Genomic DNA, 201901 nt, shown 5'->3' on the forward strand with positions numbered 1-201901 from the left:
CCGCCCGCGCCTGCGTGGCCGCCTCCTCAGCCTGCGCCGCCGCCGACGTCATCCACGCGATATACGGCTGCACCGCTTGGGCCATCGTCGCCGACGCCGCCCCCAACCACTCCTCACTACTGAGCGCGGTCACCACCTTCTCGTAAGAAAGCGCCGCCGAATTCAACTCCGCCGCCAACGCACTCCACGCCGACGCCGCAGACACCAACGAACCCGACCCCGGACCCGAATAAATCCGCGCCGAATTGAACTCCGGCGGAAAAGCCCCGTAATCCAACATCATTGACTCCTTAACCCGTCGCGGCCGCGTTGGCCGTCTCAGTCACCGCGTACGACCCGGAGCCGGTGCTCAGGGTGTTGACGAACGTTTCGTGGATCGCCGCCGCGGGTGCGCTGACGGCCTGATAAATCTGTGCGTGCGCGGCGGCCTGCGCCGCAGGCACCTCCGGGATGAGGTGGGTCATGGGGCATCGCCTCCGTCTGTCGAGGTATCCATGGGAGTCATCCGGCCGAGGGTGGGCGCGTCAGCACGCTGTAGCGGAAGCCGTATTTGTTGACGTAGCCGGCGGCGGCGCCCCGGCGCCCCAGCGACCCGGCGGGCATGCCCCGCAACAGCCCGTTGGCCGGACCGGTGGTTCCCGTCGCGGCGGCCTGGACGGGGGTGGCCTCCATCTCCGAGATCGTCGCCTGGTTGACGGCCGAGGTCAGCGTCGCCCAATGCTGGGGCACCGACAACGCCCCGACCCGCGCGGCCTGCCCGGCACCCGCGGTCACCCCGCTGAGGTGGGCGGCTCCGCCCCCCAGGTTGCCCAGACCAAGGTTGGCGAACTGCGGTGTGGGGAACCATGCACCACCGGCACCCGCCGTGCTACCACCGGGACCAAACGTCAACTGCTGGGCGATCGACGACGCGAACTGCCCTATGCCGTTCGAGAAGTACGCCAGACCCGTCGTCCGCTTCAGGATCGTGTCGTAGACCGTGGGATTGAGCCCCAGGAGGTCCTGGAGTGAGGTCGAGACCCCGGTCGTCGACCCCTGGGCCGACGCGTTGGTCGCCGTGGCCTGCACCTGCATGGCTTGAGATGCATTCAGCGACAACGCTTGTGGCGAGGCCAGCTGTGACGTGCTTTGCGCGGTGTTGCCCGCCGGCTCGGCGACGGCCTTCGCCACCGCGGCGGCCTGGTTGCTTGCCGCGTCCGGCGTCGAGGTTTTCGGCGGCGGCGCGAACGGGGCCAACTCCGAGGCCATCGCCGACGATGCGGCGTAGCCGTACATCGCCACGGCGTCCTGGGCCCACATCTCCATGTACTGCGCCTCGGTGGCCGCGATCGCAGGCGTGTTCTGCCCGAAGAAGTTCGTCGCGATCAGATTCGCCAGCAACACCCGATTGGCCGCGATCACCGGCGGCGGCACCGTCATCGCAAACGCCGCCTCGAACGCCGCCGCGGCCACCCGGCCCTGACTGGCGGCCTCTTCGGCCTGCGCGGCCACCGCGCTGAGCCAGCTGATGAACGGGGTGATCGCCGAGATCATCGAGATCGACGCCGGCCCCACCCATGGCCCACTGATGAGCTCCGTGACCACCGAGTTGTACCCGTTGGCCGCCACGCCCACCTCCGCCGCGATCTCGTCCCACGCGGCGGCCGCGGCCATCATCGGCCCCGAGCCCGGACCCGCATACATGCGACCTGAATTGATTTCGGGCGGTAACGCACCGAAGTCAAGCACCTATCCTCCTCAGTCGGCCGAGCCCGCAGGCGATTTCGGCTGTCACTTGGGAATCAGTGGTGGCGGTAATCACGGCTCTGTAAACGACCCCACCGGTCGATGGCTGCGTCCGCGGGAGCCCGTCAGCGGCCGTTCGGTCCGCGACTCGGCCGGCCGGGCGGGCCGGTGCATGCTGACCAAGGGGCTGCGTCCGGAAAGGTGATCTGCCACCACGCTTCTCGGACTTCTGGTCAAAAACGACATGCACCTTCTGCCTCGGCCAATCCCGTTTTCAGCAACCGGGCGACAGCTCCATGTCTCCGAACTGCCGCCCGGCACTGAGATTAGTTCGTTATGGGGCAAACGCCGACACGCAAAGGCCGCTGTTTATCAATGGCCAACCACTGTTCATTCCCGGTCGGCAGCAGTTCATATAGGGCAACGGTTTGTTCATTCACCGTTTGCTTGCACGGCGCGGTACCGCGGCCGTCCGGCGGCGTCGTTGCGCCGTCAGTCCTCGTCGAGGATCAGCGCCATCTCGGGGCAGGATGCGACGCCATCGCGAGTCACCTGCTCGTCTTCGGGCCGGACGTCGCGCTCCTGAAGAATTGAATAGCCGGACTCGTCAATGGGAAAAAGGTCGGGGTCGACGGCGTAACACTGGGCGTGGCCCACGCATTTCGACTGCTCCAGGCGAACCCTCACGAAGTTTCCTCCCTAGGCGGCCCGATACGGCGCTTCACGGTCCGATACCCAGATTAGTCGGTCGGTAAAGTATCGAGGATGTTCGCCATCAAGGACGGGCGCTCAATGGCTCGAATGGGCTCGGGTGTTCGGATCCTTGTTCCTTTGCCCCCCATGCAATATTGATGCGCCCCCAGATGTTGGTGCCGGCATGAGCGACGGCCAATACGGCTCGTTTCACTTACCCCGGCTGGATGTCGACAAGTTGCCGATGAGCGCCGACCGCGGGCTGGGGTGGAAGACGCTGCGCGACGCGGGGCCGGTGGTGTTCATGAACGGCCACTACTACCTCACCCGCCGCGAAGACGTGCTGGCCGCGCTGCGCAACCCCAAGGTCTTCTCCTCGACGGTGCTGCAGCCACCCGGCCACCCGCTGCCGGTGCTGCCGCTGGCTTTCGACCCACCGCAACACACCCGCTACCGCAAAATCCTGCAGCCGTATTTCAGTCCGCACGCGCTGAGCAAGTCTCGTCCCGCGCTGGAGCGTCACGCCCGCGACATGATCGGCGCGCTGGTCGGTCGGGGCGAGTGCGAGGTGATGGCGGATCTCGCGAGCCTGTACCCGTTTCAGGTGTTCCTGGACCTCTACGGCCTGCCCCTCGAGGATCGTGATCGCCTGATCGATTGGAAAGATTCCGTCATCGCCGACAAGCCGTTCCTCACCCAGGCCGATATGGCGAAGGGCCAGCAGCTGCTGCAATACCTGGTCGACGCCATCGCGCAGCGCCGGCAAAACCCCGGCTCGGACATGTTGTCGCAGGTGATGACCGGCGGCGGCGACTTCAGTGACATCGAGCTGCTCGGCATGAGCCACCTGTTGATCCTCGCCGGCCTGGACACGGTCACCGCGGCGATCGGATTCTCGCTCTTCGAATTGGCGCGGCGGCCGCAGCTGCGCGCGGAGCTTCGCGACAACCCCAAGCAGATCAGGGTTTTCATCGAAGAGATCGTCCGGCTGGAACCGTCGGCGCCGGTGGCTCCGCGGATCACCACCGAGTTCGTCGAAATCGGCGGCATGACGTTGCCGCCGGGCACCTCGGTGCGGCTCTGCATGGCGGCCGTCAACCGCGACGACAGCGACCCGATGTCCACCAACGAGCTCAACATGGACGGGAAAGTCCATCGGCACTGGGGTTTTGGCGGCGGTCCGCACCGGTGCCTGGGCTCGCACCTGGCGCGCATCGAGCTGACGGTGATCGTCGCGGAGTGGCTCAACCGGATCCCGGATTTCGAGCTGCCCGCGGACTACTCCCCCGTGATCAATTACCCGTCAAAGAGTTTCGCGCTCAAGGAACTGCCGCTGCGCTGGGGCTGAGCCCGGGGTATTTCCCGGGCCGCCCCGGCGCGGCGGCCGGCTCCTACTTGCGTATCTCCGTCGCGGCGACCTGAACGAACACGCCGGTGTCCTCAGCCATCAGCAGGCCGCGGCCGCGAGGCAGCGGACCGCCCTTCATCTTGCCGCGAATGAATCCCTCGTCGGGGTCGGCGTCCATCACCAGCAGGGGCGCGTTCGCCTGGGCCAGCGCCCGCAACATCGGGTCGCTGCCCGCCGACGACCAACCACCGAACGTCCGGGTGACGATCACGTGCAGGCCGACGTCGGCGGCCCGGGTCACCCACGGTGCGGCCTTGTGCAGCGGCGAATCGAAACCGGCTGGCAGCTGCTGGATGTCGTCGACGATCAAGAAGATCTCCGGTCCGCTCCACCACGACCGCGACAGCAACTCTTCGGCGGACAGACCCGGCGGTGGCTCGCGGCCGGCCAGGACCGCGGCCAGTTCGCCCATCATCGCCTGCACGCCGTCGAGGTTGTAGGCGAACTTCTCCACGTAGTCCGAACCCAGCGTGGTCAGCAGCTGACGCCGCGGGTCCACCAGCCACACCTGCGCCGAGGGTTGCCCCGCCGGCGGCTGCGGGGCGCTGGTGGCTCCCGGCGCGTACAGCCGCCCGATCTCGGACATGATGGTGGCCAGCGTCGTGGTGCGCCCACATTCGCGGCGGCCGGTGACCATCAGGTGCGCGTTCTCGGCGAAGTTGAGGTAGACCGGCGACAGGTCCAATTCCGAGATGGCCCAGGCGATTCCGCCCGCACCGACGCCCTGGCGGGTGTCCTGGGCGGCAATCTCGCGAAGCTGATCGATGCCGAACGTCGCCGGCAGCCGGCGCACCGGCGGGGCCTGGCCGCTCGCGACCCGGCTGACGGCTTCGACGATGCTGTCGGACTCGAACCGGTTGTCCGGCGTGCTCGCCAGCGCGGGCCGGGCCACGAGCGTGTGCAGACCGGACTGCGGGTCGGCGTCGAGGCGGACGTAGTTGACCGCGACCATGCCGCGACCCGGCTTGACCGGAACATCCTTGGCGAACCGGGACCGCACCAGCTTGGCGTCTTCGACGGCGGCCAGCCGCAACTCGACCCGGGAGCCGAAGCCGCTGCGCACCGGCGGCCGCAGCTCGGATTCGCGATCGGCGGTGACCACCACGTGCACCCCGAACGAGGGGCCCTGGTTGATGATCACGTTCACCTGCTCGATCAGCACCTCGTTCTCTTCGGCCAGCGCCCGGTAGTTGTCCACCACCAGGTAGACGTCGCCGAACCCGTCATTGGGGACCGGCCCGGGCTCGCCGCCGAACCTGCGCCGGCGGAACACCTCCATCGAGGCGATCCCGTACTCGAGGAAGGTGCGCTTGCGCTCCCGCACCAAGGCGAGCAGCTCGGCCACCGTGCGGCGCACGCCGTACGGGTCGGTCGGACCGGCCACCTCGCCGACGTGGGGCAGCCCGGCGACCGTGGTCAGGGCGGTGCTGCTGTAGGCCAAGCAGTAGAACTGGATCTGCTCGGGCGTGTGGGTCAGCGCCGCCGCGCAGATCAGGGTCTGCAGCGCGGTGGTTTTGCCCGAGCCGCCGGCCCCCAGGATCAGGACGTTGGCACCGGGACCGGACGTGTCGACGGTCCACGGCGGCTGGTCGTGCTTGAACGGGCGGTCGATGATCCCGATCGGGAAGACCAGATCCTGCGCGGTGCCGTAATCCTGCTGCCACGGGCGGCCGAGGAACCGGTTCACCAGCTCGTCGATGGCGACGGGCTGGTTCAGCGGCGGCTGCCACAGCCGGTAGGGCTGGAAGTCGATCTTGCGCAGCTGATCGATGATGACCGTACCGACCTTCGGCGTCCGGATCCCTTCGACGTCGTCGTCCGGTCCCTCGATCTCCGGCAGGTCGCCGTCGGTGGGGATGGTCGGGGTGTTGACCTCGGGCCCCCCGACGCTCACCTCCAGCGGGGTGAACGAGTTGGTGAACAGCTGCGGGCGGACGTAGTCGATGCTGTGCACCAACGCCGGCGCCTCGTCCCCGTCGTCGGTGAGGCCGCGCGGAAAGTAGTCCCGCCAGAGGAATTCGGCCTGGAACCGGACGATGTCCTCCAAGCTGCGGCGGAAGTACCCCAGGCCGGCCTGGGCGGGCAGGTTGACCGCGTTCGGCACGCCGGCCGCCTGCGCCGCGCCGGCGGTACGCGCCTTGAGTACCAGCCGGTAACCCATGTTCTCCATGAGCTTTTCGGCGCGGCTCTCGATGGTCTGCGACGCCATCATCAGGTGGATCCAGTAGGCGCGGCCCTGACGGCCGATCGAGTCGAGGACGTCGACCGCCGTCGGCATGATGCGGAACCATTCGTAGAACTCGTCGATGACGACCACGAGCATCGGCAGCGGCGCCATGTCCTGGCCACGCGCCCGCATCCGGCTGCGCACCGAGTTGTATTCCTTGGCGTCGTCGACACCCGCGCTGTCGCAGATCGCCTTACGACGCGCGATCTCCCCCCACAGCGCGTCGAGGAAGCGCTCCATCAACGCCTGGTCCTCTTCCAGGTCGGTGATGATCCGGGACACGTGCGGCACCCCGGCGAACGGCTTGACCGCCGACCCACCCTTGAGGTCGGCCAGCACGAACTGCAGCTCCTCCGGCGGGTGGCTGAGCATCAGCGATTCGATCACCGTCCGCACCAGGGTCGACTTCCCCGAACCCGTCGTCCCGGACATCACGCCGTGGGGGCCGTCGCCGCCTTCGTCGAGCGACTTCATGTCCAGGAACAACAGCTCGCCGTTGTCGGAACGCACACCGAACGGGGCCCGCAACCGCGACCGGCCCATCGAGTCGTTGCGGCTGCCCCACAACGCCTCGAAGTCGATGTGGCCGGGATCGTCAATTCCGTAGTAGGACATGATGTCTCGGGCGCCGATGTGCGCCACCCGCTGGCCGATCTCCTCGTACGCCTCGGCGAGCCGCCAGCGCGCCAGCTTCTGCGCGAACTCCTCCGCCTCGGCGACGCTGATGTGGTCGGTGAGGGCGAAGAACCACGGCTTCTCGTCGATCACCATCCAGGTGTCGCGGTCGCGGGGCAGCGCCTCGATCACACCCATCTTGTCGAACCGCAGGGTCCGCTCCGGCACGGCGCTCCACATCGGCGAGCCGGTGAGATCGAAGAACGTCACCCCGTCGACGCCCTCGCCGCTGATCACGTACTCCCATTGGGGGTCAACAGCGTCGGCGATGATCACCGTGTGCGGCGTCGGGGTCTGGGCGGCGGAGCTGGCGTGGCGGGGGGTGAAAGACCCACGGCCGGCGAACAATTCGGCCTGCTCGGCGGCGAACTCGCGCACCGAGCTGTACACCATCCGCGCGTTGCCCGCCGCGTCCTGGCGGCGCGGATCACCGAAGTGGGGCAGCCATTTCACCCAGTCCCATTCGTCCACATCCGAACTGACCACGATCATCCGTACATGGTCGGGGCCGTGGGAGAACGCCAGCTGGCAGACGATCGCCCGCATCAAACCCAGGACCTGCTCGCGGTCCCCGGCCAGCGAGTACCAGGGTTCGACCAGCACCGAGATCATCTTGGGCAGGTTGTAGACCACGCTCTGATAGCGCCCGAACTCCTGAAGCGCCTTACCGGTCACCGGCTCGAGCTCGATGTCGGTCGGCATGTTCTGGGGCTCACCCCAGGTCACCTCGGGACGTGTCATGCCGACGCCGACACGGACGACGCCGAAGTTGAGGTCCTTGCCGTCGGGCTTGCGTTCCCACATGCGCGAGGATCCGACCGCGGCGGCCAGCGTGGTGGGCGCGGGGTGGAACCACCGGTAGTTGGCGTCCATGCTGTCGGCCGACTCGTGGGCGGTCTCGCGCAGCATGTCGAGCATCAACATGAACTGGGCGCGCATCGAGTCCAGCTTCGGCCGGCTCATCTGCTGCTGGCCGCCGAACCGGCCGCCGAACATCATCATCGCGACGCCGCCGATCATGAAGATCGGGAAGATGGCGCCCGCGCCACCGAACACGTGCGAGCCGCTGGCGAACGTCATGCCGACCATGCCGATCAGCAGGCCGACCACCAGCACACCGACCACCACCAGCCACCAGGGCTTGCCCTCCGGCGGCGGAATGCTCAGCGGGGTCGGAAGGACGATGTTCTCCGGCTTGATGACCGGGGGCTTCTCCGGTGTCGGCCGGGCAAATCCACGTTTCACTTCGGTACCGTCAACTCTCCTGGGGACATATCCATCGGCAGCGTGTCGTGCTGCACCAGCGCATCCGAGCGCGACAACGTCGGCCCCTGCGGCAGCAGCCGCAGCGCCACCCACGGCGCCAGGGCCGGTTTCGTCTTCAGGCCCAACGCTTCTCGGACTTCACGGGTGTCGTCGACCCCGAACCGGGCGCCCGCGTCCGTGAGCCACCACAGCGATTCGGTGGTCTTGGCACCGGGATCGTTTCCGGTGACGGCGACGAAGTTCGCGTAGTCGGGCCCGAAGAACACCTGGTCGGCTTCGCGGCCGGTGGTGTCGGCCTTGACCAGCGACACCACCCGGTTGACGTCCTTTTGCTCGACCGGGATGGTCGCGCCGGAGATGACCTGCACGCGGGCCCGGTTTTCACCGGAGGTCTTCTGCCACCACCAGCAGGTCGCCGGGTTCTCGCGGATGTCCATCACGTTCAGGGGCGCATCCGGGTAGGACGACAGGTCCAGCTTGTTGACCACCGGCATCTTCGCCAACGCGGACGGTTCCACCGTCACGGGTTTGGTGTTGCCCGGTCCGGCGTTCTGCAGGATCTGGGCCACCAACGGCGGCAGCGTCTGCACACCGTCGGCCAACACCAGCGAATACTGTTGCGGCCCACTGATTTGCGGGGTGACGATCACCGTTCCGATCGGTCCGGGCGCCCCCGGGAACGACGCGCCGGCGCCCGCGTTCTGAATCTGGGGCACCGTCAGTTCCGGACCCACCGGCAACGCGTCGTAGAGGGCGCGGCTCATCGGCTTGGCCATGCTGACCTGCTCGGGGGTCAGGCCCAGCGGCAGCAGCACCGACCGGTTCGCGGCGTCGATGCGCGAGCGGCGTCCGTCGCGGATCACCCAGGCGTCGCCGCCGTAGTTCAGCACCACCGCGTCCGTCCCGGTCAGCACCCGCCGGTGGTGGCTCAGATCGGGATTGCCGTCGATGACCGTGACCGTCACGCCGGACGGGGCGCCCGCGCCGGTCGAGTTCGCCACGGTGTCGCAGACCAACCACGACGAGGCGCCCGGGCTGGTGGGGTGGAAACTCGACGGCGCACCGGGGATGCCCACCATCGGGCCGCGCGGCAGGCTGGCGACCTGGCTCGACCGAACCAGGTGCGGATTGTCCGGGCGGCCGGTGATCAGCCGCGCCGACGCCAGGTTCAGCGCGGGATACAGCCGGTCCCCCACCCGGACGTACAGGGCGCCGGAGTCGCGGTCGGCGATGATCGGCGACTCGTTGATCTGGCCGGCCGGGCTGATGAAGGAATAGAGCAGCGCGCCCAGGCAGATCACCAGCGCGGCCGAAATCGATGCCACCACGGCGAGGTTCTGTCGCCGGCCGGGCTCGACCTCCATGCGCACGCGCCACCGGGTCAGCGCTATCGCGGTCCGGCGGGCAAGGAACTGATAGCCGGTGACCTGGGTCCGCGTCGACAGCCCAAGGCCGTACCCCGACCCGCGCTGCCCGCGACTCTCTTCCGCCACTAATTCACCATCCGGGTTGCTCGAACGCCTGGATTCGGCCCCTCCGAACCGATCCAGCGCGAATTACATGACAACGGTAAGGCACCTGCACGGACCTCGCCATGCGGCGCCGACGCGCATTCACTTCTGCCTCTGCTCACCGCGCCCGGATCCGGCCCGTTCACCGCGCCGGCGCCCCCGCGCGGACGGCCCCGACCGGCGCGGTTGAGCTGGCAGTTTCTGTTCCCCCACGATCAGCCACCGAATCCCCTCACGGCATCGTAGTGGCCCATCGCGCCTGCGTCCTGTCGAGCGCGCGGGGCGGGCCACCGACGGGCGGGGCAGATGAACGGAAGGCGACCGTCCAGCAAAGAAAACGCCAACTTGCGTCGGGTCCGGGTCGCCGGTCGGCGAATCCTGGCAGCAAGATGGCCCTATGACCGAACTCGCACCGTCGCTGATCGAACTCGCCCGGAGGTACGGCATCGCGACGGAGTACGAGGACTGGAGCGGCAGGCGGGTGCGGGTGTCCGAGACGACACTCAAGGCCGTGCTGGCCGCGCTCGGCGTCGCGGCCGGCGACGAACAGGAACGCAACGTCGCGCTCACCGCCAAGCTGCGGTCGCACTGGGCGCGGCGGCTGCCGGCGACCATCGTCGGGCGCACCGGTGAGCAGATTCGGTTTTGGGCCCACGTCACCCACGGTGCTCCCGCCGAGGTGTGGTTGGCGCTCGAGGACGGCACGGTGCGCGGCGACGTCGCGCAGATCGACAACTTCACCCCGCCGTTCGACCTGGACGGACGCTGGGTCGGCGAGGCCAGCTTCCTGCTGCCCACCGATCTGCCGCTGGGGTATCACCGGGTGCACCTGCGCTCCGGGGACTCCGAGACCAGCACCGCGCTGATCGTGACGCCGGATTGGCTCGGGCTGCCGGAGCGGCTCGGCAACCGTCGCGCCTGGGGCCTGGCCGTTCAGCTCTACAGCGTGCGGTCCCGGCAGTCCTGGGGCGTCGGGGATCTCACCGATCTGACCGACCTCGCGGTGTGGTCGGCGTCGCGCCACGGCGCCGATTACCTCCTGGTCAATCCGTTGCATGCGGCGGCGCCTCCGGGTCCGAAGGGCCGGATGGAGCCGTCGCCGTACCTGCCGACGTCGCGGCGCTTCGTCAATCCGATTTATCTTCGCGTCGAGGCGATCCCCGAATTCGCCGACCTGGGCAAGCGCAGCCGGGTCCGCCGGCTGCGCGCGGACGTCCAGGAGCGCGCCGGCCGCGTCGACACCATCGACCGCGACAGCTCGTGGGCGGCCAAACGGGCCGCCCTCAAGCTGCTGCACGACCAACCGCGGTCGGCGGGGCGGGAGCTGTCCTACGCGGCGTTCCGCGACCGGGAGGGCCGCGCGCTCGACGACTTCGCGACCTGGTGCGCGCTGGCCGAAAAATACGGCGATGACTGGCATTGTTGGCCCGAAGCGCTACAACATCCCGACGCGTCCGGGGTCGCAGACTTTGTCGAAAAACATTCCGACACCGTCGATTTCCACCGCTGGTTGCAATGGCAGATCGACGAGCAGCTCGCCGCGGCCCAGTCCCAGGCGATCCGGGCCGGAATGTCGTTGGGCATCATGGGAGACCTGGCCGTCGGCGTGCACCCCAACGGCGCCGACACCTGGGCGCTGCAGGATGTGATGGCGCTGGGCGTGACCGCCGGGGCGCCACCGGACGAGTTCAATCAGCTCGGCCAGGACTGGTCGCAGCCGCCGTGGCGGCCGGACCGACTGGACGAGCACGAGTACCGGCCCTTTCGCGCGTTGATCCGCGCGGTGCTGCGGCATGCCGGCGGGGTGCGCATCGACCACATCATCGGGTTGTTCCGGCTCTGGTGGATCCCGCGGGGTGCACCACCCACCGAGGGCACCTACGTCCGCTACGACCACGAAGCCATGATCGGCATCGTCGCTCTGGAGGCGCACCGGGCCGGCGCGGTGGTGGTGGGCGAGGACCTCGGCACGGTCGAGCCGTGGGTGCGTGACTACCTGTTGTTGCGCGGGCTGCTGGGCACGTCGATTCTCTGGTTCGAGCTGGACCGCGACGGGAACGGCGGACCACTGCCGGCCGAGCGCTGGCGGGAGTACTGCCTGTCCTCGGTCACCACCCACGACCTGCCGCCGACGGCCGGCTACCTGGCGGGCGACCATGTGCGGCTGCGTGACGAGCTGGGTTTGCTGACCCGGCCCGTCGCCGAGGAGCTCGAGTCCGACCGTGCCGAGTTGGCGGCGTGGCTGGCCGAGTTGCGCCGGGTGGGGCTGCTCGATGAAGGCGAAGACGACCCGGAGCGGGTCATCCTGGCGCTGTACAAGTACCTGGGCCGGACGCCGTCGCGGCTGCTGGGGCTGGCGCTCACCGACGCCGTCGGTGACCGCCGCACCCAGAACCAGCCCGGCACCACGGACGAATACCCCAACTGGCGGGTCCCGCTGACCGGCCCGGACGGGCGCGACGTCCTGCTCGAAGACGTGTTCACCGATCCCCGGGCCGCCACGCTGGCCGAGGCCGTGCGCGCCGCGATCGCCCCGGCCGCCTCGGAAAGCTCGGCCAGCGTTCAAAGCGCGGCCCGCTGAGCGCGCGACCGGCCGGCTTGTTAGCTTCACCAACCATGAAGGTCTCAGTGGTGGCCCCGGTCGCCGACGGCGTCACCGCGGACCCCGAGTGGATGGTGGCCTTCGCGCGCCACCTCGAAGCCTGCGGATTCGAATCGATCGTCGCCGTCGAGCACACGGTCCTGCTCACGCGCTACGACAGCGTCTATCCCTACGACAGTTCCGGGCGGGTCGGGCTGGCCCCCGACTGCCCCATCCCGGACCCGCTGGACCTGCTGGCGTTTCTGGCCGGCCACACCACCAGCCTCGGGCTGGCCACCGGGGTGCTGGTGCTGCCCAACCACCACCCGGTGGTGCTCGCCAAGCGGGTCGCCACCGTCGACGCCCTGTCCGGTGGAAGGCTGCGGCTGTGTGTGGGCGTGGGCTGGCTCAAGGAGGAGCTGCAGGCGTGCGGCGCGGATTTCGACAATCGGGGCAGGCGGGCCGACGAGCAGCTGGCGGTGCTGCGCGCGCTGTGGGCCGACCGACCTCAGGGGGCGTCCTTCCACGGTGAATTCTTCAGCTTCGACAATGTGATGAGCTATCCCAAACCCGTTGCCGAGGAACGGTTTCCGGTGCACATCGGCGGCCACAGCCGAGCGGCCGCACGCCGTGCGGGGCGCTTAGGCGACGGCTTCCAGCCCCTTGGCGTCACCGGTCCGGCGCTGGCGTCGCTGATCGGGCTCATGCGCGAGGAGGCATCGGCGGCAGGCCGCGATCCCGCGGCACTGGAGGTGTCGCTGGGCCACAGTGTCACCAAAATCGACGCCGAGCGCGCCGCGGGCCTGGTCGACCAGGGCGCCGACCGGCTGGTGCTGGCCATGCCGCCGACCGCCGACCTCGAGGAGGCCAAGGACGCCCTGTCGGCGTGCGCGCAGCGGCTGTCGCTGGTTTCGTGAACCGATGACGCTTTCCGCCGACGAGCGAATGGCGCTCAGCGATGTGGTTCACCGGTACGCCGCCCACGTCGATGACCGCGAATTCGGCGCCGTCGCAGAACTTTTCACCACCGAGGCCGAGTTGGTCGTGCCCTCGCCACCGGCCGATCTGTTGCCGACACATGCGCATCGCGGCCGCGACGCCATCGCGAGGGCCGTCGGGGCCGTGGCCGCGGTCGCGCGCACCGAGCACGCGATCGTCGGCGAGGTCTACGAGGCGGCCGGGCGGCGGGGGTCCGCGCGCGGGCGCGTCGCGTGCGTCGCCCACCACTGGAACCCGCGCGGCGACGAGGTGGTCGATGTGGTGTGGCACCTGCGCTACGACGACGCATACGAGCTGACGGCCGCCGGCTGGCGGATCGCCCGCCGCGCGCTGACGATCAACGCCCTCGAGACGCGCCCGGTGCGCCGGCTGTTACCGCGCGACACCGCCTAGCCTCGTCTGCTAGGAGGTTGGGAGAGAATTCACAGCAATCGCCAAGGCGCCGTGTTTGCGGAAAGAATTGAGCGTTCCGTAGGCAGTTGCGGCAACCGCCGTCCGAGGCGGAGCGGATTCCGCCCCCTAGCAACTGTTGCCGACGATCACACGACGGGACACGCGGCGCCACGACGGATTTTTTCCAATCAAACTTGGATTTATCCAGGTGTTTTGGTGTATTTTCAACCCCGTGACGCATGCCGAAAGCAAACGTATTGACCCGGTGGGGAACGGCTCAGTCTCGACGTTGGCGGTAGGCACGCCGCTGACATCCGATCCTGGTTATCGGCACGAGATCCATACCGCCCACGACACCATCGATGTCGAGGAATACGGCGGCGGGTTCGATCTGACCAGGCGGGCGACCGCCCCGAAGTTGCGCGTCGGCCGTGACCGGTGGTTCAACCTTCTGTGGTTGATCCCGATCGGCTTTGGGCTGCTGATCGCGTCGGTGGCGATCGGCAAGGGCCTGCACAACGTGCCGGCCATTCAGTCGTTCATCGCGCGCTACCCCGGGACCGACCCGCACAGCGGCGCCCCCACCGGCCTGCCCGCGTGGATCGGTTGGACGCACTTCTTCAACCTGTTCATGATGATGTTCATCATCAGGACCGGAATCCAGATCCTCTGTGACCATCCCCGGCTCTATTTCAGCCGCAACGCCACCCCCGGCAAGGACGAGTGGCTGCGGGTCGGGCCGCCGGTTCCCGACGACGAACTGTGGACCGCCAACGCCGACACCGTCGCCCTGCCGCCGCAGCTCGGGCTGCCCGGATTCCGGCACTCCATCGGGCTGGCCCGGTGGTGGCATCTCGGCGTCGACGTGTTGTGGCTCCTCAACGGGGCGGTCTTCTACGTGTTGCTGTTCACCACCGGACAGTGGCGTCACATCGTGCCGACCAGCTGGGACGTCTTCCCCAACGCCGCATCGGTCGCGATTCAGTACATGTCCCTGGACTGGCCGACCGACAACGGCTGGGTCGCCTACAACGGCCTGCAGCTGCTGTCGTACTTCACCACCGTCTTCATCGCCGCCCCGGCCGCGTTGATCACCGGCCTGGGGATGTCGCCGGCGCTGTCGCAGCGGGTCCACTGGCTGAGCAAGCGCCTGAGCATCCAGCACGCGCGCTCGCTGCATTTCGTGGTGCTGGTGTACTTCCTGTTCTTCATCCTGGTGCACGTGACGATGGTGTTGACCACCGAGGCACTGCGGAATCTCAACCACATGTTCGCCGCCCGCGACGACAACAGCTGGATCGGATTCGGGATCTTCTCCCTGGCGATGGTCGTCACGGCCGTGGCCTGGGTGTGGGCCACCCCGTTCACCATCAAGCACCCGCGGGTGGTGCAGCGCGTGGGTTACGCGCTGGTGGGTCCCTTCCAGCGGATGCTCGAGCAGCTGGACCCCAAGCCCGGCGCGTTCACCGAAAAGGACATCTCGCCGCACCACTGGCGCAACGGCCGCCTGCCCGAGACCGTCGAGTACAAGGAGCTCGAGCGCGACGACTTCAAGAACTGGCGGCTGAAGGTCTACGGCCTGGTCGAGCACCCGATGGAGTTCTCGCTCGACGACTTGATGGCGCTGCCCTACCACGAGCAGATCAGCCAGCACTTCTGCATCCAGGCGTGGTCGGGCGTCGCCAAATGGGGTGGCGTGCAAATGAAGACGATCATGGACATCGTCAAGCCGCTGCCCGAGGCGAAGTGGGCGGTGTTCTATTCGATGGGTCTGGGCGCCACGGGGGGCATCTACTACAACGCCCATCACATCGGTCAGATGGACCACCACATGACGATGCTGGCCTACAACATGAACGACCAGCAGCTGCCGTACATGCACGGCAGGCCGCTGCGGCTGCGCAATGAGCTGCAGCACGGATTCAAATTGGTGAAGTGGATCAAGGGAATCGAATTCGTCGCCGACTACCGTGACATCGGAAGCGGGTATGGCGGCTACAGCGAGGACCACAAGTACTTCGGGCGGCACCAGACCCTGTAGCGGCCGTCAACTCCGCCAAGTCGTTTGTCCAGCCGGTGTTTTGGGTAGCTCCACTGCATCGGCCGGACGGAAGCGACAGCAGAGGAGACGCCCATGAGGCACAGCCCTGTCGATGATGATCGGACCGTTGCCCGGCGCGGCGACGACTCGATGCGTGATGCGGCGCAGACGCCCGGATTGGTCGTGGTCTGTGCGGCCGCGCTGGCTTTCGTGGTGTGCGTGGCGAACTTTGCCTTGGGACAGGCCCACGCGGGCGTCGTCGCGGCGATCGTCGCGATGCTCGCGTTCGGGGCGGGCCTGGCGTGGCTTGCGATGGACCGCAGGCGGATTCGCCAGGCGCAGCGCGAATGGGTGATCGGTCACCCGGGCCGATAGGCCCCTACCGCAACGACGCGAGGTTGTTCACGGACTTTTGCACGTCCGATCGCAGCACCCTGGCGACCAGTCCCCCGATCGGCCCGCTGAGCAGGCCGCCTTTGAGGTCGGCGGTGAGGTGAAAGGTCGATCCCGGGTCGTTCGCCGACACGGTCATCTCCACATTGAGCCGGATTCCACCACGGCCGCGGCCTTGCAGCTCAATCGATTTCGGCTCGTCGTACCGGGTGACGGTCCAATGGATGACGTTGCGGAAACCCTTGACCTTCACGCACGACGAGACACAGGTGCCTTCCTCGATCGTGTCGGGAACGGGGCTTCGCCACCCGGCGAAGATCGTCATCCACTCGTCGAACCGGTCCAGGTCCGACGCCAGCTTCCAGGCCGCTTCCGGCTCCACCTTCGAGGACACCGAAACATCTACTCGAGCCAAGGCGTTCCTCCGCTCCTCCCCGATCCCAAGCGCCGCCACCCACGTGGTGGCAAACGCACAACCACGGGTGGGTACCCCAACACCGCCGGCGCTATTCGTGGGGCAGCCTCAGGGCCACGCCTGTTCGAGTTGCGCAGCGACGTCGATGATCTGTGCCGCCTGCGACGCCGGCGCGTCGATCTCGGCCGCGACGTACTGCGCGATGAATCGCCGGATCTCGCCGTCCACCCCCGCCAGGATCCGCAGCACCTCGCCGCGGATGGAATTCGACGAGACGTTGACGGTGATGTCGGAAGGCCTCGGCTTGGCGACGTCGACGATCAGCAGCAGCGGTTCGGCCGCGCGCGCGGTCGCTCGCAGGGCGATGTCACCCGAGACCACGAAGCGCTGCTTGTCGAGCCACAGGTCCACGAGCAGGTCGATCGACAGCGGTATGTGGATGACGAAGGTGATGCTGTCGCCCAGCCGGCGGGTGACGCGGGGCTCCTGGATCGAGACATTCGCACTGACTTTGGCGATCTTGCCCGGTCCCTGCGCGATCGGTTCCATGGCGAACTCGCTGCCGGCGATGTCGGCGAACGCGGCGGCGACACGCTCGGGGGTGACGGCGACCTCGAAGAACCTGCGACCGAATTCCTCGTAGGTGACAAAATCGTGTTTCGACATAGGCTTATACCGTCTCACGTCACCTGCCCGAACGGCCGCTGATCCGCTCGCGTCGCAGGAATTACGCGTCCGTTCCCGTCCCGTCGCACCGGGCCCGCCCGGCCGACGCCCGGCTGGTGATCTGTGTCCATCCCGCGGGGCTGTGAGGCCCGCCACACGTGGCGGCTTCGATTCGATGCGTCGGCCCCGGGCCTGGGAGGCTTGATCGCGGAGGTGTTTTCAGTCTCATGCCCCAGGAAGTAATCGACCGCCGCCCGGGCCTGGCCAGGGTCGCGGAAGCGCTCATCTGGCTCGGCGGCGGACATGGCCGTGAGGCCGGCGAACGCCACGAGCGGTCCGCCCACGCGGTGGCCGGCGCCGTCGTGATGCTGGGAGCCGCGCTGGCCTGGCTGGTCGCGGCGCTGGCAGTGGGCGGGTCGGCCCGCGCGACGAGCGTTGCCGTCGTGCCGCTGACGGTCGTCTTCGGCCTGCTGGCCGGCGCGGTAACCCGCGCCACCGTGCCGGGTCCCCACCGGAGCCGCCCGGGCCTCGTGGGACGCGCCGCGATGGCGGCCGCGGTCGGCGTCATCGTCGGCGAACTCGCCACGTCGGTGATCCTGTCCGGCTCGATCGACCAGCGCCTCGACGAACGCGCCGCGCGCGCCGCGGAATCGGCGCCTGCGGTCGCGCAGGCATCGGCATCGCTACAGCGCACCGAGGAGGCGCGCGCCGCACTCGAGCGCGCCGTCACGCAGGCCCGCGATCGGCAGGACAGGGCCCTGGTCGTCGCCCGCTGTGAATATCACCCCACCCCCGGTTGCCCGCAGACCCGGATCACCGGCGTTCCCGGCCCCGGACCCGAAACCCGCACGGGCAACGAGCTTCTCAACGACGCACAGCATGAACTCGACGCCGCGCTGTCTGCGCGGGACAGCCGCGCGCCGGCGTTGGATGCCACGATCTCGCGACAGGAGCAAGACCTGCAGGATGCGCGGCGCGGCGTCATCGCCGACGCCGGCCGGGGCCTGGGTGCACGGTGGGTCGCGATGAATGACCTCGCCTCCGACACCGCGGGGGCCCAAGCCCTGCGTGTGCTGACCATCGGGGCGTGCGTGCTGCTGTACCTGACACCACTGATCCTGGGGTTGTGGCGCGGGCAGACAACGTACGATCGCCACGCCGCCGCGCGCGCGGAGCGCGACCGCGCCGAACTCGACGCGGAGACCGCCATCGCGATCAAGCGGGCCGAGGTCCGCCGCGACGCCGAGATCATGTGGGCCGAGCACCAATTGACCCAGGCCCGGCTCGCCATCGAGGCGCAGACCGAGATCGACCGCGAGCATCAGCGTCGCCGTGTCCTGCAGGCCCTCGAGAGCCCGGTGCACGCGCCGTCGCAGCGGGCCGTCGAACCGGTCGAGGACGGCGGGTATCTGCCGATCGCCGCCGAAGCGGAGGCGGCCAGCCGGGCGATCGCCCAGCGGCCCGCGCCGGAGGAGGGCGACGAGATCGCGCGCCCCAACGCGCGAAACGCGCCGTTGATCCCGTCGCTCCCAGAGGCGACCAGGGCGGCCGCCCGCTGGATCAGGCCGCTGGTACCGCCGTTCGTGGCGCGGGTGATCGACACCACGACCCAGCCGCTACGCACCGCGCGCCACGTGTTCGAAGGGGTACTCGAAGAGACCGAAGAGATCACGTTCGCGCTCAAGCGAACCCGCACGGTGACCGTCAACTCCGAGGCGTCGAGCGCCGAACTGCCCGCGGGCGAAGGTGGTGCCGAAACGCCGTCTGCCCGGGCGGAATTCGTCACCTCATCGCGCTACACACCCGGCGAGGATCGCCTGCCGGCCGCCGGACACGCACCGGAGTTGACGACGCGCGGAGCACCGCGGGATTTGGGTGCGTCGGAAGGCCCGCCCCGACTGCCGCCACCAAAATAGCCTGGCGCTATTGCGAACCGAAGCTAGGCCTTGACCGCCTCGACGAAGTAGCCGCGCGGTATTCCGGGCACGTCGAGCGGGACCACCGGGTGGTCCCAGCGATTCCACTTCGTTCCAGGCTCGGCGACATCGGTGACGTGGGCCGTCCAGCCGTGCCGCTCGACGAGGGACGCCGGTGCGTCGGTACCGAACGTCCATGGCGCACCGAGGCGCCGCATGAACTCCAGGGTGGGCTGCAGGAATTCGGCTTCCAGCAACGTCGCCCCGACCAGGTCATAGAGCACCCGCGAACCCGGCGCGGACAACGCGTCGATTCTGGCGAACAAGGCGTCGACATCCGATGCCTCGAGGTACTGCAGCAGACCCTCGACTAGCCACACCGCTGGCGCGGACGATGAAAACCCCTGGGAACGCAGGGCCTTCGGCCAATCGTCGGCCAGATCGATGCCCACCGTAACCCGCTGGCACCGGGGTTGCTCGCCGGCGAGCCGTTCGTCCTTGATGGCGGTCACCCGCGGCTGGTCGACTTCGTAAACGGTGACGCCCGGCTGCCACGGCAGACGGTATGCACGGGCGTCCATGCCTGCGGCGAGGATCACCACCTGCGAAATGCCGTCCGATTGAGCCCGCAGCAGGCGCTCATCCCAGAAGCGCGTCCGGATGGCGATCTGCGGTGACGCCGCGCCCGTCTTCGCCACGGCTTGGGCAAGCAATTCGCGACCCTCGTTGCCGGCGAGCCGTTCGGCGAACGGATCGGTGAACAGTCGGTCCCGGCGGGCGGATTCCTCGGCGCGCATCGCCGCAACCAACAGGCCGGTGTGAGCGACGGCTAGTCTGGTGTCTTCCATGTCGCAATCATGAGCACGCACGAACGAATGGTCTTGGATATTTGTGCCGCTCGAGCGGGACGTGGCTGGGCAACAGGATGCGCTGCCGCCGGTAGCAGGTCGGCGTCGTCCCGCTGAAAGCCCGGAATTCCCGCACGAAATGGGACTGGTCGAAATACCCTAGGTCGGCGGCGACGCGGGCACCGGGCGTGCCGTCACCAAGGCGCTTCAGCGCGGCTTGGAAGCGCCGGGCACGGGCAAATTCCTTTGGGGGCAAGCCAACTTCGGCGCGGAACAGGGCGATGAGCCGCTTGGTGGACAGTCCGGTCATCCGGCGGACGTCAGCCAGTCGAATCGAGGGATCAGCCTCGATCGCGGCCATCGCGGCGGCGACGCCGGGATGCCGATGCACCGACGAGCGCGCCTGCGCGAGCAAGAACTGCTCCAGCAGACGAAACCTGGCCGGGACGGACGGTGCCTCGATCAGGCGCTCGTGCAGGTCGCGTCCTTGCCGTCCCCAGATCTCACCGACGCCCACGGGTCGATCCGCCAGGTCGCCCAACGGTATGCCCAGAAACGGAAATGCGCCCGCGGGCCGGAAATGGATGGCCATGACGGGCTCGTCGGCCGCGATGTCCGAGACGTAGGGCGTGTTCTGCGATCCCGTGATGAAGGCAGGCGGAACGCTCATCTCGGTGGTGCCGTCGGCGGCATAGAGGTCCAGTTGCTGGCGGTGGCCGACGTCGACGACGATCGTCACCGCGCCGCGCGGCAGCGCCCGGCTTCGGTAGGTCGCCCCGCGATGGAGCCAATGCCCGAAGAATTCGATATGGTCCGCCAGCTCAGAGCGCGGGCGGTACAGCTGGGGCCCCGAGCCCATCAGCAGACCCGGTTCACATCGCGTTGGACACCGGCCACAGATGACATTCTCGCACTTCGCTCGACGCCCACGACTTTGGCTTCGGTGTGCGCCCGTCAGCGGAACAGGCTTATGCCGTAGTCGGTTTCAAACATCGGTCGACGGGCCGCCCGATTTTTCCGCCAGCGCCTGCTGCCGCGCCCGCGAGCCGGCCAATAGAGCTCGAGCCCGAAGGCGCGACCCGCGGAACGGTCGGGTGCTTCATCGAAAGAGCTATCGAAAGAGTTGGAGACGGCCGGGTTACCCCTCGAAAGCTCGGCCGTCCCAACGTCTTGGTGCCCGCTCAACAGGGGACTGCGGCGGACTCGAACAACCGACCCCATTCGTGCCGCGCCGCGGACTGGGCGTCGGCGAAACTGGGTGTCTGTTGACCGTCGCCGGCCAGGTGCACCAGCGCCCACGCCATCGCGAACACCGGAACCTTGTGCCGCAACGCCGCACTGTGCAATTCGTCCAGGGCGGCCTCCGAAGGGCACCGGCGCAGGCCGATGAGGATGCCCCGCGCGGTGTCAAGGATGCGACCGGAGTGCGGGCCGCACGAAGTCTGGGCTGGAACCCAGTTCGATGTCATGCTGTGGATACCTCCTGCGGCGCCGTCAATGAATCCGCCACTCACGTACCGGACGAGGAATTCGTGTGTGCTACGCATCGTCGCGGCCGCATATCTCAAAAGCGCCCTGTGCCATGATTTGTCGACGGCCTGCGTTCTGCCAGACCGCGGGAGACATTGATATCCGCCCGTGACCCTTTCGGAATCGGCTGCTAACCACGGAATCCGCGACGCGTGGTATCGAAACGGGTTGCGAATCCCGCGATTAGGTCGCTCCCCCGTCGCCCCCTAGAGAGCCCTAGAGAATCGCCCCGAGCTCCTTGGCCTTGGCGATGTCGCCCCAATCGACGTCGAGCTCCAGCAGGATCTCCTCGGTGTGCTGGCCGTGCTCGGGCGCACGCGCGGGCGCCGGCGGGGTTTCGTCGAATTGCACCGGGGCGGCGACGATCCGGTACTTCTCGCCGTGGTCGTCCACGTTGGTCACCACGTATCCGTTGGGCTCGACCTGCGGGTCGTTGAGGGTCTCCCGCGGCGTCGCCAGGGCGCCCCACACGCCGGGTTCGTCCGCAAGCACACGTTGCCAGTGCGCGAGGTCGTGGCGGGCGAACGCATCCGCGAAGAGTTCGGTCGCCGCGGCCGCGTTGGCGATCAGGTTGCTCGACGGGACGAAGCGCTCGTCGTCGGCCAGCTCGGCCAGGCCCATGCGCCGGCAGAAGCCCAACCAAAACTTGTCCGGCTGCAGGAATACCAGTTGGATCCACCTGCCGTCCTTGGTCTTGTAGCGGTTGACGAGCGGGTTGATGGCCAGCCCCGGCGGGGCGCCCGGAATCCCGTCGATGTCGAAGAAATCGGCGGCCGAAATGGACGGCGCTATCGACCACATCGCCTGGGCCAGCAGCGAGGAGTCGACGATCGTGGGCTCGCCGGTGCGTTCGCGGTGGAACAGGGCGGCGCAGACACCGCCGGCCAGTGTCGCCCCACCCTGCAGGTCACCGAAACCCGGCCCCTGAACCGCCGGGGTCTCGCTGCCGAACGGTGTGAGCGTGTACGCGACCCCGCCCCGCGCGAGGTACGTCGCGGCGTCGAACCCGCCCCTGTCCCGGTCCGGTCCCCGCACACCCAGCCCGGTGCCGCGCGCGATGATGATCTTCGGGTTGAACGAGCGGATGTCGTCGACGGTCAGGCGGGCTCGTTCGAGCGCGCCCGGAAGCCAATTGGTCAAGAAGACGTCCGCGCTGGCCAGCAGCCGGCCGAACAGCTCACGGCCGGTCGCCGATTTGATGTCGATCCCGATGCTGCGCTTCCCGCGGTTGCCCAACTCGAGGATGAAGTCGGCGTCGGGGCGGGCGGCTTGCCTGGTGAAACCGCCGACGACCAGCGCGCGGCCCGGGTCGCCCGAGGTGACACCCTCCACCTTGATGACGTCGGCGCCCCAGTCCGACAGGGCCGCACCGGCCGACGGCACGTACGTCCACGACGCCAATTCCACCACCCGCACGCCGCGCAGTACCCCGTCGGACATCGCCAATCCCCTCGCTCGCCGCCATTCCTTGCTATTTTAGATATTCTAGCTAGTCTTGGGCGTAGTGATAGCCCATCCGCAGGTCAGCGCAGTTTTTCGGGGAAGAGATGCGATGGAGCCGGCCGAAGGTCTCGTTTCGCCCACCGTCGCGGTGATCGCGCGCCCCGCCACCGCCCAGACGGGTGACCGGCCCCCTCGTCCTCGCCCGGGCCCACTGCCGTCACACCGAATACCGTTGGGCCCCAACGTGAATCGCGACGTAACCGGACAGACGAAGGGCGGCCGATGGGCAGAGTAGCGGGCAAGGTGGCCGTCATCAGCGGCGCCGCACGCGGCCAGGGCCGCTCGCACGCGCGGATGCTGGCCGCCGAGGGCGCCGACATCATCGCGGTGGACCTGTGCGCGGACATCGAAACCAACGAATACCCCCTGGCCCGTCCGGAGGACCTCGACGAGACGGCGCGGCTGGTCGAAAAGGAGGGGCAACGCGCATACACCGCGGTCGCGGACGTTCGCGACCGCGTGGCCTTGTCCGCGGCCATCGATGCCGGCGTCGCCGAGTTCGGGCATCTGGACGTCGTGGTCGCCAACGCGGGCATCTGCCCCCTGACCGCGGGTCTGCCGCCGCAAGCTTTCGCCGACGCCGTCGACGTGGATCTCATCGGCGTGCTGAACCTGGTGCACGCGAGCCTCAAACACCTGGGGCCTGGTGCCTCGATCATCGTGATCGGTTCCAACGCGGCCTTCATGTCGTCGATGAACACCAGCGGGATCGACGGCGGCCCCGGCGGGGCCGGGTACGCCTTCGCGAAACTGGCTGCCGCACACTACGTCAACGACTTCGCGTTGGCGCTGGCCCGGTTTTCCATCCGGATGAACGCGGTGCATCCGACGAACGTCAACACCGACATGCTGCACAGCCCACCGATGTATCGCGCCTTCCGGCCCGATCTGACGGAGCCGACCCGCGAGGACGCCGAGCCGGTGTTCCCGCTCGTGCAGGCGATGCCGGTCCCCTACGTCGAGCCCGAAGACATCAGCGAGGCGGTGCTGTTCCTCGCCTCGGACGCGGCGCGCTACATCACCGGACAGCAGTTGCGCGTCGACGCCGGGGGCTTCCTCAAGGTCAAACCCTGGTCGGGAGCGTGATGACCGCCGAACACGATGCACCGCAATCGGTCTCGCAGGGCGTCGAGCGTCGCCTGTACGAATTGATGGTGCTGATGAAGGCGGCCGACGATCGATTGTCCAAGGGCATCGGCACCGGCGAGTTCATGTGCGTGTACTGGCCCTCGCGGGGCCAGGAGGCGATCGCCGCCGCGATGGGCGTGGCGCTGCGGCCCGACGACCAGCTGGTGACGACCTACCGCGGCCTGCACGACCTGATCGGCAAGGGCGTCCCGCTCGAGGAGATCTACGGCGAGATGATGGGCCGCACGGTCGGCGCCGGCCGGGGCAAGGGCGGCACCATGCACATCGCCAATCCCGCCAAGGGCGTAATGCTTTCGACGGGCATCGTCGGCGCCGGGCCACCCGTGGCCGTCGGGCTGGCAATGGCCGCCAAACGCAAGGGCATCGACCGCGTCACGGTGGTCAGCTTCGGCGACGGCGCCACGAACACCGGCTCGTTTCACGAGGCCGCCAACATGGCCGCGCTGTGGGACCTGCCGCTCGTCTTCGTCTGCCAGAACAACCTCTACGCCGAGATGACACCGACATCGGACACCATGAAGCTCGAACACGTCGCCGACCGGGCCGCCGGCTACGGCATGCCGGGCGTGCGCGTCGACGGCAACGACCCGCTCGCGGTGAAAGCGGTGCTCGACGACGCGCTGCGGCGGGCGCGCGACGGAGGCGGCCCCACCTTCATCGAGTGCGTCACGTTCCGCTTCCGCGGCCATTACTTCGGCGACCGGACGCCCTACATCCCCTCCGAACAACTCGAGGCGGCGCTGGCCGCCGACCCGGTGCCCCGGTTCCGCAGCCACCTGGAAGCGACCGGCGTCTGCGATCACGACGATCTCGTCCGCATCGACAGCGACGCGGCGGCCGCGGTGGAGGCCGCCCTGCGGACCGTGCTGGGCGCGGACTCCCCGTCGATCGACGAACTCGACCGCGACGTGTACGCCACCCCGATCGCGTTCCCGGTGTAAGCGCATGGACGACAAGGAGATGACCATGCGCGAGGCGCTCAACCTCGCGCTGGACCAGGCGCTCGCGGCCGACGAACGGGTGTTCCTGCTCGGGGAGGACATCGCCGATCCCGGCGCCTCCGGGCCGACGGCGGGCTTGTCGACGAAGTACGGCCACGACCGCGTCCTCGACACGCCGATCTCGGAGGCCGCGATCGTGGGCGCGGCCATCGGCGCGGCGATCGACGGGCTGCTGCCCGTCGCCGAGATCATGATCATGGATTTCATCGGGATCGCCGCCGATCAGCTGATCAACAACGCCGCCAAGCTGAGGTTCATGACCGCCGGGCGCACGTCGGCGCCCATCACCGTCCGCACCCAGGTATATGCCGGATTGGCTACGGGCGCAACGCATTCGCAGAGTCTCGAGGGCTGGTTCATGCACATCCCCGGGATGAAGGTGATCGTGCCCTCCACACCACGCGACGGCAAGGGGCTGCTGACCGCGGCGATCTTCGACCCCGATCCGTGCCTGTTCGTCGAAACGATTCGGTTGCAGAGCAAGAAGGGCCCCGTCCCCACCGAGCCCGGGTTCTCCATTCCGCTCGGGCAGGCCGACATCAAGCGGCCGGGCACCGACGTCAGCGTGATCGCCTACGGCCGCTGCGTGCACGACGCGCTGAGCGCCGCGGACACGCTGGGCGAGCGGGGCGTCAGCGCCGAGGTGATCGACCTGCGCACCCTGGTGCCGCTCGACGTCGACACCATCGTGGGGTCCGTGCGCCGCACGCGCCGAGCCGTGATCGTCCATGACGCCGTGCAATTCGCGGGCCCCGGGGCGGAGATCGCCGCGATCCTGCACACACAGCTCTTCGGGGAGCTCGCCGCGCCGGTCGAGCGGGTCGCCGCGCGATTCGTCCCCAACCCGGCGGCGGCGGTGCTCGAGGCCCAGGTGTATCCGTCGCCGGCGCGGATCGTCGAAGCGGCCCTGCGCGCGTGCGAGAGGGCGAAGGTGCATGGCTGACTTCATCATTCGCATCCCCCGGGTCTCAGTGGCGGTCTCGGAGGCCGAACTGACCGGGCTGCTCGTCGGCGCCGGCGAACACGTCGAGGCGGGCACGCCGATCTACGTCATCGCCACCGAGAAGGTCGAGCAGGAGATCGAAGCGGGGGCGACGGGGACCGTGCGGTGGACGGGCCAGGTCGGGACCACCTACGACATCGGCGCCGAAATCGGAGTCATCTCGTCATAACGAAGAAAGGTAAGTCCCAATGGATCTCCACGAGACCCGCGAGAGAATCATCTACGAAAAGGACGGCCCCATCGCCCGCGTCACGCTGAACTGGCCGGAGAAGGCCAACGCGCAGGACCAGAAGCTGGCCGAGGAGGTCGACGCGGCGCTGGCCGACGCCGACCGCGACTACGACATCAAGGTGCTCATCCTCAAGGCCAACGGCAAGGGCTTCTGCTCGGGCCACGCGATCGGCAACAACGCCGTGGATTACCCGTCGTTCGTCGAGAACGCCATGGTCACCGGCCATCCGTGGAAAGCCCAGAGCGACTTGTTCGTCAAGCCGACATTGAACCTGTGGGAATTCTCCAAACCCACCATCGCCCAGGTGCACGGCTACTGCGTGGGCGGCGGCACGCACATGGGCCTGACCACCGACATCGTCATCGCCTCCGAGGACGCCTACTTCTCCTACCCGCCGCTGCAGGGGTTCGGCATGCCGTCGGGCGAATGTTCCATCGAGCCATGGGTTTTCATGAACTGGCGGCGCGCCGCCTACTACCTGTTCACCGCCGAGGTGATCGACGCCAGGAAGGCGCTGGAAGTCGGCCTCGTCAACGAGGTGGTCAAGCGTGAGGACCTCGACGATCGGGTCGACGCGATCGCCCGCCACATCGCCCAGGCGCCGCTCACGACGCTGATGCTCACCAAGGCCAACCTCAAACGGGCCTGGGAGCTGATGGGCATGCGGGTGCACTGGCAGAGCTCTAACGACCTCGTCGCGCTCGCCTCGATCAGCAAGGACGTGCAGCAGCTGATTCAGACCGTCTTCAAGGACAAGGTGTTGCCCTCCGAGCACGCCCGCCGCCAGGCCGCCGCGGCCGCCCAGACCGACGGCGCCGCAACCACTTAAGGCTCGCCGGTGAACATCGCCGACCACGCCCGCAGTGCCGCTCAGTCGCCGGCACTCATCGTCGCGGACGGTGACGCGATCTCGTACGCCCAGCTGCATGCCCGCAGCCGGCGGGTCGCCGCGCTGCTGCACGACGCCGGCCTGCGTCGCGGCGACGGCATCGCGCTGGTTCTGCCGAACAGAGCCGAATTCCTCGAAATCACCTGGGGCGCTCAGCTTTCCGGCCTCTACTACACCCCCGTCAACACCCATTTCATCCCCGACGAGGTCGCCTACGTCATCGACGACTCCGACGCGAAAGCGGTCTTTGTCGACGCCTCGATGCCCGAACTGGCCGCGCACCTCCGTTCCGCCAACGCCGCGCCGATCACCCACATCGCCGTCGGGGGGCCGATGGCCGGCTGGCAGTCCTATGAGGACGCGCTGGCCGCGGCCGGCGAAGCGCCGCCGGTGTCGGACGGCTCGGAGATGCTGTATTCGTCGGGCACCACGGGGCGCCCCAAGGCGGTGCGGCGGCCGCTGCCCGAGGACGGCAACGGGTCCTGGGCGCAGGCGGTGCTGGAGCTGGCGCTGATCCACAAATACGGGATGAGCCCCTCGAGTGTGTACCTGTCCCCCGCGCCGCTGTATCACGCGGCCGGAGTGAACTACACCATGGCGGCCAACCGCGTCGGCGCCGCGTCGATCCTGCTGCGCAGGTTCGACGCCGAGGCCGTGCTGCGTCTGATCGAGACGCACCGGGTGACCCACGCCCAGTTCGTGCCGACGATGTTCGTGCGCATGCTCAAGCTGCCCGCGAAAGTCCGGGACAGGTATGACGTTTCGAGCCTGCGGTGCGTCATCCACGCCGCCGCGCCCTGTCCCGTCGAGGTCAAACGCCGCATGATGGAGTGGTTCGGACCGATCATCCACGAATACTACGGAGGCACCGAAGGATTCGCCGGAACGACGATCGGACCACGGGAATGGCTCGCCCACCCCGGCTCGGTGGGCATCCCGATGGCCCCGGTGCACGTGCTCGACGAGGACGGGCGGGAGCTCCCCGTCGGCGAATCGGGCGAGCTGTATTTCGAAGGTGGACCGGACTTCGCGTACTTCAAGGACCCCGCCAAGACCGCGTCGGTGTGCAACGACCGCGGCTGGCGCTCGCTCGGCGACATGGGATACGTCGACCGAGACGGCTACCTGTACCTCACCGACCGGTCGACGTTCACGATCGTCTCCGGCGGGGTCAACATCTACCCGCAAGAGGCGGAGAACCTGCTCGTCATGCATCCGAAGCTGGTCGACGCGGCCGTGTTCGGGGTCCCCAACGAGGAATTCGGCGAAGAGGTCAAGGCGGTCGTGCAGCCCGCCGACGGCGTGGTTGCGGGGCCGGAGCTCGAAGCCGAACTCATCGACTACTGCCGGGCCCACCTGGCCGGCTACAAGTGCCCGCGCAGCGTGGAATTCGACGCGGAGCTGCCGCGGGACCCGAACGGAAAGCTCTACAAGAGGCGCATCCGCGAGCGGTACTGGCAGGGACGGGTATCGCGGATCGTGTGAACGAGGATGGCTATGAACGCTAGCAACGTACCGTGGGCGGTTCGGACCGCCGATCGGATCCCCAAACAGCGCTACTACGACCCCGAGTTCTACGCGCTGGAAGCCGAGATGTTGTGGCCCCGCGTGTGGCAAATGGCGTGCCGGCTCGAGGAGATCCCCAAGCCCGGCGACTTCGTCGAATACGAAATCCTCGACCAGTCCGTCATCGTGGCGCGGGTGGACAACCACACCGTGCGCGCCTATCACAACGCCTGCCGGCATCGCGGCGTGAAGCTGGTGGAGGGCAACGGGAATCGGCGCACCTTCGTGTGCCCGTTCCACGGCTGGTGCTGGGGCCTCGACGGCCACAACACGTTCGTGCTGCGTCCCGAAGCGTTCGCCGAGGAAAACCTGAGCGCCGACGACCTTCGGCTCGTGCCGGTGCGATGCGAGCTCTGGGGCGGTTGCGCGTGGATCAACCTCGACGACGACGCGCCGGCGCTGCGGGACTGGATGGAGCCGTTCGCGTCGGTCTACGACGCCTGGCAGGTCGACTCGCTGCGCGTCGAGTGGTGGCAATCGTGCCGGCTGCCCGTGAACTGGAAGCTGGCCGCGGCGGCGTTCATGGAGGGCTATCACGTCCCGCAGACCCACCCACAGTTGCTGCCGTCCGCGCAGCCGGGCGAAGTCGCCGCGACGGTGCATCCGGTCGTCGCGAGCAGCCTGTATTTCATGCGCACCCTCGGCGACGGCATGGGCGGGATGACGCACGAAAACGACATCCGGATCGCCGAAGGGCTGCAGAACATCGAGCTGCCGCCCGACCCGGCGGCGGCAATGGCCGCCTGGCGCAGCGCCCTCAACGACGCCGTCGTCGCCTGGCATCGGGCGCGCGGCAGCGGCATGCCCGACCTCAACGAGCTGGCCCGCCGCGGCATCACCGACGCGATCGGCTTCGCCTTCCCGCACTACTTCATCCTGCCGACCTACAGCAGCGCGTCGTCGTACCGGATCCGGCCGCTGGGACAGGAGGACACCTTGTTCGAGATCTGGTCCCTCACCCGGTTTCCCAACGACGCATCGGCGGGCAAACCGACGCCCCCGGTACCGATGGCGCCCGACGACCCGCGCTGGCCGCCGATTCCCGCCCAGGACTTCTCCAACCTGCCGAGGCAACAAAAGGGGCTGCATTCCAAGGGCTTTGACTTCATGCGGCTGTCCAACCAGATCGAAGGATTGATCTCCAACTTCGAGCGTGTCATCGACGGCTTCCTGGCCGGGCTGCCGTACGACGCGCTGGTGCCCGCGATCCAGAAGACCAACACGACCATCGACGTGCCGATCGCCGATCTCGGCTTCACGACGAGCCCCGTGGAGGCGCGATGAGCCCGCAGTGGGACCGCTCCGTGGACCTGCTCATCGCGGGCAGCGGCGGGGGCGGTATGGTCGCCGGCCTGGCCGCCCTGGACTGCGGGCTCGAACCCCTCATCATCGAAAAGCAGTCACTGGTGGGCGGTTCGACGGGGCTGTCCGGCGGCATCGTCTGGCTGCCGAACAACCCATTGATGCGGGCCGACGGCATCGCCGACTCGCACGAGGACGGTTTGGCCTACCTGGCCGACGTGGTCGGCGACATCGGTGCGGCGTCCTCGCCCGAGCGTCGCGAAACGTTCCTGCGGGCCGGCCACGAGATGATCAACTTCCTCACCCGCAAGGGTGTGCGACTGATCCGATGTGCGGGCTGGAGCGACTACTACCCGAACCACAAGGGCGGCAACGCGTCCGGCCGCGCGGTCGAGGGCATCCCGTTCGACGCCGCGCAGTTGGGTGATTGGCGCGACAAGGTGCAGCCGCCGCTGGCCAAGAATTACGGATACGTGGTGCTGACCAACGAATTGCGGTCGGTTCAATACTTCAACCGCTCACCGCGCGCCTTCGCGGTGGCGGCCCGGGTGTTCCTGCGCACCGCGGCCGCCCGTGCCCGGCGGCGCCAGATCCTCACCAACGGCGCTTCGCTGATCGGTCAAATGCTCAAGGCGCTGATGGATCTCAGCGACGGGCATCCCCCGTTGTGGACCAACGCCGCGATGGCCGACCTCGTCGTCGAGGACGGCCGGGTGGTGGGCGCGCGGATCGTGCGCGACGGCACGCCGTTGCACGTCGAGGCGCGCAAGGGAGTCCTGCTGGCCGCGGGCGGATTCGGCCACAACAAGGAGATGCGCCGCCGCTACAGCGGCGACCAGCCCAACGAGGGGCAGTGGTCGATCGCCAACGCCGGGGACACCGGTGAGGCGCTCGAGGCGGCGATGCGTTTGGGCGCCAAGACCGATCTGCTCGACGAAGCCTGGTGGCTGCCTTCGGTTTTCATCGCCAACGGCGGCGCGGTCGCCGCCTCGCTGGGTTCGGGCCGCCAGCGACCCGGCGCCATCTACGTCGACCCGAGCGGCCGCAGGTTCTGCAACGAGTCGAACTCCTACGTCGAGGTCGGCAAAGCGATGTACGCCAACAAGGCCGTGCCCTGCTGGATGATCTTCGACGAGGGATACGTCCGCAGATACGTCACCAGCGCCAACCCGCTCAAGCGCAACCAGCCGTTGCCGCCGGAACTGATCGAGTCCGGCGCCGTGAAGCGCGCGGCGACCATCGCGGAGCTGGCCGGCGAAATCGGCCTTCCCGCCGACGAATTGGCCCGCACGATCCAGCGGTTCAACCGGTACGCGGCCAAGGGGCTGGATCCGGACTTCGGCCGCGGCCAATCGGCCTACAACGACTGCCTCGGCGATCCGGGGTATCGGCCGAACGCCGCGATCGGGCCGCTCGACACCGCGCCGTACTACGCGACCCGCGTACTCCCGTCCGACGTCGGGACGTGCGGGGGCGTGATCACCAACGAGCACGCGCAGGTCCTCGACCAACGGGATCGGGTGATCGAGGGCTTGTATGCCACCGGCAACACCACGGCCACGGTGATGGGGCGGACCTATCCGGGTGCCGGGGCGAGCATCGCCAGCTCGATGGTGTTCGGGTACGTCGCCGCCCGCCACGCCGCCGGCAAGTAACGGCGAGCAGACGCAAAAGCACCCCATTCTTCGGCGTGTCGAGTGCTTTTACGTCTGCTCGCGGGGAGACCGCTCGTCGCGGTCGACGAATTCGCGGGGCTTCATGCCCGACCGCATGAGCTCGGCTCGCCGCGCCTGCACATCGGAGGCGGCGCCGACCATATTCGTCAGGATGTGGCTGACCTGCAGGTGCACCCGCATGCCCATCAATTCCCAGGCGCGCTTGACGTTGTTCTTGACCGCCATCAGTGTGGTCAGCGGGATTTGGGCGATCCTGCGTGCCATCTCCTCGACGGTGTCCTCGAGCTGATCGCGTGGCACCACCCGATTGAGCAGTCCCCAGTCCAGGGCCTGCTGCGCGGACAGGGTCGGCGCCAGCAGCAGCCAGTCCATGGTGCGGTGCCAGTTCATCAGCAGCCACGGCTCGATCATGGTGTGCCCGCCTGGCTCGCCGAGGCTTTGGGCTAGGGGCATCTGGAAATACGCGTCCTCGGACGCCACGCAGAAGTCGGTCAGCAACCCGAGATAGATGCCCCCGCCCATGCAATAACCATGGATCTGCGAGATGGTCGGCTTGGGAAATTCCCAGAGGTACAACGTCGGCCACAGGAACAGGTCGGCGGTGCCCTTGTAGAGATCCTCGAACGTCTCGCCGAAATCCGGATATGGGTTTTCGTCGGGGCCCCAACGGGCCACGTGCCCACCGCAGAATCCCTTGCCGTTGGCTTTGAGGATGACGACCTTGATGTCCTTGTCGCGGTCGGCCTCGTGCAGGCAGTCGTCGACCTCGGTGACCAGGATCGCGTCTTTGGTGTTGGCCTTGTCCGCCCGGTTCAGGATGATCCGCGCAATCGGCGGTTCGCGTTCATAGATGACCGCTTCGAGCTCGCGACGCTCCATGGTCGGACCATACCCTCCTGCGCCCCGCGCGCCGCTGATTTGACGGTTGCGCGATCGCGACGCGAGGAGTGAGCTGTACTGGGGCGCAGTGACGACGGATGGGGCTGGTATGGCGACTCCTCGCGACCGGGTGCAGCAGCTGGATCTGGTGGCCCGGCTCAAATCCGCCTATCCCGAACTTCCGGACGCTCCCACACCGGATCTCATCGACCACGAGCGATTCGCCGCCTACGTCAAGACCCCGCACGACGTCGGTGGCGAGCCGGACGCCCCGATCGAGTTCGAGAACAAGCAGTACGAGATCTGGGAGCACAACACGTACGTCCTGTGCGAGGTGCTCGGCTGGCGTGGGATCTGGCTGTCCGAGGAACGGCGCCGGATGGGCAACGTCGATCTCGGCCGCACCATCTATCTCGGCCTGCCCCATTACGGGCGCTGGCTGCTGGCGGTGGCACGCGTACTCACCGAAAAGCACCACATCGGCCTGAGTGAATTGGCCGAACGCATGGCCGAAGTCAAGGCACGCTACGCCGACGGCCTGCGCGGAAAGCCCTTGGCGGCGACGCCGAAGTTCGAGGGCGATCCCGCGCCCGTCCACCGCAACCGGCACCATGTCCATGCCGTGGGCAAGGGCGACCCGCAGGTGTATGCCGGGCAGGCCGGGGCGCCGAAGTTCAGCGTCGGCGACAGGGTCGTGGTGCGCGACCTCCCCGTGCTGCTCTACACCCGCACCCAGGAGTATGTGCGCGGCGCGACGGGCGAGATCGCAGTCGTGTCCTACGAAAGCCCCGCCGCCGAGGACGAGACGTGGGACGGCCCGGACCAACGGCCCGAGTGGTTCTACATCGTCCGGTTCAACCTCTCCCAGTTGTGGCACGGCTACACCGGGCCCGGCAACGACACCCTGCAGACCGAGATCCCGGAACGGTGGCTCGAATCGGCCTAGCCACGGCTGCGGCTTCGGAAGAAAGGACCACGGCATGAGCGTCGACGAACACGATCACGAGCGCACCGCAGCGCCCATGGTGGACGAGATCACCGACTTCGAAGTCCTCGAGATCGCGCTGCGCGAATTGTGCATCGAGAAGGGCCTTTTCACCGCGGAGGAGCATCGACGCTTCACCGAGTTCGCCGAACAGATCGGCCCGACCCCCGCGGCGCACCTGGTGGCGCGGGCCTGGCTCGACCCCGACTACAAGGAGCTGGCCCGGTCGGACCCCCTCGCCGCGAGCAAGGAGGTGGGGGTCGACTGGCTGGAACCGACCGGCTTCGGGACGCCCAGCGACTTCACGGCTTTGCACGTCCTCGAGGACACCCCGACGCTGCACCACGTGATCGTCTGCACGCTGTGTTCGTGCTATCCGCGGCCGATTCTGGGCAACTCCCCCGAGTGGTATCGGACGCCCAACTATCGCCGCCGCATCGTCCGCTGGCCCCGCCAGGTGCTCGCGGAGTTCGGCCTGATCCTGCCGGAGGACGTCGAGATCCGGGTGGAGGACTCCAACCAGAAGCACCGTTTCATGGTGATGCCCGTCCGCCCCGACGGAACGCAGGGCTGGACCGAGGACCAACTCGCCGAGATCGTCACCCGCGACTGCCTGATCGGTGTCGCGCTGCCCAAGCCGGGCGTGACGACCAACGCCGTCACCCGGACCCGTGCCGCCGTCCATCCCGCAGCGCCCTGAGCTTCCGATGAGCACCGCGAACACCCCACGTCCCACCGAGGACTCCACCGTCGCACCGCTGACGAAAATCGTTGCGCGCAACCAGGTCTGGAGTCGCATGGCGGCGAAGTACGGGGTCGACAACCCGGTGCCGCCCTGGCAGACGAGTCTCGACGGCATTTGTGATGCGATCGACCAAAGTCATTGCGGCGCACGGCTGCTCGGCTTTGTCGAGCGGCGCGACGACGAAGACGCGCTATCGGCGACCCTCTACGCCGACCTGCCCTACCCGGAGAACCGGCTGGTTGCGTTGGCCCACTCGCTCGTCGCGCGCGGCGTCATCGACGAATCCGAACTCGAGGCAAGGCTGGCCGCCGTGCGCGCCAGGCTGGAATCCTGAGCGACGTCATCGCAAATAGTGAGTTGCAGCACAACAGCGCGAGTTTTTCGCTGCTGATGAGAGGCTTCGGTCGGCGATGCGCTACGCTGGCGGCAACGTTGGCTTCACAACACTGCATGCCAACACCGTCGTGGAACGCTTCCTCATCCCACTGGTGCCAGCGAAGAAGATCGCGCTTGACACCTCGATGACCGTGCATCGCGCACTAGCTGGTCTCGCGGCGATCGATTTTGCCACCCGGCAATCTCGCCACCTTCGTGCCGATGCCCGCGTGACCTCCTTGTCTCCGGCGCGGCACCACCGATGCCTGAAAGGCACCGAAAAGTGACTACCGACAAGACTTTCGCCGATCTCGGCGTGGGCAAACACATCGTCAGTGCGCTCGCAGCGCGCGGCATAACACACCCATTCCCGATTCAGGTGGAAACCCTGCCCGACACACTCGCCGGCCGAGATGTCCTCGGCCGCGGGAAAACCGGCAGCGGAAAGACCCTCGCATTCTCGATTCCCCTCGTCAGCCGCCTCTCCCACGGAAACCGGCGCCCCGCACGGCCCTCGGGGTTGGTGCTCGCACCCACCCGCGAGCTCGCGACGCAGATCACCGCGACGCTCGAGCCGTTGGCGGCTGCGTGTGGCCTGAGGGTCACCACGATCTTCGGCGGCGTCTCGCAGACCCGCCAGGTGGCCGCGCTCAAATCCGGCGTCGACATCGTCGTCGCCTGCCCCGGCCGGCTCGAGGACCTGATGAAGCAGCGTCTGATCAGCCTCGACGCGATCGAGATCACCGTGATCGACGAGGCGGATCACATGGCCGATCTCGGTTTTCTGCCCGGCGTCACCCGGATCCTGGCCGCGACGCCGAATGGTGGCCAGCGCCTGTTGTTTTCGGCGACCTTGGACAACGGCGTCGACAAGCTCGTCACGCGGTTCCTCCGCGACGCGGTCTCGCACTCCGTCGACGAGGCCAACTCCCCGGTATCCGAGATGACGCATCACGTGTTCCACGTCGCCAGTGCGCAGGCCAAAAAGGAACTGGTACACCGGCTAGCCTCCGGCGCCGGACGCCGGATCCTGTTCATGCGCACCAAGCACCAAGCGCGAAAGCTCGCCAAGCAGCTCACCGAATCGGGCATTCCCTCAGTCGACTTGCACGGCAACCTGTCTCAGCCGGCTCGGGAGCGCAACCTGGCGAGGTTCGCCGCGGGCAGCGCCCGGGTGCTGGTGGCGACCGATATCGCCGCGCGTGGCGTGCACGTCGACGAGGTCGAGCTTGTTGTGCACATCGATCCGCCGAGCGAGCACAAGTCCTACCTGCACCGGTCCGGGCGCACCGCGCGGGCCGGGAGCGCCGGTGACGTCGTCACGGTGGTGCTGCCCGAGCAGCGCCAAGACACCCGGGAGTTGCTGCGCAAGGCCGGCATCAAAGTCACTCCCCAGCAGGTGACCGCGAACTCGGAGGCGGTGCAGGCGCTCGTGGGTGAGGTTGCGCCCTATCAGGCCCCGGTGCCCGCCAATGTTCCCGCGCGCCAGCATCGGCAGAACACCGGCGGTAACCGGCGTCGACGGACCAACACCCGGTCACCCAAGACCAGTTCCCCTGCCGAAGCGGCGACATCGCACCACGGCGCCACCGCGACGCGTCGGCTGGATCGTCGCCGTTCGAGCCGCCCACAAGGAAGCACCAGATAGTCGCGGTCCGGAACGGGTCAGCGGCGCGCCAGCAGCCAGGCCTGGCCCGCTCCCTCGCCGGCGGCGATCGGGGTCAGTTCGGCGAACGCGGCGGTGAGCTCGCCGGGCGCCGCGCGAAACGGCCCCGCGGACGCCCCCACCTCGCTGAGCGCGGCGATCGCCAGCAGCCCGCCGGGCGCCAGGCGTTCGATGATCGCATGGTCGAGACGGCGGTCGCGGAACTTGCAGCAAAGGATGACATCGGCGGGCGCGCCCCCCGGCAGACCGTCGTCGAGATCGACGACGTCGAAGCGACAGCGGTCGGCCACCGCGGCACGCCGGGCCAACTCCCGCGCGTGGGCGACCGCCACCGCGGAGATGTCCAGCCCCAGCACGTGCAGGCCCCGCAACGCCAACCAGACCGAGCCGGTTCCCTGCCCGCAGGCCAGGTCGAGCGCCGTGCCGGCGGTGGGAAACTCCCGCGCATGGCCCGCGAAAACACCGGGCGGTGCAACCGAATCCAGCGACGGCGGCGCCTTCGCGGCGTACCGTTCGTCCCAGCGATGCCGGTCCGATTCGCCCATACGCGACACTCTAGGACCCGGCGTCTTCTGGACAGTTGTCTGCTAGCAGCATCGCGCGGTGAAGACGACCGCGGTGAACGGAAGTTGTTGGTGGCGCGGCGCCTTCCTAGACTGGACGGGTGTCCAACGAGGCGTCGTTCCAGGCCATTGCCGCTAAAACCGCCGCCGGGGCGGCCCGCAGGTCGGATCGCCGGCCGGGCCAGACGATTCGCAAAGTCCTCGATGCCGGGCTGGAGGAGCTGCGGGAAACGTCGTACGCGAACCTGACGATGCGGGCCGTGGCGACTCGTGCCGGGGTGTCCCCGGCCAGCGCCTACACCTACTTCCCGTCGAAAAGCGCGCTGGTCGCGGCGGTGTACCTGCGCTTCCTGCGCGACCTGCCGCTGCACACCGACGTCAACGAGTCGACCAAGACCCGGGTCAGCGCCACCCTGCGGGACATGGCGGTGGTGGTCGCCGACGAGCCGGAGCTGACCGCCGCGTGCGGCGCGGCCCTGATGGCCGACGATCCGGCGGTCACGCCGCTGCGCGAACAGATCGGCGAGGAGGTGTCCAGGCGCATCGGCGCCGCGTTGGGGCCGGGTTGGCCGCGTGCGGTGAAGTCCACGCTGCAGATGACCTTCTCCGGTGCGCTGATGACGGCCCGGTTCATCAGTTTCGCCGAGATCGCCGGCCAACTCGACGAGGCCGTCAACCTCATCCTGGGCGCCTCGGTGGCGTGAAGCCCCCTGCGGCGCAGCCGTATTCGCTGGGCGCGCCGCCTACCTACCCGGTGGCGGCGAGCTTTCGGGAGGGGCTCCCCGCCCGCAGGAACTGACCGAATCGTTCCTTGCCCAGCGCCGGCGCGGCCTTGCCGGCGGCGAACGCAAGCTTCCCGGACACCAGCACGGCCGTGACCGTCTCGTCGTTGCGGTTGACCATCCGCGACAGCCCGCCGTAGGACTCGACCGGATGCTCGGCGTAGCGGTCGAGGGACTCGTCGAGCTTGTCGGGGTCGATGACGACGATGTCGGCGCGGTCACCCTCGCGCAGCGTCCCGGCGTCGATGCCGTACCACTCCCCGAGCTCGCCGGTCAGCCGGTGCACGGCGCGCTCCATCGAGATGAACGGCCTGCCGGAGTTTTCGGCGTCGCGCGCGTGCCGCAGCAGCCGCAGTCCGGAGTTGTAGAACGCCATGTTGCGCAGATGCGCGCCCGCGTCGGAGAACCCCATCTGGATGGTCGGGCTCTGGGCCATCTTCTTGAGGACCTCGGGTCGGTGGTTGGAGATCGTGGTGCGCCAGCGCAGCTTTTCGCCGTGTTCGACGACCAAGTCGAGAAAGGCGTCGACCGGGTGCACGCCGCCACGCTCCACGCCGACCTGCCCGAATGATTTGCCGATCACGGACTCGTCTGGGCAGGCCACGATTTCGGCATCGAAGAAGTCGCGGTGCCAGACCCGAGGCCCGTATTTGCTGTCGTAGTCCTTGCGGAACCTGCGCCGATACTCCTCATCACGCATGAGCTGATTGCGTTCGATCTCGGTCTGCAGGTGCAGCGCCGCGGCGCCGGAGCCGAACTCCTCGAACACCACCAACGAAATCCCGTCGGCGTAGACCTCGAACGGCACCGGCAGATGCTGCCAGCGGAAGTCGCCGCCGAGGGCGTTGACGACGCGGGCGAGGCGGTCCATGACGTGAATGACGAACGGGATGGCCTTGATGTCGGCCGCCGACAACAGGCTGGTCTTCAGGCGGGGCCGGCGGATCCCGAGCGACGTCAGCAGCTGCGAGACCACCGACAGCGGGTTTCTGATGTCGGGGCCGGACTGCAAGATCTTGTCGCGCCGCCGCAGGATCGCGTTCAGGCGGCGCAGCTCGCGCGGGGACGCGTACGTCGACGGCAGCGTGCGCGATCTGCAGACCTCGCCGTCGAGCTTGTCGAACAGCAGTTGCTGCGAAGACATCCCGACGAAACCCTCATCGAGCGCGTCGTTCAGCATCGATTCCATGCGGGCGAGTTCCGCGGCGGACGGCCGCACGTCCTTGCGCGTCGCCCGATCCAGGCCCATCGTCGCGGCGCGCAGATCGGAGTGCCCGATGAAGGCCGCGAGGTTCGGACCGAGGTTGAGGCGTTCGAGTTCGGCCACGTATTCGGTGGGATTGGTCCACGAGCGCGCCGCGTCGAGGTGCTCGATGACATAGCGCCGGGGAATCGCTTCGACCCGGCCGAAGATGTCACCGGCATCGACGCTGTCCAGGTAAACGGTGGACAGCGAACACGATCCCAGCATCACGGTCGTCACGCCGTGCCGCAGCGATTCGGAAAGCTCTGGCGCACAAATGATTTCGACGTCATAGTGAGTGTGGATGTCGATGATGCCAGGGATCACCCACTGGCCCGTCGCGTCGATGACGTCGGCGCCGGCCGTGTCGAGCCCCTTGGCGATGGCAACGACGCGGCCGTCACGCACACCGATGTCCCGCACCGCCGAGGGTCCGCCCGTCCCGTCGAACCAGCGCCCGTTGGTGATCACGGTGTCGTACTGCATCGGTCGGCCTCCCTCTGCCAGGCGCCCTGCCTGCTGGATCCGCAGTGATCATACATACCGGGCATAGTGTCTGGCCTCGTTCTCGGCGCGCCACGCGCCGTTTAGCCAGCAACGACAGTGCGGCGGCGGACGCTATGATCCAGCTGTGGGGATCACCGCCAACCGGTTTGCCGTTCGGTAACCATGCGCAGCCACGGTTGGGCAGGAAATACACCGGCTTCCGACGCGGAGGCGATCGAGCGCATCCTCGACGCCGCCGACAAGATCATCGACGAACGCGGTTCAGCGCTGCGGATCGCCGATGTCGCCCGGGCGCTGGGCGTCACCCGCCAGACCGTCTACCGATACTTCCCCGGAACCCAGGCGCTGTTGGTGGCGTCCGCGATGCGTTCGGCCGACGGCTTCCTCGATCGCATGGCGGCCCACCTCGACGGCGTCACCGACCCGGTCGTGGCCATTACCGAGGGAATGGCTTTCGCCATCGAGGAGCTGGCCTCGGACAATCAGGTCGAATTCGTCCTCAACCAGCGCCATCGCGGTGGGCAGAAGGTCTCGATCATCTCCGATACCGCGTTGGCATTCGGTCGGTCGATGCTGCATCGCTACGACATCGATTGGGAGCATTACGGTTTCGACGAGGCGGGCCTGGACGAGCTGAACGAGTTCTCGCTGCGGGTCCTGCATTCCTTTCTCGCCGACCCGGGCAGGCCGGCCCGCAGCGGCGCCGACCTGCGGCGCTATCTCACCCGCTGGATCGGGCCGGCAATCGCCTACCCGCAGCTGGTCCGCACGATGGATGCGCTGGGCACCGCCGAGCCGCCGCGAACGCGCCGGCGCTCGTCGAAGGCGTCCTGACCGGGACCGTCGAAGTCCGCCGCGTAGCGGGCCCTCCGGGCGTTGGCGGGCGGTGACCATACGTTTCCATCGATATGTCTGTCCGCAAACGCCGCGGCCGGCCGGCTTAAGCGGCGGGCGGCGGCTTTTCGTCGCTGGATACCGCCGCTCATCGCGGCTTCGTCGCGGCGCCGACCATCGTGTGCACCTCTGCCACCGACCACGGTCCGGACTCATGGTGGTCGCGATAACCGAGTACGCGCGGCGTCTGGCGGTCGAAGCTGCCAACGAAACCGCCTGCGGCGACGAGGATCTGGCCCGTCACCTCACGCGCCAAGTCGCTGGCGAGGTAGGCGTAGAGCGGGGCGACGAACTCGGGCGGGGCGCTGTCGAGCGAGGCCCGCATGGTCATCTCGTCGAGCAGCCCGCGGCGGTGCAGATCTTCGATATGTCTTTCGTATTCGAGCCCCGTGGACAGCCGTGTGCGGGCGCCGGGACACACCACGTTGGCCCGCACGCCGTGGGGCTTCAGTTCGGCGGCGATGGCCATCGTCAGGGAGTTGACGGCGCCTTTACCCGCGGGGTAGCCGGTCCCGCCGTAGTCGCCCAGGAAGGCCACCGAACTGGTGTTGATGATGGCGCCGTGCCCCTGCGCGGCCATGACCGGGGCGGCGGCCCGGCACGTGTGAAACGCCGTGCCCAGGTGCGCGCCGATCAGCCGCTCGAACTCGGCCGCCGAGATGTTCAGGATGGAGGAACCCGGCGGCTCGGCGATTCCGGCGCAATTGATCAGCGTGTCCAGCCGCCCGAACGCGCTGACGCATTCGTCGACGAGCGTTTGGGCCACCCGTTCGTCGTTCGCGGCGCCCACCACCGCGGTGGCCCGCCCGCCCGCCGCGCTGATCGCGGCGACCGTCTCCTCCACCGCGTGCCGGTCACGCCCGTTGACCACGACACCGGCGCCCAGGCCGCCCAGCAGTTCGGCGACCGCACGTCCGATGCCGCGACTGCCACCGGACACCGCCACCGCGCGCCCTTCCAGCAGGGCGTGCGCGCCGGATCCACTCACCGACGGCTCCGGGAGCCAGTCGTCCCGCGCTCGGCGTAAAGCATTGCGCGCGAAAGGCTCTCGTTATCGGTGGGAGGCGTGCCGCTCGATTGGATGATGAACATTAGGCGAACGATACCGAAGCGAGCATCGACCCCGATCATCTTGTGGGCGCCCCGGCCCGACGCTCTCCAAACACGGCTGAGCGGCGGCGCTTCGAGCACTCCCCGCAACCGACCCAAGGCGGAGCGCAGTTGGCGGCGAAGGGCATCGGATTGGCCGCCGATTCCATTTGCTGACGAATGCCGGGCCCTGGATCGTCGGACGGGGAAAGTTCGCAACACCGCAGCTCGGCGCGATGGGGGTCCGTCAGGTCCCGTCCGGCCGCCTCCGGATGGGCAGATTGCTAACCGTTGACTGGTGCACGAGGAAACAGTTAAGTGATTGCGGGAAGCCCCACCGGAACGGATCGCCGTGCGATGCGCGGGGGCGTATAGTCTCCAATGAAGTCCGCTTCTGGACATGTCGCCGTTTAGCTCAAAGCGGCCAGTCAGCCTCACGGCTACTGAGCTTGGTACTGACTCCGGCGATCACACACCCGAGAGTCATTTCCCGTTGGTAGCGCGTGTGCGGTGGGTAAACGACAAGTCCCGCGGATCAGGATGCAGTGGAGGCGACTGTGCGGGTTCCCGCGATGTCTTTCTGCATAGACTCAGGAAAGTGAGTCAGCAATGCAAACTTGTTCTCGCGCAGGTGTTTACACGACCCATCGAGTGAACACAAGGTGCACCGCACGATGACCAACACGATTGCCCCAACCCGTCCCGCTCCGGCGCCCGCCAGACAATCCGACGATTCATACGACGACGTAGTCGACATGTTCGTGGCGCTGCATCGGATGCCGGCCGAGTCGCACGAGTACGCCCGTCAGCGCGAATACATCGTCGCCCGCTGCCTGCCGCTGGCCGACCACGTGGCCAGCCACTTCGCCCGCCGGGGCGAGGGTCTCGAGGACTTGATCCAGGTGGCGCGCCTGGGCTTGATGAACGCCGTCAACCGGTTCGACCCCGCGAAGGGCCCCAGCTTCATCGGTTTCGCCGTCCCCACCATGATGGGCGAGGTCCGGCGTTATTTCCGCGACTACAGCTGGGGGATGCGTGTCCCGCGGCGGTTGCGCGAACTGCACGTGCAGATCAGCAGGGCGACCGCCGATCTCGCCCAGCAGCTCGGTCGCGCACCCAACGCGGGCGAACTATCGCAGATGCTTGAGGTTCCGCGGGAGGAGATCGTCGAATGCCTCGTCGCCGGCGATGCGTACCGGCTCGATTCCCTCGACGCACCGCTGGGCGCCGATAGTTCCGGATCGCCGCGCTCGGTGGCCGACTCGGTGGGCGACATCGATCCGCAGATCGAGCACATCACCAACCGCGAGGCGCTGCGGGCCCTCGTTGCCACCCTGCCGCCACGCGAACGCGACGTTTTGCGCATGCGGTTCTTCGAATCGATGACGCAAAGCCAGATCGCGGAGCGGATCGGGGTGTCGCAGATGCAGGTCTCGCGCATCCTGGCAAACACGCTGCGCTGCCTGCGCGACCAACTCGAGTAGCCCGTCCGACACCCAGGACATTGCTCCGCGGCGTCCCCCGCCGCGGGGCAATGTACTGTGCGATTCGAAGGACGGGCCCGACGTTGTCGCCGGGAAGACCTGGAAGGGAGCTCGATGCGATGAGGATTTCACGAGCGCTGATCGCGGGTGTCGCGGCGACGACGGCGCTGGCGGTGTCGGTGGCCGGCTGCGGCGACAACAAGTCGCAACCGTCGACGTCGAAGACCGGATCCCCCACCTCGGCAACCTCGGCCCCCAGCGGCGCCAGCTCGGCGCCGCCGTCGTCGTCGGCAGGACCCGCACAGCCCAACGATTACGCCAGGCTGCTCATCCAGGCCAGCGACATCAGCGCGCCGGTTCCCTTCACCGCCGCTCCCCCGACCAGCAATCCCAACGGGAAGCCGGGCGTCGAAACGACCTTCAAGGACGACGACGGCAGCCATGCCATCAAGGTCACCATCGCCGTCTACGACGATCCCGAGGCGGCGACCAACGCGTTGAACGCGGCCAAGGGCCAGCAGGGAGGCGTCGTCAAAGATCCGACCACGCAACCGTCGAACGTCGGGACCGGCGGAACGATGCTGATGGGAAACGCACCCGACCGCAGTAAGGGTGTGGTGATCCTGCTCTTCACCGAGGGGCGGGCGCTTGCCACGCTGCAGTTCGACGGTCCGACCGACACGCTGGCCCCGCCAGATTTCGTCAGCGATGTCGGCCAGAAGCAAGACGCGGCCATCAAGAAGGGCCTCGGCGGCTAGGCGCCGCGCAGACCCGAGCGGACCGCGGCCGAGAGGACGCCATGAACGTCATCAACGGGATGCCGGCTCACGCCCTGTTGCTGCATTTCGTGTTGGTGCTCGTTCCGCTGACCGCCGCGCTGGAGATCGTGTGCGGATTGTGGCCGGCCGCCCGGCGCGGGCAACTGATGTGGCTCACGCTGATCCTCGCGGCGGTCACGCTGGTGTTGACGCCCATCACCATCGACGCTGGAGCGTGGCTCTACGACCGCCAGGCCAACCCCAGCCCGATCCTGCGCGAACACGCCGCGCGGGGCGGCGTCATGACCTACTTCTCGGCCGCGCTGCTGGTGGTCGCCGTACTGCTCGTCGGGCTCCGAATGGTGGAACGCCGATCCGATCGGCGCCGCGTGGTACTCCTCGTCGTCGTCGCGATCGTGGTGCTCGCGACCGGCATCGCGTCGACCCTGCAGATTTACCGCGTGGGCGACGCCGGCTCCCAGGCGGTCTGGGGCGGCTAGACGAGCTCGTTGTGGTCTGCGGGGCGGCGTCGATCGAGTTTGCCCAGCCCGGTGATTTCCAGGCTGACCGACTTGCGTTGCCCGGCCGCGCCCAGCATGAAAAGCATGTCGGCGATCGGCGCGCCCAGCCAAAATCGCCAAAACCTTTTGCGGAAGATCGTCCACGCGTAGCTGCCGCCGCCGATCGTCCAATGCAGGGCCATCGTGATGAGGTAGTAGACAGCGCGTTTCGGGCGCGCGGTCACCATCTCGAGGTTCATCTCCCACGCTTCGAGGCCCCAAGCGCGGTAGTGCCATTGCAACTCGTACTTGCTCTGGAATTCGTAAAACGCCAGCATTTCGCCGTTGGTGACCAGGTATTCGTCAAAGACAAGGATCGATCCCTCGACGAAGCGGTCCTTGCAGGTTTCCAGCGCGTGCAGGCAACTCTCATACGTATCCAGATCCATGTGAAAAAGCCGGATGGCAGCGCCCGGTCGCTCGGCCAGAAACGGGGCCAGCGTCTCGTAGGTGCTTCCCCTGATGAACTCCACCTTGCGGCCGAGGGCGTCGGGCACCCCGTCATGCAAGCTGACTCCGGTGTCCCGGAGGAAACGTCTGGCCACCGGGTCCGCCAGGGAGAAGGCACCGCGCTTGATGACGGTGTGGTCGTCGATCGGCCAGTCCTCGACGAGGCCCGAGAAGGTGTCGAATCCGTACACCGTGCGGCCGGAGGCGTCAGAGATGAGCCGCGTCGACCAGCCGGCCCAGACGCCCAGGTCGAGTAGCAGTTCGTCGGGGTGATCGGTGCTTGGTGGCGCCAGGCGCGAGGCCTCCCACAACAGCGTGTGGCCCCCGATCTTGCACTGACGCAGTTCGGCGAGCGTGCGACCGATGAACGAGCGATAGGCATCGTCATAAACTTCGATGTCCCGCGCATACAAATTGGGGATATACCGATCCCGGCCCTTATAGACCAGGCGCGCGCACACAAGCGACAGAAGAATCAGGGCGACGCCGATGAGCAGTACGGGCCTGAAGTAGCACGCCGCAAACACAATGCACGCGATGCCGATAAGAATCGTTTTCCATATGCGGTGAAGCCCCGTCCGATCCACGGTTCGCGTGTCGATTGCGACCACCGGTCAGCCTCCCGATTTCTCGTCCGGATTAGACATCCCGTGACCAATTTCGTCAAGAGCCGGCGTTGCCGTGCCCGCGCGGTGCGTTGCTAGCAGGGCTTTTACGCCATAAGCGGCCGCGCGGGATCCGGCGCGAGGCGACCGCACACCGAGGCCCGCTTTCGGAATCGGCTAACGGTTTTGATGCGGCGAAATTCAACGGCGGCGGCGCATCGAATTGGCATTCGGCGGACCGTCCGATGCCCTCTCTCGCCGGCCCTCGTGACCGACGCCGGCTAAAAATGTCGGCGATTAACTAGTGTCGCGAGTCGTTAATTCGCTTGCAGTAGTTGGCGACGGATTCGAGGATTTGGTCGGCGGTTTTGGTCCAGACGTAGGGGCGCGGGTTGTCGTTCCAGTTTTGGATCCAGGCGCGGATGTCGGTGTTGAGTTGGCGTACCGAGGTGTGGGTGCCGCGGCGCAGTTTCTTGGTGGTCAGTTCGGCGAACCAGCGCTCGACGAGGTTGAGCCAGGACGAGCTGGTCGGGGTGAAGTGCAGGACGAACCGTGGATGGGCGGTCAGCCAGCGTTTGACCTGGGGCGTCTTGTGCGTGGAGGCGTTGTCCAGCACGACGTGGCAGTCGAGGTCGGCGGGGACTTCGGCGTCGATCTTTTTCAGGAAGGCCAGAAATTCCTGGGCGCGGTGACGCGAGTGCAGCGCGCCGATGACCTGGCCGGTGGCCAGATCCAGGGCGGCATACAGGCTCGATGTGCCGTGGCGCACATAGTCGTGGCTGGCCCGCGCCGGGGTGCCGGGCAGCATCGGGAACACCGGTGCGGTGCGGTTGAGCGCCTGGATCTGAGTCTTCTCGTCCACGCAGAGCACGACCGCACGTTCGGGCGGGTTCAGATACAACCCGACGACGTCACGCACCTTGTCGACAAATAACGGGTCCTTGGAAAGTTTCCACGAATCCTGTTTGTGCGGAGCCAATCCGAACGCCCGCCACACCCGCGACACCATCGACTGGCTCAACCCCAAATGTTGGGCCATCGACCGCGTCGACCAGTGCGTGGCATCGAGCGGCGCGGTCTCCAGCGTCGCGGTGATCAACGCTTCGATCCGCTCATCACCGACCACCCGGGGCCGACCCGGCCGCGGCTCGTCGAGCAACCCGTCGAGGCGATCGGTGGCGAATCGATTGCGCCACTTGGTCACCATTCCCCGCGTGATACCCAGATCGTGTGCTATCGCGGTATTACTCGAATCCCCTTCGCAGGCAAGCACGATCCGTGACCTCAGGGCCAGCGCCTGGGCGCTCTTCGGGCGGCGCGCCCATCCCCGCAACTGATCGCGTTCTTCATCGGACAACACCACAGGCACAGCAATCGGACCCGGCACAGGCCAAGTCTACTATCCGGATGCGGATTAACGACTCACGACACTAGGCCCTCGCGGCCAGCTCAGGTAAGCGGTGCCAGAAGAAACACCCGGAATTGGCGCCGGCCGGCAAGACCTTGTGCCACCCGATAGTTCGGCCAATGGTCCAGCACCGCGCCCCACGCCTCGTCGCGCTCCGCCGTTGAGCAGCTGCACCCTCGCCACGAACCGTCGGCCACGGCCGCGCACGGTGACGCGTTGTGCCGCTTTGAGATTCGCCGACCACGACGGGTGACGGTCGCGCCCCCAGTTCGATCCGACCAGCAAGAGCCCCCCGCGAAAGGGGACATACTGCACCGTCGCGCCACGGGCCCGACCCGTCCTGCGGTGCGGTGACTGTATTCCGGCGCGCCGCGCCCGGGCATCAGCTCGGTGAACTATCCCCGACCACCCCGGGTTTCGGGTCGCTGCGCCCGATTCCACGGTCCCGCAACTAAATAAATTGCTTGATTTAACAAGGCGGCCGGTGTTCACTGAGGCGATGACCGCCGAGCGGATCGCTCGTTCCGAAAGGTCGACGGGCACCCGAGAGGCGCTCTTGTCGGCCGCCGAGGTGTTGTTCGCCGAACGCGGAATGTATGCCGTGTCGAACCGGCAGATCAGCGAGGCGGCCGGGCAGGGCAACAACGCCGCGGCGTGCTACCACTTCGGGACCCGGGTCGACCTGCTGCGCGCGATCGAAGCCAAGCACCGCGAGCCGATCGAGGAGCTGCGCGCGCACATGCTGGCCGCGGTCGGCGACTCCCCCGAGCTGCGGGACTGGGTGGGCGCATTGGTGCGCCCGCTGACCGATCACCTGTCCGCGCTGGGGACTCCGACCTGGTATGCGCGGTTCGCCGCCCAGGCGATGGCCGATCCCACGTACCGCCACGTGGTCACCAAGGACGCCCTGGCATCGCCGTTACTGGTGCAGACGCTCGACGGGATCGACCGCTGTCTCCCCGAGCTACCCAAGCGCGTGCGCGCCGAACGAATGGTGATGGTGCGCAACCTGCTGATGCACACCTGCGCCGAGCACGAAGGCGCGCTGGCCGAGCACGGGCCGCGATCCCGTTCAGCCTGGCCGGTCGCCGCCGAGGGGCTGATCGACGCGATCGTCGGCCTGTGGCGCGCGCCCGTCCACGTGGCCGCGGCCGGCGGCCCGACATCACCGACAACCGCGTAGGCCGAACACCGAGGAGCACGATGACCGAAGGATCCACCGCCACCGATATCCCGGAGTTTCCGATGACGCGGGCGCCCGGGTGCCCGTTCGCCCCGCCTCCGAAGGTATTGGAGCTCAACGCCGGCAAGCAGCTGAGCAGGGTGCGGATCTGGGACGGCAGCACGCCGTGGCTCATCCACGGCTACGACGCGATCCGCGCGCTGTTCACCGACTCCCGCACCAGTGTCGACGACCGCCTGCCCGGTTATCCGCACTGGAACGAGGGCATGCTGGCCACGGTGCACAAGCGCCCGCGTTCGGTGTTCACCTCCGACGCCGAGGAGCACACCCGGTTTCGCCGGATGCTGTCGAAACCGTTCACCTTCAAGCGGGTTGAAGCGCTGCGGCCGGCGGTGCAGAAGATCACCGACGACCACATCGACGCCCTGCTGGCCGGGCCGAAGCCGGGCGACGTCGTCAGCACCCTTTCGCTGCCGGTGCCCTCGCTGGTCATCAGTGAACTGCTGGGCGTGCCGTACGAGGACGCGGAGTTCTTCCAGACCCAGGCCCAGCGCGGCATGGGCCGCTACGCGACCGAGGAGGACACGGCCCAGGGCGCCGCCTCGCTGGCCAAGTATCTGGCCAACCTGGTTCGGACGAAAATGCAAAGCCCCTCAGAGGATTTGGTGTCCGACCTCGCCGAGCGGGTCAACGCCGACGAGATCAGCGTGCGCGAGGCCGCGCAATTGGCCACCGGTGTGTTGATCGCGGGCCATGAGACCACCGCGAACATGATCAGCCTGAGCATCGCCGCGTTGCTCGAGCACCCCGATCAGCGAGCGCTGCTGTGCGACACCGATGACCCGAAGGTCATCGCCACCGCGGTCGAGGAGCTGATGCGCTACCTGAGCATCATCCAGACCGGACAGCGGCGAATCGCCGTCGAGGACATCGAGATCGGCGGCGAGACGATCCGCGCCGGCGATGGCATCATCCTCGACGTCGCCCCGGCGAATTGGGATGAGCGGCAGTTCCCCAACCCGGACCGCCTCGATCTGCTGCGCGAAGACGGGCCGCACGTCGGGTTCGGCTACGGTCGTCACCAGTGCGTGGGCCAGCAGCTGGCCCGCATGGAATTGCAGATCGTCCTGCCCACGCTGCTGCGCCGCGTCCCCACGCTGCGGCTCGCCGTCCCGCTGGATGAGCTTCCGTTCAAGCACGACGCGCTGGCCTACGGCCTCTACGAGCTGCCCGTGACATGGTGAAACCCGATCTCGCGCTGAGTGTTCCCGATCTGCGCGGCAGGTTCGCCGTCGTGACCGGGGCCAACAGCGGTTTGGGCTTCGGCCTGGCGAAGCGCCTGGCCGCCGCGGGTGCCGACGTGGTGATGGCCGTCCGCGACCGGGTCAAGGGCGAACGGGCGATCGCCGACATCCGCCGGGACGCACCGCAGGCCAAGCTCACCATCGGGCAACTCGACCTGTCGTCGCTGGAAAGCGTGGCGGCGCTGGGTGAACAGCTCACCGCCGAGGGCCGCCCGATCGACATCCTGATCAACAACGCCGGCGTCATGACGCCGCCGCAGCGGCAGCAGACCCGCGACGGTTTCGAATTGCAGTTCGGGACAAATCATCTGGGTCACTTTGCGTTGACCGGTCGGCTGCTCTCGTTGCTGAGGGCGGCGGAATCCGCGCGGGTGGTCACGGTCAGCAGCCTCGCCGCGACCCAGGGCAAGCTCGACTTCGGCGACGTCAATGCGCAACAGCGTTATAAACCCATGCATTCGTACGGGGTCGCCAAGTTGGCGCAACTGATGTTCGCCGTCGAATTGGATCGGCGCAGCCGCCGGGGCGGTTGGGGGTTGATGTCCAACGCCGCGCACCCGGGACTGACCAAGACCAACCTGCTCAGCGGCGCCTCGTACGGCCGCGCCAAGCCGACGTTGCAGGCGCGTTTGACGCAGCTGACCTGGCGCGTGATGCCGTTCATGTGGCTCGACGTCGACGAAGGCATCAAGCCGGCCCTCTACGCCGCGGTATCCCCGGATGCGCAGGGCGCCAAATACTACGGGCCGCGTGGTTTCTACGAAACGGTCAGGGGTGGGGTCACTTTCGCTCGAGTTCCCCGGTTGGCGCGCAGCGAATCCGACATGCGACAGCTGTGGCAGCTTTCCGAAGAGCTCAGTGGCGTCACGTACCCCGACCCAGGCGCACAATGATCAATGATTCCCGAGGAAGGGACGATGATGTCCAGCCCAGCCCCAACCCTCTACCCCGAGGGCGTGATCGGTGCGCCCAAGGACCGTCGCGGCCACGCCGCGGAGTTCAGCACCGGCCTGCCGGCCGGCACCGAGGTCTTCTCCGCCGACAATCACATCTCGGTGGCCGACGACATCTTTTACGAGCGCTTCCCCGACGAGCTCAAGGACCAGGCCCCGCGGATTTGGTATGAGGACGGCGCGTATCTGCTCGGCCCGCCCGGACAGTCGATGGTGGTCGGCGACTTCAGCGCGGTGCTCATGCAGTACGACGACCTCGCCGGGGCGGCGACCAACAACGTCGAGGCCCGGATTCGTGAGCTCGCCGAAGACGGCGTCGACAAGGAGCTGGCGTTCCCAAATGCGGTGCTCGCGCTGTTCCACCATCCCGACCACGCCATCCGCGAGCGGATCTTCCGCGTCTACAACGAGCACATCGCCGAGGTCCAGGAACGCTCGAACGGGCATTGTTACGGTGTCGGTTTGATCAACTGGTGGGATCCAGCCGGCGCCCGCCGCACGCTCACCGAGCTGAAGTCGCTGGGGCTCACCACGTTTCTGATGCCGATCAGCCCGGGCAACGACCGCGACGGCCGGCCCATCGATTACTCCAGTGCCGAGATGAGCGCGGTGTGGGACGAGATCCAAGAGGCCGACCTGCCCGTCACGCACCACATCGGCGAGAGTCAGCCCAAGTTCCCCAGCGAGGTCAACAGCGTGGCGGTGGCCATGATGGTCAACATCGACTCGTTCCGAGAGATGTTCTCCAAGTACATCTTCGGCGGCATCCTCGACCGGCATCCGGGGCTGCGGGTCGGCTGGTTCGAGGGTGGGATCGCCTGGGTGCCGACGGCGCTGCAGGACGCCGAGCACGTGCTGGCCTCGTATCGGCACATGCTGGCCGACCAGCCCAAGCGTGACGTCCGCGATTACTGGAACACGCACATGTGCGCCTCGTTCATGGTCGATCCGCTGGGGCTGCGGCAGATCGACGAGATCGGCATCGACAAGGTGATGTGGTCGTCGGACTACCCGCACAACGAAAGCACTTTCGGCTATTCGGAGAGATCGCTGGCCGCCGTGGTCGACGCCGTCGGTCCCGAGGATGCCGTGCGCGTTGTCGGCGGGAACATCAAGAAATTCCTGGGGATCTCCGCATGACGAACTCGGCGAGCGCCGTCGGCTCGGTGCTCGACATCCCTGACGAGCCGGATTGGGAGCGCATGCGCGCGGAGACCGGCGCGCGGCTGCGCGCGGCGATGGCCGAGCACGGCGTCGACGCGCTGATCCTGCTGCTGAACGGCTACGTCGGCTACGCCACGGGGGCGAGCTGGCCGCTGCTGGATGCGGGGCTGTCACACGTGGAGCGCCCCGTCGCGGTCGTGCTCGCCGACGACGTGCACCCGCACCTCTTCATGCCCTTCCGCAGCGGAGCGTCCGCCGAAGCGCCGGTGCCCGACGACCACCTGCACGGCCCCGCCTACCTCGAATTCGACCACGGCGTCGACGATTTCGCGCGGCGGCTGACCGGGATCGTCCCACCGGGAGCCCGCATCGCCGTCGACGAACTCACCGGGGCGATGCGGCGGGCGGCGCCCAAGCTTTTCCCGGCCGGCCCGCCGACGGACGCGGCCATCGTGGTCGGCGCCGCGCAGTTGGTGAAGACCCGCGACGAATTGTCCTGTCTGCGCAGGGCGGCCCGCATCACCGAACAAGCCATCGTCGATGTGCAGCGGGCGCTGGTGCCGGGGGTGCGCCAGATCGATCTGTCGGCCACCTTCGTCCGCCGCGCATTCGAGCTGGGCGCGACCACCAACATGCTGGAGGCGATCTGGCAGGTGATGCCGAAGTCCCGGGAGGCCGGCGTGTGGACGACGCACGGGGATCTCGCGCTGCCGCTGCTCCCCACCGCTCGTGAACTGGCGGCCGGCGACGTGTTGTGGACCGACATCAGCATCACCTACCACGGATACTGCTCCGACTTCGGCCGAACCTGGGTGGTCGGCGAACGGCCGACGCCGCGGCAGCAGGACCAGTTCCGGCAGTGGCGTACCGTCCTGGACGCCGTGCTGGCGGTGACCAAAGCCGGTGCGACGTCGGGTGATTTGGCGCGCGCGGCGATCGCGGCCAACGGTGGCCGCAAGCCATGGCTGCCGCATTTCTATCTCGGCCACGGCATCGGCACCTACCCCGCCGAGGCGCCGATGATCGGAACGGATCTCGGCGAGGAATTCGACGACAACTTCGTCTTTCCGCCCGGCATGGTGCTGGTCCTGGAACCGGTCATGTGGAAGGACGGCACGGGAGGCTATCGCAGTGAGGAGATCGTGGTGATCACCGAGGACGGCTACGTGCCGATCACCGACTACCCCTACACCCCCTATGGCGACTGAAGTTCTGCCCGACCCCCGGGCGCTCCGGTCCGGGCGGCGGGAACGGGCGCTGGCCCAGATGGACGAGCACGGTCTGGACATCCTGGTGCTCGGGCGGCAGGCCAACATTCGTTACGTCACGGGCGCGCCGCAGCTGTGGATCGCCGGGACACGGCCGTTCGGTCCGATGTGTGTGCTGGTGCGTGCCACTCAGGACATCTACCTCAACAGCACGGACGATGAGGGGGTCCCGGAGGAGATCGACCACGATCACCTCTACGGGCTGGCATGGAATCCGATGACGCTCATTGACGTGCTGAAGAAGGTCGACGGCGCGGAGTCGGCGAGGCGGGTCGGAACCGACGCGATCACACCGACTTTCGCGGCACTGCTGCCCGAGGCGTTCCCCAACGCCGAACTGGTCGACGCCGAGCCGGCCATGCGCGCGGCGCGGCGCATCAAGACGCCCGACGAAATCGCCGCGATGGGGACGGCCCTTCGTGTCGCCGAATGCGGGCTCGCCTCTGCCCTGGCCGAATTGGCGCCGGGCGCGTCGCAGCGGACCCTGGCGGGGGTGATGATGGAGGCGATGGCCGCCGGCGGGGTGAGCACGCCGGCCACCCAGGACGCCGCGTGGGTGACGTCGCGGGAACAGCCGTGGCGCCGCGCATCTGCGCACGAGATCCGGTCGGGCGATCTCGTCGCGTTCGCGGCCGGTGCGCTCGCGGACGGCTACGTCGCGGAGGTGGGACGCACGTGGCCGGCCGGCGATGTCGTCAGCGGCGAGGCGCGTGAGCTCTTCGCCCGCTCGAACGCATTATACGACAAGATGCTTGCCGCCTGTCGCCCCGGCGCGCCCACCAGAGATCTGCTGGCCGCCTATGAGGCGGTCGGTGAGCCGATACCGCCGATGCCGGTCGCGCACGGGCTGGGGTTGGGTTTCGACCCGCCCGTCGTATCCGAAGCGCTGCTGGCCGCGGGGGAACACGACCAACTCGAGGCGGGCATGGTGTTGGCGATCACCGGCTACGTGTGGCGGCAGGGCGTCGGCGCGGTGTTCCGCCGCGACACCGTCCACATCACCGAGGACGGCGTCGATGTGCTGACCGGCAGTCCTGCTTGGGCTTAGGCGAGGCGGCGGCCCTTCCCGGCCCCGCGGGCGCGATTACGGATATCGGAAACGTATAGCGAAATCCCTTGTGTCACTGTGGTTTCAGTGGTCACAATCCGGGGGTTTCTTGTCGGTGGGCCTCGATAGTTTGGCGGTGTGAGTTCCACTGGTCTGCCCGATGTCGACGCGGTGTTCGACGCGCTCGATGCTGAGGTGGACCGCGCGTGTGCGTTGGTGCTTGACGCGTTGACCGTGCAGCAGCAGCTGGCGGTGTTGGAGCGCTGTGAGAGGCTGCGCCGCCGCATTCCGGTCATCGAGTATCCGCTGCTCAATTCCCTGGCCCGCCAAGCCCCCTTGCAGGAACTCGGCGGCGGGCTGGCCCACGCGCTGACCGAACGCACCCTGATCAGCCGTCACGAAGCGTCTCGGCGCATCAAGGAAGCCCGCGACCTGGGACCCCGCCACGGACTGACCGGTGAACCCCTGCCACCGGTCCTGCCCGCCACCGCGGCCGCCCAGCGCGCCGGAGACCTGGGCGCGGGTCAGGTGGCCGTGATCCGCAAGTTCTACCACCAACTACCCGGCTGGGTGAGCGCTGCGGCCCGTGAGTTCGCCGAAGCCCAACTGGCCGGATTCGGCACCCAGTTCGGCCCCGAACACCTCAAAGAATTGGCCCGCGGGCTCACCGATGCGCTTAACCCCGATGGCATCTTCACCGATGAGGACCGCGCCCGTAGCCGCGGCGTGACGCTGGGCAACCAACAACCCGACGGCATGTCAGAGTTGCGGGGCCTGATCACCCCCGAACTACGCGCCACCTTCGAAGCCGTGGAAGCCAAACTCGGCGCCCCGGGCATGTGCAACCCCCTCGACGACACCCCCTGTGTCGACGGCACCCCCAGCCAAGAGGCCATCGACCGTGACACCCGCTCCAAGGCTCAGCGCAACCACGACGCCCTGCTGGCGGCGCTGCGCGCGATGCTGGCCTCCGGCGACTTGGGTCAGCACAACGGGTTACCGGCCTCCATCATCGTCACCACCACCCTGCAAGAGCTGGAGGCCGCCGCCGGGCGCGCCCTGACCGGCGGCGGCACCATCCTGCCCATGAGCGATGTGATCCGCCTGGCCCGCCACGCGCATCACTACCTGGCCATCTTCGATAAAGGCAAGGCCCTGGCGCTCTACCACACCAAACGTCTGGCTTCCCCGGGGCAGCGAATCGTCTTGTACGCCAAGGACCGCGGCTGCACCGCACCAGGCTGCACCGTCTCGGGCTACTACTGCGAAGTCCACCACACCACCGACTACAGCAAGTGTCACAGCACCGACATCAACCAGCTCACCTTCGCCTGCGGCCCGCATCACCGCATGCTCAACCCCGGCAGCTGGGCCACCCGCAAGAACACCCGCGGCGAGACCGAATGGAAACCACCACCCCACCTCGAGCGCGGCCAACCCCGCACCAACACCTTCCACCATCCGGAGAAACTACTGCGCGACGGCGACGACGACGACGAAGCGGATTGACGTGTGGCTCAGCCTTCCAACCTCACCGCGCTCAGAGCGCCGCGTGTCACCGAGTCCCTTTCTCCACTTCGACGCATGCCAGCACCAGAGATTAGAAGTCTTGGGAAAACCCGGTGTTCGACTTCCACGGCACGTATGCGGCGAGGAGGCTTGTTGTCACACCAGTGCCGGGGAACGGGCGGTCAGCACTGAAATCTGGCGATAGCGCAATGCCCGCAGCTAATCCTGCGGCTACAACGCTCGTTGAACGCCGCCGCGTCCATGGCAGGTGTCGTCCTCATCCGGGTTTTCACTAAACGAGTAGCAGCCGTCAGCGCATTGAGCAGTGGCACCCGGTGGTGGCGCCGGTGCGCTTATGGGGCGATGAACGCATTGACCAGAGGCAGCTTTGTAATAGCCGGACGGACAGGCGCTCGCCGACGGCGCCAGTACAGTGGACGCGGTTACGAGCACTGCAATAGTTGCAGCAATGAGCGCAACGATGCGGACGCACATAAGGTCAAAATTCGCGACGACCGCTAAGTATCGACATCACCTGTACCGCTTGAGTTTTGGACTTTATCCCATGGGCAGTAATTAACGACGGACGCGGCGACCAAATCTGCGGCCTGCTCCCTGTTGATCCAGCCTTCGCCGATCTCTACAGCCTTTTCTGCGGCTTGCACCGGGGGTTTGACCGTTGACATCGATGTCGTAACACACGGAGTGGCCAAGTTGGATCAGATCGTCAGCACTTTTGCACTTTATTGAGCCTTCGCCGCAGCCGAGGCCATGTTCCGTAAGGAACTGTATAAAGTCAGCGTCGTCAGAATGGGCTAGCGGTTCGAACCCGATGCCAACGACCGCTGCCCCAGCCACCAAGGTAGCTCTGGCGACGAAATTTGCACGAGACAACATGCCTCCAAACCTCCTTGATGGGTGACTTCGTGTTGGTAGCGCTGCCTGATTGGTAGCGTAAGCACTCCCGCGGTTACTCACATCCAAAATTGTGAAAATTCCGGACGGGGTTGTGGCTCTCAGTCCACGCTGCAAAGTCCATTCATAAGGTGCACTAGTGTCCACCGACGAAGGGGGCGAATTACAGGCGATTCTTTCCGATGATGGCATCGACGGGGGGTTGCGCCGTACCAGTGCCAACCTCGACCACGGACAACCCCGCACCAACGCCTTCCATCACCCCGAACGATTCCTGAATTACGACGAAGACAACGACCCAGTTTGACGCTAAGGCAGAACGTCATCGAGTAGGTCCCCCACGCGATGACGTTCCCACGCGCTCAGCAGGTTCGAGAGCATCTGCAGCGGCGCGCGCACGCCTTCGTCAGCCCGGATGCGCGGATCCTTGCGGGTGCCGGGCACGGTGTCGAATCGCTTGCGGATCAAGGCCGGCACGTCCAGCAGCCAGGCGACCCCCATGGCGGCCGCATAGAGCAGCATGTGCCGACGCAACCGGCCAATTTCGAGCTGCGGACCGCCGCAGCGCTCGTATTCCGCGACGAACAGTTGCAGCAGATCGTCGAGATGGGTGTCCCACATGTCGGTCTCGGCGCCGGACATCGCTCCCCACAGCGCCATGCCGAGGTTCATCTGGCCGACGCATCCCCAGTCCATCAGGCCGCACTGCAACGCGCCGCCGCTGTCGCGCCAGAACCACGCGTTGTCGATGTTGGCGTTCCAGTGGCACAGCGCGACATAGTCGGAGTCGTCGGCCAATTGGTGTGCGATCGCCTGCTCGTAGACCGCCACGCGCGGCACGTCGTCGCGCAGGCGGGCCAGGAATTCGGGTGAGCAGGCATTGGCCGGCAGCAGCCCTGGATGCGTCTGCGCGAATTCGGCGAGCTGGCTCACCCGCCGGTCCAGCTTCTCCGCGGGCAGCGGCGCGCGTTCGCCCACCGTCGCGGCCCGCACGTCCAACGGAAAGTGAGCGGTCAATTCCGCGGGCAGCCGACCGGAGCGATGCGTGCCGGCGAGGCGCGCAAGCGCGGTCAGCAGCGCTCGGTAGTGCCCTAGGGGCTCGGGCATCTCGTAGTCGAGGCACTTGTGGTATTGGCGCTCGATTCCGTTGCCGCCGAATTTGATTCGCTCGGTGACCAGCAGGCCGGTGCCGGTGGGGCGGTGGTAGTCGGCGAACTGCGGGCAGGGTACGGCGATCGGGAATTCCGGGGCGCGGGACAGCGAGGCGAAGCGCACCTCGGGCTCCATCTGTGTCTTTCCGCGATCGCGCACCGGATTGTCGAGATCGCGGGAGAACTTCACGAACAGCTCGGTGTGCAGATCGGGTGCGGCACGGTCGTATTCGACCGACAGCACCACCTTGCGTCCGGTGCTGCCGCCGCTGATCTCGCGGTAGTCGCTGATGCGAACGACGCTGTTGTCGGCGAGGACGCCCGAAGCCCGAAAGGCCTTCGTGAGGAACGCAGCTCCACCGCTGAGCAGGGTCGCGGGGTCCGCCGGGATCGGCAATCCGTATTGATCACCGACCACCCAATGCGAACTCACACCGCTACCAGGTCTGCTCGGCCGCGCGCACCAGCATGTGGTTCACCGCCACCCGGCGATCGCGGGTCACCATGAACAGGACCGCGTCGGCGATGTCCTCCGGCCGCAGCATGACCATGCCCGACGTCTGCTTTTCGAAGGCCTCCCGCGAGGATTCGCCCAGGTGGCTGAAGATCTCGGTATCCACCGTTCCCGGGCCCACCACGCCGACGCGCACCCGCTTGCCGAGCACCTCTTGGCGGATGGCTTCGCTGAACGCGTTGACCCCGAACTTGGTGAGCGAATACACGGCGGTGTTCGGCCGGGCCACCCACCCTGCGGTGGAGCTGATGGTCACTATGTCCGCCACGGCGCGTGGCGAGTCGGCGGCGGCGTCGATCAGGTGTGGCAGCGCCGCGCGGGTCGCGTAGAGAACGCCCTGCACGTTGACGGCCACCATGTTGTCCCAGTCCTGCAGCGGCGCTTCGGTCGCGGGCGCCGATTGCATCAGGCCAGCGTTGTTCACCAGGGTGTCGAGCCGTCCGAACTCCGCGATTGTGCGCCCCACGGCGGCCGCGACCTGATCGGCGTCCGTGACGTCGGCCGTGACGACGAGCGCTGTGCCACCGGCGGATTCGATCTCGGCTTTCAGCTCCGCCAGCCGGTCGGCGCGGCGCGCGAGGAGAGCTACCGTCGCTCCCTCGGCGGCCAGCGCTTTGGCCGTCGCCGCTCCGATGCCACTGCTGGCACCCGTCACCAGGGCCGCGGTGTGCGCCAATGTCGTCATGATCCGCCCGTCGATTGGGTGCGCAGTATCTCGTGTAGAACGTAGTCGGTGTCCTCGCCCAGATCCGGCGCGCCGCGCGAGATCCGTGCGGGGTTGCGCGCCATCCGCCAGGATGGTCCCAGCACCGGTCGCAGGCCTTCGCGATGGTCCGAAACGAAACGATACAGCTCGCGCTCCCAGAGTTGTTGATCGCCAACCACATCCATGGCGGTCGCGCTCTTGGTGGCCGCGACCCCCGCCGCCCGTAGCCGATGCGCGAGTTCCTCGGCATCGAGCTGGCGGGTCAGCGCGGCGAGATCGGCGTCGAGGGCCTCGGCGTGCCGCTGGCGGTCGTCTGGGGTGGCGTAGCGGGGGTCGTCGGCCAGCGAGGCGGCGCCTAGCACGCCGCACAACCGCTGCCATTCGGTGTCATCGGCGACGGCCACGCTGACCCACGAGCCCTCCGCGCACGGGTAGCAGCCGTGCGGGCACATGTCGGGATTGTGGTTGCCGTTGGGCCCGAGTCGTCGCCCGGTGAGGCTGTGTTCCAGCAGGCAGTCCCCGATCATCGAGGAAAGGGTTTCGACGGCCGACACGTCGACGAATTGCCCTGCGCCGCTGAGCTCGCGGTGCAGCAGCGCCACCACGGCGGCGTAGGCGGCCGCCGCGCCGACCGTGGAATCCCCGTAGCGCATGCTGGTTCCGAGCGGCGGTCCACCGGGGTAGCCGACCAGCGGCGCGAGCCCGGCGAGCGCGGCGAAGCACGGCGCGTAGCCGGTCTGATGACCTAACGGTCCGTCATTGCCCCACATTTTGATCGACACCGAGATGATGTCCGGTTTGATCTCGGTGAGCTGCTGATACCCGAGGCCCTGGCGCTCCATCGCGCCCGGCCGCAGGTTGTTGATGACGATGTCGCTGCGGGAGATCAGCTCCCGCAGTTGCGCCATGCCCTCGGCGGACTTGATGTCGATGTCCACGCTCAGGATCTCGGGGTTGATGCTGAGAAAGAACGGGGCGTGGTTGATGTCGGTGCCGCCGTAGGCGCGCATCTCCTCGGGCAGCGCCGCGGTTTCTACCTTGATCACCTCGGCGCCCAACAGCGCCAACAGCTTGCCGGCATACGGGCCGGCCCACACCTTGGTGAGCTCGATGACGCGCACCCCCTGCAGGGGTCCACCGCGCGGTGTCTTCGGCGGCTTGAGCTGCGCCGCCTTCGCCGCCGGTGGAGCGTGGGGCGCGTCGAGTCCACCGAGGACCGACGCGGTGTGCTGACCGAGAGTGGGCGCCGCAGAGACGATTTCCGCCGGGGTCGCGCCGAACAAGTACGGCACCGTGGGGTACGCCGCGTCGCCCAACACGGGGTGGCTGACGGTGGAAAAGAAGCCCCGGTGGACGTACTGGGGTGCGCGGTGCAGGTCGGCGGCCTCGTTAACCGGCACCAGGGGCACGCCGAGTCGCTGCGCCTCGTCGGACGCCGTCTCCTTGGACAGGTCGCGGACCCACGCCGCGAATCCCCGCTGGAACGTCGCGACCTTGTCCGGGGTCACGGAGAACTCCAGCCAGTCGTCGTCGAAGTCGTCGAGCCAATCCGGGCGCCCCATCAGCTGTTTGACGCCGAGCCAGTGGGCGCGGCTGGTCATGTACAGATAGACGAAGCCGTCGGCGCAGGCGAAGAACGACGCGGGTCCCTGCTGGTCGTAGTCGTCGCGGCTGCCGAGGGCGGGGACTTCGCCGGTGACCAGGCGCCCCAGAATGCAATCGGCGCGCGAGACCAGCACGGCCTGCTGCGAGACGTCGATGGCCTCGCCCCCGCCCGAGTGCAGGCGCCCGAACAACGCCGCCGCGACGCACAGCGCCGCCTCCAGCCCCGCCTCGTAGTCGGCCAGGAACCGGCCGGGCCCCCGCAGCGGCGGCCTGGTCGGATCCGGATGGCTGGGAGTGTGGTAGCCCCAGCCGCTGGCGTGGAACACGTTGATGCTCTTCGCATTCGCGTACTCGGCCGGGGCGTTCGCGCCGAATGGCGTGATCGAGCAGAACACCACTCCGGGGTGCCGCTGCGCCCCATCGGTGTCGCCGTCGTCGATGACCGCGTCGGCGCCGCCGATGAGTTGTCCCAGCCGTTCGGCGTCCACCACCACCGATTGCTTGTTCGTGTTGAGGTAGGCAAACAATGCGCTGCCCTCGCAACCCTCAGCGAGGCGGGGCGCCATGGCCCGGGTCGGGCTGCCGCGGCCGGGCGCCTCGACCTTGATCACCTCGGCACCGAAGTCGGCCAGCAACTTTCCGCAATACTCCCCCGCGACCGATCCCGCCAGCTCGATGACCCTGAAGGCCGTCAGCGCCGACATGTGCGCCCTCGCAAGGCGGTCAGGGCTTCGCGCGACCGGAGCGGCTCAATCGCCATTCCGGCGGGAAGTTCATGTCGTTGTCCTTGACCACGTTGTTGAGGCCCTTCTCAAAGGTGCCCGCGGTCAGGTCGACCTCCTGCGCGTCGTTGGCGATCATCGGCAACATACCCTCGACCATGCCGGTCAGCAGGCTGCCGAAGTACTCACCCTTGTGCTGCTTGTAGAGCTCCAGGAAGGTCTTCTGGACGGCAACGGTGTCGGTCGGGCGGGCCTTCGAGCACGCCAGCGCGTACTTGAGGGTCTCGTCTTCCAGCTTGTCGCGGGGCACCACACTGTTGACGAAGCCGCAGTCGTACATCTCCTTGGCGCTGAACGGCCTTCCGGTGAAAAGCATTTCGGAGAACTTGCGCAGGCCCATCGTCTCGGCCCACCACCACAGCCGGGGGCCCCAGCCCACGTAGCGGAAGGCCGGGTGGCCGAACAGTGCGTCGTCGGAGGAGATCACCAGGTCGGCGTCGCCGGCCTGGTAGAAGTGCCAGCCGTAGCAGTAGCCCTTGGCCTCGATGATGCTGATCTTCCGAAGCTCTTGCAGCGGGCGGTTTCCCGCGCGCGCCTTGGCGTAGAAGTCGGTGACGGTGGACAGGTAGCGGTAGGAGCCGCCGGGCGGGTACTTGACGTCGTCGTCGTTGATCGCGAGCTCGTGCAGCAGCGGCATGCCCGGGTTCTCCAGCATCCCGCGCTGTTCGGGCAGGTCGCCGCCGCTACCGAAATCCTCACCCTCGCCGCGGATCACGACGACCTTGACGTCGTCGTCCACGTTGCACTTGTGGATCAGATCGGCGTAGTTCTGCCGCATTCCCAGCGTGGTGGAGTTCTGCGCGTCGGGGCGGTCGAAGGTGATGTAGGCGATGCGGTTCTTCTTGTCCTTCTCGAACTTGATGTACTGCTCGGCTTCCTTCTTCATTTCTTCATAGTCGTATTCGGGCATAGTCTTCTTCCTTCAGTTGAATTTTGTTAACGCTTACTTGAGCAGAGCGCCCGCGTCGACAGGTAGCGAAACGCCTGTGATGTAACGAGATTCGTCCGAGGCGAGGAACAGGACGGCGTTGCTGATGTCGACCGCTTCGACCCACGGTACCGGCAACGTGTGCATCATTTGCGAGAACGGCGCGAAATCGTCCGGCCCGGGATTCTCCAGGTCGGGCCGGAACAACCGGAACGTCACCTCATTGATGGTCATCGGGGTGTTGACCTGGCTCGGGTGGACCGAGTTGACCCGAATACTGTGCTCCCCCAACTCGACCGCGAAGGCCCGCATCAGGCCCAGCACGCCATGCTTTGCGGCGATGTAGTGGCCGGTGTGGGCCATGGCCTTGTGCGATCCGACGGAACCGGTCAGCACGATCGAACCGCCGCGCCCGCCGGCGATGATATGTGGCACACCGACTTTGACGGTGTGCCAGACGCCGGAGAGGTTCACGTCGATCATGTCCCGCCAGATGTTCTCGCGGATCTTGTGCAGCTTGTTGCCGAACGTGCCGATGCCCGCGTTGGCGACGATGATGTCGAGGCGGCCGAGTTGTTCCACCCCGCTGTCCACGGCCGCCTTCAGCGCGTCGTAGTCGCGGACGTCGACCTGCGCGGTCACGATGCGCCGGTCGAGAGCCTTGACCAGGTCGGCGGTTTCGTCGAGGTCTTCGGGTGTCGAGTGGGGATACGCCAGGTTCTCGATCGGCCCGCAGACGTCGATCGCGATGATGTCGGCGCCCTCTTGCGCCAGGCGCACGGCGTGGCTGCGGCCCTGGCCGCGGGCGGCACCGCTTATGAACGCTACCTTCCCTGCTACCCGGCCCGTCATCGCGACACCAGCGCCGGCATGCATTCCCAGCCCCGCACCGTGGAGGTCGGGCTGAGGGTGGCATTGCTCAGGTCGACCTCCCACTCGGGGAAACGCTTGAGGATCTCCTCGAGCGCGACGCGGCCCTCCAGGCGCGCCAGCGCCGAGCCCAGGCAGAAGTGCGTGCCCATGCTGAAGGTGAGGTGCGGGCGGACCGCGCGATGGATGTTGAATTCGCCCGCGTCGGGCCCGAATTGGGCCTCGTCGCGGCACGCCGATCCGATGAGCATCATCATCACGCTGCCTTCGGGCACCGTTTGGTCGTGCACCGTGACGTCGCGTGTCACGTATCGGGACACGTGCGGGGCCGGCGGCTCGTAGCGCAACAGCTCTTCGATCGCCTGCGGGATGAGCGCGGGGTTCTCGACGAGGTCGCGGCGCTGGTCGGGGTGCTCGGCGAGAACCTTTCCGGACCAACCGATCAGCCGTGTGGTCGTTTCGTTACCCGCCCCGGCGACGACGTTGAGGTACACGAGGATCTCTTCCCGACTGAGGTGCCGGTTCACACCCTTTTCATCGACGAACTCGACGTTGAGGAGTTCGGTCATGATGTCGTCGGACGGATGCTCCGCGCGCCAGTCGATGTAGGCCTCGAACTGCTCGCCGACGGACAGGCCGTGCTGGGCCGCGTCCATCGGCTTGCCGGCCTCCGTGCGCAGCTGCGCGTTGCCCCGGTCGCGGATGTACTCCTGGTCGTCTTCGGGGATGCCGAGCAACATGCTGATGACCTTCATCGGCATCTGGGCACCCAGGTCGGTGACGAAGTCGAAGTGTCCCGAGCCCACCAGCGGATCCAGGAGCGCGGCGCAGAAGTCGCGGATCATCGGTTCGAGCGCGGCGATCCTGCGCGGGGTGAACATCCGCGACAGCAGTTTGCGGTGCACGTCGTGAATCGGTGGGTCCTCGAAGATCAACATGCCCGGCGGGATTTCGAGGTTGGCCTTGATCAGCTCCAGGATCGCGCCGCGCGCGGAGCTGTATGTCTCGTGATCGACGAGCGCCTTGCTGACGTCGGCGTAGCGGCTCACCGCGTAGAAGTCGAACTCGGCGTTGTAGTACAGCGGCGCCTCGTCGCGCAATCGCGCGAACATCGGGTAGGGGTCGGCGATCAGCCCGACATCGTATGGATCGAAACGAACATGGCTGTCGGTGCTCGCCGTCACGAAACCCCTCCTACCGCTGCAGTTTTGGATACCCGCATTACCCGCACCAGGGCTCGCGCTGCCAGCGTTGCAGCGTTGGATTCGGTCCGGGGCAATTTACACACTCCGCTTAATTGCGTCGCTCTGACATGCGCACAAGTTCGGCTGAAAACGGCGCATGAACGTCGGCTCACTCTATTGTCGTAGAGAACCATACTGCGGGTGCTCTGGCAAGGGTCGGAAGTCCGCGCGCCGGATTCGGTCGGGGCTGTCATCGGGGTCCGGGCGCCCCGCCGCGCAGCACCCGGAGACCGCCCGCCTGGGTGAGCCGGCCCTTGTCCGAACTGCGCAATATTCCGGCCGCGATCGCCGACAGCACCCCGTCGAGCTGCTCGGCACTGTCGACGATCCGGTCGCCGTGGGCGAACCGCTGCAGCAGGCCGTTGATGAACGTCAGCGTGACGTTGCTCAGATCCTCGACGACGGCCGGGTCCAGCTCCGCGCCGTGCGGCATGAGCTGCACGAGGATTTCCCGGTGCAGTTTGGTGAACTCGTCGGTGGCCTGCTGCAGGATCGCGGCGAGCGCGGGGTCGCGGGTGGCCAGCATGGTCAGCTCGTATCGGGCCCTGGTCCGGTACAGCTGCGGGTCGCTGCCGGCCTGGATGACGACCTGCGACAACCGCGAGGGTGTGGGAGCCTCACCGCCGGCGTCGGAGGTGTCCGCGATCGCCTGCAGTTCGGCGAGGTCGAGCTCGGCCGAACGTTCCGCGACGGCCCGCAGCAACGCCGAGCGGGTGCGGAAATAGAACGACGTCGTGCCGTCCGGCACGCCCGCTTTGCGGTCCACCTTCAAATGGCTCAGCCCCTTGGCCCCGTCATCGGCCAACAATCGAATCGCCGCATCGCATAGATCGCGGCGGCGTTCGGCGGGATTAGGCTTTCGTCGTCTATCCATTGTTATTCAGGACCAAGACACTACTCTATATTCGTAGTGTCGGTAAAGGATGGCATATTTCCCGCCTCGGCGGCGGCGCGCCGCCCGCCACGAAAGAAACTGCGGTGCAAGACTTCCGAGGATTCACCGGATACGTGGGTAGAGTGTGCTTCGATGAGGCCCCGTCGAGTTCGTGTGAGCAACGCCGTTGCCTGGCTTGGGTCCATCGGCCTGCTCGCGGCGCTGACGGGTGGCTGCCACCAGGCGCACAAGCCCGCGCCCTCCAGCCCGCCGACAACCCCGGCGTCCGCCACTCCTGCCCCGCCGCCCGCACCCGCGCCGATCGTGAAGGTGGCGCCGCTGCCCGTTCGCCCGGTGACGAAGTCACACCCGACGACGCCCGCCACCAAGTGTCCCGACATGGGTCCGAACGTCCCGGTGGCCCCGACCGACGCCCTCAACACGTGCGACCTCGCCCGGGCCAACGTGTACACCCTGGGCCCGGAGATTATGCAACTCGGGCTGATACACGTGGACCCACCCAAGGCCCTGACGGCAGATTTTTACCAGGTGACCCTGGTGCTCGACCCGCCGTCGGCGGCGGCATGGGCGTCGTTCACCGCCGAGCATGTCAAAGACCACGTGGCCTTCATCCGGGACAATCTGGTGCTGGAGGCACCGATCATCGAGGAGCAGGTCACCTCCGGACGGATCGTGCTGACGACCCAAACCGCCGAGGGCGCAGCACAATTGGCCCAGCTGGCGGGTCGTCCCGCGTGACCGCGACGGGGCGTAACGATCGCCTCGCGCTCGGCATGCTCAGCGTGTTCGGGCTTCCCCCAATCGAGTTCGTGGATCTGGCCGCGGAGCTCGGCTGCCGCCACATCTCGGCCGCCATCCAGGGCATGCCCCTGGTGCCGCTCGGCTACCCTCCCTTTTCGCTGAAGGACGACGCCGCCCTCAGGAAGGATCTGTTCGCCGCGATGGACGATCGCGGCGTAACCATCTCGCTCGGCGACGGGTTCCTCGTACGCCCCGGCGCCGACGTGGGCGCGCTGCGGCCCGACCTCGACGTGATGGCCGAGCTCGGCGTCCCGCGGGTCAACGTGGTGAGCCTCGATCCAGACCTTTCGCGCGCCCTTGACCAGTTCGCGGCGCTGACCGAGCATGCCGCCCGGCGCGACATCGGTACCGTCGTGGAACCGGTGCCCGGCCTGACCATCGGCGACCTCCCCACCGGCCTGGCCGCCACGGATCACGTTGGGCGAAGCGAATTCCGGCTGCTGGTCGACACCATGCACCTGGCGCGCTCGGGTTCGGGGGCGAGCGAGCTGGCGGCCCTCGACCCCGAGCGCATCGGCTATGCCCAACTCAATGACACGACGCTGCGGCCGCGCATCGACAACTACATGGAGGAGGCCATGTTCGAGCGCCTGGTGCCCGGTGAGGGCGACCTGCCGTTGCGCGACATCCTTGCCGCGCTGCCCACCGACATTGTCATCGAGATCGAAGTCCCGCAAAGGTCATTGGCGCTGGCCGGGGTTAGCCCGATCGAACGCCTGCGCCCCTGCGTCGAGGCTGCGCGCCGGTTGTTGGCCGACGTTCAGGCCGGATAGCACCCTGTCGCCGCAGCGCTCTGCAGTTTAGAGTCAGCGTATGGGGCAGGTAACGGACCGCTGGCGTGCCGCTCGGGTGGCATCGGCGTTGTACAACACGGCGGCCATGAACGACAGTGTCGCCGCGGTGGGCGCAAAAGCGTTGTGGGGATTGGCGTTACATGATCTGTTAGCAGTGGTTGAGCGTGTCGCTGATGCTCCCGCCGGTGCCCATGTACTCGACATCCCGTGCGGCGGGGGCTTTGCCTTTCGTGGCCTGCGCCGCGGGCAGGACTGCCGCTACGTGGCCGCGGACATTTCATCGGACATGCTGAGGCGGGCGCGGAGCCGGGCGACCGAGTTGGGCCTGGATGGCCTGATGGAGTTCAGCGAGGCCGATATCACAGATCTGCCCTTCCGGGACAACACGTTTGACCTGGTTTTGACGTTCAACGGGCTGCATTGCCTTCCTGATCCGCACGCTGCGGTGGTCGAGCTCGCCCGCGTGCTCAAGCCGGGTGGGATTCTGCGCGGGAGCACGTGTGTCCGGGGTCGCGGCTGGCGCCAAGATCGCTTTGTGACGGCATTGCAGGCGGCCGGGTTTTTCGGGAACACGCCCCGGGCCGGTGACGTGCAGCGCTGGCTCGACGATGCGGGACTCGACGTGGTGGTCGCGCGGCACAGTGGTTCGGTCGAGCTATTTGAGGCCGTCCGCCCCAGCTCCGCCGGTAGCTAGAGCTCGGTGTCGAACACGGAGATGGGGTCGAGGATCACGCCGGTTTCTTCGACGTAGCGATCCCACAGCGCCACCAGCTCGGCCAACTTGTCGGGATGCGACGCGGCCAGGTCGTGAATCTCGCCGGGATCGGAAGCCAAATCGTAGAGCTGCCAGTCACCCGGGCCGTACGGCGCCGGCAGGTGCAGCGCCTTCCAATCGCCCTGCCGGATGGCTCGGCGGCCGAACAACTCCCAGCCGGTTCCGGTGTCCGCGTCGTGCACGGTCTCCGCGGCGCCGGTCAGATACTCCACCAGCGAGCGGCCGCGCATGGGGGCCACCTCGCGGCCGCGGTAGGACGTACCCGGGTGCGCGACGCCCGCCAGCTCCAGCAGGGTTGGCGCGATGTCCATCACGGTGCTGAACGCGGTGCCGATCTGTTGTTGCCGCGCGAATCCCGGCCAGGTGACAAAACCCGTCACCCGGATGCCGCCCTGGGTGGTGAACGCCTTGTGCAGCCGCGACGGCGCGGTGGCCGCCTGCGCCCAGCGCGGCCCGTACCAGATGAAGGACGTGGGCCGGCCGAGGTTGTCGAGGCTGTTGTCGCAATGCTTTTCGATCTGCGCGGCGATCTCGGCGCCGCGCAGCGGCATCGCCTCCACGATCGCGCCCTCGGCGCCGTTGTCGGACAGGAAGATCACCACGGTGTCGTCGAGTTCGCCGCTGGCCGACAGGTAGTCGATCACCCTGCCGACGTTGTAATCCATCCGGTCCACCATCCCGGCGTAGACCTCCATGCTGCGGGCCGAGCGCGCGCGCTGCTCGTCGGTCATGTCGGCCCACTCGGGCGCGCCGTCGGCCACCACCGGGTGCGCGGTGACGTCGGGCGGGCAGAGACCGAGCCGCTTCAGGGCGGCCAGTCGCTCCTCGCGCAGCGCGTCCGGTCCGTCGTCGTAGCGGCCGCGGTATTTCGCGACGGATTCGTCGGGCGCCTGCAGCGGCCAGTGGGGCGCTTGGAACGGTAGGTAGGCGAAGAACGGACGGTCGTCGTCGGCCGCGCGCTCGTCCAGGTACCGCAGCAGGGTGTCGGTGTAGGAGTCCGACGAGTAGAAGTCGTCGCCGACGGTGACGAACTTGTCATCCTCGGTGTAAAGCGTTGGCACCGGCGAAAACCCGCGCGCGCCCGCTCCCCCGTAGTGGCTGGCACCGGCGGGCAGCAGCGCGAACGAGCGCTCGAAGCCGCGTGCCCACGGCGACCTGTCGATCGTGGCGCCCAGATGCCATTTGCCCGACATCAGCGTCAGATATCCGGCGTCGCGCAGGAGTTCGGGCAGCGCGACGACCCGGTCGTTCAGGTAGCCCTCGTAGCCGGGGGCGCCGCGAAATCCCGGCGACGCGACCTCGAGCATCGTGCCGATGCCGGCGATGTGATGGTCGGTCCCGGTCAACAGCATCGCCCGGGTCGGCGAGCACGCCGGCGCCGAATGGAAATCGGTGAGCCGGATCCCGGAGTAGGCCAGCCGATCGAGGTTGGGTGTTTCGATCTCGCCGCCGAAGGCGCCGATGTCGGAAAACCCGAGGTCGTCCGCGACGATTACGAGGAAGTTGGGGCGCTTCACGCTCAAGCATCCTGCCAGGTCGGTGCTCACGGTGTAATGCCGCCGCACCGCCGATCGCGGCCGATATCGGCGGATATTGTCGAGGCATGGAGATGTTGGCGCAGTTCGGGATGTCCATACCGCTGGTTGCGGCCCCCATGTCGGGCGGACCGACCACCCCGGCCATGGTGTCGGCCGCCACCCGCGCGGGGGCCCTGGGCGTGCTGGCCGCCGGCTACAAGACCGTGGAGGCCGTCGAAGCCGAGATCAAAGCCCTTCGCGCCGAAGGGATCCCATTCGGCGTCAACGTGTTCGCGCCGAACCCGGTGCCGGTCGATCCGCGGCGTTACCGGGAGTACGCGGCGATCATCCAGGCCGAGGCCGACCAGTTCGGCCTGACGCTGCCCTCCGAGCCCGTCGAGGACAACGACAGCTTCAACGCGAAGATCGAACTGCTGCTCGACGATCCGGTTCCGATGGTGTCGTTCACGTTCGGCATTCCGCCGCGCGACGTGATCGCGGCGCTGCAACGGGCCAAGAGCGTGGTGGTCCAGACGGTCACCACGGCCGAAGAGGCGGAGCAGGCACGCGACGCCGGCGTCGACATGCTCGCCCTACAGGCGGCGGAGGCCGGCGGGCATTCCGGCACCCTGTCGCCGTCGCGGCCGCTGACCCCGGTCCCGATCGTCGACCTCGTCCAGCAGGTCGTGGCGACGGTTCCCCTGCCGGTGCTGGCCACCGGCGGGCTCGCCACGGCGGCCGCGGTGGCCGAGGTGATCAGGGCGGGAGCGGCCGCGGCCGCCGTCGGGACGGTGCTGTTGCGCGCCACCGAAAGCGGCGCGTCGGCCACTCATCAGGCGGCGCTGGCCGATCCCGCGTACACCGAGACGGTGCTGACCCGGGCCTTCACCGGCCGGCCGGCCCGGGGCCTGCGCAACGCGTTCATCGACGCCCACGAAGCCGAGGCGCCCCCGGGTTATCCCGCCATCCACCACCTGACCAGCCCGCTGCGCAAGGCGGCCGCGGCGGCTGGAAAGCCTGACTACGTACACCTGTGGGCGGGCACCGGTTTTCGGCAAGCCACCGCCGAGCCCGCGACCGACATTCTGCGCCGGCTGGCATCCGACCTGTGAGGTTCAATATTCAAAACGATTGAGCACGTCGTAGCCGCGCCCGCCGATCACCCACGTCAACGCGTAGATCATCCGCACCGCGGCCGACGGGATGTGCTCGTAGCCGGCCAGCGCGGGCGTCTGCTCGAGGAACCGCAGCCGGGGATGCCAGGCCGCAACACGGCGCGCGTCGCGGATGCCCCAGGTGATGATGCCCCTGGTGAAGACCTTGGACAGCACCGGGGCCAGGGCCGACAGCGTATCGAAATGCATTTCACCGCCGGGAAATCGGTCGACCAGGCGCTGCACCAGCCGCCGGACTTCCTCTTCGTGCAGATACATCAGCAGGCCCTCGGCGACGACCAGGGTGCGACGCCCGGCGGGGACGTCGTCCAGCCACCGCAGCTCGGTCACCGACGAGCCGATCATCCGGTAGCGCTCGGTGTCGTCGTAGAGCTGCCGCCGCAGCCCGATGACGCTGGGCTGGTCGACGTCGAACCAGGAAACCGACGGCGGTAGGTCGAGCCGGAAGGCCCTGCCGTCAAGGCCGCAACCCAGGTGCAGGACGACGGCGTCGGGATGGCGGGAGAGGAAATCGGCGCACCAGTCGTCGAACTTCTTGGCGCGCAGCGCGACCAGGTATTGATTCGAGGCGGGCATGGTGCTCCGGCGCATGCGCTTGAAGTCGTAGCTGATCCGGTCCACCGCGTCCGCAGCGACGGTGTCGCCCAGAATCGGCCGCTTCGAACGGCTTTCGCATGCGCGCAGATACAGTGTGACGAGATTCGTCCATTCCACCGATCCCCAGGCGACCGAGCTGAAATCGACTTTGTCCGTTGCGGTCATCGCTGTTTCCTCTTCGCGCGGTATTCGGTCCACATTTCCATGAGCTGGTCGCGGTAGGCCTGCGTGCAGAACTCGCAGAAATCGCGGAAGTCCTCCACGCGTTGGCGTTGTTCGGCGCGGTCCTCGTCCAGCACGGACAGCGCGAATTCGGCGGGTTCGATCCCCAGCCGCATCAGGGACAGCTGGGTTTCCAGCACGCTGGTGAACCCCCCCGGCGTGACCCGGTAGAGGTGCTGGCGGTTCGGGCTCGGCAAGCGCTCGACCATGCCGCCCTCCAGCAGTTGCCGGGCGACGGTGCTGATCGACGCCTTGCTCACGGACAACGCGGCGGCCAGCGCGGTCAGCGACTGCTGCGGCGGATCGCAGATCAGCAGCCACCCGTAGACCCGGCCCATGGTGCGGGTGGCGCCCAGCAACTCGAAGAACAGCCCGAGCCGGTCGACGAACTCGGCCTCATCCGGCGACATACGCTCCATCCCGTTCGTTCAGTACGTACTAAACGTAACTTATACGAGGCGGGACGCTGGCGGAACCCCCCGCCGGTGATCAAGGGGTCTGGGTTGCCGGGCTCAGAACGCCTCGGGGTCGCGCTGCACGGCGGCGGGCACCGGGTGCCGATACAGGCGGGATGCGTTCTCCCAGCTGAACTTCCGGATGACGTCGGACGGCAGGTCGCCGATCTGTTCGTGGATGGCCTGCTGGGTGTGCGGCCACGTCGAGTCGCAATGCGGGTAGTCGGCTTCCAGCATGATGTTGTCGACGCCGATCCGGTCGCGCTGAACGAACGACGACTTGTCCTCGACCGCGCAGAACCAGAAGTTGCGGACCAGCACCTCCGCGGGGGTCAGGCGCTCGCCGAGCGCTTGCCAGGTGCCGTACATCGCGTGATAGCTGAGCATGTGGTCGAGGCGGTCGAGCAGTCCTGCCACCCAACCGATTCCGCCTTCGGACAGACAGATCTTCAGGTCGGGGAACCTGCTGGGCAGCCCCGAGTACAACCAGTCGACCGCCGCGGAGATGGCGTAGGCGAAAAACAGCACGCCCTGCACGTCCGGCGGCGCGTCCGCGGTGGTGGACGGCGACGACCCGGACGATCCGATGTGCAGGTTGACCACGGTGCCGGTCTCGGCGCACGCGGCCATCATCGGATCCCAGTGGTCGGTGTGGATGCTCGGCAGGCCGAGCATCGCGGGGTTCTCGCTGAACGTCACGGCGTGAAAGCCGCGGTCGGCGTTCTCGTAGATCATCTTCGCGCCGAGCTCGGGGTCGAGCAGCCACGGCAATTGGCAGGGAATAATGCGGTCGGGGTACGAGCCCGCCCAGACGTCGAAATGCCAGTCGTTCCAGGCGCGGACGCAGGCCAGCGCGAGGTCGCGATCGGTGGTCACCTGCTGCAGCCGCTGCCCGGCGAAGCCGGGCAGAAACGAGGGGAAGTTGAGCGAGGCGTAGATACCGTTGAGGTCCATATCCTTGACGCGCTCATGGATATCCCATGCGCCCCTGCGCATCTCGTCGAATCGCACGGGTTCGAAGCCGTATTCCGCCACCGGCCGCCCGACCACCGCGTTGAAGCCGACGTTGGGCAGCTCCCGGCCGTCGTACACCCAGGTCTGGCCCCCGGTGTCGGTGTCGACGACTTTGGGCGCCCGGTCGGCGAACTTTCGGGGCAGCCGGCCGGTGAAGGTGTCGGGGGGTTCGACGATGTGGTCGTCGACCGAGATGACGGTGTAGCGGCGTCGCGCCCGGGGCGGATCGGGCAGGAAGGTGACCGACCGTTCGGCGCCGGTCTTGGCCGTGGTGAAGTTCAGGTCGGTGGCCAGCTCGTCGATCGATTTCACGCGTCAAACTCCTCGAGGTGGCGCGAGCAGACGCAAAAGCACCCGACACGCCGTGTGCGCGGGTGCTTTTGCGTCTGCTCGCGGGTTAGGTGAGCACATCGGGGTCGGCCTTGATCGTCATCCGCGCGGCCCCGGCCCAGTACACGTCGGCGGCCCGTTCGATCAGCGAGCGTTGCATGCCGGCCATATCCGACCACCGCATCGCCACCGGCTGATTACCGGTGAGCATGACGTCGTAGGCCAGCTTGCACACCCGTTCGATCGAGGCCGCGCGGTAGACGGCCTCGGGCAGGTTGCGGCCGGTCGCGATGACGCCGTGGTTGGCCAGGATGGTCAGGTTGGCCCCGCCGATGCGGGCCGCGAGATCCGCGGCGCGAGTGGGGCTGTCGATCTCGCCGTCGTAGGTCTCGACCAGGCACAGGTCGTCGAGGAACAGCGACCCGGTCTGGTGCACCAGCTCCGGCAGCCTGCCCAGCGCGGCGAGCACGCACACGTAGTACGGGTGGTTGTGGATGACCACGCGGGCGTCGTCGCGGACGCGGTGCAGTTCGGTGTGGATGTGGATGGCCGGGGTGACGTCCCAACGGCCGCTGACGACGCGCGCGTCGCCGTCCACCACGCAGATGTCGGAGGCGCTGACCTCCTGCCACCACAGGCCCCAGGGATTGACGAACATGTTCGTCTGGCCGTCGAGCTGCCAGGTGATGTGTCCGGCCATGTTCTCGGCGAAACCGATGCCGGCGAGGTGGCGGAATGCGATGGCGAGCGCCTGCTCGTGGGACAGCTCGACGCCGATCGGCGGAACCACTGACGGCGCCCAGACTTCCAGCCCGCCACGGCGTGCATCAGGTGCATTCATGACCAGCCTCCATCCTGGCTCCAATATCCTCGCGAAGTCGGCCTTTGGCTATCTTTCCGCCCGACGAGCGAGGCAATTCGTCGAGAATGATGAGGCGCTCGGGCAGCAGTTCCTTGGAAACTCCCAGCGCCAGCAGGTGTTCGACGAGCTGGGGAAGGTCGATGGTGGCGGAGCCGGTGAGTTCGGCGTAGAGGCAGACTTTTTCGCCGAACACCGGATCGGGCATGGCGATCGCGGCGGCCACCGCGACGGCGGGGTGGGTGGTCACGGCGTCTTCGACCTGGCTTGCGCTGATGTTCTTGCCGCCACGGACGATGAAGTCGGAGGTGCGCCCGGTGACCCGCAGATAGCCGTCCGCGTCGATCTCACAGATGTCGCCCATGCGCATCCACCCGTCGGGGGTGAACAGCTTGTCGTGGTCGGTGCCGCCGAGGTAACCGAGGCTGGTCGCCGGGCCCCGGCACGCGGGCTGGCCCCGACCCGTGTCGGTCACGTCGCGGTCGCCGTCGAAGAGGCGGACCGACATCTCGGGGATGATGCGGCCCCCGGTGCGCAGCCGCCGTTCGCGGGAGTCGTCGACGGTGGTCGCGCTGAGCATCCCCGTTTCGTTCGAGCCGAAGAACTGCAGGATCTTGGCGCCCGTGAGTTCCTCGAATTCGGCCGCCGGGCGATACGGCAACGCCTCGCCGCCGGTGTAGACGACGCGCAGCGAGCTCAGGTCGTGTTCGCGGCTGGCCGGGTCCGCCATCAGCATGGTCAATTGTGTGCTGACGCAACATAATACGGTGACCCTGTGCCGGGCGATGGCCTCGCAGGTGGCTTTGGTGGTGAACCGGTCCAGGAGCACCGCGGTGGCGCCGAGGTAGATCGGTGTGGTGTGGCTGGTCCAGAGCCCGAACCCGAACGGCGTGGGTATCACCGGCAAAAAGACGTCGTCCGGCGCCAGCAGCCCGTTGGCGACAGCCTTCTGGTGGAAGTAATGCCAACGGTTCTGGGTGTGCACGACACACTTGGGCAGCCCGGTGGTCCCGGAGGTGGAATTGATCAGGAAAACGTCGTCGGGGCCGAGGCGGGCGTCGGTCGTGAGCGCCGTGGGCTCGGCGTCGATGTCCAGGCGAAGGGTCCGGTCCAGCAGCAGCGCCGGCAGCCCGAGTTCATCGGCGACGCCCGCGGCGGCCTCGCGGTGGGGCTCATCGCTGATCAGGGCCTTCGGCTGGGCGCTGCGCAGTATCGCTGTGGCCTCGCGGGTGCCGGCCCGTGCGCCGACGCCGACGACCACCGCCCCGCAGCGTTCGATGGCGACGAACAGGGCGTGGATGGCCGCGGAGTCACGGTGCCATACCGCGACCCGGTCCCCGCGCGTGACGCCGGCACCGGCCAGGGACTGCGCCAAACGTGTTGCGGCGTCGTCGAATTCACGCCATGTCAGCGACGCTTCGGGGTGGTCGACATAGGCGAGGCGGTTTGGGGTTTGCGCGGCGTTGCGGCGCACGGCGTCCGACAGCGTCGTATCGCACCACCAGCCGGCCTCGCGAAACCGGGCCGGGTCCTGTTCGGAGAATGCCGGCGACGACTCGATATCCAGCCCGCCGGCGCTCATTCGGTCAATGATAGGAAGCGACGCGGGGCCCGGTCTCGCTCCCGCCGAGAAACAGCCGGCTAGGGATTCCTCGGGGCGGGAGTGGAGCGCTGCGTCTTGGCGGGAACATTCGGAGGGTGGGCCCGCGGCTTGTGGCAGTTATGCAGGCACCCGCAATTGAGGCCGATGATGCACCCGTTTCCACCGGTGGGTTGCACGCCGTCGGGATCGCTTTGCGAAACGGGCAGGGGGCTGGACAAAGCTGCTGACGTTGTCGGTCCTGTCGCGCTGCCGGCCGAGGAGCCCAGCGCGAGGACGAACGCGGCCACCCCCGCGCAGAACGTGGCTCCTGTTCTTTCGTTTCGGCTCCCCACGGGGCGGGAGTGTAGTTAGCCGAATGGAGATACACGGGACGCGCGCGCACCCGCAAGGACACTCCAAGGAGTCACCAAGAATCCTCTAAGGCCCGTCGCCGGGGCGTTGATTCGTTGCCCGGGGCGCCATTTCCCGCGCCCGGGTCCGCTGCCGCGCCCTTGCCGTCCGGATGGCATAGGCTGCGGCGCTGACCGCGAACATCGCCGCGGTCAACAACAGCCACCGGCCCAGGAATGGGTCCTGGGTCTGGCCGGTCGCCGCCCGGTACGTGGCGCCGCCCTGCCTGATGATGCCGGGAAGGAACACCAGCAGCGTGAGGCCCGCCCCCAGCGCGGGCACCCGGAGATGGTTGAGCACGGGCACGTCGGGACCGGGGCACGGCGGTCGGCGGGACAGCAGCCGGTCGAGGCCCGCATAGACCGGGAACAACACCAGGTCGTGGGCGACGACGGCCGCGGCGAACCACACGACGATCGACTGCCACCACACGTCGGGGTTCCACAGCGTGGCCGGTTTGACCGTGGCGACCACGTAGCCCAGCACCGCGAATCCGGCGATCATGGTCAGCAGGTGCAGCGGGTGGGACCCGTAGAGCCTCGCGAACGCGTTACGCATCGGCGGCCGTCCGGAAGTCAATGGCGGCCACCCATTTGGTGTTGTGCACGCCGGGCAGCGCGGGCACGATGATGCGCGCGGGAAAGCCGTGGTCCGGCGACAGGTCGGTGCCGTTGACCCGCAGCGCCAGCAGCGCGTCCGGGTGCCGCACCTGGTTGCCCTGCAGGGTGGCGCCCGTGAAGGCGCCGGAGCGTTCCAGCGACGACACTCGCGCCGATTCCGGCGCGGGCACACCGGCGAGGCGGGCGAGTTCGGCCAGCCGCACCCCGCTCCACGTTTGGGTGGTCGACCAGCCCTCCACGCAGGCGATCGGCAGCACGGCGGTGTGTTGCGGCATCGCCAGCAGCGCGGCGCGGTCGACGGTCACCGGTCGGGGGCCACCGGTCATCGTCAGCCGCCATCGGTGCGCGGTGTCCGCGGTCGAAATGCCGGCGGCCGCCGCGGTCCGGTTGACCTCGAAGTCATTGGGCCCGTTGCCCCGGCTGCGCCCGCGCGGCAGGAGTAACGCGGCGGGCCGGGCGTACCCGCCGATGGTTTGACCGGCGGTGATGAGCGCGAGGAACAGCGCGCCCCCGCCCACCAGCAACAGCGCGCCGCGGCGGCTCATCGTCGCAAGGCCGGGGTCGGCGGCGACCAGGGAGTCGGGCTGCCAGGGCTGCGGCTTGGTGTCGGCGCGTGCGGTGCGCAGCACCTCCCGCAGCGGCATCGAGCGCAAACCGGACCACATGCGCCGGCTCTTGATCGCCACGTGCACGACGAACCCGGTGATGAAGACCCAGGCGCCGAAATAGTGGGCGGTGTAGAAGCTGAACCCGAAAATGTAGTCGTACTGGATGTTCAGCACGCCGGTGACGATCTCGAAGAGGACGCCCCCGACCAGCATCAGCAGCGAAACCCGTTCCAGCAGTTGGGCAACCGACCGTGCGGGCGGCACCACGAACAGTCGCGGTATCACCGACCACAGCTTGGCGAGCACCACCGGGATCAACACCAAACCGAGCCCGACGTGGAGTCCCTGGGTCAGCCGGTACAGCCACGACGGATCGGCGGGCCAGTCGAAGGTCGGCAACTTCAGCCAGCCGACGTCGCCCGGGATGGCCTGGCCGAATCGCGGCCCGTAGGCGATGTAGGACAGCAGGCCGGTGAGGATGACGATCGGCAGCGTCACCAACAGCGCCGAGCCGAATACCGCTGTCAGCCAAGGTCCGCGCAGCGGGCTGCGCCACAGCCGCGCGGGAAGGCCGCTGGCGGTCCGGATGAGATGCACCATCGATCATCATTCACGAGGGTCCGGCGATAGCGGTTCATTTCGCAGATCCTCGCCGGGCGGCGCGAACCGAGGGTGCGGTCAGTCGTTGCCGCGTGGTGGCGGCCGCACCGCGACGCCGCCGGACTCGTGTTCGGGGCCCGCGGCCGGGTGTTCGGCCGGGACGCGTTCCCGGAAGCGGGCGCCCTCGCTGGGCCGCTGCATCCCCGGACGGTCGGCCGCGCTTCGGTACGGTCCGGGTTTGCGCCGCGGCTTCCCGCCGGGGAAGGCCAATCGAAAGATGGTGCGGTGCACCATCAACCACTGCTTCGAGAAGCGGCCGGAGTTGTACGGCAGTTCGTAGCGTTCGCAGATGTCTTTGACCTTCGGCGCGATCTCCGAGTAGCGGCTGCTCGGCATGTCGGGATAGAGGTGGTGTTCCACCTGGTAGCCGAGGTTGCCGCTGATGACATGGAACAGCGGGCTGCCTTCGATGTTGGCGGCGCCGACCAGTTGGCGCACATACCACCCGCCGCGCGTCTCGTTCTCGACCTCTTCGGGGGTGAAAGTGTAGGTCTGGTCGGGAAAATGGCCGCAGAAGATGATGGCGTGCGCCCACACATTGCGGATGACGTTGGCCAGCGCGTCGGCGCCCAGGGTCCGCAGATAGGTGCTTTCCACCCCCGGCAAGAGCTTGTCCAGCAGACCCGCCGCCGGGCCCAGGCGTCCGCCACCGGCCCTGCGCAGCGCCCTGCCCACGCGCGACCGCGGGGGCTGATCGAGCCTGCCGCGTGCGGCCAGCTGAACGAGCGCGAAGGCGCCGGCGCTGATCAACGGCCAGCCGAGGTAGTCCTTGATGACCTGCGCGCGCGCCTTTCCGCTGATGCCGCGCAGGTCCTTGCGCACCTCCGACCAGGGCTTCTCGCGGCGCCGGATGGCCTCGATGTCCATGTCGTGGATCGCCACGCCCCACTCGAACAGCAGCGTCAGCAACAGGTTGGAGATCGGCTGGAACAGGTACCGCGGGGCCCACTTCTGCGCGGGATCGATGCGCAGGAGTTCGTAGCCGAGGTCTTTGTCTTTGCCGAGGATGTTGGTGTAGGTGTGGTGGATGTAGTTGTGGGAATGCTTCCACGCCTCGGCGGTCGAGGCGGTGTCCCAATCCCACACGGAGGAATGGATATCGGGATCGTTCATCCAATCCCATTGGCCGTGCATCACATTGTGGCCGATCTCCATGTTCTCGAGGATCTTGGCCATTCCCAGGCAGGCGGTTCCCAGGATCCACGCGGTTTTCGAACGCGATCCCAGCAGCAGGATGCGGCCGGCCACCACGATCTGTCGCTGTACCGAGATGACCGTCTTGATGTAGCGCCGATCCCGCTCGCCCAGATCGGCGAACACCTCGTCATGGATCGCATCGAGTTCCTTGGCGAGTTTTTCGAGCTCTCGTTCGCTCAGGCGCTCAAGGGGGCTTTTCATCGTCTTTTCCGCGACGGAGGTCACCGGCCGCTCCTTTCGATCACAGTGCGAGTTTCACGTCGCCTTCGGCGGTGTTGATGCAGATTCGGACGTCCTGTTCGGTGGGCTCGATGACGTCACCCGAGCGCAGGTCACGCAGCTTGCCCGACTTCAGGGTCCCGACGCAGGTGTGGCAGATGCCGATTCGGCAGCCGTGGGCCAGATTGAGGCCGGCCTTCTCCCCCGCCTCCAAGATCGAGGTGCCGCCGTCACATTCGACGGACTTCTCACTGTCGAGAAAGCACACCGTGCCGCCCTCTCCGGCGTTGGCGTCGCCACCGATCTTGGGCTGGAACCGTTCGAAGTGCATTCGTTCGCGGTCGGCGTTGCCTTCCCAGTGCTCGATCAGCGCGTCGAGCATGTCGCCGGGACCCGAGCTGAACGTCTCGCGTTCGCGCCAGTCCGGGCAGGCGTCGTCCAGGTCGTCCGGCTTGAGCCTGCCCCGCTCGGAGGTCAAACGCAGATCCAGCCGCATGCCGGGGTGCCGGCGGTCGAGGTCTTCGAGGACGGACAGGAACATCACCTGCTCGCGGGTTCGCGCGGAGTGGATGACCACGACGTCACCGAACGCGTCGCGATGGTCGAGGCTGCGCAGCATGCTGATCACCGGGGTGATGCCGCTCCCGGCGCTGATGAACAGCAGTTTGGGCGGCAGCGGTTCGGGCAGGGTGAAGACGCCTTCGATCTCGCCGAGCCGGACCAAGTCCCCGGGCTGGATCCGTTGCACCAGATACGGCGACACCACACCCCCGTCCACCTTCTTGGGCGTCACGCTGATCAGCCCGTCTTCGGGCACCGGATCCGACGTGAGCGAATACGCGCGCCAGTGGTAGACCCCGTCGATGACGACGCCGAGCCGCACGTACTGCCCGGGCTGGTGACCAGGCCATTCATAACCCGGCCTGATCAGGACGCTGGCCGCTTCCGAGCCCTGCGGCTCGACGCGCTCGACCTTTCCGCGCAGCTCCTTGGTGGTCCACAGCGGATTGATCATCTCCAGGTAGTCGTCGGGCTGTAGCGGGCTGAACAATCGCCGCACCGCGCGCAGGAACAGCCGACGCCCGCGTGGGACGTGGGGCCGGGCACCGCGTTCAGCCATAACAACGGAGTACACAGTTGTACACCGACCCAAACCGCCAATCTGAATCTGCTTGGGACACATGGTTACACATATGCAAAATGCGCATATCGGCATCGCCTATCCGTTCACCATTGCGTGTTGGGCGGGGTCGGCGCCCCGCGCGGCTAGTGTCGGTGGGTGTGTTGATCGGCTTTCTCCTCGCGTTGGGCTGCTCGCTCTGTTACGGCACCGCGACCGTGTTGCAAGCGGCGGGGACGCGATCGGTGGAAGCGGGCAGCGGCTCGGGCGTCGACGCCGTGCTGCTGCTGCGGGCCGTCCGGCAGTGGCGCTACCTGGTCGGGATCGGCCTCGACGTCGTCGGGTTTGTCCTTCAGGTGGCCGCGCTGCGGCTGGTTCCGATCTACGTCGTCGCCGCGGCGCTGGCCGCCTCGATCGCCGTCACCGGGGTCGTCGCCGCGTGGGTGTTGTCGGCCCGGCTGTCGCGGGTCGAGTGGTGCGCCGTCGGCGTGGTCTGCGCCAGCCTCGTCGCCCTCGCTGTGGCCGCCGGGCCAGGGCACTTTCGACACGCCCCGGCCGGGCTCGGCTGGGCGCTCCTGGGCGTGGTGGCCGCGGTACTGATCGCCGGTTTCGCCGCCGGGCGTCTGCCCGACCGCGCGCGAGCGCTCGCGTTGGGGCTGGGTGCCGGGACGGGCTTCGGCGTCGTCGAGGTCGGTGTGCGCCTGATCGACGTGATCGATCCGACCACGCGGTCGTTCTACACCAACCCCGCCCTGTACGCGGCGGCCGCGGGTGGCGCCGCCGGATTTCTGTTGCTCACCTCGGCTCTGCATCGCGGATCCGTGACCACGGCGGTCGCGGGCATGGTCGTCGGGGAAACCCTCGCGCCGGCGTTCGTGGGGGTGGCGTGGTTGGGTGACACGGCGCGCGACGGGCTCGGTGGGCTCGTGATCGCGGGATTCGCCGTCGCGGTGGCGGCGACGTTGGTGCTGGCGCGGTTCGGGGAAGCGCCGGCGCCCAGCGAGGCCGGTGGGGCCGACGCTGTCTCGGGCCGCTGATTCAGGCGCCGGCGATGGTGGATGCCGAACGGCCGTCGGCGTTTTCGTCGGCCGCAGCGTAGGTGGTGCCGCGGGCGGGCCGCGTCCACAACACAGCGCCCTCGGCGCTGGGGCCCGCGGCGATGAGCGCGCGCTTGAGGATCTTGTTGGTCGCGGTCGCGGGCAGCTGGTCGTTGATGCGCACGTAGCGCGGCCACGCCTTGGGTGACAGATCGGGTTGCGACGCCAGGAATCTCCCGAAATCGTCCGGCGTCAGTTCCGCCCCGGCGCGCGGCACGATCGCGGCCATCACCTGGTCGCCGACCTGGTCGTCGGGCACGGCGTAGACGGCGACCTGGCTGATGCCGGGCATCCGCGCCAGGATCCGCTCGATCGGTGCGGCGGCCAAGTTCTCGCCGTCCACCCGCATCCAATCGGAGGTCCGCCCGGCCAGGTAGATCCAGCCGTCGGCGTCCCGGTAGGCCAGATCGCCCGACCAGTACATGCCGTGGCGCATGCGCTCGGCCGTGGCGCCGGGATCGTTGTAGTAGCCGGCGAACGGTCCCGCGCCCTGGGTGTTGACGAGTTCGCCGACGGCCTCATCGAAGTTGGTCAGCGCCCCGTGCGCGTCGAACGTCGCGACGTCACATTCGGTCAGTGTCGTCGAGTTGTAGATGCTCACCCCGGGGTAAGGCTTGCCGATGGAACCGGGCGGGGTGCCGTCTTCTCGGACCACGATCACCGCGAACTCGCTGGATCCGAAGCTGTCCACCACCCGGCAACCGAAACGCCTTGCGAATTCGGCGATATCGCGATCGGTCGCCTCGTTGCCGAAGGCCACCCGCAGGGTGTTCTCGGCGTCGTCGGGACGCTCCGGGGTGGACAGGATCAACGCCAGGGGCTTGCCGACGTAGTTCAGGTAGGTCACGCGGTAGCGGCGCACGTCCTCGAGGAACCGCGACGGCGAAAACTTGGCGGGGACCATGGTGGCGCCGCAGCCGATGGCCACCGCCCACCCCGCGGCGACGCCGTTCGAATGAAACAGCGGCATCGCCAGGTAACACACGTCGGCGGCGGTGACGTCGTACTGGAAGATCAGGCTGGCGCCGCACATGATGGCCATCCCGTGCGCGAACCGGACCACCTTGGGGTCACCGCTCGTCCCCGAGGTGAAGATCATCATGAGCGTGTCGGCGGCGGCGACCTCGCGGTGCGGGGTCAGCGGTGGCGCCGCGGTCACCGCCTCGGCGTAACTCGTCCCGTCCACGTCGAAAACCTGAATTCCGTTGAGATCCAGGCCCTCCAGCAGGGGCAGGTGATCGCGGTCGACCAGCAGGATCTGGCAGTCCGAGCGCCGGATGTCGGCGAGCAGCGCGGGTCCGCGGCGGGTCGTGTTGAGGCCGCACAGCACGTAGCCGCCCAGCGCGGCCGCGGCCATCGCCCGCAGCATGGCCGGTGAATTGCCCAGTGCGGCACCGACATGCAGCGGCCGGGTGGGGTCGGCGCGCGAGATCAGGGCAGCCGCTTCGGCCTCGGCTTCGGCGAGGTGCTCGCGCCAGGTCCACGTCTTCTCGCCGTGGGCGATCGCGGGGGTGTCCTCGTGCCTGCGCTGCCGCAACAGCTGCTGAACCGTCTCCGGCACCGTCTCACTTCCTCCGTGCTGTCATCGGGTCGTCATCACCAACCCGGCATAGTCGCGGGCCGCCACGTCATCGCAGTGCCGACGGTAGGTACCAAACCCGCCGATGTAGGGCATGAAGACTCGCTTCTTGCCCTCGATGTTGGCGCCCAGGTACCACGACGATGCCGCCCGGGGGAACAGCGTCTGCTCGGCCGCTTCGGCCACCTGCTCGGTCCAGGCGACGGCGGCGTCACGGCTCGGTTCGATCTCGCTGACGCCGCGCCGCCGCGCGGCCCGCACCAGCTCGATGACCCAATCGACCTGAACTTCGGCGTGCAGCACCATGTTCGCCAACACCGACGGGCTGCCCGGCCCGCTGATCGTGAACAGGTTCGGCAGGCCCGGCACCATCAGGCCGAGGAAGGTGAGGGGGCCATCGGACCAGATTTCGCGCAGCCGCTCCCCCCGCGGCCCGCGCGGGTTGATCCGCGTCAACGCGCCTGTCATGGCGTCGAACCCGGTCGCGAACACCAGCACATCGCAGGGGTACGTCGCCGCGGGGGTCCGCACGGCGTCGGCGGTGATCGCCTCGATGGGCTCGCGGCGCAGGTTCACCAGCCGCACGTTGTCGCGGTTGAAGGTGGCGTAGTAGCCGTCGTCGGTGCAGATCCGTTTGGTTCCGATCGGGTGGTCCACCGGGATCAGGTCGGCTGCGACCGCGGGATCGGCGACGATTTCCCGGATCCGCTCCTCGGCGAACTTCCTGGCGACCTCGTTGGCCGACGCGTTGCGGGTCTGGTCGGGGAAGGTCTTCGCGAAAAGAACCCCGCCCTCGCGCCAACGCTCCCACAACGCCGCTGCCCGCTCCTCGGGGTCGGTGTCGACGGCGTTCTTGTGGTAGCTGCCGTGCGGCGTGCCCGCCGACGCGTAGGCCGAGGCGCGGCGCCGCTCGGGGTATTGCTCCTGGATCTGCCGCTGTTCGTCGGCCGACCACGGCCGGTTGGGCATCGGGATGGTGTAGTTCGCGGATCGCTGGAATACGACCAGGTTTTCGGCCTGCGAAGCGATGATCGGCGCAACCTGGATCCCCGATGATCCCGTGCCGATGAGCCCCACCCGCTTGCCGCGCAGATCGGGATCCTCGCGCGGCCAGGCGGCGGTGAAATACACCTCTCCCGAAAAGTCTTGCACGCCCGGGATATCGGGCCGGTTGAGTGCCGACAGGCACCCGGTGGCGCACAGGAGGAACTGCGCCGCATGGCTTTGTCCGGTCGCGGTGTCGACCTGCCAACGCCCACCCTCGAAGGCCGCGCCGACGACGTCGACGCCGAACCGGTAGTGGCGGCGCAGGTCGAAGCGGTCGGCGACGTGCCGAAGGTAGGCCAGGATCTCCGGTTGGGCGGCGAAGCGTTCGCTCCACTGCCAGTCGCGCTGCAGCTCCTCGTCGAAAGAGTAGGAGTAGTCCACACTTTCGACGTCACAACGTGCGCCCGGATAGCGGTTCCAGTACCAGGTGCCGCCCACGTCGGGCGCCGCCTCGAGGGCCGTCACCGACAGCCCCGCCGAGGCGGCTCGGTGCACGGCGTACAGCCCGGCGAACCCGGCACCGATGACGATGGCGTCGCTCATTTCGGTCATGCGGGCCGATACCTCAGCAACGTGATCCCGTCTTCGAGATCGCAGAACACCGGCTCCACCCGCATCCCGATCCGGATGTCGCCCGGATCTACGTCGACCAGCTCGGTGCTGAATTTCGGCCCGGCGTCCCACTGCACCACCGCGAGCAGCTGCGGCAGCGCGTCGGCCCACGGCGGACCGGTCGGCCGGCGGGCGATCGTGAAGGTGTACAGCGTTGCGGCGCCGTCGATCTCACGCCATTCCAAATCGTCGGCCAGGGTCCCCGGGGCCAGCGTGCGCGGGTAGAACACGTGCCGCCGAAGAGACGGCGAGTACTGCACCAGGATCCGGTGCTGGGCCAGGCCGTCCCAGAACGGCCGGGAGACCGGCGTGGGCTCGGGGACGAGCGCATCGTCGCGGCGGATCATCGCTAATCCCCCCGCAGGAGCAGCGCGACCTGCTCGCTCATGATGCCGCCGTTACCGGTCACGAACGCGGTGTGACAGTCGGTCACCTGCGCGTCGCCGGCGCGTCCCATGACCTGCCGCGCGCCGTCGACCACGTGGTGCATGCCGCCGGCCATTCCCGCCTGACCGAAGGACAGTTGGCCGCCGGCGGTGTTCAGCGGGAACTCCCCGCGATGGGTCAGATCGTGTTCGTTGATCCACGACATGCCTTTGCCTTTCGCGCAGAATCCGGCGTCTTCCAGGCTCATCAGCACCGTGATGGTGTAGCAATCGTAGATCGACGCGACGTCGACGTCGGACCGGGACAGCCCGGCCATCGCGAACGCCCGTTCGGCGGCGCGGGCGATGGGTGTGGACAGCAGGTCCTCGGCGTAGGTGGGGGTCTTGAAGGCGATGTGTTCGCCGAAGCCGGTGATCCATACCGGACGATGGCGGGCGCGCCGCGCGATGTCGGCGTTGGCGATCAACACCGCCGCTCCCCCGTGCACGCGCATCACCGTTTCCAGCATGTGGATGGGGTCGGCGATCATCGGGCTGTCCAGCACGTCGTTCACCGTGATGGGGGTGCCATGGAAGACGGCGCCGGGGTGGGCGCACGCGTTGGTGCGTTGGTCGACGGCGATCTTGGCGACCGCGGCGGGGTCGTAACCGTATTCGGCCGCGTACCGCTGGGCGATCTGCGCGTAGGGCGCGTTTTGGCCCACGTTGCCGTAGGGGATCTCGAACTCGGCCTGCGGCGAGCCGTAGTTGTTCGAGGACGCCCCATACCAATTCGGCGCCGGCGCGGGCCGCCGCTCAGACCGGGGCACGGCCGCCGACCCGGGTACCACGGCCAGGGCGGCCTCGCAGACGCCGAGTTCGACGGCCGCCGCGGCCCGCCACACCATGCCGGCCGAGGTCGCCCCGCCCAAGTCGACCCGCTCACCGAAATCCAGTGCCAGGCCCAGGTATTCGCACAGGGTGGCCGGGGCGAACATGGCCGACTCGGCGATGCCGTGGGTCAGCAGGCCGTTGACACGACCCGGATCGACACCGGCGTCCTCGATCACCATCTTCGCCAGCCGGGCGTACTGGTCGAGGGTGAACATCGCGGGGCGGGTGGGGCGCCGTTCGGCCGGCAACTCGGCGATGCCGACGATCGCGGCCTCTCCCCGCAGCCCGCTCATGCCCGGGTCTCCCGCAGCGGCAGCGCGACGGTGGCGGTGCCCGGCATCAGCACCGTGTCGCCGCGCCGACCGGCGATATCCAGATCCACCAGTCCGTAGCCCCCAAACCCATTGTCGCCCAGGCGTTTGCCGGTGACCTCGCCACCGAAACTGAGCGCCTCACCGGGATAGGCGATCGCCCGGTTCTGCACCGAGAACGTCACCAGCCTGCCCCGCCCGCCGACCCAGTCCCCGAGGGCGCGGGCCAGCAGCGCCGCCTGCAGCGGACCGTGCACCAACACGTTGTCGTATCCCTCGGTGTCGCGGGCCCACTGTTTGTCGTAGTGGATGCGGTGACCGTTGTACGTGGCGGCCGAAAAGAAGAACATCTGGGTCTCGTCGACGGTCACCGTCAGCGCGGGGATGCGATCGCCCACGGCGATGTCGTCATAGAACACTTGCTGGTCGGTCACGATGCTCCTAGGGGCGGGCGATCATCGACGTCGACGCTTCGGCCAGCAGGTCGCGATCCTGGTTGCGGTACACCGTGTGCCAGGTGACGAGGACGAATCTGCCGGAGCGGCCCCGCTTTTCGACGATCGAGGAGATGGTGCGGACCATGTCGATTTCGTCGCGGTGGTAGGCCGGCAGGTGAAAGGTGAAGCTCTCCCCGCCGGCCATCCGCTTGGGGGCGCGGGGAAACGCGAGGCTGCCGGAGACCGCGCCGGAGGATCCGTCGGGGCGCAGCGACTCCAGCCGCGACACCCCGAGGACCGCGTACTGCAGGTACAGCGGCGGGCAGATGATGTCGCGAAAGCCGTTGGCGCGGGCGTACTCCGGATCGAAATACAACGGGTTGTCCTCGCCGACCGCGGCCGCCCACCGTTGCCAATCGCGCCGGTTCACCTCGCCGGTCGCCGAGGCGGCGACCGTGCCCACCCGCGACGCCGACTCGGCGTCGATCAAGCTGTCCTCACTCACCGGCGCTCCCTTCTCCCATGGTCTCCCGAAGCCACGACGCCGCGACGTCGGCGCCGCCGCCGAGCGTCGCACCGAGGCGGGCCCGCTCGCTCCACAGATGCAGGTCCGTCTCGGTGACATAGCCCATCCCGCCGTGCAGCTGATGGGCGTCGAGCGTGATCAGCCGGGCCGCGGTTGCCGCGTGCATGCGGGCGATGGCGGTCTCCCTGCTCGCGGTGCGGCCGCGCCCCAGCCAGAACACCGCCGCGTGCGCCGCCAATCGCGCGGCCGCCAGGGCGATGTGCATGTCGGCGATCAGATGCTGGGCCGCCTGAAACGAGGCGATGGGCCGGCCGAACTGGTGACGCAGCTTGGTGTAGTCGACGGTGCGGTCCAGCACGGCCTGGCCGACCCCGACCAGGTCGAGTGATCCCAGCGCCACCGCGGTGTTGGCCAGCCGGCGCAATCCCGGCACGGTGACGCCGTCGAGCACGGCGTCACCGGCCACGACCGCGTCGTCGAAGCGCACGGTGAACGCCCGGTGCCCGCCGACCATGTCGAGCGGCTCGACGGTCACACCGCCGCCGTGCGCGTCGACGAGGAAGACCAGCGGGCGTTCGGCTCCGCCCCGCGACGAGGCGGCCGATACCACGATGAGATCGGCGACATCGGCGTCGGCGACGTAATCCGCGGTTCCGTTGAGCCGCCACCGATTCGGATCGGGATCGGCGCGCAGCGCAGGGGCGACGAGCGCGGCGTCGCGGGCGTTCCAGAGGGCGGTGGTGGCGCGGACGCTGCCGCACGCGAGCGGGGGCAGCCAAGCGGCCTTGGCCTCCGGGGAGCCGAGCTGGTCGACGGCGAGGGCGGCGTGCACGGTGCTGTGCACGGTCGTCGGGCACAGGGCGCGGCCGGCTTCGGTGTAGAACACGGCCAGGTCGTCGAGTGAGCCACCGGCACCGCCGTACTCCGCGGCGACGGCCAGCCCGAAGACCCCCGCGTCGGCCACCGCCTTCCACAGCGCCGGTGTGCGCCGGTCCGCGCCGGGCTCGTCGAGGGCGCGCACCTGGCTGACCGGGTTCTCGGCGGCCAGCAGGGCGCGTAGCGCCGCGGCGAACTCACGCTGCTCGGCGGACGGGATCGTCTTCATCGGTGGTGTGCGAGGCTTCGGTCAGCGTCCATAGGAGGGCATCCCGTGCCCGCGCTGGGCGATGATGTCGCGAAGCACCTCATTGGTGCCCCCGCCGAAGCGCATCAGCGGGGCGGCCCGGTAGAGCCGCTCGAATTTGCCGGCCAGCGGGGCCTGTTCGCTGCGGTGGGCCAACAAGCCGTCCGGGCCGAGGAGATCGAGCGCCAGGGCGGCGATGCGCTGGCGCAGCTCGCTGGTGAACACCTTCTCGACGCTCACCTCGACGGTCGGAATGACGCCGCTGTCGAGGATCGAGGCCGCCTCGTAGCCCATCAGCGTGGCCACCGCGACGTCGGCTTCGGCCTGCGCCAGCCGGCGGCGAAGCGACGGGTCGTCGGCGGGCACCGTCCCGTCGCGGCGCGGACTGCGCGAAAGTTCGTGCAATTCCTCGACGGCGCGGCGCAGGTCTCCGGCGTTGGTCAGCGCGCCGCGCTCGAGGTCGAGCGCGCCGGTGATGTAGGTCCAGCCGCGGTTGACCTCGCCGACGAGGTTGGTGGCCGGCACCCGCACGTCGCGGAATGCCACCTCGTTGGTGCGGTAGCCCGACCACGCGTAGAGCGGGCGGATCTCGACGCCGGGGCTGTCGATCGGCACGATGATGACCGAGATGCCGCGGTGGCGCGCGGTCGTCGGATCGGTACGGACGCAGAGCCATTCGTGCGTGGCCCGCTGCGCGCCGCTGTTCCAGATCTTGGTCCCGTTGATCACCCATTCCTCGCCGTCGCGGGTCGCGGTGGTCCGCAGGCTCGCCAGGTCGGTCCCGGCCTCGGGCTCGGAATAGCCGACCGCGCAGATCATTTCGCCCCGGGCGATCGGGGGCAGCCACTCGCTCTTGTTCCGCTCGGTGCCGTGACGCATGATCATCGGCGCCACCGACGTGACGGTCAGGTCGGGTCCGGGCACGCCCCAGTACTCGAATTCGCTCATCAACAGGTGCAGGTGAATGGCGCCCAGGCCCAACCCCCCGTACTCGCGCGGCCAGTTCAGCCCGAACCAGCCCTTGGCGCCGATCTTGCGGCGGAACCGCGCCACCTCGCCGTCGAGAATCTCCAAGTCGTGCTCGGCCAGCTCGGCGCGCAATGCGGGGGTGACGTTCTCGTGCAGAAATTCGCGGACCTCGGCCAGCCAGGCGCGCTGCCCGGCGTCGAGTTCGAAATCCATTCCGGCGCCTATGCCTTTCTCGGAGCGTCGATGCCGTTACACCGAGCAGCGCCAGCGTAACGCCGCCGCGAGTTCGCGCGTGGCATTCTGCCGCGCATCGGTCGAGAACGGCCGGGGTCGCACGGTAAAACCGCTGTCAAACTCCCGTTAAAACCCGTCGACGCTCTGGCGGATTCGGCCGCGGGCTGCGAAGATTTTCGGATCGGTTGGTCAACGCGGACCAGGCCCTCTGCCCCAGCCCGAGGGAGAAATCATGCCCACTGTTGAGACGCGCCTCCGCGAGGACTTGCGCAACTACGCCGTCGAATTGAGACAACTGGCGTACACCCTTCCCCTGGGCGTAGGCGAGCACAATCTTCTGCAACTGTCCGACCGGATGCGCGCCGCGGCCGACCAAGTGGTCCGCAAGGGCGCCTGACGCGCGAGCGATCAGCCGCCCTTGAGGCGGATCTTCCAGCGCACGAAACCCAGATAGACGGCGCTGATGAGCGCCAGCATGCCGACGTCGAACCACCACCTGGCCGGCGTGTGCTGCCAGTGCGAGTCCTTCGGGGTCAGCGGCCCGGGCACCAGCTTGGTCAGCTCGGCGGTGGACGCCGACGCCGCGAATCCCCACCGGGCGGGCGTGGCCCAGGCCATCTGATCCAGCCCCACCCGGCCGGTCACCGGGATCATCCCGCCGGAGAACACCAGCTGTGACATCACGGCCCCCACCAGCAGGGGCATGATCTGCTCGTTGGACTTGGCGACGGCCGACAGCGCGAGCCCCAGCATGGCGGAGGCCACGCACGTCAGCGCGACGTCGACGAACAACTCGAGGCCGGGCTTGCCCAACGCCACCGCGCCCTGGGTCGGCGCGCCCTTGCCCAGCACCGCGATGATGGTCACGATCGCCGACTGGACGATCGCGAAGACCGTGTACACGCACACCTTGGCCAGCAGGTACGCCGACGTCGACAGGCCAACCGCCTGCTCGCGCAGGAAGATCGCGCGTTCCCCGATGAGGTCGCGGATGGTCAGCGCGGTACCCATGAACACCGCGCCGACGTTCAGCAGCACCAGGATCTGACCCGGCTCGTTGGGCGCGGCGCCCATCGGGTTCGGAATGCCGAAGCCGACATCGCCGGGCACCGACATCGACAGCGAACCCATGATGAACGGCAGCAGCGCCAGGAACACGAAATAGCCGCGATCCGAGACGATCAGCCGCATCTGGCGCCGGGCGATGGTGGAGAACTGCCGGAACAGGCTGGTGTGTGAGGGGTCGCCGAGTTCGGCGGGTTTCTCCGCCGGCGGCGGCGCCGGGGGCGGGCCCGTCCGCGCCAGGTAGCGCTCCCGGGAGCCGTCGGGGTCGTTGGCGACGGTGCTGAAGATGTCGGCCCAGTTGGTGGTGCCCATGGCGGGACCGATCTGGCCGGGCGGCCCGCAGAACGCCGTCTTGCCGCCGGGGGCGAGCAGCAAAACCTGATCGCAGACGTCGAGGTAGGTCAGCGAGTGGGTGACGACGAGCACCACCCGGCCGGCGTCGGCCAGCTGCCGCAGCATGGTCATCACCTGCCGGTCCAGCGCCGGATCCAGGCCCGACGTCGGCTCATCGAGGATCAGCAGCGACGGCCCGGTGAGCAACTCCAGTGCCACCGACGCGCGCTTGCGCTGGCCGCCGGAGAGCTTGTCGACCCGCGTGTGCAGGTGCTGGGTCATCTCGAGTTCCTCGAGTACCCGGGCCACCACCTGGGCGCGGTCGTCCTTGGTGGTGTCCGGCGGCAGGCGCAGCTCGGCGGCGTACATCAACGCCTGCTGCACGGTCAGCTGGCCGTGCACGACGTCGTCCTGCGGCACCATCCCGATCCGGCTGCGCAACGAGGCGTACTCGGCGTGGACGTTGTGGCCCTCGAACGCCACCGTGCCGGTGCTCGGGTGCGTGTACCCGGCGACCAGCCGGGCGAACGTCGATTTGCCGGCGCCGGACGGCCCGATGATCGCGGTCAGCGTCCCGGGCAGGGCGGTCAGCGAGATGTTGTCCAGCAGCGTCTTGTTGTTCTCGATCGTCCAGGTCACCCCGCGCACGTCGAGGCCGCCGGTGCGCGTCGCGGTGGCGGTCTGGTCGCGTCGGGCCAGGGTGCCGCCGGCGAAGACCAGGTCGATGTTGCCGATCGTGACGACGTCACCGTCGTGCAGCACGGCCGAATCGACGCGGGCGCCGTTGACGAAGGTGCCGTTGATGCTGCGGTTGTCGTGGATCTCGGTGCCGCCCGGCGCCGGGATCAGCGTGGCGTGGTGGCGTGACGCCAGGACCTCGGGGATGACGATGTCGTTGTCGTTGGCGCGGCCGATCGTGATCGCGCCCGGCGTGGACTCCAGCCCGGCCCTGCCCGGCCGCAGGATCTTCATCATCGACGTGGCGATGTTCGACGAGTCGCCGCCGATGCGGCCCGTCTGGGACGCCGCCGGTTGCGCGGTGGTGGGCGGGGCCGCGTGCACCGCCGACGGCGCCCGGTAGATCTGCGGTGCGGGCTGGGGCGCGCTGGGCGGCGCGGCCAGGGGGCCGCTGGTCGGGAAGCGGGTCTGTGGGCCCGACGGATGGCTCGGGGTCGGGCCGCTGGGCGGCTGGCTTGGGAGGGGTCCGCTCGGTGAGTGGCTGGGCTGCGTGGCGGTGGGCGGATGCGCCGGGTGGCGGAACGAGGCAGACGCCGGCTGCTGAGGCTGGGCGGAAGTTTGCGTGCCGCTCGGGCTCTGCGGCGCTCCCTCGAGGGGCGCGCCGGGCGTGCTGACGATGGGTATCGACGTCGTCAGCGGCGGCCGCCCGGCCGAACCCTGGTGGCGGCCGACCTCGAAGGTCAGCGCCGGGCCGTCGGGATTGCCGACGTTGACGCGCATGCCGTCCTGGATGTCGATGACCGGGACGCGGCGGTTGTTCGCGTACAGACCGTTGAGGCTGCCGTTGTCGACCGCGACCCATCGGCCCTGGTCGTACCGCACGATCAGATGGGTGCGGGAGATCAGGGGGTGGGCGACGCGGACGTCCGCGCGAAGGTCACGCCCGATCACGACGTCGTTGCCTGCCGCGAAGGTGCGCTCGGCTCCCTCGTACCGCACGGTCAGCGCAGGCGGGGCTGGTGGGCTCATCAGGACCAACTGTAACGGCAGCGCCGCGAGTTGGGCACCCGGCGCAACGGGATACGGCCGCCGGCCGTCGAATCAGCCTGCGGCACAATTACTTTCGTCGGCTTCAACCGGCCGCGGCGGCGCTGCGCAGGCGGCGCACGTTCCGGACCTTACTCCGGACCGCGTCCCCGGCGGGGGTGACGTCCTTGACGAAATCGCCGAGGTATTTGATGGCGCGCCTGCCCTCCGGCAAGATGTCGGCGGCCAACGGGAAGTCGTGGATCTGCCCGTCCCACAGGTGCAGATCGCATCGGACCCCGCTGGCTTCCAGGCGCTTCGCCATCAGTTCCGCGTCGGCGAGCAACAATTCGTCCGAGCTCGCGTGAATGGTCACCGGCGGCAACGACGACAGGTCGGCATCCACGGGCGAGGCGACCGTGGACTCGCCCCGGCCCTCCACCGCCCGGGCGTCGCCGAGGTACTTAGCGAACCGCGAGAACGCGCTGCGGGTGAACATCGAGCACTTGCGGGCGTTGCGGTGCTTGAGTTTTCGTGCCGGGTCCGTGTCCGTGAACGGCGAGATGGTCGCGACCCCGGCCGGCTCCATGATGTCCTCGCCAATCGCCGACAGCGTGGTCATGAACGCCAGGTATCCGCCGGCCGAGTCGCCGGCCACGACGATCCGGTCGCCGTCGTAGCCGCGGTCCTGCAGCCATCGCAGGCCGCTGATGCCATCGTCGATGGCGTCGGTGATCTGATGTGCGGGCAACTTCCGGTAGGCGACGGCGAGCACGGCGGCGTCGGCCTCCTTGGACAGGCGGGTCACCATCGAGCGGTGCGTGTTGAGGCCGCAGGTGAGGAACGCGCCGCCGTGCAGGTACAGGATCGCCCGGTCCCCCGAGACGCCGGGAGCGCGAACCCACTCCGCGGCGCAGTGCTCGAGACGCACCGGTTCGGTGTTCGCCGCGGAGCCCAGACGGGGAAACATCCCGGCAAAACTGTCGACGTACTCCAGCGGCCAGTGCAGGTTGGGCGTCATGGCCCAGGCGCGGACCGCGTTCTTCACGATGAGCCGGCTGGCGAGCGAGACGGCGACCGACTGGGGGCTATGCCGATGGTGCATGCGCCGCGTCGTCGCCACGCTCGGCAGTATGCGGGTCGGATCGATTGTGCTCACTGTGTCATCAACTCCTAAGTGGACACCGGGTACCCGGCATACCGGTCGATCCAGCGCTCAGCAAACGTCGCGTAGGTCACTGTTTGCCATCGGCAGAGATGGGTACCACCCGTTGATCGTCGATCGCCGCCGTCGCGCGCCCAGAATGGGTCCGGACCGGCTGTGGCCGGGGCCGCCGCGTGGCCCAAGATACGAGCGATGACACACGCAGAGCATCCGGGCCCGTTGCTGGCCGACCGGGTCGCGGTCGTGACCGGCGGCGGGGGCGGCATCGGCGCGGCCACCGCGCGGCTTTTCGCACGCCACGGCGCGCACGTCGTGATCGCCGATATCGACGGCGAGCTGGGGGGCGCGACCGCCGACGCGATCACGGCGGCCGGCGGATCCGCGCGGGCGGTCGTCACCGACGTCCGGGCGCCGGACCAGGTCACCGGCCTGGCCCGGACGGTGCTCGACGCGCACGGGCGCGTCGACGTGCTAGTCAACAACGTGGGCCACTGGCTGCGCCACCCCGGAAACTTCGTCGACACCGACCCGCGGCTCTGGGATGAGCTCTACCGGATCAACCTCCACCACGCCTTCCTGCTCACCCGGGCGTTCCTGCCCGCCATGGTGGACCGGCACGCCGGTGCGATCGTGAACGTCTCGTCGGTCGAGGGGCTGCGCGGCTACCCGGAGGATCCGGTGTATGCCGCGTTCAAGACGGGGCTGATCGGCTTCACCCGCAGCCTCGCCGTGCAGGTGGGCAACCACGGCGTGCGGGTCAACGCGATCGCCCCCGACGTCACCGAGTCCCTTCAAGTGCCCTACTCGCAGTGGCTGTCGCCCGAGGAGCACACCCAATGGCCGCGGTGGGTGCCGGTCGGGCGGATGGGCCGGCCCGAGGATCAGGCCCGTGTGATCCTTTTTCTGGCCTCGGACCTGTCGTCGTTCGTCACGGGCCACACCATCGCGACCGATGGCGGAACGGGCGCGGCCGGCGGATGGTTCCGCTCGTCACGCCGGCCGGGCCGCGGGTGGACGAATCGGCCGGTCGACCCCTGAGACTCCTTGGCAAACCGCCGGCTTCCTCAAAGCGCTTGCGCGGGACGGAATCTGGCTTGATCGTCGATGATCGTCACCGGGATGCCGTTGAGCACCCCGTTGCCGGACGGCTGGTCGACGAACGTCGGCGGGGACAGCACGTTGGTGTTCGCGCCCGGTGAGCCGTTGGCCACCGTCATGCGGGTGCCCGGCTTGCCGTGTCCCCAGCCGTGGGGCATCGAGACCACGCCCGGCTTGATGGCGTCGGTGATCTCCACGGGAACCCTGATCTCGCCGGCCTGCGATTTCACCGTCACGATGTCGTTGTCGGCGACGCCGCACCGGGCCGCATCGTCGGGGTGGATCAGCAACGTGCACCGGTCCTTTCCCTTCATCAGCGCGGGCACGTTGTGCAGCCAGGTGTTGTTCGAGCGCAGGTGCCGGCGGCTCACCAGGACCAGCGGTTCGGCGGGGCGCTCCATGCGCGCGGCCAGCCGGGGCAGGTCGTCGAGCAGGTACTGCGGTGCGAGCCGGATCTTCTTGTCGGCGGTGCCGAGGATGTCGGGCAGCTGGGGGACCATGGGCCCGAAGTCGATTCCGTTCGGGTTGGCCTTGAGCGTGTCCAGCGTGAGCCCGCCCGGGTTCTTGCCGTACTGGTCGCCGAAGGGCCCGGTACGCAGGGTGAGGTCGAGCATCCGCTCCGGCCCGCCGTGCTCGTAGTACTTGCGGATCTCCGCGCCGTCGAGCCCGCGGGTGAAGGCCAGGTAATCGAAGAAGCCGTCGTCGATCGCCGCAACGTCGACGTCCTCGGCGGGCGTGCCGGTGCACAGTCCGGTCAGCCGGATCAGGATCTCCCATTCGTGCGGGCGATCGCCCGGATCGAACACGGGCGCCGAGTAATTCGCGATGCTGTGAATCGCGAAGAGCAGGATCAGATCGTCGTGATGCGGCTGCTCCAGCGGCGACAGTCCGGGCAGGATCACATCAGCGTGCCGCGTGGTCTCGTTGAGCCAAAGGTCAACGGAGATCATCGCCTCCAGCATCGGCAGCACTTCGTCGAGCTTGTCGCCGCCGGGGGTGGACAGCACCGGGTTGCCCGCGACCGTGATGAGCGCCTTGAGTTGGCCGTCGCCCGGGGTGGCGATCTCTTCGGCCATGCACGACACCGGCGCCTGGCCGAGAACTTCCTTGGCGCCGCGCACGCGGGTGTGCCAGCGGCCGAATTCCGGTGCGCCGCCCTCCAATCCGGGCAGGGGCTGCGTGGTGATCGACCAGGCGGCCGGCCTGGGGAACATGGCGCCGCCGGGGGTGTCGAAATGACCGGTCAGGATGTTGACCACGTCGACGAGCCAGCTGGCGAGGCTGCCGAATTCCTGGTTGCACAACCCGATTCGTCCGTAGACCACCGATTTGTCGGTGCCGGCGAGTTCGCGGGCCAGCCGGCGGATCCGGTCTTCGCCGATGCCGGTGACGGCGCCGACGCGTTCCGGTGGCCAGTCCGCGACGGCCCGCCGCAGGGTGTCCAGCCCATCGAGGTGGCCGGCGAGGTGCGGACAGGGACGGGCGAGGCCTTCGGCGAAGAGGGTGTGCGCGACCGCCAGCAACAGCGCCGCGTCGGTCCCGGGCACGATGGGAAGCCACTCGTCGGCGCGCGCGGCGGTCGGGGTGCGCACCGGGTCGATCACGATGACCTTGCCGCGCTTGCGGATCGCGTCGATCAGGCCCATCACGTTGGGCGCTGCCAGCAGTGAGCCCTGCGACGCGGCGGGATTGGCGCCCATGATGACCAGCAGGTCCGTGCGTTCGATGTCGGGCACCGGGAAGTTCCACCAGAGTCCGTACATCAGGTGCGAGGACAGGTTCTTCGGCCATTGGTCGACCGTGCCCGGCGAGTAGGTGATCGGCATCCCGGACATGCCCATCAACACGCCCGCGTAGCGGGCGAGCGAGAACGAGTGCGCCAGCGGGTTACCGGTGTAGGCGGTCACCGCGCCGATTCCGTATTTGTCGATCACCGGCGTCAGCAACTCGGTGCAGCGCCGGAACGCCGCGTCCCAGCTGACCTCCTGCCACTGACCGTCGACCTTGATCATCGGCTCGCGGATGCGGTCCGGGTCGTCGTGCAGGGCGGCCAGCGATGTGCCCTTGGGGCACAGGTGCCCGCGGCTCCAGACGTCGTCGCGGTTGCCCCTGATGCCGGTGACACGGCCGTCATCGACCTGAATTTCCAAGCCGCACATAGCTTCACACAACGGGCAGGTGCGCAGGTGCCTACCGTCTTCGCCGGGTTTCATCCACCCACTGTATTGCGCTACCGCCCGTAGCGGAAGTGGTGACAGCGGCGGTGGCCCGGACACCACGTGACCGGGCCACCGCCGGCTGTCGCTACTGTTCGGCCTTCTGGCGAGCTTCGTTGATATCGGCGGCCTTTCGGGCGCTTTCGGCCTCGGCCTCCTTCTGGGCGGCCTCGCGCTGCGCATCGGCCTTGTCCTGTTGGGCCTGGCCTTCGCGCATCAGGTCGTCGCGTCCGGCGACCGCCCCGGCGACTTCCTTCACCTTGCCCTTGACGCCCTCGACGACGCCTTCGATGGCTTCCTCGGGACCGCTCTTGTCCGACATACGTACTCCCCTCCTTGTCGAGCGTCTTGCTCAGCGTTTATTGCCCAGCCGGTCGGTTCCCAAAACCTTCGACGGGAGTCGCCTTCGCCACAGCGCCGACGCGTCGGGCGGTCGCCGCGCAAGGACCGCCGGCCGTTGTATTTAATTCCCTTGCGGTTCAGGGTGTTTGACAATGCCCGGCCGAGACGACGCCGGAATGTCCCGGCCGTATCGGTTACGCTGAGGCCCGATATCGCTGCACCCCGGTCAGCGGCGGGAGGAACCATAACAGTGGAAACGTGGGAACTGGTGGCCCGTGAGCAGATCCGAGACACCTTGGCGCGCTACAACTGGTCCGGCGACGCGGGCGCGCTCGACGGCCTCGCGGAGACGTTCTGTCCGGACGGCGTGCTCGAGATCCGCGGGTTCGACCCGCTGCGCGGGCGATCGGCGATCGCGGAATTCCTGGGCGGCGTCACCGGAAAGGTCGCCGTCGACGCCAACGTCACTGCCGACGTCACTGGCGGCGTCAAACCGATTGTGCGCCATAACGTCGCGAACGTGTTGTTCACCGAAGTGACACCGGGCGAGGCGCGCGTCAAGTCGTACTTCACCGTCGTCACCCACATCGGGCTCGACCATTGCGGCCGCTACCGGGACGTCCTGGTGCCCGAGGGTGGCGCCTGGCTGATCAAGCACCGGCAGGTGTCCACCGACTGGGCAGCGCCCGACTCGGCGATGGCCCGCTAGCCCTCGCAGAACGCGGTCCCGATCCGCGTCCGGCGCAATGTTTGCCGGAAGCCCCGCAGTGGCTATAGAAAGACCGTCACGCAACAAATCGCGGTCGCCCCGATCGTGGATCCCCCACGAGCGTTGGGATGACCGATGGTCATGTGACCAGCGGTCAGAGCCGCACACAGGAGACGAGCGGGTATGCAGCGACTCAGTGGGCTAGACGCGTTCTTTCTGTACCTCGAATCACCGACTCAGCCGCTGAACGTTTGCTGCGTCCTGGAGCTCGACCCCGCGGCCATGCCCGGCGGCTACGATTTCGCGCGCTTTCGTGAGGCGCTCGCGGAGCGGGTGGACGCCGTCCCGGAATTCCGTCTGAAGCTGGCCGATAACCAACTGAACTTCGACCATCCGGTCTGGGTGGACGACGACCGGTTCGATCTGGGACGCCACCTGCACCGGGTCGCGCTGCCCTCGCCGGGCGGGCGCGAAGAACTGGCGGAAATCTGCGGTCACGTCGCCGGCCTGGCGCTCGATCGCGATCGTCCGCTGTGGGAAATGTGGGTGATCGAAGGGCTGCGTGGCGGGGACGCGCTGTCCGTCGTCCTCAAGGCCCACCACGCGGTGGTCGACGGTGTGGGCGGAGCCAACCTGCTCGCGCAATTGTGCGGCCCCACCCCCGACGGCCCGCCGCCGCCGGAACCGGCCGCCCGCGCCGGCGCGGCGAACCCATTGCAGATCGCCGCCGGCGGTCTGATCGGGGCGGCGTTGCGACCGTGGCGCCTGGCGCGGGTGGTGCCTGCCACGGCACTGACGCTGGCGCAAACGGTCCTGCGCGCCCGCGGCGGCGGCCACACGATGGCGGCCCCGTTCGCGGCGCCGCCCACGGCGTTCAACGGCCGCTTCACCCGACGCCGCAACATCGCCCTGGCGAGCGTGGACCTCGAGGACGTCAAGACCGTCAAACAGCGGTTCGGGGTGACCGTCAACGACGTGGTGACGGCGATGTGCGCGGGGGCGCTGCGGCAGTACCTTCTGGACCGCGACGCCCTGCCGGACATTCCGATGGTCGCCAGCGTGCCGGTGTCCGTCCGCGGCAAGTCATCTCGACCGGGCCGCAATCAGATGACCTGGATGCTCTGCCGGCTGGAAACCCACATCGCCGACCCCGCCGAACGCCTCACCCGCATCGCCGGCGGGAACGCCGCGGCCAAGGACCACGCCGCCGCGATGGGGCCGACCCTGCTGCAGGACTGGACGCAAGTGGCCGGGCAGACCATGTTCGGCGCCGCGATGAAGCTGCTGCCCCGCATACCGCTGCCCGAGAAGCCGCCGCACAACCTGGTGATGTCGAACGTGGCCGGGCCGCGAGACCAGCTCTACTTCTTGGGTTGCCGGCTCGACGCGATGTACCCGCTCGGTCCGATCATCGCCGGCGCCGGGCTCAACATCACCGTGATGTCGCTGGGCCGCCGTCTCGGCGTCGGCATCATTTCCTGCCCCGACCTCGTGGCCGACCTCTGGGACCTGGCCGACGCCTTCCCCGTCGCCCTCAAAGAGCTGATGAATGCGAGCGCGCCGGTCCGCGGCCGAACCTGACGCCGCCCGTTCAGCGGAACCCCATCCCCCCTCGGCGCCGCGGCATGGCAGGGTGACACCCGTGGCAGACACTTCTCGACAGCCTCTCGCAGAGCAAGACCTGCGTGAAATCGGCACGGAAAAAGGCGCTTTGCGCTACTACGACACTGGGGTCAGCGGGGCCCCCGATTCCGCACCGGTGCTGCTGTTCCTGCACGGGTCCGGGCCCGGGGTCACCGGGTGGCGCAACTTCCGCGGGGTGCTGCCGGCCTTCGCCGAGCGATTCCGCTGCCTGATCCTCGAATTCCCCGGGTTCGGGGTCAGCGACGACTTCGGCGGACACCCGATGGTCACCGCGTTCGGCACCGTCGCGCCCTTGCTGGACGCGCTCGGCGTCGCCAAGGTGCACATCGTGGGCAACTCGATGGGCGGCGGTGTGGGCATCAACTTCGCCACCCACAATCCCGAGCGCGTCGGTCGGCTGGTGACCATCGGCGGGATCGGCACCAACATCTTCAGCCCCAGCCCCAGCGAGGGCATCCGGCTGCTGCAGGAATTCGTCGAGGACCCGACGCGCCAGCGCCTGGTCGACTGGCTCAAGTCGATGGTCTACGACCAGGGGCTGGTCACCGAGCAGCTGATCGAGGAGCGCTGGCAGCTGGCCACCGACCCCGACACCCTGGCCGCGGCGCGGCGCATGTACGGCAAGGCGGCGTTCGCCGGGATGAACGCCGCGCTGGCCGCCTCCGACCGGCCGCTGCCGTGGGCGACCATGCACAAGCTCACCGCGCCCACCCTGCTGACCTGGGGACGCGACGACCGGGTGAGCCCGCCCGACATGGCCCTGATCCCGATGCGCACCATTCCCAACGCGGAGCTGCACATCTTCCCGAACTCGGGGCATTGGGCGATGATCGAGGCCAAGGAGGCCTTCGAAAGCACTGTGCTGGCGTTCCTTTCGCGCGGCTAGCGCGGGACCGTCCTCAATCCACCTCTCCCCCGGCGCCCAATGTCGGTGCCGGTGCACCCGCCAGGCCCGCGGTGAGCAAGGCGTGGGCCCCGGGATTGCCATCGAGGACGCGGCTCGTACGCTTGGTGATCCGCCAACGGTTCTCGATGCGCCGCAACTCGAAATGGTTTGCCGTGCAGCGCCATACGCGATAACTCTCGCCGTCACGCACGAGAACCAGCGATTCGCTGACCGCCACCGCCGAATCTCCCGCGACCGTCACGACCGCCGGTCCGACGAAGTGGCAGCAACCACCACCCACCAGCTTCTGATGGGAGGCCGAGCTGACCATGTCGCGCACGTCGGCCCGGCTGTGCATCTGCCAACCCTCGACGTCGTAGCCGCCATCGGTCGCCCAGAGCCGCGCCGCGGCGTCGGCGTCCCCCGCGTCCACCGCCGGACCGTAGGACGCGATCAATCGGGCGATATCGCGTTCGTCCTCGAGTCGGCACAGCCGCGTCAACAGTTCGTCGGCGTCGATCACCGCTGATCTCCTTCCAGTTCACCGAGCGCATCATTTCCGGCCCAGGAGTTCCTGCACGGCTCTGTGCGCGCCCAACACGATCGCGGCACGGTCCGGGCCGCTGCCCCGGTGCACCGCGGCCGCGTTGCCGCCCGCGATGAACACCGGGCCGTTGGCCAGGTTCTCCAACCCCTCGCGGGCCACGTCGGCCGGTTCGGACACCGACAGCCCCGGCACGTCGAAGTTCAGGCCGGCCCGGGCCATGGCCGGCGTGCGGGTCACGCCCAGCACCAGTTCCAGCACATCGACGCCGTGCTCGCGCAGCTCCAGCCACAGGCTCTCGGCGAAGAGGCGGCTGAAGGCCTTCACGCCGGTGTAGACCGATTGGCGCATCGAACCGTGGGTCGCCGCCATCGAGCCGACCACCAAAATGCCGCCCCGGCCGCGGGACCGCATCGGCCGCGCAAAGTGCTGCACGAGTTGCAGCATCCGCGTCACGTTGAGGTCGATCACCCGGCCGAAGTCGCTGAGCTCGGCGTCCAAAAACGGCTCGCTGCAGGTGTTGGCGCCGGCGTTGTAGATCAACAGGCCGACCTCGATGTCCGCGGTCTGCGCGGTGATTCGCGCGACCGCGTCGGGGTCCAGCAGGTCTATGGCCAACGTGCGCACCTGTGCGCCGATCTCGCGGCACTGCCGCGCCGTGTCCTCCAGCGGTCCCGGCTTGCGAGCGATCAGCACCAGATCGAACCCGTCACCGGCCAATTGCTGTGCGAACTCGGCGCCCACCCCTTCCGAGCCGCCGGCGATCACCGCCCACGGCCCGTACTTCGCGATGTCGGTCACGGATCCTCCTATCTCTGGGTGGCGCCCGCGTCGACGGGCAAGGTGATCGCGGTGATGTAGCGCGCCTCATCGGAGGCGAGGAACAGCGCGGCGTTGGCGACGTCGACGGGGTCGATCCACGGCACCGCGAGCATGTTCATCGAACGCGCGGCGTCGGCGAATTCGGCACGCGTGGGCGGGCGGTCCAGGTCCGGGCGAAAGGCGCTGCTGACGACGTCGTTCTGGATCATTGGTGTGTCGACGTTGGTCGGGTTGACGCAGTTGACCCGGACATGGTGCGGCGCAAGCTCGTTGGCCAACGAGCGCATCAAGCCGACCACGCCGTGTTTGGCGGCCGTGTAGTGCGCGACCCCGACCAGGCCGCGCAGCCCGGCGATCGAGCTCGTCAGGATCACCGACCCGGCGCCGCGCGCGATGAGGTGGGGCGCGCCGGCGCGGCAGGTGTGCCAGACCCCGGTGAGGTTGACGTCCAGCATGGTGCGCCAGGCGTTTTCGTCCAGCTCGACCGCCATGCCGCGCGACGTGATTCCCGCGGTCGCGCACACCACGTCCAATCCGCCGAACCGTGCGGCGCCGCGGTCGGTGGCGGCCTGCATGCCGGCGAGGTCGCGCACGTCGACGATCTCGGTGTGCACCCGGCCGCCGGCCTCGCGGACCAGCGATGCGGTGGTGTCGAGGTCGTCTGGCGTGCTGTGCGGCACGAGCACCGTGTCGATCGGGCCGCACACGTCCAACGCCACGATGTCGGCGCCCTCCTGGGCGAAGCGCACCGCCTGCGCGCGACCGATCCCCCGCGCCGCGCCGGTGATCAGGGCGACCTTGCCTTCGAGTCGCCCGCCGCGCGCCGCCCTCATGTCGTCTTCTGGGTCAGACCGGCGTCGACGACGAGCTGGGTGCCGGTGATGTAGCGGGCCTCATCCGAGGCCAGGAACAGCACGGCGTTGGCGATGTCGACGGGCTCGACCCACGGCACCGGAAGCAGGTTGCGGGCCCGCAGCACCTCGGCGGCGTCGGCCTCCGTCGGGTTTTCCAGGTCCGGTCGCAGCCGCCGAAAAGTGGCCTCGTTGAGCACCATTGGGGTCGCGACGGGGCCTGGGTGCACGGTGTTGACCCGAATGCCGCGGGGCCCGAGCTCGTTGGCCAGCGTGCGGGCCAACCCCACCACTGCATGCTTGCTGGCGGTGTAGTGGGCGATGTTGGGCAGGCCGCGAAGGCCGCTGGTGGAGCTGATGATGACGACGGAGCCGCCGTCACTACCGATATGCGGCACCCCGGCGCTGACGGTGTGCCAGACGCCGGTGAGGTTGATGTCCAGCGTGCGCTGCCATACCAGCGGGTCCAGTTCCCACGACGGTGCGCCCGGCAGGTGGACGCCGGCGTTGGCGACGATGGTGTCGAGGCGGCCCAGCTCGGCGACGCCGGCATCGATGGCGGCGGTGACGGCCCCGAGGTCGGTGACGTCGGCCAGCCCGGTCACGCAGCGCCGACCGCGATCGGCGACTTTCTCTGCGGTGTCGGCCAACTCGTCGGCCACGGCCGGGGCGTCCAGCGCGATCACGTCGGCGCCCTCGTCGGCGAACCGCTGGCAATGCACCCGGCCGGTTCCCTTGGCGGCGCCGGTGACGACGACGACCGTGTCCCGTAAACCCGTCATCGTTCGATGAGATCGAAGCCGCGGTAGCCGGCGTCGGCGACCTCGGCGCAGATGTCGTTATAGGTCGCGAAGCCCCCGACGAACAGCATGAAACCCCGGGGCTTTCCCGGCACGTTCGCGCCCATGTACCACGAGTTCGCCTTGGTGAACAGCGTCGTCTCGGCCCGACGGGCGCATTCGGCGCCCCAGCCGTCCACGCTGTCGACGCCTGCTTCGATCGCGGCGTAACCGTGCTCGTCCAGGAACGCGATGGCGTCGGCGATCCAGTTCACCTGGGCTTCGGCGTGCAGCACCATGTTCGCCAGCACGGCGGGCGCTCCCGGGCCCGAGATCAGGAACAGGTTGGGGAAGCCGTCGACGCCCAGCCCCAAGTAGGTGCGGGGTCCGTGCGCCCAGTCGTCGCGCAGGGCGGTGCCGCGGCGCCCGACGATATCGATCCGGCCCAGCGCCCCGGTCATCGCGTCGAAACCCGTTGCCAGCACGATCATGTCGACGTCGTAGTGGGCTTTGGTTTTGTCAATCCCGGTCGTGTTGATGCCGGTGGTGTCGACGGATTCGATGGGGGTGGCGCGGACGCTGACCAGCGACACGTTCGGGCGGTTGAAGGTCTGAAAATAGTTGCTGTCGGTGCAGATTCGCTTGGTGCCGATGGGATGGTCGTTGGGGATCAGGAGGTCGGCGACGGCCGGATCCTCGATCACGGCCCGAACCTTCTCCTCGTAGAATCGGCGGGCCTCTTCGTTGGCCTCCAGATCGGTCATCTGGTCCGGGAAGGTCTTCGAGAACAGCACACCGCCGAGCTGCCAACGCTTTTCGAACGCCGCTCGGCGCTCCTCGGGCGTGAATTCCATGGTGGGCTTCGGCGCGGTGATGTGGGGTGAGCCGCCGCCGCTGCGCCACGACAGCGCGCGCCGCTGGGCATATTCCGCCTTGATTTCGTCGAGCTCTTCGGCCGACAGCGGCCTGTTGCCCGCCGGCACGCTGTAGTTGGGTGTGCGCTGAAAGACGTAGAGGTGTGCGGCCCGCTCGGCGATGATCGGAATCGATTGAATGCCGGAGGATCCGGTGCCGATCACGGCCACCCGCTTGCCCGTGAAGTCGACGGGGTCCTGCGGCCAGTGCGCGGTGTGGTAGATCTCGCCGGCGAAGGTGTCCAGGCCGTCGAAGTCCGGGGTCAACGCGGCCGACAACGGACCGGTGGCCATCACGCAGAACCGCGCCGAGATCGTCTGGCCGGCATCGGTGGTGATCGTCCAGCGCAGCGTCGCCTCGTCGAGCCTCGCGGACACCACGCGGGTGCGCAGCGCGATGTCGCGGCGCAGGTCGAGTTTGTCGGCGACCCAATTCAGGTACGCCAGGATCTCGGCCTGAGTGGCGTAGCGTTCGGTCCAGTTCCATTCCTGCTGCAGTTCGTCGGAGAACGAGTAGCAGTAGTCGACGCTCTCGACGTCGCAGCGCGCGCCGGGATACCGGTTGTAGTACCAGGTCCCGCCGAGCTCGGGCGCGCCTTCCAGGACTCGCACCGAAAGCCCCTGGCCGCGCAGCTTGTGCAGGGCGTACAGGCCGGCGAACCCCGCGCCGACCACGACCACATCGAGAGCCTGTTCGCCGGGATCGTTCACAACCAGTCACGGTAAGGCCTGCGGGATCGCGCGCCGCTCCCCCTCCCGGTCACCGGACGCCGGGGGCGCATTTTCCCGGCCACCGGGCAGCTGGGTTCGTCCTGCCGTCTGGATCCTCACGATCGGCGGATGCCGCAAATCGCGCGCGTCGACGTCGAGCTGGACGGTCGACGCCATCATTTGTGCTGGCCCCACGGGCAGACGCTGGTCGAGACATTGCTCGAGGCGGGCATCGCCGTGCCCCACTCGTGCCGGGAGGGCCGTTGCGGCTCGTGCGTGGCGACCGTGGTCGCGGGCGAGGTCGACATGGTTGCGTGCGACGTGTTGGACGCCGACGATCTCGAGGAGGGCCTGATTCTGGCCTGCCAGGCGCGGCCCGCGGGCACCGACGTTCATGTCGAATTTTGACCGCGTTGTGTCCGCTCATCGGGATTTACTTTGGGACGGGTCGGGACTGCGGTAGACCATTACTAAGCACCCACACGTAAGGACAACGATATGAGCGACCGGGTACTGGACCGGGTAGTGGCCATGGCCGATCAGCTGCGCGAACAGGCCGCGGAGGCCGAGCAACTCGGCCGGCTCACCGACGACACCGTCAAGCTGATGAAGGGCGCCGGTCTGATCCGGCTGCTGCAGACCAAGCAGTACCAGGGTTTCGAGGTCCACCCCCGCGAGTTCGCCGAGACGACGATGGCCACCGCGGCGCTCGATCCCGCGGCGGGCTGGATCGTCGGCGTGGTGGGCGTGCACCCCTACCAGCTCGCCTACGCCGACCCGAAGGTGGCCGCCGAGATCTGGGCCGACGACGTCGACACCTGGATGGCGTCGCCGTACGCGCCGCAGGGCGTGGCCAAACCGGTCGACGGCGGCTACCTGTTCAACGGGCGCTGGCAGTTCAGTTCGGGCACCGACCATTGCGACTGGATCATCCTGGGCGCCATGCTCGGCGACGAGAAGGGCATCCCGTTGATGCCGCCGCAAATGCTGCACATGATCCTGCCGCGCAAGGACTACGAGATCGTCGAGGACTCGTGGAATGTGGTGGGGCTGCGCGGAACCGGCTCCAAGGACGTCATCGTCAAAGACGCGTTCGTCCCGACCTACCGGACCATGGACGCGGCGAAGGTGATGGACGGCACCGCCCAGCGCGAGGCCGGCATGACCGAACCGCTGTACCTGATGCCGTGGTCGACGATGTTCCCGCTCGGCATTTCCGCGGCCACCATCGGCATCGCCGAGGGGGCGCTGGCCGCGCACCTCGATTACCAGCGCGGCCGGGTGGGCGCCACCGGGACCGCGATCAAGGACGACCCCTACGTGATGCACGCGATCGGCGAGGCCGCCGCCGACATCAACGCCGCCCGCCAGGAGCTGCTGGCCAACGCCGACCGCATCTACGACATGGTCGCCGCGGGCAAGGAGGTGTCGTTCGCCGACCGCGCGGCCGGGCGCCGCACGCAGGTTCGCGCGGTGTGGCGCGCGGTCTCCGCCGTCGACGAGATCTTCGCCCGCTCCGGCGGCAACGCGGCCCGGATGGACAAACCGCTGCAACGGTATTGGCGTGACGTGCACGTCGGCCAGATGCATGCCATCCATGTGCCCGGCACCACGTACCACGCCGCGGCGCTGAGTTCGATCGGCATCGACCCGCCCGAAGGCCCGCTGCGGGCCTTGATCTGAGGGGTTTTCAATGTCTGACCTGAAAAGCCTTGGCTACATCACGGTTTCGACCTCAGATATCGAGCGTTGGCGCCATTTCGCGTTCGGTGTGCTGGGATTCGCCGAAGGGAAAGGACCCGACGAGTCCGCGCTGTACTTGCGGATGGACGAACGCGCGGCGCGGATCATCGTCGTCCCCGGCGACGTTGACCGGGTGATCACGGTCGGCTGGGAGGTGCGTGACCACCAGGCGCTGCAACGGGTCAAGGCCGCCCTGGACGGCGCCGGTGTCGGTTTCAAGGAATTGTCCGTCCAGGAGGCCGACGCCCGCCGCGTCGAAGAGGTGATCACCTTCGAGGATCCGGCCGGCACCACGCTGGAGGTGTTCCACAGCGCGGTGCTCGACCACAGCCCGGTGATCACCCCGTTCGGCGCGAAGTTCGTGACGGGCGACCAGGGTCTGGGCCACGTGGTCGTGCCGGCGACCGACTTCAACGGCGTCGTCGACTTCTACACCGAGGTCCTCGGTTTCCGGTCTCGTGGCGCGTTCCGGGTGCCGCTGCCCGCCGAGTTCGGCCCGATCCGGGTGCGGTTCCTCGGCATCAACGCGCGCCATCACAGCCTGGCGATCTGCCCCGCCGCCCAGCAGCGCGACCCCGGGCTGGTGCACGTCATGGTGGAGGTGGACACCCTCGACGCCGTCGGCCAGGCGCTCGACCGCGTCAACGCCGATGGCTTCACCGTCGCGTCCACGCTGGGCCGGCACACCAACGACAAGATGGTGTCCTTCTACGTCCGCGCGCCCGGCGACTGGGACATCGAATTCGGCACCGACGGGATGCGGGTCGACGAAACGTATTACACCGCAGAGGAAATCACCGCCGACAGCTATTGGGGCCACGAGTGGATTCCGGAACCACCCGCGGCCATGCGCATGTGATCGCCGAATCTGACGTGACGCCGGTGGCGGCGTCGTCGATCACGTCGTGGGACGCCGAGGCCGACGTCGTCATCGCCGGCTATGGGATCGCAGGCGCCGCGGCGGCGGTGGAAGCCGCCCGGTCCGGCGCCGACGTCCTGGTGCTCGAGCGCACCGGATCCTGGGGCGGTGCGGCATCGATGGCGGGCGGATTCATCTACCTCGGGGGCGGCACGCCGCTGCAAAAGGCTTGTGGCTTCGACGATTCCGTCGACAACATGGCGGCGTTCCTCAACGTGGCTATGGGCCCCGGCGCCGACGAGGCGAGGATCGCCGACTATTGCGCCGGCAGCGTCGCCCACTTCGACTGGCTGGTGGGCTGCGGCGTCCCGTTCAAGGCGGAGTTCTTCTCCGAGCCGGGCTGGGAGCCGATGGGCGACCAGGGGTTGATGTACAGCGGCGGCGAAAACTCCTACCCGTTCAACACGATCGCCTCCCCCGCCCCGCGCGGGCACGTCCCGCAGATGCAGAACAAGAAGCAGGGCGAAGCGAGCGCGGGCTACATGCTGATGAAGCCCCTCGTCGAAACGGCCACCGCCGCCGGGGCGCGGGCCCTCTACGACGTGCGGGTGCAGCGGCTGATCACCGAATCCGACGGCCGGGTGGTGGGCATCTGCGCCCGCCAGTACGGGAACGACATGACCATCCGGGCGCGCCGCGGGGTCGTGCTCGCCACCGGCAGTTTCGCCTACAACGACGCGATGGTGGCGCGCTACGCGCCCCGCATCGCGGGGCGGCCGGCCGCGTCGATCGAGCAGCACGACGGGCAGGCGATCCGGATGGCGCAGGCGCTGGGCGCCGACCTGGCGCACATGGACGCCACCGAGGTCGCGATCTTCGTCGACCCCCAGCAGCTGGTGCGCGGCATCCTGGTCAACGGGCGCGGTCAGCGCTACGTCGCCGAGGACACCTATCCGGGCCGGATCGGCCAGCTCACGCTGTACCAGCAGGACAACGTCGCGTACCTGATCATCGACGGTGACGCACAGGAGGAGGCGGAGGCCTCGTGGTCGCCGAAGCTGATGCTTCGCCCGGCGACCTGGGTGGCCGACACCGTCGCGGACCTCGAGCGCGACATGGGCCTGCCGCCCGGTTCGCTGCAGGCCACCGTGGCGGCCTACAACGCGGGCGCCGCGCGCGGCGAGGATCCGCTGCTGCACAAGAAATCCGAGTGGATCAAGCCGATCGGATCGCCGGTCGGCGCGATCGACCTGCGGGAAAGCACCGGCGGCTTCACCCTGGGCGGGCTGGCGACCACGCTGGCCGCCGAGGTGCTGCACGTCAGCGGCGCGCCCATACCCGGGCTGTTCGCCGCCGGCCGGTGCACCGCCGGCCTGGCCGCGTGGGGCTACGCCAGCGGCGTCTCGCTCGGTGACGGCAGTTTCTACGGCCGCCGCGCCGGGCGCTCGGCCGCCAAGGCCTGAATTACTCCCGCGAGCAGACACAAAAGCACCCGCACGCCCGGCGTGTCGGGGGCTTTTGCGTCTGTTCGGCGAGATTCGCGACACGTGCCCTGAGCGTTGTGACAGCGACCACAAGGGTATGGTAGAACTATATTCCTAATAGGAATATGCCAGCCAGGAGGACATATGGCCGCGCCCGTCGAAACCCCCACCGCGGTGATCGACCGCATCTCGCTGGTCCTCGATGCGTTCGACGGCCCGGGGCGGCTGACGCTGGCGCAGATTGTGCGGCGCACCGGCTTGCCGCGCTCGTCGGCGCACCGGATGCTCGAGCGATTGGTTCAGCTCCGGTGGCTGCGCCGCAGCGGCCGTGACTACGAGCTCGGCATGCGGCTCGTTGAGCTCGGCTCGCTGGCCGTGCACCAGGATCGTCTGGTGCGCGCGGCAACCCCGCTGTTGGCGGAATTGCACCGGGCCACCGGGCTCGTCGTTCACCTGGCGGTGCTGGACGGCTCCGACGTCGTCTACCTCGACAAGGTCGGCGACCGCATGATCGGCGCAATCCCCACCCGGGTCGGAGGCCGTCAACCGGCCCACTGCACCGCCGTCGGCAAGGCGATCTTGGCCTATCGCGACGAGCAGACCGACATCGATCTGGGGACTCGCCTGACTCGATACTCGATTTCCCGCCCTTCGCAACTGGCAGCGGAACTGGCCAAGGTCAGGGCGCACGGCGTCGCCTTCGAACGCGAGGAATCCCTGCTCGGGTTCGGTTGTGTCGCAGCCCCTATCGGCGGACCCGGTGAGGCCCAGGACGTCATGGCCGCCGTGTCGGTGTGCGGTCCGTTGAATCGCGTGACGCTCGACCAGCGGCTTGCCGCTCCGGTGCGAATGACCGCGATGGGCATCTGGCGCAACGTGGAGGGCGGCCCGCAGCGGGTTGCTCCGACGCTGCAACCACTGCGGCCGTTGCTGCCCATGCGGCCGCAGCATCCGGTGCCCACGCAGCGACCCGCCCTGCAATACGCGTGAGTCTCGACCCCCAGATCGCTGCGATCATCGAGCAATTGGATAGTGGGTTTCCACCCGTTCACGAGATGAGCGGCGCCGAGGCCCGAGCGCTCATCCGGTCCAGGATGGTGCCCGCGGCGCAACCCGAACCCGTCGCCGAGGTCGCCGATCGCCTCATCGAGGGTCAGGGCGGCCCGATCCCCGTCCGGGTCTACCGGCCCGAAGCGGACGGACCACTCCCCCTCGTCGTGTATGCCCACGGCGGCGGGTTCGTGTTCTGCGACCTGGACAGTCACGACGGCCTGTGCCGCAATCTCGCCAACCTTGTTCCCGCCGTTGTTGTTTCGGTCGACTATCGGTTGGCGCCGGAGAACTCCTGGCCGGCGGCCGCCGAAGACGTGTACACCGCGACGTGCTGGGCCCACGACAATGCCGCCTCGCTCGGGGCCGACCCCGGACGCCTGGTCGTGGGCGGCGACAGCGCCGGCGGCAATCTGGCCGCGGTGACCGCGATCATGTCTCGCGACCGTGGCGGCCCGGCTCCGGCAGCGCAGCTGCTGCTGTACCCGGTGATTGCGGCCGATTTCGACGCGGAGTCCTACCGGCTGTTCGGCCGGGGCTACTACAACCCCGAGCCGGCGCTGCGGTGGTACTGGGACTGTTATGTGCCGTCGTGCGACGACCGTGCGCACCCTTATGCCACGCCGCTGAACGCCGACCTGCGTGGGCTGCCGCCCGCCGTGGTGGTGATTGCCGGCCACGATCCGCTGCGCGACGAGGGATTGGCCTTCGCCGCCGCGCTCGAAACGGCCGGCGTGCCCACGGTGGGATTGCGTTACGAGGGCGGGATCCATGGGTTCATGACGATGCCGACCCTCGACATCGCGCACCGGGCGCGCACCGAGGCGACCGCCGCCCTAACCGATCTGTTGCGCCGGTAGTTCGTTGGCGGGCAACGCCTCCGCCGCACCGTAGCGTTGCCGCGGATCGAGCACGCAATGGGTCCGCCCGAACACGGTGACCATGCACTTGTTGTTGTGAGTGCACCGGCTGCGTGCGGCCGGATCGGCGATCATGGCGGAGACCAGGCCGGGTTCGCGGAGCAGCGCCCGCCCCATCGCCACGAAATCGAAGCCTTCGCGCATCCCGGTCTCGACGTGCTCGCGATTGGTGATGCCCCCCAGCAGGATCAGCTTGGTGTTGCGCATGACCGGGACGAACTGGCGGGCATTCTCCAGCATGTAGAGGTCGCGGTAGGGGTAGTCGCCCATCGCCCATTTTCCGATGAAGCGGATCCCGGTGCGCATCGGCTGCGGCATGACCCGGGCGAATTCCTTGACCGGGACGTCGCCGCGAAATAGATACATTGGCTTGAAAACCGAAGAGCCCTGGGTCAATTCGATCGCATCCAGCACGGCGTCGGCATCGAGCAGCGCCGCGGTGCGCAGCGCTTCGTCGACCCAGATGCTGCCGGGTACGCCGTCGTCCATGTCAAGCTTGGCCGTCACCGCGATGCGGTCCCCGATCTCGTCGCGCACCCGCCGGGCGATCTGGCGGCAGAACCGTGACCGGTTGTCGATGTCGCCGCCGTACTCATCCTTGCGCCGGTTGATCAACGGACTCAAAAACGAGCTCGGCAGGTACAGGTGGCCGAAATGCAGTTCCACGGCGTCGAAGCCCGCGTCGGCCGCCACCCGGGCGGCGGCGCCGAACTGGTCGATCACCCGGGCGATCTCGGCACGGGTGATCTCGCGGCAATAACCCATCGACGCGGGATTGATGAACCTGCTCGGCGCCATGGGCGTGACGCCGGTCAGCTTCTTCTGCGCCACCACGCCGGCGTGACCCAGCTGGGCCGAGATCGCGGCCCCGTCGTGGTGGACCGCGTCGGTCAGCTTCCGCAGACCCGGGAGGGCAGCCGCGCTCATCAGGATCTGTCCGGGTGCGCTGGCACCCTCGGGGGCCACACAGCAATACGCCACGGTCGTCATGCCGACGCCGCCGCGCGCGAAGGCGCGGTGGAAGTCGATCAGATCATCGGTAACCAGGCCCCGCGGCGATCGGCCTTCGGACGTCGCAGCCTTGATCACCCTGTTGCGCAGCGTCACCGGCCCGAGGACGGCGGGGGCGAAGGGGTCGGGCTGCGCGGCGTTCATCCGGCCACCCTTACCTCGCACCCGGAGACGGTCAACGGGAGGTTCCCGGTGGTCGGGAGCCCGCCACGCCGCCGCGCACCGATGCCCTACGGTCGGCTGATGGCCGACGGTGAAGTCTTCGTGATCGACCGCGTGGTGACCCGGCCCGGATGTGCGCGGCAATTCATCGACACCTACCTGGACGAATACGCGCCCGGCGCGCGCGAACGCGGCATGACGTTGCGCGACATCCTGGTGAGCCCACCCATCTGGCTCGCCGACGACGCCAACGTCATCACCGCGACCTGGACGCTGCCCAGCGCACGGGCGTGGTGGGAGATGACCTGGAAAGGCCGACCGGATCCGACGCTGGGCGAATGGTGGTCGCGGATCGGCGAATTGGTGTCGGAGCGGTCCCGGTCCTTCGCCGCGACCGCCGACGACGTCGACGGGCTCTGCGATGTATAGCGTCACCCGGCTGATCGATGTCGCCGAGCCCGACCGCGACCGGATTCTCGACGAGTTGCGCGGGGCTATCGGTGCCGCGGCGCCACTGCGCTCGGTCGTGCAACCGACGCTGCCCGGATCGCGCAACGGGGGCGACGTCCTGGTGCATCTGAGGTTCGCCACCCAGGACCAATGTGACCGCGCGACGAATGATCTCGCCGCCATACTCGCTGACCCCTCGGTGGGCCGGGTCAACGGCGCCGGCTACGCGGGCACGCCCGTTCGCTGCGGCGAGAAGCCCGGCACGGTCTACCGGACGCTGCTGCTGCGCGTGCAGCCGGACACACCCGAAGCCACCATCGCCCGGTTCGAGCGCGAACTGTCGTCGATGCCGCGGTATCTACCGACGATCCGTGCCTGGCAGCTCAGCCGGGTGACCGCGGCGGTCGGAACCTCCTCGTGGACACACGTATTCGAGCAGGAGTTCGCCGATGTCGAGGCGCTGATGGGGCCCTACCTGATGCACCCGATCCACTGGGCGGTGGTGGACCGCTGGTTCGACCCGGAGACCACCGACGTGATCATCCGTGATCGCGTCTGCCACAGCTTTTGCGCCATCGCCGACCCGGTTCTGATCTAGACACCCGCGGGCAGAATATTCGGGTTGGCGGTCGTCGGCGGCTCTAACGCGGGCAGCACTTCGGTGCCGTCGAGGCTGTGCACCGGCAGTTGCTGCGACCACGGGTAATGCAGGCTGAACGCGACCACCCCCGTGCGCTCCGCGGCGGGCAGATGACACATGGCCAGCACGGTCTCGGCCAAATACTCCACCGGTTCGGTCGGGAAGGAATCCGGAATCAGTTGCGCGGCACCGGGTGTGCGGACCGCCGTCGACGGGCCGACGCAATTCACGGCGATGTTGGCGTCGAGCAGCTCGGCGGCCACGCCCTGCGTGAACCGGTGCAGAGCGGCTTTCAGGGACGCGTAGATCACGTCGCCGGACGTCTTGTTGTATTCCCGGTACGGCCGGACCGGAGCCAGGCCCGTGACGGAGCCGATGTTGACGATCCAGCCGGACCCCTGGTGACGCATGTGCGGCACAGCCGCTTTCGTCAGCACGAACGGAACGCGAAGGTAGTGTTCCACGGTACGGTCGAACGTTTCCACACTCATGTCCTCGACCAACGCGTAGTCGGCGAAACCGGCATTGTTGACCAGGATGTCGATGCGGCCCGTGCGGTCGAGGACGGCCTCGACCAAACCGTCGCGCTGCGCGGCGTCCTCCAGCTCGCACGCGACGCCGAACGCCGAGCCGCCGGCGGCCTCGATCGCCTTCACCGTCTCACCGATGGTGCCGGGCAGGGCGGTGGTCGTTCCGGCCCGCGTCGACACCGAAGACGTGTGCGATCGCGCGGTCACCGCCACGGTGGCCCCCTCGGCGGCCAGTCGCTGCGCGATGGCACGGCCGATGCCGCGGCTGCTACCGGTGACCAAAGCCGTTTTGCCGGAAAGCAGACCGTCGCTCATCGAAGCTCGAGGTCCTCTTCGACCGGCGCGCGGTGATCGCGCCAGAAGTCGACGAGGCGGTACGGGAAGGCGATCACAATGCGGCCCCCCGAGCGGTAGTAGGTGTGGGCCGACGGTGTGTGCCGCCACACGGTGCCGGCCATGGTCGCATCGATGCGGTCGACGTATTCTTCGTACGCGCGCTGCGTCACCTCCAGGGAGGAGGCGTCGCGCAGCGCCATCAGCTGCAGGCATTCCATCACGTAGTGCACCATCACCTCGACACCGAAGTTGTGCCCGGCGCCGTGTCCCGGGCTGTAGTTGGGGGCCGAGGAAATGAACAGGTTCGGGAATCCCGGCACCATCCCGCCACGATAGGCCCGGGGCGCGTCGCCCCACTCGTCGGTCAGCTTTTTGCCGTCACGGCCCCGAATATCCACCGTGGAAAGGAAATCCAGGTAGTAGCCGGTCGCGTAGACGATGACGTCGAGGTCGATTTGCCTGCCGTCGGCAGTCACGATTCCCGCCTCGTTGACCCGCGCCGGCTCACTGGCCTCGACGTCGACGTGCTCGCGGGCCAGCGCCGCGTAGTAGCCGCCGGGATCGCGGATGATCCGCTTGCCGTAGGGGGCGAAGTCGGGGGTGACCTTGCGGGCGAGCTCGCTGCCCGCGCCGAACACGCGGTCGATGTAATCGAGGCACATCTGCAGCAACACGTCGTTGGCCGGCGAGATCGACAGATGCTCGGCCGCCCACTCCTCGTCGTGCAGGATCACCGGATAGTTGTTGTCCGATGTCCCCCAATACGATTTGAGCCGAATCCAGTTGGCGTAGTACGGCAGTCGAGTGCCCAGCCACCGCCGGTAGGCGGGGACATCGTCGGATGCTCGCCGTCGCGGCGCGACCCAGTGCGGCTGGCGTTGGAATACCGTCATGTGTGCGACCTGGTCGACACAGGCGTCGACGATCTGGACCGCGGTGCAGCCGGCGCCGATGATCGCGACCCTCTTCCCCGTGAGATCCAGCTCGGGGTCCCATTGGGCGGAGTGGATGGAGATTCCCGAGAACGTTTCGCGGCCAGGCAGATCCGGCCACCGCGGCCGGTTGAGATACCCGGCGGCCGGGATCACCACATTCGCGTAACTGACGTCGCGGGTTCCATCCGGGCCGACCGAATGGATCTGCCACTGCTGGCGCCGCTCCTCCCACCACAACGCTTCGACCGTCGTACCGAACCGGGTGCGCGTGCGAAGGTCGTTCTTGTTGGCCACCGACACCAGGTAGGCCTGATATTCGGCACCCTGCGGGTAGTAGCTCGACCAGTCGCCGTTGATGTCGCGCGACAGCGAGTAGTACGCCGAGGGCGTGTCCACCCCGATTCCGGGATAAGTGGTGGTGTACCAGGTGCCGCCGACCTCGTCGTTGCGCTCGATGATCTGATAATCGATACCGGCGTCCGCGCACGCGAGAGCGGCGGTGATGCCGGCGATGCCCGCGCCGATGATGACAACCCGGAAGCCCGCGGGAAGCTTTGCGGTGCGTGGCAGCACCGGTTGTGACGGCTGAAAACCGCCCTGCTCGAGGAGCAGCCCGAGGTACTCGGGGGCGATCTCTCCCCCAAGAGCGATGGGGGCGATGCGGGCGAAGAGGTCGAGGTCGTCCGCGGGGAGCGCGTCCGCGCGGCGCGGCTCCCGCAGTGCCGTGACGATCTCGTCGATGAGCGCGGCGGCCGTCTCCGGGTCGGTGACGCCGGCCTGCTCGGGCGGGTCGGGCACATGGGTGATTTTCGGTGCGAATCGTTCGGCGACGGTGGGATCCCCGGTCAGCTGCGCCAGCACGGCGACGAGGACCCCGGGATCCGCCTGACGCAGGTTGGCCCGCAGTTCGTCGACGTCGTCGGGACCCGGGCCCGCCCACCCGGCGCTTTCGGTCGTGAAAGGGACACCAGTGCTCATGCCGATGAGTATCGGCGTGGTCCACTGCGCTTGGCGGACCCCTGCCTACTCAGCGGGACACGGACGGCCCGCCCGCGGGCGTCGGCGCTTACCGTGACCGGCATGCAGTCCGATGACCTCGACGCCATGATCGAACGGGCACGTAGCCATGGACTCGGCGACATCCCCCGGCGTTCGGCCCGCCGGCACCCACACAAGGTCGCGATCATCGACGGTGACGTCGTACTGACATTTGCCGAATTCGACCACCTGGTGGACCGGACCGCGGCAGCCTTGCACGACAGCGGGTTTGGGCCCGGCAGCCGATTAGGGCTCTTGTCACGCAACTGCTGGCAGTACGCCGTGCTGGCATTCGCGACGGCGCGTGCGGGAGTGGTCCTGGTCCCGATCAACTTCATGCTGACCGCCGAGGAGATCGCCTACATCCTCGGCCACAGTCAGGTCGGTGGCCTGGTCGTCGAAGCGGATCTGACACCGACCGCCGAGGAGGCGATTCGGCTCGGTGGGGCGGTCAGGGCCAAGGTCGCCCTGGTGCCGAGGGGACACCAGGGCGTGCCCGGTTGGGCGGATTTCAGCCGGTGGCTGGCCACCGAGACAGCGGCCCCGAGCCCGCACATCGACGACGACCAACCCGTGCGGCTGATGTACACCAGCGGAACCGAATCCCGGCCCAAGGCCGCCATTCACACCAGCCGCAGCCTGATGTGGCAGTACGTCAGCACGATCGTCGCGGGCGAGATGTCGCACGACGACGTCGAGATCCACTCGCTGCCGCTGTACCACTGCGCGCAGCTGGACAACTTTTTGGCCACCGACGTCTACCTCGGCGCCACCAGCATCATCCTGCCGCGGCCCGAGCCCGACGCGGTGTTGCGCACCATCGACCGCTACCGCGTCACCAACTATTTCGCTCCCCCGACGGTGTGGATCTCGCTGCTGCGCTCACCGGTGTTCGACGAGGTCGACCTGTCCAGCCTGCGCAAGGGCTATTACGGGGCCTCGGCCATGCCGGCGGAAATCCTGCGCGAGATCCGCGAGCGGCTGCCCAACCTACGACTGTGGAACTTCTACGGCCAGACCGAGATGGCGCCGCTGGCCTGCGCCCTGGGACCCGACGAGCAGGACGCGCACGCCGGCTCGGCCGGCCGGCCGGTGCTCAACGTGGACACCGCCATCCTCGGCGACGACGACAACCCGGTCGCCGCCGGCGTGGTCGGCGAGATCGCCCACCGCAGCCCACATTTGACTCCCGGCTACCTCAACGACCCGGAACGCACCGCGGCGGCATTCAAGGGCGGCTGGTTCCACTCCGGCGACCTCGGCTACTTCGACGAACACGGACTGCTGCACGTCGTCGACCGCAAGAAGGACATGATCAAGACCGGTGGCGAAAACGTGGCCAGCCGGGAGGTCGAGGAAATCCTCTACCGGCACCACGGTGTTCAAGAAGTCGCCGTGTTCGGCCTGCCCCACCCGGTGTGGGTGGAGGCGGTGGTGGCCGCCATCGTCCCCCGCGACGGCGCCGTTCTCACCGAGGAAGACCTGTTCTCTCACTGCCGGACGCACCTGGCCGGGTTCAAGACGCCCAAACGGGTCTTCTTTGTGGACGCGCTGCCGAAGAACCCCAGCGGAAAAGTGCTCAAACGTTCCCTGCGGGAGCGGTTCGGCGTCGATCAGCACGCGCTCAGTTGAGCGCGAAAAATACTCTGCTTGAAAGGAATTCGCCGCTCATGTACACAGGACGCATCGCTCGATTCGACGGGCCGGGTAAGCCCTTCGAAATCGAAACAGTCGCCCTGCACGACGTTGGCCCCGGCGAGATCCTGGTCAAGGTCGCCCGGGCCAACATCTGCGGTTCGGACGTGCACGCCTGGCATGGGACCTTCGCCACCCGCGGGCTGGGCGGTCAGCTGCCGACCGTTCTGGGTCACGAAATGGTCGGCGCGGTCGAAGCGCTCGGCGCCGGTGTCAGCACGGATTCGAGCGGCAAGCCGCTGCAGCCCGGCGCCCGGGTGGTCTTCCCGTACTTCTTCTGCTGCCACCGGTGCCGGAATTGCCTGGCGGGCCGGCGTAACGGGTGTCTGAACCTGAAGATGGCGATGCTCGGACGTGCCGACGAGCCGCCCTACTTCGTCGGCGGATACGCCGACTACTACCTGCTAGCGGCCGGGGCGGTCGTCTACACCGTTCCCGACGGCGTTTCCGACGACATCGCCGCGGGCGCCAATTGCGCGCTGTCGCAGGTGATGTACGGCCTCGAACGAGTGGACCAACAGCTCGGCGAGACCGTGCTGGTGCAGGGCGCGGGCGCGCTCGGCCTCTACGCGGTCGCGGTCGCCAAGGCGCGCGGGGCGGCACGCGTGATCGCCCTCGACGGCGTGCCCGAGCGCCTGGAACTGGCGCTCGCCTTCGGCGCCGACGACGTCATCGACATCACCGAGGTGCCCGACGTTAAGGACCGGGCCAAGCTGGTGCGCAAACTCACCGACGGACACGGGGCCGACGTGGCGGTGGAGGTGGTGGGCCATCCGTCCGCGATCGACGAGGGCCTCAAACTGCTCGGGCAGTTCGGGCGCTACGTCGAGATCGGCAACATCAACATCGGCAAGACCTTCGAGTTCGACCCCTCCCGGTTCGTGTTCGGGAACAAGACGATGGTCGGCGTCTCGCTCTACGACCCCGAGGTGCTGGCGCGGGCGTTGACCTTCCTGGAACAGCACCAAGACCGGCTGCCACTCAACCGCCTTGCCGCGGCATGCTATTCGCTCGACGACATCAACGAGGCATTCGCGGCCGCCGAAGCCAAGCGCGATGTCCGCGCCAGCATCGTCCCCTGATTGAAAGAAGACCATGCACAACTACGAACGCACCACGCTGTTCATCGACGGGAAATGGGTCGAGCCCTACGGGAACGACGCCATCGAAGTCATCGATCCCTCCACCGAGAAGCCGATCGGTTCGGTGCCCGCCGGCAACACGGCCGACGTCGACGCCGCGGTGTCGGCCGCCAAGCGCGCGTTCGACCCGCTGATCAGCGTTGCCGAGCGCCGGGCACGGGTCGCCGCGGTGATCGCGGCGATGGAAAAGCGACTGCCCGACATCGCCGAGACGATCAGCCGCGAGATGGGGGCGCCGCTGCGCATCGCCCAGACCGTGCAGACGCAGGTGCCGCTGGCGGTGGCCCGCGGTTTTGCCGACGTGCTGGACACCTTCGAATTCGAAGAGCGCGTGGGCAATTCGCTGGTCCTGCGGGAGCCTTACGGCGTGGTCGGGGCGATCACGCCGTGGAACTACCCGTTCTACCAGGTCGTCGCTAAGGTCCTGCCGGCGATCGCGGCCGGCTGCACGGTGGTGCTCAAGCCCAGCAACGAGGCGCCGCTGTCGGTGTTCGAATTCGTCGAGGCCGTCGAGGAGGCGGGTCTGCCGGCCGGGGTGGTGAACCTGGTGTCCGGCGGCGGCACGGTGATCGGCGAACGGATTGCCGAACATCCCCACGTCGACTTCGTCTCGTTCACCGGCTCGACGACCGTCGGTGCACGCGTCGGCGAACTGGCCGGGCGCACGGTGAAGAAGGTGGCCTTGGAACTGGGCGGCAAGTCGGCCAACGTGATCCTCGAAGACGCCGACCTGCCAACCGCGGTCAAGGTCGGCGTCGGTAACGCCTTTCTCAACGGGGGCCAGACCTGCATGGCCTGGACCAGGATGCTGGTGCCGCGCTCTCGCTACGGCGAGGCGCTGGACATCGCGCGGTCCGCGGCGTCCAAATACACCGTCGGGGACCCGTTCGACCCTGACACGCGGATCGGCCCATCGGCGTCGGCCAAGCAGTTCGACACCGTGCTGGGCTACGTCGAGCGCGCCGTACGTGACGGCGCGCGACTGCTCACCGGCGGCGCCGAGAGGGTCCGCGACGTCGGCTACTACATCGCCCCGACCGTCTTCGCCGACGTCGACCCGCATAGCGAACTTGGCCAGGAAGAAGTGTTCGGGCCCGTCCTCGCGATCATTGCGTTCGACGATGACGCCGACGCCCTGCGGATCGCCAATTGCACCCCGTACGGCCTGTCCGGCGCGGTCTGGGCCGGTTCGACCGACCGGGCCATCGCCTTCGCGCGCGCAGTGCAGACCGGTCAGCTCGACATCAACGGTGGCAGATACAACCCGATCGCTCCGTTCGGCGGATACAAGAAATCCGGTGTCGGCCGCGAGCTCGGTCGCGCGGGCTTCGAGGAGTACCTGCAGACCAAGTCCCTACAGTTACCCGCATGACCCCGCCTCTCGATATCGCCGCCCACGGGCCGACGCAGGTCTGGACGATCACCCAGCCCGAGGTCGGCAACGCGATCACCGGCGAGGATTTCATCGCCGCGTTCGAGCGGGCGGTCGACGCCGCCAACGCCGACGCCTCGATCCGGGCCGTCATCCTCACCGGGGCCGGCAAGATCTTCTCCGCCGGCGGCAACGTCAAGGAGATGGCCGACCGCGCGGGCATGTTCGGGCTCGACGCCCTGGACCAGCGGCATGCCTACATCGCCGGGATCCAGCGGATACCGCGGGCATTGCAGCGCTTCGAGGTGCCGCTGATCGCCGCCGTCAACGGCGCCGCCGTCGGGGCCGGCTGCGACCTGGCGCTGATGTGCGACATTCGGATCGCCTCGGAGCGCGCCTCGTTCGCCGAGAGCTTCGTACAGCTCGGCTTGATCCCCGGCGACGGTGGGTCGTGGTTCCTGCCCCGCGCGGTGGGCTATGCACGCGCCGCCGAGATGACGTTCACCGGCGATCGCGTGGACGCGACGACCGCCCTGGACTGGGGCATGGTCAGCAGGGTGGTGGCGCACGACGAGCTGTTGGAACAGTCGCTGGCGCTAGCCGAGCGGATCGCCAAGAATCCCGCCCACGCGCTGCGAATGGCCAAGCGGCTGCTGCGCGAGTCGCGCACGGGCTCACTCGACACGACGTTGGGCATGGCCGCGGCCATGCAACCGCTGGCACACGGCTCAGCCGAGCACGCGCAGCGCGTCGAGAAGTGGAAGACGCGCTGATGGCACTCCCCCGTTTGGTGCCGCCCGCCTCGGTCGACGCCGCGGCGACCGAGGAGTTGCGCAACGAGGTCCGCGATTTCCTCGCCGACGAACTGGCCGCGGGCGCGTTCACCCCGTCGGTCGACGCCTGGCTGACGGGCTGGGACGAAACTTTCACCGCCGCCCTCGCGGCCCGCGGGTGGCTGGGCATGACCGTGCCGACCGAATACGGCGGGCACGGGCGCTCATTCCTGGAACGTTTCGTCGTCACCGAGGAACTCCTGGCCGCCGGCGCACCCGTGGCCGCGCACTGGATCGCCGATCGCCAGATCGTGCCCTCGCTACTCAAATACGGTACAGAGCACCAGAAGTCGGAGTTCCTGCCCCGGATCGTGCGCGGCGAATGCTTTTTCGGCATCGGGATGAGCGAGCCGGACTCCGGTTCCGATCTGGCCAGCGTGCACACCCGCGCCACCCGCGTCGACGGCGGCTGGTCGCTGACCGGCACCAAAGTGTGGACGTCGGGCGCCCACCTCGCGCACGCGTTCATCGCGCTCGCGCGCACCGCACCGGTGGACCCGGCGAACCGGCACGCCGGGCTGAGCCAGTTCATCGTCGACCTGCGGGGCCCCGGCGTCGAGATCCGGCCGATCGTGTCGATGAACGGCGCCCACCATTTCAACGAGGTGATCCTGGAATCGGCCTTCGTCCCCGACGCCATGGTCTTCGGCGAGATCGGCAACGGCTGGCAACAGGTGACCTCCGAGCTCGCCTTCGAACGAAGCGGGCCCGAGCGGTTCCTGTCGACGTTCGTGCTGCTGGCGGCCTGCGCCGATCGCATGGCGTCAAACGCCATCCCGCGCGACCCCGATCTGGGGCGCCTGGTGGCGCGCATCGCCGGCCTACATCAGATGTCCACCGCGGTGGCGGGCGCGCTGGAACGGCACGAACCCGCGGACCTGCCCGCCGCGGTCGTCAAGGTGCTGGGCACCACCACCGAAGGCGACATCGCGGAATTCGCCGATCTGCAGGAGGCCCCCGACTCGGCCTTCTCGGACCTGGTGTGCGCGGCCGTCGATCAGCGGCCCGGCTTCACACTGCGCGGCGGCACCAACGAGGTGTTGCGCGGTGTGCTCGCGCGCGGGTTGGGAATCCGATGAGCGCCGGGCCCCCCGTTGACGGCGCCCTCGTCGAGATGATGGACGCGGTGTTCTCCGATTACCGCGACAAGCACCCGCCCGCGGCGACGATCGAGCGCGACCCCGCCCTCTGGCGGCACCTCGACGAGCTCGGTCTGGTGCGCTTGACGGGTCCGGAAGAGCGCGGCGGCAGCGGGGCAAGCTGGCATGAAGCGGCCGAACTCCTGGCCGCAGCGGCTCGTCACGGGGTCCGAATCCCGTTGGCAGAGCACGATATATTGGCGTGCTGGCTGCTGGAGGCCAGCGAAATGCCCTCGGACGGCGCGGTTCGGACCGTGTGTGTGCTCGACAAGCAGGGAGCCGCGACGGCGGTGCCCTGGGCCGCGTCGGCCGACCGGATCGTGGTCGTGTGGCGCGCCGAGGGCGGACACCGGCTTGCCGACGTCGCCGCCGAGCAGCTCACGATCACCCCGGGCGCCAACCTGATCGGCGAGCCACGCGACACGGTGACCGTCGAGCCGGCGGGCCTGCAGGGCGTCCCGGTCACCGCGGCTCTGCTCACCCAGCTGCGGCTGAAAGCCGCGCTGGTGCGATCCATCCAAGTCAGCGCCGCCCTGGATCGGATCCTGCAGCTGTGCGTCGACCACGCGGCCGCGCGGGTCCAGTTCGGTCGCCCCCTGGCCAAGTTCCAGGCCGTACAGAACCTGATCTCCGATATCGCCGCCGAGGCCGCGCTCGCCCGCGCGGCGACCGAGGCCGCGCTGCGCGCCGGGGTCATCGGTCAATGGTCGGCGCCGCACCTGGAATTCCTTGTGGCCGTGGCGCGTTCGTGCGTCGGCCACGCGGCCTCGGTGGTGGTGCGCAACGCCCACCAGGTGCACGGCGCGATCGGCACGACCCGCGAGCACCGGTTGCACGAGTTCACCCGCGCGGCGCTCGCGTGGCGCTCGGAGTTCGGCTCGGTGCGGTATTGGGACGAGCGGGTCACCGACGCGGCGATGCACGCGAGCGCTGGGGGCCTGTGGGAGCTGATCACCGGCTGAATTCCAGGCCGTGTTCCACTGACCGGGCATCGTCGGTGTCGCCCGGGCCACCGCGGGGTTGACTGGCGCCATGAGCGACGACATCACGCTGCCGGAATTGCAGGAGTTCATCGGCTCCTTCTGGTACCACTACGACGAGGCCCATTACGACGAGCTGGCCGCCAGCTATGCCGAGGACGTGCGCTACCTGACCCGAAGCGATTCCGGCGCAAGCCCTTTCGAAGAGTTGATGTCACCGGACCTCCACGGCCGCGACGCGGTGATGGAATGGCTGTCCGAGCATCGCAAGCAAAGTCCGTACCCGTTGCGCCACCACGCCACCAACGTGCACCGCACCGGTGTTGACGGGGACGTCACCCGCGCCCGCTTCTACATCTTCGTCAACCAGATCGCCAACTTCGTACCGTTCGCGGTGTCCAGCGGGGTGGTCAACGTCGGCGTCCGGCGCGGCACCAACGGGCTGGAATTCACCGAGATGGACGTGATCCTCGATGCCACCAACTCGGTTCTGCTCTCGGAACTGCACGCCGAAAGTGGTGCCGGCGCATAGTCATGGACGCTCGGGAAGCCTTCGGGGGCGGAGTCGCGGTCATCACCGGCGCCGGGTCCGGTATCGGCGCCGGGCTGGCCCGGCATGCCAGCCGGTTGGGCATGACGGTCGTGCTGGCCGACGTGAACGGGGGCGCCGTGGCGGCGCTGCGCGACGAGCTGTCGGCGGCCGGCGGCGTGGCACACGATGTCGTCTGCGACGTGCGAGACCCCGATGACGTGCAGGACCTCGCCGACCGTGCCTACCGCGACGTCGGGCCGGTGCGCCTGCTGGTGAACAACGCCGGCATCGAACAGTTCGGGTACCTGTGGGACACACCGGTGGCCAACTGGCAACGCATCATGGACATCAACGTCAGCGGCGTTTTCTACGGCGTGCGGGCTTTTCTGCCGAAAATGATGGCCACCGATGCGCAGGCATGGGTGTGGAACATCGCATCGGTGGGCGCGGTGGTGGCGATGCCGTTGCAGGCGCCCTACATCGTGAGCAAGCACGCGGTGCTGTCGCTGACCGAATGTCTGCACCTCGAAGTGCAGGCCACCGGGCACGACGATCACATTCACGTCCAGGCCGTGCTGCCCGGGCCGGTGCGCTCCAACATCTTCGAGACTGCGGGCGGTGTTGACGCGTCCGGCGACGCCGCCGCCGCCGAAACCCACCGCTCGACCATGCTCGGCATCAAGGCGGCGTCCATGGATCCGCTGGAAGCCGCCGAGATGATCTTCCGGCAGTGCGCCGAGGGGCACTTCTACCTGCACACCCATCCCGAGAGCGTCGGCGCGGCGATGACCGAGCGGGCCAATGTGCTTGCCGCGCAACAGCCCCCACGACTGCGAACCGAGACCCGGTTCGAATCCGCACCGCACTGAGGTGACGCCGACATGACCTCGCACGCACTGGATCCCGACGCGGCCGCCCGGATCGCCTCGTTCGGTGAGATCGCACCGATGCGGCAACGGGGCTTGGCGGCGGTGCGCGCGGGACTCGAATCCGCACCGCTGCCGCCGGACATGCCCGAGATGGCCAGCATCACCGAAGCGCTCGTTCCCGGTGCCGCCGGCGACGTGCCGGTCCGGATTTATTGTCCGATAACGGCTTCCGACGGCCCGGTGTTGGTCTATTTTCACGGCGGCGGACTGGTGATGGGCTCCAACCGCTCGTTCGAGCCGCTGGCGCGTGAGCTCGCCGCGGCATCGGCGGCCGCCGTCGTGGCCGTGAACTATCGGCTGGCGCCGGAGTCACCGCCGCCCGCGCAGTTCGACGACGCCTACGCCGCCACTGAATGGGTGTATCAAAACGCCGCCGAGCTCGGCGTCGACGCCGAGCGCCTCGCGGTCATCGGCGACAGTGCCGGTGGCTCGCTCGCGGCGGCGGTCGCGCTGGCCGCGCGCGACCGCCGCGGACCGGCTATCTGTGCCCAGGTGCTGCTGTATCCGGGCTTGGACCGCGACATGTCCGTTCCCTCCATCGCGACGATGCCCAACGCACCGCTGCTCGCCCGCGACGACATCGAGTACATGCACGCGCTGGCCGACGGCGACGCCGGGGCGCCCACGGACCCCTATCTGGTCCCGGCGTACGCGACCGACCTGTCGGGCCTGCCGCCGGCGATCGTGGTCACCGGGGGTTGCGACCCGATCCGCGACTGGGGTGAGCGCTACGCGGCCCGGCTGCGCGACGCCGACGTGCAGACCACGGTCACCCGCTATCCCGGGATGTACCACGGCTTTCTGATGCGCTCCGACGCCACCGCGCGGGGCCGGCTGGCCCTCGCGGAGGTCGGGGCGCTGCTGCGGGCCAAGTTCGCCCATCCGCTTCGGTTTGACGTCCCGATCACCGGACAGCCGTCGACCGCATCGCGGTGATGCTGCGCACAATCAACCAACCTTGAACCGACAAAGGAGACCGCTGATGCTCACCGACGAGCGCCGGATGGAGCTTTCCGACGTGTTGCGGCCGGCCGCGCCGCCCCGCGAGATCGACAACGTCTACACCGACGACCAGCGCGAGCGCCTTCTCGACGTGGTGCGCACGGAAGGGCCGTGGAAGCTGATCATCGCGCAGCACTTCGCGTCCGCCGACGAGTTGATGGCGACGATGAGCGGCATGTTCCCCGAGGGGTTCAGTCCGTCGCTGGATTTGTTTTTGACCCCGACGTTCCGCGGCTACCTCGCCAACTACGGCGCCGTGCTCTACCCGCAACTACACGACTGTTTCTATAACGAGCGCTTCCTGCAGATGGCCAAGGAATACTGGAACGCCGAATACGCCAAGCCCCAGTTGATGCTGTTCAACATCAACGGACCCTGCGCCAATCGCGACCCCGGCCACTTGGATTCGCCGAGCTTCCGCGGTGTGCGGCACGAAAACGCCCCGACCTGGTTGACCAGCGTCATGGGCAAATCCGGCCTGTTCCGCGACTATCTGATCAAGATGGCGCAGGTCATCACCTGGTTCTCACTGGATGCCGGCAGCGGCTTCACCTACTGGCCGCACGGCCCGCTCAAGGCGCCCCAACGCATCCTGCCCCCGATCAACAACCGCGGCGTGGTGGTGCAAAACGAGATGATGGTGCACCGCGGTGAGGCGAATGGCCCACTGGATCAACAGATTCCGCCTGGACTGGCGTTCGACACCGTGTTCGCCGGCGACCCGACGAGCCGCGAGCATTGGCTGCTGAAAAACGGCGAGGACGTGATAGCCCGCCACCACACCGACGAGCTGCGGTTTCTGGTGCACTGGTCGGCCGAAGTGTTCTCCGACTTCGACGAGCTGAAAAAGAACATGGACGGCTCCGACGACCTGACCGTCGACAAGGCCATCGACATCATGGTCGACGACCTCAAGGGCAAGGGCATCGACCTCGACATCCCGGCCGAACCGCTGCACGACCCGGCGTTCATCAGCGCGCTCAACGCCGCCTATGACCTGGGCGGCCCGGCCACCTATCCGGAGGAAGCCCCGATCAGCGCCTTCCAACTGACGTGACCGAAAGACCTTGCAACATGGATCGTTTCGCCGATCGGCGGGTTATCGTCACCGGTGCCGGCGCCGGCATCGGACAGGCCACCGTGGCCCGGCTGCTCGACGAGGGGGCCACCGTCGTGGCCTACGACGTCTCGGCGGACGGGTTGGCGCGCACGGCGACCGCCGCCGACGAGGCCGGCACCGCCAAGCGACTGACCACCGCGGTGCTCGATATCTCCGTCGAGGACGAGGTCATTGCCGCCGTCGATGCCGCGGCGGCCGACCTGGGCGGCCTCGAGGTACTCATCAATGTCGCTGCCGTGCAGACCTGTTCGCACACTCACGAGACCACCCTGGCCGATTGGAACCGGACGCTGGCGGTCAATCTGACCGGCACCTTCCTGATGACGCGCCAGGCGCTGCCGGCGCTGCTCGAATCCGGCCGCGGTGTCGTCGTCAACTTCACCTCGACCGCCGCCTCGTTCGCCCACCCCTACATGGCCGCGTATGCCGCCAGCAAGGGCGGCATCTTGAGTTTCACCCATTCGCTGGCGCTGGAGTACTCCAAGCAGGGGCTGCGCGCGGTGAACATCCAGCCCGGCGGGATCTCAACGGCGCTGGCCAACAGCACGCTCGAGAAAATGCCCGATGGCTATGACCTGGGTCTGTGGGCCAAGCAAACTCCGCTGCTGCACGGTGCGGACAGCGAAATCCTCGGCGACGCAAGCGCGGTCGCCGCGGTGATCGCCATGGTCGCTTCCGACGACGGCGCGTTCGTCACCGGAACGGAGATTCGCGTCGACGGCGGCGCGCACGCCTGACATGGTTACTGATCGATTGCAAGAGCTGTGCGACGAGCGTGACGTGCAACGCGCGCTGAACCTGTTCGCCCGCGCCATGGACGAGCGCGATTGGGCGGCGATGGCCGAGATCCTCGACGAGGACGCGGAGGGTGATCTGGGGACGGGGCGGCGGCAGGGAAGGACGGCGATCATCGACGTGATTCGCGAGTTCCTCGACAAATGCGGTCCCACCCAACACTTCTTGGGCAACGTCATCATCGACGTCACCGGAGATACCGCAGTGAGCCGCGCCTACATCCGCGATGTCCACCTGAACGCAACGGCCGACCCGTCGACCCGGTTCTACACCATCGGCGACTATCACGACACGTGGCGGCGCCGCCCCGACGGATCCTGGTGCTTGACGGAGCGGATCAAGGCCAACCGCGCGTACGTCGGAGCACTCGATGTCTTCGGTGCGTGACGATCGCTAGCGCACCACCACGGTGCTCGGCATCCGGGGCGAGCCGAGCATGTCCCGGTGCGACGGTGGGCGGCGGCCACCCTCGTCGGTGATGCCGTAGCCCTGCGCGAGTTCCGCCCCGATCAGCGCCTGCCCGCTCAGCTCCGCCAGTCGCGGATCGCCGAACAGCGCATCGAGCACATACCCGGTGAACTCCGGGGTTTCGGCATGCTCGGCCATCGCGGCGAGCCCGGCCGGATCCGAATTGAATGCGGCGCGCATCTTCTCGGTCAGCAGGATGCCCATCCAGATCGACACAGTGGCAACCCCGGTGCCCTGGAAATCCACCGCCATGTCCGCGACCATCTTGTCGACCCCGGCCTTCTGCGCGCCGTAGGCGGGGCCGTGCATGTAGCAAACCGACCCCGGCGACGACGTAAAGGCGATCAGGCCGCGCCCGGCCGCGACCAGCAGTGGCGCGGCGCACCATGACGCCACGTACGACGATCGCAACCCCACATCGAGCACATCGGCCAGACCGAGCGGCTTCTCCCAGAAGGGCTTTGCGCCAACCAGATCATCGGAGATCGCCGCGGCGTTGTTGACCAGGAGGTCCAGCCGCCCGCTCTCGCGTCGGACGCGGTCGAACAAGCCCTCGACGGCGTCGTCGTCTCCATGATCGATACGAACGGCCACGACACCGGGCGGAGCGTCGCCGATGCTGCGGCTTGTCGCATAGACGCACCAGCCGCGGTTGGCCAGTGCGGCCGCGATGCCGCGACCGGCGCCGCGGCTGGCGCCGGTCACCACCGCCACCCGTCCTTCACCACTCACGGTGGTCAGACTACGTCAGATTAGGCTGTCGACGATCGCCAATTCTCCTGTCGCGACGGCGCGCTGGATCGAGTCCCGCAGTGCGCTACACGCCAGGAACGGCCCGCGGTGATGGCCGGCCAGGCGTTCGGCCTCGCCGCGCTCGATGCAGCGCTTGGCGGCATTGGCGTTCCACTGCACACTCGTCTGGTTCCAGCTGCTCTTGCGCGCCAGCACCCGGGCACCGCATTCGCGGCACGTGATCGGGGCCATCGGCATCTCGTCGAGCCGATTATCCTCGCGCACAGTTGTTTTCATCATCATCAGGCCTTAGCCGCCAAGTTGGCCTCGACCTCTTTCATCCACGCCTCGTAGGGCCGGGTGGTGTCGAGCTCGAATTCGAAGCGGTCCACCATGTCCGGTTGCACGTCGGCGACGTCGACGTAGAACTGCTGATACCAGCGGCGCAGCTGATAGACCGGCCCGTCCTCCTCGACCAGGAGCGGGTTGTCGATGCGCGCCTTGTGCCGCCAGATCTCGACGTCCTGCTCGAAACCGAGCTTGACGTAGTCGCCGAGGGTGATCGCGGTCTCCATCGCCTGGTCGTCGGGCATCACCTCCGACTTTTTCACGATGATGCCGTATTGCAGCACAAACGAATTCGCGTCGATCGGATAGTGGCAATTGATGAGGATCGTGTTGGCGTCGCCGTGCTCGTAGTGATACGTCAGGTCATCGATCATGAACGAGGGGCCGTAGTAGGACGCCACCGACGTCGTCCCAAGCATCTGCGACCCGGTGCCACCCATGTCCGGCCGGCTGCCGCCGTTCATGTACTGCGTGGCGACATGTCCCTCGAAGATGTTCTTGAAGTACGTGGGCAACGAGCCGTGAATGTAGAAGAAGTGCGCCATATCCACGACGTTGTCGATGATTTCGCGGCAGTTGCTTCCCACGACCGTGGTGTACCAATGCCAGTCGGTCCACTGGTCGCTGGTCGCGCCTTCGATGCGCGGGATCGTCACGTCCGGTGGCGGCGGTTTGCGCTCGGGGTCGTTCCAGACGAACAGCATGCCGTCCTGCTGCAGCGTCGTCCAGGCTTGTGTGCGGGCCAGTTTGGGGGTGCGGCGGCTGTAGGGCACCTGCTTGCAGCGGCCGTCGCCGCCCCAGCGCCAGTCGTGGAACGGGCAGGCGATCTCGTCGCCCTTCACCTCGCCCTGGGACAGGTCGCCGCCCATGTGCCGGCAATAGCTGTCGAGCACGTTGATGTTGCCGTCACCGCTGCGGAACACGACGAGCTTCTGTCCGAAGGCGTTGATCGCGTGGGGTTTGCCGTCGGCGAAGTCCCGGATCAGTCCCAGGCAGTGCCAGCCGCGGGCGAACCGCGTCGGCGCCGCCTGCGCTTCTATCAACCGGATTTCGTAGGCCTCAGTCTGCGACGTCATGGGCGCGATTCAACTCTCCCCGGCCGGCGTGTGGACCGGGTTGTTCCACTCATCAGGACGGCTCTTCCGGTATCGCGCCGGCGCGGCCTACCGTTTCGGGCGTGACGACGCGCAGCACGACGATCCCCGCCGGGCTTCCCGTGGCCGACACCGCCGTCGATCTGCTCGTCGTCGGCTCCGGCACCGGCATGGCCGCGGCGCTGGCCGCCCACGAAGCCGGGTTGTCGGCGTTGATCGTGGAGAAATCGTCGTACGTGGGCGGCTCGACCGCCCGGTCCGGCGGCGCGCTGTGGCTGCCGGCCAGCCCGGTGCTGGCCGAGGCCGGCGCCGGTGACACCGCCGAAAGCGCCGGCGCCTATCTGGACTCGGTGGTCGCCGGGTCGGCGCCCGCGCAGCGATCGGCCGGGTTCCTCGCGCACGTGTCGGCGACGGTGGACATGCTGCGCCGCATGACGCCGCTGCGGCTGTTCTGGGCCCGCGACTATTCCGACTACCACCCCGAGGCGCCCGGCGGCAGCGCGGCCGGCCGCACCTGCGAATGCCTCCCGTTCGACACCTCGCTGCTCGGCGAGTACCGCACCCGGCTGGAGCCCGGCCTGATGGAGGTCAGTGTTCCGATGCCGACGACGGGCGCCGACTACCGCTGGATGAATCTGGTCGCCCGGATGCCGCGCAAGGGCATTCCCACGTACGGCAAGCGATTGGCGCAGGGCGTCGCGGGGCGCATGCTGGGCCGCCGCTACGCGGCGGGCGGTCAGGGCCTGGCGGCGGGGCTGTTCACCGGTGTGCTGCGCGCCGGAATCCCCGTGTGGACCGACACCGCGCTCGTGCGCCTCGTCCGCGACGGTGAACGCGTGACGGGCGCCGTCGTCGAACACCGCGGTCGCGAAGTGACGATCACCGCACGGCGCGGCGTGGTGCTGGCGACCGGCGGTTTCGACCACAGCATGGACATGCGGTGGAAGTTTCAATCGGAGTCGTTGGGCGCCGATCTCAGCCTCGGCGCCGCGGCCAACACCGGCGACGGCATCCGGGCGGGCCAGGAACTCGGCGCCGGCATCGACCTGATGGATCAGGCGTGGTGGTTCCCCGCCATCGCGCCGTTGCCCGGCAAGGCGCCCGCGGTGATGCTGGCCGAGCGGTCGCTTCCGGGCTGCCTCATCGTGGACCAGCACGGGCGCCGGTTCGCCAACGAGGCGACCGATTACATGACGTTCGGGCAGCGGGTGCTCGAGCTGGAGCGATCCGGCAGCCCGGTCGTGGCGATGTGGATCATCTTCGACCAGCAGTACCGCAACAGTTATGTCTTTGGCGCCGAACTGTTCCCGCGCATGCGCGTCCCGCAGGCCTGGTATTACGCCGGCATCGCGGCCCGGGCCGATAATCTCACCGATCTGGGCGCGCGGATCGGCGTGCCGGTGTCGGCGTTCTTCGAGACGATGACGCGGTTCAACCACAACGCCGCCGCAGGCGAGGATCCCGACTTCGGCCGCGGCCGCAGCGCGTACGACCGCTATTACGGCGACCCGACGGTCAAGCCGAACCCGAATCTGCGTCCGTTGGTCAAAGGCCCCTTCTACGCCGTGAAGGTGGTGCTGTCCGATCTGGGCACCTGCGGTGGGCTCAGGACCGACGAGCGGGCGCGGGTGCTGCGTGAGGATGGCGGCGTGATCGCCGGGTTGTACGCGATCGGCAACACCGCCGCCAATGCCTTCGGCACGACGTATCCCGGTGCAGGCGCGACGATCGCGCAGGGCCTGGTGTACGGCTACATCGCGGCCCAGGACGCGGCGATCGCGAGCGCGGCCCAGCCGGGCGAAGCGGGTCGGCGCCATCGGACCTAGCGGCGAGCGCGAGCGCGGCGCAGCCGGGCGAAGCGGGTCGGCGCCATCGGACCTAGCGGCGATCGCGAGCGCGGCCCAGCCGGGCGAAGCGGGTCGGCGCCATCGGATCTAGCGGCGATCGCGAGCGCGGCGCAGCCGGGCGAAGCGGGTCGGCGCCATCGGAGCTAGCGGCGATCGCGAAGTGTCATGCCGCCCCCGGATTGTCGGCTTCTTCATCCTCGTCGCCGTCGCGGAGCAGTTTTTCGGGGCGGTGGTAGGTGTTGGTGCGAGGTTGTCCACGGTCGAAGTGTGGTGGTGGTATCCATTCGGTGTCGCCCTTGGCGTCCTTGCGGGTCAGCCAGCCGCCGGGTTGGAGCATGCGGTGATGCGGGCCGCAGGCGAAGGTGAGGTCGTTGACGTCGGTGGTGTGGCACTTGCTGTAGTCGGTGACGTGGTGGACCTCCGATAGGTAGCCCGACACGGTGCAGCCCGGGGCGGTGCAGCCACGGTCCTTGGCGTACAACACGATCCGCTGCCCCGGGGAGGCCAGCCGCTTGGTGTGATAGAGCGCCAGCGCCTTGCCCTTGTCGAAAATCGCCAGGTAATGGTGGGCGTGGCGGCCCAGGCGGATCACATCGCTCATCGGCACGATGGTGCCCCCACCGGTCAAGCCGCGCCCGGCGGCGGCCTCGAGCTCGGCCAGGGTCGTGGTGACGATGATCGAGGCCGGTAACCCGTTGTGCTGACCCAACTCCCCGGAGGCCAGCAGCCCACGCAGGGCGGCCAGCAGGGCGTCGTGGGTGCGTTGGGCGGCCGAGCGCGAGTCCGCGTCGATGGCGGCTTGGCTGGGCGCACCGTCCACACACGGCGTCTCGTCGAGTGGGTTACACATGCCCGGGGCACCCAGTTTGGCTTCCACGGCTTCGAGGGTGGCGCGCAGCTCGGGGGTGATCAGTCCCGTCAGCGCTGACATGCCATCGGCTTGTTGGTTGCCCAGGGTGACCCCGCGTTTGCGGGCGCGGTCGTCGTCGGTGAAGGTGCCATCGGGGTTGAGCGTGTTGGTCATCGTGCGGGCCAACTCGCGCAGGTGCTCAGGAGGAAATTGGGTGCCCAGTTCGGCCAGGCGGGCCTCGGCCTGCTCGCGAGTGGCACCGTCGACCCATCCGGGCAGTTGGTGGTAGAAGGTGCGGATCACCGCGACCTGGCCGGCCCCCAGCCTGCCGTCGCGTTGGGCGGCCGCGGTCGCGGCCAGCACAGGGGGGATCGGTTCACCGGTCAGCCCATGGCGCGGTCCCAGGTCATGGGCTTCTTTGATGCGCCGGGAGGCTTCGGCGTGGCGGATCAGCAGGCGGTCAGACAATGCCCGGGGCAGCGCCGCACCGAGTTCTTGGGTAGGGGCCTGGCGGAACAGCGAATTGATCACCGGATGCTCGATCACCGGCAGCCGCCGGCGCAACCGTTCGCAGCGCTCCAACACCGCCAGCTGCTGCTGAATGCTCAACGCCTCCAACGACAACGCGCAGGCACGGTCCAAATCGGCATCGAGCGCGGCGAACACCGCGTCGACCTCAGCCTGACTACTTGGACTCACACCGCCAAACTATCGGGCACCACCGACAAGAATCCCCGCTTTGAGACCCCTGAAACCACAGTGACACAAGGGATTTCAATATACATTTCCGTTATCCGAAAAGCATTTGCGGGAGGCGGGAGGGCCGGCCGTACCGGCGAGACCGGTGACTGCCGACGGAAACGGTCTCCGAACGACTAGTCGCGCTCGCGCTTCGCCTGGACCTGCTTCTCGATTTCGCGCCAATACCCCGGCGTGGGGCGCGCCTTGCCGAACCCGCCCTTCTCGGCGTTCTTCAGGACGGCGTCGGCCTCGTCGATGTCTTTCATGAGCTCCAGCGCGAACTCACGCTCGGCGGCGTAATACTTGGCCGCCCAGCGCAACGCGATCACCGAATACGCCCACGCGGGTTCGCCCTCGGCGCCGTCGGCATCCTCCACCGCCTTGCGGTGGCGGGCGTCGGCGAACGCCACGTGCTCTTGCAGAAGTTCCTTGAGCCGAGCCGGATTGGTGAGGTGACCGAACGTAACCCGAAGCAGCACACTGTGTTTGAGTACCGGCGGGTCCACCGGCGCGTCGTTGACCCACTCGATTGCGGCTGCCATGCCGGCTTCGGTGATCTTGTAGAGCCGGCGGGTGCGGGTGCCCTCGTCCCGCTCGACGCGCGACGTGACCAGTCCCAAGCCCTCCAGCTTCTTCAGCTCCGTATAGATCTGGCTATAGGACGGGCTCCAGTAGTACAGATCGACGCTCCAGTCGATCCACTTCTTGAGGTCGTAGCCGGAGATCTCCTCCTCGTAGGACATCATGCACAGCAACGCGCGACTGGTCGCGGCCAATGCCGCGTTCGTCGGCTTTTTGCTGGCAGGGTCCGTTTCGGAGTCCACGTGGCCAGGTTAACAACACGCACCCTAGATTGGGGGACATGGACCGCTGGCTGGGACGCCCGTGAAATTCTCCTTTCCCGTTCCGCACATGCTGCGCCTCAAGGCGATTTCGCAACCCTGGGAAGCGACCGTCACGGGCCCCGAACAGCGGCGCATGATGCGGTGCGCCGACCGGTGGGGCTACGACATGATCGCGGTGCCCGAACATCTCGTCATCCCGACCGACCACGTCGAGTTGTCCGGGCCGCACTACCTGCATTCGACGGTGGCCCAGGCCTTCATCGCCGGCGCCACCGAACGGGTCGCCGTCAATTCCTGCATCACCATCCTGCCGCTGCAGCATCCGATCGTGCTGGCCAAAGCGCTTGCCACCGCCGACTGGATGAGTGGCGGCCGGATGATGGTCACGTTCGGCGTCGGATGGCTGGCACGGGAGTTCGAGCTCGTGGGCGTGCCGTTCGCGGAACGCGGGCGGATCGCCGACGAGTACCTGGCGGCCATCGTCGAACTGTGGACCAGTGACGCGCCGACATTCGAAGGACGCTACGTGTCGTTCGCCGACATCGCCTTCGAGCCGAAACCCGTTCAAAAACCCCATCTCCCGATCTGGATCGGCGGCGACGCCGACGCCGCGTTGCGCAGGGCCGCCACCTTTGGTTCGGGCTGGTGGCCGTTCCTAACCAAGCCCGAGCAGATCGCCGAAAAGCTGGACTACATCAAGTCCCAACCCTCCTATGACGGGCGGCCTTTCGAGGTGATGCACGGGCTGGGCACCAACCGGGTCGGCGAAGGACACGTCGCGCGCCGCGACGCAAGCGATCGGCCGGGCATGAGCGCGGCGCAGATCGTCGACCGGTTGGGCTGGCTCGCCGAGCAGGGCGTGACGATGACCGCGGTCCCCGTTCCGGCCGTCGGCGGCGTGGACGAATACCTCGACTACGCGCAGTGGGTCATCGAAGAGATCAAGCCGCAGCTCACCTGACCTGCAGCCCGCGCCGGCGCACCCATCCGAGCGCGGCGACGCTGCACGCGACCCACACGGTGACCGCGATGGCAACGTGGACAAGGCTCTTGGTGTCGCGCCCGAACACCGGCCAGACCAGGGCGGGCACCTGCTGCCACAGCACCCGGTGTTCCACACCGTTCATCGGGTCGGCCACGTAGTACAGCGCGTACGGCAGCGCGAGCGCCAGCAGCCAGCTGCGCGTGCGGCGCAGATCGCCGCGCTGGCGCCAGCGCCGGACCAGCGGCTCGACGCTGACCGGGTGCAGCACCGAGATGAGGTTTCCCACGCCCAGCCACGACACGATGGGAACCGCCACGGTGGGGATCGTAATGCCCAGGCGCGCAGGCGTTTCGAGCCACAGCGTCAACACCGTCGCGGCGGCCAGGGTGGGCAACCCGACGATCGCGAGCAGGGCGAGGTTCTTGATCAACAGGATTCGCCCGAACGGCACCCCCGCGGACAGGCCCCGAACGATGCGGTAATGATCCGCGCCCAGGAAGTTGGTGGTGGTCACGTCGGCGAGGACCCACGACGAGAAGTAGGTGCCCACCAGGATCACCCAATCGTGGTGATGGCCCACCGGGGTCAGCGGCTGCACCAGCAGCCAGGCGGCGGCGACGATCACGTTGGCCACCACCCCCATCAGCCAGGTGCGCGGCGGCGTGAACGCCCACCGGATCTCGGCGGCAACCGCCGGGAACAAACCCTTCTCGAAGTCCTTGGCGGCGCGCTGTGCCGCGGCGGGACGGGGGGCCGAGGCCCGCACGAGGGCGCGCAGAAGAGCGTCCAACTGATGTGGCCTCCCCCGCTATCGGCTCGTCGGCGTTCGTCCACACCGCACGCAGGGCAGGATAGCGCCATGAACCGAAAGCGCGTCGTCGTCGCGGGACTCGGGGACGCGGGCGTCCTCGCGGCGATCCGGCTGTCGCGGGACGCCGACGTCGTCGGGATCTCGGCCAAACCCGCGCTGGTCAGCGGCCAGGAACTCGGCGTCCGGCTGTCCCGCCCGCACGATTGGGCCCGCGATTACTGGATCCCGTTCGACCGGTTCCGCCGCCTGGATCGCGTCCGCACGGTGCAGGCGACGCTGACCGGGGTGGACCTGGGCGCCCGCATCGTCTTCGGCCGGGGCCAAGACGGCGCGACGATCGCCGAACCCTACGACGCGCTTGTCATCTCGACCGGGGTCAGCAACGGGTTCTGGCGCCAGCCGACGTTGCAGTCCGCCGCCGAGATCGGCGCGGGGCTGCGCGCCGCGCACGACCGGCTGGCCGCCGCCGAGTCGGTGATTGTGGTGGGCGGCGGCGCGGCGGCCGTCAGCAGCGCCCTCAACATGGCGACCACCTGGCCGGACAAGCGAATCGACCTGTACTTCCCCCGCGAGTCCGCGCTTCAGGAGTATCACCCGCGGACCTGGCAGCGGATCCGCGCCCGGCTGAGCGGGCTGGGCGTCGGCGTGCACCCCGGCCACCGCGCGGTGATCGGCGAAGGCTTCGCCGGCGACGAACTCACCGACGAGCCGGTGCGCTGGAGCACCGGACAACCCCCGGCGGACGCCGACGCCGTGCTCTGGGCGATCGGGCGGGTGCGGCCCAACACCGGTTGGCTGCCACCGGAATTGCTCGACGAGCGTGGGTTTGTGCGCGTCACGCCGGACCTGCGGGTGCCCGGTCAGCGGGGCGTCTTCGCGCTCGGCGACGTCGCGGCCACCGACCCCCTGCGCAGCTCCGCCCGCAATCGCGGCGACGCCCTGGTGGCGCGAAACGTCCTCGCCGAGTTCGCGGGACGCCCGCTGCGCACCTATCGCGCGCCGACGCGGCGCTGGGGCTCGTTGGTCGGCATCCAGCCCAACGGCCTGGAGGTGTTCCTGCCCTCCGGCCACGCCTTCCGCTTCCCGTCCTGGTCGGTCGAACGCGTGGTGATGCCGTGGTTCGTGCGCTGGGGCATGTATCGCGGAGTGCGCCAGAACAACCCACTCGGATGAGCGCGCCATCCGGCGGCGGCGAGCTTCGCCGGAGCCTGGGAGTCTTCGACGCGGTGGTGATCGGGCTGGGCTCGATGATCGGCGCCGGGATTTTCGCCGCACTGGGCCCGGCGGCGCGCGCCGCCGGTTCGGGACTGCTGCTGGGCCTGGCGCTCGCGGCGGTGGTGGCCTACTGCAACGCCACGTCCTCCGCGCGGCTGGCCGCGCGCTATCCCGCCTCGGGCGGCACCTACGTCTACGGCCAACAGCGGCTGGGCGAGTTCTGGGGCTACCTGGCGGGGTGGGGCTTCGTCGTCGGCAAGACCGCCTCGTGCGCGGCGATGGCCCTGACCGTCGGCGCCTACGTCTGGCCCGCGCAGGCGCACGCGGTAGCCGTGGCGGTGGTGGTCGCGCTGACCGCGGTGAACTATGCGGGAGTGCAGAAGTCGGCCTGGCTGACCCGCATCATCGTCGCGCTGGTGCTGGCCGTGCTGGCGGCGGTGATCGTCGCCGCGCTCGGCTCGGGACGGCCCGGCTTCGATCCGTTCCGCCTGCAGGGCGCGACCGCCGGCGGTGTGGTGCAGGCCGCCGGACTGTTGTTTTTCGCCTTCGCCGGATACGCGCGCATCGCGACCCTGGGCGAGGAGGTGCGCGACCCGGCCCGCACCATTCCGCGGGCGATACCGCTGGCACTGACCATCGCCCTGGGTGTCTATGCCCTGGTGGCGATCGCGGCCCTGTCCGTGCTGGGGCCGACCCGGCTGGCCCGGAGCGCCGCGCCGCTGGCCGAAACGGCCGGCGCGGCGGGCGCCGGCCCGCTGGTTCCCCTGGTTCAGGCGGGCGCGGCGGTCGCGGCGGTGGGCTCGCTGCTGGCATTGATTCTCGGCGTCTCGCGCACCACCTTGGCCATGGCGCGCGACCGCCATCTGCCCCACCCGCTGGCCGCCGTGCACCCGCGAACCCGGGTGCCCCACCGCGCCGAACTGCTGATCGGCGTCGTGGTGGCGGTCCTGGCCGCCACCACCGACCTGCGCGACGCCATCGGGTTTTCCTCGTTCGCCGTGCTGATCTACTACGCGGTCGCCAATGCCTCGGCGTTCACCCTCGGGCGCGACGAGGGCCGACCGCCCCGGGTCGTCCCGGTGGTCGGATTGCTCGGATGCGTGGTGCTGGCTTTCGCGATGCCGCGGTGGTCGGTGCTGTCCGGGGTGGCGGTGCTGGGCGTCGGCGTCGCCGCCTACGCGATCCGGCGGCTCACTAGTCGAATTGCCTTGCGGCGCAACAGCGATTCCTCATGAACCGGTCTCGGAGCGCCATGGCCGCGCGGGCCCGCTCGTCGTCCAAATCGCAGGAACACGATTCCCCGGCGCTCCGACGGGGACATGCTCCGTTATGCGGTTGATTCACAGCATGTTTCGACGAACTGCGACCGTTGCGAGCGTTCCCCGGTGACCGCCCCGGGGAGAACGACGGGCGGCGCCAAGCAAACCCCGCCGGCGCACAAAGCGCGTAGCGCGATTCCGCCGGTTATGTGACGGGGCTAGTAGCTGATTGCGGTGTCAGTGGCCGGTAGTTGTCGGTGGTGTGTTGTAGGAACAGAGGTATGAGTCTCGCGGCGTGGGCTGAGCGCAACCGTGTTGTCTCGGTGACCGTGTATCGCTGCTTTCGCCCCTGCCTGCCCCTGCCTGCGCGGTGGGGTGGGTGGGCTGATCTCGTCGACGGCACACGGGGGTGTTGGCCTGCGCTGTCGTACCGCTGTGTATGCGCGGACTCAGCCGAGTCTGGTGACGATCTGGTGGCCGATATGACGGAGATCCTGACGTCGATGTGTGCTCGCTCGTATGGCGAGCGGGCGGCTAAGCGGGCAATTGCCGCTGCCGATGACCGTGAGGCGGCGTGATGGCAAAATTCGAGGTTCCTCACGGTTGGACAGTGCAGGGATTCCGGTTCACCCTGGACCCTAGCGGGGATCAAGCCAGGTCGTTGAACAGGCACTTCGGTGCCCGCCGTAAGGCTTACAACTGGACGGTCGCGGCCCTGAAAGCTGATATCGAAGCCTGGCACGCGTGCGGCATCGAGACGGAGAAACCTTCGCTGCGAGTGCTGCGGAAACGCTGGAACACCGTCAAGGACGAGGTCTGCATCAACGCCGAAACCGGGGCGGTGTGGTGGCCGGAATGCTCGAAGGAAGCCTACGCCGACGGAATCCGCGGTGCGGTCGATGCGTACTGGAATTGGCAGATCTCCCGCGCTGGTAACCGCGCCGGGAAACGAGTCGGGTTCCCGCACTTTAAGAAGAAGGGCCGCGACGCTGACCGGGTGTGCTTCACCACCGGCGCGATGCGCGTCGAACCCGACCGACGGCACCTCACCCTGCCGGTGATCGGCACGGTTCGCACCCATGAGAACACCCGCCGGATTGAACGGCTGATTCGCGCCGGCCGAGCGCGGGTGTTGGCGATCTCAGTGCGCCGCAACGGCACCCGGCTGGACGCCACGGTGCGGGTGCTGGTGCAACGCCCCCAACAGCCCGGCGTTGCGCTACCCGATTCGCGGGTGGGTGTCGATGTCGGGGTCCGGCGCCTAGCAACGGTCGCCACCGGTGACGGCACGGTGATCGAACAGGTGCAAAACCCGCGCCCGCTCGATGCTGCACTGAAACGGTTGCGGCAGGTCTGTCGGGCACGGTCGCGTTGCGCGAAAGGCTCGCGGCAATACCGTAAGCGCACCACCGAGATCTCCCGGCTGCATCGCCGGGTCAACGATGTTCGCACGCATCACCTGCACGTCTTCACCACAAGACTGGCCCAAACCCACGGCCAGATCGTTATTGAAGGTTTGGACGTGGCGGGAATGTTGCGGCAGAAGGGCCTTTCGGGCGCCCGCGCCAGACGGCGTGGACTGTCGGACGCGGCCCTGGGCGCCGCGCGTCGCCTCCTGTCTTACAAGAGCGGCTGGTACGGGTCGCAGCTGGCGGTCGCTGACCGCTGGTTTCCGTCGTCGAAAACCTGCCATGCCTGTGGGCATGTGCAAGACATCGGCTGGGATGAATACTGGACATGTGATGCCTGTTCGCTCACGCACCAACGTGATGACAACGCAGCGATCAACCTCGCACGCTACGAGGACACCATTAGCGTCGTCGGCCCAGTTGGGGCCGCCGTCAAGCGTGGAGCCGACCGTAAGACCTGGCCTGGGCGGGCTGGTGGCCGTGAAGCGCGGAAGGGAACCGGCCACCAGGCCGGGGAACAACCCCGAGACGGGGTGCAAGTCGCGTGACCACTGAATGTCACTCACTTGCAACGGAAGACTGACCGGATGGCCGACCCCGAAACCGAAGCATTCGACAAGCTGGTGGCGGTGCTGAACTATCCGATGTTCGTCGTCACCACGCAGGCCAACGGCACCCCGGCCGGCTGCCTCGTGGGTTTCGCCAGCCAGGCCAGCATTCACCCGCCCCGATTCCTGGTCGGCCTGTCGCAGCGCAACCACACGTTCCGCACGGCCCGCGACGCCACCCACCTGGCGGTGCACGTGTTCGACCACGACCACCTCGACGTCGTGGAGCTCTTCGGCGGCCAGACCAGCGACAAGATCGACAAGTTCGCCCGCTGTTCCTGGCATTCGGGCCCCGACGGGATGCCCATCCTCGACGACGCGGCCGCCTGGTTCGTCGGCGAGATCCTCGAGCGCTTCCCGCTGGGCGACCACGTCGGGCACCTGCTGGCCCCGGTCGGCGGCAGCCCGCCACGGGAGCTGGAAAGCTGGGTGTCGTTCGGCGACGTCCGCCAACTCGAACCCGGCCACGAGGCGTGAGGGTGGACCAGTCTCCCCGGGTCAGCACCGTCCCCAGCATCGTCGAACTCGCGCCGTTCTATGCCGATCCCCCGGATAGCCTGCGCGCCAACATGATCTTCAGCGCCGACGGCGCCGCCGCGTTCGGCGGGCGCGCCGGGCCCCTGTCGTGTCCCACCGATCAGCGGCTGTTGCGGATCCTGCGCGGGCTGGCCGACGTCGTCCTGGTCGGGGCGGGCACCGCCCGCGCCGAAAATTACGGCCCGGTGAAGCTCAGCGACGCGGCGCGGGCCAGGCGGCACCACGAGGGGCGATTCGCGCCCCCGCCGATCGCGGTCGTCAGCCGCAGCGGCGACCTGCCCGCCCGGCTGTTCAGCGATCCCGAACAACCACCGATCCTGGTGACCTGCGCGCGAACCGCGGCGCGCCTCGACAGTGACGACCGGCCGGACAACCGGCTGCGCCTCCTGATCGCCGGCGAGGACACCGTGGACGTGGCCCTGGCCGTCGCGATGCTGCGCGAGCAGGGCATGCGCCGCATCCTGTGCGAGGGCGGGCCGACCCTGCTCGACGAGCTGGTCGAGGCCGACGCCGTCACCGAACTGTGCGTCACCCTCGCCCCCAGGCTCGCCGCGAGCCAGCCGGTGGGTTACCGCGTGCACCCGGCGCGGCTGACCGCGCCAGTCACGATGCGCCTGGCGCACGCGCTGGTCTGCGACGACTACCTGTTTCTGAAGTACACCCGCTGACACCGGTGCGCAGAAGCGCTCGACATGCAGCAAGCGGCCAGCGTTCCTATGATGAAAACGCCCGGCTTGTCGCCTCCCGCGCTGCACACAGAAAAGGATCACCGGCCAGGTGAGCAGTTCAGACCACGACCGTGACTATCGGAATCTGGCGGTGAACCGATTGCGCCCCAGCGAAATTCAGTGGGCGCTCAATCACGATGCCGTGCACGGGATCGCGTATGCGTTCCGGAACCCCGTCGCGGTCGCCGAGTCACTCGAGGACCCGGACGACGACCGCAGAACCTATCTGGTCCGGGTCAAGCGCGACGACCTGGCCAACGCGCTGGAAAAGATCAACGAGTGGATCTTCGACAATCCCGGCCCGGCCGGCATGCAGGCCTACGGATTCGTCCGGGCGCTGTCGCGCGAAGGCCTCACCGACCGCGCCGCCGGGGATGACGACGTCCGCTAAGCGCGTCCCGTCGAATTAGCTGGCTTTCGCTATTCGGTGTGCCCCGCGGTCGCCGAAACCTTAGCCTTATGCCTGCATGCCACCGCACCGGCGGATCCGGCGCCGCCATCGGCAGGGCCCGCGCGAGCGCCACGAATCGGTTTGCGGTGCATGGGGCTGGCGGATGAGGAGTCGCCGATGGATGACACGACCGCGGATACGCGGGCGGGTTCGCAGTTCGGGCCGTACCTGCTGCGGCGGCTGGTCGGTCGCGGCGGCATGGGCGACGTCTACGAGGCCGAGGACACGGTCCGCGAGCGCGTGGTGGCCCTGAAACTGATGTCGCCGACGCTGTCCAACGACCCGGTCTTCCGCTCGCGGATGCAGCGCGAGGCGCGCACCGCCGGGCGGCTGCACGAACCCCACGTCGTGCCCATCCACGATTTCGGCGAGATCGACGGCCAGCTCTACGTCGACATGCGCCTCGTCGACGGCAAAGACCTGGCCGGCATGCTGAAGCGGTACGGGCCATTGTCGCCGCCGCGGGCGGTGGCAATCGTCCGTCAGATCGGGTCGGCGCTCGACGCCGCCCACGCGGCCGGCATCCTGCACCGAGACGTCAAGCCGGAGAACATCCTGGTGAGCGCCGACGACTTCGCCTACCTCGTCGATTTCGGCATCGCCAGCGCGACGTCGGACGAAAAGCTGACGCAAATCGGCACCACCGTGGGCACCGCCAAATACATGGCCCCGGAACGGTTCGGCGACTCCCAGGTGACGCATCGCGCCGATATCTACGCGCTGGCCTGCGTGCTGTACGAGTGCTTGACCGGCTCCCCTCCCTACACGGGCGACCAGCTCAGCGTGATCGGCGCGCACGTGCACCAACCGATCCCACGGCCCAGCGCGGCGCGGCCCAGCATCCCGGCCGGCTTCGACGAGGTGATCGCCCGCGGCATGGCCAAGAACCCCGACGACCGCTACCTCACCTGTGGTGACCTGTCATCCGCCGCGTACGCGGCGCTGGCCGCACCCGACCAGGATCGGGCCACCGACATCCTGGCGCGCACCCAGATGGCAACGCCGCCTTCGGCATTCGCCGCCCAGGCACCCGGGGGCATCGCGCCGGCACCGCCCGCGGCGACGGCGTGGCCCACCCCTGCGGGCGCCGGCCAGCCATTTGCTCCCGGCGGGCCGGTGCCCCAACCGACCGGCTGGGGCGGTGCTGGGGGCTGGAGCAACGCCGGTGGCCCGCCGCCGTGGGCGCCACCGCCGCAAGCCGGCCGCAGGCCCTGGCTGTGGGTCGGCGTCGCCGCCACCGTCGCCGTGGCGCTCGTCGGGGCGCTGCTCGCCGTGGTCCGGCCGTGGGAATCTGAGTCCCCGCCGGAGCCGCCTTCGCCGCCGCCACCACCGGACGCCGTCGCGCTGCGGGTGCTCGATGACGGTGTGTACGTGGGCAGTTCGGCCGCACGGGCGACGATCGACATCTTCAACGAACCCATCTGCCCGCCGTGCGGCACCTTCATCCGATCGAACGGCGCCGACATCGACGCGGCGGTGAACAACAAGAAGCTCGCGGTGCGCTATCACTTGCTCAACTTCCTCGACGACCGCTCGCACAGTCGGACCTATTCGACCCGCGCGGTCGCGGCCACCTACTGCGTCGCCGCGCAGAACGACGCCAAGCTCTACAGCGACTTCTATTCGGGCTTGTTCGCCAGCAACTTTCAGCCGCAGGAGGGCGGCGCCGAAGACCGCACCGACGGCGAATTCGCGCAACTGGCCAAGACGGTCGGCGCCGGCGCCGCCGTGATCGCCTGCATCAAGTCCGGCGACGACCTCGGCACGGCCAAGACGAAGGCGGCCAACGGCTATTCGACGCTGTCCGGCGTCAACGCCAACTCCACCCCCTTCGTGTGGGACGGCGTCACGTCCGTGAACTATCAGGATCCCGCCTGGCTGACCAGGCTCACCGGATAGCCGAGCGGTGACGCGCGCGAGCGGGCAGGCCCGTCAGTCCGGCAGCGGCGCCGAATCCCCTTGGCGTTCGGCCTCTTCGGCGTCTTCTACGGTCAGCGGCAACGCCAGCTCTTCCAGCGGGCGCCGCTCGGCGGCGACCCCCAGCCACAGTTCGACCAGTCCGGCCGCGGCCATCACCACCGCGCCGATCAAAAACGACCAGACGACCTCGCTGCGGTGGCCCGAGTTGATCAGCTGGCCGAACAGCAGCGGGCCGGTGATGCCGCCGATCGCCGTTCCCATCGCGTAGAAGAACGCGATCGCCAGCGCCCGCGTCTCCATCGGGAAGATCTCGCTGACGGTCAGGTACGCCGCGCTGGCACCGGCCGACGCCAAAAAGAACGCCACGATGAGCACGCCGATGAAGGCCCAGACGCCGCCGGCCTGGGTGATGAACACCAGCGCCAGCACCACCACCGCGAGACCCGAGCCGATGTAGGTCAGCGTGATCATCGGTTTGCGGCCGACGGTGTCGAACAGATGCCCGAGCACCAGCGGGCCGGCGAAGTTGCTCAGGGCCCACAGCACGAAGAACACCGGCACCATGCCCGACGGCACGGCGTAGAACTGGCTGAGCAGCGTGCCGAGGTTGAACGTGACGCCGTTGTAGAGGAACGCCTGCCCGATGAACAGCGCCAGCCCGAGCACCGCGCGCCGCGGGTAGAGCTTGAAGGCCACGCCGGCGATCTCCCGGAACGAGATCGACTTGCGCTGGCGGATCCGCAGCGGCTTCCCCTGCGGCTCAGGCAGGGGCTCGCCGGTCTCCCGCTCGACCTCCTGCTCGATCTCGCCGACGATGTGCTCGGCCTCGTCCTCGCGGCCGTGAATGAACAGCCAGCGCGGGCTCTCCGGGACGTTGCGCCGCACCAGCAGCACGAAGATGCCCAGGATCGCGCCGATGCCGAAGGCGAGCCGCCACCCGATGTCAGGCGCAAAGTTGGCGGTGTTCAACAGGATCAGCGCGCCACCGGCGCCGGCGGCCGAACCCAGCCAATAGGTTCCGTTGATCACCAGGTCGACCCGGCCGCGCACCCGCGCCGGGATCAGCTCGTCGATGGCCGAGTTGATGGCGGCGTATTCGCCGCCGATGCCGGAGCCGGTGAAGAAGCGGGTCACAAAGAAATACCAGGGGGCGAACGCGAACGCGGTCGCCACGGTGGCGACCAGATAGATCGCGAGGGTGAGGATGAACAGGTTTCGCCGCCCGAACCGGTCCGTGAGGTGACCGAAGAACAGCGCCCCCGAACACGCCCCGGCGATGTATATCGCCGCCGCCATGCCGATCTGCGCGGGATTCAGCGCGATGCCGCTGCCCGGCTCCATGAGCCGCGCCGAGACGTTGCCGACCATGGTGACCTCGAGCCCGTCGAGCACCCACACCCCGCCCAGGCCGACCACGACGCGCCAGTGAAACCGTGACCACGGCAGCCGGTCCAGCCGGGCGGGCACCCGCGTCGCGATGGACTTCGTTTGGGCGCTCGCACTCATGGGCGTCTCCGTTCTGGTTTCGACCGGCGTCAGCCGCGATCGGAGCGGGACTCCTCGGGCGTCCAGGCCTGCGGCTGCCCGGGGTGGCCGGGGAAGAGGAAATCGATGAAAGCCGCCGCCGTGGGCTGAGGTTCGTGGTTGGCCAGCCCCGGTCGCTCGTTGGCTTCGATGAACGCGTAGTCGGCGCCCGTGACGTCGGGCACCAGCAGGTCGATCCCGGTCACCGGGATGCCGATCGCCTCGGCCGCGGTCACCGCGACCCGGCACAGCTCGGTGTTCACCTGCGCGGTGACGTCGTGGATGGTGCCGCCCTGATGCAGGTTCGCCGTGCGACGCACCCGGAGCCGGGTGCCCTGGGGCAGCACATCGTCGAGCGCCCAACCGGCTTCGGCGACCGTCGATTCCGTGAGGTCGTCCAGCGGGATGCGGGACTCGCCGCCGGTGGCCGCCGACCGCCGCCGGCTTTCGGCCGCGATCAGGTCCCGCACGCTGTGCTCCCCCGTGCCGATGATCTCCGGGGGCATGCGCAGGGCGGCGGCGACGACGCGGCCGTCGATCACGACGAGGCGAAGGTCGTCGCCGGCCACCCGCTGCTCGATGAGCACGTCCGGGTATTGCTTGCGGGCGCGCGCGAGGGCGGCGGACAGGTCGTCGGGCCCGTTGTCGGGAACGACCCCGACCGTGATGCCCTTGCCCTGCTCGCCCCGCGTCGGTTTGACGACGACCTCGCCCACCTCCTTGAGGAAGGCGAAGTCGCTCTCGTCGAAGGTGGCCAGCCGCGCGCGCGGCACGGTGATGCCGGCCTCGGAGACCAGGCGCCGGGTCAACCGCTTGTCGTCGCAGCGGCACATGGCCACCGCCGAGGTGTATTCGGACAGCGACTCGCGGGTGATGACGCTGCGCCCGCCGTGTGTGAGCCGCATCTCGCCGGTCTCGGCGTCGAGCACTTCGACCCAGATCCCGCGGCGCAGCGCCTCGTCGGCGATGATCCGGGCGTAGGGGTTGAGGTCGTCGACCGTCTCGGGCGGCGGGCTGAACAGCGGCTCGTTGATCGCGTTCTTGCGCTTGATCGCCAGCACCGGGACGCGGCGGAAACCCAGCTTCTCGTACAGGCCGATGGCGGCGGCGTTGTCGTGGGCCACCGACAGATCCATGTAGGCGCGGCCCGCGTCGCGGAAGTGCTCGGCCAGTGCCCGGGTGAGGGCCGCGCCGACCCCCGGGAGCCCGGCGGCCGGATCGACGGCCAGCGTCCACAGGCTCGACCCCTCCTCCGGATCGTTGAACAACAACTCGTGGTCGACGCCGGTGACGGTACCGACCACGGCGCCGTCCTCGTCGCGCACCGCGAGCAGATACTTCACCGCCGGCACATGCCGATGGTTGTCCCAGATCACGTCGACCCCGGCGGGGACCATCCCGCAGCGCACGTACACGCGGTTCATGGCGTCGGCGTCGATCGGATCGTTGAGCGTGCGCACCGTCACGCCCAGCGGCGGCGGCGGCGAGGCCTTCTTCTTGCCCGTGAAGCGCAGCCGGTAGGTGTGGCTGGGGTCGATGAACAGCTCGGTGGGCGCCTCGGCGACCACGACGTGGGATTCGCGGGCGTAGATGCAGATGTCGCGCCGGCCGGGACCCTCGCGGCGCAGCGCCTCGACCAGTTGCTGGGAGTCGGCGAAGGTCTGCCCGAAAATCAGTCGGCCCCAACCTAATTCGAGCTCGACGTCTTTCGCCATCGCATCGACCAGCTCCGGCGGCGAAGCGTCGTGCAGACCGAGCGTGATCGCCTCGGTGTGGTCGCCGGACGGATCGACCACGGTCATGCAACCGGCCCCGTGATGCCGTGACGCTGCAACCACAGCTCGAGCAGGGCGATCTGCCACAGCTCGTTGCCGCGCAGCGGGGTCAGCTTGCCGTTGGGATTCTCCAGCAGACCCTCGACCGCTTCCGCACGAAACAGGCCGCGCTCCTTGGCAACCGGCGCGTAGAGGGCGTCGCGGACCATATCGAGGTAGGGCCCTTCGAGATGGGTCAGCGCCGGAACCGGGAAATAGCCCTTGGGCCGGTCGATGACCTCCGATGGAATCACCCGCCGCGCAGCCTGTTTGAGGACGCCCTTGCCCTCGTGCGCGATCTTGAGCTCCGGCGGGCAGGTGGCGGCCAGTTCCACCAGCTCGTGGTCGAGGAACGGAACACGACCCTCCAGCCCCCACGCCATCGTCATGTTGTCGACCCGCTTCACCGGGTCGTCGATGAGCATCACGGTGGTGTCGAGGCGCAACGCGCGGTCGACGCCCGTCTCGGCGCCGGCCCGCGCGAAGTGCTCGGTGACAAAGCGGCCACTGGGGTCGCCGGGCGCCATGATGCCCGGTCCCAGCAGGCCGGCCAGCTCGGCCGAATCACGGTCGAAGAAGGCACCGCGGTACTCGGCGACCGCACCCTGCAGCGACGCGGCGGCCGGTGAGCCCATCGGCGGGTACCAGTGATAGCCGGCGAACACCTCGTCGGCGCCCTGGCCGGACTGCACGACCTTCACGTGGCGCGCCACTTCCTGACTGAGCAGGTAGAAGGCGACGCAGTCGTGGCTGACCATCGGCTCGCTCATCGCGCCGATGGCCCCGTCGAGGGCGGGCAGCATCCGTTCGGTCTCGATGCGGATCTGGTGGTGGTCGGTCTCGAAGCGCTTGGCCACGATGTCGGAGTACTGGAACTCGTCGCCCTTGACGCCGCCGGCCGACTCGAAGCCGATCGAGAAGGTGGACAGCCCGTGCTGGCCGGCCTCGGCGAGCAGGCCCACGATCAGGCTGGAATCGACACCGCCGGACAGCAGGCAGCCGACCGGCACGTCGGCGACCAGGCGGCGCTGGACCGCCAGGCGCAGCGTGGACAGCACGGCGTCTTCCCAGTCGCGCTCCGACCAGTCCGCGCGGTCGGCGTGCCGGGTGAAATCGGGCGCCCAGTACGTGGTGACGGTGCGCCTGCCGTCGGGCTCGATCGCGACGAGCGAGGCGGGCGGCACCTTGCGCACCCCGCGCAGGATGGTGGCCGGGGCGGGCACCACCGAGTGGAAGGTCATGTAGTGGTGCAGGGCGACGGGGTCGATGCGGGTGTCCACGCCGCCGCCGGCCAGCAGGGCCGGCAGGGTCGAGGCGAAGCGGACCCGGTGGTTGTCCTCGGTCAGGTACAAGGGTTTGATGCCGAGCCGGTCGCGCCCGAGCAGCACCCGCCCGCTGTCGCGCTCGACGATGGCGAAGGCGAACATGCCGAACAGGTGGCTGACGAAGTCGTCGCCCCACCGGTGGTAGGCCTTGATCAGAACCTCGGTGTCGCTGTGCGAGAAGAAGCGGTAGCCGTATCCGCTGAGTTCGCTGCGCAGTTCCTTGTAGTTGTAGATGCAGCCGTTCCAGGCGATCGACAGGCCCAGTTCGGAGTCGACCATCGGCTGCGAGCCGGCCTCGGTCAGGTCGATGATCTTGAGGCGACGATGGCCGAGGGCAACCCGGCCCTGCGACCAGGCGCCGCCACTGTCCGGGCCCCTCGGCGTCAGCACGGCGGCCATCGCTGAGACCGCCGCTACCTCGGGCGCCCGCCCGTCGAGTCGTACCTCCCCGGTGACTCCGCACACCTCTTCGACCCTACCGGGGCCCGATTCGGCGCGCGCGTGACGTCCGCCAAAAGCGCTGCAACGGCCCATCAACGCCCATGATCAACGCGCGGTGATCACTGCGATCGCCGCGAGTGTGAGGTGGCTCGCATCGTCGCGCGCAGAAGTTCGCGCAGTTGCTCGCCGTACCTCGCGACACTTTCGGCGGTCAGCATGTCGTGGTGCGTGCAGTCGATCGCGTGCACCGCGATGTCGCCGGACGCGTAGGGCGCCCACGATCGGGACAGCCGCGCGCCGCGATCGCCGTCGTCGCGGGCCGCGGAAAACACGGTGATCTCCCCCTCGAAGCGCCCCGGCTCGTGGCGGCGATAGAGCTCGATGTTGTCGTTGAGGTTGCTCAGCAGTTGCGCGACGAGCGGTTTGCTGCGCGGCCGGCGTTCGTCGGCGTGTCCGTCTTGTTCGCCGGGGCCGATGTTGTTGGCCCGCAACACTTCTTCGAGCACCCGCCGCTCGCCCTGGGCGTGCTCGCCCACGGCCACGCCGCCGTCGAGGCCGGGTTGGGCGTCGAGGAGGATCAGGCGCCCGATCTCGCACCCGCGCCGCTGCAGCTCGATGGCGACCTCGTGGGCCACGACCCCACCGAACGACCAGCCCAGCAGGTTGTAGGGCCCGTCGGGATAGGCGTGCTGGATGCGGTCGGCATAGGTCTGCGCCATCGCCCGGATGGACCGCGGGCCGCCGTCGCCGTTGCGCGGGACCTGCTGGATCCCGATGATCGGGCAGTCGAGGTGGTTTCCGAGCACCTGATACGGCCAGCTCACCCCGCCGGCGGGATGCACGCAGAACAGCGGGACACCGCCGGCCCCCTGCTTGAGGGTCTGCACCGGAACCACCTCGTGCGCGTCCGTCGTGGGCGTGCGCAGTCGCTGACCCAACCCGGCGACCGTGGGCGCGTCGATCAACGTGCGGACCGGGAGATCGGCGCCCAGGCCGGTGTTGATCGCCGCGATGAGGCGCATCGCGGAAATGCTGTCGCCGCCCAGGTCGAAGAACGAGTCGTCGACCCCGACCCGCTCCACGCCGAGCACGCGTGCGAAGGCCGCGGCCAGCGCCTCCTCGAGCGCGTTCGACGGGGCCCGGTACCCGCTGCCGGTGTACTGCACCGCCGGCAGCGCGCGGGTGTCGAGTTTGCCGTTGGGCGTCAGCGGCAGCGCGTCGAGCCCGACCACGGCCGCCGGCACCATGTAGCCCGGCAGCCGTTGTGCCAGCGCGGTGCGCGCCTCGGCTGGGTCGGCGGTTCCGGTGATGTAGCCCACCAGGCGTAAGGCGGCGGGGCGGTCCTCGCGGGCGATCACCACCGCCTGGTCGACGTCATCCAGCGCGGCCAGCGCGGTCTGGACTTCGCCGAGTTCGATGCGGTAGCCGCGGATCTTGACCTGCTCGTCGGCGCGGCCCAGGTACTGCAGCTGCCCGTCGGCCTGCCAGCACACCAGGTCCCCGGTGCGGTACATGCGCTCGCCCGGCTCGCCGAACGGGCACGCCACGAACCGCGACGCGGTCAGCCCGGACCGGCCGACGTATCCCGCGGCCACCCCGTCGCCGGCGACGTACAGCTCCCCCACGACGCCCGCGGCGACGGGACGCAGCCACGCGTCGAGCACGAACAGCGCCGCGCCGTCCACCGGCGAACCGATCGGCGGCGTCCCGGATCCCGCCTGCAGTGGCGCGCTGATCGCCACGCACATCGTCGTCTCGGTCGGGCCGTAGGCGTTGACCATCACCCGGCCCGGCGCCCACCGGTCCACCACCTCGGGAGGGCAGGCCTCCCCGGCCATGACCAGCGACACCGATTCCAGCCCTTCGTGGGACAGCATCGCCACGGCCGACGGGGTCTGGGTCAGCACGCTGACCCGCTCGGCGGCCAGCAGGTCGTGGAAGTCCCGCGGCGAGCGCGCCACCGACTCGGGCACCACCACCAGCCGCCCGCCGCGCAGCAGCGCGCCGAAGATCTCCCACACCGAGACGTCGAACGCGTACGAGTGGCTTTGCGTCCACACGCCGGCTCGCGGCAGGCCCGCATCCAACGGCTCCAGCAGCTGCGTCACGTTGCGATGAGTGATCGCAACGCCTTTGGGAACGCCGGTGGTGCCCGAGGTGTAGATGATGTAGGCGACGCCGTCGGGCGGGGGCGCCGGCAACGGCGTGCCCGCCGCGGTGTCGGTCGGTGCGTCCTCGATGTCGATGACGGTGACGTCGCACCCGTCCAGCCGCGAGCGCAGGCCCGTGGTGGTGACGGCCGCGACCGGCGCGGAATCCTCGAGCATGAATCTGATCCGGGTAGCGGGGGCCGCCGGGTCGATCGGCAGGTAGGCCGCGCCGGTCTTGAGCACCGCCAGGATCGCGACGATCGCCTGCGGCGAGCGCGAAAACAGCAGGGCCACAGCCTGTCCCGGGCCCGCGCCGTGGCCGGTCAGCAGGTGCGCCAGCCGGTTGGCGGCGTCGTCGAGTTCGCGGTACGTCATCGACAGGTCGCCCCAGCTGACCGCCACCGCGTCCGGCGTCCCGGCGACGTGCGCGTCGAACAACGCCGGAATCGACGGGAATTCGAGCGGCGCGCGGGCCAGGACCGTCCGGTTGCCGACCTCGTCGAGGCGCGCGTGTTCGGACGCGTCGAGCAGGTCCACCGACGAGAGCGGCCGGCCCGGGTCGGCGGTCATCGCGACCAGCACCCGCTCGAACCGCTCGCCCAGCGCGCCGATGGTGTGCGCGTCGAAGACGGAGGCGTCGTATTCGACCCGAAGGCCCAGTTGTTCGCCGGACAGCGCGGCCTGCATCGTCAACGGGTAGTGGTTGCGCTCGAACATGTTGACGTCGGTGATGCCCAGCTCGTGGTCGACGGCCATCGCCGAGGTGTCGAGCGGGTAGTTCTCGTAGGCGAACAGGGTGTCGAACAGCTTGTCCTGACCGGTGATTCGGTGGATCTCGCTCAGCGCCAGGTGCTGGTGGTCGAGGGTCTCGGTGTGCGCGCCTTGCAGCTGGGCCAGCAGGTCGGCCGCGGTGGTCGCCGCCGTGATGCGCGCGCGCACCGGGATGGTGTTGATCATCAGGCCCACCATCGCGTCGGCGCCGGGGACGTCGGCGGGCCGGCCCGAGACGGTGGTGCCGAAGGCGACGTCGTGCTGGCCGGTCAGCCACGCCAGTAGCTGCGCCCACGCGGCGTGCAGCACGGTGCTGACGGTGGTGTGGCTGGAGCGGGCCAGCTCGCCGAGCGCGGCCGTGATCCCCGCGGGGACCGCGAACGACTGGACGCCCCGGGCGCCCGGCTCCGGCTGGTGCGGCGGGCCGACCAGCGTCGGGGTGTCGAAGCCGTCGAACACCCCGGCCCAGGCCGCGCGTGCGGCGTCGAGGTCGCGTTCGGCCAGCCAGGCCACGAACCTGCGGTAGGGCGGGGGCGCGGGGAGGCGCTGGCCGGTGTAGCAGGCGAACGTCTCGTTCAGCAGGATCGGGACCGACCAGCCGTCGAGCACGATGTGATGAATGGTGAGCACCAGCCGATGCCGGTCCTGCCCGGTGCGGATCAGCACCGCCCGCACGGCGGGCTCGTCGGCCAGATCGTAGACGGCTTCGCGTTCGGCCGCGCACAGGCGTTGGATCTGCTCCTCGGGTTCGGACCCGTTGGCCGCGACCTCGAGGTAGCGCCAGGCCATCGCCGGGTCGGTGGGGATGATCTGCACCGGCTCGTCGAACCGGTCGCTGAACCGGGCGACGAGGTGCGGGTGCCGGGTGATCACCGCGTGCATCGCGTCGCGCAGCCGGTCGCGGTCGATCGGACCGGCGAGGCTGAGGTCCAGCTGGACCACGTAGAGGTGGTCGTCGGAGCCCCGCGTGGTGGTGGCGTGGAACAGCAGCCCCTCCTGCAACGGGGTCAGCGGCAGGACGTCGGCGACCCGGTGGGTCCGCTCGAGCTGGTCGATCTGCGGCTGGTTCAGCCGGGCCGGCGCGATGTCCGACGGGGTCAGCCCGCCGCCGCCGTCGCGCACGTGCGCGCAGATGCCGGCCAGCGCCTGGAACCACAGCGTGCTCAGCCGGGCCACCTGCTCGCGGTCGAGCGCCGAGGGCGCCCACGTCCAGGTCGCGTGCAGCTGGGGGCCGTCCTCGGTGTCCATGGTGCCGGCGTTGAGGTCCACGGTGTGCATCAGCGGCATGGGCACCGCGGTGCTGGCGGCGGTGGCCGCCGAGCCGTCCCGGCTGATCCGCCACAGCTCATCGGAAAGTTCGGCGGCCGCCCCGCCCAGCCGGCCGAGGTAGTTGAACCCGATCGTCGGGTCGGGGCCGTCCAGGTCGACCTCGTCGTTCAGGTAGCGCAGCAACCCGTAGGTCAGCGGGTCGGGCAGGGCGCGCAGCTGCTCCTTGGCGTCTTTGAGCAGCGCACCCAGGATCGGCGCGCCGGCCACGACGTCCGCCCAGGACAGGCCGCCGACGTTGAGGGCCACCGGGTATTTGGTGGTGAACCAGCCCACGGTGCGGGACAGGTCCACGCCGGCGGCCAGCTCCTCGTCGCGGCCGTGGCCCTCGACGTCGATGCCGATCGGGGCGCCCGCGTTGCCCAGGAATTCCGCCCAGGCCAGCGCGAACCCGACCAGCAGGATGTCGTTGATCCCGGCGTGGAAGGCGGCGGGCGCCTCGCCGAGCAGCGTGCGGGTGGTCTCGACGTCCAGCAGCACCGACAGGTTCTCGGCGGTCTCGTAGGTGTCCAGGCCGGGACGCACGGCCGGCAGCGCGGGCGGGGTCGCCGCGACCCGACGCCAGGCGTCGGCCCGCTCGGCCACCGCGGGCGCGTGCGCGCGCTCGGCCAGCAATGACGCCCAGCGGGCGAACGACGTTCCGCCGGTGGGCAGCGCCACGGGCTGCCCGTGGTGGTGCTGGCCCCAGGCGATGTTGAGGTCTTCCAGCAGGACCCGCCAGGACACCCCGTCGACGGCCAGGTGGTGAACGATCAGCACCAGCCGGCCGGCGGGTGCGACCCACAGCGCGCTGAGCATCACCCCGGCGGCCGGGTTCAACCGGGACCGCGCCTCGACGACCGCCGCGTCGGTCAGTTCGTCCACCGAGAGCACGCGGTGCGCGGCGTCCACCGAGCCCGGCTCGGGCACCTGCAGCGACCACTCGCCGGCGTCGTCGTCCGAATCGCGGTCCACCCGCAGGCGCAGCATGGCGTGCCGGTCCAGCAGGGCCTGCAACACGGTCACCACGTCGGCCTCGGTGACCCCGGCGGGGGCCTGCAGCGCCATCGTCTGGTTGAACTGGTCGACCGGACCGCCCGCACTTTCCACCCCGCGCAGCCAGCGGATGATCGGGGTGGCGGTGATCGCCCCGGTGCCCTCGTCGACCACGCCGTCCTCGCCGTCGGCCGCGACGGCCACCCGGGCCAGCCGGGCCACGGTCTGCTCGGTGAAGATGTCGCGGGTCCGCACCGCCAGGCCCGCGGCCCGGGCCCGGGTCACCACCTGCATCGAGGAAATGCTGTCCCCGCCCAGGTCGAAGAACGAATCGTCGGCCCCGACCCGCTCGACGCCCAGGACCTGGGCATAGATGCCGGCCAGGGTCTCCTCGACCGGGGTCTGAGGGGCGCGATAGCGATCGGCGTCGGTGTATTCCGGTGACGGCAGGGCCCGCGCGTCGAGCTTGCCGTTGGGGGTCAGCGGCAGCGCGTCGAGCGCCACGACCGCCGCCGGGACCATGTAGGCCGGGAGGCGATCGCCCAGCCGGGCGCGCAGCTCGGCCGGGTCCGCTGCGCCGGTGACGTAGCCGACCAAACGCTTATCGCCGGGACGGTCCTCGCGCGCGATGACGACGGCCTGGTCCACCCCGTCGAGGGCGGCCAGCGCCGAACGCACCTCGCCGAGTTCGATGCGGTAGCCGCGGACCTTGACCTGGTCGTCGGCGCGGCCCAGGTACTGCAGCTGCCCGTCGGAGCCCCAGCACACCAGGTCACCGGTCCGGTACATGCGCGATCCGGGCGCCCCGAACGGGCACGCCACGAACCGCGACGCGGTCAGGCCGGACCGCTTCCAGTAGCCGCACGCCACGCCGGCGCCGGCCACATACAGTTCGCCGACGACGCCTTGCGGCACCGGCCGCAGCGACTCGTCCAGCACGAACAGCCCCGCGCCGGGCACCGGCGATCCGATGGGCACGACGCTCGATCCGGCCTTGAGTGGCGCGCTGACCGCCGCGTACACCGTCGCCTCGGTGGGGCCGTAGGCGTTGATCATCGCGCGTCCCGGCGCCCAGGCGTCCACCAGCTCCGTCGGGCAGGCCTCCCCCGCGACCACCAGGGTGGCCGATTCGAGCCCCTCGGGCGACAGCACGCCCGCCGCCGACGGGGTCTGACTGATCACGCTGACCCGTTCGTCGACCAGCAGCGCGTGGAAGTCCCGCGGGGATCGCACCGCCGAGTCGGGGATGACCACGAGCCGCCCGCCGTGCAGCAACGCGCCGAAGATCTCCCAAACCGAGACGTCGAAGGCCAGCGAGTGCCACTGCGACCACACGCCTTCGCGCGGCAGGCCCGAGTCCTGGGCTGCCAGCAGCTGGGCGACGTTACGGTGGCTCACCGCAACGCCTTTGGGCACCCCGGTGGTGCCAGAGGTGTAGATCAGGTAGGCGATGTCGTCCGCGTCCGGCGCCGGCAGCGCCGTGGCCGGCTGGGCGTCGATCGCGGGGTCGTTCACGTCGAGGACGACGACGTGATGCCCGCGCAGCCGCGCGGCGAGCTCGCCGGTGCTGAGCGCGGCCATCGGGGCGGCGTCGGAGAGCATGAACCCGATCCGCTCGGCCGGCAGCCCCGGGTCGATCGGCAGGTACGCGGCGCCGGACTTGAGCACCGCGAGGATCGCGACGATCGCGTCGGCCGATCGGCCGAACAGCAGGGCCACCCGCTCGTCGGGACCCACGCCGAAGCCGGCGAGCCGGTGCGCGAGGCGGTTGGCGGCCTCGTCGAGCTCGCGGTAGGTCCACGAGCGGCCCTCGAAGCTCAGGGCCACCGCGTCGGGGGTGCGCGCCGCCTGCGCGGCGAACAGCGCCGGGATCGAGGCGGCATCGGTCGCCGGTGCGGTGAGCACGGCACGGTTGCCCAGGGCGTCCAGCCGGGCGTGCTCGGCCGCGTCGAGCAGGTCCACCGACGACATCGGGCGGGTGGGGTCGGCGGTCATCGCCGTCAGGACGCGCTCCAGCCGCCGGATCAGCGCCCGGATGCTGTCCGCGTCGAACACGTCGGTGCGGAACTCGACCCGCCCGCCGATCCCGGCGGGCTCGTCGCCGTCGGTCCAGCGTTCGGCCAGCGAGAACACCAGGTCCATGCGGGCCACCTGGGTGTCCAGCGGGATCGAGGTGACCCGCACGTCGCCCAGGGCCAGCCCGGCCCCGGGGTCGCCGTCCTGGCCGGCGAAGTTCTGCCAGGCCAGCATCACCTGCACGAGCGGGTGATGGCTCAGGCTCCGCGCCGGGTTGACCCGCTCGACCAGCACCTCGAAGGGCACGTCTTGGTGCTCGAACGCCTCGAGGCTGCGGGCGCGCACCCGGGCGAGCAGGTCGGTGAAGGAGGGATCGCCGGCCAGGTCGACCCGCAGCACCAGGGTGTTGACGAAGAAGCCGACCAGCTCGTCGAGGGCGGGGTCGCGCCGCCCGGCGATCGGGAAGCCCACCGCCACGTCGGTGCTGGCGCTGATCTTCGACAGCAGCACCGCCAGGGCGGCCTGCACCACCATGAAGCTGGTCGAGTTGTACTCGCGGGCCAGCCCGGCGACCTGCTGCTGCAGGTCCGCCGGCCAGTCGACCTCGACGGCCGCGCCGCGCTGATCGGCGATCTGCGGGTAGGGCCGGTCGGTGGGCAGCTGAAGCCGCTCGGGCATGCCGGCCAGCGCCTCCTGCCAGTAGGCGAGCTGCTCGGCGATGCGGCTGCCGCTGTCGGCCAGCTCGCCGAACTGGTCGCGCTGCCACAGGGTGTAGTCGACGTATTGCACCGGCAGCGGCTCCCAGTCGGGGGCCCGCCCGGCGGACCGGCTGGCGTACGCCATGCCCAGGTCGCGCACCAGCGGTCGCAGCGACCAGCCGTCCGCGGCGATGTGGTGGACCACGGCGACCAGCACGTGTTCGTCCTCGGCGACGCGGAAAAGCGAAGCGCGCAGCGGGATTTGGGTCGCCAGGTCGAAGGTTTCGGCGGCGGCGATGTCGATGGCCTCGCGCAGCCGGCCGGCCGACCACCCGCGGGCGTCGACCATCCGCCAGCTCAGATCGGCCCGCTCGGCGGGGAGCACCACCTGCTGGGGTGTTCCCTGCGGCGCGGCGAACACGGTCCGCAGGCTCTCGTGGCGGGCCACCACGTCGGCCAGCGCGGCGCCGAGCGCGTGCGCGTCGAGCCGCCCGTGCATCCGCAGCGCCGCGGCCATGTTGTAGACGGGGGACGGTCCCTGCAGCTGGTCGAGGAACCACAGCCGGCTCTGGGCGAACGACAGCGGGATCACCGCCGGCCGGGCGCCCGCCACCAGCGGGTCCAGCCGGCCCGTGTCCTCCCCGATGCGCGGCGCCAACTGGGCGACGGTGGGCGCCTCGAAGATGACGCGCACCGGAACGCCGGTGTCCATGGCGCTGTTGATCGCCGCGATGACGCGCATCGCCGAGATGCTGTCGCCGCCGAGGTCGAAGAAGGAGTCGTCGACCCCGACCCGCTCGACGCCGAGCACGTGGGCGTAGATGCCGGCCAGGATCTCCTCGGTGGGGGTGGTCGGCGAGCGATACCCGGCGGCGGAGTATTCGGGCGCCGGCAGGGCGCGGGTGTCGAGCTTGCCGTTGACGGTCATGGGCAGCGCGTCGAGCGCCACCACCGCCACCGGAACCATGTAGGCCGGCAACCGCTCGGCCAGCTCGGCGCGGGCGCCGGCCGGGTCGGCGGGTCCGGTGATGTAGCCGACGAGGCGCTTGTCACCGGGGCGGTCCTCGCGGGCGACGACGACGGCCTGGTCCACCCCGTCGAGCGCGGCCAGCGCCGAGCGCACCTCGCCGACCTCGATGCGGTAGCCGCGGATCTTGACCTGCTCGTCGGCGCGGCCGAGGTACTGCAGCTGGCCGTCCGTGCCCCAGCGCACCAGGTCGCCGGTGCGGTACATGCGGGAACCCGGCTCGCCGAACGGGCACGCCACGAACCGCGACGCGGTCAGCCCGGACCGCTTCCAGTAGCCGTAGCCCACGCCGCGGCCGGCCACGTACAGCTCGCCGACCACGCCGGCCGGTACCGGGCGCAGCCACCCGTCGAGCACGAACAACCCGGCCCCGGGGACGGGCGAGCCGATCGGGGGCGCACCCGAACCCGCGCTCAACGGCGCGCTCGTCGAGGAGAAGATCGTGGCCTCGGTCGGGCCGTAGACGTTGACCATCACCCGCCCGGGCGCCCAGCGGTCCACCAGTTCCGGCGGGCAGGGCTCCGCGCCGATCACCAGCGCCGCGGCATCCAGTCCCTGCGGCGAGAGCATCCGCACCGCCGACGGGGTTTGGCTCAAGACGGTGACCTTCTCGGCGACCAGCAGGGCGTGGAAGTCCATCGGCGAGCGGGCCACCGAATCGGAGACCACGACGAGGCGCCCGCCGTGCAGCAACGCACCCCAGATCTCCCACACCGAGAAGTCGAAGGCATACGAATGGAACTGCGTCCACACCTGGTCGGCCGACAACTCGACGCCGACGGCCTGCGCGTCGAACAGCCGGGTCACGTTGTGGTGGCTCACCGCAACGCCTTTGGGCACGCCGGTGGTGCCGGAGGTGTAGATGATGTGGGCGACGTGTTCGGGTGCCGGCGCCGGCAGCGCCGTGGCGGGCTGGCGGGCCACGGCGCGGTCGTGGATGTCGATGACCATCAGGTGGTGGGCGTCGAGCTTGTCGGCGAGCGCGGCGACGGTGAGTGCGGCCATGGGCGCGGTGTCGCCGAGCATGAACTCGATGCGGGCCGCCGGCAGGGCAGGGTCGATCGGCAGGTAGGCCGCGCCGGTCTTCAGCACCGCCAGGATGGCCACAATCGCGTCGGCCGACTTTCCGAACAGCAGCGCCACGGACTCGCCGGGGCCCACCCCGCGGTCGATCAGCAAGTGCGCCAACCGGTTCGAGCCCTCGTCGAGCTCGCGGTAGGTCATGGACCGGCCCTCGCAGGTCACCGCCGGCGCGTGCGGGGTGCGCGCCGCCTGGGCGGTGAACAACTCCGGGATGGACGCCGGCGTGCCGGGCTGGGTCAGGATGGCCCGGCCGCCCCACGCGTCCAGCCGGTCGTGTTCGGCGGGCTCGAGCAGGTCGATCGACGACAGCCGCCGCGCGGGGTCGGCGGTCATGACGGCCAGCACCCGCCGCAATCGTTCGATCAGCGTCGCGATCCGTGCCGCGTCGAAAACGTCTGTGTCGTATTCGACTTGGAGGCGCATCTCGCGACCGGGCTGGGCCTGCACCGTCAGCGGGTAGTGGGTGGATTCGCGGCTGCTGATGTCGGTGACGGCGAGTTCGTGGTTGCCCGACAGCGCGCTGGCGTCGATCGGGTAGTTCTCGTAGGCGAACAGGGTGTCGAACAGCGCGTCCTGCCCGGTGATGCGGTGAATCTCGTTGAGCGCCAGGTGCTGGTGGTCGAGCGTGTGGTTGTACGCGCCCTGCAGCTGGTCGAGCAGGTCGGCGGTGGTGGTGGCGGCGGTGATGTTCGCCCGCACCGGCACGGTGTTGATCAGCAGGCCCACCATGGTGTCCGCGCCGGCGATTTCGGCGGGGCGGCCCGACACCGTGGTGCCGAACACGACGTCGCGTTGGCCGGTCAGCCCGCACAGCAGTTGCGCGTAGGCGGCCTGCAGCACGGTGTTGACGGTGGTGTGGCACGAACGCGCCAGGTCGGCGACGGCCTGGGTGAGGTCGGCGGGCAGCGCGAATGATTCGACGCTTTGCCGGCCGAGCTCCGTCCGGTCCTGGGGCCCGACCAGGGTGGGGGTGTCGAAGCCGGCGAACACCTCGCCCCAGGCCGCCCGGGCGGCGTCGAGGTCGCGGTCGGCCAGCCAGCTGACGAAGCTTCGGTAGGGCGCCGCCGCCGGCAGCCGCTGCCCGTAGTAGGCGGCGAAGATCTCGCCGAGCAGGATCGGCATCGACCAGCCGTCGAGCACGATGTGGTGGTTGGTCAGCACCAGCCGGTAGCGCTCGGATGCGGTGCGTACCAACGCCACCCGGAACCCGGGCTGCTCGGCGAGGTCGCCGCAGACGGCCGCGCGTTCGGCGGCGCACAGGCGCTCGATCGCGTCGGTGTCGGTGCCATCCAGCTCGAGGTACCGCCAGGCCGGCGCGGGGTCGGCCGGGATGATCTGGACCGGCTCGTCGTACCGGTCGCAGAAGCGGGCCACCAGGTTCGGATGCCGGCTCACGACCGTGTGCACGGCGTCGCGCAGGCGGTTCGGGTCGAGCGGGCCGGCGATGCTGATGTTCAGCTGTCCCGCGTACAGGTCGTCGGTCGCCGGCGCGGTGTTGGCGTGGAACAGCAGACCCTGCTGAACCGGGGTCAACGCCAGCACGTCGGCGATACGGTGTTGGCGCGCAAGCTGATCGAGCTGCTGCTGGCTCAGCCGCGCGGGCGCGATGTCCGACGGCGTCAATCCGCCGCCGCCGGAGCGCACGTGGGCGCAGATGCCGGCGAGCGCCGCGAACCACAACCGGCCCAGCCGGGCGACCTGTTCGTCGTCGAGCGCCGACGGCGCCCAGGTCCAGTTGGCGTGCAGGCGTGGGCCGTCCGCGGAGTCGACGGTGGCCGCGTTGAGTTCGAGGGTGTGCATCAACGGCATGGCTGTCGACGCGGCGGCGCGGGTGACCGACCAGCCGTCCGGCACGGGCCGCCACATGTCGGCGGTGAGCTCACCCGAGCCGCCCTGGCGCCCCAGGTAGTTGAACCCGATCGGCGGTTCGGGGCCGTCCAGGTCGATCTCGGGGTTGAGGTAGCGCAGCAGCCCGTAGGTCAGCGGGTCAGGCAGCGCCCGGAGCTGTTCCTTGGCATCTTTGAGCGCCGCGCCCAGCGCTGTCCCGCCGGCGACGACCTGCGCCCAGGAGACACCGCGCACGCTCAGCGCCGTCGGGTATTTGGTGGTGAACCACCCCACGGTCTGGGACAGGTCGATGTCGCGGCCCAGTTCCTCGTGCCGGCCGTGCCCCTCGACCTCGATGCCGATGGGCGCGCGGCCGCCGCTGAACTCCGCGCACGCCAACGCGAACGCGATCAGCAGGATGTCCTGCACGCCGGCGTGGAACGCCGACGGCACCTCGCCGAGCAGCGCGCCGGTGGTCTCGGGGTCCAGCTCCATGAAGAGGTGTCCGGCCGTGGCGAAGGTGTCCACGTCGGGGCGGACCGCGGGCAGGGCCGGCGGTGTCGCCGCCACCTCGGTCCAGCGCTCGGCCTGATCGACGACGTCGGGGCGGTGCGCATGCTGGGCGAGCCGCGACGACCACCGGGCGAACGAGGTGCCCGCGGCGGGCAACTCGACCGGCCGCCCGCTGTGATGCTGGGCCCAGGCGATGTTCAAGTCCTGCAGCAGGATTCGCCACGACACGCCGTCGACGGCGAGGTGATGCACGATCACCACGAGCTGCCCGGTGGCGCCGGCCCACAGCGCGCTGAGCATCACGCCGGCGGCCGGGTTCAGCCGCGACCGCGCCTCGGTGACCGCCGCGTCGGACAGCTCGTCCACCACGTGCAGGCAGTCGGCCGCATCGACCGAGCCCGCCTCGGGCACCGTCAGCGACCAGTCGCCGGACCCCTGGACGCCCGAGCCGTCGACGCGCAGCCGCAGCATGGGGTGGCGATCCAGCAGCGCCTGCAGCATGGTCACCACGTCGGCCTCGGTCACCCCGGCAGGCGCCTGCACCAGCATGGCCTGGTTGAACTGATCGACCTGTCCGCCAACGCTTTCCACGTCTTGCAGCCAGCGGATGATCGGGGTCGCCGCCACGGGTCCGACGCCCTCGTCGAGGACGGCGGCGTCGGCGTCGACCACCTCGGCCACGCGGGCCAGCCGCGCCACGGTCTGCTCGACGAAGATGTCGCGGGTCTTGCACACCAGGCCGGCGGCGCGCGCCCGCGTCACCACCTGCATCGACGAAATGCTGTCCCCGCCAAGGTCGAAGAACGAGTCGTCGACGCCGACCCGCTCGAGCCCGAGCACCTGGGCGTAGATGCCGGCCAGGATCTCTTCGACGGCGTTGTCGGGGGCGCGGTATTGGTCGGCGTCGGAGTATTCCGGCGCGGGCAGCGCGCGGGTGTCCAGCTTGCCGTTGGGGGTCAGCGGCAGCGCCTGCATGACGACCACGGCGGCCGGAATCATGTAGCCCGGCAGCCTTTCGGCCAGCGCGGCGCGGACCGCGGCCGGGTCGGCGGTGCCGGTGACGTAACCGACGAGGCGCTTGTCCCCCGGCCGGTCCTCGCGGGCGACGACGACCGCCTGCTCGACGCCGGCCACCCAGGACAGCGCCGCCCGCACGTCGCCGAGCTCGATGCGGTAGCCGCGGATCTTGACCTGCTCGTCGGCGCGGCCGAGGTAGTCCAGTTGCCCGTCCGCGCGCCAGCGCACCAGGTCGCCGGTGCGGTACATGCGCGATCCGGGCGCGCCGAAGGGGCACGCCACGAACCGCGACGCGGTCAGGGCGGCGCGCTTCCAGTAGCCGCAGGCCACGCCGGCGCCGGCGACATACAGCTCTCCGACGACGCCGGGCGGCACGGGTCGCAGCCATTCGTCGAGCACGAACGACGCCCCGTTGGGCACCGGGGAGCCGATAGGCACTGGCCCTACAGCGCCCGTTCCGCCCTGCAGCGGCGCACTGATCGCGGCGTAGACCGTGGCTTCGGTCGGCCCGTAGGCGTTGATCATCACCCGGCCGGGCGCCCAGCGGTCCACGAGTTCGGCCGGGCAGGCCTCACCCGCGACCACCAGCGCGACCGACTCCAGGCCCGCGGGCGAGAGCGCGCCCGCCGCCGACGGGGTCTGGCTGAGCACGCTGACCCGCTCGGCCAGCAGCAGCGCGTGCAGGTCTTCCGGTGAGCGCGCGACGGATTCGGGCACCACGACCAGTCGGCCGCCGTGCAACAGGGCACCGAAGATCTCCCAGACCGACACGTCGAAGGCCAGCGAATGCCATTGCGACCACACGCCGGTGCGCGGCAACCCGGAGTCTTTCGAGGCCAGCAGCTGGGTGACGTTGCGGTGCGTGACCGCAACGCCTTTGGGAACGCCGGTGGTGCCCGAGGTGTAGATCAGGTAGGCGAGGTGGTCGGGCCCCGGCGCCGGCAAGGCGGTCGCGGGCCGGTCTTCGAGCTCGGGATCGTCGACGGCGATGACCGTGACGTCGTGGCCCTCGAGCCGGTCGGCGAGCCCGGGACTGGTGAGCGTGGCGATCGGGGCGGCGTCGGAGAGCATGAAGCCGATCCGCTCGGCCGGCAGCGCCGGATCGATCGGCAGGTAGGCCGCCCCGGTCTTCAGCACGGCAAGGATGGCGACGATCGCCTCGGCCGAGCGCGAAAACAGCAGCGCCACAGCCTGTCCCGGGCCCGCACCGCGGGCGGCGAGCAGGTGCGCGAGCCGGTTCGACGCCTCGTCGAGCTCGCGGTAGGTCATCGAGTGGCCGTCGCATACCACCGCGGCGGTGTCCGGGGTGCGCGCCGCCTGGGCGGCGAACAGCGCCGGGATCGACTCGGTCTCGGCGGCCGGTCCGGTCAGCGCCGCGCGGTTGCCGAGGGAGTCCAGTCGGGCGTGTTCGGCGTCGTCGAGCAGGTCCACCGCCGACAACGCCTGCGCGGGGTCGGCGGTCATCGCGAGCAGCACGCGCTGCAACCGGCCGATGAGTGCCGCGATGCTGTCCGCGTCGAAGACGTCGGTGCGGAATTCCACGGTGCCGCCGATTCCGGCGGGTTCACCCGCATCGCTCCAGCGCTCGCCCATCGAGAACGTCAAATCCATTCGGGCGGTGTGGGTGTCGACCGGGATGGGCGTGACGTCGACATCGCCGAGGGCCAGCCCCGCGGCGGGCCCGCCCTCCTGCCCGGCGAAGTTCTGCCAGGCCAGCATCACCTGCACCAGCGGGTGATGGCTCAGGCTGCGGGCGGGATTGAGCCGCTCGACCAGCACCTCGAAGGGCACGTCCTGGTGCTCGTAGGCGGCCAGGCTGCGGTGGCGCACCTGGGACAGCAGCTCGGCGAAGGTGGGATCGCCGCCCAGATTTTCCAGATCGACCCGCAATACGAGTGTGTTGACGAAGAACCCGACCAGCTCGTCGAGCGCGGGGTCGCGGCGGCCGGCGATCGGGAAACCCACCGCCACATCGGAACTCGCGCTGATCTTCGACAGCAGCACCATCAGGGCGGTCTGGACCACCATGAAGCTGGTGGCGTTGTGTCGGCGCGCCACGTCGGCGACCCGCTGTTGCAGCTCGGCCGACCAGTCGATCTCCACCGTGGCGCCGCGCTGGTCGGCCACCAGCGGGTAGGGCCGGTCGGTGGGCAGCGGCAGCCGCTCCGGCATTCCGGCCAGGGCCTCTTCCCAGTACGCCAGTTGGGCGGCGATGCGGCTGTCGCCGTCGTCGAGATCGCCGAACTGCGCACGCTGCCACAGCGTGTAGTCGACGTATTGCACCGACAGCGGCGACCAGTCGGGGCCGCGCCCGTCGCACCTGGCGGCATACGCCACGCCCAGGTCACGCACCAGCGGGGCGAGGGACATGCCGTCGGCGGCGATGTGGTGCACGACGGCGACCAGCACGTGCCGGTCGTTGCGGATGCGGAAAAGCTCTGCCCGCAAGGGGATTTGGGCCGACAGGTCGAAGGTGTAGCGGGCGGTGGCGCCGATCGCCTCGTCCAGCTGGTCCGCCGACCAGGTGCCGGCGTCGACGACCTCCCACCCGAAGTCTGCCTTGTCGGCGGGGATCACCACCTGCTGCGGTAGTCCCTCGGGCGCGACGAACACCGTGCGCAGGCTCTCGTGACGGACCACCACGTCGCCCAGTGCCGCACCCAGGGCGTCCGCATCGAGCGGCCCGTCCAGCCGTAGCGCCGCCGCCATGTTGTACACCGGTGAGGGCCCTTGCAATTGGTCCAGGAACCACAATCGGTTCTGCGCGAACGACAACGGGATGACCGCCGGCCGCTCGGCGGCCGTCAACGGCTCCAGCCCGCTGCCGCCCTCACCGATCCGGGGGGCCAGCTGGGCGATGGTGGGCGCCTCGAACACGGCGCGCACCGGGAGGCCGGTGTCGAGGCTGGCGTTGATCGCGGCGACCAGGCGCATCGCGGAGATGCTGTCGCCGCCCAGGTCGAAGAAGGAGTCGTCGACCCCGACCCGCTCGACGCCGAGGACTCCGGCGTAGACGCCGGCCAGGATTTCCTCGGTGAGCGTTTCCGGCGCGCGGTACCGACCGGCCGTGTATTCCGGTGCGGGCAGGGCGCGCGCGTCGAGTTTTCCGTTGGGGGTCAACGGAATCGCGTCGAGCGTCACCACCGCGGCGGGCACCATGAAGGCGGGCAGCCGTTCGGCCAGCGCGGCGCGCAGCTCGGTGGGGTCGGCGCTGCCGGTGACGTAGCCGACGAGCCGCTTGTCACCGGGACGGTCTTCGCGCGCGACGACGACTGCCTGTGCGACGCCGTCGAATCCGGCCAGGGCGGACTGGATTTCGCCGAGCTCGATGCGGTAGCCGCGGATCTTGACCTGTTCGTCGGCGCGGCCGAGGCAGAGCAGTTGGCCCACACCGGATCCCGAGCGCTCCCAGCGGACCAGGTCGCCGGTCCGGTACATGCGGGTTCCGGCCCCACCGAAGGGGCAGGCGACGAACCGCGACGCGGTCAGGCCGGGCCGGCCGACATACCCTGCGGCGACACCGGATCCGGCGACGTACAGCTCGCCGACGACGCCGGGCGGCACCGGCCGCAACGCGTCGTCGAGCACGAACAGCGCCGCCCCGGGGACCGGCGAGCCGATGGGAACCGGCCCCGTCCCGGCCGCCAGCGGCGCGCTGATGGTCACGCACATCGTGGTCTCGGTCGGGCCGTAGGCGTTGACCATCACCCGCCCGGGCGCCCACTGGTCGACGACCTCGGCCGGGCAGGCCTCCCCGGCCATCACCAGCGACACGGAGTCCAGTCCCTCCCGCGAGAGCATGGCCACCGCCGACGGGGTCTGGGTCAACACGCTGACCTGCTGGGCGACCAGGACGTCGTGCAGGTCGTGCGGGGACGCCGCCACCGCCTCGGGGACGACCACCAGTCGCCCGCCGCGCAGCAGCGCGCCGAAGATCTCCCACACCGAGACGTCGAACGCCAGCGAGTGACATTGCGACCAGACCCCTGCGGTCGGCAGGCCGGCGTCCAGGGATCCCAGCAGCTGGGTGACGTTGCGGTGAGTGATGGCAACGCCTTTGGGCACACCGGTGGTGCCCGAGGTGTAGATCAGGTAGGCGAGGTGGTCCGGCCCCGGCGCCGGCAGCGCCGTGTCGGGCAGGGTATCGACGCGGGGATCGTTGACGTCGATGATCGTCACGCCGCGACCGTCGAGCCGCTCGGCCAGGTCGGCGGTGGTGACCGCGGCGACCGGTTTCGCGTCGCCGAGCATGAATTCGATGCGCACGTCCGGCGAGGAGGGGTCGATCGGCAGGTAGGCCGCTCCCGTTTTGAGCACGGCCAGGATCGACGCGACGGCCTCGGCCGACCGCGAAAACAGCAGCGCCACAACCCGTCCCGGGCCCGCGCCCGCGGACGCCAGGCGGTGCGCCAACCGGTTGGACGCCTCGTCGAGTTCCCGGTAGGTCACCGACAGGTCGCCGCACACCAGCGCCACGGATTCCGGTGCCCGCGCGGCCTGCGTGGCGAACAGCTCCGGAATCGACGGCGGCGCGTCACCGGCCGGCCGGGTCAAAACCGCGTGGTTGCCAAGCTCTTTCAGGCGGGCATGCTCGGCCTCGTCGAGCAGATCCACCGACGACAGCGGGTGGGCGGGGTCGGCGGTCATCGCGGTCAGGACCCGCTGCAGGCGGCCGATCAGCGCCTCGATGGTCGCGGCGTCGAACACGTCGGTGCGGAATTCCACCCGTCCGCCGATGCCGGCGGCCTCCCCGTGCTCGGTCCACCGTTCGGCCAAAGAGAACACCAGGTCCATGCGGGCCGACTGGTCCTCGACGGGGACGGAGGTCACCTCGAGGTCACCCAGCGCCAGTCCGGCGGCGGGGTCGTCGTGGCCGGCGAAGTTCTGCCAGGCCAGCATCACCTGCACCAGCGGGTGATGGGTCAGGCTCCGGGTGGGGTTGACCCGCTCGACCAGCACCTCGAACGGCACGTCCTGATGTTCGAACGCGGCCAGGCTCTGGGCCTGGACCCGGTCCAGCAGTTCGGCGAAGCTGGGATCGCCGGCCAGGTCGACGCGGAGCACCAGGGTGTTGACGAAGAAGCCCACGAGTTGATCGAGGGCGGGGTCGCGCCGCCCGGCGATCGGGAAGCCCACCGCCACATCGGGACTCGCGCTGACCTTCGACAGCAGCACGGCCAGGGCGGCCTGCACCACCATGAAGCTGGTCGCGTTGTGCTCGCGGGCCACCCGGCGCACCTGCTGCTGCAGCTCTGCCGGCCAGTCGACCACCACGCTGTCGCCGCGCTGATCGGCCACCGCCGGGTAGGGGCGATCGGTGGGCAGCTCGAGCCGCTCGGGCATGCCGGCCAGGGCGCGCTCCCAGTACGCCAGTTGAGCGCCGATGCGGCTCTCGCCGTCGTCGAGGTCGCCGAGTTGGGCGCGCTGCCACAGCGTGTAGTCGATGTACTGCACCGGCAGGTCGGCCCAGTCGGGCGCGCGCCCGGCGGACCGGCTGGTGTAGGCCACGCTCAGGTCGGCGCCCAGCGGCGTCAGCGACATGCCGTCCGCGGCGATGTGGTGTACCGCGATCACGAGCAGGTGCTTGTCCTCGGTGATGGTGAAAAGCCTGGCCCGAATCGGGATTTCGGCCGCCAGATCGAAGGCGTGGCGCGTTACCGCCTTGACGGCGTCGTCCAGCCGGCTCGCCGGCCACGCGGTGGCATCGACGACCTCCCAGCCGAATTCGGCGCGCTCGGCGGGCACGACCTCCTGCCGGGGCGTGCCTTCGTGCGACGGGAACAGGGTGCGCAAGCTCTCATGACGGCTCACCACGTCGGCCAGCGCGGCGCCGAGCGCGTGCGCGTCGAGCCGCCCGCGCAGCCGCAGGGCCGCCGCCATGTTGTACAGCGGTGAGGGGCCCTGGAATTGGTCGATGAACCACAGCCGGTTCTGCGCGAAGGACAACGGGATGATCGCCGGCCGCTCCCCCGCCACCAGCGGTTCCAGCCGGCCCGAGCTCTCGGCGATGCGGGGCGCGAGCTGGGCGACGGTGGGCGCCTCGAAGACGACGCGCACCGGCAGCTCGGTCTCCAGCGTGGTGTTGATCGCGGTGATCAGGCGCATGGTGGACAGCGAGTCGCCGCCGAGGTCGAAGAACGAGTCGTCGACGCCGACCCGTTCGACGCCGAGGACTCCGGCATAGATGCCGGCCAGGATCTCCTCGATGGCGGTGCTCGGGGCGCGGTATCCGTTGCCGCCCTGGTAGTCCGGGGCGGGCAGGGCGCGGGCGTCGAGCTTGCCGTTGACCGTCATCGGCAGCGCGTCGAGCACCACCACCGCCGCGGGGACCATGTAGGCCGGGAGGGGCTCCGCCACCGCGGCGCGTGCGCGGGCCGGCTCCGCGGTCCCGGTGATGTAACCCACCAGGCGTTTGTCGCCGGGCCGGTCCTCGCGGGCGACGACGACCGCCTGCTCGACCCCGTCGAGCGCGGACAGCGCGGCCTGAATCTCGCCGAGTTCGATGCGGTAGCCGCGGACCTTGACCTGTTCGTCGGCGCGGCCCAGGTAGCGCAGTTGGCCCTCCCCGGATCCGGAGCGGCCCCAGCAGACCAGGTCGCCGGTGCGGTACATGCGGGTGCCGGGTTCGCCGAAGGGGCAGGCCATGAATCGGGACGCGGTCAGCCCGGGGCGCCGCCAATAGCCCACGCCCACACCTTCGCCGGCCAGGTACAGCTCCCCGACCACCCCGGCGGGCACCGGGCGCAACCACTCGTCGAGCACGAAGAACGCCGCCCGCGTCACCGGTGAGCCGATCGGCGGGAATCCCGACCCCGCCGTCAAGGGCGCGCTCTTGCACGCCCACATCGTCGTCTCGGTCGGGCCGTACACGTTGACCATCACCCGACCCGGCGCCCACCGGTCCACCAGCTCCGGCGGGCACGGCTCAGCCCCGATCACCAACGCCGTGCCGTCCAGCCCCTGCGGCGAGAGCATCCCGGCCGCCGAGGGGGTCTGAGTCAGCACCGTGACGCCCTCGCGCACCAGCAGCGCGTGGAACTCCTCCGGTGAGCGGGCCACGGCGCCGGGCACGACGACCAGGCGGCCGCCGTGCAGCAGCGCGCCCCAGATCTCCCACACCGAGAAGTCGAACGCATACGAATGGAACTGGGTCCACACCTGCTCGGCCGACAAGGCGAAACCGAGCCGCAGGTCATCGAACAACTGCGCGACGTTGTGTTGAGTCACCGCAACACCTTTGGGCACACCGGTGGTGCCCGAGGTGTAGATGACGTGGGCCAGATCGGTGGGGGCCGGCGCGGGCGGCGGGGTGCTCGGCTGGGCCGCCAGCGCGGGGTCGGCCACGTCGACGACGATCAGGTCGAAGCCGTCGAACCTGTCGGCCAGGTCGGCGGTGGTGACCGCGGCCATCGGGGCGGCGTCGGTGAGCATGAACTCCACCCGCGCGGCCGGCAGCGCGGGATCGATCGGCAGATACGCCGCCCCGGACTTGAGCACCCCCAGGATCGCCACGATCGCCTCGGCCGACCGCGAAAACAGCAGCGCCACAAACGCACCCGGGCCGGCGCCGCGGTCGACCAGCAGGTGCGCCAACCGGTTGGCGGCCTCGTCGAGCTCGCGATACGTCATCGATCGGTCCCCGAACGTCAGCGCCACCGCGTCCGGGGTGCGCGCCGCCTGCGCGGCGAACAAGCCCGCAACGGTCACCGGCTCCATCCGCTCGGACAGCACCGCCTGGTTGCCCCACTGCGCCAGCCGGGCGTGCTCGGCGGTGTCGAGCAGATCCACCGACGACAGGCGCCGCTGGGGGTCGGCGGTCACCGCGGCCAGCAGCCGCTGCAGCCGGTCGATCATCGCCTCGACGGTGTCCGCGTTGTAGACGTCGGTGCGGTATTCGGCAGTCACGGCGATCCCGGCGCGCTGGCCGGACTCGGTGAAGCGTTCGGCCAGTGAGAACGTCAGGTCCATGCGAGCGGTGTTGGTGTGCAACGGCATTGGTGTGACTCGCAGGTCTCCCAGCGCCAGCCCGGCGGCGGGGGCGGTGACCTCCCCCGGGAAGTTCTCCCAGCCCAGCAGCACCTGAACGAGCGGGTGATGGGCCATGCTGCGGGTGGGGTTGAGCCGCTCCACCAGCAGTTCGAACGGCACGTCCTGGTGCTCGAACGCGGCCAGGCTGCGCCGGCGCACCTGGGCCAGCAGCTCGGCGAAGGTCGGGTCCCCGCCCAGTTCTCCGAGGTCGACCCGCAGCACCAGGGTGTTGACGAAGAAGCCGATCAGGTCGTCGAGGGCGGGTTCGGGACGTCCGGCGATCGGGAAGCCCACGGCCACATCGGTACTGGCGCTGATCTTGGCGAGCAGCGCGGCGAAGGCGGCCTGGATCACCATGAAGCTGGTGGCGTTGTGCTCGCGCGCGACCCGGCGGACCTGTTGCTGTAGCTCAGCCGGCCAGTCCACCGCCAGCCGGGCCCCGCGGTGGTCGGCGACCTGCGGGTAGGGCCGATCGGTGGGCAGCTGCAGGCGTTCGGGCAGCCCGGCCAGCGCGTCCGCCCAGTAATCCAGCTGGGCGGCGATGCGGCTGTCGCGGTCGTCCACGTCCCCGAGATGTGCACGCTGCCAGAGCGTGTAGTCGACGTATTGCACCGCCAGGGGCGCCCAGTCGGGGGCCTGCCCCGCGCAGCGGCTCGCGTAGGCGATTCCGAGGTCGCGCGCGAACGGGGTGATCGACCACCCGTCGGCGGCGATGTGGTGCACCGCGACCACCAGCATGTGTTCGTCGTCGCTGACCGTGAAAAGCTCGGTGTGCAGGGGGCTTTCGTTCGACAGGTCGAAGGTGTACCGGGCGGCCGTCTCCATGCTCCGCCGCAGCCGGTCCTGCGGCCACCCGCGCGTGTCGATGACGTCGCAGGCGAACCCGATGCGCTCGGCGGGAACCACCACCTGCTGCGGGATTCCGTCGGCCGAGGCGAACACCGTGCGCAGGGTTTCGTGGCGGCCCACGACGTCGGCCAGTGCCGCGGCCAGCGCGTCGGCGTCGAGGTGTCCGCGCAGCCGCAGCGCCACGGTGATGTTGTACATCGGCGAGGCGCCCTGGAACTGGTCGATGAACCACAGCCGGGTCTGCGCGAAGGAGAGCGGGATCACCGCCGGGCGCTCCCCCGCGACCAGCGGGTCGGGACGGTCGGCGTCCCCGCTGCTGAGAAGGGCCAACTCGGCGACGGTGGGCGCCTCGAACACGGCCCGCACCCCGAGGTCGGAATTGAAACTGGTGTTGACCGCCGCGATCAGGCGCATCGCCGACAGCGAATCCCCACCCAGGTCGAAGAACGAGTCGTCGACACCCACCCGTTCCAGGCCGAGCACCTGGGCGTAGATGCCGACCAGGATCTCCTCGACGGCGGTGGCCGGGGCGCGGTACCGATCGGCGTCCTGGTAGTCCGGGGCGGGCAGGGCCTTGCGGTCGAGCTTGCCCGAGCTCGTCATCGGGAATTCTTCCAGCGCCACAATGTGTGTCGGCACCATGTAGTCGGGCAGCCAGGCACTCAACCGCTCGCGCACCTCGCCGACCTTGGTGTTGGTCCGGGGGTCGTTGGCGTGGATGGTGCGCCGCCGGGCCCCGTCGGGCGCCAGGTAGAGATCCGTCAGCGCCGGGACGGCCCGGTCGCCAGAGGCGATGAAAACCGCACTGAGAGTACCGGGTTGGGCGCCCCAGGTGACGGCGACGCCATATCCGGCGCGCTCACCGAGGCGGTGCAACTCTTCGGCGACGGTGGCGTCGGGACCGGGGTCGGCCTGGGCCAGCGCGTCGGGCAGGGGCAATCCCTGCGCCAGCGCGGCCTCGACACCGACGTCGGTGATCAGTCCGGCGCGCGGGATGTCGGTGATGCGGACGGCGGCGGGACGCTGCGACGTCAGGGTCTCGCGCAGCCCGCGCAGCCCGTCGCACTGCGCCCACGTCAGCGTCGGCTCGTCGGCCACCGAGCGTACGGCCGCGGGAGCCTTGTGGATGGCGACGTCGTAGCGGTGCCGGTTGAGTTCGTTGTCGGCCATTCCACGTTTGACGCGGATGTCGACCCCGACGGCTTCCGGGCGCGAGCGCGCCCAGGAGGTGAAAAACTCCGGCGCCAAAAGCAATTCGGTCTCGCCGAGCATGGCGTGGCGGACACGCTGGCGGATCTCGGCCGCGTCGGCGGCGTCGCCGCGGGCCAGCGCGATCGCGGTCTGGAACGCGCCCTGCAGGGTGTGGTTGCGGATGTCACCGATGAAGACCGCTCCGCCGGGCGCCAACAGCTCCATGGCCTTGTCGATGACCTCGACCAGATATCCCGCGTTGGGGAAGTACTGGACGACCGAGTTGAGAATGATGGTGTCGAAGTGGCCCTGCGGCAGCCCGTCGGTGACGTGGGCGGGTTGGGTCAGCAGCTCGACGCGGTCGCGCCACGGCAGCTGCAGCCGCTCCATCGCGCGCGCCAGGTTGTCGATCGCGACGGCCGAGAAGTCGGTGGCGACATAGTGGTCGCAGTGCGGGGCGATCTGTGAGAGCAGCAACCCCGAGCCCGCGCCGATCTCCAGCACCCGCCGGGGCCGCAGGGACATGATGCGATCGACTGTGGCGGAACGCCATTCGGCCATCTCTTCGAGCGGGATCGGTTCGCCGGTGTAGCTGCTGTTCCACCCGCGGAAATCCTCGCCGAAGTTTGCCGCGAGGTCGGCGCCGTACAGGTCGTCGTAGAGGTGCTGCCACTCCTGGACGTCTTCGGCGTCCTGCTGCAGATCCCGGTCGGTGGTGGCGTTGTGATCGAGCGTCACGTAGGCGACCAGGTGCGAGCCGGTCGCGGTGTCCGCGACGGTGACGGCGGCCTGGGTCACCTGCGGGCAGGCCAGCAGGGTGTTTTCGATTTCGCCCAGTTCGATGCGCTGTCCGCGCAGTTTGATCTGGTTGTCAGCACGGCCCAGGTAATCCAGGGTCCCGTCGGACATCCAGCGCACCAGGTCGCCGGTGCGATACATCCTTGTTCCCGGCGCGCCAAAGGGGTTGGCGACGAACCGTTCTGCGGTCAACTCCACCCGGCCCAGATAGCCGTGCCCCAGGGCCGGCCCGCTCAGGTACAGCTCGCCCACCACGCCTACCGGGACGGGGTTCAGCCACGCATCGAGCACGCGCGCGCACACGCCGGAGATCGGGGCGCCGATGCGAACGGGTTCGCCCGCCGACAGCCGCGCGCAGGTGACCCAGATGGTGGTCTCGCTCGGGCCGTAACCGTTGAACATCTGGCGGCCCGGCGCCCAGGCGTCCACCAGTTCGGGCAGGCAGGCCTCCCCGACGGCGACCAGCGTGTCCAGGCGATCCAGCCGGGCGCGGTCCAGCGTCGAGATCACGGTGGGCGTCAGGATGGCCGCGCTGACCCGCTGGTCGTGCAGCAAGGCGGTCAGCGCCTCACCGGCATACACCTGCGGCGGCGCCACCACCAGGGCGGCGCCAGATCCCGCCGCCAGCAACAGTTCTCCGACCGAGGCGTCGAAGGTCGGCGAGGCGACCATCAGCACCCGCGCGTCCGGGCCCAGACCGAACAGCTCGCGCTGGGCGGCGGCCCAGCCCAGCATGCCGCTGTGGCCCACCGCGACGCCCTTGGGGACGCCGGTCGAACCCGACGTGAAGATCAGGTAGGCGGTGTCGCCCGCCCGCAGGGGCGAGAGCCGGTCGGCGTCGGTGATCTCCTGCGCCGAGCACGCGGACAGGTCGAGACCGTCGAGACGCACGATCGGGCGCGTCCCGGCGCCCGCGACGTCGTCGGTGCCGCACGTCAACACGCACACCGCGTCGACGGCGTCGAGCACCGAGGCGATGCGCTCGACCGGATGGTCCAGATCCACCGGCGCATAGATGCCACCGGCCTTGACGACCGCCCACCACGCCACCACCAGCTCCGCGCACCGGCCGATCGCCACACCGACGGCGCGCTCCGGGCCGACGCCCGCGTCGATCAGCTTGCGCGCCAACCGCGTTGACCACTCGTCGAGTTCGCGATACGACAACGCCCGCGCACCATCGACCACCGCGGGCGCGTCCGGGCCCGCCGCCACCGCCGCGGCCAGCAGCTCCGGCGCCACGCCCACCGGCGCCCCCACGCCGGCGCCGGACATCCTCGACAGCACCAGGTCGCGCTCGTCGCGGTCCAGCAGGTCGATCGATGACAGCCGCCGGGCGGGGTCGGCCGTCATCGCGACCAACACCCGCTGCAGGCGCCCGACGAGCGACGCGATGCCGGCGGCGTCGAACACGTCGGCGTCGAATTCGATGTGCAGGCCGAGTTCGCGGCCGGGCAGGGCCTCCACCGTCAGCGGATAGTGGTTGTACTCGCGGTTGGTGAACGCGGCGATGGCCAGGCCGTCGTCTCCCAGCGTCATGCCGCTGTCGATCGGGTAGTTCTCGTAGACGAACAGCGTGTCGAAAAGCTGGTCGTGGCCGGTGACGCGGTGGATCTCGCTGAGCGCCAGGTGCTGGTGCTCGAGCGCGTCGTTGTGACTGTTCTGCAACTGCGCCAGCAGATCGGCGGTGGTGGTCGTCGCGGTGATGTTGGCGCGCACCGGCACCGTGTTGATCAGCAGCCCGACCATCGACTCCGCGTCGTCGACCTCGAGCTGGCCGACCCTCGATCGCGGGGTGCCGAAGACGACGTCGTGCTGACCGGTGAGCGAGGTCAGCACCAACGCCCACGCGGCCTGCAGCACGGTGCTCAGCGTGGTGTGGTGCGAGCGCGCCAGCTCGCCGAGGGCCCGGGTGGTCTGCGCGGACACGCGAGACTTCTCAAAGCCGCGGCGCCCCTGCCCCAATCGGTCTTCGGGCGCGACCAGGGTAGGAGTTTCGAAGCCGGACAACAGCTCCTCCCAGGCCTCGCGGGAGGCGTCGAGGTCGCGATCGGCCAGCCAGGTGAGGAAGGCCCGGTAGGAGCCGGCGGCGGGGAGGCGCTGCCCGTAGTAGCTGGCGAAGATTTCGCGCAGCAGGATGGGGAGCGACCAGCCGTCGAGCAGGATGTGGTGATTGGTCAGCACGAACCGGAATCGCCGGTCCGCGGTGCGGATCAACGCGGCCCGGAACGCCGCCTGCCCGGCGAGGTCGCACACCGCGGCGCGTTCGGCCGCGCACAGGCGCTCGATTCGCGCGTCGCTGTCGGCCTCCCCGGCGCCGCCGCCGTCGAGCTCGAGGTACCGCCACTCGACCACGGGATCGGCGGGGATGATCTGCACCGGCTCGTCGAACTGTTCGCAGAACAGGGCCGCCAGGTGGGGGTGCCGGTTGACAACGGTGTGCACCGCGTCGCGCAGCCGGTCGGGGTCGAGCGGCCCGGTCAGCGTGAAATCGAGTTGGACCGCGTACATGTCGTCGCCGCCCTGCGCGGTGCTGGAGTGGAACAGCAGACCCTGCTGCAGCGGCGTCAGCGGCAAGATGTCGGCGATGTGGTGCCGGCGCGCCAGCTCGTCGATCTGCTGTTGGCTCAGGCGGGCCGGGGCGATGTCCGACGGGGTCAGCCCCCCGCCGCCGTTGCGGACGTGTGCGCAGACCCCGGACAGCGCCTCGAACCACAGCCGGCTCAACCGGGTGATCTGTGTAGCGTCGAGAACCGATGGCGCCCAGGTCCATTCGGCGTGCAGGTGCGGTCCGGCGCCGGTGTCGATGGTGCCGGCATTGAGTTCGACGGTGTGCATCAGCGGCATGGGCACCGCCGCGGCGGCGCCGATCAACGACAGACCATCCTGGCTGATGCTCCAGCCCTCCCCCGCCGAATCGGGCGCTGCGCCTTGGCGTCCCAGGTAATTGAAGGCGATGGAGGGGTCGGCCCCGGCGAGATCGACGTCGGTGTTGAGGTAGCGCAGCAGCCCGTAGGTCAGCGGGTCGGGCAGCGCGCGCAGCTGCTCCTTGGCGTCTTTGATGATGGGCCCCAGCGCCGTGTCGCCGGAAACCACCTGCGCCCAGCGCAATCCGGCCACCGGCCCCGCCATTTTCAAAGACACCGGGTACTTGGTGGTGAACCATCCGACGGTGCGGGACAGATCGATGTCGGCGCCGAGTTCCTCGTGGCGTCCGTGGGCCTCGACGTCGATGCCGATCGGGGCGCCGGTGTCACCCAGGAATTCCGCCCACGCCAGCCCGAAGGCGATCAACAGGACGTCCTGGATCCCGGCGTGGAACGCGGTCGGCACCTCACCGAGCAGCATCGCGGTCGTCTCGGCGTCCAGCTCGACCGACAAGCGCCCGGCGCTGGCGTAGGTGTCCACGTCGGGGCGCGCCGCGGGCAGCGCGGCGGGCGCCCCCGTCACCCGCTTCCACGCGTTCAACTGGCCGACGACATCGCGGTGGCGTGCGTGCTCGTTCAGCATTGTCGCCCAGCGGGCAAACGAGGTCCCCGCCGGCGGCAGCTCCACCGGCTGTCCGGCGCTGTGCAGCGCCCACGCAATGTTGAGGTCCTCCAACAGGATCCACCACGACACCGCGTCGACGGCCAGGTGGTGGATGATCACCGCCAGCCGGCCGGTGGACTCGACCCACAACGCGCTCAGCATCGCCCCGGTGAACGGGTTCAACCGCGAGCGGGCGTCAAGCAGCGCGTCGTCGGTCAGCGCGTCCACCGCCTGCAGGCAGTCCTGCGCCCACACCGACCCGGGTTCGGGAATGTGGAACGACCAGCCGCCGGCGCCGTCGCGCTCGACCCGCAGCCGAAGCATGGCGTGCCGATCCACCAAGGCCTGCAACACCATTGAGACGTCGGCCGCGGTCACCCCCGCGGGGGCCTGCACCATCACGGTCTGGTTGAACTGATCGACCGGGCCGGCCTGCTCCGCGCCCTCTAGCCACCGCATGATCGGGGTGGGCGGCACCGGCCCGACGCCCTCGTCGACCACCTGCGCCGCTCCGTCGCTCACCCCGGCCACCCGGGCGAGCCGGGCGACGGTCTGCTCGACGAACACGTCTCGGGGCCGGCAGGTCAGGCCCGCCGCGCGGGCCCGCGCCACGACTTGCAGCGACAAGATGCTGTCGCCGCCCAGCTCGAAGAAGGACTCGTCGACGCCGACGCGCTGCACGCCGAGCACCTCGGCGTAGATGCCGGCCAGGATCTCCTCGACCGAGTTGCCCGGGGCGCGGTACTCGCCCGTCGTGTATTCGGGCGTCGGCAGAGCGCGGGTGTCGAGTTTGCCGTTGGGCGTCAGCGGCAGGGCGTCGAGGACGACCACCGCGGCCGGCACCATGTAGCCCGGGAGCCGCTCGGCCAGTGCGGCGCGCGCCTCGACGGGGTCGGCGATGCCGGTGACGTAACCGACCAGGCGCTTGTCCCCGGGGCGGTCCTCGCGGGCGATCACCACGGCCTGGTCGACGCCGTCAAGCGCGGCGAGCGCGGCCTGGATTTCGCCGAGCTCGATGCGGTAGCCGCGGATTTTGACCTGTTCGTCGGCGCGGCCGAGGTACTGCAGTTGACCGTCATCGCCCCAGCACGCCAGGTCCCCGGTGCGGTACATGCGCGCGCCCGCCCCACCGAACGGGCAGGCCACGAACCGTGACGCGGTCAGCCCGGTCCGGCCGACGTAGCCGCTGGTCACCCCGTCACCGGCGACATACAACTCGCCGACGACGCCCGGCGGCACCGGGCGCAGCCAGCCGTCGAGCACGAACAACGCCGCCCCGGGCACCGGGGAACCGATCGGCGGGATCCCGGATCCCTTCGTCAGCGGCTCGCTGATCGCCACGCACATCGTCGTCTCGGTCGGGCCGTAGGCGTTGACCATCACCCGGCCCGGCGCCCACCGGTCCACCACCTCGGCCGGGCAGGCCTCGCCCACCACCACCAGCGACGCCGCCGAAAGCCGCTCGGGCGAGAGCATCGCCACGGCCGACGGGGTCTGGGTCAACACGCTGACGTCCTCGCCGGCCAGCACGTCGTGCAGTTCGTCGGGTGAGCGCGTGACGTCCTCGGGGACCACGACCAGCCGGCCGCCGCGCAGCAGCGCGCCGAAGATCTCCCACACCGAGACGTCGAACGCGTACGAGTGGCACTGCGACCACACGCCCGACGGCGGCAGGCCGGCGTCCAGGGATCCCAACAGCTGCGTCACGTTGCGGTGCGTGACCGCGACGCCTTTGGGGACACCGGTGGTGCCCGAGGTGTAGATCAGGTAAGCGACGTGGTCCGGACCGGGCGCCGGCAAGGCGTCGGCGCGCTGGGCGTCGATCCGGGAATCGTTGACATCGATGACCGGCACGTCGTGACCGTCGAGGCGGTCGGCCAGATCGACGGTGCTCAGCGCGGCAACGGGTTTGGCGTCGTCGAGCATGAACCCGATCCGCGACTCGGGCGAGGACGGATCGATCGGCAGGTAGGCCGCACCGGTCTTGAGTACCGCCAGGATCGACGCGACGGCTTCGGGCGACCGCGAAAACATCAGCGCCACAGTCCGTCCCGGGCCCGCGCCCAGCCCGGTCAACAGATGCGCCAGCCGGTTGGACGCCTCATCGAGTTCCCGGTAGGTCACCGACCGGCCCTCACACACCAGCGCCACGGCCTCGGGCGTGCGCGACACCTGGGTGGCGAACAGTTCCGGCACCGACACGGGCGCGCTCGCCGACAGGTTCAGAACCTCTTTATTACCAAGCCCTTCCAGGCGTGCGCGCTCCGCGGGCCGCAGCACATCCAGCGACGACAGGCGCCGGCTCGGATCGGCGACCATGGTCGCCAGCACACGCTGCAGCCGTTCGGCCAGGTCCGCGACGTCGAAATTCGAAAACGGTTGCCCGGTACCGACAGTGCTCAGGAATTGCTGGTCGCCGAATCCGAGGAAGAACAGTCCGAACTGGCCAACCGGCCCGAAGCTGGTGTAGGTCGCGGTCGCCGGGGTGCCGTTGAGGCTGAGGGTGAGGCGGGCCGGGACGAAGTTGACGACCACCCGGTTGGGCGCCTGCCGCGGGCCGTTGAAGCCGCCTTCGCCGTCCAGCGTCCGCGTCGGGAACTGCTGATGCCGCAACGCCTCTCGAGACCGCTGGTCAACATGCCGGCAAAAGTCGGCGAACGAGGTGTCCGGCGCGGCCTTCAGCACCAGGGGCACCACGCCGGCGAGCATGCCGGGGTGCGTCTTCGACTCCGGGTCGACGCGCCGGCTGACCGGAAAGTCGAGCACGACTTCGTCGGAACCGTCGGCGCACCAACCCCGCACCAGAAGCGCGCAGGCCGCGGTGAGTACCGATGACCGACGGATGCCCAACGTCTTGGACAACTCTTTGACCCTGCCGACCACGGACTGATCCAGTTGCACTGGCGGAGACGGTGAATACGGGTCTCGCCCGTCATTCCGCGCCGGTGCCGGATAGTCCGCCCCGCTGCCCGCGGGGCGGTGCGCGACCCAATACTCTTGATCTTCACGGAATTTGGCGGATGCCTCGTATTCCAGCTCGCCGCTGACGAGGTCATGCAGGGAGCCGAAGAAGGCGGGGGGAACTGGCTTGCCGGCGGCCAGCGCGGAGTAGACGGCGGCGATCCGTCGTCCGGTCAGCGCGATGCCCATGCCGTCGATGGCGATGTGATGGCAGACGGTGAACCAGTAGTACTCGTCGGGACCCGTACGGAACAAAGCGAATTTGATCATCGGGCCGGTGAGCGGCATCGGCGTTCGCTGGATCGATGCCGCGGTCTCCCGGACTTCCCGCTCCGGATCCTGCGATTCCGTCAGGTCGTAGAAGACCAAGTCGACGTCGTCGTAGTCGACGGCCTTCTGGAAGACCTGGCCGTCGGCCTCGAAGAACGAGGCCCGCAGGCTCTCGGCCTCGTTGACCACGTGTCGCATAGCTTGGTGCAGCAGACGGGGGTCGATCGCCCCGTCGATACGGACCAGCACGCCCAGCTGCCACGCCGCGTCGAAGTGGCCGGTCTGTTGTGCTAACCAGATATCGAGCTGGCCTCGCGTTACCGGGAGTGCCCGGTCACCACCACGCTCCACTGAACCCCCCAAGCTCTACCGAAGTCCTTCATATGACATCGGTGTAAACATCACAAACCGGCGCGGGTCGGCGTGTCGCGGAGGCTTTTCGCCCGGATATCGGGCCAGTGTTCTTCGATGTAGTGCAGGCATGCGGCGCGGTCGGCTTGCCCAAAAACTACTCTCCAACCGGCGGGAACGGTAGTGAAAGTTGGCCAAAGACAGTGTTGTTCTTCGTTATTGACCAGGACGAAAAAACTGCCGCCGTCGTCGTCGAACGGATTGAGCTGCATTGATGGACCCCCTAACACCGAAACGAAAACTCCAAAGCGCTGCGCACCACACGAAGTACCGTGCGGCACTTAAGGATTGAGCCGTTAGGCTCGATCAGCATCTCGACCGGCAGATGCGGTCGAAAATGGCGCCCGTGAGTTTGGACGCGGTGGCAACTGAGCCATGACGGCCATGGCAGACCCCCTACCCGGGTAGGTCCCACGAACGTCAATGTCGCCATTCACGCTCGCGGTGTACCCCGACCGCTCGTTCCGAAACATTTGAATTACGTTCTCATGTAAGACATTAACAGCGGCCGTTGTTGCACTCGTGTCTCGCTGTCCAGCAAAACAACTTTGACGCTCGGCACCGTTTGATATCGCCACGACACGGGTGCCATACCGTTCTTTTCGCAAGCGACCTAGGGAAATAATGAATTTGCCGGCCCGGCATTCCGGACGTCGCTTACGTGAACGAAAAATATTTGCCTCTGGCCCGTCCGGCGGCTCGGCGCGCGGCGCCGTGGCCGCGGCGTAACCGATAATCCTGCCGCAGGTGCGGTCCGAATCATGGCTTCAACAGTCTATTCGCGGCGCCACGATTCGGAGTAGCCAATTGATACCCGGCGACACAGTCCGTTTGCCGCACCGTGCAAAAACGTACGGACGCTTGCTAAACCGCGATTAGCACCCCGCCATCATGATCGACACATCGAGCTTCGCCGTAGCTGTGGCGAGTCGGATTGCCGCGGCGGCGTTCGGCCAAGTGGTGCGTTTGCTTTCGGGCGTGACGCTGCGCACATACGGCTGGCTACGTCTGGCGCACGATTCTTCCGGCCGTTTTGGCCGGCGGGACCGGCCAACCGGCAACCCCGGGGCCTTGTGATTGATCTCACGGACGCGCTTGCGTGCCGCTCGTCGGCTTCGCCCGAATCCGTTGACCAAGATCAAGATTCGGCGCACAGCGGGCTCATAGCTTTGGGCGGGCCGCGCTTCGCGGCGGCGCCGATCCGGTCGCGACCCGTCGGCGTTTAAGCGTCGACAGGTGCGGGTAGAGCTGCGGCCATGTGGGGGTCAGTGCTGGGCTTGGGAATTCTGGCTGCGCTCAACCCGGTTCGTCTCGGGCTTGCCCTGCTGATGATCTCGCGGCCACGGCCGGGACCGAGTCTGCTCGCCTACTGGATCGGCGGGCTGACGGTATGCGTACCCGAGCTCTTGCTCCCCCTGATGCTGCTGAACTTCACCCCCATGTTCGGGCACATCGCGCACGGTTCGTCTTCCCCTTCTACGGGCGCGACCCTCGGAAAGGTTCAAATCGGCCTCGGCGTGATCGGGCTGTCGATCGCGGCGGCGATGACGGTGCGCTTCGTGACGCGCCAGCGGGTGGCGCAACCCTCGCCCGACGCCCGATCGCCGGCACCGTCGTCAGCCTCCGCGGCGCCCATCGCCATGCCGCGGCTGCTGACCCGGGTCCAAGATGTCTCGAGCGACGACGGCTCCCCCGTCCGGCGCCTGCTCGGCCGCATCCACGACGCATGGGAGGGCGGGTCGTCGTGGGTCGCGTGGGTGATCGGGCTGATCTCGGTGCCGGTCGACGGCGTCCTCTTCATCGTCGCGATCATCATGGCGTCGGGCGCGTCGCTCACCGCACAGTTCGGCGCCGCCATCGCGTTCATCGTCCTGATGTACGCCGTCGTCGAGGTGATCCTCGTCGGGTACGTGGCCACGCCGGCCAAGACCCAATCCCTACTCCGGGTGTTGCACGACTGGGTGCGGACCTACCACCGGCAGATTTTGGTCATCCTGTTCACGGTGGTTGGGGTGTCGCAGCTGGCCCAGGGTCTGCACATCGTCTGAGCCCCGATCGCGGTCCGCGCCGTGCCGGCGGCTCAGGCCGAGCGCGGAGGGCGCTTCGTCTCGACCAGCGTGCGGGCGATCTGCTCGACCCGGGTGTTCGTCTGCTGAGAGAGGCGGGTCAACAGGCCGAACGCCCCACCGGCGTCGATGTTGAATCGTTCCATCAGCACGCCCTTGGCCTGCCCGATCACATCTCGGGTCTCGATGGCGCGCATCAGTTGCTTGTTCTCGAGGGCCAGCGACTCCTGGCGCTGGGCGTGAAGGCCGGCTTCCACGGCGCTGACGGCCTCGAACGTGTGCAGCAGCTCGGCCGGATCCCAGGAGTCACCGCGCTCGACCTCGCGGGCCACCTCGGCAAGGAGCTGGCTGCTTTCGGAGACTTCCTTGACGCAGTGCACCACTCCCACCAGCTCGCCGTGGTCGAGCAGTGGCGAGTTCACCGGACTCCACACCTTGGGCAGAAATTCCTCGGGCGCCGCGGGATCGGGAATGTCGTAGCGCTGCAGCCGCATCTTGTGCGTGTGGCCGCTGCTCATCGCGACCTCGAGGGACGACGCGAGCTTCGACGTCCCGTCGGATTGCGGGTCCTTCGGGTTGTCCGGGAAGGCCTCGAACAGATACTGGCCCGGCAGCTCGTTGTGTTCCCGCAGCGTGGCCTGCTCGTAGGCCCGGCTTGCAGCCCGGATCCGCAGGTCGCGATCAAGCAGCACGCAACAGACGCCCGAGACCCCTTGGACCATTTCTCGGGCTATCGCGTCGAACTGCCCCTGGTTGCGCATCGTCGACTGCTCTACCCGTTTACCGTGCTTCCCAACCGGTCGATGCCCCGATGCGGCCGGCCACGCTCGGCATCGCAAACCCAATAGTCTGGTGTTTTGGACGCCTGCGCTTTTTGAGAGGTGACGACATGCCCGCACCGTCAGCCGAGGTCTTCGACCGCCTGCGTTCGTTGGCCGCGATCACGGACGCCGCCGCACGCCAGACCAAGACGATCGACGAGGTCTTCACCGGCAAGCCGCTGACCACCATCCCCGTCGGCACGGCCGAAGACGTCGAAGCCGCCTTCGCCGAGGCGCGCGCGGCGCAGGCCGACTGGGCGAACCGTCCGGTCAGCGAGCGCGTCGATGTCATCAGCCGGTATCGCGACCTGGTCGTCGAGAACCGCGAGTTCCTGATGGATCTCCTGCAGGCCGAGGCGGGCAAGGCCCGATGGGCCGCACAGGAGGAGATCGTCGACCTGGTCGCCAACGCGAATTACTATGCGCGGGTCTCCGCGGACCTGCTGAAGCCGCGCACGGTGCAGTCGCTGCTCCCGGGCATCGGCAAGACCACGGTGGGTTACCAGCCCAAGGGCGTGGTCGGGGTGATTTCGCCGTGGAACTATCCGATGACCCTGACGGCCTCGGACTCGGTGCCCGCGCTGCTGGCCGGTAACGCGGTGGTGCTGAAGCCGGACAGCCAGACCCCGTATTGCGCGCTCGCGTGCGCCGAGCTTTTGTATCGCGCCGGCCTGCCGCGAGCGCTCTACACGGTCGTGCCCGGACCGGGCTCGGTGGTCGGCACCGCGATCATCGACAACTGCGACTACCTGATGTTCACCGGCTCGACCGCCACCGGCAGGCAGCTCGCCGAGCACGCCGGCCGACGGCTGATCGGTTTCTCCGCCGAGCTCGGCGGCAAGAACGCGATGATCGTCACGCGCGGAGCCAACCTCGACAAGGCCGCCAAGGCGGCCACCCGCGCGTGCTTCTCCAACGCGGGCCAGCTGTGCATCTCCATCGAGCGGATCTACGTCGAGAAAGACATCGCCGACGATTTCATCGGCAAGTTCGGCGCCGCGGTGCGCGGCATGAAGCTGGGCTCCGCGTATGACTTCTCGATCGACATGGGAAGCCTGATCTCCGCCGGCCAGCTGGACACCGTAACCGACCATGTGGACGACGCGAAAGCCAAGGGCGCCAAGGTGATTGCCGGCGGCAAGGCTCGCCCCGACCTCGGCCCGCTGTTCTACGAGCCCACGGTGCTGACCGGCGTGACGCCGGAGATGGAGTGCGCGGCCAACGAGACGTTCGGCCCGGTCGTCTCGATCTATCCGGTGGCCGACGTCGACGAGGCCGTCGAGAAGGCCAACGCCACCGAGTACGGGCTCAACGCCAGCGTGTTCGCCGGTTCCTCCGCCGAGGGCCAGCAGATCGCCGCCCGGCTGCGGTCGGGGACGGTGAACGTCAACGAGGGTTACGCGTTCGCGTGGGGCAGCCTCGGCGCACCGATGGGCGGGATGGGTCAGTCCGGCGTCGGGCGCCGCCACGGTCCCGAGGGCCTGTTGAAGTACACCGAATCGCAGACGATCGCGACCGCACGCGTGTTCAATCTTGATCCGCCGCTTGGCATTCCGTCGACCCTGTGGCAGAAGTCGCTGTTGCCCATCGTGCGGACCGTGATGAAGATTCCCGGGCGGAACTGACGTTCAGCCGCTTGGTGCGGCCCCATTGCCAGGAGCTACTACAGCGCGTAGTATTCGGGCATCTTGCCGCGCACAAGGGGGTGCCATGTGAGGTGGAGTTTCGCCCAGGTCGGGCTGCTGATCATTTGTGTTTTCCACGTCATTCAGGCGGTGATCGGCTTCATCATGAATCCCAGCTTCGCGATCGGGCCGACCGCGCCGACCGTCCAGCTGTTCGGCATGGACTACAACGGGTGGCACGCCGTCGCCGGCCTTGCGTTGTTCGCTCCAGGCCTGGTGTTCGCGATGCGCAAGTCGTGGTCGGTGTTGTATCTGCTGCTCGCCGCGATCGCCGGTGCGCTGCCGGGCATTTGGGCGTTCTTCTCGCATCGGGTCGCGTTCGTGTTCACCTTTCCCAACAACGTCACCGACGCGGTCGTGCACCTGGTGACCGCCGCGATCATGGTGGCGGGGGCCGCCGTGCAGATCCGGATGGACGGCGGGCTCAAGCAATCGCTCGCCGACCTCCGGAAGGCGCGGTAGGAGTCTTCAGATCGCGCCGTTGCGGGTAGTCCTTCGGTCGACGAAGGAGGTTGCGATGGGCAAGCACTCGGAAAAGGATGACGACGAGCCCAAGGGCGGCCGTCCCGGCCCCGCGGATCACGGCCACGAAGGTGGCATGGCGACTCGCGAGAACGCGCCGGAACTCACCGAGCCGGACCGTGAGGACTGACGGGGCAGAACCTACTTGGAGGGGTTGCGGGCTTCCTCGTAGCGGATGGACGCCACCAAAGCCACGGCGAGCAGGAACAGCAACGGCACGAACACCATCGGGTACGCGGCGACAGCGGCCATGGCGATGAGCGAGCCGGGCACCCCCAACGTCAACGCGGCCGTCGGATGCTTCTCGCCCATGCTGACGATCCTCGCGGGCGCCGCAAACGCGATCGCGGCCTGCTGATACCGATCCGCCCACTCGCCGTAGTACGAGCGGCGGGTCTGTCGGCCGCAGGCCACGCAGTTGCGCCCGTAGGAGTAGCGGGTTTTGAGGCCGCAGCCCATGCAGGTGTGGGTTGTCATCGGGCCCATGCTCTCATCACGGCGAGCGCCCGCCGCGGGCGAGGCGTTCGCCGCCGCCATTCGTAGGCCTGGTCGGGCTGACACTGGTCGGGCTGACAGGATTTGAACCTGCGACCACTTGACCCCCAGGAAGTGGGGGTAGCACGTTTTCCGAGGTCGCTGGCGGTTTCCGCCGCCATCGCATCGAGCTTCAAGTTAATGGACGTGCAGGCCGTTCGGCATCGCGCATCGCGTGTGGTCCTCGGTTGGTCCCCAGCGCCGATCGCAGCCTTGCCTAGCCCTGTACGTACATTCACCGTACAATAAAGTGATCGGCAATTGCGAGCAGAGATGACTAAAGGAAGAAGGAGTGTTGTCGTGGCAGTCAAAACGAAGCGCATCGAGCTTCGCGCTGAGGAAGCGACCTTGGACCGCATCCAGCGCGCCGCCAACCTTGTCCATGAGCAGAACTCGGAGTTCGTGCGGAAAGCTGCGATGCAACGGGCCGAAGACATCCTGCGCCAAGAGCTGGTAACGGCAATGGAGCCCGAACAGTTTGACAAACTGATGTCCTCACTCGAGGCTGCTGACGACGCGCCGCGGCTGGCGGCAGCCGCACGCAAACCAGCGGTCTTCACAAGGCGTTGAACAGTGTTCGAGTCCGCGCGACTCACTGACGCCCACACGCTGGAAGGGTTCGACTGCGGTAAGGAGTCGCTGAATACCTGGCTCATCGCCCATGCCCGTCGCGCGGACAGCAGCGGGGTCGCGCACGTCTACGTGTGGACCCCGCTCGGCGAACCGAAAGTCAGTGCCTATTTCGCCATCCGCCCCACCGAAGTAGTACGCAACGACGACGGCATCTCGGGATCCATGGCCGGTGGCTATTCCCGCATACCCGGATACTTGATTGCCCGCCTGGCGATCGACACATCGCTGCGGGGTCAGGGATATGGCGAGCAGCTGCTTCTGGACGCACTAGGCAAAGCCGTCGCCGCATCGGAAATCGGCGGCGGCCGGCTCATCGTCGTTGATGCCATAGACGACGAGGCGCAATCCTTCTACGAGCACTACCACTTCGTCCCCGTCACGAACCGCGAGCGTCGTCTGGTCATGAAGGTGTCTACAGCGGCGAAAGCGCTCGGGGAGCGCTGGCGGGAGTAGACCCTTCCGCCGAAGAGTGTGCTGCACAAAGGAGTTGGCCGTTGGCGGTGTCGAGAGTTTCCCCGGTGAGTTAGACACGCTGCGTGCCGACAACGCGCGTTTGCGTCATCTCCTGCAATTGAGTGAGGAACAGGCACGCGCGGCCTCCAGTGACCAGGCGACGCTGACGGGGGCGCGGGCCTCACCGGTGACAATGGGCTCCAGCTCCGCTCATAAGGTGCGGTTCTTCTTCGATTTGTTCCGTTGTCGCACCGATGTTTACGCGTTGCGCTGGGAAAATCGTCGAGATGGCCGTTCAGGTTGGATGCCGGCGATCAAAGGATCTTGGCGCAAGGGTATGAACCGGGCCGACGCGCCTTACCTACCACTGACCCTGAGGTCGTTGATGCCCACCTGCGAGGCGAAACACATATCGGCCTGTACCCACTCAGCGATGACGACACCTGCTGGTAGATCGCGGCCGATTTCGATAAGGAAGCCGCGATGGCTCACGCCAAATCGATAACTGCCCTAAGGCTGCTTCGTCTGAAGGCGAAACACGAGACCATGACTACACCTAACGACGCGACCATCGGAAGGCTTTGACGGCGGTGACGGGGCCATTGCTGTCTCATGGTGCGAGCCTGACAAAGCCCGGCGGCATGTGGGGCGCCGGCGCCGACTGCACCGGACCGCCACCGCCGTTGCCACCACTGCCACCCCCGCCGGTGCCTCCACCGCCGTCGCCGGCATCGCCCCCAGGTTGAGGAGCCGCAGCAGGAGGCTCCGCCTGTTGCGGTGGTGGCGGGGGCTCTTGCGGCGGGGGCGGTTGTTTTGGTGGCGGCGGTGCCGCGTTTGGCCGGGGTGGTATCAGGTTGTGCGCCGTGGGCGGCGGTGGTGGCGGAATCTGCGGCGGGTTCTGTAAGTCGGAATCTCCCTCGGGAACCGCTCCGGTGAGCGAGGTGAGCATTGTGCCCGGCGCACCACGGTCCGACCGGTCGTTCCCGTAGCGGCCCGCCACGAAGGTGGCGCCGTCCAGCACGTATGTCAGCCGGACCACGCCGGTGCCCATCGGTTCCTGCCGCGCCGCCGGAGTGTCGATCATGTAAAAGCGCGGCTCGCGCGGACCGCTTGCTGAGTTGACCGTGTCGTGCGTGGACGCGGCGACCCGGTGCGTCGGTTCATTCGATCCAGGCGCGGAACTAGCCATAGCCGTGATGGAATCAATCTTTTGTTGGTTGTACGGGCAGTAGACCTCCACCGCTGCAGTGATGAATCGGGTGAGGGTGCGCGTGATGCGCTCGGGGGGGTATTGGCGCTCGGGAGGGTCCACGTTGAACGCAGTGTTCCTCATCAAGTCCACTACCGCGTCCACCGGCATGCCGCCATCGAGTTTGCGACACACCTTATGGGCAGTGGCGATGAGGCTCGGCACGTTCCGGCGGGCGGGAATCTTTTTTTCAACGAGCAGCGCCAGAAACTGGTCGTCCTGGTTGGGGTCGGCCGCTACTGTGCCGGAGCCCACAATTGCGGTGCCGGCTAGCACCACAGTGGCGGTAACCAGGGCGCCGGCGTGGCAAGTGATGCCGGCGAACATGGCAGTGCTTCCATTCTTTTGGCCATCCCATCGCTCCCCATGGCGAGGTCTTGGCTCCTCCCAGCGGAGCGGATATATACTGTCTACTATAGTACTTAGTAGGTGGGTAAATTAGCAAGTGTGGCGGATTGCGGATTGGAACACAGATGGTGAAAACTGATCACTCTGCCCCGCAAATGGTTTGGCTCTGAGCGCCGTGGCTTGTCGGGATTCAGTTTTCCGTAATGGCGCCGTAAAGGCGGACCCTGTCGCGCGAGGGCCTCGGCAGGCGGCGTTCCGACAGGCGCGGTTGTCCCGAGCTGGTGTCACAACTCGGTATTAGGTAGATACGCGCTCGGCCGACGTTCGCCTTTAGATGGCGATCGGGTAGCACCACATGGCGCCGGCTGCAGTAAGACCGGCGAGAATCAGCGGCCCCCCGGTGATGAGAAGGGTTGCGGCGGTAAGCAACATCCGGCTGCTCCATCGATTTCGAGCGGCGGCCGGTGCGGCCAGACGTTCGGCGCGGGCCAGCACTTCCGTTCCGGTGGCCCCGAAGGCCCCTTGCGGCGCCTTGGCATCCATGGACAATGCCAGCAGCGCGTCCAACAGTGTCAGCGAACCGCATCTGCGGGCCGCGGCGTCATCGGCGGCCATCTCCAGCAACAGAGAGATCTCTCGATCGGCCGTGCTGAACAGGGGCACCCTGGGAATGGCAACCGCTAGGGCGCGCACGAAGGCCAGAACATGGTGGTGGCGCCCGGCCAGGTGGGCTCGTTCGTGTGCCAGCACAGCCTGCAGATTGCGATCGGTGAGTGAGTCCAGCGCTGCGCTGGTCACAACGACGGTGTCAGGGTGGCCGGCCACGCAGTACGCGGCCCGTTCGGCAGCGTCCACCACGACGGCATCCACTCCATCGATGCGGCGGCCGATCACCCGAGCTCTTGCGGCGTGCCCGTGGCTCTGCGCGCGCGCCCGCCGCAGAGACCTGCCCGAGCGCCACCCCAGCGTGCTCAGTGTGCTGACCGCGGTAGCGGCCAGCACAAGCAAGGCCACCTGCAACGCTACCGCGGCGCCGCCGTCGACCAGCCGCCGCAGCGACTCGAAACATGCGGTGGCGAGTCGACCTGGCTCATGCCAATAACGCACGAGAGACACGATGAGGAATGCGGTTGCGGCCAGCCACGAAGCGACAACGCTGATCATCACCACCAACCACGCAACCACCCCTAACCGCGGGGCGGTACCCGCATGGGTCAAGCGAGGCAGCACCCACGGTGAGAGCGTCGCGACCGCGAAGCTGTACAGCAGCAAGCAGACTGAGACACTCATCGTGCCGTCGGGCTCTCGTCGGAGCTCGTCAGGCGCACCGCAGTGGCGCCCACGCTGACCGAAGGCAATCCCATTGCCGCGCCCGTGAGGATCGGGTTGAGGAAGCTAGCCGAGGCCAAGTCGGGGCCCGCAGGTGAGTTCGTGGATTCCGTCATACCGTCAGCAATCGCGCACTTGCAAGCAGCACACGAGATTTCGAGTACCGAAACAACCGTTGTGCCCACCGCCATTACCTCCCGATCCGTGGCACACCACCCAGTGTTATCCTTCCAGCGCACTGGAAGGTCAAGGAGGTGCGGTACGAAGATAGCGAGCTGGCCGATCTCATCCTCCACGCCAGTGGCCGTGGATCGATCTCCGCGAATCGCGGGATTGCAAAATGGCTCGAAATCGGTATTGCCAGTTGTGCAGTCCTATATCTACTATCTGCGTACATAGATAGTAGCCTCGGGTAGTTGTCTGGGTCTTAGCAGCACGCTCGAGGCATGTCATGGGACTGCAAAGAAGCGTCGGGGACCGGCGATGACAGGACTTGGGCTCTTTGAAGGATGGCGCGATGCGACGAACTCGGCGATCGTTTACTCCTGAGTACAGGTTTACGGCCGCACATCGTGTCATCGATGGAAAGGAGCGGGTCGTCGATGTCGCCCGGGAGCTCAACTTGAATGACAGCGTGCTGCACACATGGGTGCGCGATGAACGGTGGCGGATGTCTGCAGACAGCGCTGGCGGGTTGCTACATGATCCCAGTGGCGGTGAACCGCTTTTACCCAAGGAGCGAGCGGAATTGGTGCGGCTCCGCAGGCAGGTGGCTGAACAGGCAGAAACTATCGCCTTCCTAACCAATGCCTCGGCGTATTGCGCGGCGCAACTGAACAGTCCCGAGTTTCGTGCGCACTTTCTTGCTTGGGAAGGATGGCGCGATGCCCAGCAAGTACGACGACAGCCTCAGGGCCAAGGCGGGTTTGACGGTGACACCTATGACCGATGGCTATGACCTGTATGGACGACGATGCGCGCGATCTTAGCCTGCAGCCCCCGCGTAGCGGGCAAGGTATACGGCGCGGTAGCACGGCTCGGAGTACATCGTCTAAAAGTACTGGACAGCACGCCAATTGGCGACTGGCCGTACGATCGCAATGCTCTACGCGGTGGCGCCAGGTCGAGAGTGATGAGCCTGGCGCGTGCTCGTGCCACGCGCGTGACTGGCAAGCGCGGACGACACAAATGACCACTGGCGTCCTCTCTGACATCGATGGGAGCGGCTCGGTATCGCATGATTCATGACTCGGCACTTCGTTGGGTCGTCACCGGATTGTTCGTCCTGACCGCCACCGAATGCGTGCTGGCGATCGTCGGCAAACGCCGACCGTGGGCCTGGGTCGTCAGTCACGGGCTGCATTTCGTCATGGCAGTGGCAATGGTGATGATGGCCTGGCCGCCGTCGGGCGCACATCTGCCTTCGACGGGACCTACAGTGTTTTTTCTGCTAGCGGCCATGACGTTCGTGACGATGGCCTTCGCTGTGGCCCGAACAACCGCCTTGCGCGTTAGGTACGGGTATCACACTCTGATGATGCTGGCGACGGGCTGGATGTACGCCATGATGAACGCTCGGTGGTATCCGGCCCGAACGAGCACCGAGCACCACGTTCCGCCAGCCATGTCGTCTATGCCGGGCATGGACATGGCCGGCACGGCCATGCCGGCAAGCAGCGGACCGCCTGTATGGTTTAGCGCTGTGAACTGGCTCGCTGCCGTCGGTTTCGCGGTTGCGGCGCTCTTTTGGACCTACTGGTACTTCGTCAAACGTCAGCATGAGCCGTCCCTGTTCAGGTCGCTGGGTAACCTAAGTCAGGCAGGGATGGCTATCGGCATGTCTATCCTGTTCTCCGCCACGCTATTTCGGATTTGAGCGTACGAAAGCCGCTTCCGACAGTCCTTTCGCGCCTTCAGCATGGGCGAGGTCGACGTACGCCTCCACTCCCTTATCCGCTCAAGCGTGGAGTGCCATTCGGCTGTTCAGTGCTGCATCGTTCGCGAAATCTTGTGTGCCCCAGGGCAAGCCGCGAAATGCCTTGCAACCAGCGGAGCCGCGTCGAAATCGCATACGGCGTGGCGCAACCCTGATGCAGGGTATTTCGTGGCTCCTCATTTCACAGCGCCCACTGATTTGCGTACGCCCAGCTGGGCCTCGCGACCGAAGCGGCGGAGCCGCAGCGAGTTGGTTACCACGCTGACCGAGGAGAACCCCATCGCGGCACCCGCCACGACCGGGTTCAACATGCCGAGCGCGGCGAGTGGGATTGCGGCGGTGTTGTAGCCGAAGGCCCAGCCGAGGTTCTGGTAGATGGTGCGCAGGGTCTGCCGGGAGAGCCCGATCGCAGACACGACACCGTCTAGCCGCTCAGACATCAGGGTGATGTCGGAGGCCTCGATGGCCACGTCGGTACCGGTGCCGATGGCAATGCCGAGGTCAGCCTGCACCAGGGCGGGCGCGTCGTTGACGCCATCGCCGACCATCGCGACCACCTTGCCCGTGTCCTGGAGCCGGCGAACCTCGGTGACCTTGTCTTCCGGCAACACCTCGGCCAGCACCTGCTCGATGCCGACCTGGTTCGCGATCGCGTTCGCGGTGCGGGCGTTGTCGCCGGTAATCATGGCGACCCGCAGACCCATGGCCTGCAGTTGACGGACCACGTCGACGGCGTCGTCTTTGACCGTGTCGGCCACCGCTAGCACACCCACCACGTGACCGTCGCGGCCGACGAACACCGCGGTGCGGCCCTGCTCTTCGAGGTCTGCGGCGGCTGCAGCCAGGTGGTCGGGCAACTCCAGATCGTGCTCGTCGATGAGCTTGCGCCGCCCAACCACCACCGGCCTGCCGTCAATCTCGGCGCGCACGCCGTGCCCGGCGACGTTGGTGAACGCAGTGGCGGCCGGGATCTCCAATCCCCGCTCATGCGCTTCGGCGACGATCGCCGCGCCGATCGGGTGTTCGGAGCCCGACTCGACTGCGGCGGCGATCCGCAGCACCAGATCGGGCTTGCGCCGCTTGCCGGCAACGACCTCGGTCACCCGCATCTGGGCGCGGGTGAGGGTGCCGGTCTTGTCGAATACCACCGTGTCGATCTTCTTCGACGCTTCGAGCACCTCGCCGCCCTTGACCAGGATTCCCAGGTCTGCGCCCCGGCCGGTGCCGACCATGATCGCCGTGGGGGTGGCCAGGCCCAGCGCACACGGGCACGCGATGATCAGCACCGCGACCGCCGCGGTCATGCCGCCGATCGGGTTGCCGGCAAGCAGCGTCCACCCCGCAAACGTCGCGACGGCAACAACAATGACGGCCGGAACGAACACGGACGAGACCCGGTCGGCCAGCCGCTGGACCGGGGCCTTGCCCCTCTGCGCCTGCTCGACAAGTCGCACAATCTGCGCCAGCGCAGTATCCGCCCCGACCGCCGTGGCGCGCACCGTCAGTAGCCCATCGGTGTTGACGGTCGCGCCGGCAACATGGTCGCCCACCGTTTTCTCGACCGGGACGGACTCGCCGCTCAGCATCGACTCATCGACGGCGGCGCGCCCGTCGATGACTTCGCCGTCGACCGGGATCTTCTCCCCCGGCCGCACGCGCACCAGGTCTCCGACGCGGACCTGATCGACTGGCACGCGGCGCTCCTCGCCGTCCACAAGCAGCGTGGCTTCCTTGGCACCGATCTCCAGCAGCTTGCTGATCGCCTCGCGCGCCTTGCCTTGGGCTCTGGCTTCGAAATAGCGGCCCAGCACCACGAACGCGATGATCAGCGCCGAGGTGTCGAAGAACAGAGGCCCACCGGCAAACAACTGATAAGTGGAGTAGAGGAACGCGGTCAATGTGCCCAGCGAGATCAGAGTGTCCATGTTCGAGGTCAACTCCCGCGCCCGCTCGACCGCCCCCTGGAGGAACGGCCACCCGGCGACGAATTGCACCGGCACCGTCGCGGCGAACGCCAACCAGCCCGCCCAAGGGTAGGCGCCGAAGAACATTGTCGAAGCCATCGCTACCAACCCCAGCGGGAAGGCCAACCACACCCGCCGCCACCACTTGCGCCGTTCGCGCCGACTCTGCTCGTCCGGCGACAACTCACCCCCGATGACCGGCCCAGACCCGCAGCCGCCGCAACTCTCGCCGTCCGTCGCACGATCTTGCACATCACGGCGCAAGCCGAACAGCGCCAATCCGATCCCGCTGGCAATTCTTCGCAGCACACCGGTCTTTGGAATATCAGCCGAGTGCGGGGCCCGCGCGGGCACCGATTCGGCGGGGATGTGCTCGGCCTCGGCGATCGCCGACAGCACGTCAGCGGTGTCGCAGGCTTGGGGCATGTACCAGACCACCACGGATGCGGTACGCGGATACGCTTGCACGGCCTGCACGCCGGTCACTTGGGAGACCATCTCCTCGATCGCGACGGCGCGAACAGCGTCCACACCAAACCCGGTGACGCGCACACGCATCCGCCCCGACGCATCGGATACAACTTTCAATGCGACGTCGCCGTCAAGGACCCCAGTGGTCATTTGTCGTCGCTCGAGTCCACCACTGTCAGTGGTGCAGCTTCCTCCCCGGCGCGCTCTTTGGCCTCAGCCACCACGTCGGCGACCGTCAGTCGAGCCTGCTCGGCGCCCGCCCCGGCCTTGCGCTCGGCCTCGCGGACAACGCGTATGCCCCAAGCGGTAGCGATGACCGTCGCCTTCCGCAACGGAGCCTTCCCCGCCGCCTTGCGCAGTGCCTCATACGCGGCAACCCCGACTACGCCGGTCGCCACCGTGGGTACCGCCTTCACCAAGAATCCGTGCAACACCATTCCGAGTGCTCCCTTTCATGTCATGCAAATTGTTGACCCGTCGGTGGGTTCAACTTCGGTGGTGTCCGCCGTGATGACCGGACTGAAGAGACCATCAAGCCACTGCCGCGGGCGTCATAGGCCAATTACTGCCGTACAAGCCGGCAACAATCTCTGGGGCCAAGGTGACTTCTGGACTCACCGAAACCAACCGTCAACCTTGAGCGCACCTCCGCAGCTCGCGATTGCCATGAATCCAGTGTTATCCTTCCAGTGCACTGGAAGGTCAAGGAGGGCGCATGAAGATCGGCGAGCTGGCCAAACTGACCAAGACCAGCACCAAGACGATCCGCTTCTACGAGGACTCGGGGCTGTTACCGTCGCCCGCACGCAGCGCTTCGGGGTATCGCGACTATGGACCCGAGATCGTGGATCGGCTGCGGTTCATCCATCGCGGTCAAGCGGCCGGGTTGACCCTGCAGAAGGTTCGCCAAATCTTGGCGATTCATGACCGCGGCGAGGTGCCGTGCGGGCACGTCCGCCAAGTCCTGCACAGCCGCCTTGACCAAGTCCGCGCCCAGATCGCCGAACTCGTCGCGCTTGAGGGTCACTTGCAGACTCTTCTCGACCGTGCATCGCGCCATACGCCGACCAAACATGACCATTCCACGGTGTGCTGGATCTTGGAAAACGATCTGGACGCCCCAGCCGGCGTCGAACTCACGGACGCCCGTGGTCAGTACAGCTAGATCGGCACCCTGCCGGGACCAGCACGTGCACGGTTTCCGAGGGCTCCTGCGCGTTTGCGTAGACAGTAGTGGGTTCATCGAGTCAGACTTGCGGATGTCTGTGACAGGTCGGGCTACACCTTGGCCATGACTGGTCAACGAGCTCGTCGAAGCCGCCGACGACAAACAACTGACCAAGGCCACCTACTGCCAGGGGCGTGTGGATCTTCTGCTGCTTGATTGGCTACACGGAACTAGGCACGTGCAGCGCCGACCTGCTCTTCCAGGTTTTGACCAGCGGAGGAAAGAACGCTATCGCGATCGCCAGCAAGGAAGCCTCCTCACGGTGGACAAACCGTTTACCGCCCCACGCTTCTGCGCCGCCATTCGCCCGACTTACCTTCGGCGGCGCCATTATTGAACCGGCACCGCCTCCTACCGGCTGGCCCAGACCCGAAATCTAAAGTCTCAGCCCCAGCTGAATCCGTGCCGCGGGCGCGTCGATCAGGCTAACGGCGCCGATCATCATTCAGCGCCGCCAGCACTCGCTCCCTGGTCGGGAGGTCCAGCCGGCACGCATTGGCGATCAATGGGGCACCCGATGTCATGACATCGACACCATCAACGAGCACGGTCGGCGATGTATATGCACCGACTCTTTCCACCACTCGCTCAGCGAAACCAACCTCGGACAGACAGTCCACGAGCAGGCGCCGAGCCAGCGCCGCATTTGGACACCCCGGGCTCGTGAGTAGCTCTGCACGCATACACCCAGCTTCGCTCACCCGGCATCCTCAAGCATCCTAAGTGGGCCAATTCATACCGCCAGCCGGACCCAGTTCATGTTGACATAGCGACCCGGGTGACGGATGGACTCTTATTGCCACCGAATTCCATATGCACCCTGCGCAGTTGATTTGCGGCCAACCGAAGGAGATGACCAGTGGAGTAGCAGCCACGCGCGTGGGCGGTCATGGACGGACGCGCCCGAGCCGGCCGTCCTTCGAGCACGAATTTCTTTGCTGCGGAACGGTTTCAGAGTCAATGCGTGGCCTAGGAACCTCTGGATGCGGTTGCTAGGCCATTCGGCTACGGTCTCGGCGTGACCGGGGCCGAAGGAGTAGTCGACGTCGACGACGACGGTTGGCCAGGCCCCATCGGCCCCATGCCACCGGGCCCCATCATGCCTCCCATTCCGCCGCCAGACCCGCCCATCTCACAGCGCATCACCTGCGGTCCGTTGTGATGCTCCCAGCGGGAGCCAAGGAAAAAGCCCGAAACAAACACCGCACCCACGATGAAGACAACACCGGCGGTGATTCCCACCACTGCCGCGGCCTGACCTAGACGGCTGGATCGCTGAGGGCTCGGTTCTCCGGCCGTGGATTCGCTTGGGGCTTAGGGTGTTTCAGTCATGTGCACCTCCGGGTTTCGCTAGATAACATTACGTGGCTTTGGAAGGCCGTTCCACCCTTGACGTTCGCGCCGGCTGGTCTAACGCCTCGGAAACGATCGGACTCGACCCGATCAGATCCGCCGCCGGCGCATCGAATATCCATATGCGGGTCGCGACGGAGCAATCCTCTTCCTGTCTGTCAGCGGCGCCATCGTAGGCGCCCAATTCCTCACGGGTCATTGATGCAGCACTGTCTACGTACACATATAGTAGATGATTAAACGGTAAAGCGCACAGGCCTCCCCAGTCTGAGTAACCGTCGAGGTCCAGCGATGATCGGCGTCGCCCGTCGGAGAATCGGCCTCGTGCACACGCACGCCTTGACGCAGTGATTCATATCAATAGCCCGTGAAGGAACGTTTACCCTCGACGAGTTCTTACAGAATTGGGCGTGGGCCTGTCCACTGACAGCATCGGCGGGCTGCGAGCCGGTGCCGGAAGACGCTACGGGACTTCCTTAATGGCAATCCCATGAGCGGCGACCCTGCTGCCCTGCCCTCAACGCACACGACGAATCGTCCTGACCTACGACACCGTCCAGCCCGGAGAACCCACACCGACCAGAACAACTTCGAGGCGGAGCCGTAGCGTTGCGCCTCGCATAACAATTGGGTGCGGCTGCGGTCGAGGCTAGATCGAGCGCTGGAGCATCACGTGGCCGTTGTCGGCCAAAACCACTTGTACTGCGGCGATCTGGGTTACCGGCATCGAAATGCTACCGGTGGGCGTCGCCGTATGGCCTGGGATCGCCACCCACGTCGCCAGCCGGGTCTGGCTGCCGTCGCGGCCCACGACGACCAACGCCACCGTATCGTGAGGAGCATCGGGTGGAGCTAGGCACACGAACTTCAGCGCGATGTTTGTACCCCATTGCTGGCCGCTAAGTGACACTGTCGACGCCAGCAGGGTCGTACCGATTTGGTCCATCGGCAGCGCCGCCTGTGGCGGCGAAGTCGGGAACCTGCCATTAACCCCAATTAACACACCGATCGTCAGGATGACGGCAGCGGCAGCCGAGCCCACCCAGATCATCGCGCGGCTTCGAACGCGGTGCGAACGGACCGCGGCCAGCATCGACGGCAGCAAATCCGGCGGCATCTCGGTTGCTCCGGCTGGGTGGTCTGCCTCGTTGATCGCACCAATGTCACTGCGGGCGAGCTGCGCCAGCATGGCCGGAATGCCGCTGAGCTCGGCAACGGCCTGACGGCATTGCGGGCAGCCGGCCATGTGGGCCTCGAATTCCCGCCAATCGGTGGCCGACAGTGATCCCAAGACGTACGCGGCATCCCACATCGCATGGAGGTGGTTGTCACCAGGCGGGCCAAGTCCGCGTAACAATGTCATCATCGCCCTCCATCCCTAGCTACTAGCAGGCATTCGGGCTCGAAGGCACACGGATCGGGCTGCCGGACGGCTTTTGGCCTCGAGCCAATTACCTTGCATCATTTGGCGTTCGCTGCCAGCGGGCATCGCGATGGGCGGTAGCGCGGTCAACGTGTCACCCCGTCCTCTTGCAGCGTAAGCCGTTCTGTCCGAGCGACATAGCGCAATCGGGACTTGACCGGCCCCTCGGCGATTCCGAGGTCCCCCCGGAGCAGCGTTTCCCAGACCACGACTTTGGCACGACAAGCGCCGCCCATCAATCGCAACGCGTATCGCCACAAGATGGCGGCCTGATCGTCGTCGCGAACCGTCATCGTCGCTTGCAAATCCGATCCGCTGATGACCCTTGGGCACTTCATCACCTCCTGCTATGTCACGAGGGAAGCACCTGGCAAGTTCACCAGCCGAAGCGTCACCACACCTTGATCATCTACGACAGCCGGTACGTAGATGCAGTTTCATATCTGGTCGTAGTCACGATTGTTTCGTCCGACTCCTCGACTACGCGCGGCCGAACGTGTTCATCGTCGCGCGACCGGCTTGGCCCGTGACACGACTAGCCGGCCGCAGCCAGAGCCGCATCATCTCTGTCCATTGCCGGAATTTTCGACTTTGTCGGCTGCCAGGGACAAGGGGCCAGCTCGGCGCCGGTTTTGCCATGAGCATGGGACCACCCGTTTGCCAGTGATGGGACCACCTGGCTAGCTGTTTTGCCAGTTATGGGACCACCCGGCGTGGCGTCGGGGCTTCCGGTTGCTCGGCCGCTGTATTGGCCGAATGAGCTACCGGGAGGTTTCTGTGATCGAAGTCAAGGAGATGTTGCGGCTGTGGCTGGATGGTCGCGGGTATCGGGAGGTGGCCCGGCTCTCGGGCACCGACCGCAAAACGGTGCGCCGGTATGTGGATCGGGCGCGCGCGTGCGGGCTGGACCGTGATGGCGACGCCTGTCAGCTGACTGACGAGCTGTTGGCGGCGGTGATCGCCGAGGTGCGGCCGAGCCGGCCCAACGGCAAGAGCCAGACGTGGGAGATCATCGACACTCAGCGTGAGCAGGTCCAGGCGTGGCTGAAACAGGACTTGACCTTGACGAAGGTGCACACGCTACTGGGCAGGCGCGGAGTGGTGGTGTCGTATCGCACGTTGCATCGATATGCCACAACGGAATTGGGCTTTGGGCAACGGCGGGCCACGGTGCCGGTGGCCGATTGTGAGCCCGGCAGCGAACTGCAGGTCGACTTCGGTCGACTCGGGCTGCTCACCGACATCGAGGACGGCCGCCGGCGGGTGGTGCATGGGTTGATCTTCACCGCGGTGTATTCGCGGCACATGTTCGTTTGGCCCACCTACCGGCAGACCCTGGGCGAGGTGATCGCCGGGTTCGAAGCGGCGTGGGTGTTCTTTGGTGGGGTGTTCGCGGTGGTGATCCCGGACAACATGAAGACCATCGTGGATAAGGCTGATGCGACCGACGCGAAGCTCAACGACGCATTTCGCGAATATGCCCAGGCTCGGGGATTCGCTGTGGACCCCACCCGCATCCGCAGCCCCCGCGATAAGCCTCGCGTCGAACGCTGCGTCCAATATGTGAGATCGAATTTCTTTGCCGGAGAAGACTTTCGGAACCTGAGTGACTGCCGCGCGCGAGCTGAGCAGTGGTGTGGGCAGGTGGCCGGGATGCGAATCCACGGCACCACCCGGTGCCGCCCGGTCGAGGTGTTCGCCGCCGAGGAGCTACCCCAACTCAAGCCGGTGCCCAACGAGGTGTTCGACATCCCGACCTGGAGCCGGCCCAAGGTGGCCCCGGATCGGCATGTGCAGATCGCGCGGGCGCTTTACAGCGTTCCCGGCGAGCTGATTGGCCGCCGCCTCGATGCCCGCGTGGATGCGCATACGGTCAAACTGTATTGGCGCGGTGAGCTGATCAAGGTCCACCCCGTGGTGGGTCCGGGGCGCCGCCACACCGATCCCGCCGACCTGCCCGCTGAGGTGTCGGTCTATGCCATGCGGGATCTGAACACGTTGCAGCGCAAGGCAGCCACCCACGGCACCCATGTCGGCGTCTACGCCGCCGCGGTGTTAGAACACCCGCTGCCGTGGACCAAGATGCGCCAGGTCTACCGCCTGTTGGGATTGGTGCGCCGCCACGGCGCGGAGGCGGTCGATGATGCCTGCCGACGCGCGCTGGACGCCGAGGTCATCGACGTCGGCCTGATCGAGCGCATGCTCACCCGTGGCGCCGGTGCGCAGCTGCCGCTGATCCCCAAGCCGTCGCCCACGGCATCCAGATTCGTGCGCGCCGCCACTGACTTTACGGTGCGGAGGCCATCATGAGCCCCGCCCGTCCTGACGCCACCCCAGCGGTCAAGCCGATCGAGATCTCTGCAGACCTCAAAGTCCTGATGCGCCGTCTTAAGCTCGGCCAGCTGCTCGACACCCTGCCCGAACGGCTCGCCTTGGCACGATCCAATCGGTTGCCGCATCACGATTTCCTGGAGATGCTGCTGGCCGATGAGGTCACCCGCCGCGACCGCAAATCCGCCCAACTACGCGCCAAGGCGGCCCGTCTGGATCCGCAGATGCAGTTACAGGCCTGGGACGATACCGCCGCGGTCAGCTACGACCGCCAGTTGTGGGCAGAGTTGACCTCGCTGCGGTTTTTGGCCGACGCCTACAACGTGCTCATCATGGGCCCGGTCGGGGTCGGAAAAACGTTCCTGGCCAACGCCTTAGGACACATCGCGGTCCGACGTCACCACAGCGTGCACACCGAACGCGCCGACAAACTCTTCAAACGCCTACGCGGGGCACGGCTAGACGGCAGCTATGAAGACGAGGTACGCAAACTGCACCGCGTCGAGCTACTCATCATCGATGACCTCGCGTTGCACCGGCTTGAAACCACCGAGACCAATGACTTCTATGAAATCATCGTGGAACGCCACCGCACCGCCTCAACGATCATCACCAGCAACCGCGAACCCCCAGAGATTCTCACCATGATGGCCGACCCACTGCTGGCGCAGTCGGCGATGGACCGGCTCCAATCCGCGGCCTACGAACTCGTCGTCGAAGGCGAGTCCTACCGGCAACGTCAGAAACCCCGCCCCGCAAAGCCGGTCAATTCGGACCAGCCGAATTGACCAGCAGCCATCTCGTCAGTCACCATCACAACGGCCAGTAACCGGAAACAACCGGTCCCATGCTCATGGCAAAACGGTGGTCCCATCACCCTGGCAAGCGACA

158 protein-coding genes and 5 pseudogenes are annotated in these 201901 nt (G+C 68.3%); 86 read left to right on the top strand and 77 right to left on the bottom strand.

Annotation, left to right across the window (positions count from 1 at the left end; genetic code table 11):
• The 4 genes and pseudogenes from K883_RS21475 to K883_RS21490 all read right to left on the bottom strand — a co-directional run.
• The coding region (locus tag K883_RS21475; RefSeq protein WP_036455791.1) for a PPE domain-containing protein at positions 1-283 on the bottom strand (283 nt) is incomplete at its 3' end.
• Between the two features lie 7 nt (positions 284-290).
• A pseudogene (locus tag K883_RS21480) lies at positions 291-440 on the bottom strand (PE domain-containing protein); the annotation flags it as partial.
• Between the two features lie 61 nt (positions 441-501).
• The gene (locus tag K883_RS21485; protein WP_020822622.1) at positions 502-1728 is read right to left on the bottom strand and encodes a PPE family protein; all 1227 of its coding nucleotides are present in this window, start codon (positions 1726-1728) and stop codon (positions 502-504) included.
• Between the two features lie 489 nt (positions 1729-2217).
• Positions 2218-2412: a ferredoxin gene (locus K883_RS21490; protein WP_009954154.1), complete on the bottom strand. Its 195-nt coding sequence runs from the start codon at positions 2410-2412 to the stop codon at positions 2218-2220.
• Positions 2413-2602: 190 nt separating this feature from the next.
• On the opposite strand from K883_RS21490, the gene K883_RS21495 reads away from it, so the two are divergent.
• Entirely contained in the window at positions 2603-3766 is a 1164-nt protein-coding gene (locus K883_RS21495) for a cytochrome P450 (protein ID WP_020822623.1), read from the top strand.
• A 43-nt stretch (positions 3767-3809) separates the two neighbouring features.
• On the opposite strand, the gene K883_RS21500 is transcribed toward K883_RS21495, so the two are convergent.
• Complete coding sequence (locus K883_RS21500; RefSeq protein ID WP_020822624.1) at positions 3810-7973, bottom strand: type VII secretion protein EccC; 4164 nt, start codon at positions 7971-7973, stop codon at positions 3810-3812.
• Positions 7970-9487, bottom strand: a complete 1518-nt coding sequence (gene eccB / locus K883_RS21505) for a type VII secretion protein EccB (protein WP_036455793.1) — start codon at positions 9485-9487, stop codon at positions 7970-7972. Before eccB ends, K883_RS21500 begins: the two co-directional genes overlap by 4 nt.
• Before the next feature lie 415 nt (positions 9488-9902).
• Here eccB and malQ point away from each other — a divergent pair, with 415 nt between their 5' ends.
• From malQ to K883_RS21530, 5 genes are all read left to right on the top strand, one after another.
• Positions 9903-12086: a 4-alpha-glucanotransferase gene (gene malQ / locus K883_RS21510; RefSeq protein WP_020822626.1), complete on the top strand. Its 2184-nt coding sequence runs from the start codon at positions 9903-9905 to the stop codon at positions 12084-12086.
• 35 nt (positions 12087-12121) lie between these two features.
• The gene (locus K883_RS21515; protein ID WP_020822627.1) at positions 12122-13003 is read left to right on the top strand and encodes an LLM class F420-dependent oxidoreductase; all 882 of its coding nucleotides are present in this window, start codon (positions 12122-12124) and stop codon (positions 13001-13003) included.
• Positions 13004-13007: 4 nt separating this feature from the next.
• On the top strand, positions 13008-13478 hold the full coding sequence (locus K883_RS21520; RefSeq protein ID WP_020822628.1) for a nuclear transport factor 2 family protein: 471 nt from the start codon (positions 13008-13010) through the stop codon (positions 13476-13478).
• A gap of 265 nt (positions 13479-13743) precedes the next feature.
• A complete protein-coding gene (locus tag K883_RS21525; protein WP_036455795.1) occupies positions 13744-15519 on the top strand; it encodes a molybdopterin-dependent oxidoreductase in 1776 nt (591 codons plus the stop codon).
• 93 nt (positions 15520-15612) lie between these two features.
• Positions 15613-15894 (top strand): LapA family protein, encoded by a 282-nt coding sequence (locus tag K883_RS21530; RefSeq protein ID WP_020822630.1) that lies wholly within the window; start codon positions 15613-15615, stop codon positions 15892-15894.
• A 4-nt stretch (positions 15895-15898) separates the two neighbouring features.
• On the opposite strand, the gene K883_RS21535 is transcribed toward K883_RS21530, so the two are convergent.
• Both K883_RS21535 and K883_RS21540 read right to left on the bottom strand, forming a co-directional pair.
• Positions 15899-16327 carry a type II toxin-antitoxin system Rv0910 family toxin gene (locus tag K883_RS21535; RefSeq protein WP_014382645.1) on the bottom strand — a complete coding sequence of 143 codons (429 nt, stop codon included), beginning with the start codon at positions 16325-16327 and terminating at the stop codon, positions 15899-15901.
• Positions 16328-16435: 108 nt separating this feature from the next.
• The gene (locus K883_RS21540) at positions 16436-16993 is read right to left on the bottom strand and encodes a hypothetical protein (protein WP_020822631.1); all 558 of its coding nucleotides are present in this window, start codon (positions 16991-16993) and stop codon (positions 16436-16438) included.
• Between the two features lie 227 nt (positions 16994-17220).
• Between K883_RS21540 and K883_RS21545 the strand changes: the two genes are divergently transcribed.
• Positions 17221-18909: a DUF4407 domain-containing protein gene (locus K883_RS21545; RefSeq protein ID WP_020822632.1), complete on the top strand. Its 1689-nt coding sequence runs from the start codon at positions 17221-17223 to the stop codon at positions 18907-18909.
• Positions 18910-18932: 23 nt separating this feature from the next.
• Here the strand turns inward: K883_RS21545 and K883_RS21550 are convergent, their stop codons facing one another.
• The 4 genes from K883_RS21550 to K883_RS21565 form a co-directional block, all read right to left on the bottom strand.
• The gene (locus K883_RS21550; protein WP_020822633.1) at positions 18933-19757 is read right to left on the bottom strand and encodes an SAM-dependent methyltransferase; all 825 of its coding nucleotides are present in this window, start codon (positions 19755-19757) and stop codon (positions 18933-18935) included.
• A gap of 7 nt (positions 19758-19764) precedes the next feature.
• Entirely contained in the window at positions 19765-20616 is an 852-nt protein-coding gene (locus K883_RS21555; protein ID WP_020822634.1) for a helix-turn-helix domain-containing protein, read from the bottom strand.
• A gap of 322 nt (positions 20617-20938) precedes the next feature.
• Complete coding sequence (locus K883_RS21560) at positions 20939-21226, bottom strand: ANTAR domain-containing protein (RefSeq protein WP_008257079.1); 288 nt, start codon at positions 21224-21226, stop codon at positions 20939-20941.
• A gap of 277 nt (positions 21227-21503) precedes the next feature.
• On the bottom strand, positions 21504-22727 hold the full coding sequence (locus tag K883_RS21565; protein WP_020822635.1) for a CaiB/BaiF CoA transferase family protein: 1224 nt from the start codon (positions 22725-22727) through the stop codon (positions 21504-21506).
• A 285-nt stretch (positions 22728-23012) separates the two neighbouring features.
• On the opposite strand from K883_RS21565, the gene K883_RS21570 reads away from it, so the two are divergent.
• The 8 genes from K883_RS21570 to K883_RS21605 are packed head-to-tail and all read left to right on the top strand — an operon-like array spanning position 23013 to position 31587.
• On the top strand, positions 23013-23876 hold the full coding sequence (locus tag K883_RS21570; protein WP_020822636.1) for a mycofactocin-coupled SDR family oxidoreductase: 864 nt from the start codon (positions 23013-23015) through the stop codon (positions 23874-23876).
• The gene (locus K883_RS21575) at positions 23876-24880 is read left to right on the top strand and encodes a thiamine pyrophosphate-dependent dehydrogenase E1 component subunit alpha (protein WP_179945113.1); all 1005 of its coding nucleotides are present in this window, start codon (positions 23876-23878) and stop codon (positions 24878-24880) included. Before K883_RS21570 ends, K883_RS21575 begins: the two co-directional genes overlap by 1 nt.
• A gap of 4 nt (positions 24881-24884) precedes the next feature.
• A complete protein-coding gene (locus K883_RS21580; protein WP_020822638.1) occupies positions 24885-25883 on the top strand; it encodes an alpha-ketoacid dehydrogenase subunit beta in 999 nt (332 codons plus the stop codon).
• Positions 25876-26112, top strand: a complete 237-nt coding sequence (locus K883_RS21585) for a biotin/lipoyl-containing protein (RefSeq protein WP_008257090.1) — start codon at positions 25876-25878, stop codon at positions 26110-26112. Before K883_RS21580 ends, K883_RS21585 begins: the two co-directional genes overlap by 8 nt.
• A gap of 19 nt (positions 26113-26131) precedes the next feature.
• Positions 26132-27004, top strand: a complete 873-nt coding sequence (locus tag K883_RS21590) for an enoyl-CoA hydratase-related protein (protein ID WP_020822640.1) — start codon at positions 26132-26134, stop codon at positions 27002-27004.
• A gap of 9 nt (positions 27005-27013) precedes the next feature.
• Positions 27014-28549 (top strand): acyl-CoA synthetase, encoded by a 1536-nt coding sequence (locus K883_RS21595; protein ID WP_020822641.1) that lies wholly within the window; start codon positions 27014-27016, stop codon positions 28547-28549.
• A 12-nt stretch (positions 28550-28561) separates the two neighbouring features.
• Complete coding sequence (locus K883_RS21600) at positions 28562-29914, top strand: aromatic ring-hydroxylating oxygenase subunit alpha (protein WP_008257096.1); 1353 nt, start codon at positions 28562-28564, stop codon at positions 29912-29914.
• Complete coding sequence (locus tag K883_RS21605; protein ID WP_036455798.1) at positions 29911-31587, top strand: FAD-binding protein; 1677 nt, start codon at positions 29911-29913, stop codon at positions 31585-31587. The genes K883_RS21600 and K883_RS21605 overlap by 4 nt, the downstream gene beginning before the upstream one ends.
• Positions 31588-31635: 48 nt before the next feature.
• Here K883_RS21605 and K883_RS21610 read toward each other — a convergent pair whose 3' ends face one another.
• Positions 31636-32487, bottom strand: coding sequence for an enoyl-CoA hydratase-related protein (locus K883_RS21610; protein ID WP_020822643.1), 852 nt, complete (start codon positions 32485-32487; stop codon positions 31636-31638).
• A gap of 109 nt (positions 32488-32596) precedes the next feature.
• On the opposite strand from K883_RS21610, the gene K883_RS21615 reads away from it, so the two are divergent.
• The 5 genes from K883_RS21615 (at position 32597) to K883_RS21635 (ending at position 36240) form a co-directional block, all read left to right on the top strand.
• Positions 32597-33433 (top strand): SH3-like domain-containing protein, encoded by an 837-nt coding sequence (locus tag K883_RS21615; RefSeq protein ID WP_008257103.1) that lies wholly within the window; start codon positions 32597-32599, stop codon positions 33431-33433.
• 34 nt (positions 33434-33467) lie between these two features.
• Entirely contained in the window at positions 33468-34172 is a 705-nt protein-coding gene (gene scnC, locus K883_RS21620; RefSeq protein ID WP_008257105.1) for a thiocyanate hydrolase subunit gamma, read from the top strand.
• 7 nt (positions 34173-34179) lie between these two features.
• Complete coding sequence (locus tag K883_RS21625; RefSeq protein WP_020822644.1) at positions 34180-34551, top strand: hypothetical protein; 372 nt, start codon at positions 34180-34182, stop codon at positions 34549-34551.
• Between the two features lie 76 nt (positions 34552-34627).
• Positions 34628-34879, top strand: coding sequence for a hypothetical protein (locus tag K883_RS21630; RefSeq protein WP_008257110.1), 252 nt, complete (start codon positions 34628-34630; stop codon positions 34877-34879).
• On the top strand, positions 34876-36240 hold the full coding sequence (locus tag K883_RS21635; protein WP_008257112.1) for a DEAD/DEAH box helicase: 1365 nt from the start codon (positions 34876-34878) through the stop codon (positions 36238-36240). Before K883_RS21630 ends, K883_RS21635 begins: the two co-directional genes overlap by 4 nt.
• Before the next feature lie 17 nt (positions 36241-36257).
• Here K883_RS21635 and K883_RS21640 read toward each other — a convergent pair whose 3' ends face one another.
• Complete coding sequence (locus K883_RS21640) at positions 36258-36803, bottom strand: SAM-dependent methyltransferase (protein ID WP_008257113.1); 546 nt, start codon at positions 36801-36803, stop codon at positions 36258-36260.
• A 119-nt stretch (positions 36804-36922) separates the two neighbouring features.
• On the opposite strand from K883_RS21640, the gene K883_RS21645 reads away from it, so the two are divergent.
• Positions 36923-37525, top strand: a complete 603-nt coding sequence (locus K883_RS21645; RefSeq protein WP_008257114.1) for a TetR/AcrR family transcriptional regulator — start codon at positions 36923-36925, stop codon at positions 37523-37525.
• 43 nt (positions 37526-37568) lie between these two features.
• Here K883_RS21645 and K883_RS21650 read toward each other — a convergent pair whose 3' ends face one another.
• Positions 37569-39332: an N-acyl-D-amino-acid deacylase family protein gene (locus K883_RS21650; protein ID WP_008257115.1), complete on the bottom strand. Its 1764-nt coding sequence runs from the start codon at positions 39330-39332 to the stop codon at positions 37569-37571.
• 183 nt (positions 39333-39515) lie between these two features.
• On the opposite strand from K883_RS21650, the gene K883_RS21655 reads away from it, so the two are divergent.
• Positions 39516-40187, top strand: a complete 672-nt coding sequence (locus K883_RS21655; RefSeq protein ID WP_008257116.1) for a TetR/AcrR family transcriptional regulator — start codon at positions 39516-39518, stop codon at positions 40185-40187.
• Between the two features lie 148 nt (positions 40188-40335).
• Here K883_RS21655 and K883_RS21660 read toward each other — a convergent pair whose 3' ends face one another.
• Positions 40336-41235: an SDR family NAD(P)-dependent oxidoreductase gene (locus K883_RS21660; RefSeq protein ID WP_008257117.1), complete on the bottom strand. Its 900-nt coding sequence runs from the start codon at positions 41233-41235 to the stop codon at positions 40336-40338.
• A 775-nt stretch (positions 41236-42010) separates the two neighbouring features.
• Here K883_RS21660 and K883_RS21665 point away from each other — a divergent pair.
• The 3 genes from K883_RS21665 (at position 42011) to K883_RS21675 (ending at position 44078) form a co-directional block, all read left to right on the top strand.
• Positions 42011-42820 (top strand): SigB/SigF/SigG family RNA polymerase sigma factor, encoded by an 810-nt coding sequence (locus tag K883_RS21665; protein WP_036428911.1) that lies wholly within the window; start codon positions 42011-42013, stop codon positions 42818-42820.
• Positions 42821-42939: 119 nt separating this feature from the next.
• Positions 42940-43578 carry a hypothetical protein gene (locus K883_RS21670; RefSeq protein WP_008257119.1) on the top strand — a complete coding sequence of 213 codons (639 nt, stop codon included), beginning with the start codon at positions 42940-42942 and terminating at the stop codon, positions 43576-43578.
• A gap of 41 nt (positions 43579-43619) precedes the next feature.
• Entirely contained in the window at positions 43620-44078 is a 459-nt protein-coding gene (locus K883_RS21675; RefSeq protein ID WP_020822647.1) for a DUF2231 domain-containing protein, read from the top strand.
• On the opposite strand, the gene K883_RS21680 is transcribed toward K883_RS21675, so the two are convergent.
• The 3 genes and pseudogenes from K883_RS21680 to K883_RS27170 form a co-directional block, all read right to left on the bottom strand.
• Complete coding sequence (locus K883_RS21680; RefSeq protein WP_008257120.1) at positions 44075-45199, bottom strand: class I SAM-dependent methyltransferase; 1125 nt, start codon at positions 45197-45199, stop codon at positions 44075-44077. The genes K883_RS21675 and K883_RS21680 overlap by 4 nt on opposite strands.
• Before the next feature lie 295 nt (positions 45200-45494).
• Positions 45495-46580 (bottom strand): IS630 family transposase, encoded by a 1086-nt coding sequence (locus K883_RS21685; protein ID WP_036429555.1) that lies wholly within the window; start codon positions 46578-46580, stop codon positions 45495-45497.
• A gap of 62 nt (positions 46581-46642) precedes the next feature.
• Positions 46643-46946, bottom strand: a pseudogene (locus K883_RS27170) (nitroreductase family deazaflavin-dependent oxidoreductase); the annotation flags it as partial.
• 139 nt (positions 46947-47085) lie between these two features.
• On the opposite strand from K883_RS27170, the gene K883_RS21690 reads away from it, so the two are divergent.
• The 7 genes from K883_RS21690 (at position 47086) to K883_RS21720 (ending at position 55030) form a co-directional block, all read left to right on the top strand.
• Positions 47086-47784, top strand: a complete 699-nt coding sequence (locus K883_RS21690; RefSeq protein WP_008257122.1) for a TetR/AcrR family transcriptional regulator — start codon at positions 47086-47088, stop codon at positions 47782-47784.
• A 20-nt stretch (positions 47785-47804) separates the two neighbouring features.
• Entirely contained in the window at positions 47805-49028 is a 1224-nt protein-coding gene (locus tag K883_RS21695; protein ID WP_008257123.1) for a cytochrome P450, read from the top strand.
• Positions 49022-49981 carry an SDR family oxidoreductase gene (locus tag K883_RS21700; RefSeq protein WP_008257124.1) on the top strand — a complete coding sequence of 320 codons (960 nt, stop codon included), beginning with the start codon at positions 49022-49024 and terminating at the stop codon, positions 49979-49981. The genes K883_RS21695 and K883_RS21700 overlap by 7 nt, the downstream gene beginning before the upstream one ends.
• Before the next feature lie 27 nt (positions 49982-50008).
• A complete protein-coding gene (locus K883_RS21705) occupies positions 50009-51181 on the top strand; it encodes an amidohydrolase family protein (protein ID WP_008257125.1) in 1173 nt (390 codons plus the stop codon).
• Positions 51178-52413: a M24 family metallopeptidase gene (locus K883_RS21710; RefSeq protein WP_008257126.1), complete on the top strand. Its 1236-nt coding sequence runs from the start codon at positions 51178-51180 to the stop codon at positions 52411-52413. The genes K883_RS21705 and K883_RS21710 overlap by 4 nt, the downstream gene beginning before the upstream one ends.
• A complete protein-coding gene (locus K883_RS21715; protein WP_036455800.1) occupies positions 52403-53521 on the top strand; it encodes a M24 family metallopeptidase in 1119 nt (372 codons plus the stop codon). Before K883_RS21710 ends, K883_RS21715 begins: the two co-directional genes overlap by 11 nt.
• 138 nt (positions 53522-53659) lie before the next feature.
• The gene (locus K883_RS21720; RefSeq protein WP_008257130.1) at positions 53660-55030 is read left to right on the top strand and encodes an HNH endonuclease signature motif containing protein; all 1371 of its coding nucleotides are present in this window, start codon (positions 53660-53662) and stop codon (positions 55028-55030) included.
• Between the two features lie 231 nt (positions 55031-55261).
• Here the strand turns inward: K883_RS21720 and K883_RS28630 are convergent, their stop codons facing one another.
• Both K883_RS28630 and K883_RS28635 read right to left on the bottom strand, forming a co-directional pair.
• Positions 55262-55525, bottom strand: a complete 264-nt coding sequence (locus K883_RS28630; protein ID WP_081614488.1) for a DUF3761 domain-containing protein — start codon at positions 55523-55525, stop codon at positions 55262-55264.
• An 81-nt stretch (positions 55526-55606) separates the two neighbouring features.
• Positions 55607-56137: a DUF732 domain-containing protein gene (locus K883_RS28635; RefSeq protein ID WP_081914399.1), complete on the bottom strand. Its 531-nt coding sequence runs from the start codon at positions 56135-56137 to the stop codon at positions 55607-55609.
• On the opposite strand from K883_RS28635, the gene K883_RS27990 reads away from it, so the two are divergent.
• A complete protein-coding gene (locus K883_RS27990; protein ID WP_008257136.1) occupies positions 56085-56252 on the top strand; it encodes a hypothetical protein in 168 nt (55 codons plus the stop codon). The two genes, K883_RS28635 and K883_RS27990, sit on opposite strands and share 53 nt — an antisense overlap.
• A 2-nt stretch (positions 56253-56254) precedes the next feature.
• Here the strand turns inward: K883_RS27990 and K883_RS21725 are convergent, their stop codons facing one another.
• The 7 genes from K883_RS21725 to K883_RS21755 form a co-directional block, all read right to left on the bottom strand.
• The gene (locus K883_RS21725) at positions 56255-57514 is read right to left on the bottom strand and encodes a hypothetical protein (RefSeq protein WP_008257138.1); all 1260 of its coding nucleotides are present in this window, start codon (positions 57512-57514) and stop codon (positions 56255-56257) included.
• A 19-nt stretch (positions 57515-57533) separates the two neighbouring features.
• Positions 57534-58295, bottom strand: a complete 762-nt coding sequence (locus K883_RS21730; protein WP_008257140.1) for an SDR family NAD(P)-dependent oxidoreductase — start codon at positions 58293-58295, stop codon at positions 57534-57536.
• Complete coding sequence (locus K883_RS21735) at positions 58292-60625, bottom strand: CaiB/BaiF CoA transferase family protein (RefSeq protein WP_036455802.1); 2334 nt, start codon at positions 60623-60625, stop codon at positions 58292-58294. Before K883_RS21735 ends, K883_RS21730 begins: the two co-directional genes overlap by 4 nt.
• A gap of 19 nt (positions 60626-60644) precedes the next feature.
• A complete protein-coding gene (locus K883_RS21740; protein WP_009952401.1) occupies positions 60645-61613 on the bottom strand; it encodes an enoyl-CoA hydratase/isomerase family protein in 969 nt (322 codons plus the stop codon).
• Positions 61614-61646: 33 nt separating this feature from the next.
• Positions 61647-62483 carry a mycofactocin-coupled SDR family oxidoreductase gene (locus tag K883_RS21745; protein WP_036455914.1) on the bottom strand — a complete coding sequence of 279 codons (837 nt, stop codon included), beginning with the start codon at positions 62481-62483 and terminating at the stop codon, positions 61647-61649.
• Positions 62480-63685: a cytochrome P450 gene (locus K883_RS21750; RefSeq protein ID WP_020822656.1), complete on the bottom strand. Its 1206-nt coding sequence runs from the start codon at positions 63683-63685 to the stop codon at positions 62480-62482. The genes K883_RS21745 and K883_RS21750 overlap by 4 nt, the downstream gene beginning before the upstream one ends.
• Positions 63686-63935: 250 nt before the next feature.
• Positions 63936-64619 (bottom strand): TetR/AcrR family transcriptional regulator, encoded by a 684-nt coding sequence (locus K883_RS21755; RefSeq protein WP_020822657.1) that lies wholly within the window; start codon positions 64617-64619, stop codon positions 63936-63938.
• A 153-nt stretch (positions 64620-64772) separates the two neighbouring features.
• Between K883_RS21755 and K883_RS21760 the strand changes: the two genes are divergently transcribed.
• From K883_RS21760 to K883_RS21770, 3 genes are all read left to right on the top strand, one after another.
• Positions 64773-65378, top strand: a complete 606-nt coding sequence (locus K883_RS21760; protein ID WP_263651689.1) for a SecDF P1 head subdomain-containing protein — start codon at positions 64773-64775, stop codon at positions 65376-65378.
• A complete protein-coding gene (locus K883_RS21765; RefSeq protein WP_020822659.1) occupies positions 65375-66214 on the top strand; it encodes a sugar phosphate isomerase/epimerase family protein in 840 nt (279 codons plus the stop codon). The genes K883_RS21760 and K883_RS21765 overlap by 4 nt, the downstream gene beginning before the upstream one ends.
• Before the next feature lie 106 nt (positions 66215-66320).
• A complete protein-coding gene (locus tag K883_RS21770) occupies positions 66321-66929 on the top strand; it encodes a class I SAM-dependent methyltransferase (protein WP_255358944.1) in 609 nt (202 codons plus the stop codon).
• Here K883_RS21770 and K883_RS21775 read toward each other — a convergent pair.
• A complete protein-coding gene (locus tag K883_RS21775) occupies positions 66926-68527 on the bottom strand; it encodes an arylsulfatase (protein WP_020822661.1) in 1602 nt (533 codons plus the stop codon). The two genes, K883_RS21770 and K883_RS21775, sit on opposite strands and share 4 nt — an antisense overlap.
• Before the next feature lie 86 nt (positions 68528-68613).
• Here K883_RS21775 and K883_RS21780 point away from each other — a divergent pair, with 86 nt between their 5' ends.
• A complete protein-coding gene (locus tag K883_RS21780; RefSeq protein ID WP_020822662.1) occupies positions 68614-69639 on the top strand; it encodes an NAD(P)H-dependent flavin oxidoreductase in 1026 nt (341 codons plus the stop codon).
• A gap of 3 nt (positions 69640-69642) precedes the next feature.
• Here the strand turns inward: K883_RS21780 and K883_RS21785 are convergent, their stop codons facing one another.
• The 9 genes from K883_RS21785 to K883_RS21825 form a co-directional block, all read right to left on the bottom strand.
• The gene (locus K883_RS21785) at positions 69643-70464 is read right to left on the bottom strand and encodes a class I SAM-dependent methyltransferase (RefSeq protein WP_036455808.1); all 822 of its coding nucleotides are present in this window, start codon (positions 70462-70464) and stop codon (positions 69643-69645) included.
• A complete protein-coding gene (locus K883_RS21790) occupies positions 70461-70931 on the bottom strand; it encodes a GbsR/MarR family transcriptional regulator (RefSeq protein WP_008257164.1) in 471 nt (156 codons plus the stop codon). The genes K883_RS21785 and K883_RS21790 overlap by 4 nt, the downstream gene beginning before the upstream one ends.
• Positions 70932-71033: 102 nt before the next feature.
• The gene (locus K883_RS21795) at positions 71034-72302 is read right to left on the bottom strand and encodes an amidohydrolase family protein (protein WP_008257165.1); all 1269 of its coding nucleotides are present in this window, start codon (positions 72300-72302) and stop codon (positions 71034-71036) included.
• Between the two features lie 85 nt (positions 72303-72387).
• Positions 72388-73161 (bottom strand): class II aldolase/adducin family protein, encoded by a 774-nt coding sequence (locus K883_RS21800; protein ID WP_050989385.1) that lies wholly within the window; start codon positions 73159-73161, stop codon positions 72388-72390.
• Positions 73148-74761 carry a class I adenylate-forming enzyme family protein gene (locus K883_RS21805; RefSeq protein ID WP_036455810.1) on the bottom strand — a complete coding sequence of 538 codons (1614 nt, stop codon included), beginning with the start codon at positions 74759-74761 and terminating at the stop codon, positions 73148-73150. Before K883_RS21805 ends, K883_RS21800 begins: the two co-directional genes overlap by 14 nt.
• 438 nt (positions 74762-75199) lie before the next feature.
• Positions 75200-75730, bottom strand: a complete 531-nt coding sequence (locus K883_RS21810) for a hypothetical protein (protein WP_036455812.1) — start codon at positions 75728-75730, stop codon at positions 75200-75202.
• Positions 75723-77000, bottom strand: a complete 1278-nt coding sequence (locus tag K883_RS21815) for a molybdopterin-dependent oxidoreductase (RefSeq protein WP_036455814.1) — start codon at positions 76998-77000, stop codon at positions 75723-75725. Before K883_RS21815 ends, K883_RS21810 begins: the two co-directional genes overlap by 8 nt.
• A 78-nt stretch (positions 77001-77078) precedes the next feature.
• The gene (locus K883_RS21820) at positions 77079-78482 is read right to left on the bottom strand and encodes a fatty acid desaturase family protein (RefSeq protein WP_179945114.1); all 1404 of its coding nucleotides are present in this window, start codon (positions 78480-78482) and stop codon (positions 77079-77081) included.
• Between the two features lie 16 nt (positions 78483-78498).
• Positions 78499-79596 carry a ferredoxin reductase gene (locus tag K883_RS21825; protein WP_014382685.1) on the bottom strand — a complete coding sequence of 366 codons (1098 nt, stop codon included), beginning with the start codon at positions 79594-79596 and terminating at the stop codon, positions 78499-78501.
• Between the two features lie 149 nt (positions 79597-79745).
• On the opposite strand from K883_RS21825, the gene K883_RS21830 reads away from it, so the two are divergent.
• On the top strand, positions 79746-80633 hold the full coding sequence (locus tag K883_RS21830) for a DMT family transporter (RefSeq protein WP_036455816.1): 888 nt from the start codon (positions 79746-79748) through the stop codon (positions 80631-80633).
• A 1-nt stretch (position 80634) separates the two neighbouring features.
• Here K883_RS21830 and fadD1 read toward each other — a convergent pair whose 3' ends face one another.
• From fadD1 to K883_RS21870, 8 genes are read right to left on the bottom strand one after another with little or no spacing between them, the layout of a single operon-like run.
• Positions 80635-82254, bottom strand: coding sequence for a fatty-acid--CoA ligase FadD1 (gene fadD1 / locus K883_RS21835; RefSeq protein WP_014384828.1), 1620 nt, complete (start codon positions 82252-82254; stop codon positions 80635-80637).
• A gap of 21 nt (positions 82255-82275) precedes the next feature.
• On the bottom strand, positions 82276-83871 hold the full coding sequence (locus K883_RS21840) for a flavin-containing monooxygenase (protein WP_036455819.1): 1596 nt from the start codon (positions 83869-83871) through the stop codon (positions 82276-82278).
• Positions 83868-84278, bottom strand: a complete 411-nt coding sequence (locus K883_RS21845; protein WP_036455821.1) for a Zn-ribbon domain-containing OB-fold protein — start codon at positions 84276-84278, stop codon at positions 83868-83870. Before K883_RS21845 ends, K883_RS21840 begins: the two co-directional genes overlap by 4 nt.
• Positions 84279-84280: 2 nt before the next feature.
• Positions 84281-85483, bottom strand: a complete 1203-nt coding sequence (locus K883_RS21850; RefSeq protein WP_036455823.1) for a thiolase family protein — start codon at positions 85481-85483, stop codon at positions 84281-84283.
• On the bottom strand, positions 85480-85935 hold the full coding sequence (locus K883_RS21855; RefSeq protein WP_008257192.1) for a MaoC/PaaZ C-terminal domain-containing protein: 456 nt from the start codon (positions 85933-85935) through the stop codon (positions 85480-85482). Before K883_RS21855 ends, K883_RS21850 begins: the two co-directional genes overlap by 4 nt.
• 7 nt (positions 85936-85942) lie before the next feature.
• Positions 85943-86443, bottom strand: a complete 501-nt coding sequence (locus tag K883_RS21860; RefSeq protein ID WP_008257194.1) for a MaoC family dehydratase — start codon at positions 86441-86443, stop codon at positions 85943-85945.
• Entirely contained in the window at positions 86436-87569 is a 1134-nt protein-coding gene (locus K883_RS21865; protein ID WP_008257196.1) for an acyl-CoA dehydrogenase family protein, read from the bottom strand. Before K883_RS21865 ends, K883_RS21860 begins: the two co-directional genes overlap by 8 nt.
• Before the next feature lie 21 nt (positions 87570-87590).
• A complete protein-coding gene (locus K883_RS21870) occupies positions 87591-88769 on the bottom strand; it encodes an acyl-CoA dehydrogenase family protein (protein ID WP_008257198.1) in 1179 nt (392 codons plus the stop codon).
• 253 nt (positions 88770-89022) lie between these two features.
• On the opposite strand from K883_RS21870, the gene K883_RS27995 reads away from it, so the two are divergent.
• Positions 89023-89187, top strand: a complete 165-nt coding sequence (locus K883_RS27995) for a hypothetical protein (RefSeq protein ID WP_008257199.1) — start codon at positions 89023-89025, stop codon at positions 89185-89187.
• A gap of 11 nt (positions 89188-89198) precedes the next feature.
• Here the strand turns inward: K883_RS27995 and K883_RS21875 are convergent, their stop codons facing one another.
• Positions 89199-91895 (bottom strand): FHA domain-containing protein, encoded by a 2697-nt coding sequence (locus tag K883_RS21875; protein WP_162288421.1) that lies wholly within the window; start codon positions 91893-91895, stop codon positions 89199-89201.
• Between the two features lie 103 nt (positions 91896-91998).
• On the bottom strand, positions 91999-92997 hold the full coding sequence (locus K883_RS21880) for an alpha/beta hydrolase (protein ID WP_170320595.1): 999 nt from the start codon (positions 92995-92997) through the stop codon (positions 91999-92001).
• A 252-nt stretch (positions 92998-93249) separates the two neighbouring features.
• On the opposite strand from K883_RS21880, the gene K883_RS21885 reads away from it, so the two are divergent.
• A complete protein-coding gene (locus K883_RS21885) occupies positions 93250-94095 on the top strand; it encodes an SDR family NAD(P)-dependent oxidoreductase (protein ID WP_008257206.1) in 846 nt (281 codons plus the stop codon).
• A gap of 26 nt (positions 94096-94121) precedes the next feature.
• On the opposite strand, the gene K883_RS21890 is transcribed toward K883_RS21885, so the two are convergent.
• Together K883_RS21890 and K883_RS21895 are read right to left on the bottom strand one after the other, a co-directional pair.
• Positions 94122-96368, bottom strand: a complete 2247-nt coding sequence (locus tag K883_RS21890; protein WP_036428919.1) for a molybdopterin-dependent oxidoreductase — start codon at positions 96366-96368, stop codon at positions 94122-94124.
• A gap of 91 nt (positions 96369-96459) precedes the next feature.
• Positions 96460-96693 carry a microaggregate-binding protein 1 gene (locus K883_RS21895; RefSeq protein ID WP_008257209.1) on the bottom strand — a complete coding sequence of 78 codons (234 nt, stop codon included), beginning with the start codon at positions 96691-96693 and terminating at the stop codon, positions 96460-96462.
• 270 nt (positions 96694-96963) lie between these two features.
• Here K883_RS21895 and K883_RS21900 point away from each other — a divergent pair, with 270 nt between their 5' ends.
• From K883_RS21900 to K883_RS21910, 3 genes are all read left to right on the top strand, one after another.
• Entirely contained in the window at positions 96964-97422 is a 459-nt protein-coding gene (locus tag K883_RS21900; protein WP_008257211.1) for a nuclear transport factor 2 family protein, read from the top strand.
• 183 nt (positions 97423-97605) lie between these two features.
• Positions 97606-99003 carry a WS/DGAT/MGAT family O-acyltransferase gene (locus tag K883_RS21905; protein ID WP_008257213.1) on the top strand — a complete coding sequence of 466 codons (1398 nt, stop codon included), beginning with the start codon at positions 97606-97608 and terminating at the stop codon, positions 99001-99003.
• 52 nt (positions 99004-99055) lie between these two features.
• Positions 99056-99952, top strand: coding sequence for an alpha/beta fold hydrolase (locus tag K883_RS21910; protein WP_369798922.1), 897 nt, complete (start codon positions 99056-99058; stop codon positions 99950-99952).
• A gap of 13 nt (positions 99953-99965) precedes the next feature.
• Here K883_RS21910 and K883_RS21915 read toward each other — a convergent pair whose 3' ends face one another.
• The 5 genes from K883_RS21915 to K883_RS21935 are packed head-to-tail and all read right to left on the bottom strand — an operon-like array spanning position 99966 to position 104573.
• Entirely contained in the window at positions 99966-100475 is a 510-nt protein-coding gene (locus K883_RS21915; RefSeq protein ID WP_036455829.1) for a nuclear transport factor 2 family protein, read from the bottom strand.
• A gap of 30 nt (positions 100476-100505) precedes the next feature.
• Positions 100506-101297, bottom strand: coding sequence for an SDR family NAD(P)-dependent oxidoreductase (locus K883_RS21920; RefSeq protein WP_036455831.1), 792 nt, complete (start codon positions 101295-101297; stop codon positions 100506-100508).
• An 8-nt stretch (positions 101298-101305) separates the two neighbouring features.
• Positions 101306-102151 carry a mycofactocin-coupled SDR family oxidoreductase gene (locus K883_RS21925; protein ID WP_036455833.1) on the bottom strand — a complete coding sequence of 282 codons (846 nt, stop codon included), beginning with the start codon at positions 102149-102151 and terminating at the stop codon, positions 101306-101308.
• Entirely contained in the window at positions 102148-102951 is an 804-nt protein-coding gene (locus tag K883_RS21930) for a mycofactocin-coupled SDR family oxidoreductase (protein WP_036455835.1), read from the bottom strand. The genes K883_RS21925 and K883_RS21930 overlap by 4 nt, the downstream gene beginning before the upstream one ends.
• Positions 102948-104573, bottom strand: coding sequence for a flavin-containing monooxygenase (locus K883_RS21935; protein ID WP_020822667.1), 1626 nt, complete (start codon positions 104571-104573; stop codon positions 102948-102950). Before K883_RS21935 ends, K883_RS21930 begins: the two co-directional genes overlap by 4 nt.
• A 129-nt stretch (positions 104574-104702) precedes the next feature.
• On the opposite strand from K883_RS21935, the gene K883_RS21940 reads away from it, so the two are divergent.
• The 6 genes from K883_RS21940 to K883_RS21965 all read left to right on the top strand — a co-directional run bounded on the left by K883_RS21940 (position 104703) and on the right by K883_RS21965 (position 110569).
• Positions 104703-104981: a 2Fe-2S iron-sulfur cluster-binding protein gene (locus tag K883_RS21940; RefSeq protein WP_020822668.1), complete on the top strand. Its 279-nt coding sequence runs from the start codon at positions 104703-104705 to the stop codon at positions 104979-104981.
• Positions 104982-105071: 90 nt separating this feature from the next.
• A complete protein-coding gene (locus K883_RS21945) occupies positions 105072-106256 on the top strand; it encodes an acyl-CoA dehydrogenase family protein (protein ID WP_014384844.1) in 1185 nt (394 codons plus the stop codon).
• Between the two features lie 10 nt (positions 106257-106266).
• Positions 106267-107175, top strand: coding sequence for a biphenyl-2,3-diol 1,2-dioxygenase (gene bphC, locus K883_RS21950; protein ID WP_036455837.1), 909 nt, complete (start codon positions 106267-106269; stop codon positions 107173-107175).
• Positions 107139-108638 (top strand): FAD-dependent oxidoreductase, encoded by a 1500-nt coding sequence (locus tag K883_RS21955; protein ID WP_051701178.1) that lies wholly within the window; start codon positions 107139-107141, stop codon positions 108636-108638. The genes bphC and K883_RS21955 overlap by 37 nt, the downstream gene beginning before the upstream one ends.
• Positions 108639-108803: 165 nt before the next feature.
• Positions 108804-109649: an IclR family transcriptional regulator gene (locus K883_RS21960; protein WP_008257242.1), complete on the top strand. Its 846-nt coding sequence runs from the start codon at positions 108804-108806 to the stop codon at positions 109647-109649.
• Positions 109646-110569, top strand: a complete 924-nt coding sequence (locus K883_RS21965) for an alpha/beta hydrolase (protein WP_036455839.1) — start codon at positions 109646-109648, stop codon at positions 110567-110569. Before K883_RS21960 ends, K883_RS21965 begins: the two co-directional genes overlap by 4 nt.
• Here the strand turns inward: K883_RS21965 and K883_RS21970 are convergent.
• Positions 110546-111784: an NADH:flavin oxidoreductase gene (locus K883_RS21970; protein ID WP_036455841.1), complete on the bottom strand. Its 1239-nt coding sequence runs from the start codon at positions 111782-111784 to the stop codon at positions 110546-110548. The two genes, K883_RS21965 and K883_RS21970, sit on opposite strands and share 24 nt — an antisense overlap.
• A gap of 99 nt (positions 111785-111883) precedes the next feature.
• On the opposite strand from K883_RS21970, the gene K883_RS21975 reads away from it, so the two are divergent.
• Positions 111884-112231 (top strand): hypothetical protein, encoded by a 348-nt coding sequence (locus K883_RS21975; RefSeq protein ID WP_036428922.1) that lies wholly within the window; start codon positions 111884-111886, stop codon positions 112229-112231.
• Entirely contained in the window at positions 112224-112850 is a 627-nt protein-coding gene (locus K883_RS21980) for a Dabb family protein (RefSeq protein ID WP_020822672.1), read from the top strand. Before K883_RS21975 ends, K883_RS21980 begins: the two co-directional genes overlap by 8 nt.
• On the opposite strand, the gene K883_RS21985 is transcribed toward K883_RS21980, so the two are convergent.
• Both K883_RS21985 and K883_RS21990 read right to left on the bottom strand, forming a co-directional pair.
• The gene (locus K883_RS21985) at positions 112847-113737 is read right to left on the bottom strand and encodes an SDR family oxidoreductase (protein WP_036455843.1); all 891 of its coding nucleotides are present in this window, start codon (positions 113735-113737) and stop codon (positions 112847-112849) included. The genes K883_RS21980 and K883_RS21985 overlap by 4 nt on opposite strands.
• Positions 113734-115671, bottom strand: coding sequence for a flavin-containing monooxygenase (locus K883_RS21990; protein ID WP_036455844.1), 1938 nt, complete (start codon positions 115669-115671; stop codon positions 113734-113736). Before K883_RS21990 ends, K883_RS21985 begins: the two co-directional genes overlap by 4 nt.
• 93 nt (positions 115672-115764) lie before the next feature.
• Here K883_RS21990 and K883_RS21995 point away from each other — a divergent pair, with 93 nt between their 5' ends.
• From K883_RS21995 to K883_RS22050, 12 genes are all read left to right on the top strand, one after another.
• Positions 115765-117363, top strand: a complete 1599-nt coding sequence (locus tag K883_RS21995; protein WP_081914400.1) for an acyl-CoA synthetase — start codon at positions 115765-115767, stop codon at positions 117361-117363.
• 38 nt (positions 117364-117401) lie between these two features.
• Positions 117402-118508, top strand: a complete 1107-nt coding sequence (locus K883_RS22000) for a zinc-binding dehydrogenase (protein WP_036455849.1) — start codon at positions 117402-117404, stop codon at positions 118506-118508.
• 13 nt (positions 118509-118521) lie between these two features.
• Positions 118522-119940 carry an aldehyde dehydrogenase family protein gene (locus K883_RS22005; RefSeq protein ID WP_036455851.1) on the top strand — a complete coding sequence of 473 codons (1419 nt, stop codon included), beginning with the start codon at positions 118522-118524 and terminating at the stop codon, positions 119938-119940.
• Positions 119937-120713 (top strand): crotonase/enoyl-CoA hydratase family protein, encoded by a 777-nt coding sequence (locus tag K883_RS22010; protein ID WP_036455853.1) that lies wholly within the window; start codon positions 119937-119939, stop codon positions 120711-120713. The genes K883_RS22005 and K883_RS22010 overlap by 4 nt, the downstream gene beginning before the upstream one ends.
• Positions 120713-121852 (top strand): acyl-CoA dehydrogenase family protein, encoded by a 1140-nt coding sequence (locus K883_RS22015; RefSeq protein ID WP_036455921.1) that lies wholly within the window; start codon positions 120713-120715, stop codon positions 121850-121852. Before K883_RS22010 ends, K883_RS22015 begins: the two co-directional genes overlap by 1 nt.
• Positions 121849-122874, top strand: a complete 1026-nt coding sequence (locus tag K883_RS22020; protein WP_036455860.1) for an acyl-CoA dehydrogenase family protein — start codon at positions 121849-121851, stop codon at positions 122872-122874. The genes K883_RS22015 and K883_RS22020 overlap by 4 nt, the downstream gene beginning before the upstream one ends.
• Before the next feature lie 70 nt (positions 122875-122944).
• Positions 122945-123424 (top strand): nuclear transport factor 2 family protein, encoded by a 480-nt coding sequence (locus K883_RS22025; protein WP_036455861.1) that lies wholly within the window; start codon positions 122945-122947, stop codon positions 123422-123424.
• 2 nt (positions 123425-123426) lie between these two features.
• On the top strand, positions 123427-124293 hold the full coding sequence (locus K883_RS22030) for an SDR family NAD(P)-dependent oxidoreductase (RefSeq protein WP_036455863.1): 867 nt from the start codon (positions 123427-123429) through the stop codon (positions 124291-124293).
• Positions 124294-124305: 12 nt separating this feature from the next.
• Positions 124306-125289 carry an alpha/beta hydrolase gene (locus K883_RS22035; protein WP_036455865.1) on the top strand — a complete coding sequence of 328 codons (984 nt, stop codon included), beginning with the start codon at positions 124306-124308 and terminating at the stop codon, positions 125287-125289.
• A gap of 46 nt (positions 125290-125335) precedes the next feature.
• The gene (locus tag K883_RS22040; RefSeq protein WP_014711771.1) at positions 125336-126412 is read left to right on the top strand and encodes a hypothetical protein; all 1077 of its coding nucleotides are present in this window, start codon (positions 125336-125338) and stop codon (positions 126410-126412) included.
• A 17-nt stretch (positions 126413-126429) separates the two neighbouring features.
• Entirely contained in the window at positions 126430-127212 is a 783-nt protein-coding gene (locus K883_RS22045) for an SDR family NAD(P)-dependent oxidoreductase (protein ID WP_036455867.1), read from the top strand.
• Between the two features lie 16 nt (positions 127213-127228).
• On the top strand, positions 127229-127657 hold the full coding sequence (locus tag K883_RS22050; protein WP_036455923.1) for a nuclear transport factor 2 family protein: 429 nt from the start codon (positions 127229-127231) through the stop codon (positions 127655-127657).
• Between the two features lie 6 nt (positions 127658-127663).
• On the opposite strand, the gene K883_RS22055 is transcribed toward K883_RS22050, so the two are convergent.
• From K883_RS22055 to K883_RS22065, 3 genes are read right to left on the bottom strand one after another with little or no spacing between them, the layout of a single operon-like run.
• A complete protein-coding gene (locus K883_RS22055) occupies positions 127664-128452 on the bottom strand; it encodes an SDR family NAD(P)-dependent oxidoreductase (protein ID WP_081914401.1) in 789 nt (262 codons plus the stop codon).
• Positions 128453-128485: 33 nt separating this feature from the next.
• On the bottom strand, positions 128486-128770 hold the full coding sequence (locus tag K883_RS22060) for a ferredoxin (protein ID WP_086427192.1): 285 nt from the start codon (positions 128768-128770) through the stop codon (positions 128486-128488).
• Positions 128771-128772: 2 nt separating this feature from the next.
• The gene (locus K883_RS22065) at positions 128773-129894 is read right to left on the bottom strand and encodes a Rieske 2Fe-2S domain-containing protein (RefSeq protein ID WP_036455871.1); all 1122 of its coding nucleotides are present in this window, start codon (positions 129892-129894) and stop codon (positions 128773-128775) included.
• A gap of 101 nt (positions 129895-129995) precedes the next feature.
• Here K883_RS22065 and K883_RS22070 point away from each other — a divergent pair, with 101 nt between their 5' ends.
• Positions 129996-131738 (top strand): 3-ketosteroid-delta-1-dehydrogenase, encoded by a 1743-nt coding sequence (locus K883_RS22070; protein ID WP_156035654.1) that lies wholly within the window; start codon positions 129996-129998, stop codon positions 131736-131738.
• A 184-nt stretch (positions 131739-131922) separates the two neighbouring features.
• Here the strand turns inward: K883_RS22070 and K883_RS22075 are convergent, their stop codons facing one another.
• Positions 131923-133308, bottom strand: a complete 1386-nt coding sequence (locus K883_RS22075; protein ID WP_036455873.1) for an HNH endonuclease signature motif containing protein — start codon at positions 133306-133308, stop codon at positions 131923-131925.
• A gap of 176 nt (positions 133309-133484) precedes the next feature.
• Entirely contained in the window at positions 133485-134174 is a 690-nt protein-coding gene (locus K883_RS22080) for a PadR family transcriptional regulator (protein ID WP_036455875.1), read from the bottom strand.
• Positions 134175-134235: 61 nt separating this feature from the next.
• On the opposite strand from K883_RS22080, the gene K883_RS22085 reads away from it, so the two are divergent.
• Positions 134236-135156: a TIGR03619 family F420-dependent LLM class oxidoreductase gene (locus K883_RS22085; protein ID WP_036455877.1), complete on the top strand. Its 921-nt coding sequence runs from the start codon at positions 134236-134238 to the stop codon at positions 135154-135156.
• On the opposite strand, the gene K883_RS22090 is transcribed toward K883_RS22085, so the two are convergent.
• Entirely contained in the window at positions 135149-135946 is a 798-nt protein-coding gene (locus K883_RS22090; RefSeq protein ID WP_036455927.1) for a hypothetical protein, read from the bottom strand. The two genes, K883_RS22085 and K883_RS22090, sit on opposite strands and share 8 nt — an antisense overlap.
• Positions 135947-136039: 93 nt before the next feature.
• Here K883_RS22090 and K883_RS22095 point away from each other — a divergent pair, with 93 nt between their 5' ends.
• The 8 genes and pseudogenes from K883_RS22095 (at position 136040) to K883_RS22125 (ending at position 144097) form a co-directional block, all read left to right on the top strand.
• The gene (locus K883_RS22095; protein WP_020822693.1) at positions 136040-137164 is read left to right on the top strand and encodes an FAD-dependent oxidoreductase; all 1125 of its coding nucleotides are present in this window, start codon (positions 136040-136042) and stop codon (positions 137162-137164) included.
• A complete protein-coding gene (locus K883_RS22100) occupies positions 137161-138441 on the top strand; it encodes an APC family permease (protein ID WP_020822694.1) in 1281 nt (426 codons plus the stop codon). The genes K883_RS22095 and K883_RS22100 overlap by 4 nt, the downstream gene beginning before the upstream one ends.
• Before the next feature lie 461 nt (positions 138442-138902).
• A pseudogene (locus K883_RS28420) lies at positions 138903-139043 on the top strand (IS607 family transposase); the annotation flags it as partial.
• Positions 139043-140422, top strand: coding sequence for an IS607 family element RNA-guided endonuclease TnpB (gene tnpB, locus K883_RS22105; protein ID WP_008257291.1), 1380 nt, complete (start codon positions 139043-139045; stop codon positions 140420-140422). The pseudogene K883_RS28420 and the gene tnpB, both read left to right, overlap by 1 nt.
• A gap of 39 nt (positions 140423-140461) precedes the next feature.
• On the top strand, positions 140462-140959 hold the full coding sequence (locus K883_RS22110) for a flavin reductase family protein (protein WP_008257293.1): 498 nt from the start codon (positions 140462-140464) through the stop codon (positions 140957-140959).
• A 2-nt stretch (positions 140960-140961) separates the two neighbouring features.
• Entirely contained in the window at positions 140962-141687 is a 726-nt protein-coding gene (locus K883_RS22115; RefSeq protein ID WP_008257295.1) for a pyrimidine reductase family protein, read from the top strand.
• A gap of 109 nt (positions 141688-141796) precedes the next feature.
• Positions 141797-142138, top strand: a complete 342-nt coding sequence (locus K883_RS22120) for a hypothetical protein (RefSeq protein WP_008257297.1) — start codon at positions 141797-141799, stop codon at positions 142136-142138.
• 177 nt (positions 142139-142315) lie between these two features.
• Positions 142316-144097 (top strand): serine/threonine protein kinase PknE, encoded by a 1782-nt coding sequence (locus K883_RS22125; RefSeq protein ID WP_036455929.1) that lies wholly within the window; start codon positions 142316-142318, stop codon positions 144095-144097.
• A 33-nt stretch (positions 144098-144130) separates the two neighbouring features.
• On the opposite strand, the gene K883_RS22130 is transcribed toward K883_RS22125, so the two are convergent.
• The 5 genes from K883_RS22130 to K883_RS27195 form a co-directional block, all read right to left on the bottom strand.
• Complete coding sequence (locus K883_RS22130; RefSeq protein ID WP_036455879.1) at positions 144131-145624, bottom strand: MFS transporter; 1494 nt, start codon at positions 145622-145624, stop codon at positions 144131-144133.
• Positions 145625-145653: 29 nt separating this feature from the next.
• A complete protein-coding gene (ngg, locus tag K883_RS22135) occupies positions 145654-147444 on the bottom strand; it encodes an N-acetylglutaminylglutamine synthetase (RefSeq protein WP_020822698.1) in 1791 nt (596 codons plus the stop codon).
• Complete coding sequence (locus tag K883_RS22140; RefSeq protein ID WP_036455881.1) at positions 147441-149246, bottom strand: N-acetylglutaminylglutamine amidotransferase; 1806 nt, start codon at positions 149244-149246, stop codon at positions 147441-147443. The genes ngg and K883_RS22140 overlap by 4 nt, the downstream gene beginning before the upstream one ends.
• A 95-nt stretch (positions 149247-149341) precedes the next feature.
• Positions 149342-180604 (bottom strand): non-ribosomal peptide synthase/polyketide synthase, encoded by a 31263-nt coding sequence (locus tag K883_RS22145; protein ID WP_036455883.1) that lies wholly within the window; start codon positions 180602-180604, stop codon positions 149342-149344.
• A 50-nt stretch (positions 180605-180654) separates the two neighbouring features.
• Entirely contained in the window at positions 180655-180876 is a 222-nt protein-coding gene (locus tag K883_RS27195; RefSeq protein WP_081914402.1) for an MbtH family protein, read from the bottom strand.
• 679 nt (positions 180877-181555) lie between these two features.
• Here K883_RS27195 and K883_RS27675 point away from each other — a divergent pair.
• Both K883_RS27675 and K883_RS22150 read left to right on the top strand, forming a co-directional pair.
• Complete coding sequence (locus tag K883_RS27675) at positions 181556-181741, top strand: hypothetical protein (RefSeq protein WP_136244581.1); 186 nt, start codon at positions 181556-181558, stop codon at positions 181739-181741.
• 179 nt (positions 181742-181920) lie between these two features.
• Complete coding sequence (locus K883_RS22150) at positions 181921-182712, top strand: GAP family protein (RefSeq protein WP_014711784.1); 792 nt, start codon at positions 181921-181923, stop codon at positions 182710-182712.
• 32 nt (positions 182713-182744) lie between these two features.
• Here the strand turns inward: K883_RS22150 and K883_RS22155 are convergent, their stop codons facing one another.
• Positions 182745-183491, bottom strand: coding sequence for an ANTAR domain-containing protein (locus K883_RS22155; RefSeq protein WP_036455886.1), 747 nt, complete (start codon positions 183489-183491; stop codon positions 182745-182747).
• A 128-nt stretch (positions 183492-183619) separates the two neighbouring features.
• Between K883_RS22155 and K883_RS22160 the strand changes: the two genes are divergently transcribed.
• From K883_RS22160 to K883_RS28425, 3 genes are all read left to right on the top strand, one after another.
• Positions 183620-185176, top strand: coding sequence for a succinic semialdehyde dehydrogenase (locus K883_RS22160; RefSeq protein WP_036455890.1), 1557 nt, complete (start codon positions 183620-183622; stop codon positions 185174-185176).
• Between the two features lie 87 nt (positions 185177-185263).
• Positions 185264-185698 (top strand): DUF4383 domain-containing protein, encoded by a 435-nt coding sequence (locus K883_RS22165; protein WP_020822704.1) that lies wholly within the window; start codon positions 185264-185266, stop codon positions 185696-185698.
• A 55-nt stretch (positions 185699-185753) separates the two neighbouring features.
• Positions 185754-185888, top strand: coding sequence for a hypothetical protein (locus tag K883_RS28425; protein ID WP_008257331.1), 135 nt, complete (start codon positions 185754-185756; stop codon positions 185886-185888).
• An 11-nt stretch (positions 185889-185899) separates the two neighbouring features.
• On the opposite strand, the gene K883_RS22170 is transcribed toward K883_RS28425, so the two are convergent.
• A complete protein-coding gene (locus K883_RS22170) occupies positions 185900-186295 on the bottom strand; it encodes a hypothetical protein (RefSeq protein WP_020822705.1) in 396 nt (131 codons plus the stop codon).
• A 297-nt stretch (positions 186296-186592) separates the two neighbouring features.
• Here K883_RS22170 and K883_RS22175 point away from each other — a divergent pair, with 297 nt between their 5' ends.
• Positions 186593-186862, top strand: a complete 270-nt coding sequence (locus K883_RS22175; protein WP_014711787.1) for a type II toxin-antitoxin system TacA family antitoxin — start codon at positions 186593-186595, stop codon at positions 186860-186862.
• Between the two features lie 3 nt (positions 186863-186865).
• On the top strand, positions 186866-187378 hold the full coding sequence (locus K883_RS22180; RefSeq protein ID WP_014711788.1) for a GNAT family N-acetyltransferase: 513 nt from the start codon (positions 186866-186868) through the stop codon (positions 187376-187378).
• 610 nt (positions 187379-187988) lie between these two features.
• Here the strand turns inward: K883_RS22180 and K883_RS22185 are convergent.
• Together K883_RS22185 and K883_RS22190 are read right to left on the bottom strand one after the other, a co-directional pair.
• On the bottom strand, positions 187989-188954 hold the full coding sequence (locus K883_RS22185; RefSeq protein ID WP_014711789.1) for a DUF732 domain-containing protein: 966 nt from the start codon (positions 188952-188954) through the stop codon (positions 187989-187991).
• 351 nt (positions 188955-189305) lie between these two features.
• Positions 189306-190247, bottom strand: a complete 942-nt coding sequence (locus tag K883_RS22190) for a M56 family metallopeptidase (protein ID WP_231504774.1) — start codon at positions 190245-190247, stop codon at positions 189306-189308.
• A gap of 574 nt (positions 190248-190821) precedes the next feature.
• On the opposite strand from K883_RS22190, the gene K883_RS28640 reads away from it, so the two are divergent.
• A complete protein-coding gene (locus tag K883_RS28640) occupies positions 190822-191262 on the top strand; it encodes a transposase (RefSeq protein WP_014711792.1) in 441 nt (146 codons plus the stop codon).
• Between the two features lie 279 nt (positions 191263-191541).
• Entirely contained in the window at positions 191542-192180 is a 639-nt protein-coding gene (locus K883_RS22200; protein WP_014711793.1) for a DUF5134 domain-containing protein, read from the top strand.
• Between the two features lie 236 nt (positions 192181-192416).
• On the opposite strand, the gene K883_RS22205 is transcribed toward K883_RS22200, so the two are convergent.
• Complete coding sequence (locus K883_RS22205) at positions 192417-194762, bottom strand: copper-translocating P-type ATPase (protein WP_014711794.1); 2346 nt, start codon at positions 194760-194762, stop codon at positions 192417-192419.
• 59 nt (positions 194763-194821) lie between these two features.
• Positions 194822-195112, bottom strand: a complete 291-nt coding sequence (locus K883_RS22210) for a DUF1490 family protein (protein ID WP_014711795.1) — start codon at positions 195110-195112, stop codon at positions 194822-194824.
• A 278-nt stretch (positions 195113-195390) separates the two neighbouring features.
• Here K883_RS22210 and K883_RS22215 point away from each other — a divergent pair, with 278 nt between their 5' ends.
• Together K883_RS22215 and K883_RS28645 are read left to right on the top strand one after the other, a co-directional pair.
• Positions 195391-195840, top strand: a complete 450-nt coding sequence (locus K883_RS22215) for a heavy metal-responsive transcriptional regulator (RefSeq protein WP_014711796.1) — start codon at positions 195391-195393, stop codon at positions 195838-195840.
• A gap of 130 nt (positions 195841-195970) precedes the next feature.
• Positions 195971-196279: pseudogene (locus tag K883_RS28645) on the top strand (ATP-binding protein); the annotation flags it as partial.
• Between the two features lie 1626 nt (positions 196280-197905).
• Here K883_RS28645 and K883_RS22220 read toward each other — a convergent pair.
• Both K883_RS22220 and K883_RS28650 read right to left on the bottom strand, forming a co-directional pair.
• On the bottom strand, positions 197906-198622 hold the full coding sequence (locus tag K883_RS22220; protein ID WP_014711797.1) for an anti-sigma factor family protein: 717 nt from the start codon (positions 198620-198622) through the stop codon (positions 197906-197908).
• Positions 198623-198765: 143 nt separating this feature from the next.
• Positions 198766-198864 (bottom strand): annotated as a pseudogene (locus K883_RS28650) (RNA polymerase subunit sigma); the annotation flags it as partial.
• A 571-nt stretch (positions 198865-199435) separates the two neighbouring features.
• Here K883_RS28650 and istA point away from each other — a divergent pair.
• Both istA and K883_RS22235 read left to right on the top strand, forming a co-directional pair.
• The gene (istA, locus tag K883_RS22230) at positions 199436-200989 is read left to right on the top strand and encodes an IS21 family transposase (RefSeq protein WP_033712892.1); all 1554 of its coding nucleotides are present in this window, start codon (positions 199436-199438) and stop codon (positions 200987-200989) included.
• Positions 200986-201798 carry an ATP-binding protein gene (locus K883_RS22235; RefSeq protein ID WP_014711800.1) on the top strand — a complete coding sequence of 271 codons (813 nt, stop codon included), beginning with the start codon at positions 200986-200988 and terminating at the stop codon, positions 201796-201798. Before istA ends, K883_RS22235 begins: the two co-directional genes overlap by 4 nt.
• Positions 201799-201901 lie beyond the last annotated feature (103 nt).

This window comes from Mycobacterium sp. TKK-01-0059 (assembly GCF_000709305.1).
Lineage (GTDB): Bacteria > Actinomycetota > Actinomycetes > Mycobacteriales > Mycobacteriaceae > Mycobacterium > Mycobacterium intracellulare.

Bases quoted from the DNA above. Each gene is read 5' to 3' on its own strand.
- K883_RS21495 (WP_020822623.1), top strand. From the start codon at position 2,603: ATGAGCGACGGCCAATACGGCTCGTTTCACTTACCCCGGCTGGATGTC.
- malQ (WP_020822626.1), top strand. From the start codon at position 9,903: ATGACCGAACTCGCACCGTCGCTGATCGAACTCGCCCGGAGGTACGGC.
- K883_RS21515 (WP_020822627.1), top strand. From the start codon at position 12,122: ATGAAGGTCTCAGTGGTGGCCCCGGTCGCCGACGGCGTCACCGCGGAC.
- K883_RS21520 (WP_020822628.1), top strand. From the start codon at position 13,008: ATGACGCTTTCCGCCGACGAGCGAATGGCGCTCAGCGATGTGGTTCAC.
- K883_RS21530 (WP_020822630.1), top strand. From the start codon at position 15,613: ATGAGGCACAGCCCTGTCGATGATGATCGGACCGTTGCCCGGCGCGGC.
- K883_RS21540 (WP_020822631.1), bottom strand. From the start codon at position 16,993: ATGTCGAAACACGATTTTGTCACCTACGAGGAATTCGGTCGCAGGTTC.
- K883_RS21545 (WP_020822632.1), top strand. From the start codon at position 17,221: ATGCCCCAGGAAGTAATCGACCGCCGCCCGGGCCTGGCCAGGGTCGCG.
- K883_RS21550 (WP_020822633.1), bottom strand. From the start codon at position 19,757: ATGGAAGACACCAGACTAGCCGTCGCTCACACCGGCCTGTTGGTTGCG.
- K883_RS21555 (WP_020822634.1), bottom strand. From the start codon at position 20,616: ATGGGCTCGGGGCCCCAGCTGTACCGCCCGCGCTCTGAGCTGGCGGAC.
- K883_RS21560 (WP_008257079.1), bottom strand. From the start codon at position 21,226: ATGACATCGAACTGGGTTCCAGCCCAGACTTCGTGCGGCCCGCACTCC.
- K883_RS21565 (WP_020822635.1), bottom strand. From the start codon at position 22,727: ATGTCCGACGGGGTACTGCGCGGCGTGCGGGTGGTGGAATTGGCGTCG.
- K883_RS21570 (WP_020822636.1), top strand. From the start codon at position 23,013: ATGGGCAGAGTAGCGGGCAAGGTGGCCGTCATCAGCGGCGCCGCACGC.
- K883_RS21575 (WP_179945113.1), top strand. From the start codon at position 23,876: ATGACCGCCGAACACGATGCACCGCAATCGGTCTCGCAGGGCGTCGAG.
- K883_RS21580 (WP_020822638.1), top strand. From the start codon at position 24,885: ATGGACGACAAGGAGATGACCATGCGCGAGGCGCTCAACCTCGCGCTG.
- K883_RS21585 (WP_008257090.1), top strand. From the start codon at position 25,876: ATGGCTGACTTCATCATTCGCATCCCCCGGGTCTCAGTGGCGGTCTCG.
- K883_RS21590 (WP_020822640.1), top strand. From the start codon at position 26,132: ATGGATCTCCACGAGACCCGCGAGAGAATCATCTACGAAAAGGACGGC.
- K883_RS21600 (WP_008257096.1), top strand. From the start codon at position 28,562: ATGAACGCTAGCAACGTACCGTGGGCGGTTCGGACCGCCGATCGGATC.
- K883_RS21605 (WP_036455798.1), top strand. From the start codon at position 29,911: ATGAGCCCGCAGTGGGACCGCTCCGTGGACCTGCTCATCGCGGGCAGC.
- K883_RS21610 (WP_020822643.1), bottom strand. From the start codon at position 32,487: ATGGAGCGTCGCGAGCTCGAAGCGGTCATCTATGAACGCGAACCGCCG.
- K883_RS21615 (WP_008257103.1), top strand. From the start codon at position 32,597: ATGGCGACTCCTCGCGACCGGGTGCAGCAGCTGGATCTGGTGGCCCGG.
- scnC (WP_008257105.1), top strand. From the start codon at position 33,468: ATGAGCGTCGACGAACACGATCACGAGCGCACCGCAGCGCCCATGGTG.
- K883_RS21625 (WP_020822644.1), top strand. From the start codon at position 34,180: ATGAGCACCGCGAACACCCCACGTCCCACCGAGGACTCCACCGTCGCA.
- K883_RS21630 (WP_008257110.1), top strand. From the start codon at position 34,628: ATGCGCTACGCTGGCGGCAACGTTGGCTTCACAACACTGCATGCCAAC.
- K883_RS21640 (WP_008257113.1), bottom strand. From the start codon at position 36,803: ATGGGCGAATCGGACCGGCATCGCTGGGACGAACGGTACGCCGCGAAG.
- K883_RS21650 (WP_008257115.1), bottom strand. From the start codon at position 39,332: ATGCAGTACGACACCGTGATCACCAACGGGCGCTGGTTCGACGGGACG.
- K883_RS21655 (WP_008257116.1), top strand. From the start codon at position 39,516: ATGCGCAGCCACGGTTGGGCAGGAAATACACCGGCTTCCGACGCGGAG.
- K883_RS21665 (WP_036428911.1), top strand. From the start codon at position 42,011: ATGACCAACACGATTGCCCCAACCCGTCCCGCTCCGGCGCCCGCCAGA.
- K883_RS21670 (WP_008257119.1), top strand. From the start codon at position 42,940: ATGAGGATTTCACGAGCGCTGATCGCGGGTGTCGCGGCGACGACGGCG.
- K883_RS21675 (WP_020822647.1), top strand. From the start codon at position 43,620: ATGAACGTCATCAACGGGATGCCGGCTCACGCCCTGTTGCTGCATTTC.
- K883_RS21695 (WP_008257123.1), top strand. From the start codon at position 47,805: ATGACCGAAGGATCCACCGCCACCGATATCCCGGAGTTTCCGATGACG.
- K883_RS21700 (WP_008257124.1), top strand. From the start codon at position 49,022: ATGGTGAAACCCGATCTCGCGCTGAGTGTTCCCGATCTGCGCGGCAGG.
- K883_RS21705 (WP_008257125.1), top strand. From the start codon at position 50,009: ATGTCCAGCCCAGCCCCAACCCTCTACCCCGAGGGCGTGATCGGTGCG.
- K883_RS21710 (WP_008257126.1), top strand. From the start codon at position 51,178: ATGACGAACTCGGCGAGCGCCGTCGGCTCGGTGCTCGACATCCCTGAC.
- K883_RS21715 (WP_036455800.1), top strand. From the start codon at position 52,403: ATGGCGACTGAAGTTCTGCCCGACCCCCGGGCGCTCCGGTCCGGGCGG.
- K883_RS28630 (WP_081614488.1), bottom strand. From the start codon at position 55,525: ATGTGCGTCCGCATCGTTGCGCTCATTGCTGCAACTATTGCAGTGCTC.
- K883_RS28635 (WP_081914399.1), bottom strand. From the start codon at position 56,137: ATGCCATCATCGGAAAGAATCGCCTGTAATTCGCCCCCTTCGTCGGTG.
- K883_RS21730 (WP_008257140.1), bottom strand. From the start codon at position 58,295: ATGACGACATTGGCGCACACCGCGGCCCTGGTGACGGGTGCCAGCAGT.
- K883_RS21735 (WP_036455802.1), bottom strand. From the start codon at position 60,625: ATGTCGGCGCTGACGGCCTTCAGGGTCATCGAGCTGGCGGGATCGGTC.
- K883_RS21740 (WP_009952401.1), bottom strand. From the start codon at position 61,613: ATGCCCGAATACGACTATGAAGAAATGAAGAAGGAAGCCGAGCAGTAC.
- K883_RS21745 (WP_036455914.1), bottom strand. From the start codon at position 62,483: ATGACGGGCCGGGTAGCAGGGAAGGTAGCGTTCATAAGCGGTGCCGCC.
- K883_RS21755 (WP_020822657.1), bottom strand. From the start codon at position 64,619: ATGGATAGACGACGAAAGCCTAATCCCGCCGAACGCCGCCGCGATCTA.
- K883_RS21760 (WP_263651689.1), top strand. From the start codon at position 64,773: ATGAGGCCCCGTCGAGTTCGTGTGAGCAACGCCGTTGCCTGGCTTGGG.
- K883_RS21770 (WP_255358944.1), top strand. From the start codon at position 66,321: ATGAACGACAGTGTCGCCGCGGTGGGCGCAAAAGCGTTGTGGGGATTG.
- K883_RS21780 (WP_020822662.1), top strand. From the start codon at position 68,614: ATGGAGATGTTGGCGCAGTTCGGGATGTCCATACCGCTGGTTGCGGCC.
- K883_RS21785 (WP_036455808.1), bottom strand. From the start codon at position 70,464: ATGACCGCAACGGACAAAGTCGATTTCAGCTCGGTCGCCTGGGGATCG.
- K883_RS21790 (WP_008257164.1), bottom strand. From the start codon at position 70,931: ATGTCGCCGGATGAGGCCGAGTTCGTCGACCGGCTCGGGCTGTTCTTC.
- K883_RS21800 (WP_050989385.1), bottom strand. From the start codon at position 73,161: ATGAATGCACCTGATGCACGCCGTGGCGGGCTGGAAGTCTGGGCGCCG.
- K883_RS21805 (WP_036455810.1), bottom strand. From the start codon at position 74,761: ATGAGCGCCGGCGGGCTGGATATCGAGTCGTCGCCGGCATTCTCCGAA.
- K883_RS21810 (WP_036455812.1), bottom strand. From the start codon at position 75,730: ATGCGTAACGCGTTCGCGAGGCTCTACGGGTCCCACCCGCTGCACCTG.
- K883_RS21815 (WP_036455814.1), bottom strand. From the start codon at position 77,000: ATGGTGCATCTCATCCGGACCGCCAGCGGCCTTCCCGCGCGGCTGTGG.
- K883_RS21825 (WP_014382685.1), bottom strand. From the start codon at position 79,596: ATGGCTGAACGCGGTGCCCGGCCCCACGTCCCACGCGGGCGTCGGCTG.
- K883_RS21840 (WP_036455819.1), bottom strand. From the start codon at position 83,871: ATGACCGAAATGAGCGACGCCATCGTCATCGGTGCCGGGTTCGCCGGG.
- K883_RS21845 (WP_036455821.1), bottom strand. From the start codon at position 84,278: ATGATCCGCCGCGACGATGCGCTCGTCCCCGAGCCCACGCCGGTCTCC.
- K883_RS21850 (WP_036455823.1), bottom strand. From the start codon at position 85,483: ATGAGCGGGCTGCGGGGAGAGGCCGCGATCGTCGGCATCGCCGAGTTG.
- K883_RS21865 (WP_008257196.1), bottom strand. From the start codon at position 87,569: ATGAAGACGATCCCGTCCGCCGAGCAGCGTGAGTTCGCCGCGGCGCTA.
- K883_RS21870 (WP_008257198.1), bottom strand. From the start codon at position 88,769: ATGGATTTCGAACTCGACGCCGGGCAGCGCGCCTGGCTGGCCGAGGTC.
- K883_RS27995 (WP_008257199.1), top strand. From the start codon at position 89,023: ATGCCCACTGTTGAGACGCGCCTCCGCGAGGACTTGCGCAACTACGCC.
- K883_RS21875 (WP_162288421.1), bottom strand. From the start codon at position 91,895: ATGAGCCCACCAGCCCCGCCTGCGCTGACCGTGCGGTACGAGGGAGCC.
- K883_RS21880 (WP_170320595.1), bottom strand. From the start codon at position 92,997: ATGCACCATCGGCATAGCCCCCAGTCGGTCGCCGTCTCGCTCGCCAGC.
- K883_RS21885 (WP_008257206.1), top strand. From the start codon at position 93,250: ATGACACACGCAGAGCATCCGGGCCCGTTGCTGGCCGACCGGGTCGCG.
- K883_RS21890 (WP_036428919.1), bottom strand. From the start codon at position 96,368: ATGAAACCCGGCGAAGACGGTAGGCACCTGCGCACCTGCCCGTTGTGT.
- K883_RS21895 (WP_008257209.1), bottom strand. From the start codon at position 96,693: ATGTCGGACAAGAGCGGTCCCGAGGAAGCCATCGAAGGCGTCGTCGAG.
- K883_RS21905 (WP_008257213.1), top strand. From the start codon at position 97,606: ATGCAGCGACTCAGTGGGCTAGACGCGTTCTTTCTGTACCTCGAATCA.
- K883_RS21925 (WP_036455833.1), bottom strand. From the start codon at position 102,151: ATGAGGGCGGCGCGCGGCGGGCGACTCGAAGGCAAGGTCGCCCTGATC.
- K883_RS21930 (WP_036455835.1), bottom strand. From the start codon at position 102,951: ATGACGGGTTTACGGGACACGGTCGTCGTCGTCACCGGCGCCGCCAAG.
- K883_RS21940 (WP_020822668.1), top strand. From the start codon at position 104,703: ATGCCGCAAATCGCGCGCGTCGACGTCGAGCTGGACGGTCGACGCCAT.
- K883_RS21945 (WP_014384844.1), top strand. From the start codon at position 105,072: ATGAGCGACCGGGTACTGGACCGGGTAGTGGCCATGGCCGATCAGCTG.
- bphC (WP_036455837.1), top strand. From the start codon at position 106,267: ATGTCTGACCTGAAAAGCCTTGGCTACATCACGGTTTCGACCTCAGAT.
- K883_RS21960 (WP_008257242.1), top strand. From the start codon at position 108,804: ATGGCCGCGCCCGTCGAAACCCCCACCGCGGTGATCGACCGCATCTCG.
- K883_RS21970 (WP_036455841.1), bottom strand. From the start codon at position 111,784: ATGAACGCCGCGCAGCCCGACCCCTTCGCCCCCGCCGTCCTCGGGCCG.
- K883_RS21975 (WP_036428922.1), top strand. From the start codon at position 111,884: ATGGCCGACGGTGAAGTCTTCGTGATCGACCGCGTGGTGACCCGGCCC.
- K883_RS21980 (WP_020822672.1), top strand. From the start codon at position 112,224: ATGTATAGCGTCACCCGGCTGATCGATGTCGCCGAGCCCGACCGCGAC.
- K883_RS21985 (WP_036455843.1), bottom strand. From the start codon at position 113,737: ATGAGCGACGGTCTGCTTTCCGGCAAAACGGCTTTGGTCACCGGTAGC.
- K883_RS21990 (WP_036455844.1), bottom strand. From the start codon at position 115,671: ATGAGCACTGGTGTCCCTTTCACGACCGAAAGCGCCGGGTGGGCGGGC.
- K883_RS22000 (WP_036455849.1), top strand. From the start codon at position 117,402: ATGTACACAGGACGCATCGCTCGATTCGACGGGCCGGGTAAGCCCTTC.
- K883_RS22005 (WP_036455851.1), top strand. From the start codon at position 118,522: ATGCACAACTACGAACGCACCACGCTGTTCATCGACGGGAAATGGGTC.
- K883_RS22010 (WP_036455853.1), top strand. From the start codon at position 119,937: ATGACCCCGCCTCTCGATATCGCCGCCCACGGGCCGACGCAGGTCTGG.
- K883_RS22015 (WP_036455921.1), top strand. From the start codon at position 120,713: ATGGCACTCCCCCGTTTGGTGCCGCCCGCCTCGGTCGACGCCGCGGCG.
- K883_RS22020 (WP_036455860.1), top strand. From the start codon at position 121,849: ATGAGCGCCGGGCCCCCCGTTGACGGCGCCCTCGTCGAGATGATGGAC.
- K883_RS22025 (WP_036455861.1), top strand. From the start codon at position 122,945: ATGAGCGACGACATCACGCTGCCGGAATTGCAGGAGTTCATCGGCTCC.
- K883_RS22030 (WP_036455863.1), top strand. From the start codon at position 123,427: ATGGACGCTCGGGAAGCCTTCGGGGGCGGAGTCGCGGTCATCACCGGC.
- K883_RS22035 (WP_036455865.1), top strand. From the start codon at position 124,306: ATGACCTCGCACGCACTGGATCCCGACGCGGCCGCCCGGATCGCCTCG.
- K883_RS22040 (WP_014711771.1), top strand. From the start codon at position 125,336: ATGCTCACCGACGAGCGCCGGATGGAGCTTTCCGACGTGTTGCGGCCG.
- K883_RS22045 (WP_036455867.1), top strand. From the start codon at position 126,430: ATGGATCGTTTCGCCGATCGGCGGGTTATCGTCACCGGTGCCGGCGCC.
- K883_RS22060 (WP_086427192.1), bottom strand. From the start codon at position 128,770: ATGATGAAAACAACTGTGCGCGAGGATAATCGGCTCGACGAGATGCCG.
- K883_RS22065 (WP_036455871.1), bottom strand. From the start codon at position 129,894: ATGACGTCGCAGACTGAGGCCTACGAAATCCGGTTGATAGAAGCGCAG.
- K883_RS22095 (WP_020822693.1), top strand. From the start codon at position 136,040: ATGAACCGAAAGCGCGTCGTCGTCGCGGGACTCGGGGACGCGGGCGTC.
- K883_RS22100 (WP_020822694.1), top strand. From the start codon at position 137,161: ATGAGCGCGCCATCCGGCGGCGGCGAGCTTCGCCGGAGCCTGGGAGTC.
- tnpB (WP_008257291.1), top strand. From the start codon at position 139,043: ATGGCAAAATTCGAGGTTCCTCACGGTTGGACAGTGCAGGGATTCCGG.
- K883_RS22110 (WP_008257293.1), top strand. From the start codon at position 140,462: ATGGCCGACCCCGAAACCGAAGCATTCGACAAGCTGGTGGCGGTGCTG.
- K883_RS22125 (WP_036455929.1), top strand. From the start codon at position 142,316: ATGGATGACACGACCGCGGATACGCGGGCGGGTTCGCAGTTCGGGCCG.
- K883_RS22130 (WP_036455879.1), bottom strand. From the start codon at position 145,624: ATGAGTGCGAGCGCCCAAACGAAGTCCATCGCGACGCGGGTGCCCGCC.
- ngg (WP_020822698.1), bottom strand. From the start codon at position 147,444: ATGACCGTGGTCGATCCGTCCGGCGACCACACCGAGGCGATCACGCTC.
- K883_RS27195 (WP_081914402.1), bottom strand. From the start codon at position 180,876: ATGCAGCTCAATCCGTTCGACGACGACGGCGGCAGTTTTTTCGTCCTG.
- K883_RS27675 (WP_136244581.1), top strand. From the start codon at position 181,556: ATGATCGACACATCGAGCTTCGCCGTAGCTGTGGCGAGTCGGATTGCC.
- K883_RS22150 (WP_014711784.1), top strand. From the start codon at position 181,921: ATGTGGGGGTCAGTGCTGGGCTTGGGAATTCTGGCTGCGCTCAACCCG.
- K883_RS22155 (WP_036455886.1), bottom strand. From the start codon at position 183,491: ATGCGCAACCAGGGGCAGTTCGACGCGATAGCCCGAGAAATGGTCCAA.
- K883_RS22160 (WP_036455890.1), top strand. From the start codon at position 183,620: ATGCCCGCACCGTCAGCCGAGGTCTTCGACCGCCTGCGTTCGTTGGCC.
- K883_RS28425 (WP_008257331.1), top strand. From the start codon at position 185,754: ATGGGCAAGCACTCGGAAAAGGATGACGACGAGCCCAAGGGCGGCCGT.
- K883_RS22170 (WP_020822705.1), bottom strand. From the start codon at position 186,295: ATGGCGGCGGCGAACGCCTCGCCCGCGGCGGGCGCTCGCCGTGATGAG.
- K883_RS22185 (WP_014711789.1), bottom strand. From the start codon at position 188,954: ATGTTCGCCGGCATCACTTGCCACGCCGGCGCCCTGGTTACCGCCACT.
- K883_RS28640 (WP_014711792.1), top strand. From the start codon at position 190,822: ATGCGACGAACTCGGCGATCGTTTACTCCTGAGTACAGGTTTACGGCC.
- K883_RS22200 (WP_014711793.1), top strand. From the start codon at position 191,542: ATGATTCATGACTCGGCACTTCGTTGGGTCGTCACCGGATTGTTCGTC.
- K883_RS22205 (WP_014711794.1), bottom strand. From the start codon at position 194,762: ATGCGTGTGCGCGTCACCGGGTTTGGTGTGGACGCTGTTCGCGCCGTC.
- K883_RS22210 (WP_014711795.1), bottom strand. From the start codon at position 195,112: ATGGTGTTGCACGGATTCTTGGTGAAGGCGGTACCCACGGTGGCGACC.
- K883_RS22215 (WP_014711796.1), top strand. From the start codon at position 195,391: ATGAAGATCGGCGAGCTGGCCAAACTGACCAAGACCAGCACCAAGACG.
- K883_RS22220 (WP_014711797.1), bottom strand. From the start codon at position 198,622: ATGATGACATTGTTACGCGGACTTGGCCCGCCTGGTGACAACCACCTC.
- istA (WP_033712892.1), top strand. From the start codon at position 199,436: ATGAGCTACCGGGAGGTTTCTGTGATCGAAGTCAAGGAGATGTTGCGG.
- K883_RS22235 (WP_014711800.1), top strand. From the start codon at position 200,986: ATGAGCCCCGCCCGTCCTGACGCCACCCCAGCGGTCAAGCCGATCGAG.